195 protein-coding genes, 1 tRNA gene, 1 other RNA gene, 2 pseudogenes and 1 riboswitch (1 of these 200 only partly in view) are annotated in these 214,848 nt (G+C 43.4%); of the genes and pseudogenes, 83 read left to right on the top strand and 116 right to left on the bottom strand.

Annotation, left to right across the window (positions count from 1 at the left end):
* The 10 genes from WAE59_RS13755 to WAE59_RS13710 all read right to left on the bottom strand — a co-directional run.
* The coding region (locus WAE59_RS13755; protein WP_337856545.1) for a PQQ-dependent sugar dehydrogenase at window positions 1-1,017 on the bottom strand (1,017 nt) is incomplete at its 3' end.
* Window positions 1,018-1,035: 18 nt separating this feature from the next.
* A complete protein-coding gene (locus WAE59_RS13750; RefSeq protein WP_337856544.1) occupies window positions 1,036-2,703 on the bottom strand; it encodes an FAD-dependent oxidoreductase in 1,668 nt (555 codons plus the stop codon).
* The gene (locus WAE59_RS13745; RefSeq protein WP_337856543.1) at window positions 2,700-3,458 is read right to left on the bottom strand and encodes an SGNH/GDSL hydrolase family protein; all 759 of its coding nucleotides are present in this window, start codon (window positions 3,456-3,458) and stop codon (window positions 2,700-2,702) included. Before WAE59_RS13745 ends, WAE59_RS13750 begins: the two co-directional genes overlap by 4 nt.
* Before the next feature lie 84 nt (window positions 3,459-3,542).
* On the bottom strand, window positions 3,543-4,232 hold the full coding sequence (locus WAE59_RS13740; RefSeq protein ID WP_337856542.1) for a DUF4998 domain-containing protein: 690 nt from the start codon (window positions 4,230-4,232) through the stop codon (window positions 3,543-3,545).
* Between the two features lie 17 nt (window positions 4,233-4,249).
* On the bottom strand, window positions 4,250-5,458 hold the full coding sequence (locus WAE59_RS13735; RefSeq protein WP_337856541.1) for a DUF5000 domain-containing lipoprotein: 1,209 nt from the start codon (window positions 5,456-5,458) through the stop codon (window positions 4,250-4,252).
* Window positions 5,459-5,478: 20 nt separating this feature from the next.
* Entirely contained in the window at window positions 5,479-7,398 is a 1,920-nt protein-coding gene (locus WAE59_RS13730; protein ID WP_337856540.1) for a RagB/SusD family nutrient uptake outer membrane protein, read from the bottom strand.
* A gap of 5 nt (window positions 7,399-7,403) precedes the next feature.
* On the bottom strand, window positions 7,404-10,811 hold the full coding sequence (locus WAE59_RS13725; protein ID WP_337856539.1) for a TonB-dependent receptor: 3,408 nt from the start codon (window positions 10,809-10,811) through the stop codon (window positions 7,404-7,406).
* Window positions 10,812-10,996: 185 nt separating this feature from the next.
* Window positions 10,997-12,109 (bottom strand): FecR family protein, encoded by a 1,113-nt coding sequence (locus tag WAE59_RS13720; RefSeq protein WP_337856538.1) that lies wholly within the window; start codon window positions 12,107-12,109, stop codon window positions 10,997-10,999.
* A 109-nt stretch (window positions 12,110-12,218) separates the two neighbouring features.
* On the bottom strand, window positions 12,219-12,791 hold the full coding sequence (locus WAE59_RS13715; protein ID WP_337856537.1) for an RNA polymerase sigma factor: 573 nt from the start codon (window positions 12,789-12,791) through the stop codon (window positions 12,219-12,221).
* A gap of 89 nt (window positions 12,792-12,880) precedes the next feature.
* Window positions 12,881-14,056 (bottom strand): MFS transporter, encoded by a 1,176-nt coding sequence (locus WAE59_RS13710; protein WP_337856536.1) that lies wholly within the window; start codon window positions 14,054-14,056, stop codon window positions 12,881-12,883.
* A 236-nt stretch (window positions 14,057-14,292) separates the two neighbouring features.
* Here WAE59_RS13710 and WAE59_RS13705 point away from each other — a divergent pair, with 236 nt between their 5' ends.
* On the top strand, window positions 14,293-14,670 hold the full coding sequence (locus WAE59_RS13705; protein WP_337856535.1) for a YtxH domain-containing protein: 378 nt from the start codon (window positions 14,293-14,295) through the stop codon (window positions 14,668-14,670).
* 9 nt (window positions 14,671-14,679) lie between these two features.
* Here WAE59_RS13705 and WAE59_RS13700 read toward each other — a convergent pair whose 3' ends face one another.
* Window positions 14,680-15,834 (bottom strand): MFS transporter, encoded by a 1,155-nt coding sequence (locus tag WAE59_RS13700; RefSeq protein ID WP_337856534.1) that lies wholly within the window; start codon window positions 15,832-15,834, stop codon window positions 14,680-14,682.
* A gap of 206 nt (window positions 15,835-16,040) precedes the next feature.
* Window positions 16,041-16,128: riboswitch (TPP riboswitch) on the top strand.
* Window positions 16,129-16,199: 71 nt separating this feature from the next.
* Here WAE59_RS13700 and thiS point away from each other — a divergent pair.
* The 10 genes from thiS to WAE59_RS13650 all read left to right on the top strand — a co-directional run bounded on the left by thiS (window position 16,200) and on the right by WAE59_RS13650 (window position 24,565).
* A complete protein-coding gene (gene thiS, locus WAE59_RS13695; RefSeq protein WP_337856533.1) occupies window positions 16,200-16,403 on the top strand; it encodes a sulfur carrier protein ThiS in 204 nt (67 codons plus the stop codon).
* A 19-nt stretch (window positions 16,404-16,422) separates the two neighbouring features.
* The gene (thiC, locus tag WAE59_RS13690; protein WP_337856532.1) at window positions 16,423-18,306 is read left to right on the top strand and encodes a phosphomethylpyrimidine synthase ThiC; all 1,884 of its coding nucleotides are present in this window, start codon (window positions 16,423-16,425) and stop codon (window positions 18,304-18,306) included.
* Between the two features lie 4 nt (window positions 18,307-18,310).
* Window positions 18,311-18,904, top strand: coding sequence for a thiamine phosphate synthase (locus WAE59_RS13685; RefSeq protein ID WP_337856531.1), 594 nt, complete (start codon window positions 18,311-18,313; stop codon window positions 18,902-18,904).
* On the top strand, window positions 18,894-19,643 hold the full coding sequence (locus WAE59_RS13680) for a hydroxymethylpyrimidine/phosphomethylpyrimidine kinase (protein ID WP_337856530.1): 750 nt from the start codon (window positions 18,894-18,896) through the stop codon (window positions 19,641-19,643). Before WAE59_RS13685 ends, WAE59_RS13680 begins: the two co-directional genes overlap by 11 nt.
* A complete protein-coding gene (locus WAE59_RS13675) occupies window positions 19,640-20,278 on the top strand; it encodes a thiamine phosphate synthase (protein ID WP_337856529.1) in 639 nt (212 codons plus the stop codon). Before WAE59_RS13680 ends, WAE59_RS13675 begins: the two co-directional genes overlap by 4 nt.
* Window positions 20,272-21,042 carry a thiazole synthase gene (locus WAE59_RS13670; RefSeq protein ID WP_337856528.1) on the top strand — a complete coding sequence of 257 codons (771 nt, stop codon included), beginning with the start codon at window positions 20,272-20,274 and terminating at the stop codon, window positions 21,040-21,042. The genes WAE59_RS13675 and WAE59_RS13670 overlap by 7 nt, the downstream gene beginning before the upstream one ends.
* Before the next feature lie 9 nt (window positions 21,043-21,051).
* Entirely contained in the window at window positions 21,052-22,164 is a 1,113-nt protein-coding gene (gene thiH / locus WAE59_RS13665; protein WP_443147261.1) for a 2-iminoacetate synthase ThiH, read from the top strand.
* 3 nt (window positions 22,165-22,167) lie between these two features.
* Window positions 22,168-23,181 (top strand): HesA/MoeB/ThiF family protein, encoded by a 1,014-nt coding sequence (locus WAE59_RS13660; protein ID WP_337856526.1) that lies wholly within the window; start codon window positions 22,168-22,170, stop codon window positions 23,179-23,181.
* Window positions 23,182-23,292: 111 nt separating this feature from the next.
* Window positions 23,293-23,625, top strand: coding sequence for a hypothetical protein (locus tag WAE59_RS13655; RefSeq protein ID WP_337856525.1), 333 nt, complete (start codon window positions 23,293-23,295; stop codon window positions 23,623-23,625).
* 94 nt (window positions 23,626-23,719) lie between these two features.
* Window positions 23,720-24,565 carry a CvfB family protein gene (locus tag WAE59_RS13650; RefSeq protein WP_337856524.1) on the top strand — a complete coding sequence of 282 codons (846 nt, stop codon included), beginning with the start codon at window positions 23,720-23,722 and terminating at the stop codon, window positions 24,563-24,565.
* Window positions 24,566-24,573: 8 nt separating this feature from the next.
* Here WAE59_RS13650 and WAE59_RS13645 read toward each other — a convergent pair whose 3' ends face one another.
* Genes WAE59_RS13645 through WAE59_RS13625 form a run of 5 tightly spaced genes read right to left on the bottom strand, consistent with a single transcriptional unit; the run spans window position 24,574 to window position 33,589 of the window.
* Window positions 24,574-27,150: a BamA/TamA family outer membrane protein gene (locus WAE59_RS13645; RefSeq protein WP_337856523.1), complete on the bottom strand. Its 2,577-nt coding sequence runs from the start codon at window positions 27,148-27,150 to the stop codon at window positions 24,574-24,576.
* 10 nt (window positions 27,151-27,160) lie between these two features.
* Window positions 27,161-29,533, bottom strand: a complete 2,373-nt coding sequence (locus WAE59_RS13640; RefSeq protein WP_337856522.1) for a GAF domain-containing protein — start codon at window positions 29,531-29,533, stop codon at window positions 27,161-27,163.
* 5 nt (window positions 29,534-29,538) lie between these two features.
* On the bottom strand, window positions 29,539-30,408 hold the full coding sequence (locus tag WAE59_RS13635; RefSeq protein WP_337856521.1) for an SdiA-regulated domain-containing protein: 870 nt from the start codon (window positions 30,406-30,408) through the stop codon (window positions 29,539-29,541).
* 10 nt (window positions 30,409-30,418) lie between these two features.
* Entirely contained in the window at window positions 30,419-32,386 is a 1,968-nt protein-coding gene (gene ppk1, locus WAE59_RS13630) for a polyphosphate kinase 1 (RefSeq protein ID WP_337856520.1), read from the bottom strand.
* Window positions 32,387-32,389: 3 nt separating this feature from the next.
* Complete coding sequence (locus WAE59_RS13625; RefSeq protein ID WP_337856519.1) at window positions 32,390-33,589, bottom strand: Pycsar system effector family protein; 1,200 nt, start codon at window positions 33,587-33,589, stop codon at window positions 32,390-32,392.
* Window positions 33,590-33,746: 157 nt separating this feature from the next.
* Here WAE59_RS13625 and WAE59_RS13620 point away from each other — a divergent pair, with 157 nt between their 5' ends.
* From WAE59_RS13620 to WAE59_RS13575, 10 genes are all read left to right on the top strand, one after another.
* Window positions 33,747-34,061 (top strand): hypothetical protein, encoded by a 315-nt coding sequence (locus tag WAE59_RS13620; protein WP_337856518.1) that lies wholly within the window; start codon window positions 33,747-33,749, stop codon window positions 34,059-34,061.
* 139 nt (window positions 34,062-34,200) lie between these two features.
* Window positions 34,201-36,603, top strand: a complete 2,403-nt coding sequence (locus WAE59_RS13615) for a heavy metal translocating P-type ATPase (protein WP_337856517.1) — start codon at window positions 34,201-34,203, stop codon at window positions 36,601-36,603.
* Window positions 36,600-36,770 (top strand): cbb3-type cytochrome oxidase assembly protein CcoS, encoded by a 171-nt coding sequence (gene ccoS, locus WAE59_RS13610; protein WP_337856516.1) that lies wholly within the window; start codon window positions 36,600-36,602, stop codon window positions 36,768-36,770. Before WAE59_RS13615 ends, ccoS begins: the two co-directional genes overlap by 4 nt.
* Window positions 36,771-36,804: 34 nt before the next feature.
* On the top strand, window positions 36,805-38,916 hold the full coding sequence (gene ccoN, locus WAE59_RS13605; protein ID WP_337856515.1) for a cytochrome-c oxidase, cbb3-type subunit I: 2,112 nt from the start codon (window positions 36,805-36,807) through the stop codon (window positions 38,914-38,916).
* 18 nt (window positions 38,917-38,934) lie between these two features.
* Window positions 38,935-39,102, top strand: a complete 168-nt coding sequence (locus tag WAE59_RS13600) for a hypothetical protein (protein ID WP_337856514.1) — start codon at window positions 38,935-38,937, stop codon at window positions 39,100-39,102.
* On the top strand, window positions 39,099-39,884 hold the full coding sequence (locus WAE59_RS13595) for a cbb3-type cytochrome c oxidase N-terminal domain-containing protein (protein ID WP_337856513.1): 786 nt from the start codon (window positions 39,099-39,101) through the stop codon (window positions 39,882-39,884). Before WAE59_RS13600 ends, WAE59_RS13595 begins: the two co-directional genes overlap by 4 nt.
* A gap of 1 nt (window position 39,885) precedes the next feature.
* Window positions 39,886-41,283, top strand: a complete 1,398-nt coding sequence (ccoG, locus tag WAE59_RS13590; protein WP_337856512.1) for a cytochrome c oxidase accessory protein CcoG — start codon at window positions 39,886-39,888, stop codon at window positions 41,281-41,283.
* 4 nt (window positions 41,284-41,287) lie between these two features.
* Window positions 41,288-41,713: a FixH family protein gene (locus WAE59_RS13585; RefSeq protein WP_337856511.1), complete on the top strand. Its 426-nt coding sequence runs from the start codon at window positions 41,288-41,290 to the stop codon at window positions 41,711-41,713.
* Window positions 41,710-42,393 carry a sulfite exporter TauE/SafE family protein gene (locus tag WAE59_RS13580; RefSeq protein WP_337856510.1) on the top strand — a complete coding sequence of 228 codons (684 nt, stop codon included), beginning with the start codon at window positions 41,710-41,712 and terminating at the stop codon, window positions 42,391-42,393. The genes WAE59_RS13585 and WAE59_RS13580 overlap by 4 nt, the downstream gene beginning before the upstream one ends.
* Before the next feature lie 24 nt (window positions 42,394-42,417).
* The gene (locus tag WAE59_RS13575) at window positions 42,418-42,798 is read left to right on the top strand and encodes a group III truncated hemoglobin (protein ID WP_337856509.1); all 381 of its coding nucleotides are present in this window, start codon (window positions 42,418-42,420) and stop codon (window positions 42,796-42,798) included.
* On the opposite strand, the gene hemN is transcribed toward WAE59_RS13575, so the two are convergent.
* The 3 genes from hemN to WAE59_RS13560 form a co-directional block, all read right to left on the bottom strand.
* A complete protein-coding gene (gene hemN, locus WAE59_RS13570) occupies window positions 42,782-44,146 on the bottom strand; it encodes an oxygen-independent coproporphyrinogen III oxidase (protein ID WP_337856508.1) in 1,365 nt (454 codons plus the stop codon). The two genes, WAE59_RS13575 and hemN, sit on opposite strands and share 17 nt — an antisense overlap.
* Window positions 44,136-44,609: a lactate dehydrogenase gene (locus tag WAE59_RS13565; RefSeq protein WP_337856507.1), complete on the bottom strand. Its 474-nt coding sequence runs from the start codon at window positions 44,607-44,609 to the stop codon at window positions 44,136-44,138. The genes hemN and WAE59_RS13565 overlap by 11 nt, the downstream gene beginning before the upstream one ends.
* Before the next feature lie 157 nt (window positions 44,610-44,766).
* Window positions 44,767-45,951 (bottom strand): PAS domain-containing sensor histidine kinase, encoded by a 1,185-nt coding sequence (locus tag WAE59_RS13560; RefSeq protein WP_337856506.1) that lies wholly within the window; start codon window positions 45,949-45,951, stop codon window positions 44,767-44,769.
* Between the two features lie 133 nt (window positions 45,952-46,084).
* Here WAE59_RS13560 and WAE59_RS13555 point away from each other — a divergent pair, with 133 nt between their 5' ends.
* Window positions 46,085-47,869 carry a hypothetical protein gene (locus WAE59_RS13555; protein WP_337856505.1) on the top strand — a complete coding sequence of 595 codons (1,785 nt, stop codon included), beginning with the start codon at window positions 46,085-46,087 and terminating at the stop codon, window positions 47,867-47,869.
* Here WAE59_RS13555 and WAE59_RS13550 read toward each other — a convergent pair.
* The 9 genes from WAE59_RS13550 to WAE59_RS13510 form a co-directional block, all read right to left on the bottom strand.
* On the bottom strand, window positions 47,843-48,907 hold the full coding sequence (locus WAE59_RS13550; RefSeq protein ID WP_337856504.1) for a DUF4185 domain-containing protein: 1,065 nt from the start codon (window positions 48,905-48,907) through the stop codon (window positions 47,843-47,845). The genes WAE59_RS13555 and WAE59_RS13550 overlap by 27 nt on opposite strands.
* A 38-nt stretch (window positions 48,908-48,945) precedes the next feature.
* Window positions 48,946-51,870, bottom strand: coding sequence for a DEAD/DEAH box helicase (locus WAE59_RS13545; RefSeq protein WP_337856503.1), 2,925 nt, complete (start codon window positions 51,868-51,870; stop codon window positions 48,946-48,948).
* Between the two features lie 43 nt (window positions 51,871-51,913).
* A complete protein-coding gene (locus WAE59_RS13540; protein WP_337856502.1) occupies window positions 51,914-52,456 on the bottom strand; it encodes an SCO family protein in 543 nt (180 codons plus the stop codon).
* An 89-nt stretch (window positions 52,457-52,545) separates the two neighbouring features.
* The gene (locus tag WAE59_RS13535; RefSeq protein WP_337856501.1) at window positions 52,546-52,980 is read right to left on the bottom strand and encodes a hypothetical protein; all 435 of its coding nucleotides are present in this window, start codon (window positions 52,978-52,980) and stop codon (window positions 52,546-52,548) included.
* A gap of 19 nt (window positions 52,981-52,999) precedes the next feature.
* A complete protein-coding gene (locus WAE59_RS13530) occupies window positions 53,000-54,295 on the bottom strand; it encodes an exo-alpha-sialidase (protein WP_337856500.1) in 1,296 nt (431 codons plus the stop codon).
* Between the two features lie 5 nt (window positions 54,296-54,300).
* Window positions 54,301-56,607, bottom strand: coding sequence for a TonB-dependent receptor domain-containing protein (locus WAE59_RS13525; protein WP_337856499.1), 2,307 nt, complete (start codon window positions 56,605-56,607; stop codon window positions 54,301-54,303).
* A 110-nt stretch (window positions 56,608-56,717) separates the two neighbouring features.
* Complete coding sequence (locus WAE59_RS13520) at window positions 56,718-57,068, bottom strand: hypothetical protein (protein ID WP_337856498.1); 351 nt, start codon at window positions 57,066-57,068, stop codon at window positions 56,718-56,720.
* 70 nt (window positions 57,069-57,138) lie between these two features.
* Window positions 57,139-57,525 carry an acyl-CoA thioesterase gene (locus WAE59_RS13515; protein WP_337856497.1) on the bottom strand — a complete coding sequence of 129 codons (387 nt, stop codon included), beginning with the start codon at window positions 57,523-57,525 and terminating at the stop codon, window positions 57,139-57,141.
* Complete coding sequence (locus WAE59_RS13510; RefSeq protein WP_337856496.1) at window positions 57,525-58,532, bottom strand: beta-ketoacyl-ACP synthase III; 1,008 nt, start codon at window positions 58,530-58,532, stop codon at window positions 57,525-57,527. Before WAE59_RS13510 ends, WAE59_RS13515 begins: the two co-directional genes overlap by 1 nt.
* A 387-nt stretch (window positions 58,533-58,919) precedes the next feature.
* Here WAE59_RS13510 and WAE59_RS13505 point away from each other — a divergent pair, with 387 nt between their 5' ends.
* Together WAE59_RS13505 and WAE59_RS13500 are read left to right on the top strand one after the other, a co-directional pair.
* Window positions 58,920-59,573 carry an SCO family protein gene (locus tag WAE59_RS13505; RefSeq protein WP_337856495.1) on the top strand — a complete coding sequence of 218 codons (654 nt, stop codon included), beginning with the start codon at window positions 58,920-58,922 and terminating at the stop codon, window positions 59,571-59,573.
* Between the two features lie 7 nt (window positions 59,574-59,580).
* Window positions 59,581-60,003, top strand: a complete 423-nt coding sequence (locus tag WAE59_RS13500) for a c-type cytochrome (RefSeq protein WP_337856494.1) — start codon at window positions 59,581-59,583, stop codon at window positions 60,001-60,003.
* A gap of 1 nt (window position 60,004) precedes the next feature.
* Here WAE59_RS13500 and WAE59_RS13495 read toward each other — a convergent pair whose 3' ends face one another.
* Window positions 60,005-60,373 carry a hypothetical protein gene (locus WAE59_RS13495; RefSeq protein WP_337856493.1) on the bottom strand — a complete coding sequence of 123 codons (369 nt, stop codon included), beginning with the start codon at window positions 60,371-60,373 and terminating at the stop codon, window positions 60,005-60,007.
* Between the two features lie 162 nt (window positions 60,374-60,535).
* Here WAE59_RS13495 and WAE59_RS13490 point away from each other — a divergent pair, with 162 nt between their 5' ends.
* On the top strand, window positions 60,536-63,766 hold the full coding sequence (locus WAE59_RS13490; protein WP_337856492.1) for a gliding motility-associated C-terminal domain-containing protein: 3,231 nt from the start codon (window positions 60,536-60,538) through the stop codon (window positions 63,764-63,766).
* Window positions 63,767-63,769: 3 nt separating this feature from the next.
* On the opposite strand, the gene WAE59_RS13485 is transcribed toward WAE59_RS13490, so the two are convergent.
* Window positions 63,770-64,582, bottom strand: coding sequence for an MOSC domain-containing protein (locus tag WAE59_RS13485; RefSeq protein WP_337856491.1), 813 nt, complete (start codon window positions 64,580-64,582; stop codon window positions 63,770-63,772).
* Window positions 64,583-64,810: 228 nt separating this feature from the next.
* On the opposite strand from WAE59_RS13485, the gene WAE59_RS13480 reads away from it, so the two are divergent.
* From WAE59_RS13480 to WAE59_RS13465, 4 genes are all read left to right on the top strand, one after another.
* Window positions 64,811-65,371 carry a YeeE/YedE family protein gene (locus WAE59_RS13480; RefSeq protein WP_337856490.1) on the top strand — a complete coding sequence of 187 codons (561 nt, stop codon included), beginning with the start codon at window positions 64,811-64,813 and terminating at the stop codon, window positions 65,369-65,371.
* A 1-nt stretch (window position 65,372) separates the two neighbouring features.
* Complete coding sequence (locus WAE59_RS13475; protein ID WP_337856489.1) at window positions 65,373-65,786, top strand: YeeE/YedE family protein; 414 nt, start codon at window positions 65,373-65,375, stop codon at window positions 65,784-65,786.
* Window positions 65,787-66,060: 274 nt separating this feature from the next.
* On the top strand, window positions 66,061-67,368 hold the full coding sequence (locus WAE59_RS13470) for an AAA family ATPase (RefSeq protein ID WP_337856488.1): 1,308 nt from the start codon (window positions 66,061-66,063) through the stop codon (window positions 67,366-67,368).
* A 1-nt stretch (window position 67,369) separates the two neighbouring features.
* Window positions 67,370-68,623 carry a tetratricopeptide repeat protein gene (locus tag WAE59_RS13465; RefSeq protein ID WP_337856487.1) on the top strand — a complete coding sequence of 418 codons (1,254 nt, stop codon included), beginning with the start codon at window positions 67,370-67,372 and terminating at the stop codon, window positions 68,621-68,623.
* Window positions 68,624-68,700: 77 nt separating this feature from the next.
* On the opposite strand, the gene WAE59_RS13460 is transcribed toward WAE59_RS13465, so the two are convergent.
* Window positions 68,701-68,774 (bottom strand) — tRNA-Pro (locus WAE59_RS13460).
* An 85-nt stretch (window positions 68,775-68,859) separates the two neighbouring features.
* A complete protein-coding gene (locus tag WAE59_RS13455; RefSeq protein WP_337856486.1) occupies window positions 68,860-69,612 on the bottom strand; it encodes an NUMOD1 domain-containing DNA-binding protein in 753 nt (250 codons plus the stop codon).
* A 132-nt stretch (window positions 69,613-69,744) separates the two neighbouring features.
* On the opposite strand from WAE59_RS13455, the gene rnpB reads away from it, so the two are divergent.
* An RNA gene (gene rnpB, locus WAE59_RS13450) (RNase P RNA component class A) lies at window positions 69,745-70,122 on the top strand.
* A gap of 56 nt (window positions 70,123-70,178) precedes the next feature.
* Window positions 70,179-71,588, top strand: a complete 1,410-nt coding sequence (locus tag WAE59_RS13445) for a sigma-54-dependent transcriptional regulator (protein ID WP_337856485.1) — start codon at window positions 70,179-70,181, stop codon at window positions 71,586-71,588.
* Window positions 71,589-71,598: 10 nt separating this feature from the next.
* On the opposite strand, the gene WAE59_RS13440 is transcribed toward WAE59_RS13445, so the two are convergent.
* Window positions 71,599-73,380, bottom strand: coding sequence for a chloride channel protein (locus tag WAE59_RS13440; RefSeq protein WP_337856484.1), 1,782 nt, complete (start codon window positions 73,378-73,380; stop codon window positions 71,599-71,601).
* An 11-nt stretch (window positions 73,381-73,391) separates the two neighbouring features.
* Window positions 73,392-74,114 (bottom strand): RluA family pseudouridine synthase, encoded by a 723-nt coding sequence (locus WAE59_RS13435; protein WP_337856483.1) that lies wholly within the window; start codon window positions 74,112-74,114, stop codon window positions 73,392-73,394.
* 135 nt (window positions 74,115-74,249) lie between these two features.
* Between WAE59_RS13435 and WAE59_RS13430 the strand changes: the two genes are divergently transcribed.
* Window positions 74,250-74,948 carry a zinc metallopeptidase gene (locus tag WAE59_RS13430; RefSeq protein ID WP_337856482.1) on the top strand — a complete coding sequence of 233 codons (699 nt, stop codon included), beginning with the start codon at window positions 74,250-74,252 and terminating at the stop codon, window positions 74,946-74,948.
* A 40-nt stretch (window positions 74,949-74,988) separates the two neighbouring features.
* Here the strand turns inward: WAE59_RS13430 and WAE59_RS13425 are convergent, their stop codons facing one another.
* The 6 genes from WAE59_RS13425 to WAE59_RS13400 form a co-directional block, all read right to left on the bottom strand.
* On the bottom strand, window positions 74,989-76,116 hold the full coding sequence (locus tag WAE59_RS13425; RefSeq protein ID WP_337856481.1) for a TlpA disulfide reductase family protein: 1,128 nt from the start codon (window positions 76,114-76,116) through the stop codon (window positions 74,989-74,991).
* A 19-nt stretch (window positions 76,117-76,135) separates the two neighbouring features.
* Window positions 76,136-77,272, bottom strand: a complete 1,137-nt coding sequence (locus WAE59_RS13420) for a TlpA disulfide reductase family protein (protein ID WP_337856480.1) — start codon at window positions 77,270-77,272, stop codon at window positions 76,136-76,138.
* A gap of 27 nt (window positions 77,273-77,299) precedes the next feature.
* Window positions 77,300-78,214: a discoidin domain-containing protein gene (locus WAE59_RS13415; protein ID WP_337856479.1), complete on the bottom strand. Its 915-nt coding sequence runs from the start codon at window positions 78,212-78,214 to the stop codon at window positions 77,300-77,302.
* Between the two features lie 64 nt (window positions 78,215-78,278).
* Window positions 78,279-79,661 (bottom strand): RagB/SusD family nutrient uptake outer membrane protein, encoded by a 1,383-nt coding sequence (locus WAE59_RS13410; protein WP_337856478.1) that lies wholly within the window; start codon window positions 79,659-79,661, stop codon window positions 78,279-78,281.
* A 10-nt stretch (window positions 79,662-79,671) separates the two neighbouring features.
* Entirely contained in the window at window positions 79,672-83,208 is a 3,537-nt protein-coding gene (locus WAE59_RS13405; RefSeq protein ID WP_337856477.1) for a SusC/RagA family TonB-linked outer membrane protein, read from the bottom strand.
* A gap of 360 nt (window positions 83,209-83,568) precedes the next feature.
* Entirely contained in the window at window positions 83,569-84,756 is a 1,188-nt protein-coding gene (locus tag WAE59_RS13400; RefSeq protein WP_337856476.1) for a FecR family protein, read from the bottom strand.
* A gap of 115 nt (window positions 84,757-84,871) precedes the next feature.
* Between WAE59_RS13400 and WAE59_RS13395 the strand changes: the two genes are divergently transcribed.
* Together WAE59_RS13395 and WAE59_RS13390 are read left to right on the top strand one after the other, a co-directional pair.
* A complete protein-coding gene (locus WAE59_RS13395) occupies window positions 84,872-85,474 on the top strand; it encodes an RNA polymerase sigma factor (RefSeq protein WP_337856475.1) in 603 nt (200 codons plus the stop codon).
* An 84-nt stretch (window positions 85,475-85,558) separates the two neighbouring features.
* A complete protein-coding gene (locus WAE59_RS13390; RefSeq protein ID WP_337856474.1) occupies window positions 85,559-86,191 on the top strand; it encodes a hypothetical protein in 633 nt (210 codons plus the stop codon).
* A 256-nt stretch (window positions 86,192-86,447) separates the two neighbouring features.
* On the opposite strand, the gene WAE59_RS13385 is transcribed toward WAE59_RS13390, so the two are convergent.
* Entirely contained in the window at window positions 86,448-86,981 is a 534-nt protein-coding gene (locus tag WAE59_RS13385; RefSeq protein ID WP_337856473.1) for an RNA polymerase sigma factor, read from the bottom strand.
* A gap of 354 nt (window positions 86,982-87,335) precedes the next feature.
* On the opposite strand from WAE59_RS13385, the gene WAE59_RS13380 reads away from it, so the two are divergent.
* From WAE59_RS13380 to WAE59_RS13370, 3 genes are read left to right on the top strand one after another with little or no spacing between them, the layout of a single operon-like run.
* Window positions 87,336-87,797 carry a (2Fe-2S)-binding protein gene (locus WAE59_RS13380; protein WP_337856472.1) on the top strand — a complete coding sequence of 154 codons (462 nt, stop codon included), beginning with the start codon at window positions 87,336-87,338 and terminating at the stop codon, window positions 87,795-87,797.
* The gene (locus WAE59_RS13375) at window positions 87,794-88,843 is read left to right on the top strand and encodes a molybdopterin cofactor-binding domain-containing protein (protein WP_337856471.1); all 1,050 of its coding nucleotides are present in this window, start codon (window positions 87,794-87,796) and stop codon (window positions 88,841-88,843) included. Before WAE59_RS13380 ends, WAE59_RS13375 begins: the two co-directional genes overlap by 4 nt.
* A complete protein-coding gene (locus WAE59_RS13370; RefSeq protein WP_337856470.1) occupies window positions 88,815-89,888 on the top strand; it encodes a xanthine dehydrogenase family protein molybdopterin-binding subunit in 1,074 nt (357 codons plus the stop codon). The genes WAE59_RS13375 and WAE59_RS13370 overlap by 29 nt, the downstream gene beginning before the upstream one ends.
* A gap of 14 nt (window positions 89,889-89,902) precedes the next feature.
* On the opposite strand, the gene WAE59_RS13365 is transcribed toward WAE59_RS13370, so the two are convergent.
* The 7 genes from WAE59_RS13365 to WAE59_RS13335 all read right to left on the bottom strand — a co-directional run bounded on the left by WAE59_RS13365 (window position 89,903) and on the right by WAE59_RS13335 (window position 97,241).
* The gene (locus WAE59_RS13365) at window positions 89,903-90,283 is read right to left on the bottom strand and encodes an RNA recognition motif domain-containing protein (RefSeq protein WP_337856469.1); all 381 of its coding nucleotides are present in this window, start codon (window positions 90,281-90,283) and stop codon (window positions 89,903-89,905) included.
* A gap of 182 nt (window positions 90,284-90,465) precedes the next feature.
* Window positions 90,466-91,290: a class I SAM-dependent methyltransferase gene (locus WAE59_RS13360; RefSeq protein WP_337856468.1), complete on the bottom strand. Its 825-nt coding sequence runs from the start codon at window positions 91,288-91,290 to the stop codon at window positions 90,466-90,468.
* Window positions 91,291-91,423: 133 nt separating this feature from the next.
* Window positions 91,424-91,621 carry a hypothetical protein gene (locus WAE59_RS13355; protein ID WP_337856467.1) on the bottom strand — a complete coding sequence of 66 codons (198 nt, stop codon included), beginning with the start codon at window positions 91,619-91,621 and terminating at the stop codon, window positions 91,424-91,426.
* Between the two features lie 106 nt (window positions 91,622-91,727).
* Window positions 91,728-92,825: a PepSY-associated TM helix domain-containing protein gene (locus tag WAE59_RS13350; protein WP_337856466.1), complete on the bottom strand. Its 1,098-nt coding sequence runs from the start codon at window positions 92,823-92,825 to the stop codon at window positions 91,728-91,730.
* Between the two features lie 2 nt (window positions 92,826-92,827).
* On the bottom strand, window positions 92,828-95,518 hold the full coding sequence (locus tag WAE59_RS13345) for a TonB-dependent receptor (protein WP_337856465.1): 2,691 nt from the start codon (window positions 95,516-95,518) through the stop codon (window positions 92,828-92,830).
* Window positions 95,519-95,637: 119 nt separating this feature from the next.
* Window positions 95,638-96,594, bottom strand: a complete 957-nt coding sequence (locus WAE59_RS13340) for a FecR family protein (protein WP_337856464.1) — start codon at window positions 96,592-96,594, stop codon at window positions 95,638-95,640.
* A 92-nt stretch (window positions 96,595-96,686) separates the two neighbouring features.
* Entirely contained in the window at window positions 96,687-97,241 is a 555-nt protein-coding gene (locus WAE59_RS13335; protein WP_337856463.1) for an RNA polymerase sigma-70 factor, read from the bottom strand.
* Between the two features lie 139 nt (window positions 97,242-97,380).
* Here WAE59_RS13335 and WAE59_RS13330 point away from each other — a divergent pair, with 139 nt between their 5' ends.
* Entirely contained in the window at window positions 97,381-97,611 is a 231-nt protein-coding gene (locus tag WAE59_RS13330) for a hypothetical protein (protein ID WP_337856462.1), read from the top strand.
* A 51-nt stretch (window positions 97,612-97,662) separates the two neighbouring features.
* On the opposite strand, the gene WAE59_RS13325 is transcribed toward WAE59_RS13330, so the two are convergent.
* The 3 genes from WAE59_RS13325 to WAE59_RS13315 are packed head-to-tail and all read right to left on the bottom strand — an operon-like array spanning window position 97,663 to window position 103,089.
* Window positions 97,663-101,067, bottom strand: coding sequence for an ATP-binding protein (locus tag WAE59_RS13325; protein ID WP_337856461.1), 3,405 nt, complete (start codon window positions 101,065-101,067; stop codon window positions 97,663-97,665).
* Window positions 101,060-101,632: a DUF4194 domain-containing protein gene (locus WAE59_RS13320; RefSeq protein ID WP_337856460.1), complete on the bottom strand. Its 573-nt coding sequence runs from the start codon at window positions 101,630-101,632 to the stop codon at window positions 101,060-101,062. Before WAE59_RS13320 ends, WAE59_RS13325 begins: the two co-directional genes overlap by 8 nt.
* Entirely contained in the window at window positions 101,629-103,089 is a 1,461-nt protein-coding gene (locus tag WAE59_RS13315; protein WP_337856459.1) for a DUF3375 domain-containing protein, read from the bottom strand. The genes WAE59_RS13320 and WAE59_RS13315 overlap by 4 nt, the downstream gene beginning before the upstream one ends.
* Before the next feature lie 237 nt (window positions 103,090-103,326).
* Between WAE59_RS13315 and WAE59_RS13310 the strand changes: the two genes are divergently transcribed.
* The 4 genes from WAE59_RS13310 (at window position 103,327) to WAE59_RS13295 (ending at window position 108,495) form a co-directional block, all read left to right on the top strand.
* Window positions 103,327-104,442, top strand: a complete 1,116-nt coding sequence (locus WAE59_RS13310) for an acyltransferase family protein (RefSeq protein WP_337856458.1) — start codon at window positions 103,327-103,329, stop codon at window positions 104,440-104,442.
* 199 nt (window positions 104,443-104,641) lie between these two features.
* Window positions 104,642-105,025: a hypothetical protein gene (locus tag WAE59_RS13305; RefSeq protein WP_337856457.1), complete on the top strand. Its 384-nt coding sequence runs from the start codon at window positions 104,642-104,644 to the stop codon at window positions 105,023-105,025.
* A gap of 102 nt (window positions 105,026-105,127) precedes the next feature.
* On the top strand, window positions 105,128-105,478 hold the full coding sequence (locus WAE59_RS13300) for a DUF1801 domain-containing protein (RefSeq protein WP_337856456.1): 351 nt from the start codon (window positions 105,128-105,130) through the stop codon (window positions 105,476-105,478).
* 437 nt (window positions 105,479-105,915) lie between these two features.
* Window positions 105,916-108,495 carry a TonB-dependent receptor gene (locus tag WAE59_RS13295; RefSeq protein ID WP_337856455.1) on the top strand — a complete coding sequence of 860 codons (2,580 nt, stop codon included), beginning with the start codon at window positions 105,916-105,918 and terminating at the stop codon, window positions 108,493-108,495.
* Here WAE59_RS13295 and WAE59_RS25880 read toward each other — a convergent pair.
* The 4 genes from WAE59_RS25880 to WAE59_RS13280 form a co-directional block, all read right to left on the bottom strand.
* A complete protein-coding gene (locus WAE59_RS25880; RefSeq protein ID WP_443147260.1) occupies window positions 108,492-108,677 on the bottom strand; it encodes a LytTR family transcriptional regulator DNA-binding domain-containing protein in 186 nt (61 codons plus the stop codon). The two genes, WAE59_RS13295 and WAE59_RS25880, sit on opposite strands and share 4 nt — an antisense overlap.
* Before the next feature lie 71 nt (window positions 108,678-108,748).
* Complete coding sequence (locus tag WAE59_RS13290; RefSeq protein ID WP_337856454.1) at window positions 108,749-109,207, bottom strand: DUF1810 domain-containing protein; 459 nt, start codon at window positions 109,205-109,207, stop codon at window positions 108,749-108,751.
* A 68-nt stretch (window positions 109,208-109,275) separates the two neighbouring features.
* Window positions 109,276-110,100 carry an ion transporter gene (locus tag WAE59_RS13285; RefSeq protein WP_337856453.1) on the bottom strand — a complete coding sequence of 275 codons (825 nt, stop codon included), beginning with the start codon at window positions 110,098-110,100 and terminating at the stop codon, window positions 109,276-109,278.
* 48 nt (window positions 110,101-110,148) lie between these two features.
* Window positions 110,149-110,679, bottom strand: coding sequence for an SRPBCC family protein (locus tag WAE59_RS13280; RefSeq protein WP_337856452.1), 531 nt, complete (start codon window positions 110,677-110,679; stop codon window positions 110,149-110,151).
* Window positions 110,680-111,150: 471 nt separating this feature from the next.
* On the opposite strand from WAE59_RS13280, the gene WAE59_RS13275 reads away from it, so the two are divergent.
* Window positions 111,151-111,426, top strand: a complete 276-nt coding sequence (locus WAE59_RS13275; RefSeq protein WP_337856451.1) for a hypothetical protein — start codon at window positions 111,151-111,153, stop codon at window positions 111,424-111,426.
* A 2-nt stretch (window positions 111,427-111,428) separates the two neighbouring features.
* Here the strand turns inward: WAE59_RS13275 and WAE59_RS13270 are convergent, their stop codons facing one another.
* Together WAE59_RS13270 and WAE59_RS13265 are read right to left on the bottom strand one after the other, a co-directional pair.
* Window positions 111,429-113,987, bottom strand: a complete 2,559-nt coding sequence (locus WAE59_RS13270) for an ABC transporter permease (protein WP_337856450.1) — start codon at window positions 113,985-113,987, stop codon at window positions 111,429-111,431.
* On the bottom strand, window positions 113,984-114,676 hold the full coding sequence (locus WAE59_RS13265; protein ID WP_337856449.1) for an ABC transporter ATP-binding protein: 693 nt from the start codon (window positions 114,674-114,676) through the stop codon (window positions 113,984-113,986). Before WAE59_RS13265 ends, WAE59_RS13270 begins: the two co-directional genes overlap by 4 nt.
* A gap of 59 nt (window positions 114,677-114,735) precedes the next feature.
* Between WAE59_RS13265 and WAE59_RS13260 the strand changes: the two genes are divergently transcribed.
* The 4 genes from WAE59_RS13260 to WAE59_RS13245 all read left to right on the top strand — a co-directional run bounded on the left by WAE59_RS13260 (window position 114,736) and on the right by WAE59_RS13245 (window position 118,227).
* Window positions 114,736-115,428 carry an arylesterase gene (locus WAE59_RS13260; protein ID WP_337856448.1) on the top strand — a complete coding sequence of 231 codons (693 nt, stop codon included), beginning with the start codon at window positions 114,736-114,738 and terminating at the stop codon, window positions 115,426-115,428.
* A 42-nt stretch (window positions 115,429-115,470) separates the two neighbouring features.
* Window positions 115,471-116,769 carry a sensor histidine kinase gene (locus tag WAE59_RS13255; protein ID WP_337856447.1) on the top strand — a complete coding sequence of 433 codons (1,299 nt, stop codon included), beginning with the start codon at window positions 115,471-115,473 and terminating at the stop codon, window positions 116,767-116,769.
* 103 nt (window positions 116,770-116,872) lie between these two features.
* Entirely contained in the window at window positions 116,873-117,733 is an 861-nt protein-coding gene (locus WAE59_RS13250) for a DUF808 domain-containing protein (RefSeq protein ID WP_337856446.1), read from the top strand.
* A 5-nt stretch (window positions 117,734-117,738) separates the two neighbouring features.
* Entirely contained in the window at window positions 117,739-118,227 is a 489-nt protein-coding gene (locus WAE59_RS13245) for an NUDIX domain-containing protein (RefSeq protein WP_337856445.1), read from the top strand.
* Here WAE59_RS13245 and WAE59_RS13240 read toward each other — a convergent pair.
* The 3 genes and pseudogenes from WAE59_RS13240 to WAE59_RS13230 all read right to left on the bottom strand — a co-directional run bounded on the left by WAE59_RS13240 (window position 118,175) and on the right by WAE59_RS13230 (window position 120,713).
* Window positions 118,175-119,257, bottom strand: a complete 1,083-nt coding sequence (locus tag WAE59_RS13240; RefSeq protein WP_337856444.1) for an AI-2E family transporter — start codon at window positions 119,255-119,257, stop codon at window positions 118,175-118,177. The two genes, WAE59_RS13245 and WAE59_RS13240, sit on opposite strands and share 53 nt — an antisense overlap.
* Window positions 119,258-119,336: 79 nt before the next feature.
* Window positions 119,337-120,158 (bottom strand): annotated as a pseudogene (locus WAE59_RS13235) (glycoside hydrolase family 172 protein).
* Window positions 120,159-120,554: 396 nt separating this feature from the next.
* A complete protein-coding gene (locus WAE59_RS13230) occupies window positions 120,555-120,713 on the bottom strand; it encodes a hypothetical protein (protein ID WP_337856443.1) in 159 nt (52 codons plus the stop codon).
* Window positions 120,714-120,869: 156 nt separating this feature from the next.
* Between WAE59_RS13230 and WAE59_RS13225 the strand changes: the two genes are divergently transcribed.
* Together WAE59_RS13225 and WAE59_RS13220 are read left to right on the top strand one after the other, a co-directional pair.
* Window positions 120,870-122,189: a paraquat-inducible protein A gene (locus WAE59_RS13225; RefSeq protein ID WP_337856442.1), complete on the top strand. Its 1,320-nt coding sequence runs from the start codon at window positions 120,870-120,872 to the stop codon at window positions 122,187-122,189.
* The gene (locus tag WAE59_RS13220) at window positions 122,176-123,483 is read left to right on the top strand and encodes a paraquat-inducible protein A (protein WP_337856441.1); all 1,308 of its coding nucleotides are present in this window, start codon (window positions 122,176-122,178) and stop codon (window positions 123,481-123,483) included. The genes WAE59_RS13225 and WAE59_RS13220 overlap by 14 nt, the downstream gene beginning before the upstream one ends.
* 7 nt (window positions 123,484-123,490) lie before the next feature.
* On the opposite strand, the gene WAE59_RS13215 is transcribed toward WAE59_RS13220, so the two are convergent.
* The gene (locus tag WAE59_RS13215) at window positions 123,491-126,094 is read right to left on the bottom strand and encodes an ATP-binding protein (RefSeq protein ID WP_337856440.1); all 2,604 of its coding nucleotides are present in this window, start codon (window positions 126,092-126,094) and stop codon (window positions 123,491-123,493) included.
* A 117-nt stretch (window positions 126,095-126,211) separates the two neighbouring features.
* Here WAE59_RS13215 and WAE59_RS13210 point away from each other — a divergent pair, with 117 nt between their 5' ends.
* Window positions 126,212-127,087 (top strand): SDR family oxidoreductase, encoded by an 876-nt coding sequence (locus WAE59_RS13210; RefSeq protein ID WP_337856439.1) that lies wholly within the window; start codon window positions 126,212-126,214, stop codon window positions 127,085-127,087.
* Window positions 127,088-127,096: 9 nt separating this feature from the next.
* A pseudogene (locus WAE59_RS13205) lies at window positions 127,097-128,010 on the top strand (helix-turn-helix domain-containing protein).
* A gap of 93 nt (window positions 128,011-128,103) precedes the next feature.
* Here the strand turns inward: WAE59_RS13205 and WAE59_RS13200 are convergent.
* The 4 genes from WAE59_RS13200 to WAE59_RS13185 form a co-directional block, all read right to left on the bottom strand.
* Window positions 128,104-128,721 carry a porin family protein gene (locus WAE59_RS13200; protein ID WP_337856438.1) on the bottom strand — a complete coding sequence of 206 codons (618 nt, stop codon included), beginning with the start codon at window positions 128,719-128,721 and terminating at the stop codon, window positions 128,104-128,106.
* Window positions 128,722-128,816: 95 nt separating this feature from the next.
* Window positions 128,817-129,083: a hypothetical protein gene (locus WAE59_RS13195; protein ID WP_337856437.1), complete on the bottom strand. Its 267-nt coding sequence runs from the start codon at window positions 129,081-129,083 to the stop codon at window positions 128,817-128,819.
* A 96-nt stretch (window positions 129,084-129,179) separates the two neighbouring features.
* Window positions 129,180-129,611, bottom strand: a complete 432-nt coding sequence (locus WAE59_RS13190; RefSeq protein ID WP_337856436.1) for a hypothetical protein — start codon at window positions 129,609-129,611, stop codon at window positions 129,180-129,182.
* Between the two features lie 126 nt (window positions 129,612-129,737).
* Complete coding sequence (locus WAE59_RS13185) at window positions 129,738-130,247, bottom strand: DUF892 family protein (protein ID WP_337856435.1); 510 nt, start codon at window positions 130,245-130,247, stop codon at window positions 129,738-129,740.
* A gap of 132 nt (window positions 130,248-130,379) precedes the next feature.
* Between WAE59_RS13185 and WAE59_RS13180 the strand changes: the two genes are divergently transcribed.
* The 5 genes from WAE59_RS13180 to WAE59_RS13165 all read left to right on the top strand — a co-directional run bounded on the left by WAE59_RS13180 (window position 130,380) and on the right by WAE59_RS13165 (window position 133,181).
* The gene (locus tag WAE59_RS13180; protein ID WP_337856434.1) at window positions 130,380-130,580 is read left to right on the top strand and encodes a hypothetical protein; all 201 of its coding nucleotides are present in this window, start codon (window positions 130,380-130,382) and stop codon (window positions 130,578-130,580) included.
* A gap of 72 nt (window positions 130,581-130,652) precedes the next feature.
* Complete coding sequence (locus tag WAE59_RS25875) at window positions 130,653-130,946, top strand: CvpA family protein (protein WP_443147259.1); 294 nt, start codon at window positions 130,653-130,655, stop codon at window positions 130,944-130,946.
* A complete protein-coding gene (locus WAE59_RS13175; protein ID WP_337856433.1) occupies window positions 130,883-131,407 on the top strand; it encodes a CAP domain-containing protein in 525 nt (174 codons plus the stop codon). Before WAE59_RS25875 ends, WAE59_RS13175 begins: the two co-directional genes overlap by 64 nt.
* Window positions 131,389-131,604 (top strand): CAP domain-containing protein, encoded by a 216-nt coding sequence (locus WAE59_RS13170; RefSeq protein ID WP_337856432.1) that lies wholly within the window; start codon window positions 131,389-131,391, stop codon window positions 131,602-131,604. Before WAE59_RS13175 ends, WAE59_RS13170 begins: the two co-directional genes overlap by 19 nt.
* A 158-nt stretch (window positions 131,605-131,762) precedes the next feature.
* Window positions 131,763-133,181, top strand: a complete 1,419-nt coding sequence (locus WAE59_RS13165) for an SDR family oxidoreductase (RefSeq protein ID WP_337856431.1) — start codon at window positions 131,763-131,765, stop codon at window positions 133,179-133,181.
* A gap of 1 nt (window position 133,182) precedes the next feature.
* On the opposite strand, the gene WAE59_RS13160 is transcribed toward WAE59_RS13165, so the two are convergent.
* From WAE59_RS13160 to WAE59_RS13130, 7 genes are all read right to left on the bottom strand, one after another.
* Entirely contained in the window at window positions 133,183-133,995 is an 813-nt protein-coding gene (locus tag WAE59_RS13160) for a hypothetical protein (protein WP_337856430.1), read from the bottom strand.
* A gap of 120 nt (window positions 133,996-134,115) precedes the next feature.
* Complete coding sequence (locus WAE59_RS13155) at window positions 134,116-134,523, bottom strand: VOC family protein (protein ID WP_337856429.1); 408 nt, start codon at window positions 134,521-134,523, stop codon at window positions 134,116-134,118.
* A 115-nt stretch (window positions 134,524-134,638) separates the two neighbouring features.
* Window positions 134,639-135,454, bottom strand: a complete 816-nt coding sequence (locus WAE59_RS13150; RefSeq protein WP_337856428.1) for a hypothetical protein — start codon at window positions 135,452-135,454, stop codon at window positions 134,639-134,641.
* 161 nt (window positions 135,455-135,615) lie between these two features.
* A complete protein-coding gene (locus tag WAE59_RS13145) occupies window positions 135,616-135,864 on the bottom strand; it encodes a hypothetical protein (protein ID WP_337856427.1) in 249 nt (82 codons plus the stop codon).
* Between the two features lie 145 nt (window positions 135,865-136,009).
* Entirely contained in the window at window positions 136,010-136,201 is a 192-nt protein-coding gene (locus WAE59_RS13140; protein ID WP_131594910.1) for a cold-shock protein, read from the bottom strand.
* A gap of 156 nt (window positions 136,202-136,357) precedes the next feature.
* Window positions 136,358-138,568, bottom strand: coding sequence for a family 78 glycoside hydrolase catalytic domain (locus WAE59_RS13135; RefSeq protein ID WP_337856426.1), 2,211 nt, complete (start codon window positions 138,566-138,568; stop codon window positions 136,358-136,360).
* Window positions 138,569-138,612: 44 nt separating this feature from the next.
* Complete coding sequence (locus WAE59_RS13130; RefSeq protein WP_337856425.1) at window positions 138,613-139,260, bottom strand: hypothetical protein; 648 nt, start codon at window positions 139,258-139,260, stop codon at window positions 138,613-138,615.
* A gap of 177 nt (window positions 139,261-139,437) precedes the next feature.
* Between WAE59_RS13130 and WAE59_RS13125 the strand changes: the two genes are divergently transcribed.
* Complete coding sequence (locus WAE59_RS13125; protein ID WP_337856424.1) at window positions 139,438-139,830, top strand: VOC family protein; 393 nt, start codon at window positions 139,438-139,440, stop codon at window positions 139,828-139,830.
* Here the strand turns inward: WAE59_RS13125 and WAE59_RS13120 are convergent.
* Window positions 139,823-140,713: a gliding motility protein GldB-related protein gene (locus tag WAE59_RS13120; RefSeq protein ID WP_337856423.1), complete on the bottom strand. Its 891-nt coding sequence runs from the start codon at window positions 140,711-140,713 to the stop codon at window positions 139,823-139,825. The two genes, WAE59_RS13125 and WAE59_RS13120, sit on opposite strands and share 8 nt — an antisense overlap.
* A gap of 158 nt (window positions 140,714-140,871) precedes the next feature.
* Here WAE59_RS13120 and WAE59_RS13115 point away from each other — a divergent pair, with 158 nt between their 5' ends.
* Window positions 140,872-141,120 carry a hypothetical protein gene (locus tag WAE59_RS13115; protein ID WP_337856422.1) on the top strand — a complete coding sequence of 83 codons (249 nt, stop codon included), beginning with the start codon at window positions 140,872-140,874 and terminating at the stop codon, window positions 141,118-141,120.
* Window positions 141,121-141,215: 95 nt separating this feature from the next.
* Here the strand turns inward: WAE59_RS13115 and WAE59_RS13110 are convergent, their stop codons facing one another.
* Window positions 141,216-142,544, bottom strand: coding sequence for a putative sensor domain DACNV-containing protein (locus tag WAE59_RS13110; protein ID WP_337856421.1), 1,329 nt, complete (start codon window positions 142,542-142,544; stop codon window positions 141,216-141,218).
* Between the two features lie 122 nt (window positions 142,545-142,666).
* Window positions 142,667-143,416, bottom strand: a complete 750-nt coding sequence (locus tag WAE59_RS13105; RefSeq protein WP_337856420.1) for a GAF domain-containing protein — start codon at window positions 143,414-143,416, stop codon at window positions 142,667-142,669.
* Window positions 143,417-143,576: 160 nt separating this feature from the next.
* On the opposite strand from WAE59_RS13105, the gene WAE59_RS13100 reads away from it, so the two are divergent.
* The 3 genes from WAE59_RS13100 (at window position 143,577) to WAE59_RS13090 (ending at window position 149,764) form a co-directional block, all read left to right on the top strand.
* The gene (locus WAE59_RS13100; protein ID WP_337856419.1) at window positions 143,577-145,088 is read left to right on the top strand and encodes a sensor histidine kinase; all 1,512 of its coding nucleotides are present in this window, start codon (window positions 143,577-143,579) and stop codon (window positions 145,086-145,088) included.
* Window positions 145,089-145,112: 24 nt separating this feature from the next.
* A complete protein-coding gene (locus WAE59_RS13095) occupies window positions 145,113-146,174 on the top strand; it encodes an endonuclease/exonuclease/phosphatase family protein (RefSeq protein ID WP_337856418.1) in 1,062 nt (353 codons plus the stop codon).
* Between the two features lie 110 nt (window positions 146,175-146,284).
* The gene (locus WAE59_RS13090; RefSeq protein WP_337856417.1) at window positions 146,285-149,764 is read left to right on the top strand and encodes an alpha-L-rhamnosidase; all 3,480 of its coding nucleotides are present in this window, start codon (window positions 146,285-146,287) and stop codon (window positions 149,762-149,764) included.
* A 16-nt stretch (window positions 149,765-149,780) separates the two neighbouring features.
* On the opposite strand, the gene WAE59_RS13085 is transcribed toward WAE59_RS13090, so the two are convergent.
* The 6 genes from WAE59_RS13085 to WAE59_RS13060 all read right to left on the bottom strand — a co-directional run bounded on the left by WAE59_RS13085 (window position 149,781) and on the right by WAE59_RS13060 (window position 159,650).
* Window positions 149,781-150,983 (bottom strand): PQQ-dependent sugar dehydrogenase, encoded by a 1,203-nt coding sequence (locus WAE59_RS13085; protein ID WP_337856416.1) that lies wholly within the window; start codon window positions 150,981-150,983, stop codon window positions 149,781-149,783.
* A 54-nt stretch (window positions 150,984-151,037) separates the two neighbouring features.
* Window positions 151,038-151,853 carry a sugar phosphate isomerase/epimerase family protein gene (locus WAE59_RS13080; protein WP_337856415.1) on the bottom strand — a complete coding sequence of 272 codons (816 nt, stop codon included), beginning with the start codon at window positions 151,851-151,853 and terminating at the stop codon, window positions 151,038-151,040.
* An 85-nt stretch (window positions 151,854-151,938) separates the two neighbouring features.
* Window positions 151,939-153,285: a Gfo/Idh/MocA family protein gene (locus tag WAE59_RS13075; protein WP_337856414.1), complete on the bottom strand. Its 1,347-nt coding sequence runs from the start codon at window positions 153,283-153,285 to the stop codon at window positions 151,939-151,941.
* A 20-nt stretch (window positions 153,286-153,305) separates the two neighbouring features.
* Window positions 153,306-154,955, bottom strand: coding sequence for a RagB/SusD family nutrient uptake outer membrane protein (locus WAE59_RS13070; protein WP_337856413.1), 1,650 nt, complete (start codon window positions 154,953-154,955; stop codon window positions 153,306-153,308).
* A gap of 13 nt (window positions 154,956-154,968) precedes the next feature.
* Window positions 154,969-158,325 carry a TonB-dependent receptor gene (locus tag WAE59_RS13065; RefSeq protein WP_337856412.1) on the bottom strand — a complete coding sequence of 1,119 codons (3,357 nt, stop codon included), beginning with the start codon at window positions 158,323-158,325 and terminating at the stop codon, window positions 154,969-154,971.
* A 179-nt stretch (window positions 158,326-158,504) separates the two neighbouring features.
* Complete coding sequence (locus WAE59_RS13060) at window positions 158,505-159,650, bottom strand: FecR family protein (protein ID WP_337856411.1); 1,146 nt, start codon at window positions 159,648-159,650, stop codon at window positions 158,505-158,507.
* 202 nt (window positions 159,651-159,852) lie between these two features.
* Here WAE59_RS13060 and WAE59_RS13055 point away from each other — a divergent pair, with 202 nt between their 5' ends.
* Window positions 159,853-160,443: an RNA polymerase sigma factor gene (locus tag WAE59_RS13055; RefSeq protein ID WP_337856410.1), complete on the top strand. Its 591-nt coding sequence runs from the start codon at window positions 159,853-159,855 to the stop codon at window positions 160,441-160,443.
* Window positions 160,444-160,454: 11 nt separating this feature from the next.
* Here WAE59_RS13055 and WAE59_RS13050 read toward each other — a convergent pair whose 3' ends face one another.
* Window positions 160,455-163,919, bottom strand: coding sequence for a family 43 glycosylhydrolase (locus tag WAE59_RS13050; protein ID WP_337856409.1), 3,465 nt, complete (start codon window positions 163,917-163,919; stop codon window positions 160,455-160,457).
* 151 nt (window positions 163,920-164,070) lie between these two features.
* On the opposite strand from WAE59_RS13050, the gene WAE59_RS13045 reads away from it, so the two are divergent.
* The 3 genes from WAE59_RS13045 to WAE59_RS13035 all read left to right on the top strand — a co-directional run bounded on the left by WAE59_RS13045 (window position 164,071) and on the right by WAE59_RS13035 (window position 167,861).
* Window positions 164,071-165,564 carry a trypsin-like peptidase domain-containing protein gene (locus WAE59_RS13045; protein WP_337856408.1) on the top strand — a complete coding sequence of 498 codons (1,494 nt, stop codon included), beginning with the start codon at window positions 164,071-164,073 and terminating at the stop codon, window positions 165,562-165,564.
* A gap of 115 nt (window positions 165,565-165,679) precedes the next feature.
* Window positions 165,680-167,389, top strand: a complete 1,710-nt coding sequence (locus WAE59_RS13040; protein ID WP_337856407.1) for an FAD/NAD(P)-binding protein — start codon at window positions 165,680-165,682, stop codon at window positions 167,387-167,389.
* Between the two features lie 115 nt (window positions 167,390-167,504).
* Complete coding sequence (locus WAE59_RS13035) at window positions 167,505-167,861, top strand: hypothetical protein (protein WP_337856406.1); 357 nt, start codon at window positions 167,505-167,507, stop codon at window positions 167,859-167,861.
* Between the two features lie 145 nt (window positions 167,862-168,006).
* Here the strand turns inward: WAE59_RS13035 and WAE59_RS13030 are convergent, their stop codons facing one another.
* Together WAE59_RS13030 and WAE59_RS13025 are read right to left on the bottom strand one after the other, a co-directional pair.
* Window positions 168,007-169,617, bottom strand: coding sequence for an alpha/beta fold hydrolase (locus tag WAE59_RS13030; protein ID WP_337856405.1), 1,611 nt, complete (start codon window positions 169,615-169,617; stop codon window positions 168,007-168,009).
* Window positions 169,618-169,841: 224 nt separating this feature from the next.
* On the bottom strand, window positions 169,842-170,537 hold the full coding sequence (locus WAE59_RS13025; protein WP_337856404.1) for a GNAT family N-acetyltransferase: 696 nt from the start codon (window positions 170,535-170,537) through the stop codon (window positions 169,842-169,844).
* Window positions 170,538-170,659: 122 nt separating this feature from the next.
* On the opposite strand from WAE59_RS13025, the gene WAE59_RS13020 reads away from it, so the two are divergent.
* Window positions 170,660-171,370 carry a hypothetical protein gene (locus WAE59_RS13020; RefSeq protein WP_337856403.1) on the top strand — a complete coding sequence of 237 codons (711 nt, stop codon included), beginning with the start codon at window positions 170,660-170,662 and terminating at the stop codon, window positions 171,368-171,370.
* A complete protein-coding gene (locus WAE59_RS13015) occupies window positions 171,367-171,651 on the top strand; it encodes a hypothetical protein (protein WP_337856402.1) in 285 nt (94 codons plus the stop codon). The genes WAE59_RS13020 and WAE59_RS13015 overlap by 4 nt, the downstream gene beginning before the upstream one ends.
* 130 nt (window positions 171,652-171,781) lie before the next feature.
* Here WAE59_RS13015 and WAE59_RS13010 read toward each other — a convergent pair whose 3' ends face one another.
* The 5 genes from WAE59_RS13010 to WAE59_RS12990 form a co-directional block, all read right to left on the bottom strand.
* Window positions 171,782-172,162 (bottom strand): hypothetical protein, encoded by a 381-nt coding sequence (locus WAE59_RS13010; protein WP_337856401.1) that lies wholly within the window; start codon window positions 172,160-172,162, stop codon window positions 171,782-171,784.
* Window positions 172,163-172,280: 118 nt separating this feature from the next.
* Window positions 172,281-172,751 carry a macro domain-containing protein gene (locus WAE59_RS13005; RefSeq protein WP_337856400.1) on the bottom strand — a complete coding sequence of 157 codons (471 nt, stop codon included), beginning with the start codon at window positions 172,749-172,751 and terminating at the stop codon, window positions 172,281-172,283.
* 295 nt (window positions 172,752-173,046) lie between these two features.
* Complete coding sequence (locus WAE59_RS13000) at window positions 173,047-173,250, bottom strand: hypothetical protein (protein WP_337856399.1); 204 nt, start codon at window positions 173,248-173,250, stop codon at window positions 173,047-173,049.
* Window positions 173,251-173,286: 36 nt separating this feature from the next.
* Window positions 173,287-173,706 carry a hypothetical protein gene (locus tag WAE59_RS12995; RefSeq protein WP_337856398.1) on the bottom strand — a complete coding sequence of 140 codons (420 nt, stop codon included), beginning with the start codon at window positions 173,704-173,706 and terminating at the stop codon, window positions 173,287-173,289.
* The gene (locus tag WAE59_RS12990) at window positions 173,703-174,923 is read right to left on the bottom strand and encodes an RNA polymerase sigma factor (protein WP_337856397.1); all 1,221 of its coding nucleotides are present in this window, start codon (window positions 174,921-174,923) and stop codon (window positions 173,703-173,705) included. The genes WAE59_RS12995 and WAE59_RS12990 overlap by 4 nt, the downstream gene beginning before the upstream one ends.
* 491 nt (window positions 174,924-175,414) lie before the next feature.
* Here WAE59_RS12990 and WAE59_RS12985 point away from each other — a divergent pair, with 491 nt between their 5' ends.
* The gene (locus tag WAE59_RS12985) at window positions 175,415-175,651 is read left to right on the top strand and encodes a helix-turn-helix transcriptional regulator (RefSeq protein WP_337856396.1); all 237 of its coding nucleotides are present in this window, start codon (window positions 175,415-175,417) and stop codon (window positions 175,649-175,651) included.
* A 128-nt stretch (window positions 175,652-175,779) separates the two neighbouring features.
* Here WAE59_RS12985 and WAE59_RS12980 read toward each other — a convergent pair whose 3' ends face one another.
* The 4 genes from WAE59_RS12980 to WAE59_RS12965 form a co-directional block, all read right to left on the bottom strand.
* The gene (locus WAE59_RS12980; protein WP_337856395.1) at window positions 175,780-177,060 is read right to left on the bottom strand and encodes a DNA cytosine methyltransferase; all 1,281 of its coding nucleotides are present in this window, start codon (window positions 177,058-177,060) and stop codon (window positions 175,780-175,782) included.
* Complete coding sequence (locus WAE59_RS12975) at window positions 177,011-177,985, bottom strand: O-methyltransferase (RefSeq protein ID WP_337856394.1); 975 nt, start codon at window positions 177,983-177,985, stop codon at window positions 177,011-177,013. Before WAE59_RS12975 ends, WAE59_RS12980 begins: the two co-directional genes overlap by 50 nt.
* Before the next feature lie 32 nt (window positions 177,986-178,017).
* Window positions 178,018-179,364, bottom strand: a complete 1,347-nt coding sequence (locus WAE59_RS12970; protein ID WP_337856393.1) for an ATP-binding protein — start codon at window positions 179,362-179,364, stop codon at window positions 178,018-178,020.
* Window positions 179,365-179,604: 240 nt separating this feature from the next.
* Window positions 179,605-180,444, bottom strand: a complete 840-nt coding sequence (locus WAE59_RS12965; RefSeq protein ID WP_337856392.1) for an HNH endonuclease — start codon at window positions 180,442-180,444, stop codon at window positions 179,605-179,607.
* 96 nt (window positions 180,445-180,540) lie between these two features.
* Here WAE59_RS12965 and WAE59_RS12960 point away from each other — a divergent pair, with 96 nt between their 5' ends.
* The 4 genes from WAE59_RS12960 (at window position 180,541) to WAE59_RS12945 (ending at window position 184,465) form a co-directional block, all read left to right on the top strand.
* Window positions 180,541-181,614, top strand: a complete 1,074-nt coding sequence (locus WAE59_RS12960) for an HNH endonuclease domain-containing protein (protein ID WP_337856391.1) — start codon at window positions 180,541-180,543, stop codon at window positions 181,612-181,614.
* Window positions 181,615-181,997: 383 nt separating this feature from the next.
* Window positions 181,998-182,624: a DUF6266 family protein gene (locus WAE59_RS12955; RefSeq protein WP_337856390.1), complete on the top strand. Its 627-nt coding sequence runs from the start codon at window positions 181,998-182,000 to the stop codon at window positions 182,622-182,624.
* 4 nt (window positions 182,625-182,628) lie between these two features.
* Entirely contained in the window at window positions 182,629-183,273 is a 645-nt protein-coding gene (locus WAE59_RS12950) for a DUF6266 family protein (protein ID WP_337856389.1), read from the top strand.
* Between the two features lie 682 nt (window positions 183,274-183,955).
* A complete protein-coding gene (locus WAE59_RS12945) occupies window positions 183,956-184,465 on the top strand; it encodes a hypothetical protein (RefSeq protein ID WP_337856388.1) in 510 nt (169 codons plus the stop codon).
* A gap of 13 nt (window positions 184,466-184,478) precedes the next feature.
* On the opposite strand, the gene WAE59_RS12940 is transcribed toward WAE59_RS12945, so the two are convergent.
* Window positions 184,479-184,949 carry a hypothetical protein gene (locus WAE59_RS12940; protein ID WP_337856387.1) on the bottom strand — a complete coding sequence of 157 codons (471 nt, stop codon included), beginning with the start codon at window positions 184,947-184,949 and terminating at the stop codon, window positions 184,479-184,481.
* Window positions 184,950-185,087: 138 nt separating this feature from the next.
* Between WAE59_RS12940 and WAE59_RS12935 the strand changes: the two genes are divergently transcribed.
* Window positions 185,088-185,585 carry a hypothetical protein gene (locus tag WAE59_RS12935; RefSeq protein ID WP_337856386.1) on the top strand — a complete coding sequence of 166 codons (498 nt, stop codon included), beginning with the start codon at window positions 185,088-185,090 and terminating at the stop codon, window positions 185,583-185,585.
* 22 nt (window positions 185,586-185,607) lie between these two features.
* Here WAE59_RS12935 and WAE59_RS12930 read toward each other — a convergent pair whose 3' ends face one another.
* The 3 genes from WAE59_RS12930 to WAE59_RS12920 all read right to left on the bottom strand — a co-directional run bounded on the left by WAE59_RS12930 (window position 185,608) and on the right by WAE59_RS12920 (window position 192,119).
* Window positions 185,608-187,176 (bottom strand): TlpA family protein disulfide reductase, encoded by a 1,569-nt coding sequence (locus tag WAE59_RS12930; protein ID WP_337856385.1) that lies wholly within the window; start codon window positions 187,174-187,176, stop codon window positions 185,608-185,610.
* Window positions 187,177-187,525: 349 nt separating this feature from the next.
* Window positions 187,526-189,541: a WD40/YVTN/BNR-like repeat-containing protein gene (locus tag WAE59_RS12925; RefSeq protein ID WP_337856384.1), complete on the bottom strand. Its 2,016-nt coding sequence runs from the start codon at window positions 189,539-189,541 to the stop codon at window positions 187,526-187,528.
* Between the two features lie 172 nt (window positions 189,542-189,713).
* The gene (locus WAE59_RS12920) at window positions 189,714-192,119 is read right to left on the bottom strand and encodes a carboxypeptidase-like regulatory domain-containing protein (protein WP_337856383.1); all 2,406 of its coding nucleotides are present in this window, start codon (window positions 192,117-192,119) and stop codon (window positions 189,714-189,716) included.
* A gap of 269 nt (window positions 192,120-192,388) precedes the next feature.
* Between WAE59_RS12920 and WAE59_RS12915 the strand changes: the two genes are divergently transcribed.
* Together WAE59_RS12915 and WAE59_RS12910 are read left to right on the top strand one after the other, a co-directional pair.
* On the top strand, window positions 192,389-192,685 hold the full coding sequence (locus WAE59_RS12915) for a hypothetical protein (RefSeq protein WP_337856382.1): 297 nt from the start codon (window positions 192,389-192,391) through the stop codon (window positions 192,683-192,685).
* Between the two features lie 241 nt (window positions 192,686-192,926).
* The gene (locus tag WAE59_RS12910; protein WP_337856381.1) at window positions 192,927-193,946 is read left to right on the top strand and encodes a hypothetical protein; all 1,020 of its coding nucleotides are present in this window, start codon (window positions 192,927-192,929) and stop codon (window positions 193,944-193,946) included.
* Between the two features lie 12 nt (window positions 193,947-193,958).
* On the opposite strand, the gene WAE59_RS12905 is transcribed toward WAE59_RS12910, so the two are convergent.
* The 4 genes from WAE59_RS12905 to WAE59_RS12890 form a co-directional block, all read right to left on the bottom strand.
* A complete protein-coding gene (locus tag WAE59_RS12905; RefSeq protein ID WP_337856380.1) occupies window positions 193,959-194,468 on the bottom strand; it encodes an HAD domain-containing protein in 510 nt (169 codons plus the stop codon).
* Between the two features lie 102 nt (window positions 194,469-194,570).
* Window positions 194,571-194,852 carry a hypothetical protein gene (locus WAE59_RS12900; protein WP_337856379.1) on the bottom strand — a complete coding sequence of 94 codons (282 nt, stop codon included), beginning with the start codon at window positions 194,850-194,852 and terminating at the stop codon, window positions 194,571-194,573.
* A 74-nt stretch (window positions 194,853-194,926) separates the two neighbouring features.
* Entirely contained in the window at window positions 194,927-195,346 is a 420-nt protein-coding gene (locus tag WAE59_RS12895; RefSeq protein ID WP_337856378.1) for a hypothetical protein, read from the bottom strand.
* 80 nt (window positions 195,347-195,426) lie between these two features.
* Window positions 195,427-196,758, bottom strand: a complete 1,332-nt coding sequence (locus WAE59_RS12890; protein WP_337856377.1) for a HEAT repeat domain-containing protein — start codon at window positions 196,756-196,758, stop codon at window positions 195,427-195,429.
* Between the two features lie 379 nt (window positions 196,759-197,137).
* Between WAE59_RS12890 and WAE59_RS12885 the strand changes: the two genes are divergently transcribed.
* Entirely contained in the window at window positions 197,138-197,932 is a 795-nt protein-coding gene (locus tag WAE59_RS12885; protein ID WP_337856376.1) for a hypothetical protein, read from the top strand.
* A 149-nt stretch (window positions 197,933-198,081) separates the two neighbouring features.
* Here the strand turns inward: WAE59_RS12885 and WAE59_RS12880 are convergent, their stop codons facing one another.
* Both WAE59_RS12880 and WAE59_RS12875 read right to left on the bottom strand, forming a co-directional pair.
* Window positions 198,082-198,870, bottom strand: a complete 789-nt coding sequence (locus tag WAE59_RS12880) for a M48 family metalloprotease (RefSeq protein ID WP_337856375.1) — start codon at window positions 198,868-198,870, stop codon at window positions 198,082-198,084.
* Between the two features lie 71 nt (window positions 198,871-198,941).
* A complete protein-coding gene (locus tag WAE59_RS12875) occupies window positions 198,942-199,460 on the bottom strand; it encodes a hypothetical protein (RefSeq protein ID WP_337856374.1) in 519 nt (172 codons plus the stop codon).
* A gap of 140 nt (window positions 199,461-199,600) precedes the next feature.
* Here WAE59_RS12875 and WAE59_RS12870 point away from each other — a divergent pair, with 140 nt between their 5' ends.
* From WAE59_RS12870 to WAE59_RS12860, 3 genes are read left to right on the top strand one after another with little or no spacing between them, the layout of a single operon-like run.
* Entirely contained in the window at window positions 199,601-200,185 is a 585-nt protein-coding gene (locus tag WAE59_RS12870) for a Crp/Fnr family transcriptional regulator (RefSeq protein ID WP_337856373.1), read from the top strand.
* A 54-nt stretch (window positions 200,186-200,239) separates the two neighbouring features.
* Window positions 200,240-200,878 (top strand): DinB family protein, encoded by a 639-nt coding sequence (locus WAE59_RS12865; protein ID WP_337856372.1) that lies wholly within the window; start codon window positions 200,240-200,242, stop codon window positions 200,876-200,878.
* Window position 200,879: 1 nt separating this feature from the next.
* On the top strand, window positions 200,880-201,455 hold the full coding sequence (locus WAE59_RS12860; protein ID WP_337856371.1) for a hypothetical protein: 576 nt from the start codon (window positions 200,880-200,882) through the stop codon (window positions 201,453-201,455).
* A 15-nt stretch (window positions 201,456-201,470) separates the two neighbouring features.
* Here the strand turns inward: WAE59_RS12860 and WAE59_RS12855 are convergent, their stop codons facing one another.
* The 4 genes from WAE59_RS12855 to WAE59_RS12840 form a co-directional block, all read right to left on the bottom strand.
* On the bottom strand, window positions 201,471-202,331 hold the full coding sequence (locus WAE59_RS12855) for an SDR family oxidoreductase (protein ID WP_337856370.1): 861 nt from the start codon (window positions 202,329-202,331) through the stop codon (window positions 201,471-201,473).
* A 100-nt stretch (window positions 202,332-202,431) separates the two neighbouring features.
* Window positions 202,432-203,001: a Crp/Fnr family transcriptional regulator gene (locus WAE59_RS12850; protein WP_337856369.1), complete on the bottom strand. Its 570-nt coding sequence runs from the start codon at window positions 202,999-203,001 to the stop codon at window positions 202,432-202,434.
* A 79-nt stretch (window positions 203,002-203,080) separates the two neighbouring features.
* Window positions 203,081-203,743 carry a CPBP family intramembrane glutamic endopeptidase gene (locus WAE59_RS12845; protein WP_337856368.1) on the bottom strand — a complete coding sequence of 221 codons (663 nt, stop codon included), beginning with the start codon at window positions 203,741-203,743 and terminating at the stop codon, window positions 203,081-203,083.
* Between the two features lie 67 nt (window positions 203,744-203,810).
* Window positions 203,811-204,395, bottom strand: coding sequence for a Crp/Fnr family transcriptional regulator (locus WAE59_RS12840; protein ID WP_337856367.1), 585 nt, complete (start codon window positions 204,393-204,395; stop codon window positions 203,811-203,813).
* Window positions 204,396-204,624: 229 nt separating this feature from the next.
* Between WAE59_RS12840 and WAE59_RS12835 the strand changes: the two genes are divergently transcribed.
* Window positions 204,625-205,098, top strand: coding sequence for a hypothetical protein (locus tag WAE59_RS12835; RefSeq protein ID WP_337856366.1), 474 nt, complete (start codon window positions 204,625-204,627; stop codon window positions 205,096-205,098).
* Window positions 205,099-205,156: 58 nt separating this feature from the next.
* Here the strand turns inward: WAE59_RS12835 and WAE59_RS12830 are convergent, their stop codons facing one another.
* From WAE59_RS12830 to WAE59_RS12820, 3 genes are all read right to left on the bottom strand, one after another.
* Window positions 205,157-206,059 (bottom strand): hypothetical protein, encoded by a 903-nt coding sequence (locus WAE59_RS12830; protein WP_337856365.1) that lies wholly within the window; start codon window positions 206,057-206,059, stop codon window positions 205,157-205,159.
* 31 nt (window positions 206,060-206,090) lie between these two features.
* Window positions 206,091-206,762, bottom strand: coding sequence for a hypothetical protein (locus tag WAE59_RS12825; protein WP_337856364.1), 672 nt, complete (start codon window positions 206,760-206,762; stop codon window positions 206,091-206,093).
* 120 nt (window positions 206,763-206,882) lie between these two features.
* Window positions 206,883-207,440: an RNA 2'-phosphotransferase gene (locus WAE59_RS12820; RefSeq protein WP_337856363.1), complete on the bottom strand. Its 558-nt coding sequence runs from the start codon at window positions 207,438-207,440 to the stop codon at window positions 206,883-206,885.
* Between the two features lie 183 nt (window positions 207,441-207,623).
* Here WAE59_RS12820 and WAE59_RS12815 point away from each other — a divergent pair, with 183 nt between their 5' ends.
* Both WAE59_RS12815 and WAE59_RS12810 read left to right on the top strand, forming a co-directional pair.
* Window positions 207,624-208,286, top strand: coding sequence for a hypothetical protein (locus tag WAE59_RS12815; protein WP_337856362.1), 663 nt, complete (start codon window positions 207,624-207,626; stop codon window positions 208,284-208,286).
* A 202-nt stretch (window positions 208,287-208,488) separates the two neighbouring features.
* Entirely contained in the window at window positions 208,489-208,968 is a 480-nt protein-coding gene (locus tag WAE59_RS12810; protein ID WP_337856361.1) for a DUF6794 domain-containing protein, read from the top strand.
* 201 nt (window positions 208,969-209,169) lie between these two features.
* Here the strand turns inward: WAE59_RS12810 and WAE59_RS12805 are convergent, their stop codons facing one another.
* From WAE59_RS12805 to WAE59_RS12790, 4 genes are all read right to left on the bottom strand, one after another.
* Window positions 209,170-209,448: a PD-(D/E)XK nuclease domain-containing protein gene (locus WAE59_RS12805; protein ID WP_337856360.1), complete on the bottom strand. Its 279-nt coding sequence runs from the start codon at window positions 209,446-209,448 to the stop codon at window positions 209,170-209,172.
* Window positions 209,445-210,596, bottom strand: coding sequence for an ATP-binding protein (locus WAE59_RS12800; protein ID WP_337856359.1), 1,152 nt, complete (start codon window positions 210,594-210,596; stop codon window positions 209,445-209,447). The genes WAE59_RS12805 and WAE59_RS12800 overlap by 4 nt, the downstream gene beginning before the upstream one ends.
* A gap of 164 nt (window positions 210,597-210,760) precedes the next feature.
* On the bottom strand, window positions 210,761-211,222 hold the full coding sequence (locus tag WAE59_RS12795) for a hypothetical protein (RefSeq protein WP_337856358.1): 462 nt from the start codon (window positions 211,220-211,222) through the stop codon (window positions 210,761-210,763).
* 101 nt (window positions 211,223-211,323) lie between these two features.
* A complete protein-coding gene (locus WAE59_RS12790; RefSeq protein ID WP_337856357.1) occupies window positions 211,324-211,863 on the bottom strand; it encodes a hypothetical protein in 540 nt (179 codons plus the stop codon).
* Between the two features lie 119 nt (window positions 211,864-211,982).
* On the opposite strand from WAE59_RS12790, the gene WAE59_RS12785 reads away from it, so the two are divergent.
* Window positions 211,983-212,642 carry a hypothetical protein gene (locus tag WAE59_RS12785; RefSeq protein WP_337856356.1) on the top strand — a complete coding sequence of 220 codons (660 nt, stop codon included), beginning with the start codon at window positions 211,983-211,985 and terminating at the stop codon, window positions 212,640-212,642.
* A 3-nt stretch (window positions 212,643-212,645) separates the two neighbouring features.
* Here WAE59_RS12785 and WAE59_RS12780 read toward each other — a convergent pair whose 3' ends face one another.
* Both WAE59_RS12780 and WAE59_RS12775 read right to left on the bottom strand, forming a co-directional pair.
* Complete coding sequence (locus tag WAE59_RS12780; RefSeq protein WP_337856355.1) at window positions 212,646-213,929, bottom strand: sensor histidine kinase; 1,284 nt, start codon at window positions 213,927-213,929, stop codon at window positions 212,646-212,648.
* Window positions 213,913-214,848, bottom strand: the 3' portion of a protein-coding gene (locus WAE59_RS12775; protein WP_337856354.1) for a sigma-54-dependent transcriptional regulator. The gene runs 441 nt beyond the window's last position; the window shows 936 of its 1,377 coding nt (coding positions 442-1,377); its start codon lies off the right edge, out of view; it ends in the stop codon at window positions 213,913-213,915. The genes WAE59_RS12780 and WAE59_RS12775 overlap by 17 nt, the downstream gene beginning before the upstream one ends.

The raw sequence follows: 214,848 nt of genomic DNA, 5'->3' as shown, positions 1-214,848 counted from the left end.
GGCATCGTAAAGTTCGCCTGATTTCTTTGTGGCAAAATCGTAGTAACGGTAGGCCTGGTTATCGCCGATAAAATAAGGCCAGCCATAATTGCCGGCTTTTTTTGCGATGTTAAATTCATCATAGGAACGCGGTCCTCTACTCTCTGAACCGTTTGCACCGTCCGGTCCTACCTCTCCCCAGTAGAGCCAGTTGGTCCTGCTATCTATCGTGAGTCGCCATGGATTTCTGTTGCCCATCGTGTAGATCTCCGGACGGGTATTCGGTGTGCCTTTGGGAAATAGATTTCCTTCAGGAATGGTATAAGTACCGTCCGCTTCGGGATGGATCCTCAGGATCTTGCCCCTTAGGTCATTGGTATTGCCGGATGACTTCTGGGCGTCCCTTGGTGCAGCTCCGGGCCGCTCGTCTATAGGGGTAAAGCCGTCAGAAGACTTAGAATAAGTATTATCTCCAGTGCTGAGCAGCAAGTTTTTATCCTTGTCGAAAACCATCCCACCGCCTACATGGCAGCATTCTTCGCGCTGCACAGGCACATCCAGTACTTTCTTTTCGGTAGCCATATTGAGCTTTCCACTCTTCCAGGTGAAGCGGGAAAGCCTGTTGACTGATGCTGACTTAGGGGAATAGAAGATGTAGATCCAGTGGTTGCTGGCATAATCCGGATCCAGGATCACACCCTGCAGCCCATCCTCGCCTTCTTCCCGTTCCGACTTCTTTTTTACATATTCCCGGCTTACCTGCAGGTCGGCGATGACCTCCATTTTATTGGTTGCGGGATCATAAAGTTTCAGTTTGCCTTTTCTTTCGGCGTATAAAACCTTTCCACCTTCCATGACCTGGAACTGCATCGGCTCTTCCAGCTTTTGGGCCAGTACAACCTTTGTGAACCTGTTGGATTCAGGTTTGGCATCTTGCGCTACTGCGGAAAACTGCAGCAACGACAAAAAACAAAGCCATTTAGACGCGGTAATGAGATTTATTTTAATCACAAATTCCCGGCTATTTGAATTGAGCATATATTTTTTATTCAATGGTTAATTGAGCGTTAAGCGCTGCTTTTGCTTCAGCAAGAGTTGCTGTAATGCTGTATAATTTACTTTTTGTACAGTCGTTTTATGATCTATGGCCAGCGAAGCCGCTGTAGCTGCCGACTCTCCGAGGATCATAAATACCGGTTCCATACGCACAGAGCCATAAGCGATATGGGAAATAGAAAGACATACCGGCACCAATAAATTGCTGCATTCTTTGGCTTTAGGTACGATGGCATCGTAAGAAATTCCGTAAGGTTTTGGTGCTTTAACGCCAATATCTCCCTCATTTTGCACAAAACCTTCCGCAGTCACATAGCGTTGGGTATTGTGCGAATCCAGTGCATAGGATCCCATCCCTACAGAACGAACTACCGCCTTTTTTCCTAAGACTTCGTTTTCAGACATGACATAATCACTGACCATTCTTCTGGCTTCCCTCACGTAAATCTGATGCGGCCAACCACCATTGTCTTTAAATTCATCCTTGGCCAATCCCCACGTACTCATCCTCTTCCTGACATCTTCCGGTACCTTTGGATCGTTGGCCATGTAATACATCAGGCCTTTTTGGTAATCCTCATGTTGTTTGATGATTGCCCGGCGCTCTTCATAAGAAGCTTCGGGATATTTGTAATTCATCCCGATAAAATCGGTACTGAACGGGCCGTGGTTATTGGTATCCGTCTTGCGATTGGGAACCGGATCAAATTTATTGAACACCTCTTTCCAACCTGAGGCAAATACCCTGGCCAACAACTCATAATTGGCTGGATTGTAATTGTCTGGCTTAGGGAAAGTAATCTTATTCTCAGGGTGATTAGAGAGGCACATCCTGAAGCAGTAGGCTTGCAACTTATTGTCGCCGGCACCTTTTAGTCCGGGTTGTTCGGCAGAAATTCCGGCAAGCAGTCCGCTGTTCTTATCGCCTGCAATCCGGTAGGGATCGATGGGCTTGACAAAGTGATGGCCATGCTGGAATACACCGGTCTGAATGCCGTTCCATTGTTCGCCATACTGTGCGTTAGGTTCTCTGCCAACATGGTAGCTTACTTTAGCCGCGGCCATCAGGTCACCCTCGTAAGTGGCATCAATAAAAACCTTGGCTTTAAATACTTTGCCGCTCAATGTCGTAATGCTGGTGATGGCGCCTGATTTCATTTTCAGCCCTTTTTTTCTGTCCAGCCATTCATTGCGGTAAACGGAAATTTTGTGTTCTCTCACAAAATCTTCCATAATTTTTTCTGCAACATGTGGTTCAAAAATCCACATCGTGCGGTCTGTACCATCTATCGCAGGCGTGCCCTGACCTTTATTGCCATATTCGGCTTGCTTTTGCCATTTCCAGGCAGTGTCTGATTGGTAATGCAGGTAAACCCTGTGGTAAAATTCCCGGGCCAGTCCACCAATGACTTCTTTATTGCCGGTATCTGTAAAACCCAGACCACCTGCTGAAAGACCGCCAAGATGCACATCTGGTGATACCACCAGTACTTTTTTACCGAGTTTAGCAGATTGGACCGCAGCAGTGATGGCTGCAGAGGTGCCTCCATAGATGACAATATCCGCTTCATATGTTGACGATACATTTTGAGCATTTGTTTTTCCAAGGAGACAGGTGATTGCAATTAAAAGTAGGATGTAGGGTTTTCTCATAAGTGTGTCTTTCATGTTGCGGATAATAATTTCTTTAGGTATGCGGGATAACTGTCACGATTAATACTTCCATCGCCATTGGTGATGCTGTCGCCGAAGCATACAATACCAGATAAGGGCAGCTGACGCAGGGTAATGTGGTCGTAAACGCTAAGCGCAATGAAACGGTAGCCATTGGCTGTAGGGTGAATGCCATCCCGCTTATTGCTGTTTGCCTCATTTTGGATGAGTGAGTCTTTGCCTGTGCCGATTTTGCCAATGGTATCAAAACGAAGGCCCAGATCCAGAAAATCTGCTTTGTATTTTTTGGATACCCTCCTGATCACTTCATTGACTTGCTTCCTCCTACCAGATACACCTTCCGGTTCATAAAATGCTGAAGGGTGCCTTGTCAGTAAATCTGGTTCATAGGCAGGAAGGATCGTCATCATCAGGAGCTTACTCCCCGATTGTGTGATCATCTTTGCCATGGCATCCAGGTTTTTTTCATAGTCTTTGAGCGGAACGTGTTTCACACTGTTCATATCGTTCGTACCGACCATCAATATAGTTAATTTAGGTTTTAGTGCCAGGCAATCTTTCTCGATACGATTGAGAAGATCTACGGTATTGTTGCCGCCAATACCAGCGTTGACAACAATCGGGTCATCCGTACCTTGTTGCTGAACTGACATTTTTATTTTCGCCATTGCCAGCAGATCGCCGCTACTGAGGATTGCTGCCGTACCCAGCAGGCTCTTCTTCAAAAAACCTCTTCTATATTTATTCATGCATCTATTTTTAAAAATCTGATTTGGAGCTTTATCTCTCTTAAAATGTAGACAAAGCTCCATACAGATTATAGGATAAAAGATTTAGTAAGCCAAAATCTCAGTTTTAGAATAAAATGTATCAATGGCATTTTTAGGCAGATAAGCAGTTTTGATGGACATGCTTCCTCCTACCAGGGCATTGGTCAATATGGTCGTATCTCTCAACTTCTTGGTGAAAATGACTCCTGTTCCACCAGTTCTTAAAGGATAAGCCACTCTTACCCCAGCCATAGTTGAAGCTGTATCTGTTTCTGAATACCATGAAACTGCCTTTTCCGTACCGACAGTGATTTTTGCCTTAAGTACTCTATTGAACAGGGTGCTCAGGTAATTATCGCCCAAAATGGATCCCGTTTTTGAAAGTATTACAGAACGCTTTCCACTGGCATCAAAGGTGACTGCTTCAAAGGTGTATACCCCTTCTCCGATCGTAGCAATATTTACTAGCTTTGCTTTTGCTAAATCTGCCGCAGTTATTTCTGTATCAATGGAATCTCTCCTATTATTCCAATAAAGACGCATTTTGACTACTCTGGGATCAGGACTCATCAGCGCGCTGATCTGTGCCCTGTTATATCCCTGAAAGATAGTGAGTGATTTAGGCTTTCCTGGATAAACCTTTTCTGCCTGGTCTATATACTGATCATAGTTACCAGCATTCTTTTCGCAACCGCTGATACCGACTGCCAAAATCCCTAAACTCAATAGAAATGTGAATATGTTCTGTTTCATCGTTTTCTCTTTTTTCATTACAAAGCTCCGTAAAAAGTTAATTCTGCTAATTGGAGGTAGAGTACATTTCCCCAGGTAGAAATGGTTTTGAATCTCCAGTAACGGAAACTTCCCGCATTTCCTTCCACTTCATATTCCTCCCCTGCTCTGGCTTGTGCAATATCATCTGCTGTAACTATGCCTAGTGGGCTACCTGATGGTTTTACAGATTTGAAGTTACCTACAAGTGTCCAGCTATCGAAACTTGCGGTAGGTGAATTGCTGCCCCAGAGTTCAAATTCCATCGGCTGCCCTGCAGCATAGACATTACGATCCGAAGGTGGAATGTCTGGATAAAGAATAAAGCGACTCAAACGAAAAGCTTGGGTCATATCGAAAGTGAACCATTGTGGCAGGCCAGAAGTTGGTTTTGTCTGGAATATGCTACCATTCTGATTCCGCTGGCCGTCAAATAAGATGACTAGGGGTCTTGCTCTTCCTTGCGCGGTATGGTGCTCCCAGGTATCATTTGATAGCGTCAAAGCAGCAAATTTAGTAGTGATTAGTGCTTCCTTAAGTGGGGTAAGTGTGACGCTAATGGTATCAGTTCTATTGTTCCACCTATCGGTTACGAAAACTGCGTATTCAGCAGCCACTGGTTCCAGGCCCCTTGCGCGGATACGCCCTGCCCTTGCACTGGAATAGGATGTCTGAATTTCCTTCCAATTGGTGCCAGTAGCATCTTTGGCCAACAAATGGAATACCATGCTGCTTTGTGTGTAGTTCTTGAAGTCAATATTTAATCCACCAAATGCCGCATACATAGAATTATTGATTTTGACGCTATCCATCAGTAACTTATGCGAAGGTCTACCCGCCTTAATTTTGGCAATGAGCGGTATAGACTCTACATCTCCAAGCCCTACTGCATTCAACTGAATGTCGTACTCACCCTCATTTGCAAACCCATCTACTTGAATGGTATTCTTGTAGACCGTAGATTTCGCTTCCCTAGTCACTCCTGAATTCAGTGTATACGTGGCTTTTACGTACCTCAGATCACTACCTTCCGGCAGCTCATAGGTGATGATGGCACCACCAGGAATGGATTGATAAGTATAATTTTTGACCGGCCCCGGTGCTTCTCCCGATTTCAGTGCTTTGGGTACAAGGTCTTTTTCGCAGGAACTAACTGCGATAAGGACCGCGATAGACAGTGCTATCTGTATTTTTTGTATGATGTTCATATCCCTATATTTTTATGAGATTACCAACCTGGATTCTGTTTTAATTTTGAGTTGCGGCGCATTTCGCCCAGACTGAGCGGCCATAAATAGTCGCGTGTACTGAAGGTGCGGCTGAAAAGATTCACCTGTCTGTAGAACAGCTGCGATTCGCGTTCCTTTACACTCCATCCTGTGATGTTCGTATTTAGCGCCTGCTGAGCAGTCTTCCACCTGCGCAAATCCCAGAAACGTTTACCTTCGAACATCAGTTCTATCGCCCGCTCCCTCCTGATGATGTCCTGTAAGCCCAGGTAAGTAGTTGGCTTAGCTGGATTACGGGAAAACTGTGCCCATGAGTTGACAACACCATTGAGCCCTGCACGTGCCCTCACTTTATCTATCAATGCGTAGACTTCTGCACTTGGCCCGTAGGCTTCATTCATCGATTCTGCATAAAAAAGGTACAAATCGGCCAACCGCATCATCGGATATGCATATTCGTATACCGAATAAGAGTTGGATGCACCTACTACATTCCGATAACTCACTAATTTCTTGGGCGTATAGCCTGTTGCTGAATAAATGTTTGCATTAATAGGCCCGGCGTTACCAGTGAGTTTGTAGTTTGTATTGAACGCAAGGTCGTCATTGGTTTGTGAACTCATTAGATACCTTCCGCCATCGAACGATAGCGATGCATAAAAACGATCTTCCCTATCGAAATGCAAGCCAATAGTCGTATAGTTTGCGGTAAGTTTGTATTTGTATTCGTTGGTATTGGGTACTACCCTCAACAAAAACCTATTGCCGTATTCGTAATTGAGGTCTTCCTCAATCGGAACTCCGTTTTTACTGTAAAAAAGCAAGGCCATATTTAATGTTGGCGACAGATAGCCCCCCAAGGTGCTATTGTCCACAAATGCAGGATCGTAACTTCTTACGGTAGCTGCTGCCTGAAATCCGCTTGTAGCACGAGAGGTATTGTTGACCCAAATCTGCTCTGGGTTGTTCTGTCGCTCCGCCAGTGCTTCGCGGAAGCTCATCTGGTTCACTGTTGTTGGTTGAGGCGTTACCGTCATGCTCACAGGTGGTTGCCATTTAAATAGTGCACGACCATTGAGTTCGGCCATTTCAACCGCAATCTTGCAAGCTTCAGCCGCTGCTACCCATTTCTCTTTGCTGGGTGTCTGGTTGAAGAAGGACTGCCCGGCAGAATTGACAAAGCCAGCATAATCTGTATTGCCATTAAATAATGGACTGGCAGCGGTAACCAGTATCTCTGCCTTCATAGAATAAGCGATCAACTTACTAATGCGGCCGTTCTCTGTAAGGATGGTGATATCATCGGGGAGATCAGGTATTGCACTGTCGATCAAGCCCGTGATGTAAGCTACACAGTCATCTACCGGTGCGCGTTCCTGTTGTGTTTCTAAAGGATCTACAGTGACTGGCTGGTTGATATCCTGAATCAGGATAGGCCCATATAAACGCATAAGATAATAATGATAATAAGCCTTCAGAAAGGTCACTTCAGCAGCCCAGCGCTTGATCTCAAATTCATCCATATCAGGTACTTTGACAATATTTTCAAGGAATACATTGCAATCCCTAATGCCCCGCCAAAGACTTTTTGCCTGGTTCTGTCCATCCCAATAGTTGTTGAGTGGGCTATTGGAGTTTTGGTTACCTTTGGCAATTTTCCAATTGTTAAAGCCCGTATTCTGATCATAAGTAGTGTTCAACCAGAGTTCGTCGCCTGCAAAAATTGCAGGATTGGCTTCCAGATCGAAGCCACCCGGTAGCCAACTGTAGCAGGTGGCGAGATATCGCTCAGCCATTACCCTCGAGTTGAATGCATTGGACAGTTCGGGCACATTGTCCGGAACAATATCCATGTATTTGTTACAGGATGAAAAACTACCTGCAATTATTAAAAATATAATGATGATGTGTTTTTTCATGGCTGTTATAGGTCTAGTTTTAATCCGAAGTTGAACACGCGCTGCAAGGGATAGGCTAATCCATTACCACCCATTTCAGGATCCCATAAGTCAAAAGAACTGATCTTGAATAGATTGCTTCCACTCACATAAAACCTTAGCGCATCAATCTTGATCTTCTTGGTGAAGCTCTTATTCAGGGTATAGCCGAGTTCAACTTGTTTCAATCTTAAAAATGCTCCGTTGCGTAGCCAATAAGTACTGGTTTGGGTATTGTTACTCAAGGCTGTGGAGCTCAAACGAGGCCAAAGCGCATATACGTTCTGATTTTCTTCTGTCCAGTGACTATCGGCAATAGCCTTCAATACAGCTTTAGGCGTAGTAATATTGCCAAAAGGCGCTATTCCCTGTGTTGCATCACCTGGTTGGGATGAAATTGGTGAAATGAATAAAGAAGTATTAGCTACGCCTGAGAAGAAAAAGGAGAAGTCAAAGTTTTTATAACCAGTGGAAAGTCCAAATCCGTAGTTGATCTCAGGTGTAGTCGGATAACCGATAGGCACCATATCGTCAGCATTGACACGACCGTCGCCGTTTACGTCTACATATTTGATATCTCCACCTCTTACTACAGAACCAAAGGATTGCTCAGGACTGTTGGCCACCTCATCGTCATCGACAAACAGTCGTTCCGCGATGTAACCGCGTTGCTGACTAGAGGCAAGTCCAATCCTGGTCAGGTAAGGATAATTGTAATAGGGCTCTTCGAATTCTATGTATTTACCTTTGGCAATGGTAAAGGTACTGCGGCCCTGGAACCAAAGGTTGTTGTTGACCACTTTATTGAACGCTGCTTCCATATCTACACCGGTGCTTCTGTATTTGCCAAGGTTCACTAGCGGTGAATTGACTAAGCCCAGTGAAGAAGGTAATGAGGCCCTTGACTGTACGATGTCCTTGCGGTCCTGACGATAAACATCGGCAGTGATCGTAAGTGCTCCTTTAAATAAGCCAAGATCGATACCTAAGTTGGTTTGTCTGGAACGTTCCCAGCGAACTGTGGTATTTTCATACCGGTTAGTAGAGATACCATTTACCGTTGTGAGGCTACCTGGCATACCAAATGAAAAGCCAAAATTGGGATTGTTTAGGTTTACATCCGACAGGTAGAAAAAGCGCTCATCGGAGATGGCATCGTTTCCAACCATACCATGGGTAAGCCTCAATCTTAGCGTGTTGATCACATCCTTCACAGGTTCCATAAACTTTTCGTTGTTGATCGTCCAGGCCAGACCTCCTGATGGAAAGAAGCCCCATCTGTATTTGTCGGAGAAACGTTCTGAGCCATTGTAACCGAAGGCGAACTGCGCATGGAAGCGGTTATCATAGGCATAAGTAAAGCTTCCAGAAAAACTGACGTTCCTGAAAGGAAGGGTGTTCAAAAGGCTAAAATCGTCGCCATTTGGCTGAGTAATATTTGTCCTTAAGGTATTGATCACCATACCAGTTACAGCATGTTTCGTATTAATGGTGCGATTATAGGAAAAAGCATTTTCCATGTAGAACAATGCAGATAACCCCCTACCGCCGGATTCAAAACTTAAGGTTTCTGTACCGGTATTGGGATTTAGATTTAGGTAGGTATAAGCTCCCGTAGTCTCATTAAATGTACCGGGCGTATAATAAAATGGATTGTACTGCCTCACAATGCGGTATTCTGACTTCCGGGTCAAGTTTGCCAAACTCCGGAAACTCAAACCTTCGGTAACGAAAGAGGAAAGATCCTGCCTTAACTCAACCTGGGCCTGCATGTTGTTGGAATTCCGCTCCTGATATCCCCTCACAACATTTGCATATGGATTCCTGAAAGTTCCATTGCTGTAATTCCCAAATAAGGGATGCTTAATGTAAGCTTGTTGAGGACCAGGAGTATAGGTCGGCTGAAACATTACGGGATTGGAGGTTAAAGCCTGTGCATAAGCTTCACTTCCTGTAATTGGCGGACCTGAGTAGATCTGGAAATTACCAATAGTCCTCACCATCAGTTGTGTAGATTTGGTTAGGTTGAAATTGATGTTACTCCGCAGGTTGTAAGTTTTAAAATCTACGTTTGTATTAAAGTTATTGATTGGGTTGACTTTCAATAGTCCATTGTCCTGGGTAAGGCTACCGCTCACTGCGTAAGTTGCCAGATTTCCCCCACCGCTGATACTCAAGCTATAATTTTGGGTTGTAGTATGGTTTTTAGTCAGCATATCCAGCCAATCCACTGCAGGATAGGTTAAGGGATCAGTGCCTGCTGCCGTCATCGCAATCTTTTCGTCCGAATAAAAAGGAACGTCCGGCTGACGGGTCATGATCGCTTCATTACTCATTTTCATAAAAGTGACGGGATCGGCAATTTGTAAATCCTGTGTGGCTACAGACAACCGCTGCTCGGCACGGAAACTTAGTTTGGCCGGCCCAGACACGCCTTGCTTTGTAGTGACCACAATAACCCCGTTAGCACCTCTTGAGCCGTATACTGCCGACGAAGTTGCATCCTTCAATATTGAAAAGCTGGCAATATCATCGGGAGGAATCCTAGCTAATTCATCTGTAGTCACCTCCATATTGTCGATGAGGATCAATGGCTTTTTATTGACGCCGAATGACCCTACACCACGAATGAAGAAATCGGCATTATCCAATCCTGGTTCTCCGCTTCTTTGAAAAGAAACGAGTCCACCGACTCTGCCCTGCAAGGCAGCCGTCAGGTTACTGGAGGGGATTTTCAAGTCTTTAGGCGAAATACTGCTCACAGCTCCGATCAGGTCACTTTTCTTCTGGAGATTTCCAAAAGCAGTAACCACTACCTCATCCAGGGCATCGTCGGACTCCAGTAGCGTGATATTGATGATCCGGTTCTTTCCTACTGCCACTTCCTGGGTTTTAAAACTGATCATGGAAAAAACAAGTGTAGAGCCCTCGGGAACACTAAGTATATAGCGCCCGTTCATATCTGTAGCGGTACCGATATTGGATTTGCCCTTCACGCTCACGGATACGCCAGGCAGGATGGCTCCGGTACTGTCTTTTACAATACCAGAAACCTGAACGTCCTGTTGAACTACCGGGACTACCATGGGTACTGTAGCTGCGATACCTTTTTTGATCACGATGATATTTTCATTGAGGGCCCAGCTCAGGTTCTGGCCTTTAAAGAATTTGTCGAGCACAGTGTTGATACCAGCCTGTTTAAAATTTACATCCAGCACTGGTGCATTGTCTATGAGATCGCCATCGCAAACAACCTGGTAAGAAGTTTGCTTGGTGATTTCTTTAAATACGGTTTTAATGGATGCGTTTTTTTGGTAAAATGTAATTTTCTGGGCAAAACCGGCAGCACTGATTTTCAGACAGAGCACGACGATTAGAAAAAAAGTTACTTTCATTATACGCAAGATTTGATAATTAGGCACAAAGACGGCAAAGCGCTGCCTAATAAATTCGTAAAAATTCATACATTTGGTTATTTGGTTTATTCCTCTGATGTAACTGCAATTATTTCATTTGGTAAACTGATGTAAATACCGGGGGTGTTTCCAGCACCTCTGGTATTATTTCATTGAATGTAGCACTATTTCATAACGGTGATCCTCCTTCCTGCTACCTTAAAATGTATATTACCCGTAAGCTCAAGTATTTCCAGTACTTTAGAGATCTCACTAAACCTGGTCACTGAACCCCATACTTTCTTATCGCTGACCTCGTCTTCATAGACGACTTCCACATCGTACCATCTGGCCACTTGCCTCATACAATTCTTAATGGGCTCATTTTCAAAAAAGAACAAATTATTTTTCCAGGCCACTTCGGTCTGCACATCTACGTTTGCTACGCGAAAACTTTCTGCCCCATGTCCGGCGCGGGCCTGTTCTCCCGGTTTTAACAAGACCTGTGTGGCACCCTTGACCAATACGCTTCCTTCCAGTAATGTCGTGCGTATCTGAGGTTCGTCCTGATAGCTATTCACATTAAAATGCGTACCCAATACCTGTACCGTCTGCTTCCCTGACACCACTAAAAATGGCTTTGTAGCATCCTTTGTTACTTCGAAATAAGCTTCCCCTTCCAATTCTACCCTTCTCTCCGATCCTGAAAAGACAATAGGAAATTTAATTTTGGAAGCTGCATTAAGGGTAACTAATGTTCCGTCAGGCAATGTAATGTCATACCTTCCGCCATTCGGTGTCCTAATCGTATTGTAGGCATCTATTGCCTGGCCAGTTGCCGTATTCAGGTAGACTAATTTGCCATCAGCGGTTTTGTTGATCTTAACCCCCTGCTGATTGATGGTGCCCAACTGTGTCGCTGTATCCAGCAGCACAGTGGTTCCATCTGAGAGTGTAAGCGTAGCTTGATTTCTTCCTGGTAAAATTTTGACCGCTGATTGGGTAATGTCCTTAGCCGGGGGGCTGGAATGCTTGTTCCCAATAAAATAAAATGAAATCCCCAAGGCAAGCAAGAACATTGCAGCGGCGGAAATGCGAAAAAACAATCTTGTAGACTTTGGTTGTTTTGGTAGTGCTGATTTAATCATTGCCAGATCATCCAGCAACTCCTCTTCAGAAAGATCGAAGTTGCCTGTCTCCCAGTTCAGGTACCAACTCTCCACTAAAATGCGCTCCTCTTCGGTACAAATGCCCTCTTTGTATCTATTCAGCAAGTCTTTTATATCTGGTTTTAGCATATGCACAAAAAGAGTTTTATCTTTTATTTAGCACATTGACGAACAAGTAGGTCCTATGGAGTAGATAAAAATAAAATATTTTCATCCACTAAACCCATTTAGTGATTTACTAGAAAAAAAAGAGGGAAAGGAGCTTGCTCAACTTAGGGCGCAATACCTTAAGGGCATTGTTGATCTGTTTGCGTACCGTGAGCTCGGAAATCTCCAAAGTTTCTGAAATTTCCTTATGGCTCATGTATTCATTTCTGCTCAGGTTAAATACCTGTTGCATTTTCTCCGGCAGGGCAGAAATTTCTTTTTCGATCAGTTGACTTAATTCTTTTTGACGTACAGCATGATCAGTAACATTAGTCCCGTTGCTCGCGAAACCGTGGAAGGAACTGACATAAGAAGCCTGCATTTTTTGGTGATTGACCAAATCGATGACGCGGTTGCGAACTGCCCGGTACAGGTAAGCTGACAACTCGGTTTTCAGATTGATCTCTTGCCTCTTTACCCAAAGAACAGTAAACAATTCATGAATCAGATCTCTGGCTTCCTCCCTATTTCTTATTCTTTTATAAGCATGAATATATAACAACCCACTATAACGATCGTAAATTTCAGTATAGGCACGATGATCGCCATTGCACAGCAATGCGAACAAATCTGCATCTGAAAATAAATGATATCCCGTCATCATTGGTTATTGGTCGAACGAATATAATTATAAAATTCACAAAACTTATAATTGTTGATTCGCAAACTCCATCAATGACGATGAACAGGTACTTAAACCTTCATGGCATAATTCATTTGTAAGGATCTTTTCGTACGAGCGATCAGCATCCAGGCAAATGCCGCACCAGTAAGTGCCATAGCTGAACCTATCAAAACCGGCGAGGTGTAGTCGTAGCCTGCAGCAAGTGGTAGACCACCTAAAAAGGCACCTAAGGCATTCCCAATATTGAAACTGGCTTGGCTCACAGAGGCGGCCAGCATTTCCGATCCTTTTGCGGTATTGATCATAAGCATCTGGATGGGGGCTGCTAACGCAAAAGCTACAGCACCTGTTATAAAAGTCATGACCAATGAAATGATCTGGTTGCCACTTACGTAGTGCACAATAAACAAGGTGATGGCCATGGTCACCAATAATGCAACTGAGGCTTTGGCTGGAGAAAAGCGATCGGCTAATCTGCCCCCTATAAAGTTGCCTACCAGCATACCCAATCCTGCGAGCACCAACACGTAGGTAATAGAATTCGCAGAGAATCCGGAGACTTCAGTCAGCAATGGCGCGATATAACTGTACCAGGCAAACAATCCACCTGTACCAATCGCAATCATAATGATGATTAGCCAGGCTTCTGGTAATTTAAAGAAGCTCATTTCTTCTTTTAAATTTCTGTTCTTAGTTGCAGGCAATGCAGGCATCCAGAATTTTAAACTCAATAAGGTAATGATACCCACAATCACAATGATAACAAAAGTATATCTCCAGGAAAAATTATGTCCTATATAGGTACCTAAGGGTACGCCAATTACGTTTGCAATAGTTAGTCCGGCAAACATTAACGAGACAGCCTGGGCTTCCTTACCCTTTTCTGCAATCCGGCTGGCCACCACAGAACCAACGCCAAAAAATGCGCCATGAGGCAGACCTGCCAATAACCTTGCGATAAACATCGTGGAATAGTCAGGAGCGAATGCTGATAATGCGTTGAAGCCAGTAAACATCAGCATCAGTACCATAAGAATCTTTTTCGGAGGATAGCTACCTGCGATAGCCACCAGAAGCGGCGCACCGATAACCACACCTAACGCATAGGCAGAGATCAGATGTCCCGCTTCCGGGATACTGATCCTTAAATCTTTAGCGATATCCGGTAGCAGTCCCATCATCACAAATTCAGTAATTCCGATCCCTAATCCCCCGAGGGTCAAACTGAGCAAACTCTTCTTCATAAAAGCATAGTTAGTGTAAAATTTACACATTGCAAAAATAGACAATTTAAGCACGCAGTCGACCAGAAAAAAGGAAAAAATTACAAACGTATGGTATCCTGTGCTAGTTCATCTAATGAAGAAAAATGTGATCTTCGACAGGCAAAAAACTATAGCACAGCTGAAATCATGATAAAAACAATAGGATAAGCACAGATTGGTATGGTATGTGTTATTAGTTCGTATAAAAAGCGATTATGAATTACAAGAAATTATTAACTAAGCAATTACCAGATCTGCAAGGAAGTAGTTCTTCAGGTAGAACTGCCGCAGTAGTTGGATTACTGACAGGTTTGGCCGTAGGGGCTGTACTGGGCATATTATTCGCTCCAGATAGCGGTAAAAACACACGTGAGCGGATTTCTGACAAAGCATTGGATCTGGCAGATGATGCTAAAGACGGACTCTACGCAATAAAAGACAAGATCAACAACGGAAAAGATCACATTTCAGGTCTGAAAGATAAATTGCTGAACCAGGTTAAATCCAGAGTAGACCAGGCTTCACAGGAATTTAAAGAATTTAGAGATGCTGAATTGGAACGGACTAATGGAACGGATCATCTCCACAGTTAAGCGCTCATTTTATACATTTTGCTTTTGAACTTGTATCTGAAGGTTGAAAAACAACCTGGTGATGGGTACCAGCATCAATCCACAAATGCCGAATACAATAAAAGATACCCGCAGATTGAACGCGTGTGCGAGGTAACCGATCAGTGGTGGACCGAATAACATCCCGGTAATGGAATAGGTAGCGATAATGGATATCGCCATCCCAGGAGAGTACTTTTGGGATGCACCAGCAAGTGCATAGGACATTGGTATAACGGATGCAGTACCAAAACCTACCATGGAGAAGCCCACCATTGCCGTCCAGAAATTAGGCATGGTCACTGCCAGACTAATGCCTGATATGATACAAATGGCACTCATAACGTAGGTCTTTGGCATTCCAAAACGACCGATGATCAAATCAGACAGGAAACGCGATGCCGCCATAAAGGTCATGAAAATCAAATAACCGTAAGTAAAGATTTCGACCTTGATCACTTCCTGAAAATAAATCCCACTCCAGTCGAACATTCCTCCTTCACAGATGGCACACAGGAATACCACGATTCCAAGATAGAAAATATATGGATCAGGCTTACTCAAAATGAGCTTGTTACCAGTCTCAGAACGATCGCCTTTTAGAAGAAATTGATAGGAATACAGGGTAACTAACAGCATGATTACTGCTACAATGCTAAAATGCACGTGCAGGGAAACATTTAATGAAAGTAGAAAAGTAGAAAGCAGTATACCAGCGATGCCACCGATGCTCCAGTAGCCGTGAAAGGATCCAATGATTTTCTTCTCGAATTGCTTTTGTAATGTTAAAGTTTGGGTGTTGACTGATATATTGAAAATACGGGTTGTAAAAGCAAATAGTGCGATGGCAATGATCAGACTCAAGGTATTGGGGGCAAATCCAATCAGGGCCAGTGAAAATGCATTCAAACCATATCCAACAGCCAAAGGTACTCTACTGTTGTACCTGGACACCAGCCAGCCTGAAATCGGAAGTCCTATCAGCGATCCAACAGGCATGGCTAAAAGAATAGTCCCCAACTCGGCTTCGTTAAAATCAAAGGTCGTCTTTATGGTCGGAATTCGGGATGCCCAGGTAGCAAAACTGAATCCTGAAATGAAAAAGAAAAGGCTTAGAAAAAACCTGTGTTTGCTTTTGGAGATCATTTAAATTAGTTAGCGATTTGCAAAGGTAACATTCCATTTTGAGGTTAGAAAAACTATTTAGCATGCCATCTCATTTTTTACGAAAACGTTATATCGGCATCAATTGGACCCTGCTCTACTGAACCCACAAAACAATTTTATTATGTGGAATAATTTTCGACCCAAATTGATCTGTTGCATTATTAAAAAATATACTCTAGCTTAGCAAAAAACTTTAGGGGTGCCTTGTGCTGAGATATACCCTTTGAACCTGATGCAGTTAGTACTGCCGAAGGGAAAAGTAGAAGCAAATTACCTTTGCTGTCTTTTCGGTCCTTGATGGGCTATCCCCTACAGTTTTCCTGCAATTTCAAATTTGAAGCGAAATGGAAGTTACTGTAAACCAAAAAAAACATGTCCTTGAAGACGCCTGTTCCGTGAAACAGATGCTCTCTATGCTATTGCCTGCAACTACTACAGGCTTCGCAGTAGCGGTCAATCAAAACATTATTTCTAAATCTGACTGGCACCTGCATGTACTGAGGCAGGGTGATCAGGTATTGCTCATTAAAGCCACTCAAGGCGGATAACCCTAAAAACACCGAAAAGATGAAAGTAGAAAAAACTCCAACCGAACAGGTCATTAGCCGTAGCCCTTTCCCCTCTTCCCGCAAGATCCATGTGAAGGGACAACTTCATGACATCGCAGTAGCTATGCGGGAAATCAGTTTAAGTGATACCAAAATTCACAACGGATTCGGTCTCACAGAAACTAACCCACCCGTTACCGTTTATGACACCAGTGGTCCATATACCGATCCGGAAGCTCATATCGATGTACGGGAAGGATTACCAAGACTAAGAGAAAAATGGATCACCGACCGTAAAGACGTTGAACAACTGGAACACATTTCCTCAGATTATGGTCAACAGCGGCTTGCCGACAACAAACTCGATGCACTTCGTTTTGCATACATCAAAAGACCCTATAAAGCCATCAAGGGTGCCAATGTATCCCAGATGCACTATGCAAAAAAGGGGATGATCACTGCGGAGATGGAATATATCGCTATCCGTGAAAATCAAAGAATTGATCTGCTAAATGAACAGTTAGGGAGTCAACACGGAATAATGGGCCATCAACACAAGGGTCATAGTTTTGGTGCCAATACACCGAAAGGTTACATTACTCCCGAATTTGTTCGCCAGGAAGTGGCAGCAGGCAGAGCTGTCATTCCCTGCAACATCAATCATCCAGAACTCGAACCGATGATCATCGGCCGGAATTTCCTGGTAAAAATCAATGCGAATATTGGAAACTCCGCAGTTACTTCCTCTATAGAAGAAGAAGTGGAAAAAGCAGTATGGGCCTGCCGTTGGGGTGCAGACACCATTATGGACCTTTCCACGGGAAAGAACATTCATGAAACCAGAGAATGGATCATTAGAAATTCTCCGGTGCCGATCGGAACTGTGCCCATCTATCAGGCTTTGGAAAAAGTCAATGGGAAAGCGGAAGACCTCACCTGGGAACTGTTTAGGGACACGCTGATAGAACAGGCCGAACAAGGTGTAGATTATTTCACCATTCATGCCGGCGTCCTGTTACGCTACGTACCGCTCACCGCAAAACGAATTACTGGCATTGTATCCCGTGGTGGATCCATTATGGCCAAATGGTGTCTGGCACATCATAAAGAAAACTTTCTGTACACACATTTTGAAGAGATTTGCGAAATCATGAAGGCTTATGATGTAGCCTTTTCTTTGGGTGACGGATTACGTCCAGGCTGTATTGCAGATGCCAATGATGAAGCCCAGTTCGGAGAACTTGAGACTCTGGGCGAACTGACCAAGATTGCCTGGAAGCATGATGTACAGACGATCATTGAGGGTCCGGGCCACGTGCCGATGCACCTGATCAAAGAGAACATGGAGAAGCAGCTGGAGCATTGCTCAGAAGCGCCTTTTTATACCTTGGGTCCCTTGACAACCGACATTGCGCCGGGCTACGACCACATTACCTCTGCCATTGGTGCTGCGATGATCGGCTGGTTTGGAACAGCTATGCTCTGTTATGTGACACCTAAAGAACATCTTGGACTCCCTAATAAAAAAGATGTTAAAGACGGTGTGATCACCTATAAAATTGCTGCTCATGCAGCAGACCTGGCTAAAGGACATCCTGGTGCTCAATACCGCGACAATGCCTTGAGCAAAGCCAGATTTGAATTCCGCTGGGAAGATCAGTTTAATTTGTCCCTGGACCCAGATACGGCAAAAGAATTCCATGATGAAACCCTGCCTGCCGACGGAGCGAAGATCGCCCATTTCTGTTCGATGTGCGGCCCGAACTTCTGCTCGATGAAGATCACGCAGGATGTACGCGATTATGCAGCCAAAACAGGTATAGACGCCGAAGAGGCGCTTGCGAAGGGTATGGAGCAAAAATCTAAGGAATTCACGGAAAAGGGCAGCGAGATTTATTTATAGAGTGATGGAGCTAATCGCAATTTCTGATGCAGGCTTTGTTCCTAATGAAGCGCTATTGGTAAACCGGCTTTTTGAGGCCGGCTTACCAATACTCCATTTGAGGAAAAAGCAAATGGATAGAAAATCTTGTGCCTCTTTGATAACAGAGATCAGTCCCGATTTCCATGAGCGCATTGCTTTGCACCAGCACCACGAATTGATTAAAGATTTTAATATACGCAGGCTCCATTATACAGAAATTAACAGAAGCCAGGGTCAGGAATCAAGAGAAGCGACGATCAAAAGCACTTCGGTACACGAAGCAGCTGAACTCAAAACACTGAGCGGTTTCGATTATGCCTTCATTAGCCCAGTGTTTGACAGCATATCAAAGCCTGGCTACAAAGGTCTGATTAAGGACGACTATGATCCGGCAGCATGGAGCACAATCATCAGCTGTGCTGAGGTGAAGGCCGTCGCGCTCGGAGGAATAGACCTGCAGCACATTGCTTTGCTCAGAACCCTAGGTTTCCAAGCGATAGCGGTATTGGGAGCCTTGTGGAAGGAACCTTCAAATGCAGTTAAGAAATATAAAGAATTGAGATTCCATGCCGATTGAAAGACCATATGTATTAAGTATTGCGGGCTTTGACCCTAGCGCAGGAGCGGGAGTACTATCCGACCTCAAGTGTTTCGAGCAACACAAAGTCTATGGATTCGGGATCTGCACAGCTTTAACAGTGCAAAGTGATACAGACTTCCTGCAAAACCAATGGTTGCCAAAGGAACAAATCATGGCACAATTAACACCTCTATTGAACAAATTTCCGATAGCTGCCTGCAAAATTGGCCTTATTCAAAACCTCGATACCCTTTTTGCGATCATCACTTATATTCGGAGCTTCAATCCAGATGTAAAAATCATCCTCGATCCGATTTTACGAGCTACTGCAGGGTTTGAGTTTCATAACTGGAGTAACGTACTTTCTCAATTCATCCCTGTTCTGAAACAATTGACTTTAATCACTCCAAATGAAAATGAAATGAGAGAAATGGGGGGAATAGATACGCAGCTTGTTGCCAGACAATGGGCGATGTATTGTGCTGTATTACTCAAGGGCGGGCACAATGTGAAGGAACCTGGAACGGATTATTTGGTTGAACAAGATAACGTCCTGGCTTTTCCTCCAATGTTTAGCGCCATTCATCAGAAACATGGTTCAGGCTGCGTCCTATCTTCCTCAATTGTGGCCCGTCTGGCCTTGGGCCATCCACTGGCGGAGGCTTGTAAATTGGCAAAAACCTATACCGAACATTTTTTAAACAGCAACACCAGCCTTTTAGGATACCACTCATGAACATAGAAAAGCTACATTATATATCTCAACAGCCGGAAAAAGGAACGCATCTTGATGCAATCGATAAAGTATTGCAAGCGGGCGGAAAATGGATTCAGCTCCGCATTAAGGAACAACCTGAATCGGCGATTCTTGAAATTGCCATCGAGGCTGTTGCACTTTGTGCGAGATATCAGGCCACATTAATCATCAATGATTATCCCGAAATTGCAAAAAAAGCGGGAGCACATGGTGTACATCTTGGACTCGATGATATGCCTATACCCGAGGCCAGGGCATTATTAGGTGAAAAAGCAATTATTGGCGGAACTGCCAATACATACGCTCATATCTTACAACGTGCAAATGAGGGAGCTGATTATATAGGCCTTGGCCCCTATCGTTTCACCACAACTAAGAAAAACCTAAGTCCCATCATTGGTTTAACCGGATATCAAACCATTATAAATCAAATGCTCTCCGAAAAGCTCAAGATTCCCTTGATTGCCATCGGCGGAATTGAATTGAAGGACATCCCTCTATTGACATCGCTTGGTTTACATGGTGTCGCAATTTCCGCGGTACTCACCAGGAATGCAGAACAACTCCAGGAAATTCAGGAAACTTTAACCATTAGAACAGATACCATATGTTAAGAATTGCAGACCACACTTTTAAATACCGTTTGTTTACCGGTACTGGAAAATTTAGCGCTCCACAGGTTATGGAACAGGCTTTATTGGCTTCCGGTTCTGAGCTGGTAACCGTCGCACTGAAACGTATTGATCTTCAGGATCAGGATGACAATATCCTAACGCGGTTAAAACATTCGCACATCAACTTGCTACCGAACACCTCTGGGGTAAGAAATGCTAAAGAAGCAATCTTCGCTGCCCAAGTGGCACGGGAAGCACTGGAGACGAACTGGATCAAACTGGAAATACACCCGGATCCCAAATACCTGATGCCCGATCCGATAGAAACGCTAAAGGCCACGGAAGAATTAGCAAAACTCGGTTTCATCATACTTCCCTATGTTCATGCAGACCCCGTGCTGTGTAAAAGACTGGAAGATGCCGGTACCGCTGCAGTCATGCCTCTTGGTTCCCCAATTGGCAGCAATAAGGGTTTGAAAACTATAGATTTCTTGGAGATTATCATCAGTCAAAGTAACGTGCCAGTCATCGTTGATGCCGGTATTGGTGCACCATCTGACGCAGCAAGGGCCATGGAAATCGGTGCAGACGCTGTATTGGTGAATACTGCAATTGCAATAGCCCATGACCCCGTTGCCATGGCCAAAGCATTTAAAATTGCCGTAGAAGCCGGACGACTGGCTTTTGAAGCCGGATTGGGTCGTGTTAGTCAGATCGCATCGCCGAGCAGCCCGCTTACCTCTTTTTTAGACGAGTTATCTTAATATACATTGATGAGCTTCAGCGATATTTTCAAATCTTACGACTGGGAAGAAACCAGCAATAGCATTTATGCGAAAACGGAGCGGGATGTCTTACAAGCCCTTAGCAGTTCAAGAAGGACACTTGAGGATTTTAAGGCGCTAATATCTCCTGCCGCCGCCCCTTATCTGGAACAAATGGCAAAGATCAGCCAGGAGCTTACACTCAAACGCTTCGGAAGAGTTATACAAATGTACGTTCCACTCTACCTGTCGAATGAATGCAACAACATTTGTACGTATTGTGGTTTTAGCTATGACAATAAGGTAAAAAGGAAAACACTTTCTTCCATAGAAGTTATGCAGGAAGTCGCAGCAATTAAAGAAATGGGCTTTGATCATGTGCTATTGGTGACAGGAGAAGCCAACCAATCTGTACATACAGACTACTTCAAAAAGGTATTGGAACTAATTCGTCCGCATTTTTCGCACATATCGATGGAAGTACAGCCCCTTGATCTGGAAGATTACCGGGAGCTTACCCCTTATGGATTAAACACAGTACTTGTTTATCAGGAGACTTATCACCGTGAAGATTACAAAAAACACCATCCTAAAGGCAAAAAATCCAATTTTGACTATCGATTAGAGACCCCAGACCGACTTGGAAAGGCAGGGATACACAAGATGGGCCTAGGTGTACTGATTGGGCTGGAAGACTGGAGAACAGACTCGTTTTTCACCGCACTGCACCTTTCATATCTGGAAAAGCAGTACTGGAAAAGTAAATACAGCATCTCATTTCCAAGATTGAGGCCTTTCAGTGGAGGACTAGAGCCTAAAGTGGCCATGACCGACCGCGAATTGGTGCAACTCATCTGTGCCTATAGAATGTTCGATGAGGAAGTTGAACTTTCCATTTCTACAAGGGAATCTGAATCTTTTAGAGATAACATCATCAAACTCGGTGTCACCGCTATGAGCGCGGCGTCAAAAACAAATCCTGGCGGCTATGTTGTCGAACCTCAATCATTGGAACAATTTGAAATTTCAGATGAACGCAGTTCAAAAAAAATCGCAGAAATGATCAGTAGTCAAGGATATGAACCCATATGGAAAGATTGGGATTTCAATTTATCGACATAAATTATGGAGGCAGCAGAACTTAAAAGATACGAAAGGCAAGTGATTTTACCTGAACTGGGTTTGTCAGGTCAGCTTAAATTAAAAAAGGCTTCAGTGCTGATCGTTGGCGCGGGAGGATTGGGTTGCCCTGTAGCGCTTTACCTTGCAGCGGCAGGTGTAGGTTGTATTGGCATTGTGGAACACGATGTTGTAGAAGAAACTAATCTCCAACGACAAATCCTATTTAACATAACAGATTTAGGGAAAAATAAAGCTGAACAGGCAATCAGAAAACTTCGTCTGCTGAATCCCTACGTTAACTTAAAGGCCTACTCACTCTACCTTAATCAGGACAATGCTACAAAGTTGATCTCGGCGTATGATTTAATTATTGATGCTTCAGATAATTTTCCCACTCGATACCTTGTCAACGACACCTGCCTTTCCCTGGATAAACCTTTAGTATTCGGCTCTCTGTTTAACTTCCAGGGTCAGGTTGCAGTTTTTAACCACCTTGGCAGTCCCGATTATCGTTCGCTTTATCCCGAGCCGCCCTTAGCAGATGAAGTCCCTAATTGTGGAGAAAATGGTGTAATAGGCACTCTTCCCGGCATCATAGGTAGTTATATGGCCAACGAGGCGATCAAAGTAATATGTGGATTTGGAGATACGCTCGCAGGAAAGCTTTTGTTATTCAATGCTCTTGATAGCAGCAGTATAATCCTCTCGATGGATCAGCAGGTTCCCAAAACGGAACTTACCTACCCTGAACTTGATCTACATTCCTGTACTATTTTTAAAAATGATCCAAATTACTTCTTGATTGATCTTCGAGAACCTTATGAATACGAAGAATATAATTTAGGTGGCACCAATATCCCACTTTATGAGTTGCCCGGGCAGTTGTCACATATCCCCAACGATAAAAAATTAATCTTATACTGCAATACGGGGTATCGGAGCAAAATTGGTTTTAACTTACTTAAAGATAACATCAAAGAAGAAGTCTTTATCGTTTCGATCCAACCCAATATTTAGGATGGATATTTTTTTGAAAAAAATCATTTTTTTTTACCACTGAATAGGAATTTATGGATAGAATCGCTTTTGTAGATATACACGCAAAAAACATTCATTAAATACTAAATTATGATTCCAAAAAATTCAAAAGCAAAGACTACAAAAGTAAAAGCAGAAACCAATAAAGAGACACTTAAGAAATATAAGATTGAAGATTGTCTCAATGACATGACGAAAAGGGAATACGACGCTATTATTAAAAAAATTCCAAAATTTATCGGAAAATCGGGTAATACCTTTAACAATTACAAAAATATCCGCATCAATTCAAGAGAAGAGATTCCATATAAAACAGGAATTCTTCTCGAATCTCTTTTCCAATTACCACCGGGAGGATTATATAGATATCCGATCAAGGGAGCTTCCTATAAAGAATTAATTCATAAAAACGATGAAGGTTAAGTCCACATTAAAATTAAAAACCACTTTTGAAGCCCAGATTGCTACCTTTGCAAATTGACAATGCATTTTATACAATACCTTCAACCGATATAGCATGATAGCAATAGGACAATACAATGATTTGAGAGCAGTAACCAAAACAGAAACAGGACTGATCCTGACGGAAGGAGACAAAGAGGTATTGCTCCCTTATTTAGATGTACCTAAGAATACAGAAATCGGCGATAACCTGAATGTATTTGTTTATATGCACAAAGATGGAAGACTAATGGCAACCACCAAGCGTCCACTGGCCTGTGTGGGTGATTTCGCTTACCTCACGGTAGTTGACGACGACGATAAGGGTGCTTTTATGGACTTAGGGCTTGACAAGGATATCTTTGTGCCTTCAAAGGAACAAAAACGCCCTATGTTCAAAGGGGACAAGCACGTTGTTTATGTTTTTCTTGATGAAAGCAACGACCGCATGGTGGCCTCCTCCCGTCTGATCAATTTTGTTGAGGAAGAAGAAATAGATCTTGAAGAAGGTGATGAAGTCAGCTTACTTATCGCGGATCGTTCAGATATGGGCTATAACGCCATCATCGACAATAAATATATTGGCCTCTTGTATGCCAACGAATTGTTCGATGAACTGAACCCCGGAGAACTGAGAAAAGGTTGGATAAAAAAAATCCGTGTAGGCGGAAAAATCGATTTGAGTCTGCAACCAATGGGTTATGGTCATATCCTTGAAAATAAAGATGCTATATTAGAGGAACTTAAATACAGTGGTGGCGTGATTGCATTGGGCGACAAAAGTTCACCGGATGACATCTATCATCGCTTTAAAATCAGCAAAAACGCATTCAAGAAAGTAATTGGCGGTCTTTATAAAGACCGCTTAATTACAATTTCAGATCATGAGATCAAACTATTGAAAGATGAACTGGCTGAATAACCGAAGGATTAAAAAGTAAAGCCAATAGAGAAATATGGCATCGTAACCTCTTTAGAAAGCCCTATTGTAGCCTGGATCAGCAATGCTTCTCCTGGAATAACATATAAGCCTCCACCATATCCCTGATGCCATCTACCGGATAATTCCCCTCTTTCCCAAACACGTCCTATGTCATTAAAACCAATCATGCCTACTGTTCCGGGTACCAGATAGGAAGTAAAATTGAATAGTTTCAAACGCATGTCAAGGTTGTGATAAAACATCGTTGTTCCGGTAAATCTTCTACTGTTAAATCCCCTCAAACTGTTGATTCCGCCAATTTGCATCCTTTGAAAGAATGTAGGCTCTCCGATCACAGTACCAGCTCCAAGGCGGTTGGCAAATACTAAACCTGATTGACCAGGATTGATGTAAAAGCGAAAATCAGTAGTTACTGAACCATACTTATCATTTGTCTTGTCCAGTCTGTGCTGCGCGGTAAAAGAAGTCCGCCAATAAATACCTTTAGTTGGAATTGCAGGATTATCCCGATTGTCATACGTCCAGCCAGCTACAAGTCCTCCATAATATTTATCTTTTAATATTTCCTGTTCGGGGTTGGCTGCATTGTAATCGTTAAAAAAACGTTCTTCATTTCCTTCTTCGGTACTGGTATAGTAAGAAGCAAGTACCCCTGCGTCTATTTTCAGATGGTTGGTCACCTTTCTACTCAATTTCAGATCAACATTCAGGTAATTGTAGCGGTTACGGTAATAGGAAATCCCGTCCTCCCGGTCTATCTCCTGACCAAACTCATCTTCATCCTGATCATCTTCAAATTCAGTATTATTCCCCAATCCAAAGAAGTTACTTAGGTTACCCGGGCCGAGGAAATTTGCATGAAGAGTAAGGTCATTATTACCGATTGCCTTTTTATAATCCCCGATATAATCAAGAATAAAAGATTTTCTACCAGTAGAATAATTCGCCCAGAATTCATGTTTAACTGCGTATGGAGACTTCCTGAATCCCTGCTTCTCCCATATGTAACCGGCAGCAAGTTGAACACCCTGATCGATATTATAACTCCCACTAAATAAAGGGCCAGACCGATCATATAAAAAACTGTTCTTGTCAAAATAATTTACTGAGGTATCGCGAGCGAGTCGAAGTTTCGCCTTGCTACGGGATGGGATGGAATTGGGCTCATCTGAACGATCGTAAATAAAAGGTTTATTTTCCACTTCCTCCGCAACTTGAAATTGATCTTCATCTGCACCACCAATCATTCTGACTTTGATTTTGGAGTTGGCTTTTCCCTTAACAGAAAAGACGTCCTGACCGCCCATGCCAAATAGCCGGACTTCTGAGGTGATCGCCGGATCAAACGTTCGCTTGTATACAGATCTACCCTTTTTTCCTTCTTTATTGATGTTGTGTACCGACACCTTCACTTTTCCATCCTCCAGGAATTCCACTTCAAAATGTTCATTTTTGTCTGAAGCAGGTACGTCAACATAGATGGATAAGAACTGATAATAATGCAGCGCAAGAGAATCCAATCGATCCCTTCTCGATGTAAAATTCCTAACCAGTTCGTTGCCACTAATTTTAAATATCGTATCGGGCATCTGTTTGAAAGCTTTGCTGATTACCTCGTCGGTCAAATGCTGCTGAACAAACTTCGTTGCTTCTCTCCAATCTTGCTCATCCAATTCATTTAAAAAATAGCGATCGAAATAACGCTCATTAAAGCTCCAATGGTCTACATCCCTAATATTTGGACTGTACGGCTGCAAATGTGATTTTAGCCACTGGTGATTGAGTATCCAGGGAAATAGTCCCGATGTTTTATAAAATACCTTATCCCTATCTTTAGGAACCGGGATGTAAGTAGTCTCTCCTTTTTCTTTTTGTGGAAGCCAGCGCCAGTTATCCTCATGCCTGTCCCAATCGCCCAATACAAAATCCAGCAGACGCGCACGCAACGTCAATTTTTGATCTGCACGCTTACCGTTGTCTTCCTGTATCTTCCGCTGTACTTTTAATGTGTTGTCTGTTTCCTCTTCGAAAGGCGAACGCGGTTCCAGCAGATACACAGCATTCGCAAATTTTTCCCGGTACTCAGCAAAGCCCGGATCATCTCCAACATATACCAATTCAGGTCTCGCCGTCACAATGCCCAGTGCATCGGCTAAGGGGGGCACGATCAAGGCACCAAATGGATGATTTGTGGAAACTTGATCCTGCACAATATCTTTAGCAATAGTAGGTCTAAGTTTTTCTGGTAAACCTTGTTCGGGATATTTCTGAACGGTTCGCAATGCCCATTCTTTACCGGTAGGATCTACCAGTCGTAATGAACGCGTCTGCATTCCCCCACCCAATTTCACGATTTTGAAGCCTCCACGTTCCTTCTGTAAGTCGATCACTCTAACTTTAATTGGCGTAGCCCAAACCTGCCGGTAGCTTTCTCCAAGAAAGAAACGATGTAATGCTGTTACCTTGTCATATTCGGGACCCACCGCCACAAGGATCGAATCTTGCTTTTGTGCAAAAACCGGTAAACTTAAAACTAGAAAAACAGCGATTAAAAGATTCTTCATCTGTAGTATATCAATTCATTAACCTTTTTAAACTTACGCCTACTCTCAGCGCCTTTAACCCTTCTACACCTTGCAGCTCTTCGATGTCCAAGTATTCGAGATCATTGTTCAGCAAGCCTGTCTTTTGCAATTTCTTGATATAACCAATATATTCACTTGCTTCTGCAGTATTAAAATACACAATTGCAATCTTACCAGGAAGCGTAAGGCGTTCTTCAGTATCTTTAATATGCGCTTTATCGATCCGTTTCTTTACCATCTGATAGCGGATGTTATAACTTCCTTCTACGTCAAAACGCTGTTCATCTATCCTAAAGCTAACATCGATAGGCTTATCATAAACAAAAATCAACTGCGTCGTCTCCAAGGGCAGAGAAAAATACGGTCCAAGGTTATTCGTCGTCTGCGCAATTTCGGCCATTACTCTCAGTTGTTTCAATCTGAACTCACTGACCAATGCCGTGGTAAAAGATATTTTCGGGGCAATTGACTGTCCCAGATAAATATCAAATTCTACCCCATCTGTCCTGAACTTCTCAAAATAATGAGGATACACATTCTGCAATTCCGCATCAAACTCGTCGAGGTGCCGCGTGACAGCAAGATTGATCATCTGCATGCTCTTCTCATATTTTTCCCGGTTCTCGTAGATTTTGCCATTTATCCCAGTAAGCATAAAATAGTGATCAATGATGGCAACCAATTCAGGATGGCTAATTTTCAACTGCTCCAGAGCTGTTGGAATTTGTCTTTGCAGGTAATCTTCTGTTTTTAAAATCTCCCTGTCGGATAGTTCTTCCAGATTTTTAAAATTCCAGATCGTTTCTTCATGTGGAATTTCATTTTCCTTACAAAGCGTAATGGTGCTCTTGATCGTTTTAATCGTTGATTCTAAAATTTCGAAGTGCAAATAAAGATCCCGCCGAATTGCCGAATTTCTTTGGATACTTGAATTCCTGATGTCAATAGCACCATAAAAAGGGTAAACATTTCTAAAAAAGATAGATTCTACTGGCAAATTTCGGTCGCGCGCACCTGAACGCAGGTAATTATAAGCTGCTTCGTGAAAACGCCATTGTACTGCAGGTTGCAGGGCAGTAAATTTAACCGTAATAATATCTTGTATATCATTATTAAAATCAATGATGATATTTTGAAAAAGCTGGGCAAGTAAGGGGAAAGCCGCCTCAATCTTTGTCAGGGTGTTGCCGTTGAACAATGTTGAATCCCGTGTGTAAAGTTCCAGGCAGCCTACCAGTTTCGCATTGTAGTACAATGGAAATAGTGCATAGGACTTCACTCCAACGTGACCAAGCAAAGTCAGCATGGGATATTTACCACGCTCTTCATCGGAGATATCAGGAAATATGAGGGTACGTGGACTGGAAATATATTCTTCGATCAGGTCTCTGTAATCAGCATCATCCATATCGTGTTCCTTAGCCAGCTGAATCAAAATACTTGTAAAACCCGATTGTTCATCAACCTGCAACTTTCCGTTAAGTTTGATGTAAGGAACCAACCCGAAGTCAACCTGATCAGTTCCCACCAAAGTCTTCAATGAGTTAAAAATCTCTCTGGTATATTGTCCCTTCTGTGATTCGCTATGCTCAATGATGATGTTTTTAATCGTTTCTAAAGCATATTCACCCGTCACGTCAGTCAAGGTCACGATGGATATTCCCTCAACCTTAAACAAACTCGGAGGAATGAGTTTCGAGAGTATTTTGAGTGTATTCCGCTCATCCTGGATATAATCCTTGACATCCTTCAGGTTATATTCCGGAAGCTTGGCATTGGTAGTGACTTCTAAAAAACGTGTATCTACATTTAACCTATAGTATTTCAACAAATGCGTATCCGGATCAATGACAGAATTGACTACAACCTGGTTTCCGGTTAAAGAAAAGTTGTAAAATCTTTCCAATACGAGGTTGTAAAAGGCAGTGAGCAGATTTTTTTCCATATCCTTTTTCGAAGGAAGGTTCAAATCCATTTTTACATTACTGCTGGTAGCATCCATCAGTATATTGTAAAACGCATTGGTGCCATAATGAAAACAGGGCGATATTGGCGTGCTGATCGCCCAATATTGCTGACTTTCGTCATGTATGATCGGTGACAATGAAGTATAGATCAATTCAAACAGCCCCGTATATTTACCTGCATCTTCAGATCGAATCGGCTCCTTCAACTCGGGATATTGACCAAATTGTTCCAGGATATATTTATAGAAATTGATTTTTGCTGTTTTTTCTGTTTTTGCGCGTTGCTCTACGTATTCAATAAATGGGCGCAGAGACAAATGGATTTCAGCACCTATATGGGTATCTTCTCCATTTCCGGAAAGTCTTCGGTTTAAATTTAGCGTTATGGCCTGCATCCTTCCTATTTATATTTAAACTTCAAGATGTTGCCTTCATTTACCTCGTCTCCTTCATTAGAAATGAAAAGATTTAACTGTTGATCGAAAGCGATGCCTTCCGGCTGATTGAAAGTAGAAGAATTCAGTTTATGTACCTCTTTAATTTTCCAGTTTGCATCGGTAATAACCAGTTGTTTATTTGCGGATGCCAGGATATACCATTCGCCAGTTCTGGGATTTTTGGTTAAGGCTGAGGGGCTTAAACTGGATTTGGCTTCGGCATTTACTACTTTGATCTGATTAAGGTCCAATTTAAACGAACCAGAAAGCATGATAGAATCCTGCCCCGCATTGTAATCCAGTACATATCCCGTCACCTGTTTGGTCTTTTTATCTATAGCACAAGACTTGCAAATCACGTACAATTGACTTTTCAATTCATCAGCATACAGCCCTTCATACTCCCCCTTTGGCAATACATGTTTGCTTATCTTAACGTTTTTAGATTCGGTTTTTGTCGTTTCTGACATCGGAAAAGCATAAATATGTCCGTTACTTTTAAGTACAAAAACCTGTTCTGCCATAATCGCCAACTCCTCATAATCTCCCTTCGCACCAAATTTCATGTTCTTTTGTTTTTTAACATCCCATGCCTGTCTGAACAGCTTACCATCTTCATCCTGTATGCTGTAAACGGTATCACTATTATGGTGGTAGAACGCTATGCCGGAGATTTCCAATAAACTGGAGGGCATAGTAAATTTATCTGGCTTACCAAAGTCATAACCTTCAGGACTGGTATATTTATTTTTGGGATTCTGACAGGAATATGCGCCAAAAAAGGACACAACAGCTACCAGCAAATAGAAAATCGTTAGGTAGATATATTTCATAAGCTGCGTTTTACTTTAAATGTTCCTGCAAAAATACATAAATAGATTTTTGCGCGTCATCATGTAGCTGTAAGTTAATGATTTTCATGACAATTCTTTTTAAATCCTCGTCATAAAGGGGAAAACAGACCTCAATCCGGCTGTAGATGTTGCGGTTCATCCAGTCTGCTGAACCCATGAATATTTCTGTATTTCCGCCATTGTCAAAGATAAAGATTCGACCATGTTCCAGGTAGCGGTCTACAATCCTGATCACACTAATTCGTTCACTTAAACCTTCCACACCCGGCACCAGACAACAAATTCCCCGGATGATCAGCTTGATTTCTACACCGGCACATGAAGCTTCATAAAGTTTATTGATCAATATCTGCTCTTCCAGATTATTGAGTTTTATTGTGATCCCAGATCTGATGCCCGCTTTTGCGTGATCTATTTCACGCTGAATAAGTTCCAGAAAACGATCCTGAAGGTTAAATTGGGCAACCAACAGGTACTTGAAATTAATCTGATCTTCGGCAGAGGGTGTCTTCTTACTTTTCTTCAAAAAACCAAACAACTGCTGAAGTTCCTCCAGCATGGGCTGGTGTGCAGTCAACAGAATTTGATCCGTATAGAATTTTGCTGTGGTTTCATTTAGATTTCCTGTGGCCAGTAAGCCCAGGTACGGGCTGATGCCTTCACCTTCCTTACGCCTGATCAGTGCTACTTTAGCATGTACTTTAAGACTAATACTACTGTAAACGATCTTCACTCCGGCTGCTTTCATCTTTTTTGCCCATTTGATGTTGTTAGCTTCATCAAATCTAGCCTTGAGCTCAACCATCACCACAACTCTCTTGCCATTTCTAGCTGCTGTAATTAACGCGCTAACAATTCTGGAACTGTTAGCTACTCGGTATAGGGTTGTGTAAATCTCTAGAACTTCAGGGTCATTTGCTGCCTCATTAAAAAAACGCAATATCGGATCATATTGCTGATAAGGAACGTTGATCAAAATGTCCCGTTTTTGTATTTCGGAAAAAAGTGTACTATCAGCCGCTATTTTGGGTGAAAGTATAGCTGGCCATTTTTCGTAACTAAAGGTAGAACCGGATAATGGGAAACCGCTCAAATCCTTTAAGTTATGATAAGTACCTCCTTCCACTACCGAAGCTTGCTGAAGATCCAAGGCATAGATCATACGATAAAGATTTCTTAAAGGAATCCCTGGTTCGTATAAAAACCTGGTAGCAAAACCAAAATCACGGGTTTCCAATTGACGTTCTAATGCCACCGAGATGTCTTCTTCTTTATCATCAATCTTTAATTCTGCATCTCTGGTAATCTTTAAATTATAGATACCTATAATACTATCATTTGGAAAGAGATAATTGACCTTATACTTAATAATATCCTCTAAAAAAACAACGTACTGTAATTCCTTGTATTGGATAGCATAAAAACGAGGAATGACATCAGATGGAATGTTGATCAGTTCCATGCGTTCAGTTCCTGCCCCGTCTTTAAGGATCACAACCTGATAAAGTTTGTTATTCTCAGCAAAAAAACCAGTCAGGTCATTATCTATACATTCGGAATGAATATAAGCCAATACCTCGGTAAAAAACAATTGGTTTACCTGCTCAGAAATCTCCAGAGGGATAGATTGTTTATAAATCCAATGAATGCCAGATGCTTCCAGCGCTGGTAAAATCTGTCCTGAAATAACCTCTCCAAACTGCTTTTGCTGCCTGTTGATCGCAACTTTAGCTTGTTCATAAATTGCACCCTCTCCCTGCCCCTCATGAAAATCATTAAGCGCCATCAATACAGGAATACGAACCCGATAAAACTCATCAAGATTTGAAGAGTAGATACTCAAAAACTTAATGCGCTCCAATATCGGTACTTGCTGACTGGCCGCCTCTAAAAGCACCCTTTCATTGAAGCTCAGCCAACTCAGATCTCTGTTAAAAAAAACAGCTGTTCTCATCATCAGTTACATGGTCACTACAGCGGCAGCCACAATGAACGATAATACCGCAGCCACGATACCGAACATAAAGACATTGTATGCAATACGCAGCAGACGGTATTTACGTCCCAATACTACACCCTGAGAATACACATCTTTGATCAGACTGCCATAAAGGAAATCTCTGTCGTCCATTAACTGATTCATTCCATGCTCATAGTCGGGAAGACTCATCCTGTAAAAATTACCGAAAAACAGCAAATTCACACGCTTGGCCTTGATATCATCCTGACTAAATATACCTTCTGGAATTGAAGGCCTCGTTGCAAGTATAGAAAACACCATTGTTACCACACAAATGATCAGTAATAATAAGGTCGGGATGATTAGATGAGGGTTGTCCTCCAACTTGCGCAGTAGTAAGCTCAATATCACAGAAAGAATAATAGAATTCGTGGAGATCATAATGTGCGCTTTGTTGTCGGCCATATCACTCAGTCGCTGGTGATTTGTAGAGGTGATCCTGAACATCGTCTCTACTCCGCGCTCTGGCCGGTCGCTTTTCTTCTTTTTTTCAGCCTTAGCCGGTACTGTTGCCGAATTCTCTATGATTTCCAATTTATTTTTTGGTTTGATTTGTTTATTCTCCATTTCAGCGAGATTGTGCGCCTTTTTTTCGCCGAGTAATTCCTGACAATATGCAGTATGATAATGATGAGCTTTAAATAGCGCAATGGTCTTTGCACGCCAGAGGCCTTTATCTATTTTATGCCCCACAAAGGCTTCGGCTTCTTTCCTCATCAGCCTGTTCTTTTCTTTGAAGCTGTCACTTCCTAGGTGAAAAAGATCTGCATCACACATGATCTGCTGTAGAAGACCCACTGGCTGTTGCGGCATTCGAGTAGCCATAATACAGCCTTTAACTTTCTCAATGATTTCTGGAGAGACCCCCTCTTTCTGGAGAAAAGCGGCGGCCAGGCTTACGCCTTTGGCTTCATGCGCATTGCAGTCTTCGAAATAGCCCAGGTCATGAAACCAGGCGGCGGCAACAACTACAAAAAAGTCTTCATCAGCCAGCTGATAATGATTGGCTATCCTGACCGCATTCTCTACCACATGCTCAGTATGGTCCAAATTATGATATGTAAACCTACCGTCTTTGTTGGAATGAAAGAGGTTTGCCACATGGGCACGAAGTTTTTCTAATATTTCGCGGTGCTGCATCTGCTCACATTGTTTTATTGCATAAATATCAGTGTTTTTATTGAATAAGCCTACCGGCCTGTGTCAAAAAATGTTTTAAATGTATTTGATGAAAAATTAAGCTTACATTGTGAAGATCTCAAATCCCGATTCAACTTCCGGGAGCAAAATGAACAACATGACTACAAACGAAATTGCGCAACAAGCTAAGGCTTTTTTATATGAGCTGAATGATGCCAGGTACGAATACAGTTTTTCCACTAATGAAACCTGGAGCTACAGTCAATGCAATCCAAAAGAAAAACTGATTTTGGAAAACAAATATTACCCTGTGTTTTTCAAAAAACTTGAGGCCTCTGATGTTCAAGCCTTTCATCAAGTACTAAACAAAGAAAAGCACGCCCTTTCACAAAGTGACGACGCAGTTACTGAAGAAGTAAATTCGAAGGGCCGGATTTACATCGCAGCATACTGCCTTAGCAAGCTAAAATAGTTTTCAGGAAAATCCCTCCCCACCCTTTCGAGTCCTACAACCATTGATGATAAAAAGTGATGTATATCACTTTTAGTATTGACTCCTGTCATGGTTAGATCTTGCCTTTAAACTCAACTTTGAGCCAATTGATTTGACCATGTTAGTAGAAAAAACCATTGACAACAAAACCTTGTGCTACCATTGTGGGGATACCCTACCACAACTCCCCTATCACCTGGAAGACAAAAGTTTCTGCTGCCTGGGCTGTCAGGGGGTTTACAAAATCTTGTCGGAAAACAACCTATGTAACTATTACGACTATAATGAGGTGCCTGGACAGACACAGAAACAGCCTGTTGGGTATTTCGATTACCTGGATGAGCCAACTATCGTGGCTGACCTGGTTGATTATATAGATGAAAACAATACCGTAGTCACCTTATACATCCCAGCGATCCATTGCAGTTCCTGCATATGGTTACTAGAAAATCTTCATCGCATCAATCCAGCCATACGCAATTCGAGGATAGATTTCCTTAAAAAAACAGTTAACCTCAGTTTCAAAAACAAAGAACTGTCCCTGCGTCATGTCGTTGAAATACTGGCTTCGGTAGGCTACGAGCCCCTGATCAGTCTTCAGGATGTCGTAAAAAAACAACAATCCGACCGTTCTGAAAGGAAGCTTGTAGGTAAAATAGCGGTTGCCGGCTTTTGCTTTGGAAATGTGATGCTGCTTAGCTTTCCCGACTATTTTGGATTATCCAAATTGGAATCCGAGTTCCGCATGTTCTTTGGTTGGTTAAATATCGCATTTTCTATACCAGTGGTGTTCTATAGTGGAAGGGACTATTTTAGTTCCGCTTACAAAAACCTCAAAAACAAGGTGCTCAACCTGGATTTCCCGCTTGCATTAGGAATAGCCGTGATGTTCATACGCACGTTAACTGAGGTGATAGCCGATACAGGGGCAGGTTTCGCAGATACTTTATGCGGGCTTGTATTTTTCCTTTTGGTAGGCAAGTGGATGCAGCAACGTACCTACCACCACCTTTCCTTTGAACGGGATTACCGTTCCTATTTTCCGGTAGCAGTAACGGTGGTACTCGAGGACAAAACAAAAACAGTTCCCCTAGCAGAGCTCGTTCAAGGCCAACGCATTCTAATCCGCAATAATGAGATTATTCCTGCGGATGCGATCTTGCTCAAAGGGGAAGCTGAGGTCGACTTCAGTTTTGTGACTGGCGAATCCCTTCCAGTCAGGAAAACATTGGGTGAAATTGTCTATGCCGGGGGCCGCCAGCTAGCAGGAGCCATTGAACTGGAAGTCATAAAACCAGTTTCCCAAAGCTACCTGACCAGTCTCTGGAATAATGAGGCCTTTTTTACAAAAAAAGGCAAAATCAATACTTTCAGCGATACAGCAAGCAAATATTTTAGCATCCTACTCCTTAGTATAGCCTTTGGTTCCGGTCTCTTTTGGTGGAGTACGCAAAATGACGGCGGCAAAGCAGTGGCCTCATTTACCGCGGTATTGATCATTGCATGCCCTTGCGCACTGGCCTTAAGCTCTCCTTTTACCCTTGCCGCTGTGCTGAGTATATTCGATAAGAATAAATTCTATTTAAAGAGCACAGCGGTGGTAGAAGAACTGGCCCGCATCAACACCTTTGTCTTCGACAAAACAGGCACCATTACCAATCCCGATATAGAAAGCATTCGCTTTATTGGAACCATTAATGATGCTCAATACCAAATGGTACATGACCTTGCCTGTAACTCAGGACATCCCCTAAGCCGGGAATTGGTGAAACTAATTAATCTGAAAAAGATATATCCTACGGATAGTTACGCAGAAAAAACAGGACGAGGAATCAGTGGAAGAGTCAATGGTCATGAAGTGAAATTGGGAAGTTCCGCTTTCATTGGCCTCCCGCTGGTGAACTCTCCTATGAATAGCGTGGTACATGTAATGATCAACGGAACTTATCTTGGTCATTTCTCGTTCAGTCAGCAATGGAGATCAGGCTTTAAAGACCTGATCCTCAAACTCGGTAAAACCTCAGACCTACATCTGTTGTCTGGAGACCACAGTCAGGACAGACAGGCATTGGTACCATTCTTCCCCCGTACACAACAGATGCATTTCCAGCAAAGTCCTCATGACAAACTCAATTATGTCATGAGACTTCAGGCAGCAGGCAGAAAAATCATGATGCTTGGCGATGGACTCAATGATGCCGGTGCGTTAAGACAAAGTAACGTAGGGGTAGCAGTCACCGATAATATTAATAATTTCTCACCTGACTGCGATGCCATTCTTGACGGTGCAGCGTTCCAGAAACTGCCCCTCTTTTTACAACAAGCTAAAGATGCTGTGACAGTTATACACATGAGCTTTATCATTTCATTAACCTATAATGCAGTTGGACTCTATTTCGCTGTTCAGGGCTTGCTTTCTCCACTCATCGCAGCAGTACTGATGCCTTTAAGCACGGTTACAATCATCTTGTTCACCAGTATTGCCACCAGGATATACGCACACAAAAACAAATTATTATGAATATGATCTATCTTCTCATCGGCTGCAGTATCCTACTGGCACTGGTATTTTTAGCTGCCTTTTTCTGGGCCAGCAAAACAGGTCAGCATGACGATACCTATACTCCTTCCGTTCGGATACTTTTCGATGAAGAGCCAGCTGAGGCAGAAAAAACCAACGCAAAATAAAGCACACAACATTACACCACAAATATTTTTTACCATGACTGAAAAATTTTACTACGACAATAAGATCGTCAGGAACTTTGCCATCGCTACCATCGTCTGGGGCATCATCGGCATGACGGTTGGCCTACTGGTCGCGATGCAGCTGATCAAGCCCGCATTAAACATGGGTTCTCAATATACCACTTTCGGCCGGATCAGGCCATTGCATACCAATGCGGTTATCTTTGCATTTGTCGGCAACGCCATTTTCATGGGGGTTTACTATTCACTACAGCGACTGCTCAAGGCAAGGATGTTTAGTGACATACTCAGCAAAATTCATTTCTGGGGTTGGCAGCTCATTATCGTTTCTGCCGTGATTACGCTTCCACTGGGGCTATCTTCTTCCCATGAATATGCCGAATTAGAATGGCCTATAGACATCGCCATTACGTTGATCTGGGTGGTATTTGGTGTAAACATGTTTGGTACGATCATCAAGAGAAGAGAACAGCATATGTATGTAGCCATTTGGTTTTACATCGCTACCTTCGTCACAGTAGCCGTGCTACATGTTGTAAATTCTTTTCAACTTCCGATCTCTGCATTTAAAAGTTATTATTTATATGCCGGGGTACAAGACGCACTGGTACAATGGTGGTATGGGCATAATGCCGTCGCATTTTTTCTCACAACACCGTATCTGGGGATGATGTATTACTTCCTTCCAAAAATGGCAGGACGCCCGGTTTATTCTTACAAACTCAGCATTCTTCACTTTTGGTCACTTATTTTCATTTACATCTGGGCTGGCCCCCACCATCTGCTCTATACGTCACTTCCAGGATGGGCACAATCGCTTGGGGTTGCATTTTCCATCATGCTAATTGCACCAAGCTGGGGTGGAATGATTAATGGACTGCTCACCCTTAGGGGAGCCTGGGACAAAGTCAGGGAAGATGCGACACTTAAATTTATGGTTGTGGGCCTTACCGCCTATGGCATGGCTACTTTTGAAGGCCCTATGCTGGCATTGAAGCAGATCAACGCCATCGCACACTATACTGATTGGATTGTGGCTCACGTCCATGTCGGTGCATTGGGTTGGAACGGCTTTCTTACTTTTGGAATCCTGTATTGGTTAATCCCAAGAATATATCGCACAGAACTATGGTCTAAAAAACTAGCGGCCTTCCATTTTTGGATTGGCACATTGGGCATCATTTTCTATGCAGTTCCTTTATATTTCGCTGGCTTTACCCAAGGCTTGATGTGGAAAGAATTCACGGAAGAAGGAATGCTAAAATATCCAAACTTCCTGGAGACTGTATTGCAGATCATTCCAATGTACATCCTCAGGGCAATTGGCGGTGCGTTATATCTCACTGGTGTAATTGCAATGACCTTCAATTTAATAAAAACAGTTAAAACTGGTAAACTGCTGGCAAATGAGCCCGCCGAAGGTCAGGCCCTCGCCATAGATTATAAAGCACAGGGATCTGATAAAAAACTACACAGGGTACTGGAACGTAAGCCTATGGTATTCCTTGTGCTTTCCCTGGTCGTTATCCTGATCGGTGGAATGATTGAGATGATGCCAACATTCACCATCAAATCTAACATTCCAACCATTGCGAGTGTAAAACCTTATTCTCCACTGGAACTACAGGGCCGCGACCTCTACATCCGCGAAGGGTGTGTGAACTGTCACTCTCAAATGATCCGTCCATTTCGTTCAGAAACAGAGCGATATGGAGAATATAGTAAAGCCGGCGAATTCGTATATGATCATCCATTCCTTTGGGGCTCCAAACGTACCGGTCCTGACCTGGCACGCGAAGGAGGCAAATATGGAAATGTATGGCATTTCAATCACTTATTGGATCCTCAGACCATGTCGCCGGGCAGCATTATGCCTCCATACGAATGGCTCATCAGTCAACAACTGGACACGACAACGACAATAGCGAAGATCAATGCGATGCGGACCCTAGGTGTACCTTACCAGCCGGGTTATGAGCATGAGGCCAATAAAGATCTGGATAAACAGGCAAAGGCAATTGCGACGGATCTGGATAAGAATAATGTAAAGGTAGGAAGTGACAAGGAGATCATTGCCATCATCGCTTATCTCCAGAGATTAGGAACAGACATCAAAGCTAAATAACACATAAATCAACAGAACATGTTTAAGCAATTTTTAGATCAGGTAAGCGGCAATCAGATTTACCTCATCACCTCCCTGGGAATATTTATGCTGTTCTTCATCATGGTGGCTATCCTGCTACTTACAATGAAGAAAGATGAAGTAAAATACATGAGTGAACTACCCTTAAATGACGAAACGAAATGACTGACCTACTAATTTGGGCATTGTTATTCACTGCCATACTCGTCCTGGTTGTTTCAGTACTGGTATTAAAAGTGATCAAAATATTTGTGCAGCACAGCCTTGGATCCAACATTGTTGACCCCAAAGTAATCAACATACATTCCCTGGAGCAACAGGGCGAGGAGAAAGCTAACAAAATTTCGCTCTGGAACCGGATTATGGGCTTAAGACCTATCTCGGAGGAAAAAGATCTGGTTATGGAGCATGAGTTTGACGGTATCACTGAACTTGATAATCCCACTCCAGCCTGGTTTATGGTCCTTTTTTACGGAACCATGATCTTCGCGGCAGTATACATGTTCAGTTATCATGTGATGGACTGGGGCAAATTGCAGGAACAGGAGTATGCCGATGAACTGAGGCAGGCCGAAGAGGATAAGATCGCATTACTGATGAAACCCGGTAATAAAGCCAATAAAATTAACGAAAATAACGTAGAACAATCTACAGATCCTGCTGTCCTGAGTGCAGGCGGAGCATTATTTAAAAATGCTTGTGCTGCATGCCATGGTGAAAATGGGCAAGGGCTGGTTGGGCCAAACCTAACTGATGAATTTTGGCTTCATGGAGGAACAATTAAGGATATATTCAAGACCATCAAATATGGTGTACCTGAAAAAGGTATGATATCATGGGAGAAAACCATGAATGCCAAGCAGATCTCACAGATCGCCAGTTACATATTATCGATACAGGGAACCCATCCCGCTGGTGCAAAAGCACCGCAGGGTACAAAACTTTAGCATGTCACAAAGTCCGGCAGATTTCAGAACGCAGCTCTCTACACTTACTGAGGATGGGAAAAGTCGCAAATGGCTTTACCCCCGAGTCGTCAAAGGAAAATTGCATGCTTACAGAAGCCGGATCAGCTATTTCTTCCTCATCTTGCTGTTCACCGCTCCTTTCATCAAATTGAATGGTGAACAGCTGATTTTGCTCAATGTTTTGGAAAGGAAATTTGTTGCTTTCGGGATCATTTTCTGGCCACAGGATTTCTACTTGTTTGTACTCGCGCTCCTGACCTTCATTGTATTTATTGTACTTTTCACCGTAGTATTTGGCCGTGCATTTTGCGGCTGGGCATGTCCGCAAACCATTTTCATGGAAATGGTTTTCCGAAAAATCGAGATTTGGATAGAAGGCGATCAACTGAAACGTAGGAAACTGGATGAGGCTCCGCTAAGCATCGATAAAGTCTTAAAAAAAACAACGAAACATGCCCTGTATCTGATAATATCTTTTGGTATTGCCAATATATTTCTGGCTTATGTCATTGGGTCAACCGAACTCATCCGGATCATTACAGAGCCTTTAACCCAGCATTTATCCGGTTTCATTTCGATCAGCATTTTCACATTAGTATTTTACCTCGTGTTTTCACGCATGAGGGAACTGGTATGCACCGTGGTTTGTCCTTATGGACGACTGCAGGGTGTTCTCCTCGACAACCAAAGTATCATAGTAGCTTACGACTATGAACGTGGCGAACCGCGTTCAAAAAGGATAACAGGTGCTGAGAACATCAAGGGAGACTGCATTGACTGTAAGCTCTGCGTCGACGTATGTCCAACTGGCATAGACATCCGCAATGGCACGCAAATGGAATGTGTCAATTGTACCGCATGTATAGACGCCTGTGACATGGTAATGGAAAAAATCAACCGTCCAAGCAGATTGATTGGCTTCAAATCAGAAGAAGAGATCAGGGATAAAACAGGCTTTAAGCTAAATAGACGAATATATGCTTATTCTGGAGTATTGACATTACTTATCATTGTATTATCCTACTTACTCATTACACGTAACGACATTAAAACTACCATCCTTCGGGCAGGCGGAACGCTTTACCAATTGAGGGATAAAAACAAAACTGTCAGCAATTTATACAATGCGGAATTAATCAATAAAACAAGTAAATCCATCCGGTTCACTATCATCCCGGACGACCCTGATGCAGAGATCCAATACATCCAACCTCAGGACTCTATTGTTTACGGTGGAACCGCTAAACTTACTTTTTTTGTTGTGATGCCACAAAGGAGAATCAAGACCTACAAAAGTTCAATCAGCTTCCACGTGGTTTCTGAAGGTAAAACACTGGATTATTTCAAAACGACATTCATAGCACCACCTAATCTTTAAAAATATGAACTGGGGAACAAAATTAATTATAGGCATGGCCTTGTTCATGACATTTATAGTGGCTTTGGGCATATTAATGTTCAGGAGCAATACAGATGCGTTGGTTGATAACGACTATTATGAAAAAGGCATCCATTACAATGATGAATACGACAGTAAAGAACGGGTAAAAACTGACCTGGCCAAACCTCTTCTTGAGATCAACGGAGATGAGCTTCATTTAACCTTTACTTCTTCAGCTATTGGTAATTTAAAGTTGATGCGCTTGGACGACAAGAAGCTGGATAGAAATATCAAATTTGAAAGCAATGAGGATCATCAGGTAAGTATCCCAACTGGACTGCTCACTACAGGTCGCTGGAACCTCATTGTTCATTGGACAAGCGGAGGCAGAGATTACATTTATGAACAGGAGATCCATCTGAAATGAGTACAGATAAATTGGCTTTCATGATCGGCCTCTTGGGTAGTTTACATTGTATCGGCATGTGCGGCCCTCTTGCCTTTTCTGTACCAACATTAAAACCAGGTTGGTGGAACTTGATTTTCGACAAACTTATTTATCAACTCGGCCGCATCATCTCGTACTGTCTACTAGGTATTGTAATAGGTCTTGTAGGTCAACAAATTTGGTTAAGCGGGCTGCAACATGGCTTCAGTATTTTTAGTGGCCTCCTGATTATCGCAGCAGCATGCTCCCGCCTCTTCAAGAATTCTAATTTTGGCAAAAGTCCTTCATTTTTACTGAAGCCTTTCAACAGAATGTTGAGTTACGCATTGAAGCATAAAGCCAACCACCTGATTATAGGTATAGTAAATGGATTTCTCCCTTGCGGTTTCGTCTACCTTGCCTTGGTCGGCGCACTAAATACGGGCAGTGTGGAAACTGCGGTTTCTTATATGTTCTGGTTTGGCAGTGGAACCATACCTCTAATGCTCATCGCTACCTTGAGCATGAATTTTACAGGGCGGGGCTTCAGGAGAAGAATAAACAAATTTATACCCTTTATGATGCTTTGTCTGGGCCTCTGGTTTATATTAAGAGGATTGTCATTAGACATCCCTTATCTTAGTCCGGGGAATAGCGGAACAACAACCATATGTAAATAAATAATAAACTGAAAATCCGATCAGATGACAGATATAAAAAATACAACAGATATCCGATACCTTGTAGAAACATTCTACAACAAAGCCCTAAATGACGAGCTGATAGCCCCTCTCTTTCATGCTGCACAATTCTCATTGGATCAGCACATCCCAATAATGATCCGTTTCTGGGAAACGCTTCTTCTGGACGTAGTGACTTACAAAGGTAATCCAATGCTCAAGCACATCGAGATGAATAAGACCATTCCACTGAAGCCGGAGCATTTCGAACGATGGCTGCGTATATGGCGCGAAACGGTTAAAAGCAAATTTGCCGGATTCAATGCCCAACAAGCCATCAACCGGGCAGAGGGTATCGCCCGCTTGATGCAGTATAAAATGGAACAGTTTAACCAGCCACGCTAAACAATTGGTTTTCAGGCTGGCTATGATGTAATCTGGCATCTAATGCCATACAGATATTTCTAAGGAAACGCTTTCCAAGTAAGGTAACAGTCAATTTCTCCTCTGAAAGAATCACCAGACCATCCTGGGCCAGCCAGCGCATACGCTCCAATCCTTCAAAAAAGGAATTATTGCGTTCGCCCGGCATCCGCCATGTAGTTTGTCCCTGACACATGATATTGATGATGTGCTTACGGATCACCAGATCTTCTTCATGAAGAAGGTGACCTTTTACAACTGGCAATTGGCCCTTGCCTACCATATGGAGATACTCCTCTACTACTTTTACATTTTGAGCGAATGCGTTCCAGGTGTCACTAATCGCTGAAACACCCAAACCTATCATCAGCTTGCTGTATTGATGCGTATACCCCATAAAATTCCGGTGCAGGGTACCTTCCTTCTCAGCCTGAGATAAACTGTCCGTTTGGAGGGTAAAATGATCCATCCCTATCTCCGTATAACCTGCTTCTCTGAGTAGTTTCCTTCCCAGCTCGTACAGTTTTTGCTTTTCATCCGGACCAGGAAGATCAGCTTCGCTGAAATGGCGCTGTCCTTTTTTCACCCAGGGCACATGCGCGTAACTATAAAAAGCGATACGGTCTGGTCTCAACTTTAGCACTTCCATAACGGTGTTTCTAAGCCCCTCCATATGCTGCATGGGCAAGCCATAAATGAGGTCATAATTAATAGATGTATAGCCAACCGATCTGGCTAATTCTGTAATAAGCGCAACTTCTTCTACGCTTTGGATACGGTTTATAGCCCGCTGTACCTTTAAGTCAAAATCCTGAATCCCCAAACTCAATCTTTTGAAACCCAGTCCGAAAAGGCTTTTGAGGTGCAACCTGCTCGTATTTGAAGGATGGCCTTCAAAACTAAATTCGGCCTGTTCATGTTTGTCAGCGAGCAAAAATATTCCATCAATTAGTGTTTTTAGGTTCCTGGCACTAAAAAACGTAGGTGTACCGCCGCCAAGATGGATCTCTCTAATCAATGGCCTTTGTGAAAAAAGCCTGCAATACATTTCCCACTCCATAAGTACCGCTTCAATATAGGGTAATTCTACGCCATGATTTTTGGTGATGCGCGTATTGCAACCACAATAAGTACAGAGGCTCTCACAGAAAGGTAGATGGATATAAAGGCTAATGCCATCTTTCCCATTACTTGCTTTAAAGGTTTTTTGAACAGTTTTTTTCCATTTAAATCCATCAAAAGTATCTTGGTCCCAGTAAGGAACGGTTGGATAACTGGTGTATCGTGGTGCAGCTACGCTGTATTTATCGATCAGGTGCTCAGTGTTCATGTTTGACGGCATTAGGTACGGTACTATTTTCTTTCACTTTGTCGCAGGATCTCGAACATACACAGGCCATGCCGAGACATCTTCCCTCCTGCCATTTGTCCAGATTCTTGATCGTCTCTACTGCAAGCGTCATGGGCAATAAGTCTTCCTGCAATCCGTTCAGCATTTCCTGTGGTACACTGGCGATGCGGATTCCATATACGGCCGCTACATCCTGATCAATATGTTCAGCAGTAGCGGAACGGGTAGCAATATAGCGGATGCCGAGCTCGGCCAGTTTATTGATCACTGCAGCAGACACTTCATCTGCCTCAAACACGATCACAGCTTCTTTCCCTGACGCATATACAGCCGTCTCAATACTCAAGGCATTGGAAATAAGCGTAATTTCGTGTTTCTTCTGGTTGGCCTTCGCCAGCGGTTCCTTTTCAAACGATTTGATACTGTAGGCTACTGCTTTCATCTGTTTCTTTTTAGCTTTTCTATTTCTCAGGCATCGATTCATGAAACTCCATGAATACTGCCGAATTGATTCAAAAATAGCGTAGCTGGAACAGTTGTGGAATGAGAGTGGTCAGATAGAAAAGTGATGTTTGTCAGTTTTAAAGATAGCTTTACTTCTAACGTTTAAAAGATAGCCTAAAGGTAGTTTCCTTATTAATTGTACTCTCAAAATACAGTATGCCATCCATCAACGAAGCATACCTGCGTACGATGTTTAGTCCCAATCCGGTGCCCGGGATATTACCGATGTTATTTGCCCTGAAAAAGGGTTGAAAAAGATGCTTCTGATCAGATTCCGGAATACCAATCCCATTATCTTTTACAGTAACAATGCATTCATGATCATTAACTTCTGTATTGAACTCTATAAAAGTATTCTCACCTGAGTATTTGATAGAATTGGAAATAAGGTTAATCATACAGTTCCGGAGCAGGTTCTGATCCAGGTTCACGGTGCTTTCCAGCCCGGTATGCTGGTAGATGATATTCTGATTTTGCTTTGCCATCAGCTGCATCTCCTCCGTTACTTCTTCCGAAAGCTGAACGATATTGAAAGGCTTGCAACTGGGTTCGACCTTCCCTGCTTCCAGACGTTCCAGGGATAGAAAGTCATTGAGGATGGTGGTGAGGTTACCCACTGCATTTTTGATCTTTCCCACATGTTTAGTGATATTCTCATTCTCAAAGGGATGGGCATACTTTTCAATCAAAGAGGCAGACAACTGCACAGAACTCAATGGCGTCCTGAATTCATGAGAAGCCATGGAAACAAAACGGCTCTTTAACTGGTTTAGTTCCTTTTCTTTTTCCAGGGACAGGCTGACTTCCTCTTTCGCCTCGCTAAGCGCTTTTACCGTTTTCTTCAATGACTTTGTTCTTTCCTCTACCAATCCTTCCAGCTCAGCAGCGTACTCTCTAAGCCTTTCCTCCGCTTCTTTCTCTTTAGACAGGTCATGGATAAATCCAGTGTAAATTACGCGGTCCTCATATTGCACCTCACTTACTGCCAAACGAAAGGGGAAGGTTGTACCATCCTTTTTCAGCCCCCTAACTTCCCTGCCCTTACCTATGATGCGTTTTTCCCCGGTCGTTTGATACCTGTGAATGTAACCGTCATGACTGCTTTTATCTGGTTCAGGCATCAGAAGTTTGATGTTTCTTCCTTTAACTTCGTCTATTTCATATCCGAAAAGTTTGAGTGCGGCAGGATTTAGACTCTCTATATTTCCCCGGTTATCAATCGTGATAATTCCATCAATAGCAGTTTCAATAATTGCCTGTAGTAACCGGGTATGCTCCATAAGTAGTTTTCACAAATATACAATTTATCGATTATCCATTTATTACGAGCATCAGCTATTCACCTGATTCGCATCATATTTTCTAAGGAGATTGTTCCGCTTCTTTGCTCACTACATAATTGAACTAATCTACATGAGCCATACCTTTCATATTCCTGTCCTCGGATTGGGATACTCCATAGACACACCTTTAAAAATTGCGCGCTTCGGTATTTCTTCCGTTGTTTCCATTGTGGATGATGAACTCACAGAGCAGATGAGAAAATTCCATACCCAACTCAACGGGGAAGTATATGTACCAATCGAGAAATACACACCAGACAGCAGGGCAAAAAGGATTACAGCTTACCTCAATTTGCTTCAGAAATTGGTCAATAAGCAACTTGCCGGTCTAAAGGACAGCTTTGAAAATAATCCGGATTTCATCACTTATTTCAAACTGTTGCCGGATGACCATCAACTGAAAAATGATTTTCTGGAAATGCAGACCATAAAGGACGAGAAACACCGATCCGAAGCACTTCAAATCCTCAAAAATAAAATACTGCCCGGTAGCATCGATGTCAACATTATGGCTAAGGTCGACAAGGCAAATTACTCCAAATCCGGGGAATATCTTGGCGATCATTATACGGATGCGCTTGCAGCAATCCGGGGATTTGCCAACAGTGAACTCAATTCTTCTGTGGTTTTATCTGCCGGACTGAATCCTAAGCTCTACAGTTATATGGAACAACTGGATTGTTTCTATCCTGATGCATCAGGTGTATGCAATAAACACATCATACTTAAAGTAAGCGATTTCAGATCAGCCATGATCCAGGCAAAAATACTGGCAAAAAAGGGCTTATGGGTATCAGAATTCCGTGTGGAATCTGGTTTGAACTGCGGGGGGCATGCCTTTGCTACAGATGGCTTCCTTTTAGGTCCAATACTGGAAGAATTCAAGTCCCAGCGTAATGCATTACGAGAGGAGCTATCAAATATTTACCATACCGCATTGCATAATAAAGGGCTTTCTCCTTCTTACATCCCTACGCAGAAGATCACAGCGCAGGGCGGTATTGGCACTGCGGCCGAACACGATTTCCTGCTAAATTACTATCAATTGGATGCTGCAGGATGGGGCAGCCCTTTTCTTCTGGTACCAGAAGCAACGAACGTTGATGACAAAACAATGAATGCACTCAGGAGCGCCAAACAAGATGATTTTTACCTGAGCAATTCATCTCCTCTAGGTGTACTTTTCAATAATTTCAAGGGCAGCAGTGCCGAATTACAACGCCTGGAGCGAATAAAAAAAGGTACACCAGGCAGCCCCTGTAAGAAAAAGTACCTCTGTACCAATACAGAGTTTACATCACATCCCATTTGTACTGCATCCAGAGAATACCAGAATCTGAAAATCAAATCCCTGCAGCAAATGAACCTGTCAAAATCAAATTATGAACTGGCTCTGCAAACAGTTACCGACAAAACCTGTCTTTGTGAAGGTTTATGTGCATCTGCCTATATCCGGAACGGAATGATAAAGGCCCGTGAAAATGATGCAGTAAGTATTTGTCCTGGTCCAAATCTGGCTTACTTCTCGGGAGAATACACATTAAGGGAGATGACAGATCATATTTATGGTCGACAAAACCTCCTCAAACACGTGAGTCGGCCCAATTTCTTCATCAACGAACTGAACCTATATCTTGATTATCTGAAAAAGGAAATTGCCATCGAATTGGATGGCATCAATGTTAAGCGCTTCAATTACTATCGCAAGTTCAAAGCACAGCTCCTAGATGGCATAAGCTATTATAAAAAGTTGCTGCCTGAACTCAGTAGATATATGGGGTTCTCCGTATATGAAATGTATAGCCAACTGAAAAAAGCTGAACAGGAATTATTGCTTCAGCCTGGCCTTCATTAAAAACACATTATAGGGTTGCCACATGGACATCAAAAAGAAAATCTCATCCGTATCTTCATAGCCAGGATAGATGAAAGCGCCATAAAGCCCCGGGTAATCGGCAGCGCTGGCGAGACAATGTTCAGAGCTCCAAACACCGTTAAGGCGTCGGGCTGTCCGGAGCACCAACTCATGTTTGTCTTCATTGAGATAGGTAATGAACCAACGTTTATATTTTCTGTAATAGACCATTGAAAGCTCACCTGCAGGTGCTGAAATAATGGGATCAGCCTGGTCTTCTCTATTGATTTGCCAGCCCGCTGCCTTATTCCAATATTCGTAACGTTCCTGATGTAGAATGTCAGCAGATTTGAAACGGGCCAGATACACCGCCCCCCTCCGACCAGATGCAGTCCCAGTCATGTACACATACCCCCCCATTTTAGCATAGGCTACCTGCGCAAAGTTGCTGAATTCGGTAAAATGAACACCCGCGCATCTCGTCCAGTTTTCACCATGATCCACAGATTGATATATTGCAGAATAATTAGTCAGCCAACTCCCTGGTTCAGCCCATTTCCTGACATCCATACAGTGAACGTAATCTACCCCATCAATGTTAACCGCTGCAGTAGGAATGGCAGTATGACTACCTGTACCATTCGTAACATGAGCAGAGGGTATCAATTCTTTGCTGACCATATGGCTGAAGCTTAAACCATCTTCCAAATTGCAATCTTTAGAAATAGCCAGTACATTGGACCGCCAGTTTCCGGCAGCTCCAGGACCACCCGCTCCGGAAGGCTTCCAATCTTTTCCATAAGTATCGCCAAACACCAAAGCTATTTTTCCATCTTCCATCTGCCAGGCAATCCCCAGATCTGTACCACCCACATCGTAACGTTCATCTGTCTGATTCGGATTAGGTAAGGTTTCTCCTGGCAGTGTCCGTCCGGTTACTCTCGCGATGCGCACAATCCCATAGGGGCTAACGTCGATCTTTTCCTGGGGATCAAGGAGCGCCCGCCCGGAAGAACAAGCAGAGCAGATGATTGCCATAAGTCCAAAAAATTTATACTTACCCATCCCGAACAACGTTAAAGTAATGACAGCAGATCTTTTCTACTGAGCGTTTTAAATATTGATTCTTCCGTTTTGATCAGCTCAGAGGCTATATTCTTCTTTGATTCCTGCATAGTCATGATTTTCTCTTCTATGGTATCAGGACAGATCAAACGCACCGCAACTACATTTTTTTGTTGACCAATCCGGTAAGCACGGTCAATCGCCTGATTTTCTACAGCCGGGTTCCACCATGGATCTACCAGATAAACATAGTCAGCCTGGGTCAGGTTCAATCCTATTCCACCGGCTTTCAAACTGATCAAAAACACTTTCAGGTCTGGATTCTGCTGGAAGGAATTTACCACTTCTTCGCGGTTACGGGTTTGCCCGGTTAAATAGGCATGGGCAATTTTTCTGTTCTCCAGTTCTGTTCTGATCAGATCAAGCATACCCACAAACTGAGAAAATATCAGGATTTTATGTTCAGGAGCCTTATGTTCAATCTGTTCTATCAGCACATCCATTTTTGCCGATGCCTCTCCGTAGAATTTATCTTTATTAAGTAGTGCAGGTGAATTACAGATCTGCCTCAATTTTGTAATTCCCTGTAAAACATGCATACTGCTTTTTTGAAGCTCGTCTTCCGAGTTCCCCATTAAAAAATCTCTGATCTCTTCCCTTGCTGCGTCGTAAATTTCACGCTGCTGAGCCCCCATCTCACAATAGATTACCATTTCTGTTTTATCCGGAAGTTCTTTCGCCACCTGTTCCTTAGTTCGTCTCAGCACAAAAGGATTGATCCTTTGCTGAAGTTCTTTGGCACGCTTTGCATCCTTGAACTGATCAATAGGAACAGAATACAGTTCTTTAAAGTGCTGACGGCTTCCTAAAAGACCGGGACAGGCAAAAGACAATTGCCCGTACAGATCAAAAGTGTTGTTCTCGATCGGTGTACCGGTAAGTACAACTTTATTCCTTGATCTCAGCAACCGTACGGCTTTGTAACGCTGAGAATCCGGATTTTTAATTGTCTGTGATTCATCCAGGAAAATATAATTGAAGCGATAATCCTTCAGAAATCGGATATCAGCCAGCAGGGTACCATAAGAAGTGAGTATCACCTCGTAGCGGTCAAAATCCGCTACTACCTTCGCACGGTCAGCCCCATATATAGTCTTTACCTGAATTGAAGGCGCAAATTTTTTCAGTTCCCTCTGCCAATTGAAGATTAATGAAGCTGGTACGACAATCAGGTTGGTATTATGAGCTACCTTTTTACGCTGAGACAAGATAAAAGCAATTATTTGTATGGTCTTTCCCAAACCCATATCGTCGGCAAGACATGCGCCAAAATTAAAGTCGTCCAGAAAATTGAGCCAGTTCAGACCTTCTTTCTGGTAAGGCCGTAGTTCCGCATGAAGGCCATCAGGATTTTCAATATCTGTAATAGATTCGAAAGTGTTAAGTTGGGATCGGTAAATTTTCAATTGATCCCTCGCAGCCTGGCTTAACACCTCATCTTCGTACAATTCATCTATGGCCTGGTAACTGATGTGTGCTGTACGGATTTGCTCTTCTAACACTTCCCCTGCGGCGAAGTAAGCGGTGAATTTAGTGACCCATTCATCCGGCAACATCCCCTGAGTGCCATCATCCAATTGCACAAATTTGCTCTTGTTACGGATAGATTTGTGCAGGTGTTTAAGTGCAACTGTCTGCTTGTTGAATTTTACTTTTATTGCAGTTTCAAACCAGTCGATCCCGCTATTAACTACTATGGAAATTTCCGCTTTATAAGGACTGATGGTATTATTTTTCAGTTCATTGAATCCAAGTATGGCAATTCCCTTGGCACGCCATTGTTCAAAGGCATCCAGAAACCAGCCATCATCGATAAAGCGTTTTCGGTGCAGGTAAAAACAATCGGCATGCATTTGCTCTTCGAATTCTTCCATTTGCTCATAGAAGAAAGGGTGGGCCCGGGCGATATCTGAAATGAACTGAAGTTCCCTTTCATCATCACGCCTAAGTGTAAATCCCTTACCGAGCTTATCTTTAGACCTGATCTGCTTCTTGGAAATCACCGGAATTTCCAGATCTGCATACCTCATAACGGGAGTGATCAGCACAAAATCTTCAGATTCTGAAAGATAAATAATCTTTTCATTTTCCAAATCAAAGCCCTTTTCCTCAATCTGCTTTTTAGAGGCTGGTTTCAAATAAGTGTAGTTGATTTTGATCTTGTCCTCAAGCCTGGAAAGGATATGCTCCTGGAATTCCTCGTATTCTGTACGATGTACGACGATCATGTCGTTATGGTGTTTGAAAAAATCTATGATGCTGAGCAGATATGGATTATCCAGCAAGTATAAGTTTTGCTTTACTTGTATGAAATAGAAATACTTAAGCTTGATTTCAGCAAGCGAAAAAGTGCTATCTTCCAGATGAAGCTTTCCAGACAGCTCAAAGAGCTCTCCTCTCTGGCTTACGGTCAGTGTCAAATCCATTTTGAGCACCTGAATCTTTATTGGAGTTAGTGACGAGGCTGAAATATTGCTGGAAATTTGATCGTCGTGGGTATAAACCTCCAGCTGCAGCGGATTTTTTACTATCGCCTTCAGCCCCTCCAGATCTGAGCTGGTTTTCCCAACAATATAATTGTTCCGGAACTTTGAAACGCCACTATAGAACTTTAGTTCTTCCTGCTTGTCGGTTTTCCAAATCAGATCCATAGGGTCAAGCAGTTGGATTGGGTTTTTAAGTTTTCCGGTCTGTGTCAACTCTGCATCGGCGAGTTCCAGCATCAAATGGCGATAAAAACGGTGCTGGGTAAAGATCAGCACCGTTTTCTTATTTTTAGGGTTGGAAGGTAGCAAGCTACTTTTATCTGCTTTCAGTATCGGTTTTAACCGGCTGAAATCGACATGCTCGAGCTTGTAGTCTTCTTTTTCGTTCATCTCCTCTTTAAATACTTGGCCATAAAGATAAGAGAAGGCAATGTCATTCTTTCAACAAAATATCCATGTCTGTCATCAGCTTCTTGACTTCATCATCCAATGTCCCATCGTAGGCACCCCGGATTCGCCTTTGCTGATCCACCAGCACCAGATAACCTTGGTGCACAAAGCCTCCAGGAGCATTTTTATCTTCCTGTGCGGCAACGAGGTAATTCCGTTCTGCCAATGCGTAGATCTCATCCCGCGTTCCCCATAGGTATTCCCACTGAGTACCCTCCACGCCCAATTTTTTCGCATAGGCCTTCATTCGGGAAGGTACATCGTATTTAACATCTATGGTATGGGAAGCAAACTTCACCATTGGATTATTTTTATATTTCTGGTACACCTTAAACAAGTTCCGGTGCATGGTAGGACAGATGGTCGGGCATGAAGTGAAGAAAAAATCAGCTACATAAATTTTTCCTTCAAAATCCTTTTCTGTAACTGCCACACTATCCTGGTTTAGCAGTTTAAAGGAAGGGATTCTCCTAAAGAGCGTATCTTTTATTTTACGTCCTTTTACTACTTTTTCTACTTCTTCCATTTGTAAAAATGGAAGGCGTGTATGTTCTTGCTTACAACCAAATACGGACAGGATAACTAGAAAAGCGCACACGCTGAGGTTCCACTTTATCATCGCTTAAATTGATTGAGGTAAGCACTGGAGCGTTTAATCTCGGCTTTGTAGGTGCTGTCGATTGCTGCAATTCTCAACTTTTCTTTCTTGAAATATGCTACTGCCTCTTCATTAGATTTGCCACTTACATCCGGCTCAAACTGGTGCATCCAATCATTCATATCTTCTTCTGCCCTATTCAGGTTTTCCTTTAGCATTACCATCTGTTTCCTCTCTTTGATGGTATCGAGTTCAGGGAAGCGTGTTTTTAGTTCGCCCAATCCATTCATCAAGGTATCCAGTTTCATCTGATTATTCACGATAATTCCATGGTCACCCATCACCTCATCATGAAAACTCATTACCTCGTCCCTCACTTTTTTATAATCTACGCTGGCCTGGCATGCTACTAATACAATCGCCACTAACCAAATTCCTATTAATTTTTTCATTGATATTTTATTTAAAAATTTATTGTTTCAATTTTACCGGTAAACAGTAAATATTGGATCCTCCATGTGTTTCCCTAACCCAGGCTACCAGCAATTGCCCACTTGCCTCCTGGAGTACTGCATGGTTGTCGGCAAAATCTCCGGCACTCAGCGCACTCAGTTGCTGCTCGCCCTTAGCATCCCTCAAAGCCAATACGATCTTAGCCGAACTGGCGGGACCATGGCTCATTTTCATGCTCCCTTTGGAATGTTCCATTTTCATTTCATGTTGCGAATTTGGTGTTTCTGAAGTTGTTGTTTCTTCAAAAACCATTGCCAATCGTCCGTTTTTAAGAGAGACCATCTGCGGGTGCCTCCCTTCAGCGCTGATCAGACTGCGGTTTGAGAACTTTCCTGAGCCAGCTTTTGTAGCGCAATAATATAATCCAGCTCCACCGCCTGCAGTAAACCATAAGGCATGAAGCGTATTTCCCACTGCCGTAAGAGAAGGACCGGAATGTGGACAACCTTCAATCTCCCAATTGTCTTTACTAATCGGCATTGCCGGGCTAAAGGTTCTACCCTGGTCGGTAGAGACTTTGTACACCATATCTCTAACCTGCTTCTCAGAAAGTGCAGAGGGAAACATAATGTCACGATAAGCCAGATGGATATTTCCAGCAGTATCTGTCAATATATCGGTACGGCAACATTCACAGGTTCCTTTCTCCAGACAGGTATCCTGACCGAATCCAGTACTTTTTTCCGTCCGGGCAAAGAACAGCGCCGAGCCCTTGATGTGCTTCCCAAAACGACCGTCGAGCCAGATCGCAGCCAGTTCGCCATCTTTCAATACTGCCACATCAAAAAAACTACGTCCATAAGCATGCGTCGTGTCTGAATGCAAATAGGTCGCAGCCGACCAGTTTTTCCCTTTGTCCGTAGACACGCTATAATAAATAGCGCCAGCATAGGGATTCGGTTGATTGGGAAAGCGTTTTGAAAATACCGCAACTACGGTGCCGTCCGACTTAAACGCAACCTTTCCCATACTCTCCGATGCGATACTGCAACCGGCAGAAGTCGCAACAGTCACCGACGGCCCGAAGGCCGATTTATGCGCATCATACACCGCATATTTTAGTCGGTATAGGGAATCCTCGGTGTTCTGCTCTGTCCAGCATAAAACTGGATTACCCTGATTGTCAGCACTAAAATACGGACCTACAGCTTTCGTCCCGGCTTTATTGATCAGCTGGGGAATTTCTTCCTGCCCATTTTGGCAAGCCCCGAATAAAAACAGTGCAATGCCCATTACATAAATAATCTTTTTCATCTTCGTTAGAATAAGTATTTCAAGTTTACTCCAGCATAGCTGTTTCTTTTTGGTGAAGGGCTATAATACGCAGGTTGCGCCCCGCCGAATCCAGCAGCATTTAAAGAAACAATAGAACTGTATTTTTCATTTGTGATATTGTCCAAACCTGCGTAGACATTGATTTCGAAGCAACTTATGAATTGCCTCTTATATCCAATCTTTGCATTGAATACCTGGTAAGCCTCATTGAAAGCGGAATTTGCATCATTCAAGGGTAGGCGATCACTGTAGAAGTAATTCCCGTATAGATAAATGCCATTTCTTGTTTCTATATCGACTCCTGCATTGATCATCCAGGGTGCAATCCCCGTTAGTCGATTGCCATTGTAATTGGCAGTCACCTCCCCTTGTGCGTTTAGTGTCTGGTAATCTTTGAATTTGAAATCTGAATAGGTAGCCGATGCGAAAGGACGCAGATTTATGATCCAGCTGCGATCTTCTTCTTTTATGAACTGATAAGAAAGGGCGAGTTCTACCCCGTCGTGACTCGTTTTACCAGCATTGTTGTAGATCGTAATTCCCTGCTGAACTGACTGCGCAATCAGTTCACCTTCCATATCAAGTTTAAACAGGGAAAAATCATAGGCAAATCTCGATTTAAGCAGATTTCCTTTTGCATTCAATTCGTAATTCCATCCTTTTTCTGCCTGCAATACCGGGTTGATCGAACCATCTACATTTTTAACTTCAGAACTAGAGGGCGGCGAAAAACCTGAGCTCACACTCGCATGCAGACTAAGTGCTTCAGCAAAGTTATGGCTGATTGCGATTCGCGGGCTCGCCTGCGGGTCAAACTCTTTAATTCCAGTCTGTACCGGCTTCAGATAATCTTTTACATTATAGCGCAAGCTGTTATAGCTTAAACCCAGGGTTAGCGTTGTTTTTTGGCTCAATGTAGTTTCTGATTGATAAAATACCGAATACAAGGTATTGCGATAATCCGTATTAGCATTCAGCGCCCCTTCCTTTCCTTGGTTGTTTACATATTGAGCTCCCTTGGTCAGCCCCTCATTGAATTCGGCTCCTACAGTAAAACGGGTAGGAAGCAGATCAAATCCAGGATCATAACTAAACCTGGTACGGCCCCCATAGCTTTGGTAAAAATTGCGGATATAGGCATAGGGAAGCGGATGGTTCAAATCATAAAAATAGGTAAAAACACTAGTGGTATTAGAAAATTGTTCATTGAAACGATATTGCTGACCTATCCCGATCCTTGTCCAGGTCTGATACCTTCCTGCGGCTTTGTCCAGATTACTGGCATTGGCCTGTCTTGGATTGGCATTTACCTGATCCTGCGTCAGAGATCCCGGAATCTGCGAATATTGGGTCGTTTTGTTGAGCAACAACGTAACAATACGCTTATCACTCGGAAAGAACTGAAAATTGCCAGTCAGAAACCTGCGCATATCTTTGCTGTGTTCACGGTAGCCATCATATTCCTGCCACCCGTAAGAAACATAACTGTTCATTTGATCCCCCCCACTCCGATAGGTAGTAGCAAGACGATGAAGACCATAAGAGCCAAATAGAGCAGATGCTTCAAGACTCTGCTCCTGATAGGGCGAACGCTGCATCTGAAAGTTGATCACACCTCCGGTTCCTGCGCCATAAATACTGGACGCCGGACCTTTTATGACTTCAGCTCTCCCTATACTGTTTACATCCAATGCCTCGATACGGGTCGTTCCGTCTGCTTCAGTCACCGGAATCTCGTTTACATAAATTTTAATATTTCGGATTCCGAAAGCTGCACGCACACCGTTGCCCCGAATAGAAATGCGTGCCTCAGAAAGTGTACTTTGATCCATGCGTACACCCGGAATTGCGTTCAAGGCCGACTGAAAGGAAACAGCGCTTCCACGATTGAGGTCCCGTGCAGTAATCAAACCAACAGAACCAGCAGTTTCTTTACTGGTCTTATTCTCATTGTAGCCGGCTATCCTGACTTCATTCAGGCGTACGGCATCGGCTTCCATCTGTACATTAAGCACTATCTCAGCAGCCTGCACTCTAATTATTTGTTTTTTATATCCGGCCAAAGCAGCCATGAGTTGTTCCTTTACTTCATCTCCTGGCACTTGAAAAAAACCTTTAATGTCCGACCGGGTTATTTCGTGTTCATTAAGGTCAGAGATGACCACACCAGCCAGCGGCTGTCGGGTTTGAGAGTCATATATATGCCCTTTTACAGGCTGCCTCTGGGCCATGCCCTGCAATGTGCAGCACAATAGCACCAGAGATAGAATTAAATATCTATATCGGTTCATTAAATTAAGTCAGAATATATTAAAGAATAGCTATATAAAGTTTTGCCTTCCCGTATATCAGCAATGCTAGATATACTTTTTAGTACATCATACTTCGTCACAGAGAAGGATCAGCTTTCCTGTGGCGGATGAAATATAGAATTCTTGATACTTTGCGGCATTCCTGTAGAAAAAGGAATGTGAAGCTTGATTTCCGCAAAAGCAAATTGCTTAAATACCAGGGGCTTTACAATCAGTGCATCCTGTATTTGTGTTTTTTGTGAGGAACGTTCCTGTTTTTGCTCCTTGTCCTGGGCTTGCTTTAGCTTTTTCATCAGGTAGCATTTCCCGTTACAATGCAACTCCGGCTTATTTTTGTTTTCACAAAGTTCCTTCGCGATGTATTTCTGGTTGGCCTCAAAACCCAAAAAAACCAAAAGACTGGAACAATTTGCGACAAGCAAACTGAACAAGATCAACATGGAAATGGGTTTAATCAACATCGGCCCCAAAGATATAAAAAAGCAGATTGAAAAACCTGCATTGCAGGTTTTATTTAATGATAGGAACTGGTTTTTTATGTTCATCGATGGCAACGAAAGAAAACTCTCCGGTTACCGCCTTCTCCCGTTCTTCAGAATACATTTGTTCCACATATATTTCTACGCGCACCTTCATACTGGTGTTACCAATATGACTGATTGACCCTACCAGTTCTACGATCGTACCAGCAGGGATCGGCTTATTGAAATCGATCCGGTCACTGCTGACCGTCACCATACGCTGACGACTGAATCTTGTTGCTGTGATAAAAGCCACTTCATCCATCATGTGCATGGCTGTCCCTCCAAATAAAGTATCGTAGTGGTTGGTGGTATTTGGAAATACTGCTTTAAAAATCCGTGTTTCAGCAGCCTTGATTTTGTCCTCTATTGTCATTACTTTCTATTTCTCAACTGACCCCATTTCAAATAGGTTGCACCCCAGGAAAAACCTGCACCAAAAGCAGTCAGGATCATCTTATCACCATATTTAAAATCATCTTTAAAATCCCATAGGCACAACGGGATCGTTGCTGCTGTTGTATTTCCGTATCTATCGATGTTAACCTTAACCTGATCCTCGGAAAGCCCCAGATACTCCCCTACCGATTGAATGATCCTCAGATTTGCCTGATGAGGAATCAGATAGTTGATTTGCGAACTGACCAGGTCATTGGACTTCAGTACTTCATTACAGGTATCGGTCATTCCCTGAATAGCTGCTTTGAATACCACACGGCCATCCTGACGTACATAATGCAGCTTTTCATCTAATGTAGCCTGGGAAGCTGGAAACTTAGAACCACCAGCTGTTACGATGAGATTTTCCTTACCCGTACCATCTGTACGAAAGAAACTATCCATCAAGCCTACCGACTCCTCTGTTTGTTCAAGAAGTACGGCACCTGCACCGTCACCGAAAAGAATACAGGTATTGCGGTCAGTGTAGTTTACAATAGCACTGTTCTTATCTGCCCCAATAACCACTACCTTCTTACAGCGTCCGCTTTCTATCATACTGGCGCCCAGGGTAAGCGCATATAGAAAGCCACTACAAGCAGCATTGGTATCAATGCCCCATGCGTTTTTCAAACCCGCTTTTTCACAGACCATACTACCAGTGCTCACCATTACATAATCGGGTGTAGAAGTGGATACAATCACACAGTCAATTTCATCAGGATTTACGTTTCCATCTTCCATCAGCCGTTTCAAAGCAAATGTGGCCATATCAGAAGTTGCAACATTAGGGTCATTTACAATTCTCCTCTCTTTAATCCCCGTTCTTGAAACGATCCACTCATTATTGGTATCCACCATTTTTTCAAGGTCATGGTTACTCAAAACCGTATCTGGAACATAACCTCCAACCGCGGTAATCACCGCATTTTTCCTTATTCTCATTTATGTGTATGTAATTCTGTAAAGCGGGTAGCTGTATTTCCCTGCCCGGCTTTTTTTTACAAAGTTACAGCTTCTTCCACAGATTCCCGCAGTACTTTTGCAGCAGCCGCCATTTCTATCAAAGCTTTTTTGTTTTCTACCAAATGCCAGGTCATTAAACTTGAATCCTTATTTACCAAAAATAGCATGTCTGGAATTAACATCCGTATTCAAAACACTACACAACAATCTAATTATCAAACAACTAACAAAAACAACAACCTTCGGTTAAATTTGAACCACGGTATTTTGAACAGTTGACATCAACAATTCAACTTTTTATTACCATCACATTACACTTTATTTTTTTAGTCCTTTATCTTTGCAGGCAATTAAATCGCAATATCTATGAAATCCAGGTCTCTTCTTTCTTTTTCGCTATTTCTATGTACTACGCTTGTAATTACCGCTTGCCAAAATGAACAAAAACTACCGATATTAGGACACAGAGAAGCAAAAGAGTTGAAAAACGCAGATGGCAGTACGACGATAGATACGGTGTATCAAACCATACCCAACTTCCGTTTTTTAAATCAGGACAGCACCTACATCACCAATGATACATTCAAAAACAAGATCTATATAGCAGATTTCTTTTTCACTTCCTGCTCTACTATTTGTCCGACTATGCACCGAAATATGAAAGAAATCTTCGAGCAATACAAAGAAAATCCAAATGTCATGTACCTTTCACATACCATAGACTTCAAGTATGACACACCATCGAGATTGAAGAAATATGCGCAGAAGCTTGGAGTAGATGGACCAAAATGGCAATTTGCTTACGGAAGTAAAGACAGTGTTTACAAGATAGCTGAAAAGGATTACCTTGTTGCAGTAATAGAAGATAGCACAGCGAAGGATGGTTACATCCACCAGGGATGGTTGGTATTAATTGACCAGCACAGACGCATCCGTGGTGCCTACGACGGTACAGACAATGCCCAGGTTGCCCAGCTCAAGAAAGACTTGGGTACATTACTCGCAGAAGAGAAAAAATAAAGAGCAAATGCGTAAATCCCTTAGCTTAATATTTTTTGCTGCTACACTCAGCATGGCAGTTTATTCCTGTCAGAATGCTGCCCAGCTGCAGCAAGACATTTACTACACCAACGGAAGGGACATCTATATCAAGAACTGCCAAAATTGCCATGGGGCAAAAGGTGAAGGGCTTGGAGAACTGGCCCCAGCCCTTACCGATAGTATCTTCCTGAAAACCAACAAACAAAATATTGCATGTTACATTAAGAACGGACTGAATGAAGAGATCAGTATTAATGGAAAGAAGTATCAGGAGAAAATGCCTGGATTTCCCTCATTAGCCAATATCGATATCGCCCAGTTAATTGTTTACATCAGCAATTCTTTTGGGAACAAACAAGGCCATTATACACCCGAAAATGTTGCAAGCGATTTAAAAAACTGCGAATAGTTTACAAGGCTAATACCAGAACGGTCATACCCACATGGATGATGATGCTGGCGAAAAAGCAGCTCAAAGTAGTCCTAATACCTGATCCGCCCATATTCGCTACAAAATTAGCGAAGAAGGAAACCATAGTTACACCAAGTACTGCTATTGGGGCATTGAAATAACCGATGAGCAAAATAGGTAAGGGCAGAAAAACAGTAGCATGGATCATCAATGAGATAAAAAACCATAACGTTCGGTTATTACGCTGACCATCGACGAAAGCAAGATATTTTGTCCAAATACCTTTATCAGTTTTTACAGTTTGAGTTGCTGCAGTTTCAATGTGGTTATTCCAGTTGGCAGCGACAGTTGTTTTTAAAGTAGCCATGATTGATAAAATTTATACAACAAAGGTCTCAGGTATACACCTCCCTTCAAATAATCCCAATCAGATAAAAATGTGATCCCCATCACTTTCTTAAAAACAGCATTACCTTACACTGTAAAAAAATATTAAATTAGCTATCCATTTACTTAGGGCGATTTTGGATTGAAACTAAGACTGCTATTCTTATTCCTATTGCTGAGCTGGGGACATTTATCCCTGGCCGAGGATATTATTGTCACAAGCAAAGCCGATGCAGGCATTGGTACTTTACGAGAAGCTATCGTAAGATCCGGAGCTAATGGCAATGCGGAAATTGACCACATTTATTTTAATATTCCGGGAGCTTTAGCTTCAGACCATGTCATTAAACTTTTGTCCGACTTACCGGAAATTACTACTGACCTGGTCATTGATGGCTCCAGTCAGCCCGGTCAGGAAGCTGCTGTGAATCATGCGAAGGTAACACTTGATGGCGTAGATCGTCCCTCTTCCTCCAATGGTTTTATCTTAATGAGTGTAAACGGGCTCAACAGGTTTGAAATGTACGGTATGGTGATCCGGAATTTTTCCTACACCTTTCCCAACTATACCAACTCCATCACACCCATTGAATTTTCAGGGATCAATAAGGAGGTCATCATCGGAGCAGCGGACAAAGGCAATGTATTCTACAACGTAAATAGCATTGCTGTCAATTACCGGGATGCCGCAGCACATCAAATCCAAAACCTGACTTTCAAAAACAACTACCTGGGCATTAAGGAAAATGGTCTTGATATCGGCACCGAGGTACTTACAGGTCTCAGCTTAAAGCGAGTTCACAGTGCCCTGATCGGAGGTGATCTTTCTGAAGAGGGCAACATCATCTTCGGATCTATGGCAATTGATTTCTCTGCTCAAAATGAACTGCTCACGGAAAATGTAGTGCTGAAGATCAGGAACAACATCTTCACCGCAAACCGGAATGAAGAACATCCCATTGTAACAGTTGCCTTAAACTCAATCGTCCATTCCCTTGTTACTGACGTCAACCTGGACCACACCGGTTCCGTTAGTATCCAGGTTTTAGACAACGTGTTTGGCTCTGGTTTAAGTTTCGGGGGACTCGACAATGCCAATATCGATGTAAAACGCAATTTCTTTGGCCGCTCCCGTGATGGGAGTAAAAACCTGCCCATAGCAGCCCATGCGCTCAGGTTTTTGGACGTTAAGGGAAGAGTCCTGGTAGGCGGCACTACTGTATCTGATGGAAATGTGATCACCAATACCAGTGTCATTTCATCCTTTCCCCACGAGCAGTTTGTCATTGGTGCTAAAAATACTACAAATTTAGAATTGAGCCACAACGTTTTGTATTGCAACACCGGTTTACCTTTTCTTTTCATCGGTACAGGTCCATCCAGAAAACCGCTGGAGGTCTTTCTAAAAGAAAAAACACCAACGTATGTTGCGGGTACCACCCAGGCCGCCGCGAGAGTAGAACTTTACTATACGGGTCCTGAATGCAGTAATTGCCAGCCAAAACGGTATTTTGCGACGGTCACCGCAGATGCCAACGGGAAATGGCGCTACGATGGTGCAATTGAAACTGGTTTATCTGTCCTGGCTTCTGCAACTTTGAATCAGATGACTTCGGAGTTTTCCGATCCCAGGATTTACATGTTTTCCGATGCCACCCACTCATTTTCCATAGTCCCGCAGTTCTGCGACAACCTATTAGGCAAAATAATAGGTCCTATCGTTGTTAATGCCGAAAGGGTTGAATGGGTGAATGAAGCGGGCACAGTAGTGGGCACCACATCAGATATTGAAACCCTGATCGCTGGAAAATATAAACTAAAAGCCTATCAATTTGGTTGTAGTGTGGAATCGGGCTGGATTACCATCCAGGACCGGATGCCACAACTGACTACCAGTTCCGTTCCCCAGCTAATTCAGCCCACCTGTAACAAGGGGGGCTCCATTCTAAATATATTTCCCATCAACCACGCAAGTCTGGAATGGATCGATTCCAATGATGAAGTTAAGGGCAACGACAGGGAACTGACCAATGTGCCCGCTGGCAGCTACCGCTTACGCATCAGCAGTTCAGCAGGATGTACTAGAGAATTTGGCCCTTACTTGCTCCAGGCCTACCCCAATAGCATTCATATAGATCATGCTTCCGCGTCCATAAAAAACGCAAGCTGCAATGAAAGCAACGGTGGAATTTCAGGAATAGTGGTTACAGGTGCCACGACCTACAAATGGATCAACGCGGGCAACACCATTGTTTCTAACACCCTGGAACTAGACTACATGCCCCCTGGCAATTATCGCCTCATGGTCGGAAATTCTTTCTGTATTATGACCACTGAAGAATTTACCATTTCGCTTTCTCAAAGCAGCAGAAACTACAGCTCCACCAAAGTGATCCGAAATGCACAATGCGGACTAAGCAATGGCAGAATTGAAGTCATTTTTGCGGCAGATCAGCCTGTAGCCTACCATTGGAAAAACAGTTCCGGACAAATAGTGGGCAATGCCAGGATTCTAGAGAATATCCCACCCGGGAAATACGATCTTTATATCACCAACGATTTGGGCTGCGAACAATTTCTTCAGCAATATGCTATATTGAACACGGAGGCTGCAAGTATAGACCACAGTTCGGCTTCAATACAGCACGACGAATGTGGCATCGGAAAAGGAAAAATTACTGCACCAACCCTGAGCGGCGGACAGCAGCCATATTTTTACGAATGGAGAGACAAAGACGATCGCATACTGGGTTCGTCCCAAGTTCTCGACCAACTTAAAGCGGGAAATTACCAGCTGACGATTGGAGATGCATTGAGTTGCAGCAGACAAATCATAACGTACTCAGTTCTGGATCAAGGCCGAAGCTTGTCGCCTCCTGTTGTCAACGATATCAAGCTATGTACTGCCGGACAAGTCCTCATCCAGGTCTTACAGCCCGTGCAGGGCAGCTATATGATTTACAATCAGGCTGGTAATCTCATAGAGAAAAGCAGTACGGGTATATTCAATGTAAACGTCAGCCAGAGTCAGAACTTCACAGCTGTTTTTGAATACGGTGGATGTCGCAGTTTGCCATCATCCTTCAAAGTAACTATAGAAAATGATGGTATTGGCAAAATAGCAAATGTCTTTTCCCCAAATGGTGATGGGCAGAATGATGAATGGCTGATCCCAGGAATCACCAATTATCCCGGAGTAACCGTTAACATATACAACCGCTACGGAACCAAAGTATTTGAATCTGCCGGATATAAAACTCCATTCAACGGCAAATCAAACGGCGCAGATCTCCCATCGGGCACTTATTATTACATCGTTGATTTCAGGAGAGCCTGCGGCATACTCAAAGGTAGTCTGACCATTATGCGTTGATCCTTATTTCCAAGTTTTGACTTTCAGTTCATCGCCAACCCGGATCATACCTTCGCCTTCATGAAGGAGATTTTGCCCAAAAAGAATTTTTTTATTGATACTGCGGTAACCGGCTAGTGTACGCAAGGGCTCAGCTCCCTTGACACCGGTCTGCTGATCCACAGTTATCAGTACACATCTGGCGCATGGCTTTACCGCACTAAAGGAAATCCCTGACAATTCGAAAGTCCTGAACCGATCTTCAACATGTGGTTCACCGCCGGTGAATACAAAATTCGGCCGAAAACGATCCATAAGTACCGGTTCCTCCAATTTTACATTGAGGCCATCCAGGGAAGACTGTCCTATGATCAGACAAGGATAACCATCAGCAAAACTGACAATTTCATGCTGCACTGCATACCTTGGGTCTACCTTCCTCTTTTCTTCCTTAGGCATCCCAACCAATTTCACCTTCATCTTCATAAAATCAGAAAACCATTGACTCACGTTCTCATCAACTTCAAAGCCAGTGGAAACATCGTCCCAAATCACAACAGGCTGGCTCAGCCCGGTATTTCCATTGATCGGAAACACTATCCGCTCTTCAGGGAATAATCGATTCGAGACGACGAGTGTTGTATCTACAATGTCTACCTGTAAAAGCGCCAGCGTCGGATGTTTTCTTTGGGTAATAAAAGTTCCTGCTTCGTCGATAAGCATCCATCTTCTATCGTATTGCAGTCCTTTATCTTCTATTCGCGCTTCCTCAAGTCTAATCCCCCCCAGCGACTTGATGGGATAAACATATATATCAGATAAATGGAACTTGTTCATCACGCAACTAAGTTAGCAAAAAACAAGTTTAGCTAATCATTTGTTCCGGGCCAGGTTGTAAAAAACTGACCTTTGTAAACAAGACACTGTAGCCAAACCGTTCATCCTCCTGATATTACAATATGCTAAAATTCAGACGCAAATAGTTTCAAGTCATTTTAAATTAGTTGGAGAGCCTTATTGCTTATTTAGTAATTTGCAGTTTTATCACAGATCAAAACCAAGCGTATGTTAGATTTACTGCGAAATCCCTGGCCATGGTACCTGTCTGGACCGGCTATTGCTGTCATTATGGTGCTACTGCTCTTATTCGGAAAATCTTTCGGTTTTTCTTCCAATTTACGAACCCTTTGCACTATTGCCGGAGCCGGGAAATATTCAGCGTTCTTCAACTTCGACTGGAAATCACAAAAATGGAACCTTTTTTTTCTTTTAGGGGCAATCTTAGGCGGTATAATCGCCGGTACATTGTTGAGAAGCGAAGAACCTATGGCATTATCCCCACAAACCATCGCTGATCTTTCAAAGATAGACATTCATTTTGACGGAGCACTTAATCCTCATCAACTCTTCAGTATGGAATCATTAGGCGATGTAAAAAATATAATGATCCTTTTAATTGGGGGACTTCTGGTTGGTTTCGGCGCACGTTATGCGGGTGGCTGTACATCTGGCCATGCGATCAGTGGATTATCCAACTTACAATTGCCTTCATTGATTGCCGTGATCGGATTTTTCATAGGTGGATTAATTATGACTCATTTTCTGCTACCAATAATTTTGAAATAGGATGAAAGGATTAAAATTCATATTGACAGGGATCTTTTTTGGAATCGTAATGGCAAAATCCGAAGCCATATCCTGGTATCGTATCCAGGAAATGTTCAGATTCCAATCATTTCATATGTATGGAATTATTGGAATAGCAGTATTTTTTGGTCTCATTGCAGTTTACCTGATCAAAAAAAATAACATAAATGATGTTGAAGGTCAGCAGATCAGATTTCAGGACAAGAAGAAAGGCTGGCCCAGATACCTTATTGGCGGTACTGTCTTTGGACTAGGATGGGCGCTTACCGGAGCTTGTCCAGGACCTATGTTTGTAAACATTGGATATGGATATATTTCTATGGGGCTTGTTGTGCTTGGCGCATTAGCAGGAACATTCCTTTACGGAATCATTAAAGATCATCTCCCCCATTGATGCCTTTAACATTCATAACCTGCTGAAAAAAAAGCCCAGTCAAATTACTAATGATACCAGGCTCAGATAAGATTGAAAGGGGATTGACAAGTGTTTTGTAAGGATAAAGTATATACTGACCCTTACAAAGTATAGCTTAATCACTTATGAGCCCCTTTTTAGCGAAGTAGTAGAATGGTAAACATCGGTCCGATTAAAACCTCGTTTTATACTTTGAATATCTGAAATCTAATGATAGATTTGACTGAAGAGAGACGACAGTAATATTCAAACTATGAGCGACAACACCATCGATAGCTTACGGGAAGCGCTAAAACAATCGCCCGACAATACACCACTAAGGCTTCTCCTTGCTGAAACTTTATTGACATCAAACAGGCTCGACGAGGCAGAATCAGAATATTCAGCACTACTTAGATTGACCCATGACATCAAGCCAAAAATTGGACTTGCAAAAGTGTTTTTCAAAAAAGGCAGTTATTCGGCATGCAACGTGATTTTAGAGGAAGTGATTGACAAAGGAAGCGATGATATTGAAGTGTATACGCTCTACGCAAAAGGATTGCTCAAAGAAAACTCACATGCAAAAGCCATTGAGGCCTATCAGAAAGCCCTGACGATTAAACCGGGATATTTTGACGAAGAACTTGATGACCAGCTCCGGCTCAGGGGCACATTAGATGCAGAGGAAACCGAAGAAGAAACAGACAATCGTTTTCTACAAAAGCCAACTATCAATTTTAGTGATGTAGGTGGTATGGATGAAGTGAAAAAAGAAATAGAGCTAAAAATCATAAAACCGCTTCTTCATCCTGAACTTTATAAAGCTTATGGCAAAAAGATCGGTGGTGGAATTTTGCTATATGGCCCTCCGGGTTGCGGTAAAACATTCATTGCTAAAGCAACAGCGGGTCAGGTAAATGCAAAATTCATCAGCGTTAGCCTCAATGATATTTTGGACATGTGGATAGGTAATAGTGAGAAAAATCTTCATGAAATATTTGAGTTGGCTCGTCAAAATACTCCATGTGTCTTGTTCATTGATGAAATTGATGCGTTGGGCGCAAGTCGGAGCGACATGAAACAATCGAGTGGCAGACACCTGATCAATCAGTTCCTTCAGGAATTGGATGGGATCGACAGCACAAATGAGGGGGTTTTGATCATCGGAGCAACAAATACCCCCTGGAGTTTAGACCCTGCATTCAGACGCCCCGGCCGGTTCGATAGAATTGTATTTGTACCACCTCCCGATGCAAAAACCAGAACATCTATTTTAAAATTGAAAATGAACAATAAGCCGACAGGAACGATGGATCTGGAAGCCATTGGCAAGAAAGCAGAAAATTACTCAGGAGCCGACCTCGATGCGATCATAGATATTGCTATTGAACAAAAACTAGAAGACTCATTCAGCGACGGCATCCCTAAACCCCTGGAAACAAACGATTTGATAAACGCCTTAAAGAAACATAAGCCGAGCACTCAGGAATGGTTTTCTACAGCGAAGAATTTCGCGATGTTCGCAAATGACTCAGGGCTTTACGATGACATTTTAACGTACCTGAAAATCAAAAAGTAACATGACAGAAGACCACAGGCTATTAAAAGTTGAGATTTTAATCCAACAGAAAAAATTTTCGGAGGCAGAACAAGTCCTTGCAGACCTGCTTTCAGAGGATCCCAACGATATATATTTCCTGTCCTTACTTGCGGAAATAAAACTGCAACAAGACAAATTTGATGATGCCAATGTCATAATTGATACGGCTATCGGTCTATCGCCAGATGCACCACATTTATTTTATATCAAATCCCGGATTGCCATCCAGCAGAATGATTTGAAAAGTGCAGAAAAACACATTAACGAGGCGATTTTGCTGGATCCCTTTGGTGCTGAGTTTTTTGCTTTGCTGGCGAATATCCACCTGGGACGTAAACAATTTAGTGAAGCACTGGAAATCGCAAACCAGGCACTGGAAATTGATCCTGAAAACTTACTGGCCCTAAATACCAGAAGCACAGCATTGAACAAGCTAGACAGAACTGAAGAATCTTTTGAAACGATTGAAGGAGCATTGCGGGAGGATCCAAACAATGCTTACACACATGCCAATTATGGCTGGGGTTTGTTAGAAAAAGGAAACCATAAAAAAGCACTGGAACATTTTAAAGAGGCATTACAAAACGACCCCACATTCAACTATGCTCAAGTTGGTATGCTTGAAGCACTGAAGGCAAGTAATCCTGTGTACCGGATTTTCCTGAAATATTCCTTTTGGATGAGCAACCTGACTGCGAAATATCAGTGGGCAGTAATCATTGGTTTTTATTTCTTTTCCAGCGCATTAAGGACAATTGCCAATAATAACGAAACCCTTCAGCCCTACCTAACCCCTTTAATTATTGGCCTTGCGCTAGTTGCTTTTTCAACCTGGGTCATCACGCCAGTCAGTAATTTATTCCTACGGTTTAACCGATACGGTCAGCTACTGCTCGACAAAAAGGAAAAAATGAGTTCAAATTTTGTTGCTGCAAGTCTGAGTATATTTATACTGGGACTGATATTGTATTTTACCTCATCGGCGGAAAAATATTTGATTCTTGCCGCCTTCGGTTTTGCGATGATGCCCATCTGCAGCGTGATGTTTTCCCCTTCGAAAAATAAAAACTCATTAACAATATATGCTGCCGCTATGGCAATAATCGGCATTTCTGCACTTGTTCAGGTATTTTTAACCGATGTAGCATTCAATGTGATGACTACTATTTTTATATTTGGTTTTATAGTTTTTCAGTGGGTGGCCAATTTCCTGATTATTAAAGAAGACTATTAAAAAAATCAAATAACACTAAAAAAGCCCTTAAAACCAATGATTTAAGGGCTTTTAGTGTTGATTAACACTTAAAAGTGTCGGGATGGCGGGATTCGAACCCACGACCTCCAGCACCCCATGCTGGCGCGATACCGGGCTACGCTACATCCCGAAAACAAATCGGTTATTACCGTAAATGTGGCGCAAATTTAGAATATTTGTAGAAATTTCAAAAAACATTCTCAAATATCTAAAAACTACAAAACACGCTTCACCTTCTCGTTTTCCTTCTGCTCCAGAGTCATTTGTTCGAGGTTTTTCTGGCGTGTTTTTTTCAGGTGAGTACTGAGCTTTGATCCCGGAAAATGGGGATTTTTACGGAGTTCGGTGATATTGATGCGTAATGCCTGTCCCCTTCTCCACAGGTATCCACCTGCGGTAATGGTATTTTCATCATTGATGGCCCTTGAAATGTTATCATTACCAATCCCGGTAATCCTGGAAGCCTCTAAACCACTCTTAAATGACCTCATCCAGCGTCCATTAAGATCGTACTGGGAAATGCCAAACTTAATGTCAATGATACGTGAGGCTACGGCAATTTTTTTCTTCGTAGATCTTCTCCAAATAAAACCACCATAGGTCCATGCCCGTCCGTTGATTACTTTTCGGATGCCCTGATAATGTACACCCACTGCCCTTCCTGCAGCTTTTGTATCGATATGAGTTGCTACCAGGTTTCCTTCCATATCATACTGTCCAATTTTCTGCTGTTGCTTGGAAAGCGGTGAACCACCAGCGTAAGGACGCTTTTTCAGCAAAGCCTGTACATCGATCTCCGGCTCCATCCCATACCGCCATATGTAACCGCAGGCGGTAGCACCTGTTTCGGGATCCAATGCACGGGTGATGTTTGTTCTCACAGTTTCCATTGCCTTTGCAGCTTCGGCCACGCTCGAATAGCTTTGAAGGAATTGGCCTTTTAGCGAATACCTGCTAATCTTTAACATACTTGAATTAACATTATAATAAATAAATCTATTGAATTATCGCGGTAATATTAGTTATTTATCAAAACATATAAAAATCCATTTTGGTTCAATAGAACTAAAAATAGGTTTTTTACCTATCTTCGCAACAAAAATGCAAGCTGTTCTATCGCTGCGATTCATTCGGAGAGGAAAGTCCGGGCAACACAGGGCATCTCGCTTCCTAACGGGAAGAGGCTTGGGGCTGAACACCCGAGCTATGGAAAGTGCCGCAGAAAATACACCGCCGATGGCCGAAAGGTACAGGTAAGGTTGAAAACGTGAGGTAAGAGCTCACGACTTTTGCCAGTGATGGCGAGGTTGGTAAACCCCGGGAGTTGAAAGACCAAATAGGCTAACGCATGTAGGGCTGCCCGTCCGATGTTAGTGGGTAGGTCGTTAGAGACAAATGGCAACATTTGTCCTGGATTAATGGTAGAAACCCGGTATTTTTACCGGGAACAGAACCCGGCTTACAGGCTTGCATTTTTTTATTTTGATAAAAACAATATATTAGCGCGGATAATAAATATACTGAGCAATACCCTATGGCAAAATTGTTAATAATTGATGACGAGAGAGCAATAAGAAGCACATTACGTGAAATCTTAGAATACGAAAATTACGAGGTTGATGATATTGACAATGGTGTTGATGGCCTGGACCTGATCAAAAAGAAAAAATATGATCTGGTACTTTGCGACATTAAAATGAATAAAATGGACGGTATGGAAGTGCTCGAACAAGCACTCGCTTACAGTCCTGATCTTCCTTTTATCATGATCTCCGGTCATGGAACTGTTGAAACCGCAATTGAAGCCAGTAAAAAAGGCGCTTTCGATTTTATTTCTAAACCGCCTGATCTAAACAGGCTCCTGATCACCGTTAGAAATGCCCTCGACAGAGGCACATTGGTAACGGAGACTAAGGTTCTTAAAAGAAAGGTCAGCAAAACCAGGGATATCCTTGGTAGTTCAGACAATATCAACAAAATCAAAGAAACCATTGAGCGCGTTGCTCCTACCGAAGCCCGTGTGCTGATCACTGGCGCAAATGGTAGCGGTAAAGAATTGGTTGCAAGATGGTTGCATGAAAAATCTAACCGGGCCGACAGCCCGCTTATTGAGGTAAACTGCGCAGCAATTCCTTCCGAATTAATTGAAAGTGAACTCTTTGGACACGAAAAAGGATCTTTCACCTCTGCCGTTAAACAACGGATAGGTAAATTTGAACTGGCGAATGGTGGTACACTTTTCCTGGATGAGATTGGCGACATGAGTCTATCTGCGCAAGCCAAGGTACTTCGCGCACTACAAGAACACAAAATCACGCGTGTTGGCGGAGAAAAGGAATTGGAAGTAAATGTGCGCGTACTTGCCGCAACGAACAAGGATTTATTAAAAGAAATTGAAGATGGCAATTTTCGGATGGACTTATACCACAGGCTGAACGTGATCAACATCCATGTTCCGCATCTGAGGGAAAGGATTGAAGATATTCCTGAGATCGCACAGAGCTTCCTGGAGGACATATGCAAAGACTATGGCATGCCGGTCAAGAAAATCAGTGACACTGCAATGGTTGCATTGCAGAACCTTCCCTGGTCAGGTAATGTCCGCGAGTTGCACAATATGATCGAACGTCTGATCATCCTGAGCGATAAAACAATTACAGAGCATGACGTGGTGGCTTTTGCCAACCCAGGTGGTGGTACCAATATCGGTGCAGCACAGGCCGGAGGAAATGGTAACCATTCAAGTAACAGCACAGGTTCCATTAACTATGATAATTTCAGCAATTTCCAGGATTACAAAGATCACGCGGAAAGGGAATACATCAAGTTTAAACTGGAGAAAAACAATTGGAACGTGAGTAAAACGGCTGATGACATCGACATTCAGCGCAGTCACCTGTACAGCAAAATAGAAAAATTTGGATTGAAAAGAACTGCTGAATAGCAGTTCTTTTTCATTTCATATAATCGGCCTGCCTACTGAGCAGCGCACGGTATTTATTAAATATTGCAGTCTTCGAAATAAAGCCGAGGTATTTAGACTCCTGATCCAACACCGGCAACAACCAAAGGTTTTCCTTTTCCATTTTCTGCAGCACAACTTTCAGGTCGTCTCCAATAAAGACAATATCGGGTGCTGACCTAACCATGTCATGCAGTGAAAATGCTCCACCCTGATTGACTTTCCTTAATATATCTTCTACATAAAGCAAACCTTTAAAATGCTGTTCTTCGTCCAGAACAGGAAAAATATTACGTTTTGACTGGAGGATTTCATTCATCCTAGCTGAGATCAGGTCGTCCTCATTCAAAACCAGATAATCCTTTTCCACCAGGTATTTGAGTTTCATCATGTTCAGTACCGTAGTATCTTTATCTTCGTGAGACAGTAAATCGCCCTTTTCAGCCAGCGGTTTGGTATAGATGGAATGCTGATATTTGCTCCGGTTAATTAAGTACGCAATCGCGGATGTGATCATCAGCGGAACCATCAGTATGTACCCCCCTGTAATCTCAGCGATTAGAAAAATACCGGTCAATGGTGCATGCATGATTGCACTTAAGGATGCGGCCATACCTGCAACAATGAAATTTGGGATACTTAAATTTGCAATACCTAGAGTATTGACCGTGAAAGCTACCACAAAGCCAAGTAATCCACCAATGATCAGACTCGGTGCAAATGTTCCACCATTGCCCCCGGCACCAAGTGTCACCAATGTTGCAGCAGATTTAGCAAAAGCGGTGACTAAAGTAAAAGTGATGACAATCCAGGGAACATTGCTATAAGAGGAAAATAAACTGTTCTGTACTACTGAACCGTAATTGCCGGCGAGAAGATTTTTGATGGTAATATAGCCTTCGCCATACAAAGTGGGAAAAAGGAACACCATCATGCCCAGGATCAAACCACCCAATACCACCTTTTTGTAGGGCGACTGGATTCCATAAAAAAAAGACTTGATGTTGCTATTCGCTTTGGTAAAAAAAATAGAGAATAGCCCTATAATTAAGGCCAATACAATATAATAGAAAAGAGCATCCAGTTTCCAGCCTTCCGTAACCAAAAAGAACAGTTGTTCGTTGTAAAATAACCGCGCTACCACTGCCCCCGTAGCCGAAGCCAGTAATAAAGGAATAAATGCGGGAATCGTAAATTCGGGAAGCAGGATTTCAATGGCAAAAACAATACCTGCAATCGGGCTATTGAAGGCTGCTGCGATACCTGCCGCAGCCCCGCAGGCCAGCAACATCGTAGTTTCACGATAGGATAGTCCCAGAAATCGTCCTAAGGCAGAACCAATTCCACCCCCACTGGTAACGATCGGTGCTTCGAGACCAGTAGAACCCCCAAAACCAACGGTCAAGGCAGCGGTAATCATCTGCGAGTAGATGTTGTGGAAGGCGATCTTACTCGAATTCTTAGAGATGCTATACAGCACAGGTGTAAGACCAGTCTCAAACTTAGATTTACGGATGAAATGCCGGACATACATTACAGAAAGCAGGATTCCGATAAAAGGGAAAAAGAAAAACAGATAGTATTTGTATTCCCAATGAAATCCATCCTGCAAGAAAGCTTCGATGTGGTGGGTCACCGCTTTAAGCAGAGAAGCTGCTAAGCCCGCCAGTACCCCCACAATCAGGGCAGCTATAACCAGAAAGTTACGGTTGGAGATCTTGGTTCTCCGGTATTGGTTTATGGTGTCCAGATAATTGACCATCCGTACATACATCGCAATTGGGTTTAGGCATCAAATTTATCCAACAGTTTGATGAGCGTTGCAAAATCTTTAGGGTATGGTGCATCAATGAAGATCTCCTGATCATCAAGTCCTTTGAAAGTGACAAAACGGGCATGCAGGGCAAAACGTTTCATGATCGGCTGCTCTTCTTCGTCTTTAGACAAGCGATAACCTTTCTTGATGCTTGACAAAAACACCGGCTTTCCTTTATACATATGATCGCCCACAATTGCAGCACGCTGCGTAGCAAGGTGGATCCGGATCTGGTGCATTCTTCCTGTGATGGGTTTACATTCAACCAGAGTATAATGTCTGTAATTTTTTAGCGTATTAAAATAGGTTTCTGCCCGCTTCCCTTCTTTTCTATCGATGGTCACGTTCTTGTTTCCATCGTTAAGGATCGGCAGATCGATGAACAAGTCATTGAAAGTAAATTGTCCGTCTACCACCGCATGATAAACCTTATTAACTTTGCGACGCTCGAATTGCATCGAAGCGTGGCGATAAGCTTCTGGAGTTTTAGCGATGATAATCGCTCCTGAGGTTTCTTTATCCAAACGGTGACAAACCTGTGCATCATCTGAATACTGTTTGGCCAGGCGGAGGATATTGACTTCGCCGGAACCTCCGCGCTCATCTAGCGAGGCTACAAATGGTGGTTTATTGACGACGATATAGTCATCGTTCTCGAAAAGGATGAGGTCTTTAAAATTTGGATACTTCACTCGGTAATTTTATGTAAAGCACAAAAGTACGGATTCAGTGGGACAATATGGTCCTGCAGACTGAAATATTGACAGTTCCAAAGCATTGGCATAAGAGTTGGACATTTCGAAATATTCATCAAAACGGATCATATTATGGGATTAGCAGGATATTACCTCATTGCAGGAATTATGTTTGTAGTCGGCCTCATCGTAAGTGGCCGGCTGAAAAGTAAGTTTCAAGCGTATAGCCAGGTCGGACTTCGAAATGGAATGAGCGGACAAGAAATTGCTGAACAGATGTTACGCGACAACGGAATATATAATGTTCGGGTGATATCTACTCCTGGTCAACTTACAGACCACTACAATCCCGAAGACCGAACGGTAAACCTAAGCGAAGATGTTTTTTATGGCAGAAGCGTGGCCGCAGCAGCGGTAGCTGCACATGAGTGCGGACATGCAGTTCAACATGCCACAGCTTATAGCATGCTTAAGTTCCGGTCAGCTATTGTGCCGCTGGTAAACATCAGTTCACAGCTTTCTCAATGGGTGATCCTGGCAGGTCTGGGCTTCATGATAGGACGCTCCAACCCTACCGTTTTACTGATTGGGATCGTGTTGTTCGCTATCACTACCCTATTTACGATCATCACCCTTCCCGTAGAGTATGATGCCAGCTCAAGAGCGTTAAAATGGCTGGAAAGGCAACGAATCACTATTGGAAGCGAGCATGATCAGGCAGCGGACGCACTAAAATGGGCAGCCCGAACTTATGTAGTCGCGGCTATCAGCTCCATAGCAACACTATTTTATTACATCTTGCTATTTATGAACAGCAGGGACAGGGAATAAAAAAACCGGGAGCAGAACTCCCGGTTTTTCATGGCCATCATTACTTGATGAACTCAGCTATTTTCTTATCGACATCTTCGCCACGGAGGTTCTTAGCTACAATTACTCCTTCAGGATCGACCAGAAAGTTCTGAGGGATCGCAGAGATACCATATTTAACTGCAACTTCACTTTTGAAACCTTTAAGATCACTTACCTGGATCCAGGGCATCCCGTCATGCTTCACTGCATTTAACCAGGCGGCTTTTGTTTCATCCAAAGAAATCCCCACAATTTCGAAGTTTTTATCTTTGAACTGGTTGTAGGCCTTTAGCAAATGCGGATTCTCTGCACGGCAAGGGACACACCAACTGGCCCAAAAATCGACCAGCACATATTTACCCTTCAGGGAAGAAAGCTGAAAAGTATTGCCTTTGTCGTCCGTCTGTGTAAAATCAACTTTTTTTCCTATTGCTATCTGTTTCGCTTTATCATATTTGGCTGTCACATTTTTACCTGTGAAGCTGGCCAACACCCTCGGACTTAATTTAGAATAATAAGGCTCAAATGCTACCGGATCTATGACCGCCATCTTATTGTCCCTGATGAGATCCAGGGAAACATACGAATCAGGATGGCTGAAAATAAAAGAATCTGTTGCTGCCTCTATCTTAGCGTAGAGCGGCTTGGCCTCTGCCTGCATTTTTTTGATCAGTACGGTATCCTTTACTTTCGCATAGTATACTTTCGCGAATCGCTGACTGATGTCCTTGAACTCCGCGAGCATCACAGCAGTTTTTGAATTGTAGAGGGCAAAATCTGCCTGAGCCTGGGTACCGCTGATGGAGGCATTTTTCATACTGTCCTTCATCAGCACTTTGTACTTGCCTTTTTCCAGATAAAACTCCTGATAGTCTTCTGTTCCTCTTCTGCTACTATCCTTTTTCAAAGGAGCCAAAGTTAAATAGGCTTTATTGCCAAATGCAGTAGTACCTTTTAAACTGAACTTACCGCTTTTAACTGTAGAACTATCCTTGGCGTCTTTTCCCTCGCTGTTTTTGTAACTCAAAAAAACGATTTTATCTTTGGCAGCAGCCGGAAGTTTTCCAGCGATCTCAAATTTATCCTGAGCCATACTGCTCCCTGCAGATAGCATTAGGGCTAGCGCGATTGTGTTTCTAATATTCATGATGATTTTAATAGGTTGATTATTTAATCAGTTCCTTCAGTTTCTCGGTCAGTGCTTCTCCCCTCAGGTTCTTAGCGATGATCATTCCCTGCGGATCAATCAGAAGGTTCTGCGGAACGGAATTGATGCCATACATAACAGCGACTTCGTTCTTCCAGCCCTTCAGATCGCTAACATGGATCCATGGCAATCCGTCTTTTCTAACGGCTTCCGCCCAGACTGCTTTACCACCTGGATAATCAAGCGACACACCCACGATCTCAAAGTTTTTGCCTTTCAATTCATTGTATGCCTTTACTACATTAGGGTTTTCAGCTCTGCAGGGGCCGCACCAACTGGCCCAAAAATCTACTAGTACATATTTGCCTCTTAAGGAAGATAAAGTAAATGGCTTGTCGTTGAGGTCATTTTGAGTGAAGTCAGTAGCCTTAGCACCAGCTTGACGCCTCTTACCGATCTCAATTTTCTCGGCTGTGCGCTGGCCAAGCGGAGAAGATTTTAATGCAGCAGAAAAGCGATGGAACAGGGGTTCTACTTTTGCAGGCTCAAAATGATTATCCAACACATACATGTTGTATGCATACAGTCCGGCAAATGAGTTCAGATGACTCTCTGCAAATTTCAAGCTGATCTCTTTGTTCAATGCCACGAGTTTCTGAATACTGTCGGCCGCCTTTTTACGCTCTTCCAATGGTTTTACATAGCTGCCATCTGCGTTTTTCTTACCGAATTCGTCTTGCAGTTTCATGATGCTAGCGGTGACAGGCTTGATCTGTGCCTCTCTTTCGGCATTTTCACGGTCTGCTACTGAGCCGTTGATTTTTGCTTTGCTGATGAGGTCTGTTCCAACGATGGAGATCTTGGAGTTTTCGATAAAAAAACTTTGGGAGTCGCGCTGATTACCCGAATCAGCTGCACCATTACGTCTAACCGTGATGAGTGCAGATTGGGGTTCATCTACAGTACCTTTAAACTGAAACTGGCCATTTTTTATTTCCACAGAATCTACTTCTTTCCAGCCCTCATTTTTATATAAAACAAGGTATGCTTTAGCCGGGCCTTTCACCTCGGGCAATTTACCCGAAATGATATAGCTTTTTTGAGCTGCTGCCATTAGCGGCAGCAGCAGGAAAACTGAAAATATTGTTTTTTTCATATCTTTCATTTATAGATTACAACGCAATTAATTCAACAACAAAATCCCGCCCACAAGACCTATGTTGTAAATGACTGTAGCAGATTGCACATATGGATTTGCGGTCAAAATGGTAAAGCGTAGATATCTGGCCGTAGTTAATGAAGGCATTTTTATCGTCTGCATTCTAGCATTATTATTGACATTAACTGCATACGTCCCCTTATCCACCCAGTTTACATTATCTAAACTCGTTTCCACTTTAGCTGAAGTGGTCATGCCTCCAATAGCAGCGGTTACATTAGTTGGAAAGAAATAGTCCAATCCCGAAAAAGTAACATTTCTTTGAAAATCAATACTTACCCATTGTGGCAATTGCAGGGTATTAGAACTCGCCCAAAAAGTTGTAGCTGTATTTGCATCCACTGCTCTGGCAGCTGCATTAACTCCAAGTGTAGAAGATGCGGTGGCGGTAAGGGTATAAGTAGAATGGTCTACATACCTTGGAGCACCGGTGTTAAATACATAATATACAACCTTGCGAAGTGCTGGATCCTGCGGCTTTCCGTCTACAGCCGTAATAACGAGTGGAAGCACATAGGTGCTGTAAGGTCTAAGTGAGGTTTGCACACTAAGGTTTAGCACAGCCGCTTCCGAAAGGCTGCTTCCGGCTGCAATGGCGACGGTTGGTTTATAATAAAGATAGGTCGGCGTTGGAAGTAACAGCGCTGCATTGCCATACTTCAATCTATAATTCGCTATTTTAGCGGTATCCGCTGCAAAAGTTACAAAATGTACATCCGAAGAGGTACCAACTAACATTGCTTTCATTTCCAGGCTAAGCACCGTTGGCTCCTTGATATCTAATGCTTGTGCCACTACCTCTGTTGAGGCCGGCAGATCAAAAGTCACACTTCCTTCTGGCAGAGTCTCGCGGCTGGCCTTGTCTTTTTTGCAAGCCATTAATAAGAGCATTAATGAACAAAGGACTATTATATTTAATTTAAGTGTCTTCATCTGTTTAAATCTAATATGGATTTTGTGGCATATCCGGGTTAAAACTCATTACCTGAACAGGTATTTGCAGTGTATATTTATTGCTTTTTGGCTCTAGTGTGGCCACAACACTACCCTGTGCATCATATCTGTATACTGTACCCATTCTTCCCTCTTTGTCTAAGCGGCGCATATCGAACCAACGCAGGCCAGCAAAGCCCAATTCGTGATCTCTTTCTGATAAAACTTCCTGTAAGACGTTTTCTTGTATCGTTGAGGAATATTTCACATAGGTTGCTGTTGGAAATCTATTTCTACGTACATCATCCAAATATTGCAATGCTGTACTTAAATTATTAGCACGTGCGGCGCTTTCCGCAGCAATTAGCTTCATTTCCTGCACAGAAGTTCCTGTGTTCGTGTAATAATAATTCGTAACAGGTGTGACGAGTGGAGGGGAATATTGAGTTGCGCCCCTTGTGGTAAACCTAAACCCATCTGTATTGGTGTAAAGTTTTCTAACCCTCAGATCATTGGCGGCAAAGCTATTCATGTAGTCGAGCGTAACTGGAACTGCAAATACCAGATTCATACGTCCATAAATTACATCGGATTGAAGGCCCAGCATATTGGATGTTGGGTTGGCACCATTCAAATCAAGGATTACTGCGTTGGTATTTGCCAGAGCCAGTTCTGCATATTTTTGCGCCTCAGGGTAATTCAAGGCATAAAAATATAACCTTGATAATAAGCTATATGCTGAAGCTGTTGATCCGCGATATCTGTTTGTGCTGTTATCAGCGGGAAGGTCCGGAATAGCAGCATTCACATCATCAATAATGTGCTGGTATATTTCAGCAACAGTGGCACGCGGAGGAGTTTTTTGACTTACATCATCTGAAGTCACAAAAGGTACCGCTAAGTCGGTCGAGGCTGTAGCAGCATCGTATACTTTCCCGTATTCATTCAGCAGGTAAAAGTATTCCAAAGCGCGGGCCAGCAGCGCTTCTGCTTTAAGAGACCTTTTCTTAGTATCTGTCCCGCCTGTCGCATTATCAATGCCTACAAGAACTGTATTATACGAACTGATCTTTGCATAATGTTCAGACCAGATCAGGGGTGCCGTAGTGACATCGAAGGAATACTGTGGCGCCCAGGTGTACAATAGCTGCGCGGAACTGGTAGGTGGCGTAGTAATGCTCACAACATCCACATTATCACCTAGAAAATTCACAATGGCTTGCTGTCCACCAACTCCTAAAACAAGCGTTTGGTCATTCATCCATTGATCGTAGTCATTTACTGTTGTAAGCAGTCTTTTCCCTTTTGGGGTAATATCGAGGTACTTATCGCAACCTGTAATTAACAGGGCACCTAACATCAACAAAAGTGATAGGTTTTTAATTTTTTTCATCTTTATGTTATTAAAAATTAGTAAAAATACCAATAGTGTAAGTAGGTGTCACGTATGATTTTACATAACTTCCGGTGGCCATGCTAAAATTATGTCTGTTAAGGCCAAGGGAATACAAGTTTGAAGCTTGAGCTTTAATTTCAAAATTCTTAAACCCTGCACTTTTTATGAAATTTACTTTATCTAAATTATAAGAAAGTGTCAGATCACCTAAGGTGATGTAATCTCCATGCACGACAGACTGCTCTGACCAATTGTAAACATTGTTTGAATTGGCACTCGATAAAAATGCAGCGAGACTTTGTACATCCGTATTCATTTCGTCTCCCGGTGCTTTCCAATAATTACCTGATCCTTCTAATGCCCTTGATGCCGAAGGACTAGGTCTTGGCACCCTTACTTTAAATCCTCCGTAATAATTGATCATTGCGAATACATAGAAACTACCCACATCAACCCTGTTACTTAAACCGCCATTGATAGTTGGAATAGATGAACCTAAATAATGGGTAAGCCCTGAAGTTTCACTTGCCAATGCTGCTGCCGTCGCATTACCCGCTGAATTAATATTCGTTGCCAGTAAATTTCCTTGAGGATCTCTTACTAGTGGATATCCTGCATTATCAAGACCCGCATAATCATAGCCAAACATGGCACCTACCGGAAAATCTTTGACATAACCTAAATTCAACAAAGCTGTCGGAGTGTAATCGCCTTTCCGGTAAACTTCCAACACCTTACTGGTATTACGGGACACTACAATTCCTGTGTTCCAGTTGAAATTATTTGTAGATATCCAATCGGCATGTAAACTAAACTCTAAACCCTTGTTGCGAATGTTAGCCTGATTGATTAGCGTGGGGCTTATTCCAAGTGTAGGATCTATCAGTACATTACCTAATAAATCAGTACTATTTTTTTGGTAGTAGTCAACTGTTCCAGTGACATTTTTAAAAATGTCAAAATCTAAGCCCACGTTAAAGTTTCGTGTTTGTTCCCAACGCAGGCTGCTGTTTGCATAGGACTGCAAACCAAGCGGTTGATTATTTGCTGGAATATAAGGATTTACAGTAGATTTGGCAATTACCTGTGGAAGGGATAATTTGGCCACATTACCATTAAATCCATAAGCTGCTCGCAGTTTAAGCAGGTTTATCCAGGCGATATCTTCCATAAAATCTTCCCTATGGATGTTCCAGGCTGCACCCAGGGACCAAAGTGGTTTATACTTATATTTTGGATTGGTACCAAAAAGGTTCGACTGATCTATACGGATACTTCCGGTAATCGAATATTTGTTTTGATAAGAATACACAATGTTTGAATAGCCCGATAAAAAACGATCCTCTGCAGATTGCTGGTTAAAGAAATTATTTATCAAACCAGTGTACGAAGGCGAAGTGATCTGGGTACCCCGAACCGTTGTAGACCCTAAATTTATTAAGCCAAAATCTACCCCCTGCAGCGCCAGAGTTTCATCATTATATCCAAAAGCAGAAGTCAAATTACTTTGGCTTTTCAAAGACCTCATTTCAGCACCCAATATGGCATTGAAGGAATGATCACCAATAACTTTATTGTAGTTTAACTGCGCCCGCGCTGTATAACTCGATGTACTTCCGTTTTGCTGCCGTAAAAAAGAGCCGAATGGGATGCTATACTTCATCGTACCATCTGCATTTTTGATCGTATAAGCGTTTATAGCTTGTTTTACTTCCGAAGATTCCTGGTTGGCAAGGTGATCGCTATTAGATCGTGAGGTCTCATAAATTCCACCAAATGATAAATCAAAACCAGCGCCTAATCCATATCTAAAATTGGCTGTAATGCGGTTATTGATCGTGCGTGTTTTATCAGTGATCTCATTGAAATCTATCAAGGGGTAATACATATTATCCTGAAAACCCTGCGACATAATAAAGTTGTTAAAAGGCACAGCAATGCTAGATCCTATCATTGGGGCAGGATTACCATTCACATCCTGGTAACGCTCAAAAGGAGCCGCTGAATTTACTCCCGGCACGGGTGCGCTATTGGAACGCTGCTCCTGGTAATCTGTGGTTAATTCAAGCGAGAGCTTTTTGGACAGCTTTAATGTAGTGCGCCCAGAAAGGGAAAACCTGTTATCATCATTCTTGAGTTGCGACTGTAGGTTCCCTGTATAATTGGCCGTAATGTAATATAAGGCATTATCGTTTCCACCGGAAACATTAAAATTGTGTGTCCGGGTTACCGCATTGCGAAGGAATAAATCACTGTAATCTTCAAGATTATCATAGCTTGACATTTCAGCCAGGGTATTCGCAGCCTGATCAGCAGTAATCATATTGCCTGCAGCCTGAGCTAAAACGTAGTAAACAGGCGATCTGTTGATACGGCCCTGAGCCCCTGAAAACAATAAACCATAAGATTGATTATTTACATTGGCAGCCTGGGTAGCAGCCCAATAACCTACATTGATAGCAGAAGCATCTTTTGCCCAGCGGTAATGGCTGTAATTTTCTTTTGGTGTTACGCCCAGCGTAGTTCTAAACGTAAATTGGGCTAGACCTGCCTTAGCCTGTTTTCTTTCAATTACAATTACCCCATTGGAGGCCCTTACACCATATACAGTAGCGGCGGCGGCATCTTTGAGGATCGTCACCGACTTTATTTCGTTCGGGTCTATCATATCCAGTGTAAGATCTGTTGGATATCCATCTACTACGATCAAAGGAGTTTGATTTGCCGACATGGTAGATATTCCCCGAATATTAAACAGTGATCTTGATGTGGTCGTTGTACTACCAGGAAGTGTGCTGGTAAACTGGACGTTGTTATTGATCATCAATCCCGGTAGCCTGTTTACCAAACCATCCAGAAAATTGGTACTAATTCTGGCCTCATATTCTTTAGTGCCAATCTGCGAAACCGCTCCAGTGCTCTGTTCAGGCTTGATTCGCTGATAGCCCGTATTCACTACCACCTCTACCTCATTCAATTTACCTACATCCATCTGCATACGGATGACACCTAAATCCTTGGCTGCACTAAGTTCCTTCGTCACAAACCCCGTATACGTGATCACCAATACTGCATTTTCCTCCACATTTTGCAGGAAGAAAGATCCATCTGAACCGGTTCTAACACCTTGCTTCTGTCCCTTTACGACAACAGTAGCTCCCGGAAGTGGACTTCCCAAACTATCCACCACACGACCCCGCACATCAATATTGACAAAAGCTGCACGCAACTGATCCATAATAGAAGGTTGAACGCGCTCAACTACAATAAATCTATCCGTAATAGAGTACCTAAAGTTCTGATTACTAAAAAGCACCTTAAGCGCTTCCTCAAGTTCAACATTCTTTAAATTAATGGTCACTTTTTTTGCATTCTCCACATCTTTGGAGTTGAACACAAAATCATAACCAGTCAGCGCACGTATTTTATCTATCACATTTCCCAGTGTAGCACCTTTTTCATTTAAAGTTACTTTTTGGGCATAACTCCCGGCTGCATTTGCCTGGATCAAGAAAGTGGTCATTAGTACTATGATTAACTTCATAATTACTAGAATTTTTGAAGGCAGCCAGCTAAATGGCTTACCACGGTTTAAAGCACAGTTTTCCATACTTCGTCGTTTGTTTGTATTCAGACACAGGGGGTCGACGACAGACCGTTATTATTGCTTTGTTGAGCAATAATACCTATGTTTGAATTGGTTTGAGTTGATAATTGATTGTTAGCAAATAATTGTTCTTCCTGATCTTGATCAGGAATGGTTGCTCAAACTATAGCCGGAAAGTGTTCGCAGCACTCTTCGGCTTTTTTATTTAAAAGCCCCTTTTCTCCCTTGATCTTAGTAGCGTAAAATTTCTTTCATAATTGGTGGTTTAGGTGTTGAATATATGGTTGATTTGGGTGATTATTTCATTACTGTAACTGTTTTTCCTGATATGGCAAACTTTACACTACCTGTCGTCTGCATGCGTTCCAGCACCGCCGATAAGTTTCTGGACCTGGACACTACCCCGCTAAATGGCTCGTCCCTCGGTGCGTCAGCAGCGTAAACTACTTTCACATCGTACCATCGCGACAATTCCAGCATCACACTTTCCAGGGATTTGTCCTTAAATTGCGTATTGCCATTCTTCCAGGCAATAGCCTCCTCCAAATTGGCATTTTCGATCTGAATATGACCGCTGTTTATCGCTTGTTCACCAGGTCTTAAAATAAATGAAGCTTGAGGAGCAATAGAAGTCGTGCTTAGTCGAACTGAACCCTCCAATAGGGTTGTTTTCACGGCCGACTCATCCTGATAAGCCTTTACGTTAAAATGCGTACCCAAAACCCTCAGTTCCTGTCCGGCAGATTCTACAATAAAAGGATGTTCAGGATCTTTTGCGATCTCAAAATATGCTTCACCGGTCAATTTGACTTTACGAAGTCCTTTCTCATTCAGCGAAGCTGAGTAGGTAAGTCTGGAAGCCGCATTTAACCATACCCTGGACCCATCAGGCAATTTCAATTGATAAATTTCACCCCTACCGGTCGACAGTGTATTGATGCTGTTCTCCTTTGAATTCCCTGAAATTTCATAGACCAATTGTCCATCAGCAGTTTTAGAGATGCTCACTCCGGATTCGCTTGCGAGTTTACCGTTTACCGCGCTGTCCAGGTGTATTTGTTTTCCATTAGCCAGCGTTAACGTGGCCCCCACCCTTCCGGGTGCTGCATCGCCTGCATACCGGATCTCTGTAACCTTCGTATCGGATATTTTGTCTCTAAAAAACCAAAGACCAGAAAAGACCATCAAGAAAACTGCCGCAGCGATTCCGATACGAGGCCATAACTTTAGGGTTTCTTTAAGTGCTACACTTCGGTTTTGTTGAATATGTTGTTGCAGTTGTCCCTGAATGTGATTCAGCCTTTGATCTACATCCTTATACTGTAATTCTGATATAATTTCCTGTTTCAGTTCCAGCAGGATCGCATCTTTCAAAGCTGCCTCATTCTCCTGCAGCCTGAAATGGCCCAGCAATTCTACGATCTCTGCATTGCTACATTGATCATTTAAATATTTTATAAATAAGCGTTGTTGTGATGTCCCCATTTCCTATAATTCAGTACTAATACACGCGAGAATGAAAAACCAATGAATACAAAATGCATTTTTCTTCATTTTTTTTAAAATTGATTAGATTTGAACTTAAACATACCAGAATCCTTTGATCATTTTAGCAGATACGCTTCAGAAAAACTTGATTATTCGCCTCAAAAACGGCGATGAACTGGCTTTCAATGAACTCTATAGCGCATACAGCAAACCCATGTACCTGAAGATTCTACGGATGGTAAAATATAAGGATACTGCAGATGAACTGGTACAGGAACTGTTCATTAAACTCTGGGATAACCGTACAAAGATTGACGTGGAAAAATCTTTTCAATCTTTTATGTATACCATCGCCCAAAACCTGGTCTATAATTATTTCAGGAAGGTTGCCTCCGACAATAGCTTAATTGAGTCCCTACTACTTCGCGGTACCGATCCCGACTTGAGTGCTGAAGAGCTTTTACTCAATAAGGAATCTTATGCTCTGCTGCAACAAGCTATTGATCAGCTCTCTCCTCAACGTAAAATGGCCTTCAACCTCTGCAAAATGGAAGGAAAGAGTTATGAGGAAGCCAGTCAGTTGATGGGGGTATCTGTACCAACAATCAACAGTCACATCACCCAATCTCTGCAATCGATCCGGGCGTACATCCTCAAACACCAGGACAAGGCATTACTGATCATTGGCCTATATTTCAGCATACCGGACAAATAAGATAAAACACAAAAAACCGCATCAGGGATATCCGCAATTTCATTTAATTGAAGAACTGTATTATCTTGCAGTAAACAAAACAGCATGAAACTACACTTTTTCCCCTACTTCATTTTCCTCCTAAGTATAAGTACAGCCGGTTTTTCTCAACAATTAGGCGGAAGGACAGATAAACTCTACACCATGAGCGGCGCAGGCTTTTCTTTTCCTGTCGGTGAAAACAGCGATTTCATGCGCCCGAAGTTTTCCACGACCCTGGGGGTAAACCTGGGACTGGGACAAGGCAACTTATTTCTGTACCCAAAAGCAAGTCTTCATGTGTTTGGATATGATAAAATCGAGCCAGAGCCGGGTTATTCAGCCTCATTGAAAACGGGACGTTCCACTACTTACCTGCTCAACCTGGCTTTGGGTTACAGAAAGATGGTCAATAAATTTGCTTTCTACGGCTTTATAGGAGCTGGTGGTGGCTTTATACTCACACCCAGGGTAAGCGTCAATGCAGCGAATAACGCTGTCGATTTGAGCAATAAAACGAATACTATGGGCATCATAGAACCAGGAATAGGCATCGAATACAATATAGGCGGCGCTAATCTCTTTATAGAAAGCAGCTTCATGAAGGGATTGGGGAAAATCCAAAATTCGCATTTTGCAGCTGTACCGCTTTCTATCGGAATCAAACCCAACCTAAGTAAGGTCTTTAACAGTAAATAATTTAGAGATACGGTTGAATATGACTTGTGTTAAGGATGTGTTCAGGTCCGGCTCATCCCTACGTGATATCACAGTCGTACCTGCGTCATCCTTTAATCGTCGGCAGGTGTCTGAAGGATGACGCAAGGATGAGGTTGATATGGAGCAACTACGTTTCAGACCTTAACGCATCCCGAACACATAGTTATTCTTTCTTTGACGTAAAAAAAGAGGATACCTATCAGTATCCTCTTTTCTGATAAATCTTAAACTATGCCTATGCTGACAATGCAACACCCTTAAATTGACCGCTGTACATTTTCAGTTGAGATTTCAAAACCTGCCTGGCCATGTGAATCCTTGTTTTTACTGTACCTATTGGAATCTGAAGTTCATCTGCAATTTCATGGTATTTATAACCTTCGAAATACTTCAAGAAGGGTACCGAATATTCTGGCTGAAGTTTTTCTAAAGCCTTATTAATGTCTTCCATCATAAATTTATTTTCACCCAGGTTGCTGGTTGCACTGTGGCTCAGTTGAAAAGAGGATAAATCTTCCGTAGTATCGATAAAGGATTTCCGTTTTGCGCCTCTGCGGTAATCATTGATAAAAGTATTACGCATAATAGTATACAACCAACCTCTTAAATTCGTACCTTCTTTATATAGGTTGTGATAACGTATGGCCTTGATGATGGTATCCTGCACCAAGTCATTGGCATCTTCCACATCATTTGTAAATTTCATCGCAAAGCTTTCCAAACAGGAGCGATGGTTGCAGATTTCGTTGTTCAAAGTAATGTTTTCCATAGGTAGATGTTTTTAATTCTTTTTTTTCAGTAGGTATCATCGTCAATACAATCAGCGTACCAAATCATGGAGTAATTTTCGCTCAAAAAATTAATGATTTATTAATTTCATAGCAGAATATGGATTTCACTACAAAAAAGCCATCTAAATAGCTAGAAAAAAATGAAAAGAAAATTATTACAATTAAATTGGCACAATTGATGCTTAAACGCCTGCCCTATTCTTTACCATGATAATTTTACAGAAAAGCATTTCAATTTATTCCAAAACAAAAAAAAACAGCCTTAACTATATTTATATTTGAGTTAGCGGAGGACCTCTAAAATAACCGCGAAACAACCAAACACCGACATCATGATTTCCTTAACCATCAATCAGCAAGCATACCAGGTAGATGCAGATCCGGACATGCCACTACTTTGGGTATTACGAGACCTCATCGGTCTTACCGGAACTAAATACGGATGCGGCGTAGCACAATGTGGAGCTTGTACCGTTCATATCAATGGCAATCCCGTCCGATCGTGTTTATATCCGGTTTCCGCCGTTGGCAATGCCAAGATCACCACGATAGAAGGACTTAGCAAAAATGGGGAACATCCTGTTCAGCAAGCATGGGAAGAACTGGATGTGGCCCAGTGTGGCTATTGCCAGTCCGGTCAGATTATGGCGGCGGCTGCACTGCTCAAACGCAATCCAAAACCTACTGATGCCGACATAGATGCGGCCATGAGTAATATTTGCCGTTGCGGTACACAGGTACGCATCCGTAGGGCAATCCATTCGGCTGCTCAGAAGGGAGGAATCAAAAAATGAGTATAGAAAACACATTATCCAGACGTCAGTTTCTCAGCATAGCCGCACTTGCCGGCGGAGGCATGATGATGGGGTTTTCCATGCTGGCAAAAGCCACAACGGAGGATACAGAGGCTGAAGCGTTCAGTCCAAATGCCTACATCACCATCAGTCCTGACGGTACGATCCTGTTAATGGCACCAAATCCGGAAATTGGCCAGGGGGTTAAAACATCGCTTCCAATGATCATTGCAGAGGAATTGGGTGTAGACTGGAAGCAAATTAAAGTAGAAATTGCCGGCTTGGATGCTAAATATGGGAACCAGATGACCGGAGGCAGCGGGGCCGTACGCAGCCGATACGAAGCCTTAAGAAAAGTAGGCGCTACCGCCAAGACCATGCTGATTGCAGCCGCAGCACAAACCTGGTCTGTTCCTGTATCAGAATGCCATGCAGAAAACAGCAATGTCATCCATCAAGCTACTGGCCGACGGCTGAGCTACGGAGCATTGTCATCCAAAGCCGCTACCCTTCCGATCCCGGAAGAAGTCAAATTAAAAGATCCAAAAGATTTCAAAATCATCGGTACGCGGGTAAAAGACATTGATGTCAAAAAAATCATTACCGGGAAACCACTTTTTGGGATAGATACCCGTAAGGCTGGAATGCTGTTCGCAGTAGTGGCCCGTCCACCAGCCTTCGGTAAAAAATTAAAGTCCTTTAGTGACCTGGATGCCCGAAAAATAACTGGTGTAAAACAGGTATTGCAGATCAAGAATTCTGTTGCTGTACTCGCTACTTCTACCTGGATTGCCAAAAAGGGACGCGATGCCCTTCAATTGGAATGGGAAGATGCAGGTAAATTGGAGAGTACAAATGAGCACGATGTGGCTTTTAAGGAACTGCTGACTAGAAATGCTGCAAATAACGCGAGAAATGACGGAGATGTAGATGCTGCGATGATGGGCAAGGGGATCATAGACATCAGCTATGAAGCGCCGACTGTATCTCATGCACAGATGGAACCGCTGAATTTCTTTGCCGACGTCAGAAGATGGCAAAGCTGAGCTTTACGGCCCCACACAAGTGCCAGGTTCCCTGCGCAGCCAGGTGGCCCGTGAACTCAATATCGCCCCGGAAAACATCAGCATCGGATTACCTCGTCAGGGCGGTGGATTTGGCAGAAAGCTTCAGCCCGACAATGGTGTGGAAGCGGCCCTCATTTCTGCGGCGGCAAAATGTCCGGTACAGGTGCAATGGACCCGTGAAGACGACATGCAAAATGATTTTTATCGCCCGAGTGCTGCTTTTCGATACAGGGCAGCTTTTGAAAACGGCGAGTTGCTGGCCTGGCACCAATCGTCGGTCTGGCTGGGCAGGGGCAGTGCTGCAGATACCTATCCTGCTGGTGCAGTATCCAATTTTCGTTCAGAAAGTCAATCCTTGAACACTAACATTGCCACTGGACCCTGGCGTGCGCCCACACACAATGTACTCGGCTTCGCTGCAGAGAGCTTCATGGATGAAGTATGTCATGAATTAAAGAAAGACCCTATAGCGTTTCGGCTCAGTTTACTGGACAAAGCCAAACAGCAGCCCATAGGTCGGATCAGTTACAATCCCGATAAATTTAAAAGTGTGATCGATCTCGTTGCAAACATGAGTAATTGGGGAAAAACACCTCCAGGCATTTTTAGGGGATTTGCGACCTGGTTCTCCTTCAATACCTATGTGGCACAAGTAGTAGACCTCAAAATGGTTGGCGGCAAGGCCAGGGTGCAAAAAGTATATTGTGCCGTCAATTGTGGCAAAGTGGTGAATCTCAGCGGAGCGGAAAATCAAGTGGAAGGTGCAATTGTAGATGGCATTGGACATGCTTTGTTCACGAAGGTGACTTTCGACAAAGGTGCAGTCGTAGAACAGAACTTTGACACTTACCGATTTTTGAGGATGCGGAATGCGCCACTGGACATTTCCGTCAAATTTGTCCCCTCCGAAGATGCCCCAACAGGCCTTGGTGAACCGGCGTTACCACCAATCGCTGCTGCCCTGGCAAATGCCTTATTCGCAGCAACCGGAAAACGCCATAGAAAAATGCCCTTTGAAGGCTAATAATCGGGCGGGAGTTATTCTCCTGCCCGAAAAGTATTAGAAACGAGTTTACGTGGGCGCTTGCCCTTCACCTCTCCTATCATACTGGATCCGGTACGGTCGATCTGGTCTGGAAAGCGGTTGGATTTGAAGGTCCGAGGCTTCCGCTCACGGTCTTCATCGGCCAGCTTTACACTTATTTTCCTGCCCCTTAGCACCAATCCATTCAGAGCCGAAATGGCGCGATCGGCACCTGCCTGATCAACCATTTCTACAAAACCAAAGCCTTTGTGTTTATGGGTTATTTTATCAGTTAGTAAAGAGATGCTATGTATCATTCCGTGGATGCTGAAGATTTCAATCAGTTCAGCTTCCTGAATATCCAGTGGGTAGCCCACTACAAATAGTTTAATCATGATGTTTTTTCGTGCTGCAAATTTACGCTTAATCCTTCAATTAAAGAAACGCCATATCATATAGGCTTAAACATCCTTGCGCTCAAAATACATTCAAACCTGTATTGAGCATCAGGGAATACCCCTTTACGGAAAGGCAATCACCATGGAAGACCAACACACGAATATCTGCAGCACGGGCTTTAGAAGTCGTAGTCGACTTCCGCAGCCAACATCAAGTGAGGACTCAGGCAAAGCAACTCGGGATCGGTATCAGTCAAGTTGATCAGGTCGAGCAGGCATTGTTGCTTTTCTGGCACTACCCAGCTTTGAAAAAACCGGGCATCCAACCAGGCAATCCCTTCTACGGCGCACATGCGTATTTTTCTGAGTCCTACCGCTTCAAATTCAGCAAGGAACTCCGCAGGTTTATGAAAATAGGCTTGTGCGAGCATACCTGGAAAGGCAGTTGGAGCTTCGTGTTCACCGCTCTGCAGTTCTTGCTTGCACATTGTATAAATATCGGGATGGTGGATCATGCCATTTTGCAAGGCCGCTAGTGTAGTGGCCGCGTAGGTGATTGCAAAGCCAATGATAATTCCCCCGGGTCTCAAAATTCTCCTCGCTTCTTTCAGGGCTGCGATGCGGTCTCCCTGCTGTTGCAAATGATACAAAGGGCCGTGCAGGATGACCAGATCTGCGGTCTGGTCTGCTATAGGTAATCTCCTCGCCTCGCCCAGCATACACTGAAAAGATCTTTTGCTTTTTTTTGAGCGTTTGCCCGCAAGTTGTACATGCTTTGGAACGGGATCCACCAAAATAACCTGGTGTCCAAGGCCCGCTAACCAGGCGGCATAATGCCCTGTACCACCGCCAATATCAGCTATGCAAGCTGCTCTTTCCGGAAGATGATCTGCGATCAACTGTTTATTTCTTAAAAATTCAAGTGGCCCAAGGCCAGTCTGCAAACGCGTATCTTCAGCGCTTGAGGTATAAAAATCCTGAATAATCGGATCTATAAGGTTCATAAAAAATGGGAAAATATACACAATACGATTTATTTACCAGTTCAGAGGAGAACTGGTCAGACCGTCTTGCTGTTCAGCAGCTCGGTCGTGGGTGTATATTTTTAAACGATTCTAATGAAACAAAGGTAATCATTTAGCGCTTTAACTCTAATCCTAATTTAAGCGGTGTGTTGACCGCCTTTAGTAAAGCCATCATTTGGATTTTATGCAACTTAAAAATGACGGGCTCTGCCCCCTCAGCCTGATATTCAAATTCAACAAAATTTGTATCATCAATATAGTGGCAGGCTAAGCCATTGCCGTCTTCTAGTTTAAATTTAATATGTCCCATAATCTAATGCCCCAATGCCGTTAAAATAGTAAAAATCGATGATTCGTCGAAATGATCAAGGATTTTATTCTTCAAAAGCCAATGAATACTTCGCGAGTACAACAGATCACTTTCTTTTTCGCTTCAGCCAAATCACTAAACCTGTAAAAGGCAGACTTGCAGCAATCAATCCCGCAAGAAAAGCGAGCAACTTTCCAAATAAACCCAGCACGCTTCCGGTATGAAGATCATAGTTCAGGGCAATGAGCTTCGCTCCTGCGCCCAATTCAGTAAATCCAATACCTTTTTGAAGCAATTTACCATTGTACCTATCGAAACGGTACTGCAGGCGATCGTAGAACTGAATGCTACTTTGATAAGCAGAAACATTGACGGTTCCGCTTTTAGCTGCAGGGAAATTGTACAGAAAATAAGCACTTGCAGGAGCAGAGGCTTGTGCCTGCTTCAGGATGAGGTCTGCAGGTAATTTGCCCAGGGACTGGGTAGTGTCTGAGAGTACTTTAGATTTTTTATCTGTTGTAAGTTCAAAGGACCATGCCAGACCAGTCAGGGCGATAATCAGCAGCAGTAGCAAAGCATAAAAACCCAGCACATTATGCAAGTCGTAGTTCAGGCGTTTAAATTTAGCATTCCATTTGATCCGGAAGTTATTTTTCAACTGCTTGCGCTTCCATTTCTTTGGCCACCACAACACCAGTCCTGAAAGCAGCAATACGACAAAGCAGACTACCGACCAGCGCACAATAACATGTCCTACTGCATCTCCGAGCAACAAATTCATGTGCAGGGCAAGTACTAAAGTAAAAAACTCATATTTCGCGTTTTCCAAATGAATCACCTCCCCTGTATAGGGATTCAGGTAAACTTTGTAGAAGTACTGGTAATAATTCCAGTAACCGAAAGCTTCCTTATCAACTTTCAGCGCCCGGAACATATAAGCCCCTGAAGGATCTTGAGGCAGTTGTGCTCTGGAGATTTTGTGTTCCTTACCTATAGCCTTTTCTGCAATGGGCAGCAGGATGTCTAAGGACAGCTTCTGTTTGCCTGTAGGTGCATCTACATATAAACGGTCTTGATAGACGAATGATTTGATCTCATCAGAAAATGCATAAATAGCACCCGTAAGTCCCAATATAAACACCACTAGCCCGGACGCCAGTCCGAGCCAGAGGTGTATTTGACCGATAATTCTTTTAGCAGTCAAAGTTAAAATTTAAGTGTTAGACCAGCAGCGATTGTTCTTGGCATCTGAGCGGTCAATACGCCTTGACCTGCAAAATAAAGTTCGTCGGTCAGGTTGTCTACCTTGATGCCTAAACGGTATTTCGGGCGGTCATAGAATAAAGTAGTGGTAGCCATCACATAAGAAGGCAGCGTAAAGACACCGGTAACTGCGGAATTCCCCGTCAGGTGTTTACCGATGTAATTGATGCCTACACCCAATCCTAGTCCTTTCAGCTCCGTATCTGTAAAAGCATAACTGACCCAGGAATTGATCAAAACCGCAGGTCCGGCTGATGCTGGTCTTCTACCATTTAGCGCGACTGCCGCATCCGTGAGCTTACTGTCATTGTAACTGTAACCAGCTATGATATTCAATCCAGCCAAAGGGTTGGCTATTAGCTCCAACTCGATCCCTTTACTTTTTTGTGTACCCTTTTGGACGGTGATGTTATAGTTGACATTGTCGATATTCACAGTTTCGGTATAAGTCATATTGCTTACACTAATATCGTAATAACTGGCAGTAAAACTTAATTTACCTTGTAAAAGGTCCATTTTAGCACCACCTTCAAATTGGTTGGCTTGCTGAGCCTTGAATGTTCCGGATAAATCATTTAACGGCTGTGCCACCGGAGCCACATTTGCAAATCCGTTCATGTAGTTTCCAAATAAAGAAACCTTGTCTTTAACTACCTGGTAAACCAAACCAAATTTAGGGGAAAATGCAGTCTGCAGATACTGGCTCTTATCAATCAGTTTGTTTGTGATCTGGTTACGGGTTCCTTTGTTGTGAAAACGGTCTACACGTAAACTCAACATCGCCAATAAACGATCGGTTACATTCAACACATCTGAGGCATAAGCACTATAGATATTGCTTTTGGTGTTGTTCTTCGTAGGCGCAGCAGTACTCGCAGCCAATCTCGCCTCAACTGCCGCTCGGTTGATCTTTACATAATTCGCATCCGGGTTCAGACCACTGGTATTGTCAAAGACAATATAGGGGGAATTGTCGTTGTTGATCGTTTGGTTTAGATAGTCGAATCCCACTACCATGCGGTTCCTCAATCCAAGCACCTTAAAGTCGCCGGTAAAGTTCTGTTGCAGATCAGCAGAACTATTCACTGAATTTTGCAAAGAAACATTCCTTTCCAGCATCTCATCAGATGTAGCACCTCGTATAAACTGATACTGGTAAAAGCCGTTCGACTTACGCGTGTTATTGGAATAAATGGTCTGTGAAGTCCATTGATCAGAAATCTTGTAAGTGATCTGAGCTTTGATGTTCACTGTCGGATTCTTCATGACCAGATCATTGCTGGTGAAAGAACGGTTCCAGTCGAAATTTAAAGCTTCAGGTGTGGTAGCAATGTAGGGACGAACGCGGTTCAGGAATACCGAAGCTGGACTAGTACCTTCCAGCTCATAGAAACTTGCGCTCATGCTGAGGTTGAGCCGCTCAGATGCACGGTATTCTAAAGCAGGCGCGATAAAGGTCGACTTCTTGAAGCCTGCATCCTGATAGCTATTCTGGTTCTGGTAAGCTGCGTTCATGCGAAACAACAACTTTTTATCAGCATTCACCGGACCATACACATCAGCGCTAACCCTGTTCAAACCGTAGCTTCCAGTCGTGTAGTTCACTTCGCCACCCAATGTATCTACAGGTTTTTTAGTCACAATATTAATCAGTCCACCAAAGGAAACCACTGCTCCTCCGTACAAAGTACCCGAAGGTCCCTTTACCAATTCTACGCGTTCGATATTTGCAGGCTCTACCTCACCATTGGTTTGTGCCGGAACACCATCTACCAAAGCTGCTTCAGTACGGAAACCACGCATGCTATAAGAAGAAGCACCGTCACTATTGATACCCCTGCTGCCCTGGATTTTGTAAACACCAGGACTGTTCTTGAGCGACATGCTAAATTCAGTAACCATTTGCTCATTGAGCAGGGTTCTGGGAATGGTAGTGTATACTTGTGGATTTTCCAGGTTACCTAAGGGCATTTTTGCCGAAGTTGTGGTTTTCTTAACCGAAAACTTATTGGTATTTCCGCCATTTACCACCACTTCTTCCAATTGCTGGTTGCTTTCCTTCAATACAAAACTCAGATTTACAGTCTCGCCTGCCCTTAGCTCAACCTGCTCGCGCTGGTTCTCCAGCCCTACGAAACTTGCTTCTACGGTATACTTGCCTGCTTCCAGATCCCTGATGCTGAAATTACCCCGTGCATCTACCTGAGCTATTTTCCCACCTTTGATGGCCACAGTCACAAACTCCGCCGGTTTTCCATCACTGGTCTTTACCGATCCCTTAATTGTTCCCTTACCACCGGAGCTTTGTATCGTGATCTGTTTGCCTTTGATACTGAGTCCCTTCAGGGATTTTCCAAAGAGTTCAGCAAGCGCTGTTTTTAGCGGTACGCCATTAAAATCGGGGCTTACTTTTTTCCGGACGTCCAGTTGGGTACTGGAATAACTGAAACTCACATCCATCTGCTTTTCAATCGCACTGAGCACTTCCGAAATCGAAACCTCCCTCATGCTGAGTTTAATTGGTTTCTCCAAAATGTTCTCCTGTGCAAATACGGCCAACTGACTAAATAACAGACCGAGGATGAGCAATATTTTAAATGTGTTTTTTTTCTTTTGGGTACAAGCTTTGTACATACTTTTGTTAGATTGTTTAATTAATGATGAATTGATTGACAATAATACCCGGTGTAAAGGTTTGGCGACTGATCACCGGGTTTTTTATGGATATATGGGTAAAGAACAGGAGATTCATATTAAGGGGAAATGTGGTAAACGCCATCCTTCAGACGGTAATTGAACTTGATGGCGAAAGCAAGACTTTCCAATACCGTTTTCAGATCAGGCTGCTGGAACTGACCACTGTAGCGCTCAGCTTTCAAAGCAGCATTCTTGATTTCAATATCTACACCATACCAGCGCTCAAGCGTCTGCACAATATCGCCAAGCCTGGAATCATCGAAAACCAATTCATTGTCTTTCCAGGCAAGGTGCTTCGCGGTATTTACAGCAGTCCATTGCATTTTTCCAGTACCGGTAAATACCCCCCGCTGACCGGCAATAAGCTCAAGACTGTCTTTTGACTGATTAGAGGAAAACCGTACACGGCCTTCTTCTACCACTACCGAGCTCTGCGTTTCAGTTTCATAGGCGCGCAGGTTGAACCTGGTGCCCAATACGGTTAGCCTGGTATCTTTTGTTTTGATGGAAAATGGTCTTGAAGCATCTTTAGCGACTTTAAAAAAAGCTTCGCCTTTAAAAGTGACCATCCTGGAATTTGAGGCAAAGGACGTCGGGAATCTCAGCACGCTTTCTGAATTGAGTTGTACCAGCGTCCCATCAGGGAGCGTCACACTCAACTTCTGTCCCTCCAATGCCCTGATTTCTCTGTAAACCTGCTGCGCTGAGGGATCTGGAGCAACCTGCCTGTTAGCTATATAAACCACTGCTACACTAAAGACCAACAACACAGCAGCTGCAAGCGACCAGATTTTAGGAATACGAAAGACCTTTTGTTGAACCGGAACTTCATCTAAACCAAAGCGCTCGGATATTTTCTTCCAACCTTTATCTTCTACTGTCTTCAGATTCAGCTCATCAGGAAAGCTTTGCTCAGCTTCTTCATTGTCCAACCAATGCTCCACCATGGCAGATTCCTCCGCTGTACATTGTCCAAGGTGATATCGCTGAATGAGTGCTTTAGTAATTTTCATATATGCAGGCCCCTATTGTGCCCATATACTAAAGCCGGATAAGCGTCCATTTTTCCTAGGTCGGAATTGAAAAAAAATGAACTATTTTTTAATTACCTGAATGACTGCAGGTTTTGACGAAGCATACTCATCGCTTTATACAGATGGTACTCTACGGTCTTCTCGGAGATGACAAGCTGTGCCGCAATGCGCTTGTTGTTGAAACCCTGTTCCTGACTCAGACGGTATACCTCCCTGCAGCGACACGGCAAAGCCTCCACCAACAACTCCAACGTCCCCTTAAGCTCATTGAAGAATATCTGCTCCTCTGTACAATTGCGGCCGTCGCAATTTCCACGCAATGCACAGTCCACATGTTCCTTGTGGCTGATGCTGCTGCGTAAATAATCAAAAGCCTCCAGCTTCGCCGCCCGGTTTAGGTATTGTTCTATGCTCGTCCTGATCACCAGCTTGTCCCTGCGCTCCCAAATGGAAGCGAAAAGATCCTGACTGATCTCCTCTGCGATCTCCTGATCCAAGGTGTAGTGATAGATGATCCCGAATACATTCTTCCAGCAGGTTCTGTAAATCTGTGCAAAGCGCTGCTCATCCATTGGGTAGATGGGGGCTAGGGCCGACTGAGCCTGATTGAATGGAGATCCGGACACTTGAGTAATTTTTTGTCCAAAGCTAAGTAATTAACTGGAATCGGTCTAAATAATAACAAGGAAATTTTGTTTTTAGGTGTTAAACAAAAGATTTCAACAATCCTGAACAGCTCGACAATTGATTTTATCTTTGCCATTGATGAAATTACCCTTACGCATCCATTTTGAAGGACAGGATTACAGTTATACCATATTGAACAATACCCTTGACCGCAGTACCATGGAATTCAGGATCAGCATGGCCGACCAGCAATACACCCTGGTCCGCAATGAAAAAAATGAATGGAGCTGTGTGGATTTGACGATCGGAGACAATCCAGATCTGTTGATTGCCATCGCAAGAAACATCGGCCTCCGTTATAAACTTTAATTCAAAGTTCCGGAAAGCCCATAAAAAAAGGGGGCTTTCGCCCCCATGATCTTATACTAATTCTGCAAATTGACTGCGTTCCTGCCTGAACTGCTCTATCGGCATGTCATACAGCCAGGAGTTGCGTTCATTCTTACGCTCGGCAAAATGCACGAAGGAAATGTCATTCTCCACGATGTGGATGTTATCGCTCGGGGTTACCACCAACAGTTGCAGGTGCAATTGTTTACACAACGTGATCAGGTACCTCGCCTTATCCTCATCCTGTGCTTTAAATGCCTCATCAATCGCAATAAAGCGGAAAGAATTGGTCTGTAAGCCTTCTTTGGTCAAGCCAAACTGATAGGCAATTGCAGATCCCAAAATGGTATAGGTCAATTGCGCCTTCTCTCCACCGGAAAGCTGCCCCATATTTTCGTAGGTCTTGAATTTCTGACCTGTTTCTTTATAGAACTCTTCTGCTTTATAGCTGAACCAGCCACGAACATCCATTACCTTTTTACGCCAATCCTCTTTCTCCAGACGCTTGATCAAGGGTTCGATGTGCTGCTCAAAATGCAGACGCTTACCATCTTCCACACTTTCAATTTCTTTCACATTAGGAATTGCCATTTTCAGCAGGTTACGGAACTCCCGCACGTCTTCGCTGATCTTATTCGGGATCACCAATTGGATGTAAGTGCTTGGAGAATGCTTAAAGTTGATTTCACTCAAAGCCTCATTCAGCACACGGATGTTTTCTTTAATCGCATCTGCCCAGTTTTCGAAGAACATCCTGAAATCACCCACCTTATTGGTAATGGTTTCCTGCAGATACTCATCAAATTTCTTCTCATGCCTTGGCAGGTTGTCCTGTTGCAGTCGCTGCAGAAACTTCTGGTACTCTCCTATGAACTCCAGATTTGCCGAATCTGGCAATGCATTCACATCAGAACGCCAGTCTTTAAACTTAGCACTGATCTCTTCTGCAGGTTGTTTGAAAGCATTTATTTTCAGTATGGCCGCATGTTCTTTGCTACTGCGCTCACGCTCCAGCCTGGTCGTTTCGGTCCGGTTATTTTCCCGGAAAGAATCGTTGGCGCTCTTGAATCCAGCATAGTCGATGTGCTGAAGATCGGGATGGGCCGCTTCAAAAATGCTGACATCCACCTGCCTGCCGGCAAAAATACCAAGCGTATTCCGATAGCCGTCCAGCTCCTTCTGCAGATTTTCCAACTGATCTTCCTGCTTGTATTTCTGTCTGTTTTTAGCTTCCAGTTCAATGCCATTGGTACTCAGACTCAGTTTCACCGCTTTCAACTGATCTTTCAGCGCCCGGTTCTTATCATTCGTCTGATCCAACCTTTGTTTCAGTTCCTGCTTTTGCTGAATGTCAGCCACGAAAACCGACCAATTGATGTCATCGAAGCTGGCAAATGAAGAAAGAAATGTACCCAGACGCTCTTTGGTCATCTCAATTTGCTTCAGGTTATTGGCCAGGGTCTTCAGGTATTGTTTGTTTTCTTCCTGAGTGACAATGATGGCCTCCAGTTCTTTTTTCAACAAACTGATTTTCTCTTTATTGTCCCAGCCCAATACAAAGTTTTCCCTTCGGGATACATGCGCCCGGTCGTCCTTTTCGTGTTTTCCTTTTACAGCCTTGATCAGTCCTTCTTTGGTAAGGGCCTTTTCTGTAAACTGGTTAAACTCGCTGAGGCTGGCTGCACAGGTATAGTCAAACTGACCTGCAATCAATTCTTCCAGCCATTCGGCATAGTCGCTGTCTGTCTTAAACTCGAGTTTGTTCACCAATAAGTTGTCTTCATAAGACCTCCTGCGCAGGCTACCCATAGAGGTATGGCCCTGATAGCGCTGGTAGGTGATGCGGCCGCGCAGATTGGTACGGTTTACATAAGCATTCACCTGTTTGTAATATTTCTCCGGCACCACCATGCGCAATGCAAAGGCGTGCAGTACCTTTTCAATTGCTGGCTCCCATTCGTTCTCTTCTTCCATCACACGGATCAGCTCACCAATGAAAGGCATCTCTTCTGCCGTGGCACCGATATGTTCCAGGATTTCCTCACGGATATCGGCCTCACGGCCGGATATGTTGTTTTTATTTTTTTGGATGGACTGAACCGTGCCCACTAACGCTGCACTTTGCTCGCTCAATTTATCCTCTTCATTGCGGGCCTTGCGGATCAGTTCGTCTTCAGCACTGCGTTTGAAATCGCAATCGCCTTTTTTTAGCGCCGCCTGCTTTCGGGAAGCATCAAAAGTTTTCTGATCCGGATTTGTAGGCAAGCCTAAACCAGTAGCCAGTGCATTATAACTATCGAAACGGTGTTTGGTCTGATCACGGCTGCGCTCCAGCTTCAGGATGTCCTGACTCAGCTTTTCGATCTGCTGTTCCACCTCATCACTCGCCAGGGAAATGGACAGGTCACGTTCCTGCAATTTCAGTTCCTCTTCTTTTTCTTTCAGTTTCAGGATTTCCCCGTCGAGCGTGGCCATCCTGAGCTTTAGGTCTTCCAGTTCCAGTGCAGTCAGTTCCGTGCCTTTGGCCGTGAACCAGTAAACCGCAATTTCTTTATCTTCTTCCAGATTCCTGATCCTTCTCGCGATGTCTTCCAGGTTCCTGGCCAGTTCATCGATCGGGATCAGCTGCGCGATCTGCTCCTTTGCCTTCTCAATGTTCATTTTCGCATCCATAAGGGTCATGAAGTTATCCTTCAACTGCATAAACTCATATTCTGCATCCAGAAGTTCCAGCATGTTTACGCGGATAAAATCATCCAGGTCATCCAATACCTTCACCCCCACTACCTGGTTGAACAAGCTGGAAGCCTTTACAGAACGCATGCCCAGCAATTGCGCCATACGCTCCCCGTATTTCACGGGGCCTTCCTGAAACTCGATACGTTTTTTCTGAATACCAGTGTTATACAGTTTTTCCAGGCGCTTTCTCCAGTTGCCTTTTCCGTCAAATGGCGTAAAATCTTTCTCAATTTCCAGAGGTACTCTGCCGATCCCGAAATTACGCTTCAGCTCGCCGTTGGCAAACCAGCGCACCTGGAATAAGGTGACTACCTGGCCATCTGTATTCTCAAAGCAGGCCAGCAACACCGAGTAAGTGGTATGGTCCCGGAGTTTTTGGGTCGTTGTGCCCGACTCTCCTTCTTTCTGGATGTTTCCATAGTGACCATACACGTAACTCTCTTCTGTACGGTCACCTTTTTTCTCTGCTCCCGAGCTCTGGTTGTAAAAACGATCGTTCTTTACCGGCACCAATAGTGTCAGTAAAGCATCTATAAAGGTACTCTTACCCGAAGCATTGGCCCCGGTAAGCAGTGAATTATTTCCCCTCGGTGATATACGAAAGATCTCCCCATCGAAAGTCCCCCAATTGTATACCTCCATGTATTGCAGGCGGAAACCTGCTTTATCTGAACTGGTGCTAAACAAACTATACATATTCCTCCAGTTTTAATTTAAAGTCTTTTAATATATCGAGGGTCACTTTGTCCTTGATCACGCGCTGGATCTGGTACAGGGGATCGGCTTCAGCCTTCATCATTTTCAGGTACCCTAGCTCCAGTAGCCTCTTAATGCAGACATCCAGTTCCTGCAAGAGCTTCACCCTGTTGTATTTTTCCGGCAGAAAGAGTTCTACTTCTTCCCTGATGCCGCTGTGGCGGATGAACTTTTCACTGGCCTGTACCGCAGTAGGGTTGTGATCAAATTCCTCCAGCAACTGCCTGAGGACTACGAGTACTATAGAAGCCTCGAAACCGATTGGCCTCCTGCTCACCAAGCCAAGGGTATTGCCCTCGCTGTCTTCAAATTGGGTGACAAAAGCCAGTCCCTCTTCTTTTCTTAAGATCAGTTCCAGGCCCATTACATTGATGTAGTCCTGTATTTCTTGCTGGTAGTGCAGCAGGTCTTCCCATATAGAATAGCTGCTGTATACCGTACCATTTTTTAAAAGCTTCACCACCGCCCTTGACCAGGGTTTCAGGTTGTCTTGCAAATTGCTCATTTCGTTAATATTACTTCAGGGATATGGATGGTCTTCCTAGAGTCGCGGTCAAAGACCACACGCTGTTGGGATTCCCTATTAATGGTATGTTTAAAATCCTTACTCACAGAGAGGTAGCCAAAGAGTTCCGGCAAACCTTCATTCAGTCCACCATTCAGCTCGATGATCTCTGCCAGGCTTGCCTGTGCCTTATCGCCCAGTATTTTCTTGATGTTGTGCTTGATTAACTCTCTGTCTACCCGTTTCTGGCCAAACAGTTTGCCGAGGTTGCTGGCATTCAGGAAATCGCTCTCTGCCCTTCTAGGCCTGTTTCTGTACTGGATTTCTTCAGTAGGTTCGAAGGTCAGCTTGCGCTCAAAGGGCAGGTTGATCTCAGGTTCCGACTCCAGCATGAAGCCGATGTCGGGCCGCTGTTTCTTTTTCCCAACTTCTATCAATTTGGTTTTGATCTCCTGGATGAGGTTGCGGGTCGCGTGTACCTTGGAACTTTCCGTTTCCCGAATGATACGGCTCAGCTTCTCCGCCATTTTATCGTTGGCCTTATACACTTTCTGCCCGGCAGCATGGAGGAATTTCTTCATGTCCTTCAGAAAGATATCAGACGTACTGATTTCTTTACCATCGAGCCTTTCAAAAAGCGATTTACTCAATTTTGTCCAGTCTTCCTGCAGTGAGGGATTGAGCAGGAATGACCAGAAAGCATAGAAACTCTTGCCTTGCTGACTCTCTTTGAGTTCGTCCAGGGCATCAAAAGTAAACTCCAGGATATGGTCTTTGGTCAGGCTTCCTTCCGCATGTTTGAGGTAGATCTGCTTGGTGATCTCACGGAAATTATCTTCTACTTCCTTGAAATCCGAAAGCAGTTCTTTGGCCGATTGGTTCAATTGATTGAACCTAGGGATGATTTCGTAGTCTTCATAAACCTTCACGCCTTCGCCAGCTTTAAGGCTTTTGATCTGTGCTTCTATTTCCTTTTTCTTGGCTTCCAGCATCTGGATCCGCTTCTCCTGATCATCGTCAGTAAATTCTACAAGATCACCCAGCTGACTGAATATGTCTTTAAATCTGGATTCTGCACCTACAAATTCCTTCTTCTCCAGGCTTAGCAACCAATCAATGGTCTTGCTGCTGTGTGAAGAAATTTCATAAAACACCTCACCCTGATCGTCCTGATAATTCGTTAGTAAGCCGGTATCGGTCCATTTGCGGATATACTTGCGGGCTTTCATCTCGTAAGTATCAAATACTTCCAGGTCCATCTCCTCATCCTGATCTACTTCTTTACGGTCCAGGTAGTCAGATAAGCTATTGTGTATCTGATCGGAAGACACTACGGCCTGTCCTTCCATGAACGTTTGGATAATAAACTCCAGTATCAGCTCCCGGTTTTTGAGCTTCAATAAGCCCACACTAGGTGAGCTCTCCATGATCTGAAGTATCTTTTCACTTTGCAGCATACGCAGGTTTAGTATTTATAAGTAGGGGCGCAAAACTAAAAAAAAACATGATATTTTTGAAGACTATATTCCATTAATGAAGATAGCGGAGGAAGGACGGGGAAATGGGCTAAATCTTAATACTTAGCCTAGCTCCAAATCATGCTAACCATTCTTACCTTGGACATAAAATTTAAAATCTTGATGACCTAATGTTAGCAATTTTTCACAAATTGCAATTTCTACAACACACACCAAATGATTACTGAACTGAATAATGGCTTGGTCAGCAAGCCACACTATCCTATATTGGACGGTCTTCGCGGTGTTGCCGCAATTATCGTTGTGACCTTTCATCTGGCAGAACCCTTTTCAACCAGTAATCTAGATAAATTCGTCAATCATGGTTACCTGGCTGTCGACTTTTTCTTTTTACTGTCCGGCTTCGTGATCGGTTATGCCAACGACGATCGCTGGCATAAAATGACAGCAGGCAATTTCTTCAAACGCAGGATCATACGCCTTCAGCCAATGGTGGTTTTGGGAATGACACTCGGTGCCCTGGGATTCTATTTTACAGATTCTACGCTCTGGCCACTCATTCATACCGTACCATTATGGAAAATGCTATTGGTACTACTCGTCGGTTATACGATCCTGCCTGTCCCCTTGTCGCTAGATATACGTGGATGGGAAGAGATGCATCCATTGAATAGTGTCGGGTGGTCACTGTTCTTTGAATACATTGCCAATATTCTTTATGCCGTTTGGATCAGGAAATTTTCCAAAATGGCATTGAGCATCTTAGTGGCCATTTCTGCCGTAGCCCTCACACATCTGGCCATTACAAATGGTGATGTCAGTGGTGGCTGGACGTTGAATGTAGAACAGGTGCGCATTGGACTCACACGCGTCATGTTTCCTTTCTTTGCCGGTCTTTTGATTTCCCGTGTCGCCAAACCGACGCATATTAAAAATGCCTTTTTATGGTGCAGCCTTCTAGTAGGCATCGTTCTTTATATGCCGCGCATTGGTGGCGCTGAGCAGATTTGGATGAATGGGATCTATGACTCTTTTTGCATCATCATTGTATTCCCGCTTATCGTATACCTCGGGGCTAGTGGACTGGTGCAAAGCCAAAAAGAGAACAAAATCTGTAAATTCTTGGGCGACATATCCTATCCGCTTTATTTGGTACATTACCCGATTGTTTATTTTTATGTAGCCTGGATCAGCAACAACAAAGGTCTTACCATTGCAGAAGCATGGCCATATGCCTTAGCTATTTTAATAGGCAGCATTATTTTGGCCTATGCCGCGCTAAAATGGTATGATGAGCCGGTGCGGAAATGGCTGCGGAAAAAGCTGGCCTAGGATGAGTAGCGAACATCAGTCCGAGTCTCCAATGTTAGCCCAGGTCAGGAAGACTTGGGTTCATTACTGATCTTCCCGTTTAACATTGATACCGTCACATTATTCTAATATATTAGCAGGGTTATAAATTCCGCGAAATCTGGCCATGCGTATTCTTTATTCTCTAGCTATAGTTCTGTCTCTGTTATCATTTGGCTGCATGCAGGAAAAACTACCTCGGGATGTGCCTCCCCCACGAATCCGGTACACCGCTGTATTGGCTGGCGATACTGCCATTTTATGGCTGGAGAAATCTGTAGCTACTTTCAAAGGCAATCTGGAAATTCACTATCGACAGGGCTATAAGGATTCGGGTGAAGTAAAAGGTGGAATAAGGGGTGATACGCTATTTGGCGACTATCTTTTCCGTACTTACGGATTGCCAAAATGGAACCGAAATCCTTTGATGCTGCTCAGAAAAGGAGATCAGTTGGTCATGGGTGGTGGCGAATTTAAGTGGACCATGGGCATCCCTCATTTCAACCGCAGGTTCCCCATCGACTTCGATGAAGACAAAAGATTTGTATTCAGGAAAGCCAGGTAATTTATAAGATTTTATATATTAGCGCTTTAGCTAAATATATAAGAAGTGTATAAGAACAAAACCATGGAAACTGACAACAGCGTTAGTACATTTATGTAATCGGTGGAGGACCTGAACAAAAAGGCAGATTGCTATACCATCATTGAAATGATGGAGCGAAAAACCGGATTCAAAGCAAAAATGTGGGGTACCGCTATCGTAGGATTTGGCAGTTACCATTACAAATATGCCAGCGGTCATGAAGGAGACGCCCCACTGATCGGCTTGTCTCCCCGGAGTGCAGCCATCGTGCTTTATTTGGCTTCCAGTTTCCCTGAAAAGGAGGCATTGCTCAAACAATTGGGAAAGCATAAAACCGGCGTGGGCTGCATTTACATTAAAAAACTGGAACATGTAGACACCGGGATTTTAGAGCGATTGATGGAATGTTCCCTTGCGCAATTGAAAAGCTGAGCCAATCGAAGCAATGACTATAAAATAAGTAGTTATTAATTAATATTAGTCAAAAAATCACCTGAGAAATCGTAATAAATGTATCTAAAGCAATAAAAACACGTTCTTTTAATAATTACTACTATTTCCGTAGATTTAATTGCAAATATAAAATAATGCGCTATATTTGCCTTATTAAATTATAACAGTCTTGATGATCAAAACAAAATGAGAACAGAGTTACATTTTATGAAAAGCAACCTAAAGCAGTCTATTGTTCAAAGTGCATGTGCCGAACGCTGCTGTTGCTGTTGTTGACATCCGTCTTGATGGCGATGTAAATTCGCCCTATTCAAATTCTTAATGTATCAACTGGCTTCCTGAAGCCAAAAGCCATCGACGCATGCGTTGCAGGACGAGGTATGCGCAAACCAAACGACCATTTAAATTAAAAAATCATGAACAAAAGATTACTCACTCTTCTCTCACTCCTGCTGACGGCAAGCTTTGCTTTTGCCCAAAGCACCGTAACCGGTGTTGTAAAACGCAGTAACGGAACACCTGTACCACGCGCAACCGTTAAGATAAGGGGCACCAATGTTTCTGTAAGTGCGGATGACAATGGTGTATTTAGCATCACAGCAAAGGAAGAACCTCCTTTTTACCTTCAGATCAGCTCTGTAGGTTACAAAGCGCAGGATTTTCAGGTATTGAAACTTCAGGATACTCCGCTGGAACTTGTGCTGGTAGAAAGTGCATTGCTAGACGAGATCGTAGTGACTTCGAGAAGACGCTCGGAGGCACTACAGGACGTACCTATCCCTATTACGGTAATTGGCGGACAGGCTGCTGAAAATGCTGGCGCATTTAACGTAAACCGACTAAAAGAACTGGTTCCTTCTCTACAGTTGTATGCTTCTAACGCAAGGAACACTACACTGAACATCCGCGGATTGGGCTCCACTTTTGGTTTGACCAACGATGGTATAGATCCGGGAGTGGGCTTTTATGTAGATGGTGTATATCACGCTCGTCCGGCAGCTACTTCAACTGACTTTTTAGACATCGAAAGAATAGAGGTTTTAAGAGGCCCGCAAGGAACGCTTTTTGGAAAAAATACCACTGCAGGTGCATTTAATATTACGACCACCAAACCTTCTCAAACCCCTGGTGCCAAGCTGGAAGTGGGCGTCGGAAATTATAACTTCATCCAGGTAAAAACCTCGGTTACCGGTGGATTGGCTAAAAATCTGGCCGCAAAAATCTCCATCTCCGGTACTCAACGTGATGGTACCATCTGGAATACACTGGAGCAACGTAAATACAGCGGACAAAATAACCTGGGCTTTAAAGGCCAACTGTACTACACTCCTTCAGAAAATACGCAGGTCCTCCTGAGTGGTGATGTGAGCATACAACATCCGGCAGGATACCCTCTTGTGATCGCAGGTATTACAACTACAGAGCGAACTCCTTTTCGCCAATATGCGCAGATCATTACCGATCTGGGTTATCAGCAACCTAAAGTAGATCCTTTTTCAAGAGAAATCTCAACAAACAGCCCATGGAGACATAACCAATCTATCGGCGGTATCTCCTTAAACGTAGATCACAAGATCGGAAAAGGTACACTGACCTCTACTACTGCATGGAGATTCTGGAACTGGGATCCTACCAATGACAGGGATTTTTCGGAATTCTCTGCTTTAACTAAATCTCAAGGTAACACAAGACATGATCAATACTCTCAAGAAGTTAGGTATGCAGGCAATCTGGCAGATAAGTTGAGTGGTGTGGTTGGTGTTTTCGCCCTTTATCAGAACCTTCAGGGACTGGCTCAGACCGAAGAGGTGGGCAAGGACCAGTGGAGATTTGTACAAACCAACACTTCTGCAGCGCAGACGCGTTATAACACTCCTGGATTACTGGACGGTTTCGGAATCACCACCAACTCGACCATCAAATCTTTAAGTGCAGCTGTATTTGCTCAGGCCGACTGGGAGTTTGTGGAGCACTTGCACGTTTTACCTGGCCTGAGGTTCACTTATGACAAAAAGGATGTGGACTATGACCGAGTAACCTATGGCGGACTTCAAACTACCGACGCAGCTTTACTAGCACTTAAAGCAGCAGTTTACAGCAATCAGCAGTTCAATACCAGTACCGATAACAACAATCTTTCAGGAAACGTAACCCTATCCTACCGTCCATCAACTAAGTTAAACGTATTTGGAACTTACTCTACCGCTTATAAACCGGTAGGTGTAAACGTCGGTGGTTTACCAACAACCTCAAACGGAGAGGCTGATCTTTCTGTAGCTGTGGTAAAACCAGAATATGTGCAGCACTATGAATTGGGTGCCAAAACAAAACCTGTGGCTGGTTTATTGGTCAATGTAACTGCTTTCAATACCGACATCAAGGATTACCAGACCAATGTTCAATCGCCACAATTGGGTGTAAACAGAGGTTACCTGGCAAATGCGGAAAAAGTGAATGTGAAAGGTTTAGAGATTGATGGAAGCTATCAATTAGAGCGTTTCTTAAGCATTAATGCTGCAGTTGCTTATCTGGATGGCAAGTATAAGAAATTCACCAATGCGCCACTGCCTTTGGAGGAAACCGGACATACTGAACTTGTAGAGGGTGTAGCTACTCAGGTTGCTTTTAAAGATGCTTCAGGTGGCAGATTACCTGGTATTTCTAAATGGAATGTTTCTGGTGGTGCTGAACTGAGCACACCTGGTAACCTGGCTTCGCAGGAAGGTAGATTCTTTATCGCTGGTGATGCAAGTTACCGTTCAGATTATTCTTCAAACCCAACTCCTTCCAAAGTATTGGTAGTGGATGCTTACTCGCTGTTCAACGCCAGACTGGGTTTCAAATCAGACAAATTCTCCATCTTTGCATGGGGTAGAAACTTAGGTAATACCAATTACTTCGAACAGTTACAGGCAGCCGCAGGCAACTCAGGACTATATGCTGGAGTACTTGGTGACCCAAGAACTTACGGAGCGACTTTGCGTTTCTCTTTCTAAATAAGATTTAAAGGGTCGCCGGGCAAATGGCCTTGCGACCCTTTAAAAATTGACCGGTAATTTTCTCCCAGAGGAATCTCCTCACCAGCTACCCTTAGACTGGTTTTACCAATCACCTCAACATAAGATTTATTGACCAGATAAGAGCGGTGCACCCGGCTGAAAGTGCTGGCGGATGACAATTGCGACTAAGCCCGCTCTTTATTCGACTAAACTGGTATTGGTTAAATGATTCTCTACTTTAATGCTTTGATTACCAGAGCCCCAGGAGCTGTAGGGTCTTCTGATCCAGCTCTCCATCGAAAAACGCATCAATAACTTGTCTAAAAACAAGATCGGCAGCAGGCACCAATGAGAAAAGGGTCATGCTGGACTTCAATTTGAGTTCATCGGGCGATCCGAACACTGCCTGTGCATCGCGTTTCTTCTGCGCCATCAATGCCTTGCTGATGCCTATTAACCGCTCTCCCAGTACCGGATGACTGAGGTATGCCTGGGCTTCTTGCAAATCTTTAATGGCATAGTATTTTGAGGTATCGGTAAAACCCAATCCCAGCACCTGTGGAAATATATACCACATCCAATGGCTCCGTTTTCTGCCAGCTGTGATTTCCCTGAGCGCATCTTCGTAAGTATTTTGCTGCGCATTCAGGAACCTGGAAAGGCTATTGGTTTCATTCATATCGTAGACGTGAAGAATTTCGGGAATCATAGGTTGTACTTTAAAATCAACAACAATTGGCAGAACAGCTTAGTTTGGAGATTCTTATAATTCATTTATTACCTGCCAAGGGAAGCTCCGCAATATTTGCAGAATTGGGCATCAAAATCATGACCTTCCCTACTGCAGCTCGGGCAAGATTCCGGGAGTTCTTTTTTATGGCGGGCAAGCATAGCCAGATCATGGGTAAGGATTCCTGTAGGAACAGCAATGATAGAATAGCCGATCAACATGACCACTGCCGCAACGAATTTACCCATAGGCGTAACTGGTGAGATATCGCCATAACCCACTGTAGTGATGGTCACGATGGCCCAATAAATACTCTCGGGAATGTTAGAAAACCCATTTTCTCTCTTCTCGACGAGATACATAATAGAGCCCAGGATTACTGTGAGCATCAAAACGGTGAGCAAAAAGATACTGATTTTCCGGATACTGCCTTTTAAAGCCGTCGTTAGGAAATTAATCTCTGTTAGAAAATGTCCCAGTTTAAAAATACGGAACACCCGCAGCAGCCGGAGCGCCCGAAAAACCAACAAGGACTGTGCGCCCACAAAGAAAAACCCAAGGTAGGAAGGAATGAGTGCAATCATATCTATGACTCCCAACAGGCTAAAAACATATTTTAATGGCTTTTGAATACAAATGAGCCTAAGCACATATTCTACTGTAAAGAGTCCGGTAAATACCCATTCCAGTGCATGAAATAGTCTCCCATATTTTACATGCAGGCCTTGAACACTGTCCAGCATGACAACTGCGATACTCGTAAAAATCGCAATTAACAATCCCACATCAAAGGCCTTTCCAGCCGGAGTATTGGATTCGTAAATCACCTCGTGCAAACGGAACTGCCAGTTTTTAGATGCTGATATAGCCATGTGTCTTATAACATCAAAACCGGCCAGATGTTCTATCCATCATCTCTCTTAGTTGTTGATCATAGGATCCAGGTGCTTGTCTTTGTTGCGCAGATCGAGCCCCCCTTCATATACCGATTTGAGGTTGGTAAGGTAAAAATGCCAACCGTTAGAACATCCCAAACGGATGAATTGCCTCGACTGATCGTCGGTAGGAATGTGGTGTTGACGAAGTTCCACCACCGTGTAACCCAGGCTTTCTGTCAGCTTTACATCTACCAGGCATTCACCTTCGAAAGTAAATTGAAGTTGGTCTTTTCCGTTTGCAGATTTTACAGTCCCCTTCATCGGATCGGGGTGTAAATACCAAAGCCATTCGTAGGCAGTACCGGGAGAAGCATTGATGTATTTGCTGACTGGCTCCTGATGCGTATTGAAAAAAGTGGCCTTTTCTAGGAACCATTTTTCCAGTTCATTGGATTTAGTCCAGGCATTATAAATATCCGCAAGCTTAGCTTTGATCGCTATTTTCTTTGTAAATGAAGTCCAGTCGAAATTTTCCATAAATCCTCTGACGCTAACCACGTCATTTTTTAACACAACATACAATTTTTTTATGATTTATCTGTAGCCTCAACACCTGAGATTAAGGAGTCCATCTTGACCTCTACATTAAATATTTCCTATAAATTAACTATTGGTTTATTATAGTTTAAAGAAATTAAACATAAATAAGTTAGAGTAATTGAGCAAATTCATACTAAACTAACACATCATTCATTCATCAATATGTAATTCATTATTAATGTATTTATGAATCAATAATTAAACATTAGAAAGAGGTAAACAACAAAGCACTACTCAAGCAGCCTTTAAATCAATCGTATGAAATTTTTTTACATGAAAGATAAATCAAGAAGCACTGAAAAAAATTGAACTTCAGATTTTTTTTTCATTTCCTAGTTGGCGCAACCTGGATTTTTTTCGATAAAAGCCTGCCCTATTGTATTGCCTTTTTTACATTGGAATCCCCCCGATTTTCTTTAATTTAAACATCAAATCAACAAGCTTATGGAAAACCTAAAAGAAGAAAAAAAGATTTCGATCTTTCTAAATCGGATTAGAAAAGAATGGCCTGGCAAGATTGAACGTTTTGAATTCAAGACCGCAACGGTCATTTACGTTTATCTAAAAGATGGCATATCCAGTCTCGATTTTTCAGAGAAGCTTTCCATGAAACTGGAGCAGTTGGTCGACTTCAGTATACCCTTAATTCTGTACCACGTTGAGAGCGGCGGATTCAGTTTAAGATCACAGCCGGTCAACTGGTATTCGCGCTTGAGATAAGGTCATTTCTTCAGTCTGCTGCTCAGTACTCCGGTCAATACAACGATCGACGAAATGATGGCAAAGAATGCGGCTACTGCCAGCAAGGAAGGTTCGAAACTGGCTTGAAATACGTATACCGATAGCGCCCAGCTTCCTGCCAATGCGATGATCATACCTGCTGCAGTGGCTACCATACCCAGGAACAAATATTCCACCAGCGTGATGACCAGCAATTGCTTACTGCTAGCGCCCAGTGTGCGCAGCAATGACTGTTCGCGATTGCGCTGTGCCCTGCTGACCATGACCGAAGAAACCAATACAATCCAACCCGTTATCATGCTTAATCCGGCCATAAACCGTATTACAAAGCTGATCTTACCCAGGAGGTCATCCAAAACCTGTAATACCAATTTTAAATCGATCACAGAGACGTTCGGAAAACTGCGTACCACGTCTGCCTGGTAATTTGCTGAAACCTCACTATTGGGCACCCTGGTCATCAGTACCTGAAACTGCGGTGCTTCTTCCAGAACTCCTGTTGGGAAGACTACCCTGAAATTGGTCTGCATCCTTGCCCAGTTCACTTCACGAAGGCTACCCACTACTGTACTGATCATCACTCCCTGCACATTGAAAACGATGGTATCTCCTACATCTACATGGATTCGTTTTGCATAGTTCTCCTCAAGAGAAACGGGTACATTACCTTCCGGCGCGACACCTGTCCAGCTTCCTTTGACCACTTTCTCTGCCTCTGTGAGGTGATCCTGATAGGTCACCCGCAGCTCTCCGTTAAAAGCCCTGCTACTGGGTTCGTTCATGCCCTCACGCTTTTGATTGCCTTCCTCTTCTCCCCTACCGCCAGGAGCAGGTGATTTGGCATTCCTCAGACTGTCTGCTTTTGCCAGATCAGCTGCACGCAGGCCATTAATTTCTTCAATCCTGAGGGTGAACACAGGTACCTGGCTCATGACCGGCAACTGATGCTTTCTGGTCATTTTTGCCACTTCATCTTTCTGCTCCTGCTGGATATCGAACAATACCATATTCGGTTGGTTCGGACCGGAGGATATCGTCACCCGGTTGACCAATACCTGTTGTACAAAGAACAGCAGGCCTATAAAAGCGGCCGATAATCCGATGGATACCATCAACACCATAGTCTGGTTCTGTGGGCGGTACAAATTGGCAAATCCCTGCCGCCAAAGGTAACTGATGCGCTCTGGTAATAGTTTTCGCAGCAACCACATCAGCAACTTGGAAAGTGCATATAGAGACAGAAAGGCTGCAAAAATGCTTCCGGTGAACACCCCTGCTTCTCTCCAGCCGCCCATCTGCAAATAAGTAAAGCCAAGCACAAAAGCGAGTACCAGCAAATACACCAGCCAGAGCAGCGGATCGACACTGCGTCCCTGTGGTTCGTAAGACATCCTAATGGCATTCAAGGGAGAGACATGCCTCACCATCAGCAGCGATGGCAATGCAAAGAGCACAGAAACGATCAGGCCCAATGCCAGTCCCTGACCAATGGCCAGCCAGCTGATCCGCATGGTGATCTCTACAGGAAGCAGGTCCTGGAGCACATAGGGTAACGCAAACTGAAGTGCCGTGCCGAGCAAACAACCCAATATCGCTCCGATGATACCAATGAAGGAAATCTGGATGAGAAAAATCCAGAATGCCTGTGTGGACTTCAGTCCCATACAACGTAAAGTAGCAATGCTTTCGAGCTTCTCCCGGATGTATACGTGCACAGCACTACCCACCCCTATACAACCTAAAAGTAAGGCAACAAAACCTGACAGTGCCATAAAACGGTTGACATCCCGGAATGAACGTCCGGTACTTTCCTTTTTAGAGGCTACCGTTTCGGCATCCAATCCGTATTTATCCAGGTCTTTTTCCAGTGATTTGACCACTGCATCTACCTGACTGGGATCGGCAAATTTGATGTAATAAGTATATTTAATCCTGCTGCCAATTTTTAGCAGGCCGGTCGCTTCCAAATACTGTAAGGGAATGTACACTACGGGAGCTACTGTACTGGAAATCCCGGTTTGTCCAGGCACTTTATCCAGCGCTCCTTTAATGACAAAATTCAAAGCTCCTACTTTGATGGAATCACCTACCTGCGCATTATACTGCAGCATCAATGTCTTATCGACCAATGCACTGCGGGAAGAATCCCTGAATTCCTTTGATGCAGTGGCCGGAGTAGTTTCAATGGCCCCGTAGTAAGGATAGTCGCCCTGCAATGCCCTTACCTGAACCAATCTGCTGCTCTCGTCCTTTACAAAATAAATCATAGATGCAAAACTCCGTTCAAAAGAACGGGCTGCGCCCAAAGTATCCATCAAAGCTTTAGTTCCTTTTCCCGGAGGCGAATTGCCATCGAGTACCAGGTCTGCACCTGTAAGTTCCATTGCCTGGGTATCAATATCACGGCTCAGGCTATCGCGAAATGCAGAAACAGCTACCAGTGCTGCTATACCCAGTACCACAGCGGAGATAAAAAGAAAGAGCCTCCCCCTATTGCGCCTGCTATCACGCCAGGCCATGGTAAACAGCCAGCTTATCATTGTATCAGCCCACCTTTCATGCTGATGATCCTGGAGGTTTTAGCGGCCAGTTCGGGATCGTGGGTCACAATGATCAGCGTGGTTCCTGCTTCCCGGTTCAGTGCAAACAGCATTTCTTCTATTTTCTCTCCCGTTTCTTCATCCAGGTTCCCTGTAGGTTCGTCGGCAAAAAGGATAGCAGGTTGATTGGAGAAAGCCCTTGCCAGCGCAACACGTTGCTGCTCGCCTCCTGAAAGCTGCACGGGGTAATGTGCGGCACGTTCTGCGAGTCCTACTTTTTCGAGCAGTTCCAGCGCAGTCTTCCTGGCTCCCTTTTGTCCGCGCAGTTCCAACGGTACCATTACATTTTCCAGGGCAGTGAGGGTAGGCATCAACTGGAAGTTCTGAAAAATAAAGCCCACATAGTTGTTCCTAACCGCGGCACGCTGGTCTTCACTGAGGCCACCGAGCGCTATGCCATTGAGCAATACGGTACCGGTACTGGCTTTATCCAGCCCTGCACAGATCCCAAGCAAAGTGGTTTTGCCACTTCCGGAAGGACCAATAATGGCGACCGTATTTCCCCTGGCAACGGAAAAATCTATTCCCTTCAACACCTGCAGTTCATTGCCCGCACTTTTGTAAATTTTATTAACTTGCCGCAGTTCGAGGATGGCTGCCGCGGCATTATTTTCTGCTGCTGTATTCAAAGTATTGAATTAAATTAAACCTTAGCCCAAACTGAGCTGTTAAAGATATAAAACTTGAGATGTTAAGAATCAAAACCCTTGCCATTGTTACGTTAGCCTGTATATTAAGTGCCTGTAGCAATGCAGAAAAAAAAGAAGAGGTCAATAAAAACACCAGCGGAAGGCCAGCCCGGGCCGCTGCTAAAGCAATACCAGACACGATACAAAACGTGCTCTTTTTTGGCACCAGCCTCACTGCCGGTTACGGACTGGAAGACCAGGCACAGGCCTACCCTGCACTGATCCAAAAGAAAATAGAGGCTTTAAATCTGCCTTACCGGGTCATCAATGCCGGACTCAGCGGGGAAACTTCAGCCGCGGGCAAAACACGTATAGACTGGCTGCTGAAACAGCCGGTGGGTGTATTTGTACTTGAGCTTGGTGCCAATGATGGATTGAGGGGCCTTTCTGTAAAACAAACTTCGATGAACTTACAAGCGGTGATAGACCGCGTAAAAAAGAAAAACCCTGAAGTGAAACTGCTGATGCTCGGCATGCAGATGCCCCCTAATATGGGAGCAAAATACACCACTGAGTTCAAAGAATTGTTCAGTAACCTGGCCAGCAAAAACCAAATGGCCTATGTGCCATTCTTATTAGAGGGTGTGGGGGGTGTACCGAAACTCAACCAACAGGATGGGATCCACCCTACTGCGGAAGGTCAGAAAATCCTGGCTGAAAATGTTTGGAAGGAACTGGAAGGACTACTTTAAGACAGAAAATATGTAACTTTATCGTCTTTAAACCGAACACCATTGCGAATTCCAGCTTACCTGCTGCATACAAAATTATTAATTACCGGCTCAGCGGGAGACTTTCCACTGACAGTCCGCATCTTCCACTCCGTGCTTGCCATTTCCATGGCAGCACTGATCTATAATATCCCTCTTAATCTCTTTGTAGGCTTGCCCTATATTGCGCTTGCGAGTGCCATAACTTCTCTTTTGGTGGCCGGTCTGTTTTACATTTCCCGGTACCGGGGCAAAACAGACCTGGCAAGAACAATCGTATGCTTGACGGGTACCTGCCTGTTTGTGGCCAATTATTTTCTAAACTCGGGTATAGATGGCCCGACAGGATATTTTTTTCTTTTGCTGATGGTCACCATGGTTGCCATCGTACCGGTGAAACAATACTGGTATTGGATCAGTAGCAATGTACTGATCATCATCGGACTGCACCTGTTCCAGTTTTACTACCCAGCCCAGGTTCCATATACCTACCTCAAAACCGCTGATCGCTATATTGATATCAGCTCTGCTTACCTCACGGTAGTAGTGGTGATCCTGACCTGCTTTTACATCATCCGAAAAAGCTACGATGTGGAACGGCTCCGGGCCGAAGAGACGGCAGAAAAGCTTTCTGAACGAGATGCAGAAAAAAACAAACTCTTTTCTATTGTATCACATGACCTGCGCAGTCCACTTGCCAATATCCAGGGCTATCTGGAACTCCTGGCAGCGTATGACATGTCGGCGCTAGAACGGCAACAGATACAGGAGCAGCTGCTCAGTTCGACAAGGGGTACGCTAGAGATGCTCAACAATGTGCTGAATTGGTCCAAAAATCAGATGAACGGAGCACAATTTAGAAAGGAGCAATTGGAACTATATGCTGTCCTCAAGTTGCAGCTGGAACTTGCCATCAATATTGCAGCACGAAAGGACATTGTACTCATTGTTCAGATCGATCCCGGGGTTTCAGTTTGGGGCAATGCGGACATGATCCAACTGATTATTCGCAATTTGCTCAATAACGCGATCAAATTTACATCCACTGGTGGTAAAATCATCCTCAAAGCCAGTTCCATCGAAGGCAACTGCCTGCTAAGCCTGGAAGATACCGGCAATGGATATCCCAGTCAGCTCAGCGAAGACATTTTTCAGCTCAGCGGCAGCAGCACCACAGGTACTGCCAATGAAAAAGGCGTAGGTCTGGGATTAGTGCTTTGCCGGGAAAACACCCATGCATTAGGTGGAAGGATTTGGTTCGACTGTGACAAATACAGCGGAACTACTTTTTTTGTCGAACTGCCTGCTCAGGGCAAATATTGACACTAAATTTAAGGGGGATCAACATTATTGTCATTTTGCCTCACATAAAATTCGCAATTATCATTGGAAAATCAATATTTTGCGGGCTTATAAAGAGATACATATGGCTTCGGGTTTTTTCGCAATATTAGATGATATAGCTGCTTTAATGGATGATGTTGCGGTAACCGCAAAAATAGCAACCAGAAAAACTGCAGGGATACTGGGAGATGATCTGGCGGTCAACGCAGAAAAAGCTACTGGTTTTCTTTCTTCGCGGGAGCTTCCTGTGCTTTGGGCAATCACGAAAGGTTCCTTGATCAATAAAATAATCATCGTCCCGATTGCGCTCTTATTGAATGCATTCTTCCCTGTTGCCATCAAGGTCATCCTGGTCTTAGGCGGCTTTTACCTTGCCTACGAAGGAGTGGAAAAAATAATCGAATACTTCTTCCACCGCCCGAAGGAGGGTCACCAAGTAGTTGCGGAAATCAAACAAGATGACAAAGCAGCAGAGAAAGCAAAGATTAAATCTGCAGTGACTACCGATTTCATCCTATCTGTCGAGATCGTCATCATTGCGCTGGGAACTGTATTGACAGAAACTTTAACCCTACAAATCCTGACCGTGTCCGTCGTGGCTTTGCTAGCTACGATAGGTGTTTACGGCATCGTTGCCATCATTGTAAGAATGGACGATACCGGTTATAAACTGATCAAACATGCCAACGAAAAAGGTTTCGTCGCTAAACTGGGACTTTTATTGGTCAAATCACTACCGGTAATCATACGGATACTGGCTGTTGTAGGCACCATAGCTTTGATCCTGGTCTCAGGAGGAATCTTTGTTCACAACATCGACTATCTACACCATTTATTTCCAGGCCTGCCTTCGATTGTCAAAGAGCTACTCATCGGGCTGGTTGCAGGATTATTGGTAGTCGGCTTAATCACTGTCTTCAAAAAACTTTTTTCTAAAAAATAGTCCCTGTGAAAAAGAGCTTTGGGATATTGATGTACAGATTTGGAGACAAAGAACTCGAATTTCTACTCGTACATCCAGGGGGTCCGTTTTTTAAGCATAAGGACGTAGGTGTCTGGTCCATTCCCAAAGGCGAAGGGAATGATGGTGAAGATCCTTTGCAAACTGCGGTGCGGGAGTTTGAAGAAGAAACAGGTCTCCGCCCGATTGGGGATTTTGTAGCGTTGAACCCGGTATTACAAAAAGGAGGTAAACAGGTTTTTTGCTGGGCGGTTCAGGGAGATTTTGCTGTTGAGCAATTGCTGAGCAATACCTTCCCCATGGAATGGCCACCAAAATCGGGCAAGACGATAGCAGTAGAGGAAGTAGATAAAGCAGGATGGTTTACACTGGACGAGGCAAGGATCCGCATAAACGAAAGACAGGTCCCATTACTCGAACAGCTTAGGGATATAATATCCGCTCCACCCTCGCCTCCATCTCCGGATCCTCGCTAAATCTGCTGAGGTAAAACTCTTCATAATATGCTTTGATGATGGCCGCCATAGGGGTGGCCAAAAGTGCTCCCATTAATCCAAACGCAGCTGCCATGGCCAATAAGAGGAACAAGAGCGAAACCGGGTGGATATTCATGGTCGAAGACCTCAGCTTTGGCATCAAAAAATCAGAGATCAGTTCATTCATCAGCAGGAAAAAGGTCAGGCACCAAAAAGCGGTAGCCGGACTTACAGAGAGGGCCACGAGTGTCGGCGGTATCGCCATGATGTAAAACCCGATCTTGGGAATGAGTTCCGAAAAGAAGGCCAATGCGGCCCAGACCAGTGCACCGGGAACGCTAAGTAAGCTGAGCACGATAAACACCAGCACCGCCTGTACGATACCTCCTATCAAATTTGATTTCATCCAGCCGCCCAGCATCACAGAAGTATGCTGTAAGGCTTTTTCCGCCTTGTGTCTTTTTTCAGGCTCAAAAACTGAAAGATACAGTTCTATCATAGGGCGCGGGTTACCGACGAAAAATACGATCATCGACACAAAAACAATAAACAGGAAAATTCCCCCGATCACACTAAAAGAAAAGCTGCCCAATCCCATTACGGTCTTCCCCAGGGAAGGCATGACTTCCGTAATGGACAGTCCATCTCCCTGTAACTCCTTATTGAGCTCCGGATACTTTTTGAGTAAACTGGTCAGGTGATCGGAGATGCTGTTCAAATAACCTGGCAGATTCCCTACCAACGTGTCTATCTGCAGGCTGATGTGAGGAATGACCAAAATACCCAGTACAGTACTTACGATAAAAACCGAACCCAATACAATCAAGGCTGCCAGCCATCTTTTCATTCCCCGTTTTTCCAGTTTGCCAACAGGTTGGTTGATGATCAGACTGAGGACCACCGCGAAGAGAAACAAGATGACTACGCTGATGATTTTATAAAGAAACCAGAGGAGAATAACAAGTCCGAAGGTATACAGTACGATAGAAGTAATGAGGCGGTAAATTCCAGATTGATGATGTTGCGGCATAAGACAGTATTTCAGCAGGCTTGAGCTAAATCAACAATCCGGCGGAAAGAATGTTTGAAAAGTAAGCGCGCAAAAATCCTTAATTCACTTCCAGTTCGTCCCTCGTCGGGAATTTAGGAAAGCGGGCATGTGCCCCTTGCTGGTACCAATAGGCCACTGTGATGATGTCAGACTTTTGGGCGAGGTACCTTCCTCCATCCCGCCAGCCCAAATCCTGAATGGTAATTTTTAAATCTTTATCGAAACGCACTGGATCCATAATGTGCCAGCGGTACATTCCAAACCTGGCCTGTGAACGGTATGTACCGTCGGGCCTGATTACCTGGTGCAAACCTGCATAGGGAGTACTGTATTCGATGTACCTGCCTCCGCGGTCGAAGTTATAGGATCCGCAGAAATAGTCTTCAGTACCTGTACCTGCAATGGTGGGGTATTCCTGGTCTCCATCCAGATAGAACTTAATCTCCCCTTCTCCCCACCAGCCGTTGTTATTGACGCCCAGTCCCATATAAAGTCCCACAAACTACCCTTTGCCCTTTACACCGTCCAAAATGGTATGTACCGAAGTCGTATTCGGATTGGATCTCCTGTATTGTGCATGAAAATAAGCCTCATCCTCCCCTACTGGAGTCAGCGTATAGTTTACCTGATAGTATAACCGCATTTCATCTCTGGGATTAATATTTTCCAAAGTGATCCTACATTTCTTCCGGAAGGGCATTTTCCAATAACAATTAAAAGCGCTTCCCGGGTTCACACTCACCGGGAGTGAGTTCAGTGCTGCATATTCTCCCCAGCCCTGCCCAAAAAAAGCACCAATGGGTGATTCTATAGATGGCTCCTTTTCATCGTCCCAATAAAACCTTATGATTGAAAACTGCCAGTTTCCGGTCGGTGTCATCCAGATCTGTTGTATTGCCCCTGGCCCTTCCATTTCTGCGATAGTAATGGTTTCTCCACTTTTGACAATGATGAATGGGTTTACCTTCCAGCCCAAGCCCAGTTCACGTGCAGCGTCGGCAGCATTGGCCACGTTCCTTTGCCCGCGGTTTTTAACCGGGTCCGCCATTGCGGCTTTTCCCTTTTCCCCGCTGAAGTTTTCGGGACTAATAGACCGTGTTTTGGCATCAGATACCCTGGATAAATTCCCCAGGTTCATATCCAAACCATTAAACCGCTGTGCAGTCGCCTGGAACATCATGAAAAAGAATACGGGTGTCAGGCTGATCCGTAAAAAACCTATTGTGCTCATGCTACTAAGTTAAAAAACATAAGCTGTATTTAGGCGCTTATATAATTAGTTGGTCTTTGTATTCTTTGATTTGGGAGTTTTGCCTTTTTTCGGCACGCAATTCGGCACTTCCCTACCTTCTTTTGTTTTCATCCCTACCTGCTCGTAGTTTTTCCAGCAGGGATCTTTTTCTTTCTTTTTTGCCATGACATTGTACGATTTCATTGATCACAAATTGAAAGCAGATTTGTTTGCAGAAAAGAAAATCAAGAGGACCATTCGTATTTATAAGAAATAACATTGTCACTGTAAAACCACTTCGTCACATGATTGTTATTGACTCAAACTCAACTACCAAATCTAAATTGACCTTGTCCAAAGATGCCTAAAACGACCACGCCGAAAAAGAAATCCATTGTTCCAAAACTGCTGCTGATATTCGGTCTGGCCATACTGTTGTGCGCAGAAGGATTTTTTGGTTATCGGCTGCATCAACTTTCAGATCAGCAAAAAGAAGTTAAGGAAGACTATGCCAATGCAAACAACATCACCTTTGGACTATTTTCAGTGGAACAATGGCGGGATAAAGTATCCGGTATTGTCAATAACCAGATTCGTAACTTTACCCTCACGCCAAAACAAAAAAAGGAATTACAAACCGAAGTCGAAGAGATTATACAGGCCCTTATCGATAAGGCAGAAGCCTTGCTGAATAAACCGAAAAAAACGATAGGTGGAAAAATAAAGAAATTTGCCATCAAAACATTTGTCGACACGGATAAGATCCGGGAAAAAGTTCCAGGCTTTGCCCGTACCATCATTGCTAAAGTAGATACCAGGGGCAATAAAATTCAGATGAGTAAAATGGCCATGTCGAAGTTCGATTCCCTGGAGCGTGCAGAATATGTAGACAGTACCATAACAGCCACTAAGGCTGCAACGGATCAGGTATACAAAAAATACCAGGTTTCGTCGGCCGAAGCGCTCAACAAAGAACTCGTCAGCGCGCTCGCGCGAATTAAAACTGAGACTTACAATTATTGCTACGCCATGCTGGGTTGCATTGTAGTTGTGCTGTCTCTGTGGTGGATCTTCAGAAAAAGGACTGAGCTTCATGCTACGCTGTTTATGATGTCACTCATGTTTGCTTTCATCCTATTGTTCATCGGCCTCACTGCTTCAATGATCGAAGTTGATGCCCGGATCAACGCATTCGACTTTGTGGTGCTGGGCGAACATGTAGTCTTCGAAAATCAGGTCCTGTTTTTTCAAAGCAAAAGCATACTGGATGTGGTCAGAGTGTTGCTGGCACAACCTGCTACAGATTCTATACTTGTCGGGGTACTGATCCTTGTCTTCAGCATTTTATTTCCCATTATGAAATTAAGTGCAACGGGCATCCACCTGCTGAGCAAAAAGAGCATTGCCGAAAATAAAGTGATCAAGTATTTTGCCTTCCAGTCCGGAAAGTGGAGCATGGCAGACGTCATTGTTATAGCCATACTGATGGTATATATCGGGTTGAACGGTTTGCTGGACAGTCAGCTGAAAAGCCTGAATATCAAAAGTGAGGAACTCACGGTAATGACCACCAATAATACGGCGCTGCAGGCCGGTTTTATCATATTCATCAGTTTCGTATTGTACGGACTGATTTTGTCGACCATTTTAAAATTTATCTCTCCACATGATTGCGATTAGAAAAAACCTGCCCCAGATCCTGCTGGTCACTGGCTTAAGCCTGCTCCTTTGTGCAGAAGCTTATTTCGGTTACCGGGTATCCAGTCTTTCCAGCAGGCAGGAGCGGATCAAGGAAGACTATAGTGTGGCCAACAACATCACCTTCGGCATCTTTTCTGTAGATGAATGGCGGGAGAAAATCGCGACAATTGTGGACGGAAAAGTCAATGATTTCAATATGACTGCCGAGCAAAAGAGGGAACTTCAACGAAAAGTGGAAAAACAGCTGAATACCCTCATAGGCAAGGCGGTTGCGGATATCAACAAACCTCAGAAGAGCATTGGGGGCAAACTAAAAAAACTGGCTTTTAATGCTTTTGTCGATCCCGAAGACCTTCACGAACAGGTACCTTCGTTTGCCAGTACCATTGTCAACAGAATCAATAGACCCGCAAGTAAAGAAAGACTAAAACGTATCGTAAGCAGTAAAATAGATCAACTGGAGAAACAGACTTTCGACAACAGCGAACCTGCCAGTGCGAAAGTAACACGCCATATTTACACCAAATACGGTGTTTCGAACGTCACCGATTTTGAAAAAACCATCACCTCACAACTGGTAGATATTCGCTCATTGACCTACAATTATGCCTATGCTATGGTTGGCTGTGTACTCATCGCGCTTTGTCTATGGTTCGTGATGAGAAAGCAGGTCCGGCTCCATACCCCGCTTTACATTTTATCGCTGCTGTTTGCCTTCATTCTCTTACTGGTGGGTACTACTGCGACCATAATAGAAGTCGATGCGCGGATCCAGTCACTCAATTTCGTTTTATTGGGCGAAAAGCTTGCCTTCTCCAATCAGGTCTTATTTTTTCAAAGTAAAAGCATATTTGGAATTATCCGTGCGCTGATTGAACAACCTAAGCTGGATGCCATATTGGCCGGAACGCTCATCCTCTTGTTCGTAGTCATCCTGCCCATTTTGCGAATGATTGGAAAAGGCATTCACATTTGGGGAAGAGACCAATATGCGGAAAATAAGCTCATCAGGTTTTTGGCCTTTGACCTGGGTAAATGGGATATGGCTGATGTCATGGTCGTGGGGATTGCGATGACCTATATCGGCCTGAATGGCATTTTAAAAAGTCAGTTATCAAACTTAAATATTAATGAAAAACTCTTGTCAACAGTGACCCAAAACAATACAAGCCTGCAACCAGGCTATTTCATTTTCGTCGGCTATGTTGTTTATTCTGCGGTGCTGTCACTGATTTTAAAGCGCATCATGCCCGTAAAAACCAAACGCACCTGATATTTAGCTAAACACTTCTTAACCAATCTCTTGCCGCTTCTACATCAGTAAAAAACTGCACTACTGTACCTCCAATCTTCACATCCACCGCTTTTTCCGCAGATAACCTGCTGAAGGCGCTTGGAGAATACACCCAGGCAAAATAACGCAAGCCTGCACGCTCCATCATTGGGAACCATTCCTGGCCTGCCCAATCAGATGCTTCCGACCAGGTACCCAGTACATTGGTATTGTCATTCATGACCTTATGCGTAGCATTTGCCTCAAGCATAGCGAGCATACGCATACCTCCTGCTTTTACCGCTTCTACAGTCTGGAATCCGGTCCAGTCTACTTCAAGCCAGTCTCCTGATTTACTTTGAATGATCGTGATGTGTGGGTCTTTGTAATACAGATCATCGTTGACTATAGGCGCTGCTGGCTGAGGAGTAGTCAGCGGCAGCCTGAAGTAAAAAGTAGAGCCTTTGCCCGGATCACTTTCAATCCAAAAGGTGCCCATATGCCTTTTTAGTATTTCTGAAGAGATGAATAAACCCAGTCCGAGGCCCTCAAAACGCATCTCACTATTGTCAATCCGGTAATATCGATCAAAAAGACGTTGAATGTGCTGCTCCTGAATGCCAATGCCGAAATCCTTTACAGAAACGATCAGACCATCTCCGGCAACGTGACTTTTCACCAGCACTTGCTTGCCATTTGGAGAGTACTTGATGGCATTACTTACAAAGTTATTTATTACCTGCTCTAACCTCATGCGGTCGCCCACAATACTTAGCTGTCCGGGTTGCTCAAGACTAATCTGATGAGTGCTGGTAGTCAATTGAACACTGTCTATACTATCCTTCAGCATTTCTGAAAAATCAAAAGGCTTCAAGTCATAGCTCAGCTTTCCAGCATTGATCTTCGTCACATCCAGCAGGTCATTGATCAGCTTTTCCAATCGATGTATGTTTTCACTTGATTTGTCGATATATGAAGCCAACCGTTCAGGATTGGCGTCACGTTTCATTAATTGGTTGAAGGCTTTGATCCCCGTAAGCGGAGTTTTTAGTTCGTGACTGGCAATGGATAAAAATTCGTCCTTGCGCTGCTCATTTTGCTTCTGCGCTTCAATATTGGTGTTAGTGCCCAACCAGAGTGTGATTTTGCCCTCTTCAATGAGTGGAACTGCTCTGGTCAGGTGCCAGACATAGACTCCATTGGCAAATTTTAGCCGGAACTCTGTCAGGTATTCATTGCCGCTTTCCAGGGCTTCTCGCCAGGCCAGCAAGCAAGCGGGCAAATCATCCGGGTGGATGAATGCCTGCCAGCCTTTACCTGCAATCTCCTCTGCCGGATAGCCGAAGTCATTCGCAACAATCTGGTTCACATAATTTAACTGACCATCAGGCATGGCTGTCCACACTTGCTGTGGGATGGCATTGAGCATAAACTGAAACCGGCGCTCGCTCTCAGCAACACGGCTTAGGGTCGCATTTAATTGTGCCTGGGTCTGGCTCAGCTCCTCATTGGTCATGGCCAGTTCTTCATTAGATGCTGCTAACTCTTCATTGGATGCAGCCAGCTCTTCGTTGGCAGCCGTAACTTCCTCAGTAAGGGCTTGCTGCTCTTCAAAAAGCTCTGCATTGATGATCAGCTCTTTTTGATAAGCGACCCTCAATTCCGACGCAAATGCATTGTTTAGGATCGTTCCGGTATTCGCTGCTATTGCCAGCAGAAACTGCCGGTAATCTTCATCAATACGCTTCCGGGCTGAAGCCCCAAGCACGATATAACCTTTCACATTAGCTTCCGCAGTATTGATGGGCACCACCAGCGCTTCAACTATCCTTTCCGGCCAATAGCAACTCACAGGCTCGGTCACCTGGCTTTCCAAATCTTTCAGGTGGATGATCTTGAGCATATCATGATCTCCAAGAAGTTGATCCAAATCGGCAAGCTGCCGCTCATTCAAACAGCTGCTCAGCTTCAACTGGTACTCATTGCTGTTGGCATCATAAATGTAGACAGCAAAAAAAGCGACATCCATGGAAGCGTTTTCCAATAGCACCTGAAGTTTTTCATACGCAGCACTGAGCGTGTCAGATGTATTCGCCTGTGCCAGAAAGGCAGCGCGGATTCCGTTCCTACGTTCATTGATGACACGGTAGGAAGTCTCCACTACAGCATTGAAAACGCCACCAACGCTTCCATCAACCGCGACAATTGGTGAAAGGGTATAATCAAAATAACACTCTTCTGTATATCCATAGCGGTGCATGTATAGTGGAGCATCCGGTCTGCGGTAAGACTGGCCTTCACGCAATACACTCTCAAACTCTTCCTGAAGCCCATCCCATATTTCTGGCCATACCTCGGCGCCCGGCCTTCCAAGTGCCCAGGGATGCTTTTGTCCGGGAATACTGCTCCAGGCATCATTGTACAAGAGGCTAAAATCTGCTCCCCAATAAATGGCAATGGGAAAACCAGAGCTCAAAGCGATGGCTACTGCCGAGCGCAGATTTTCCGGCCAGGCCTCCGGGGCATTTAAGCTAGTGGCAGACCAGTCCTTCTCGCGGATCAGTTCTCCCAGCTGACCGCCGCCTTGCAAAAATGGTAGATGTTCGTGCATTTGAACTGCATAGCTAGGATTGTGCCAAAGCAAAATTTCGCCTACAAGTTCCTGACATTCGGCTACATTTGTTCCTTAAAGGAGCCCGAACTTTACATCAACAAAATTGATAGAAAAATGAAAGTATTTGTAACAGGAGCATCTGGCTTTATAGGATCTGCCGTAGTGCGGGACCTGATCGCCGCAGGCCATCAGGTCATTGGTTTGGCACGCACAGAAACATCTGCAAAAGTCATAACAGACGCTGGCGCAGCAGTTTTAATGGGAGGCCTTGAAGATCTGGACATCTTAAAGAAGGCCGCCGCAGAGGCAGACGGCGTTATTCACATAGCCTTTATCCACGACTTTAGTCAATACGCAAAAGCAGGTGGCGTAGATCGGGAGGCCATCAATGCTATGGGTGAGGCACTCATCGGAACAAGCAAACCTATTGTAGTATCGGCCGGAATTCTGGGTCTACCAACAATCGGGGGTTACACTACAGAAGAAAGTAGGGCCGACAATTCTCTGCGGCCTTCTGAAACCACAGCGATGGCACTGGCAGCAAAGGGTGTACATGCCTCCGTAATTCGCCTCGCTCCTTCTGTCCACGACAAAGGCGATAAAGGCTTCATCCCCTTCATTATACAACAGGCAAAAAAACACGGCGTATCGGCTTATCCGGCAGATGGTAGTAACCGCTGGCCTGCCGTACATCGGCTCGACGCGGCCAGGGCATTTAGACTGGCAGTGGAAAAAGCTGCAAAAGGCTTCACCTACAACGTCATCAGTGATCAGGGCATACCAATAAAGACAATAGCGACCTTAATTGGCGAGACATTAAACCTGCCTATCGCGTCTTTATCTGAAGAAGAAACTGCGAAACATTTTGAATGGATGAGCCGCTTTATCGCATTCGATAGTCCTGCAACCAATTTCCAAACTCAGGAGCAATTGGGCTGGAAGCCGACAAACATCGACCTACTAACCGATATGCAGCAAAATTATTTCTAAATTCATAATATGGAACCGCGGCAGACCCACAGAATTAAAACCATTAGCGAATTTCACCGGCTGAGAGGCTTACCAAAACCTGAGCACCCGCTCATTAGTATCGTTGACTATTCAAAAATTGTGCGTTCCGCTGATATCGGGGAGCTCAGCTGGCTGTTTGATTTTTACCAAATTTCCATGAAACGGGGCATCAATGGCAGGTTTAAATATGGTCAGCAAGAATATGATTTTGATGAAGGCACCATGTTTTTCATCTCACCTAACCAGGTGTTCATCGCGCACGAAGTGGGGCCCGCACAAAAGCAATCAGGAATGGATGTTGCTCATCCATCCTGATTTCCTTTGGAATACCTCATTGGCAAAAACCATCAAGCAATACGAATATTTTGATTACACCGTAAATGAAGCACTATTCCTCTCAGAAAAAGAGGAGGAAACGCTCAATAGCATCATTCAAAACATCCAGCAGGAGTACCACTCCAATATTGACAAGTTTAGCAAGCAGATCATCATTTCACAAATTGAAACTTTGCTCAATTATTCAGAAAGGTTTTACCACCGCCAGTTTATTACCCGGGAAAAATCAAATCATCAGATTCTCGACCAGCTGGAGCACTTGCTTTCCGATTATTTCAACAACGATGATCTGGTCGGCAAGGGACTACCGACCGTAAATTACGTTGCCGCGCAACTCAACGTCTCCCAGAAGTATTTAAGTGGCCTGCTGAAAGTCCTGACAGGACAAAGCACTCAACAACACATCCACGAAAAATTGATCGCAAAAGCGAAAGAGCAATTGTCCATTACTGAACTGTCAGTCAGCGAGATTGCTTATGGGTTTTGAACACTCGCAATCCTTCAGTAAACTGTTTAAGAGTAAAACGAACCAATCGCCACTGGAATTCAGGCAATCGTTCAATTAGGTAATGTTCAGTGATGTCTCGAAGGAATTACTGGAAAGACTATAAAAAAATGCCCACCGGTTAAAGTGGGCATTTCCTTGAAACTTTCAAGTTCTAAAGCGCAAAAACCAGTCCGGCATTAATGCTGCTCCGGGAGTTCCTGATTTCTGAACCAGTATTGTCTTTAAATACATCAATAAAACCAGCCTGACCTTCTGTTTCGATAAGAATCTTCAGTCGGCTAGCCACTGGGATCTTAACGCCTATTCCCAAGCCAAGTCCTACATCAGCTGTTTTCATATAATCTTTCAGATCCATACCAAAGGTTGTTTCTTTGGCATCCAGCAGAATACCGGCATAGGGCCCGAAATTCAAGAACCAATTCCTTTTTTTACCAAAATGCCAGTTGGCCATTACCGGGATCGTCAGGTAATTGAGCTGGTAGTCGGTAGCATAACTTTGGCCGTTGTCCAGATTGGTTAGAAATCCATTATTCCAGCCTTTTTGATCATAAGCCAATTTGGTTTTAATACTCCACCTGTCCGAGAAGAAATAGTCACCAAAGGCGGTTACATTAAATCCACTTCGATAATCACTGTTGGTATTCGAGCCAGCGGTTACAGTGGCAGCGTTGTAACCAACAGTAATACCAAATTCAAGGCTTCCTTTTTCCTGAGATTGCACAGTGGCGCTAGCGCCAAGTAGCATCAATGCCACTAATAATTTTTTCATGTCGTTATTATTAATTTAGATGGCACTAATATATCAACTCTTTTCTAAAATGCAGATATGAAAAAGCCCCTTTCGGGGCTTTAATTTGATGTGTATTATTGTTCATCTTCTTCGAAATCTTCATCGATTTCGTCGAGTTCATCCTCCAGATCCTCCGGATCAGGAGTATCTATCTCCTCATCCAGCTCTGTCCCTGCCCCATCGGCAAACTCTACTTCATCTTCGGTGTAATCTGAATCCTCTTCAATATCCTCCGAATCCTCCTCTCCGCTCGGTTTTTCTTCCTCAGGAGCGCGACCTACCTGGAACTGCTCTGGATTGATGATTTCCTCATTCTCTGGTTCTTCTTCTGGAATTCTCATAGTCGTATATTTTAAGTCATTTGTTTCCTCCTGAACACCTCAATCCGAAACTGGTTTTGGCTTTTTGACAAATAAAACCAGAAAATGACATCCGGGTCATTCGGCTATTGGCCCTGCCTGAGACTTAGCAATCAGTGCCATCGCAGGGCGCCGCAGCGCCTCGTTTCCTTTCTTTAAACGATCTAATAAGCGCATTTTTTTATGAAGGTATCTTTTTGCATTCTTTTGGTCATATTGCAATACCCATCCGATGTTATAAATCAGGTCGGCGTACTTCACCGTCTGGGCATCGGCACTGATCCCGACCAGGCGAGCGCTCTCCTTTTTCTTGCGTTTTTTTTTACTCAGATCAGGGAAAGCGGTGGCGGTGAATACATCGGTAAGCTCAAGCACACAACCAGTGATGTGGGCTGCTTCCTCCTCGCCGTAGCCAAAAGAAAGCAGGGATTCCCGAAGTTCTTCAGGCCTCGTGTCTGTATCTTCCAGCAAGTCATGACAAAGACCGATCTCGTAGCCAAGGCGGGCCATCGGTTTTGCTAAATTAGCAACAGCCAATAAGTGGTTTAAATACGGCTCGTTGCTGCGCCTTATTCGTTGACCTGCGTGTTTTTCTGCAACCCAATCCTTTAAACATTCAGCCGCCGTCATCGCAGCTCAGGATTGAGGTTGTAAGACCTGTGGATACAGGATGTTCTTTTCGATCTGGCTTAGATAGGCTGACGAATTTCTGCATTCCGCACAGCTCTGTTCCAATAGCATTGCAACTGCCTCCATCCCAATTGCTGTAGCCATAGCCTCCAGACTGCTGATTTTAGCCAGGCGATGATAGCTAATTAACTTAGCTGCAGTTAAGATCCGTACATCTCGATCCAAATCACCTTCTTTTTTGCCGGTACAAATCTCCTTTCCCATCATCAAAAAAGATTCATCTATCGGGGTATTGGCTTTCGACGGACGCAGCTTCATCAATTTTAAGATCTGTTGTAGTCGCGCTAGCTGTTGAGCCAATTCGTTACGCTCAGGAGAAAGTGTCGCACGAAGTTCGGCAGTAAGAGCGAGGGATGAGAATTGCGTAAACAGCTTCGTATAGCCCTGTTCGCTGGCATAATTCTGTAATAGTAATGATCCAAAAGTTTCTTTGAGCTCTTTGGGAGAAGTTTTCATAACAGTTCAACACCTGAAAAAGATAGAATGTTCTTCCTGACCGATGATAAAAAAATAAGTAGCCCCAAGCTAACAAATCCACCAAAACCATTCTACGGGGATCATTGTTAACTAAAGTAAATCATGTATATTATGGAAACTCAGGAACAAAAAGGTAAAACCTCCAATAAAGATCAGGACGATGATAATTCAGCGCCAAATACCAATAACAAAGGTACAGACCCCAATGAAGCGGTAGAACGCGAAAACCAGGGTTCCAAAGAAAAGGAAAAAAAGAGCGGGACTTCCAAAGGTGAGGCCGATTTTGAAAACCCTGATGATGATCCGGCATAAGACAGATCAATTATCTTTATTATATTTAAGCAGCCCTGACTCTAGCGTTAAGGCTGTTTTTTTTTTGAAAATATGAACTGGATTGATGTTATACTTATACTGATCTTATTTTTTTCCGTTGTAAGAAGTGTACAGCGCGGATTCCTGATCACTGCTGCAGATTTATTGTGCTGGGCCGGTAGCCTGCTGGCGGGCTTCTTTTTATACGGTCCGGTCAGTAAATTCTTAGGTAATTATATTTCAATGGGCCCCTGGCTGGTTCCGCTTACCTTCATGGTATTACTCATCGCAGCCGCATACTATTGGAAGAGGCCACAAGAAGGCTCCTATTTAGGATCACGGAAGAAACACACGCGAGTATCCTAAATAAACTGTTGGGAATCTTTCCTGGAATATTACATGGTTTCTTATGGCTCAGTCTCTTGTCCATCCTGCTCTTACTCATCCCCATAGGAACAGGTACTGCAGAAGAAGTCCGAAAAAGCACACTCAATGACTGGGTGATCGCCAAGGTAAATTGGATGCAGGATCAGCTTTCGCCTGTGTTTGGAGAACTGGTCAGCACTGTCATTCAGCAACCAGCGGCCGCCCTGGGCCATAAAGAATACGTCAAGCTCAATTTCCAGGTAAACCATGCCAAGATCCGGGGAGACCTGGAAGCAGAGATGCTAAGCTTAGTAAACGCCGAGCGTCAAAAACATGGGCTCAGGCCTTTAAAGGCTGATCCAGAAACTACACAAACTGCCAGAAAGCATTCTGCAGATATGCTTTCAAAGGGTTATTTTTCACACAATAGTCCAGATGGAAGATGCTGTCCGATCGACTGAGGTCCGATTATGTCTCCTTTCGTGCAGCTGGCGAAAACCTTGCCCTGGCGCAGACTTTGCAAACAGCGCATCAGGGTCTGATGAATTCCCCACCACACCGGGCCAATATCCTGCAACCCGCTTTTGGCCGGCTTGGCATTGGCATCATGGATGCTGGTATTTATGGTTTGATGATTACCCAGAACTTCAGAAACTAACCTCAGCGAAAGGGTCATTTTTTTCTCTGAAGAACTCTGATGGAAAGACCCCGTATTATAACAAAATATTTTCATTACACTTCATTGATTCAAAACGTTTTATAAGTTATACTGTTGAAAGAGTAAATCATAATCAGATAAATTCGAACCTGAGTCACATGAAAATACTATTGACCGGAGCTACCGGATACATCGCTCAACGTCTTTTGCCAGTCCTGCTGGATCAGGGACATGAAGTAACCTGTGTGGTCAGAGACCAGTCCAGGTTTATTAAACGCAAATTTGGCGATCATGCCTCGATCAACGTTGTTGAAGCCGATCTGCTGGACAGCAACAGCCTGAAGCATCTGCCGCAGGATATTGATGCAGCTTACTACCTGGTGCACTCGATGAGTGCAGGAGGAGATTTTAGTGACAATGAAGAACGCTCTGCCCAAAACTTCAGCCGGGCTATAGATCAGACCGATGCCAGGCAGCTCATTTTTTTAAGCGGAATAGTGAACAGTAAAGCGCTTTCCAGTCACCTGGCCTCCCGGAAAAAAGTAGAAGACACGCTGGCCAAAGGAAAAACTCCCCTGACTACTTTACGTGCCGGCATCATCGTTGGTTCCGGCAGTGCGTCATTTGAGATCATTCGGGACCTGGTAGAAAAGCTACCGGTCATGGTTGCCCCGAAATGGTTGCATACCAAATGTCAGCCTATTGCGATCCGCAATGTTATAGAGTTCTTATCGGGTGTGTTACTGCAAGATTTCAGCTATGGCAGGCATTACGACATTTATGGACCTGATATCCTCAGCTACAAACAGATGCTCATGGGCTATGCCAAAGTCCGGGGATTGAAAAGGTCAATTCTTACCGTGCCTGTGATGACACCCCGACTTTCCTCCTATTGGTTATATTTCGTGACCTCCACTTCCTACTCCCTGGCAAGAAACCTGGTAGACAGCATGCGTGTAGATGTGGTTGCGCAACCCAATGATCTGGCAAAACGACTGCATATAAAACTCATTCCCTATGAACAAGCCATAGTCCTTGCTTTCGATAAGATTGAACAGAACATGGTGCTCTCGAGCTGGTACGACGCCATGGGCGGTACTTATTCCAGGGCAATGGTTGAGCGGCAACTCAAAGTACCAGCAGATGGGGTCTTTACCGATAAAAAAAGGCTCAAAACAAATGACCCGGAAATGGCTACGGAAAGAATTTTTGCTATTGGCGGAAGATCTGGCTGGTATTATGCCAACTGGCTCTGGAGCTTTCGGGGCTTTATAGACAAGTTATTCGGAGGTGTCGGGCTACAGCGGGGAAGGAAAAATCTGAAAGACCTGAATACAGGAGAATCCCTGGACTTCTGGAGGGTTATTTATGCCAGCCGAGACCAGAAACGACTGCTGCTCTATGCCGAGATGAAACTACCCGGAGAAGCCTGGCTCGAATTTAAAATTGAAGGCAATGAGGTGAGCCAGACAGCCACCTTTCGTCCACTCGGAATAGCGGGCCGTTTGTATTGGTACGCCGTGCTGCCCTTCCACTATTTCATTTTCAATGGCATGATCAAGAAGATAGCGGGTTGAACTATTTAGCGGTCGTGGTTACCGTTTTATACTCAAAAGTAGACCTGGATTCGGTTCCCACAGTCTGGGAAGAGTGTTTTGACTTTCTGATGAGCGTCACCGGATAACCATCCTCATCATATTTATACTCGTAGCTGACATCTAAAGAACTGGTAGCCGGACCCTCATGTAGTGTAAACGTAGTTTTTTCGGTCACAAAGTTATGCAGGGAAGAAGCCTTAGAACGGAGGCTCGCCATTACATCAATAACCTGCCTACCCAGATCGTAGTGTAGGTTCTTTTTATCATCACTTGTGTAATCTATGGTGATGATGTTTGTACCGTCATCCGCTATTGTTTTAGACACCTCCTCGCCCTTGTATTGGTATTCCGTTTTCCCACTAACGATTCCATCGCTGACGCGATCAATCCGCAACAGCTTATATCCCTGATAGCTGTATTTTAAGTCAAATTGGTTTACCAGAGCCCCTCTTTTATCTGCTACGGAAGCCTTTTTTATCCTTCCGGACTCATAAGTAAAATCGATTGTTATCTTCGCAAATTCTGTCTGCTGTATCACCTGAAATACCTCATCTTGTTTGTAAGTGTAATTGGTTTCGGAAGCCGGATTCTTTTCTTTAATCAGCCTGCCTGCTTCATCATAAGTAAAATTGGTAAAAACTGTAGTGTTGCCAGCTTGGGCTATGGAAGTTTCAATAATCCTGCTCAGAATCTTCTTTTGTTTTTGCCCGGGCTCCTCTTCAGTCCCGGACTTTTTGCAGGATAAGCTTAATAAAGCTACAAAAAAGATTGACAAGGCTAATTTGAGATGCATCTTTTGAAATTTGGTTATATAAATATAAAAAAATTTCACCAAATTCAAAATAGAATTACTTTAAGTCTCAGGCTAATTGTGCTTAGGCTTAAGTCTTCACACTTAAACCTAAGCTCCCAATTACTTCATAGAATGAAAGCCGATGTGATTGCCTTCCGAGTCCTGGCAAATACCACAGAAACCATGTTCACCTATTGACATCTTTCCAGCAATAACCTTACCTCCGGCCGCTTCTACACGGGATAGTTCCACAGCACAATCGTCAGAATAGAAATAAACTAAAGTTCCGCCAGGACCAGGCGCAGCCATATTGGATTTTACAAGCGTGCCGCTACTACCCGGGCCCAACATATCTGATGGAAAAGCAATCATCTCGAAATAGTCCGGGGAATCTGCATCCACCTGCATGTTCTCAGGCATTGGTAATGGTGTCAACTGAACCTGTAATACTGTTTCATAAAATTTCTTGGCGCGGGCGAGGTCGTTTACGCTGATCTCAGTCCAGACGAATGGGTTTTTAGCAGTCATGATGTAAATGAATTAGGTGAATCATTAACTCAAAACTAAGCATTGCAGCACTCAACAAGCTTGCCATAGGACAAGAAATCCAGGTATTTCAATCAGTCGCAATAACTCGGAGATTCTACCCGACATTTACTCCGGAAAGCAAAGCCCTATTGATCCTGTCATACAAATGATAAGACAGGTCGTCATAATCATCCTGTACTTCCTTCTTTTCAAAACCCAGATCATTCCACGAACCCATACCTCCAAAAACATGGGCAGACATGGCTGCATAAATCAGCTTCAAGGCCGACTTTGGATAAGCCGATTCTGATATTGTACCAGCATACCAATTGTTTTGTTCAGAGCCGTCCAGGATACTCAACGAGCGATCAAACACACCTGTCCAGCTCTCGAGATCATGGCTACCAGCGAAGTCACGGATATCAAGTAAAATTTTCCGCAAATCTTCAGTGGCCTGCAAATGGTCCGGACTGAATGCGATGGTATCAGAACCACTAATCGTCCTGCCATAACTAACCGCCCAGATCAACTGATCCGGATCATCCGGCCTGCTCACTTCCCAGCGTTCTGCCCAAAAATCTGAGTAGCCTTCATACACAGCCTCAATTAGCCAGGTACCGCCACCACCTATAAAGCCAGCCAACTTATGATCGGGCGTACCCTGTTCATTTCCTTCAGAGGGATGGTAGTAAGCCATTAACCGGAGACATCCATCAAGTTTCAGACGCTCAAACCAGGCCAAAGGCTCAGCTGCCCAAAGCTGCTCCAAATGTTTGCCACCTTCTACGGTTTGCAGGTCTATAAAATTAACTTGATTGCAGAATTTGAAAGCTACATTTTCGGGATAGTAATTCTTAGGCAGTTCGAGATTTTTAAGGTACTGATTTCCATAGGTAATCAGCGATAGCAATTGCGATAGGGTTCCGGTCATGAACTTATTATTTTCAGATCTTCAATGGTAATTGTACCCAAACACAACACTGAAAGCTGGACATAAGTTTGAAATACTTCCCCGCCTCAGTATTTATTAGAGGCCGGCACATCATAATGCTGGAAATGCGTCACATTCGGCTTCTTTGTGCGCAGCACCTCCTAAAGCGAGCCACTGATATTTTTCACGCCATCGGCGTCAGGGAGTTCCGGGTTATCAGGAAAGGCTTCAAAAATATGCTTGTCTACGATCAGTTCCCGCCTGGTCTTTGTCGCCTGGAGATCGAGATCACTGGCCGTCAGAATAAATAGATCAGGCGAAAGCACCAGGAACATACTCGGCGCAGTCTCCGGCGCAGTAAGGTATCTGAAGAAGGTGCTTCGTGAGTATCCATGCGTAATTTTAATCAAAAAGATCTGAAAAATGCAGGTTTGAAGCAAAACTGTTTGAAATTGAATGGCAAGGCCTTGCAGGCTTCGGACCCTAGGGAAAAAATTTAACATAAAAAAACACCTGCCAGAAGCAGGTGTTTCATCAATTATGAAGGAAATCTAATTAGCTGATTTTAACATTAATTGCGTTCAGGCCTTTTTTGCCCTGCTCGATGTCGTAGCTTACTGAATCATTCTCACGAATGTTGTCCATTAAACCAGATGAATGAACGAAGATTTCGCTATCACCATTAGCTGGTACGATAAATCCAAAACCTTTTGTCTCATTGAAAAATTTTACTGTTCCTAATTGCATTATATATTATTTAATTGTACCCAAAGATAAACAAATAATTGAGATATAAAATTTTATTTTAAAATAATTTAAAAAATAAAATAATATTTTACGGCGGAATAAGAACTCAAAACATTTTTCTTGCGCTGTAGTTGATATAATTTTATTTTGCCCATGTCAATAGCCTTTGTTGCTGAAAAACGCATGAACCCCGGAACCTACATTCTGAATTACAAAAAAAGCGCCTTCTGTTTTACCCTTTGCAGGTTTACCATCCATCAACACCTTATCGCTTTTTGCATCTGCTAAAGGAACATATACTTCCGCGCGGGTATTTGCAGGTACTGTAAGCTCCATAGAAAATGATTTCCCAGGCATTTGCTCAAAACTCATGGCAACAGTACCCTTAATCGTAGGAACTGTAATCTTTGCCGAGCTAAGCCCGGCAACCTGCGGTCGCACTTTAAACGATGACCAGGCAGGAAGTAAGGGTTCTATTCCCATTAACTTCCTCGAGATGACATTTCCAGGTGCAGCGCCCCAGGCATGATTCCAATCCTGGTTGGGCTTGAATGAATCGTCCCATGCCTCCATCGTAATGGTGCTTCCTTCACGAATCATGTTGTACCAGCTGCGTTTTGTGGTTGAGGTCAACAGCGACAATGCATATGCTCCTGCTCCTCCATTGTAAAGCCCGTCCAGCAAAAACTGACTTCCATAAACACTGCAGGCCATTCCACGACTGCGTACAAATTCTACTACAGCAGGAATATCCTTCTCGGCTACCAGTCCAAATGCGAGTGCAAAAAAGTTGCTGTGTAAGGCGCTGTGGTCAGTACCTACTCCATCACGGTAGTTCCCGGTGCTGGCATTCCAGAATTTTTCCTGATAGGCCTTTTTTAATGCAGCAGCCCTTTCCCGGAATGATTTTGCCTCCTTTTGCTCGCCGACTGCCTCTGCCAGATGCCCCATAAGGACCAAGCCATTGTAAAAATAGGCATTGGTCACAGCATTATACTTTGTGAATACAAAGCCGTCTGTTTCGCCCATCGCTTCCTTTCCAAGGCCAAGTATGCCCGACTGCGGCCAGTCTACAATGTCCTTCAATTCATTACCTGCATAATGCACGCTTTTCCTGATTGAATCCGTTTGTTTAGTCGTAGTGATTAGACCAGTTTCATCCTGCAGCGACATCAGGGTTTTGGCTTTTAGATCGGTATAGAACTTCCGCACCGAGCGGATATCTCCTGTATACAGGTAATCGTTATAGGCCATGATGACCGACTGCATGATCCACTCCGTCGGCCATTGCGCGTTCTTGATCAGGTATTCCTGCGAGCGTCTTGCCATGGTAAATTCCCTGTCCACCGCATAGTGGCTCAACTGGTTGATCACCGCATCAGCCTCATAGGGGATCCGTTCCCGATCTCCATCCACATAAACACCAGTAAATGAAGTGGCTAGCATGGAGTACTTACAGAGTTCCCATACCTGATTCAACACGCTATCGGAACTTAAAAAGGTTGCCGCATTCGTATCAAATGGGTAATGTACCATATGACGAAGGACTTGCTTCGGTTCCAATTTCGCATCATAACCTTCTATTTCCACGTACCGGAAAGGAAATACCTCACCCACAGAAACAGGCATCTTGATTGCACTGGGCCCAGTGTTGCGCTTGTCCTGCCGAAGCTCAATTGAATAATTATGAGTCCCGGCGCTCAATCGTATGACGTATCTGGCATAACGGATGGTACCACCCGGACGACGGTTTACTCTGCCCATTTTATCCAATTTTTCGCCCAAATGCACAACCACCGAATCGCCATCTTTCTTCGCCTTCAGCTCCAGGCTCAGTTGAGCAAAGGCATCTTTACCGAAGTCGGCAAAAATATGCTGATCGCTATGGATTAATTTCAGGGGATGTTGAGGCGTCTTCTGCAAAGGATATGCAGCTGTATGGTAAGCTGATAACTGCTCAGCCATCTTGAACGGTTGTGTCTCAGAATAGCCGCTCAGCCCTCTGTTTGTCCATGTCCGCAGCTTCCAGGAATAGCTTTGCCCGGCTTTCAAAGTCGGCCCCGCATAAACCACTGCTGAAGATTGTTCCTGATTCACTTTCCCAGAATTCCAAATAATTTCCGCAGCACTTTCGCCTTTAATATTCTTCTGGCTAACAATGATCTGATAAGCAGTTTGAACCACGTTCTTGCCTGATGGCAGTATCCAACTAAAGGCAGGGCGCTCACTGTAAATTTCGGAACCTTGTCCAGCCACCAGATCGCACAACAAGCCATGAGGCGCCGCTGTCTTGGTCTGTGCAATGGCAGATGATGCCATCAAAACCAAAAACTGGATGACAAATAAGTCACTGATTTTTTTCTTCATTTATGCTAAATATAGTTCCTATGTCCCAAACTAAAATCAGCACCTTATTTTTCAAAGCCAGCCGCCATTCGCATTAATAATTTAACGAGCTTCTCGTTCTTTTCATTGTCTTCAGTTCCGCTTTCAAGCTTAAAAGTCTTGGTCTCTTTTCCAAAGATGTCTGTAGAGGATTTTATTGTAGCCATAACCTGACCATCGCCATTGGCAATCTCGATATTTTCATTACCAAAAATGTCGGTCGATTTTTTAACTGATCCTAAAGTTTGATTATTGGGTCTGATGATTGTTTTTTTTACATTACCAAAAATATCAGTTGAAGACTTTATCGACATGGTATTCAATCCCCTATCATCAGTAACATCGACTTTTTTGTTTCCAAAAATGTCAGTGGATTTTTTTATCGTTGTTTTATTCTTTGATTCATCGTCGTAAATTTCTGTAATTTCATTACCAAATATATCTTTCGATTTGGTCTGTGATCTGATAACCCTTCCATCAGAACCAACAATTTTCTTCTTCTTATTTCCAAAAATATCGGTGGAATTTTCAATTTTAAAAGTTTCCCTACCCAATTTATCCTTATGTGTTTCTATGGTGTCTCCAAAAATATTGACCTCTTTCGAAATGGTGTAAGATTGGGCATTCACAGTAACCGTACAGGTCATGATGAACATTGCTAATAATAGTTTCATTTTCATTTGCGTGTGTGTCTTCCTAAGATACGAATACCCGCTTATAGCACCAAGCCGCTTCGTAACGATGTCGATAGAAATGTCGAATTAAAAAATCATACAACTTAACGATCACACAGACATACTGTTGTCAGTACCCACATCTATCTTCGGCAAATAATTAAGATCATTAACAACATGAATTTAGTATCCATTCGCATTATTACAGCCAACATCGATGGCCTGACAAAATTTTATGAGCAAGTAACCGGACTGTCTGCAGTACAGCACACCCCGGATTTTGCTGAGCTGAAGACCAACACTGCGACCCTGGCGATCGGCAGTACAAGAACTTTACAGTTCTTTGGAGGGGAGGAAGTTGCCAAAGCTGCCGAAAACCGCAGCGCCATTATTGAATTTATGGTAGATGATGTAGAAGGTGTTTACGAGCGATTAGCAGATTTTCTCCAGTCCTATATCGTCCAAAAACCTACTACAATGCCATGGGGAAATAAATCACTCCTATTCCGTGATCCTGATGGAAATTTAGTGAACTTCTTCAGTCCTCGCGCAGCCATTAAACCTATTTAAATTTTAAGGGGTACCCACTATCGCTCAGGAATTGATAAAAATCCTTTATATGAAGAATATCTGATATCGCCTTCTTTTTATCAGTCGCTTTATTATAGTAAGCCTCGGTGATTTTATAGCCAATCCAATAGCCTAAATCTGGTGGGTATCCATTTTTAGGCTTGTAATTATACATCCAATCGTGGCTGTCTTCCTTATCGTCCATGATCAGCTTAAATTCATTCCACAATTTTGATTCATTGGCATTCCCGTAATCATGTGTTTCCCGGTTTGGACCTCCTCCCGAAATCAGTTCAGCAATAAAATCGGCGCTCCCCTCATTGATACAGGCAGCTAGCAGACTAAGATTTTTCTTAGGGATACTGTCCTGCTGATAATGAATGAGTTCGTGGGCCACCATATAGGGAACATCCTTTGACTGAACCATCTCTGCTCCTATAATTAATCCTTTAGGATTGGAGTGACCACCAGAATTGAACCTTCCGATTACAAAATATACGTTCGGATATACTGCTTTAGGATAAAGATATTTTAGCGCCAGGAACGCAGCCCTGCATTGCTTTTCGTTTTCAAGCATTGCCAAGCTATTTTTTCTTATTTTCACATAATCGTCCCACCTTTCAAGAACAGTCTTCAACAATGAAGCTGCGCTTTCAATTCTGCCTGGGGTAAAAGCCTGCACACCAGGAGAACCTGGCTGGATATATAACGCTTCAAATGGGTTTATTTGAGTACTGGCTTTAACTTGATCAAAGGCATTCCAAAAGTTGGTGATGTCTTTAGTGACGAAAGTTGCCTTCAAAGGATCATTAACATACTGAGCGAAACACGAACTAACGAGGAAAATTGACAAAAGGGGAATCAAGAGAATCTTTTTCATCATATCTCAAATATAGTGTTAATTTCACTTCCATTGAATCAAATTATATCGGGTTTTATAACATGAGGACTGCAGCAGGCTCCAAATATTCTTTATAAACAAAGGAGAAAAGATAAATCTATATGTGTATTTTAGCTATACACACATTTAAATCTAAATATATGAAGTATCAGGTAGACATCAAATCAGTTTTGATCGGCTTTTTAGGCGCCGTATTGATCATTACAGCGTTCAGTTTCAAAAATGAAGAGCATAGTGAGAACGGGAGGTTTATGACCTCAACATCGACAGAAGGCGTAGTTATTTTAGACACTAAAACCGGTGAATACATCTTAAACACAGACTATTCCAACCGAGGCTGGAAAAAGGGTAGCTTTTCAGGAACCCAACGTATTGCCAGAGGCAATTAAAAGCAACTGAAGAATAGATTTCGGCTGGACTGAATCATGTTCAGCCGAAATCTAAAACTTATAGCTCTGTCATTTACCCGCTTTTATTGTTCTACTCAATAAGGTAATTTATTCTGATGTTTCTTATCCTTTACATATTGCTGAATTTTAATATTTTCCCACATGATCAACTTATCGTCGATCTTGGAAAACACCCTGATTTCTCCATCCTGGGAAATAACCAGCCCCAGTGATTTAGCATGGTTCCAACAGTAGGCAATCATAGACCTATGCCTGGTTCCGTAATGTTTGGGATCTGCAGGACTTAGCGATTTTGCCGTTGCAGTGGCAGTACCCGATCTGTAGATCTTTTTCGGCATACGTTTGGACCGGAGTACTGCGCCAAAACCATTGGAAACCATATTTTCATCAAAAAGTACCACGCCGTCAACACAGGTTTGAGAGGCAATAAAGCTAATGGCGCCACTGATTTCGTCTGCTGTGCCTTTTTTCAAATGAAGCGTTGCAGATCCCGAGAGGTACAAATCTTTACTAAGCGTTTGCTTCCTCGATTTGAGATCAGCGGAAATCCTTTTTTCCAATATATAAAGGTCAACCGATGCCTTCGCATGAGCGATCATAGCCAGGGTCAGGCGTTTGTAGTGAATTTTGTATTTAATATCCAGGTCGGCACCGTCCTGATGGATTAAAATGGCGCCACCATGCTGATAACTCTGAATCTTCAACAACAAACGGGAAAAGGTCTGGATCCAAAGGTTGTCCAGGAAGTCCTGCCAGTCACGAAATGCTTCTTCAGGATAAGTTTGTTCAAGGTATTCCCGAAAGGCCGACTTCAGGAAATCAGCATTGCTTTTGAGTATTTTAGAAATGGGACCTATGGTCAACACATCCAGATAACGCTGCACCAATGTGTCCTGTTTCAATGTGGCCAGCAACTCGTAGTTAAACAATACGTTCAAGGTGCCGATGTCGTTTACAGACACCTGGAAAAGCCCCGGCTGCTCGGAGTCCGTCTCAGATTCGTAATTCAGGAAATTCTGGTAGTGCATAGCCTGATCAATCATGCCCCAGATGTAGAGTTCCTCTCCCTGATAATAAACGGCCAGTGTGGTACTGCAGGGGTCTGCCGCCTTGGAGAGCTTGGCCAGTGCTTTGGTGGTCATAGGAATGGGCTGTTCGAAACTGACACAACTCCAGCGCTCAGCCACCGGCTTCTTAGGAGGATGCGGATCTGGATTAGCAGGGTCAATCAACGTAACCGTAACCTTTACAAGGTCACTTTCTTCCTTGCACATACTCACATAAAAAAGGCAGTCCAGCAGTTTTTCCAGCACCATAAGCTCTGGTACCGGAAACTTGCTTTTAGTGAGTTTCAGCTTGTTTTGTAGCAGGACGGCCAGGTCCTGTGGTTTTGCATTTTTCAAAATTGTCCCCGATTTATCGGAAAACATCAGAATTTGCAAATCGTTTTAAACTAACTGGTTAAAATTTAAAATTCTTTTGAAAAAGAGATGGCTATGCGGTTTGGAAAGACCTGAACCCGTATTTAATCCTTCAGGGATTCCCTAAGCAAGTGGTTGATCAGCTCATTCAGCTCCTTGCCCGAACTCACATTCATTTCTGCCAGGCGCAAGGTACGCTCGTCGACCTTGTCCCTTAAGCGGATTACCAGGGCTTGCGAATTCAGAATGATGCTTGTCAGCGGATTTTTAAGGTCATGAACAGTGCGCCTCGCAAATTCCTGCAGTGCTGCATTGTTTCTTTCCAGTATGAGGTTTTGATGTTCCAGCAGAGTAGTCTTCCTTCTTAGTTCCATCAGCATCAGCGCCTGCTTGCTCAAAGTCTTCAAGGCACTCAGCTGTCGGTCGCTCAGCTGGCGCTGCTCATGACCGATCACGCAAAGGGTACCCAAGGCGCATCCTGCTTCATTAACCAGCGAAACTCCTGCATAAAATACAATATTGGTATCCCCCGTCACCAGTGGATTCTCAGAGAAACGCGGATCTTCCCTCGCATCAGGCACCACAAGGATTCCATCCTGTTCTAAAATGGCATGACTGCAAAAAGCAATGCTACGGGGGGTCTGTTCCAATTCGGTACCGTGGTGCGACTTAAACCACTGATGCTGTTCACCAAGGAGGGTAACTAATGCTATAGGTGTCCCGCAAATTTCCGCAGCCAAGGCGGTCAGTTCATCGAAGTCAGCTTCCGGCACTGTATCCATTAGCCTGTAGCTTGCCAATGCGGACAATCGCTCAGACTCGTTTTCAGGTAAAGATATGCCAGGTTTTCTCATGATCTTTTTAGGGCAGCAAAGGTATAACAAACCTAAATCTACGATGTAATGAAGATAATTATTATCCTTGATTTTGACTTTTTAAAAACAAATCCGGCTTATAAAAGCTTAATTTATAATAATTAATACTCACAGATAATTAAAAATAGAACTTGAACTGATGCAGAATTTAGTAGAATGTGATTTGCCTGGCCCATCCGGAAACGAACAAGTACTGAATCTGCTCCCTATCCCAATCGCAATACTGGAAGGCGATCAACATCTCATTACATTCGCAAATGATGCCATGTTTGAATTTTGGCGCAGGGATAGGTCGGATAAAACAATAGGCAAACCATTGATCACCGCATTTCCAGAAGTAAACCCCAAATTTCTAGGGCAACTCGGGCAAGTGATGCAAACCGGAATAACTTATCGGGATGAAGAGGTCCTGCTAACCATGAATGACCAGCAAGGTAATTCATATTCTATCCATATCGATTACACCTACAGGCCGATTTTAAATGACAATTCCGAAGTGACAGGGGTTCTGGTCACGGCCCAGGACATCAGCCACAAGGTTTCTGCAAAAAAGGAACTTGAAAAAGCTGCTATTCAGCTGGAGGAAGCCAATTGCGCATTAAAATCCAGCAATCAGGAGTGCATAATGGCGATTGAAACCGCAAAGCTCGGCACCTGGAAATTTAACCCCGCAAAAAATGAATTCAGTGCTACCGACCGGGGAGCGGAAATCTGCGGATTTACAAGTAACGAAATCTCATTTCCAGAATTCATCACACTGGTGCATCAAGACTACCGCCTGGAGGTAAACCACGCCTTTCAAAATTCCATAAAGAATGGATCAAACCTGGAGATGGAATTTCCTGTCAGCCCTGTTTCGGGCAGCTCCGACCGCTGGGTGAGGCTGAATGGCAGGGCAAATTATTCAGCTGTGCATCAGGCCAACAGCCTGAGTGGAACAATCCTGGACATCACTGATCAAAAATTGGAGACCATCCGTAAAAACCAATTCATTGGCATGGTGAGTCATGAACTTAAAACTCCACTCACCTCACTGACTGGAATGATCCAGTTGATCAGCAGAAAAGTCGGAACAGAAGCTGATGAGCAACTCCAGAACATTTTACAAAAATCACAACACCAAATTGGCAAAATGACCCAGATGATCAACAGCTTTGTGAATATATCCCGACTGGAATCCGGCAAATTTGAACTCCAGCCTAGTGAATTTGACATGGAAGAATTGATCGCGGAGTACCTGGACGATGCCCAGCTGACCGCTCCCCAGCACCAGTTCATTCAGCGGGATTGCGAGACCGTCAGGGTCACTGCAGACAGAATGAAAATTGGTGCAGTTCTGGCCAACATGATCAGCAACGCGATCAAGTATTCAGCGCATGGGAGTTCAATTACCATTTCCTGTACCAGGCAGGAAGGATACCTGGAAGTTGCGGTGAAAGACCAGGGCTGCGGAATCTCAGAGAGTGATAAAACACGTGTTTTTGAACGCTTCAGCCATATCGATAACCCGCATGTCATGAACGCCTCTGGCTTCGGTATCGGTCTTTACCTCTGCGCAGAGATCATCAGGCACCACAATGGAGAAATTTGGGTGGAAAACAATCCTGAAGGAGGTTGTACTTTCTACTTCAAACTGCCAACCACATTTTAAAGAAAAAAGCAGCTATCTTCGGCAATGGAATTCAACATACACCCTCTCCTATTGTATCCAGGTGCTTTAGTACTGCTGGCAAGTCTCATGCCCCTGGTCAGGCACGACTTCTGGATTTTCAGGGTATTCGAATATCCCAGGCTTCAGAAGCTTACCATCAATGTCCTTTTGGTAATCGCGCTGCTGATCTTCCAATTTCCAGTGACTACTTCCGAAAGTATTTTTGCAGGACTGATCGTACTTAACCTGGGTTACCTGATCTGGCAGGTCTACCCCTTTACTCCCCTGGCCAAAAAACAAATCATTACCAGCCGCCAGCAAGCCGGCGAAAGAAATCTCAGCATGCTGATCGCCAATGTATACCAGGAAAACCGTCGGGCAGCAGACTATATCAGTTTGATACGGAAGTACAGCCCCGATCTTGTGCTGATGGTAGAGACCAATCAATGGTGGATGCAGCAAATGGAAGAAATCACAGAAAGTTATCCGCACCAGGTAAAGGTTCCTTTGGAAAATACCTACGGCATGATGCTCTATTCCCGTTTACCGCTCAAAGAAAATGAAATTCATTACCTGGTTGCCGCAGGTATACCTTCCATAGAGACATTGGTCCAAATTCCTTCGGGAGATTGGCTAAGGGTCTATTGCCTGCATCCCGAGCCGCCAGTACCGCAGGAAAATCCCAGATCTACGGAAAGGGACAAGGAGATCTTAATCGTGGCCAAAAAAGCAAAAGCAAGTACCATTCCGGTCGTTGTAGCAGGAGATTTGAATGACGTGGCATGGAGCTACACCACCGATCTGTTTCTAAAGATCAGTGGATTGCTGGATCCAAGACGTGGACGGGGCTTTTTTAATAGTTTCAATGCCAAATACCTCTTCCTGCGCTTCCCCCTCGATCACATTTTTTGTTCTTCTGAGTTTACGCTAAGTACGATAAAAAGACTACCGAGCTGTGGCTCTGACCACTTCCCCATGTTTGTCAACCTACAGCTAGATCCCGCTTCCTCGCACCAGAATCAGGAGCTGGAAGCTGATGAAGCAGATCAGGAACTGGCCGATGAAAAAATTAATGCCGCGTCATAGGATGGATCCTGTAATGAAAATACCGTTATATTGACGTTTATTTTTAAATTCGTTCGATCCATTACCTAACCGATGTAAATATGTGTCCAGCTCCAGTACGATTACTATCATTGATTTTATTATCCTTCTTTTTCCCGGGCTTACTTCAGCTTGAAGCACAAGAAGTTAAAATCGGCAATCTGCAAACGGAATATTGCACAACACCACTTGGAATAGATGTCCTGCAGCCAAGGTTCAGCTGGCAAATGCATACTACGGCCAGGGGATACTACCAGAGTGCCTACCAGATTCTTGTTCGGGACGAGGAAGGCTTGTCCGTATGGAACTCAGGGAAGATCAACCAAAAAACTGCACTCAATATCCTCTACAGCGGGAAAAGGTTAAAGCCCAGGACGCGATATCAGTGGCAGCTTTCCGTCTGGGATCAGCAGCATAAGAAACATTTGGCAAGCTCCTGGTTTGAGACTGGTCTGATGGACCCAAATCCAAATGCCGCTGGTTGGGGCGGTGCAAAATGGATTGGCGCCGACGACAAACACCTGGCATTATACTCCCATTACCTTCCCGTGTTCAAACTCAGCTTCTCTTTGCAACTGGATGAAAACTCGGGCAGCACCAAAGCAGGATTCATATATGGCGCCAATGATTTAAGGTTGATGGACAGCAATAAAAACTTGTTCAAACTTGCCAATCCAAAAGATAGCGCTTACATCATGATTGAACTGGACCTCTCCGGAAAGCAGCCAAATGCACAGGCTACCCTGAATGTTTACAGGCGGGGGTATGCACCTGAAGATCGAAAAGAAAAGCCTTTAAAAACTTTCCTGATTCCATCGAGCATCATTAATCCCTCCACAAAATACCATAACCACCGCATCCACTTAAGCTCTAATCTGGGAGACACCCACATCTACATGGATGGCTTAGAAAAAGAAAACTTGTTGGGCCGTCTGAACCTGAATCCACTCGGTCAGGGGGGAGATTTCATTGCTTTCCCTGTGCTGGGCGATGTCGGATATAAAGTTCCTTACGGTCAAAAGGCAAGTTTCTCAGATCTGGAAATCCGCAATTACAGGAGTCCGTCGAACGTTTTAGTGAGCACTTGGAATAAGTATTCCGGTACCACATCTGCTATTTCAGCAGAAAATAAAGGCTACATGGTCATCAGCAACCCCAGCCAAAATGCGATGCCGATGCTACGCACCACATTTACCGCAAAACCGGCAATCAGGAAAGCCAGGCTATATGTCACTTCCAGGGGGATTTATGAAGTCAGGATCAATGGAAAGCGGATAGGCGAAGACTATTTAAACCCCGGTTTGACGCAATACAACAAAACTCATTTATACCAAAGCTACGATGTCACTAAAGACTTATCAGCCGGGGAGAATGCAATTGCTGCAATTCTGGCCGAAGGTTGGTGGAGTGGCGGCGCTACCTACATGGGCGAATTCTGGAACTTCTTTGGTGACCGGCAGTCGCTGCTTGCGAAACTGGTCATACAATATGAAAATGGTCAGGAAGAAAGCATCGTCACCGATCCCCTGACCTGGAAGTACAGTACCGAAGGGCCTTTACGTTACGGAAGTCTTTTTCAGGGTGAGGTCTATGACGCAAGAAGGGAAGCTGAGGTAAAGGGTTGGGATCAGGCCGGATATGATGCTACGCACTGGCTAAAAACCGTTGAAGTTCCATTGGTTGGCAATATCAGTCTGGATGAAAGCAACAAAGGTGCTAACATGCCGATGACAGGTGATTTCAGTAAGCTGTCACTTATTGGTCAATATGGAGCTCCGGTGAGAAAAATCAAAGCGATCAATGCGAAATCCATGGAGGAGGTACGCCCTGGTGTATATGTCTACGACATGGGGCAAAATATGGCTGGAGTGCCTAAAGTGATGCTTTCAGGATTAAAACCAGGTAAACGGGTGATCCTGCGTTTCGCTGAAGTCAAGTACCCTGACCTGCCGGAATACAAGGACAATAAAGGCATGATCATGCTGGAAAACATCAGGGCAGCAATGGCGCAGGAGATTTACATCGCCAAAGGAGGAACAGAAACCATCAATCCCCGTTTTACCTATCATGGCTATCGATTTGTAGAAATCACCGGCCTTACCAGTCCGCCAGCATTGTCCGCAGTTAGCGGCGAAGTCCTGAGTTCTGTCACTGAACTGGATTCTAAGTACGAGAGCTCCTCTGAGGCCGTCAATAAATTGTGGGAAAACATCACTTGGTCAACCTTCGCAAATTTCATGTCCATCCCCACAGATTGCCCGCAAAGAAATGAGCGCCTGGGTTGGAGTGGCGACATTTCCGTATTTGCCAAGACTGCCACTTACCTCAGTAATGTCCCGCAATTTTTAAGAAGACACATGCAGGCCATGCGCGATACACAGCGGGAAGATGGACGGTTTTCGGACGTCGCTCCTTTGGGCGGTGGATTTGGCGGTGTACTTTGGGGAAGCGCAGGGATTACTGTTGCCTGGGAAAGCTATCAGCAGTATGGGGACCGGGATCTGCTGGTTGAACACTATGCAGCTATGAAAAAATATGTAGACTATCTTTCCTCAGAAATTGATCCCAAAACAGGTGTCCTGGACGACAAAAACAGAGCCGAGTGGTCAAGTCTTGGCGACTGGCTGAGTCCGGAATACAACAAAACCGAAAAGGCACTTTTATGGGATGCTTATTACATTTATAACCTGGAGCTCATGGCCAAAATAGCAGGCATCCTGGCCAAACCCGGGGACGCCGCCTCCTTCCAGCATCTGGCTGCAAAGAGAAAGGTAATCTTTAACGATACCTACATAGACCCCCTGACAAAACAAACCGCATTTAGGGGCAAAATAATAGATACGCAGAGTTCCTACGTGATCCCACTCCAGTTTACCCTATTGAATGAAGCCAACGCAGCCGCTGCAAGCCTGCATCTGGTCAAGGCGGTTCAACGTGAGCATGTAGCCGATGATGGCAGCATATGCCCGCCTTATTCACTGATGACCGGGTTCATCGGTACCGCAGGCATAAACCCGGTACTGTCTGCCTATGGACAAAGCGAAGTCGCTTACCGTTTGTTACAACAACGCTCCTACCCTTCCTGGCTTTATTCAGTAAGCCAGGGTGCCACCACTATATGGGAGCGTTTGAACTCCTATACACAGTCAAGTGGATTTGGCGGCAACAATCGGATGAATTCATTCAACCATTATTCTTTTGGCGCTGTCGGCTCCTGGTTGTATGAGTACTCATTAGGGATACAAAGGGATGAAGCAAGCCCCGGATTTCAGCACTTTATCCTTCGCCCGGAGCCAGACCCAACTGGCGGAATGACCTATGCCAAAGGATTTTACAATTCTATGTACGGAAAAATCGAGTCAAGCTGGGAAATTCGCAATAAAAGTATCCGTTATGAATTTGTAGTGCCGGCCAATAGCAGCGCGACACTATATTTAATTCCCGGCAAATCTGGCAATCCGGAGTTTGAAAAAACCAATCATCCAAAGGGAGTTGTCTATTCCGGAATGCAAAACGGAAAGCATTGCTTTAAACTTTCTTCAGGAACACATACTTTTAACTTCCCAATTTAATGGGAAGTTAAAAAGCTTATTTCTTGCTGATTTTATACAGCTTGCCGTTATCGGTACCTGCGTAAATGTTACCGTCTTTACCAATAGCCATGCAGCGCCAGCGCTCCATCCTGCCTTCCAGCAAGCGCTCCTCACCTACCACCTTATTATTCTTAATCACCAAACGAGCGATGTGCACACTGCTCAGGCCTCCTATTAAAATGTTGTTTTTCCACTCCGCGATGTTGCCGGTGTAAAAAATCATACAACCTGGCGAAAGAACCGGATCCCAATAGTAAACGGGCTGTATCATGCCTTCTTTCTGCTGGATTCCTTCGTACACTTTTTCGCCACTGTACTCAATGCCATAAGTGATCACCGGCCAACCGTAGTTACCTCCTGCCTTGATCAGGTTCAGTTCATCGCCTCCACGCGGACCGAACTCAGCTTCCCACAGATCTCCTGTTGCAGGATTTATGGCCATCCCATCAGGATTGCGGAAACCCAGTGCATAGATTTCAGGCTTGGCATTTGGCGTTCCAATGAATGGGTTGCTAGCCACCGGCTTCCCATCTTTGGTGATGTGGATGATCTTGCCTGTTGTAGCGCTCAGATCCTGCGCTTTTTGACGAATGTTGTTCGCGCTACGGTCGCCCGAACTCACGAAGATATTGCCCGCTTTATCAAACAACAACCGCGAACCGTACTGACCGCCGCCTTTATGACGGGGCACAGCTTCAAATATCACGCTTACATCCTCCAATTTCGTTTCATCCGCAGAGAGCTTGCCTTTCGCAACCGCCAATGCAGCACCGTCATCACCTGGCTGGGCGTAGGTCCAGTACACCATGCGGTTTTGTGTAAAGTTGGGATCAATGTTCACATCCAGCATACCACCCTGTCCCTGGTAATGTACCTTAGGGAAACCTGTGATCGTTTTCACAATCTTCCCTGCAGTGGTCAATATTTGCATAGTGCCGGTCTTACCGCTGATGAGTAGCCTACCATCTGGCAATACGCAGATGCCCCATGGGCTTTTCAGCTCGGAATTGATCACCTCGTCCTTGTACGCCGCTTTGCTCTTCACGCTGGCAATACGGGTTTGGCCCGCAAAAGCCGGCTTGTAGTCGGTATTCGCTTTGTTCTTTTCTACAGGGGCACCGGTTTGAGCCATGCCCGAAATGCAAACTGAGCTTAGTGCGACGCCCAGTACTAATGGTTTATACAATTTTGATAGCATAAAGGTGTTTTGTCTTATTTGTGTGTAGGTTTCAATATTTTAAGGTGTATTGGGTTATTCTTTTTTCAAACTATTGAGGTATTTGATACTCTCAGGTACTTGCGTCAGGGACGAACTGCTTTCATCTTCAATATAGTAATGTTTTACGCCGGCTTTGCGCGCTGCCTTTATTACAGCCGGAATATCGATCTGGCCACTGCCCAAAATCACATCGTTCTCCTTGTCCGTACCGCCCGAAAGGCTGCCGCGTTCCACGCCTTTCTTTAAATCTTTCATGTGCAGGGCTTTATAGCGGTTATCGTATTTGGCCAGTAATTGCGCCGGATCCTGTCCCGGCAAAAAAGCCCAGAGGATATCCAGTTCCATGCTCACATATTTCGGCTCGGTATTTTTCAGGATGTAGTCGTACAGCGTGCCATCCTGATAGGGCTCAAATTCGAAACCATGGTTGTGGTAGATGAACGTGAGGCCATAGTTATCTTTCAGCAACTTACCATACTTGTTAAAATCAGCAACTGTCTGCCTAGCATTGTCTAAAGTAAAAGCACCTTTGTGTGGAATACTGGCTATCCTGACAAAGCTTGCGCCCAATATCCTGGCGGTTTTCCCCACCTCATCTGTCTTACCTACAAAGTCTTCATAACTTACCCCATAGGATGAACATTTGAGTCCCCTCGCATCGCACATCTTGCGCAAGTCCTCAGGTGTTTGTTTAAACAGGTTCGAAAATTCTATGTCAGTTATGCCCATAGCCTTTATCATATCCAACGTGCCGGGCACATCTTTGGCAAACTGGTTCCGATAGGTATACGATACGATACCCGGAGCCTCTGGAAACAGCTTTTTTTGGGCTATAACCTGACTGCTCATCAGACTGCCCGTTAAACACAGGCTTAGTAAAGCTCTTTTTAAATAATGGATCATATTGCGAATTATTGTAAATATAGAATTTTAATTAAACTTTAGGTTCCCAGCCTGGCTCATAGCTACGTTTCCATAACTTTTGTGCCTGTGGATCATTGAGTATATGGCCATTCTTCGGATCCAGACGAAGTTCCCGCCCTACACGCCAGGCAATATTACTGAGCTGCATACCGATGATGCTTTTGTGGCCGATCTCCACGTCGCAGTTCGGCTTGCGGTTGTTGCGTATCGCATCCAGGAAATCAGCCACATGCAAGCCATCCATACTCAGGCTCACAGTGGCCGTATTACGGCCTTCCACTGGTTCTTCCTTGGTTTTCGGCGTTACATCCTTCAGCAATTTTCCTTTCAGGTCAAATACCTTATAAGCATCAGTCCCCGTGCTCAGGCTTCCGTTCTCACCATAAAAAATAATCCCACGCTCCTCACCTTCTATTTTTCGGCCGTTCGCATTGCTGCTTTCCCACATGATCATTTTCCTGTCGGGATATTCCAGCGTCACCACCTGTGTATCCGGTGTTTCCCAATCGTCCTTATACGCAAAACGTCCGCCTGATGAGCTTACTTTTACCGGATAATCCACACCCAGTCCCCAGCGTGCGATATCTACCTCATGTGTGCCATTGTTCAGTGCCTCGCCTGTTCCCCAGTGCCAAAACCAGTGCCAGTTGTAATGGATCAGTCCATCCTTATAAGCCAGGCGCGGCGCAGGGCCTTGCCAGAGGTCGTAATTTAGCTCAGCCGGCACAGTACCGGGTTTCAGGAAAGTGGGCTTACGGTCATTGGTATACCAGGTCTTGGCATAATAGACCCGGCCGATAATTCCCTCATGCAATTGCTGTATACCCTCAGTCAGTATCGGGGCCGAACGCCGCTGTGCGCCCATTTGCACCACCTTGTTGTATTTACGGGCCGCCGCAATGGCCAGTTCGCCTTCATGGGGGTTATGGCTCAAAGGCTTCTCTACATAGACGTGTTTCCCCGCCTGGCAGCCCATAACTGTAAGGGGTGCATGCCAATGGTCGGGCGTAGCAATATAGATGGCATCCACATTTTTATCCTGCATCACCTTGCGGCAATCGCCTTCGGTTTTGGGGACGTTTACTTGCTTATTGTCTGCAACAGATTTCAGTGCTTTGCCGAAGACGCGGGTGTCCACATCGCAAAGTGTAACGATCTCGGCGTCCTTTTGCTTAGCGAAGGTACCAGCCATGCTGGTACCTCGGCCATTCAAACCGATAATGGCCATATGAACACGTTCGTTGGCCCCAATAATATTGCGGTAGCTTTTTGCGCTCATACCAAACAAACTGTTGCTGGCCATGACTCCAGCCGATGCTATCGCCACTTTTTTAATAAAATCTCTTCTCTTTTCCATAAAATATATGTTTAATTCAATTAAAATCCGTCGTTTTGGGGATACTTAGGACCCGTAATAATTCGATCGATCTGACTTTGCGGTATAGGCCTTAAGGTATGCTTTTCCTGGATATTTACAGCCGCATCAGGGTTGTAAAGTTTCACGCGCTCCACAAGTTTGTTTGTTCTTACAAGATCCAGCCAGCGCGTCTGTTCTCCGCACAACTCACGGGCCCGCTCATCCAGCACATAGTCTAGCGTCATTTGTGCCGGTGTCACGGTCATCGCAGCCAGGTCGCCGTTGGGATAAGCAGCGCGCGCACGAACCACATTGACATATTTTGCCGCATTGATATTGTCATTCAGGTTCACTGCAGCTTCTGCAGCCAGCAGATAGGTTTCCGCAAGGCGATACACCATAATAGGTCTGACTGAAGCATCATTGATGCCAGCGCGCTTGGTATCCTGATATTTTGTCATTGTCGGAAACAACTGTAAGGTATATTTTCGCGGCGGAACTAATGAATAGCGGGTACTATTGATCTTGGCGTCCGTCACATCTACCCCTGGCATGAAAATAGCCGTATCGCCCAGAGCGTATTTAGGTACACCATTGACTTTTGGAATCTTTTCGGCTGAGTTAGACAGCCAGACCGTCTGGAAAGTTTTGTAATAACGGGTGTCATTGATTTTGTCGGCAAAACAAACATTTCCAAGCCAGTTGGTGAGTTGCACACGACCAAAGGGCCTTCCGTAAGCCATAGAGCGAACAAGACCAGGAAAATTTTCATACCCCATCACGTAATGGAAATTCAATTCATTGCTGATGGCATTATAAGTCAGGTTCGGGGTATGCTGAACGCTCCACAGAATTTCTTTACTGGCTTCATTGCCTTCTGCGAAGACAGCGCCAAAATCCGGCAGCAGCCCGAGGTTTAAAGTCGCTATCTTATCGATTAGTCCTTTTGCAGTATCATAAGCATTTTTAAAATCATCTGCTTGTTTCGCAGATGAATAAGCCCTGGTCAGGTAGACCTTAGCCAGCAGGTGCGATGCCGCAGCCGCGGTTGCCTTGCCCGGCAATACGCCGTTCAGGGTCGGGCTCGGAGGAAGGGCAGCAATCGCGTCTTTCAAATCCTGTACGATGAAATCGTAAACTTCCGCAATCGGCGATCTGCCTGCACTGGTACTGGGTTCGCTGATAAAATTTTTGTTCAGGGTTACAGGTCCGAAAAACCTGACGAGCAGGAAGTAGTAATTGGCACGGAGAAACTTGGCTTCTGCAACTTTCTGTTTAACGGTATTGGCATCAAGGCCGCTGACCGTCGCTCCGTTGTCTATGATGCCATTGCAGGTATTGATGAAGGTATAGCATGGATTCCAAACTCCCGATAAAAATCCACTGCTGGCGTCGTAGCTGCTCGAATAAATGTTAAAGCTGCTGTTGCCACCGCTTCCGGACTTGAATTCATCTGTTCCGGGTACCGTCATGGTCATGAAATTTTCTGATCCCCATAAATTACGGTTGCCCGCATAGGCCGCATCAAGTCCGGATTGAAAGCCCTGAGCGGTACTAAAGTATTGTGGTGTAAGCGAAGATTTTGGATCTTCTATCAATTGTTTATTGCAGCCTGGATTGGCGAAAGCGACTAAAGCAATAGCCAAAATGCGATATAGATATGAGCTCATGTGTCTTAATCAATTAAAATGTAACATTCAAACCAAACAATAGTGATTTAACCGGTGGGGTATCCACTCCAAGTGTACCTGCAGATTCAGGATCAGCCCCACTAAACCGGTTGTGCAAAGGAGAAAATAAGATGAACGCATCATTCAACGAAGTGTTCAGCCTCAAAGATTTTATTCCCATCTTCGATACCAGTCTCCCCGGGATGGTGTAGCCCAGACTGATGGTCCGGATCTTCAGATAGCTTGCATTATAATAGCCCAGCAAATCACCATAGGTTGGTGTGTTAGAACCAAAGATGGGTTTCGGATAGGTATTTTCACCATTGAACGGTGTCCAATAGTTAATGTTCAAATTGTTTATCTTCCCCGTCAGTGAATTCACATTGCTGCCGGGTTGCAGCCAGTAAGCGATCTGTGTGCCACCTACACGGTAAGATGCGACCACTGCCAGGTCTACGCCCCGGTAACTGAACCTATTTGTAAACCCGCCCAAAAACTTCGGCTGCCGGCTACCTACAACGATGCGGTCATTGGAATTGATCACGTTATCGCCGTTGACATCAGCCACTTTGATCGTACCTATAACCGACCCTATACCTGATAGGCTGAGGTTATACTTTTTCGCCAGGGCAGAATCTGCAGGGGTGTTTTGCCAGATACCCTGCCTGGAATAATTGTAAAGGGCATCAATTGGTTCACCTACAAAACGGTTATTGCCCACGTCCTGCGTTACGCCATTTTGCAGCGCTACAATCTTGTTACGGTTAAATGCAATATTGAAACTGCTCGTCCAGCTAAAATCACCCTCCGATTTTGATTTAATGTTTACTGTACTTACAGAAACCTCTAAACCCTTATTTTCCGTTTTACCGATATTGGCCAGGAACTGTGAGGTATAGCCGGTAGTGATCGGCAGATTTTGAGGAAGTATCAAATCATTGGTTTTTTGCTGATAAACATCCACCGTACCAGTGATCCTGTCTTTGAACAAACCGAAATCCAGCCCCATGTTCAACGATGCAGTATACTCCCATCCTAGTTTTGGATTAGGAACATTATTGGGGTAAGTACCGGTTACATAGGATGTTCCGTAATTGTAATTGATGATCCCCAGGCCACCTAGCGTCTGGTAAGGGCTAACCGCAGCATTACCCACTGTACCATAGCCCACACGAAGTTTTAAGCTGGATACAGCATTAACTGATTTCATGAAATTCTCCTCAGAGATGTTCCATCCCGCTGCTGCCGAAGGAAACAAATGGTATTTATTTCCCGGAGCCAGCGTAGATGAACCATCAGAGCGCATCGTTAGGGTGAGCAGGTATTTGCTTTTAAAGTTATAGTTTATACGGCCCATGAAAGAAACAATAGCGAACTTTGAGTAGTCTCCTGTACCTTTAAAATTGGCGCCCAGTTCGGGATTGTAATACTGTACATTATCGGCCAGAATATTGTTGTAGGTCAGGGTGGTACTGTACTTATTATCCTGCTGATAACTGAAAAGTCCGGTACCTGTAACATGGTGGTTTTTGGCAAATGTATTCTCATATACAACAAGGTTTTCCAGCGTAAAATTGCGGTAATCATAGTTGCTGTTCCTGCCGGTTGAAGGACCGCTTAAATTTTGGAAAGTGTTGCTGCTATAGAAATGCCCGTAAGTTTCAGGAGTCAGTTCCACACCACCGTTGAACCTATATTTGAGATGAGGCGTAAACTGTGCTTCGGCATAGGCGGTAGTGAACGTATTGTAGCGCGTCCGGTTCTGAACTACTGCACCCGGAATCAGGTTGGCAATCGGATTGTAAATCAAAGAGCCGCCACCAGGGAATGGAATCAGGTTGCCTGCCGCATCATAGGGAACGGTCAGGGGGCTCGATTGCAAAGCCTGCGATACCGGATTGATTCCTTCCCCGTTGATCCTGCTCACCGAGTTGATAGAGCTGATCCCTACTTTAAAGATTTTTCCCAATTGCTGATCCAGGCTTACTTTGAAACTGAAACGATGGAAAGAAAGTCCGGGGAATACACCGGTTTCACCAAAATATCCTGCCGAAATCGCATACTTGGTCTGCTCCGTACCACCAGATAAGCCCAATTGGTGATTGGTGCGCATCCCATTCTTAAAAATCAGGTTCTGCCAATTGGTATTGGTTCCATTCTGCAAGCCCTCAAGCTCAGCTGGCAAAAAAGTAGTTCCGTCAGTGTAAAACCCCGGATCATCTATGCCGGTATAGGGATTAGGTGCATTAATCACATTTGGATTGTTTGCATTGTAGCTTCCCCATTTTTTGTAGATCTGATACTCCTCAGGCTCCATCACATCATAATGACCGAGGGACTTCATCACCCCTGCATAGCTGCTATAGGTCAGGACAGCCGCACCTGTTTTACCACGTTTGGTCGAAATCAATATCACACCGTTTGCTCCTCTGGATCCATAGATCGCGGTGGCCGATGCATCCTTCAATACCTGTACAGAGACCACATCATCCTGGTTCAGATCGTTGATGTAAGTACCGTTAAAAGGGATCCCATCTACCACATAAAGCACATCATTACTGGCCCCACCTTGTAATGAACGCTGACCGCGAATAGATATAGCGGGTTTAGCCCCCGGGTGGCTATTGCCGCCACTTTTTTGAATGTCGAGACCTGGAGCCTGGGCTTGCAGCGCACTTAGCAGGTTGCTCACGGGTACACTTTTTAGTGCTTCTTCATTTATGGAAGCAATGGAGCCCGTCACATCTGCCTTTTTCTGCGAACCGTAACCCACTACCACTACATCATTCATGGTAGAGATCTGCTCCTTTAGGGTCACATCTATCTGCGTTCGGTTATTTACAGGTACTTCCTGCGTTTCGTACCCTACGGCCGAGAAGATAAGCGTTCGGCCACCATCCGGCAATTTTAAGGTATACTTACCGTTGGCATCACTGTAGGCACCGAGTGTAGTGCCTTTTACCCTGACCGTAATTTGGGGAAGGGGCGCTCCCTGAGCATCCCTGACCACACCTGTCACCACCATATCGGCAGTCTCCCGACCAACCACTGGATCTTTGCTTTTGATGACCACGGTCTTCTCATAAAGGGTATAAGTTAGGGGCTGATTGGCGAAACATTTGTCCAAAAAATCTGACAGTTCTACCTTGTTCACTGAAATGCTGATCAATTCGCTTTTGCTGATCATCGTCGAATTGTACAGAAAATCATAGCCGGTTTGTTTCTGAAGTATTTCAAAAATTTGAAATAATGAGGTATTTTTCACAGATAGACTTACCTGCTGGGCATAGCTTGAGGCATTGACCTGCAGTATAGTAGCCAGTAAAATTGAAATCGTAAGCTTCACTCTCAAACCGATTTTTGATGACATACAGGATTCAGACCTGCATGAAAATGCGTGTAAAAATTTATACATTTGGTTTTGGGTTAATTTATAGTTGATCGTTTCAAGGATTGTATAAGTTGCTCAAAGCCTATTTGGCTGAAACCGGCGGCGCTCCAACGCTTCCGGTTTTTTTTATTTTGGCAACCGTTTCATAATGTGCAGAACTATGGCATAACGGTGACCCTCCTTCCATCGATTTTAAAATGAACAGTTCCGGTTAATTCCAGTGTGGTCAGCAACTGGGAAATGTCCTTAAATCTGGCTACTGTACCACCGAAATTCTTATATTTCAGATTGCCTTTATAGCTGATGTCCACATCATACCAGCGCGCTACCTTGCGCATAATGGTTTCAATGTTCTCGTCATCAAATTTGAAAAAACCATTTTTCCAGGCGATTACATTTTCTGTATTTACGGTGCGTACGCTAAAGTCTGATGCACCATTCGCGAGCAGGCCCTGCTGGTTCGGGATCAGCACCTTACTGTTGCCGTTTTTAGTCAGCTTCACCGAGCCCTCTAGCAAAGTAGTTTCTATCGTTTGCTCATCATCATAAGCCATGACATTGAAATGAGTTCCCAACACCTCCACTTTCATGCCCTTGAGCACTACGTTAAAAGGCTTTTCTTTATTCTTTGCAACCTGAAAATAAGCCTCTCCGGTCAGTTCTACGCTACGTTCCTTACCTGTGAAGGTAGTCGGATACTTTAAGGATGAACCCGCATTGAGCCATACCTTGGTGCCATCGCCCAGCGTCAGTTCATATTGACCGCCACGCGGCGTTTCTATCGTATTGTAAATCAAGGCATTTTTATCCGGCGTATCCGTATTGGTCCCATAGATCAATTTGCCATCAGCAGTTTTGCTCACTATGGAGGCTCCCTCGCGGGATATCATCCCCGTTTGGGTACCATCAAGGTCTAATTTTTTACCATTGGCTAGCGTCAGAATGGCCCGGTTGCGGCCAGGTGAAATGGAGGATTTGACCTGAGCGGTATGATCCTGATTGCGCTGCTGATTTGTTGTATACTTCCAGAGCGATATACCAACGGCAAGGAATAGCAATACAGATGCCGCGGCGAGCCAATAGCGGAAATTACTGCCGCGCCTTCTGCCTTCGGCCGATATCTGTGACCTTAGCTTTTCAAGGATCTGCTGTTTTACTGCGTCGGAACTGCCCATGCCTGCCGACCAGGGTTTGACAGTCAGCTGGAAATCATCCTGGTAATTTTCCAGCTGTGCCAACTCTTCAGGACTGCAATTTCCCGACTCGAATTTCTCGAAAAGCGCTATATACTGCTCTTTGGTCATATTTGGTTTGGTTATACGTCAATCCAGCATTGCAGTGTCCCGCATGATCAGGCTCGACTAATACTATAGAGACATTTTTCTATCCCGAACTCACATGACTATTTATTTTTTTTGAGATTATTTAATAGTTGCCTGTTTTTCAGGATTTAAAAAGAGTATAAATTTTAACGGATTTTTTTTGTTAATTAGCCTGACCATTTATATGCTTGATAGAAATACCTCCGATGATGAACTATGGGAAGCCATAAAGGATGGAAATGTCCGTTCTTTCGAGCTGCTTTTCGATCGCTATTGGCAGGCAGTATATACTACGGCCTTTTCTTTTCTAAACGATGCAGAATCGGCAGCTGAAATTGCCAACGATACTTTCCTAAATATCTGGAGAAAGAAGGAAACACTAACCATTGGCGCTTTCAAAAATTACCTGACCACCAGTGCCCGTTACCATACCTATAAAGTACTAAAGGCCAAGAAAAAGCTGCGCCTGTCTTATGTGGAAAATTACGATCAAGTCCCTGCTTCCCTGATAGCCGTGCAAAATGAAGCTGAAGAAAAGATCAGGTGCCTGAACATACAGGAAGATATAGAGCGTGCTCTAATTGAGCTGCCCAAGCGTTGCCGGGAAATTTTTCTTTTAAGCAGGATCGGAAACCTCAGCAACGGCGAAATCGCAGAAAAGCTGTCTATATCCAAACGAACAGTAGAAAACCAAATTAGTATTGCCCAAAAATACCTGGAGCACAACATGAAAAACATTGCACTCACATTGCTGCTTATTGGTATTTTGAAGTAGCTATTCAGCCATCAATGGCTGAATTGTAGGTTGCTTAGGCTGATTTGTTCGGCTTGTCCACTTGGAAACTTAATAAAGATATCATGCTGACCGCTTATTTTTTTCAGCGGGGCACTTAGTTTTTGCCATTTCCCGCCGCTAGACCGGAAAGGGATTCTGGCGATCAACTTACCGCTTTGCAAATCATCCATCCAGATCTCTAGCACACCTGAAGATTTTGCGGAAGCCAGGAGCTGAACTCCTGCCGGCGATTGCTGACCGAGTTCTACGCCCGACAACATCAACCAGCCGCCTTTTGAACTGGTATTGGTGACTATTTTCCCCTGCTCAGCATTTAATGTTTTGAGGCCGAACTGGTTGCTGTAGCCGGCTAAGGGCAAAGCTGAACGACCATCCTTGGAGATAAAAAAGTCGAAGTCTGCAGGCTTTCCTTCAGCAAAAAGTCCTACGCTGGTACCTACCCAGGAATTGAAATTTGCTTGCCCCTTGTCCAGTTCAGCGCAACTGATTGGGTCACCAACTGATTTCCATAACTTCCCATCTTTGCTAAAAAAGCCCTGAAGCATATGTTCAGCTCGTACTAACTTCAGCCAAAGCAAATCACCAAATGGATTCTCTGCCATCCTCAGGGTATTGCCCAATTGCAAAACAACCTTCTTTCCCTTATCAAAACCTGAATACAGTTTTACAGTCAACTCTTGATTACCATTGGTCAGATAGATACCCGCTGCCTGGGCTTTACTGCCCGAATTGAAATCTAACCTGCTTACTGCTGTGTAATAATGATCCGTTTCTTTCTGTACCACGTGCGTGAGGCCAGTGTCCGGTGACAACCTCATCCATCCCTTACGCTGGCCAAGCGCATATTGTCCTGCAGATTTTTTGTTTAGAAAATGCCAGCATAAGCCCAGCAGATCATCGTCAAAATAATCGGTTTTAACACTTCGCCAGGAAATGCCGGATTGAGGCAAGTTGGGTTTCAATACCGGAGCAGTGGTCGGCGCCATCCCCCAGGGCCTGTCCCCTTCCCAGATTACCGGGTATAGGGAAGTTTGGCGGCCCATCCCCGACCAATCGTCCTTATCGTATTTTTCATAGCTCTGTCCAATCGTCCACCAGCTGCCATCAGACAACATGACCGGCGCCGCAATGTGATTGGGGCGCCTAAAACCAACTTTGGGGTCAGTAATGGGTTTGAAAAAATGGCCTAATCTTTCCCATTTGGTCGAATCGCTGGTTAAGGCGGTCGTGCGAAGCACGTACTGTCCGCCCGAAACATCCCCGGCCGGGAAATAATAGTAATAGCCATTTCGCTTACACATGACCGGCCCCTCAGCCCAACTGTACTGAAGCTTTCCGTTGATCCAGTCGAGGTTAATCACCTCGCCTGTCAACTGCCCATCTTTACCAAGCTCTTGCAGCCTGTTGACCTTCTGTCCGTTTTTGATGACCATATATGGTTTCCCATCGTCATCCACGAAGATGGAATTGTCGTAGCCCAGACTGCCGGTTTGCGGGTTGCTTTTCACCTTAACCGGTTTTGACCATGGTCCCTTTGGCGAATCGGCTTTACAAAACCACTGCCCGCCGGCAGAAAAATAGATCCAGTACGATCCGTAGAAATAAGTTATCGCACCCTGCCAGATGCCGGCTGAAGGCTTGTCGCTTACCCATTCTGCATTATCTTTAGTCAGCACCCTTGCAATAAGCTCCCAATGCACCAGATCTTTGGAATGGTAAATCGGCATATAGGGATTGAAATGAAAAGTAGAACCACAATGGTAAAAATCATCCCCCACTTTTAAAAGCGTAGGATCAGGATGATCACCCGGTAGCACCGGATTCAAGTAGGTTTGAACGGAGTTGTAAGATAAGGCAGAATCAACCGAAGAACCCTCATTTTGCTGAGGAAGACGGAAGAAATCAAAATCGGCATAGCCGCCCGGGGATTGTGTTGCATAGTTGAATAAAGCAAAGCGGTAACCCATAAAGTGCGGTATGGTGTATTCCATGTGTAGGGCTGAACCAATTGACTTCCAGATCTTTCCATCCAGACTGTAATTGAATTTCCCCTCATCTTTTCTGTCTTTAAAATCGGCATCCACACGCAGGTAGACTGTATTTTGTGAGAGCGGTATCATGGCCTGTTCATCCGCAGCACCTGTAATTGTTGTGCAAATGAATTTCGCACCATTTACCTTTTTTACCCCTACCCAGCCATATTTCTTTTGCAATAAAGCCAAACCCGCGACATCCCCGTCTTTCATGCCTTTCACATCTATCATCGTGCTTGCGGAAGACTGCGGTCCAAAAGTCCGCTGGCTCAAGGTATTGCGGGCATCCAGTAAGTTCGAAGCCAGCTGACCGGTAGTCAGCCGCAAAAATCCGGGACGCTGGCTGACAGACCAACGCTCATTATCGGGGTTATGGTTCCACTGCCACTCCAGGGGGAGTTTGGCCGCACCTGGCTTCCTTACAAATTCATCTGCCGCCACAATGCCTGGGATTGGCCCTTTGGCTGCGGGCAGGTCCAATTCATCAGGAACCCTGTTCTCTTTGCCTATCACTGGCCAACCATCTTTCCAGGTTAGCGGAACCAGATAAGGGATGCGGCCCACCGCACCAAAGTCGCGGAACAGATAAGCATACCAGGAACCCTCGGGTGTTTGAATGATTCCACCCTGAGCCACACCTTTGTCCTGCAAGGCGATCCGCCCTTCGTATGGTCCTTTCAGCTGTTCCGAACGGTGAACAAGTACCGTTCGCATCCCTCCTTTCGGCCAGGAGATGTTGAACAGGTAGTATTTTCCATTTACCTTAAACAGCTGTGAACCTTCGGCTGGCAAGCCACCGGCAGATCCGGATACCAGGCTCGCATTTTCAATCAGCACCTGAGGCTGCGCATTGGCCTGCAGGCCTGAAAGATCTGAATTCAGTTCTACGATCATGATCCGGCCCCCACCATAAACCATATAGGCCTTGCCATCATCGTCAAAGAACAGCGAGTGGTCATGCAATGCCGGGCTGAAAGAATTGGACTTCCAGGGCCCTTTTTCAATGTCCCTGGTGCTAAAGATATAAGTCTTGCCTGTGGTCGAGGAGAAGGTAGATACGTAGAATACTCCCTTATGGTAACGCAGACTGCTGGCCCAGGAGCCACTTCCATACGCATTTTTTCCGCCCTTTAGGTCCAGTTCGTCCCGATCACCAAGGCTATCGTAAGCATAACCAACCAGCTCCCAGTTGACCATGTCTTTCGACTTCATGATGGGCAGACCAGGACTCAAATGCATGGTGGTGCTGCTCATGTAATACGTTTCCCCTACCCTGATCATGGAGATGTCCGGCACGTCCGCAAAAATAACCGGGTTACGCGCGGTTTGCGCCTGAGCTAAAGGAGGAAGCAATACTGCTGTAAACAAGAAGAGCCTCGTCAAAAGCCAGAGGCTATTTGCCGACTTGCGACCAGATTTCATATGGATTGAATTATTTTCCCCCTAATGTAACAAACTATCATTAGACGTCAAACAAACGTTTATTATTTTATGGCAATGAATTTAAAAGCTCAAAGCCTGAAGCTTCCTACAGGCGCTTAAACAAAATACGATCACCTTACGTTATGTGTTTATGAATAAAATTGGCTTTTTGATGCTAACCGTGGTCGTAGCCGCCCTGGTCAGCTTTGGCACTTTCAAAATAATGCTGAATGGCTTGTCCCCGACTGAAAAAAACGAATCCAAAAACTTTTTTGACCTGGGAGCCGGCAATAAGTCGACGCAGGCAAATGCCGAAAGACCGGAATTTGTGACTGCTGCGGAACTGGTCATCCAGTCCATTGTACACATCAAAGTGCAGGTCGATAGAAGCCCTGCCGAATCAGCCATTTACCCTCCTTTTTATGGTGAATACAGACGGCCGGCACCAGTACTGGGCTCAGGATCCGGCGTCATTTACAGTAGCGACGGCTATATCATCACCAATAACCATGTGATAGATGGCGCCATTGCAATCCAGGTTATCCTTACTGACAAAAGAATTTTTGAAGCAAAACTCGTTGGCGCAGATCCAAATACAGATTTGGCCGTTCTTAAGATTGATGTAAAGGGACTTAAGCCAATCCAAACCGGCAATTCAGATGCAGTGCGCGTGGGCGACTGGGTACTGGCTGCAGGCTATCCTTTTTCACTAAACACCACTGTTACAGCGGGAATTGTCAGTGCAACAGGTAGAAATATCGGCATCATTGGTCAGCAGGATGGTCAGGAAGTGAATAATTCCGGTGTCATGGGTTCAGCGGTGGAAGCCTTTATTCAGACCGATGCAGCCATCAATCCCGGAAACAGTGGCGGAGCCCTGGTCAATACCAACGGCCAGCTCATTGGTATCAATGCGGCCATTGCCTCGCAGAGTGGCAGCTACGAAGGCTACGGATTTGCCATACCGGTAAATCTGACTACTAAGATAGTAAAGGACCTCATTAAGTATGGGGAAGTCAAACGCGGCTTACTCGGGGTTAATTTTCCATCACCCGCCACTGAAGACCAATTCCTGATGGCCCAGGGAATCAAACCAGGCAGCATTCAGGGCGCATATATTGCCGACGTCCAACCGAATAGCGCTGCTGGAAAAGCAGGGCTCCAGGCCGGAGACATCATACAAGCCATAGATGAGTCCAAAGTAAACTCATCTGTGGCGCTGTCAGAGCGCATCGCCAGGCATCATCCCGGAGATAAAATCAAACTACAATACAAGCGCCGGTCGCAGACGCTGAGCACTGAAGTGGTATTACAAGCACAAAGTCCCGCTCCTAAAGCAAGTCAGCGTGGAGCAGAAGAAATTGCAAGAAATCTGGGCGCCACCTTCGCACCGCTGTCTGAGGAGTTCAAACAGCGATATGGCATGAGTTACGGTCTGGCAATCACGGCCGTCAGCAGAGGCGGTCTATTTGCACAGATTGGACTACAAAGGGGCGGTATCCTACTGACCATTAATGGCAACCGGATTTCCAGCGTGGGCGACATCAGCGACACCTTTCAATCTGCTACCAATGGTATCTTAAGATTTGAATGCCTGAGTGCCGATGGTTCGAGATTGGTTTTCAACCTCTCGTTTGGGGCCTGATCATACCATGAGGGCTCAGTTGAGTTCCTCTTATGATGAAATCCACGCGGCCCGCAAACATTTGCAGCAGGGGATTGTTCCAACATCGGTCTTTTAAGAAAACAACTATATTAACGTGGACAACTACAAACGAATTGCCCTATTGGGTGGAGGGCCAAGTGCACTCTTTATGTTCAAAAGATTGGTGGAATCCGGATTAACGGGATTAGAAATTCAGATCTTTGAACGAAAAAAGAAACTGGGCGAAGGCATGCCTTACAGCGCTGAAGGCGCCAATGATGAGCACATCACCAATGTATCCAGCAATGAAATTCCGGAACTGGTCAGCTCCCTGGCAGACTGGGTTCAAACTGTCCCTAAAGATACCCTGGACAAATTCCACATCGACCCCAACCGGTTCAATGAATACAAAGTATTGCCCCGCTTGTTGTTCGGTCAGTACCTGTCCGACCAGTTCAGCCTGCTGCAACAGCAGGCAAAGCAAAAAGGCATTGCTTTCCAGGTGCATTACAATAGCAACGTTACGGATGTCATCGACCAGCCCGGCACGCAAAGCGTAACCGTAGAGGTCAATGGCCAGGATAAATATGAATTTGATCACGTGATCATCTGCACCGGGCACAACTGGCCTCACCGCCATGAAGGGAAAGTTCCTGGTTATTTTGATGCGCCCTACCCGCCAGCTAAGCTCGCCTTACAGCTGGATCATCCGGTAGCGATTAAGGGCTCTTCCCTTACCGCGGTAGACGCCATCAGGACATTGTCCCGCCACAATGGCTATTTTGAAAAAGATGCCAATGGTCAGCTCCAGTATCGCTTGAAAGACGAAAGTCAAAATTTCAAACTGGTCCTCCATACCCGCAATGGCATGTTGCCTGCCGTACGTTTTCACCTAGAAGACTCACACCTGGGCAATGATGCCCTGCTGACCGAATCCGAAATCAAACAGCATATCGAAGACAACGGAGGCTTTCTTTCTTTAGATTATGTATTTGAGCAGGATTTTAAGTTGCCCATCAAAGCGAAGGAACCTGCGTTTTATGAAAAGATCAAGGACATGAACCTGGAAGCGTTCGTAGAAGCCATGATGGAGCTTCGGGAAGAGCTGGATCCTTTCCTATTGCTCAAAGCAGAATATGCGGAAGCAGAAAAGTCCATCGAGCGACGTAAATCGGTCTACTGGAAAGAGATGCTGGGCGTACTGAGTTTTGCATTGAACTACCCGGCCAAATATCTATCCGCTGAAGACATGCAGCGCCTGCAAAATTCCCTGAGCCCCCTGATCTCCATAGTCATTGCCTATATCCCTCAAAGTTCCAGTGAAGAAATGCTGGCCTTACACCAGGCTGGCGTACTCAGCCTGATCACTGTGGGAGATCAAAGCCGTGTGGAGGCCAATCCCGGGGGCGGCGCAATTTATCATTATCAGGACGAGCAGCAGCAGGACCTTGCAGTTCATTACCAGACGTATATTGACTGTGTTGGCCAGCCTCACCTCGATTACGAAGACTTCCCCTTCAAATCTTTAGTAGCAAAACAAACCGTAAGCCCGGCAAAGCTCAGGTTCCGCGCTGCAGCAGCGGCAGAAAGCGCCTTAGCACAGGGAAAACCGGTCAGTGTTAGTACGGAGGGCAGCTATTATTTAAAAGTATCGGGTATTGCCATCAATGATCATTTCCAGGTGATCGATCAGTATGGCGCATTCAATGACCGCATATACATGATGGCCGTGCCCTATATTGGTGGTTTTAACCCAGACTATTCCGGGCTAGACTTCTCTGAAGCCGCTTCCGGTGCCATCATCAAACGACTGATGGCCGACTGAAAATTTAGGCTTAGCAGCCGGAAATGTTTGACCCAAAAATTTTAAAAAACACTTAAAAAACACAAAGAATGGCATGATTGCTGTATACAGTGAACTACCAGCAAATCAATTTACTATGGAACGCTTTACCAGTTTTCAATGCCACTCTTATTTAGATAACAATTCAGTATGTATCCTTGAAGTCAGTATTCCTGATGACAGAAATGGGTATCCAACCAGGGATTTCCACTGGTTTCTTTTTCAAAAGACTTCGCTCACCTTCCAGGAAATGCAGTTAAAGTCAGCAGACGCATCCAGCTCGGTTCAGGAACGTTTCTTTGATTTGGGGTACCTGAAATACAAAGGTGATGAAGGTGTGTTCATCGTTCAGCAGCAGCCAGTAATCCATCCGCTCAGACTTATAGAATCCAAACAGGTCCCGGATACTTATTTAACCGTAGTCAGAGATCACCTTTTGAAAGTAACAGCATAGTTACCAGTGCCTTATATATCAATCGAGATAACATAGTGATTCTTCTTTCTACTTTATTGAGTTTCTCTTCAAATACTTTGGTGTTCATCTGATCGTCGAAGCGGACACGGTAAGCGGTATCTGCGGATATGCTAATCCCCTTCTATCACCTGGTCTTTCCTCCCTCAAGAAATTCGAGCACAATTTTATTGAAAACATTCGGATTTTTCAGTGGCACATAATGGTCTCCGCCCTTTATGATCTCCAATTGGGCATTCTCTAAACTGGAATGAATCAACAAGGTATGCTCCCTTTTAATTACGTCTGATTCCCCTGCCATAACCAATACGGGACTCGAAATAGACTTTAAGTCTTTAGCATCTATATGCGGTTCTTTGAGTACAAGCTCGGTCAGGCGCAACTGGTTTTGGGATGTGGGATCCTGGTGCTTCATCAAACTATCCCGGCGATTCTCGAATAACCGGGCAATGTCCTGTTCTATAGCCCCAGGTCCGGGAAACAGATTGGCTCCCATAAGCACCATTTTATCAACCCTTTCAGGATGATTTAAAGCAAAAACCATTGCGGTATTCCCGCCATCGCTCCAACCCAGCAAACTTGCCTTCCTGATGGACAGCGCATCCATTACCGCAGAAAGGTCTTCAGCAAACTGTTTGTAGGTGTATGGGGCAACACTCAGGTTGATACTGTTGCCCTGTCCGCGCGTGTCCAGCGCAATTACCTTGAACCGTCTCGACAAGGACCCGATCTGTTCCCTGAAAGAATTGATGGATTCGTTATTCCCGTGCAGCAAAAACAGCGGTTTGCCCTTACCGTAGGTTTCATAGTATATGGTCCCCTGCGCAACTTTGATCCGCTTTCCATTGTTGCTGCCATACATCAGGCTAGATAAAGTAGCATTTTCGGCTACGATCTCCGCCTCGTTATCCGCTATTGCCAGGTTCTTGCCATCCTTTATGGAAGATGCTTCTATGGCAATCAGCAAATAAGAAGCAGAAACCTTTTGCCATTCTGCCTCTCCTTTCATCCGAAACAAGCTGGACCTCAAGGGCCCTGGAAAGGAAGGTATAAAAAATGCCTGCTTTGTGCTGTCCCCTTCCAAAGGTTCCAAATCCAGAACAGCCAAAGAAACAGCTATTTCCTTGCGCCCTTTTATATGAATTTGATAGGGGCGCAAGTCTAAGCTTTCGCCACGTGGCATGCCAATCTCGGTTGTCCCCATTACATCAAACACGATATCCTTTGCGAGTATGGACTGATCCGGAAGCCCCTGCTTTACACTATAAATGTTCATCCGGAGCTTGATCTTTTTGAATGCCCTCTTGTTAATCTCGAAACTCATCTTTCTCAAAAAAACATTTTGGTCAATCTTGAGAATAGTAGCCTGTTCGCGTCCCTTCTCATCGCTATGTTTTGGTATACTTTTGTACATTGATGGAAAGAAAATCAGACTGGCGCTAGACCGGCCATATTTTCTGATCCGGCCAGGTCGTGCTTTGATGTTCACCGTTTCAAGCAGCTGTGGCGACTCGGAAAGTTTAACTGTTTTCTCCATTTTCAGAAAATCGTCCCAGGCCATCTTTACGGTATGGTAACCAATAGCCGAAAAGATAATAGAATCCCTATCCGTAATATCTGTTTTATTGTAAGAGAGCGAATACCTTCCCAGAGAATCGGAAACTGTGCCGAAAGGCTTGTTCTTGATTCCGATACTTACATATGGCAAAGCTGACGTTGTACGAGCGCTGATAGTCACACCCTTTAAAATTACGGATTGGGCATTAGCACTCATACCTTGACTGATGAGTAGTGTGATAAAAAGCATTAAAAGCCTATGCACTTGCAGAAATGAGATGATGGGTTGAAGCATGATGGACAAGGATAATGGCCAAATATAAAATTCAGGTAAATAGAAGACCAGAAATTAACTTTATTTAACATCGAAGGCCAATCAGGCTCATACATCAACAAACCTTATCATTATAGCACAGGCTTTTTGCTTAAAACATAGAAATTCATGTCGCGGCGAATCGCAAAGCCCATGCTCTTGTACAATTCTACGGCCCTGGTATTATCGGATCTTACATGCAGGTAAGCTGTATCTCCCGTGGCGAGAATGTCCCGCAGCACTGCATTTACCACCTTGCGCGCATAGCCCTTGCCGCTGTGGTCTGGGTGGCTACAAACCGCGCTGATCTCTACAAAGCCTGGCGACTTCAGGCGCTGCCCTGCCATAGCTACCAGCACACCCTCCTGGAATATCCCGAGATAACCGCCGAAAGCAATTGTACGCTCGGTAAAGGGACCAGGCTGGGCGAGTTGGGTCAAAGCCAGCATCCCGGGGATATTATTTTCATCCAGCCGAACCACATTGCTATCCGGATCCAGATCCGGGAGCTCAGCCTCAAAGACCATTTGATACCCCGAAACTTTCAGGACATGCTCAAAAGGGAGCGTATCCAATTCTTGCTTCGGAGAAAAAAGCACCACAGTACGTCCTTCTTCTACCAGCTCGTATAAGGTCTGGAAATTTTCAGGTGTATCAGAGGCAAGCCCTGCGAAGGGAGCTACATCGGCATCGAAAATCATTACCTGATCGCTGCCAGTGCCAAGCGCAGCATTATCAGACACCAGTGCAGACCAGATCGGGTTGGTTAAAATTTGCTCGTCATTCATTGACGCAAATATAACAGCCTCGATTCATTATGAAACATTTCTTGCAGATACGTGTGACGTTTCCGGCGTCTATCTCGTTTCCAGTATAAAATTTCATTACATTTGGGCATACTCACCATCCCATGCTGCCACAACTGCCCTTGTACCTGCCCATTGCTTTCATCCTCAGCACAGCATTGGCCTTGGGAATCGTCATACTACTGATCAATACCAGCTCAAAACCAGTCGACAGAAAAACGGCCGGACAAATCATAGCCATCATCACAGCCTGGTTGGTGCTGCAGGCTGCCCTCAGCCTCCTCAGTGTTTATAGTGATGCGCCGGAAACTATACCACCAAGAATCATCCTTCTGGGCGTTATGCCGGCCCTCATCTCCATCTTATTCCTGTTTAATACACGAAAAGGCAAGCTATTTATCGACCGAATGTCTATGCAAATGCTTACTTACGTACACCTGATCCGGATTCCTGTAGAGCTTGTCCTGTACGCTTTGTTCTTAAACGGCGCCGTTCCCGAACTGATGACTTTTGAAGGCCGAAACCTGGACATACTGGCTGGCATCACCGCACCTATCGTTGGCTTTTTCGGAATTGCACAAAGCAAAATGGGAAAAACCTCCCTGCTGCTATGGAACTTTGTCTGTCTCGCACTATTGCTCAACATTGTGGTAACCGCCATATTATCCGCACCATCACCATTTCAGCAATTCGCGTTCGAGCAGCCCAATATCGCCATCCTTTATTTCCCATTCAGCTGGCTACCGGCTTTTATTGTCCCGCTGGTATTATTTTCGCACCTTGCGGCTATCAGAAAACTAGTCACGCATCCATGAAAACACATGCATTTGTTTTACTTTCAGTAGTGTTATTGAGCAGTTGTTCTCATTACGTCGTGAATGATGACGGATATATCCGACCACCAGCAGGCTACAAATTCAGCTACCGGAAAAAAGCTACCAAGCTCAGCTCTACTGAAATCATAGATACTACTGCCTACATCAGGTTTTATGCCGATAGCAGATTCAAACTCCAGGGGGATCAAAAAAGGCTTGAAGCTCGAAGATTTACGGCTAACCGAGCCCTGTTCGATAAGGCTGGCACAAACCTTCCTTAAACTTAGGTGTTCCCTAGCTCTCCATTTGGTGACCTATTGGTGTATACACGAACCAGAGACCTAACTAAGACCTACCTAAGAGGGAGGCAAGACCAAGTTGTCTGCACCAGTACCCGAAGGTCAATCAGGCTCATACATCAACGTACTCGATCGTAATCAGCTCATCAAAGCTGCGCACGGTCCGACATTTGGTGTTTGCTTCATATTCATTTTTTGTTTCGATGACGACGGTATGGTTATCCTTCCAATAAGCGTTGATCGGCAGGCTCGCTCCCCTTGCAGCATATATGGCGCCAGCTCCTCCGGCCAGTGAGATACTCACTGAGGTAAGCGCCCTATCTCCTATAACAGTTGTCTGAGTGATAATTCGACTAATACCATTGGGTGCCAATGCTTCAGCCAATACATTATTATGAGGTTGGAATTCTGCAAACTCTGCTTCAGTAAGCCTCCTGCTTGTACCCTCTGTCTCGACGATTACGCTACTTTCAGTATTCGGCGGAGGTGGCAACACCTCAACTTCAACTGCCACATGCCCCACTTCGGCTGAAACAGATTCATCTGATAACGCTGTAGGTTACTGTTCTATCACAAGAGAGCATTAGGTTTCTGTATTTTGATCCCCTAACTTAAAAATCATAAACAGTCACATCTATACCCTTCCCTATTAACGTGGTTTCTATCAAAGGTTCTATTTTGTCCCAAGTCCCGCCAGCTAATCCACATCCGATTCTCGGCATATGAACGGTTGCAATATTATCTACTGCGAATTGCGCCACTTTCTCTAGCCCAGACAATACCGATTCATACCTAATTGGTGCATTACCATTTTCGTCCCTATATATCTTATGCTGCCCAATTAGATTGGCAACCCACAGCCCCTCCTCTACCTGCACAAATTGAACTTGACCCAAACTAAAGTTGTCTTTTGACTTGTACCAGGCTTTATATTGCAGTTCCGGGGCTTTCCAACGCTTTGAAAGTGCCATTACAAATCCCTTACCCCAGGCTCCAATGTCATTGCAAATGTGTACGATTATGCGATTGCCTTCAACTGCAGGATTAGTTGCATCACCGTTGATGTAAGTTATTTCTGCCATGTGATAAAACTACTGATTTCTATCTAACCACTCTAAGATAGGGCTGGTATAAACCCATATCCTGTCAGCCATCCCCCTACTTACAATGCTATTGAATGGTTGGGTAAGTCTGAAGACTTAACCCAATGAAGCAATGAAAGATGCTGCAAAGACTTTAAACCGGCTGAAGCAGGACAAGACAAGTTAACTTATAATTAACGCCCATAACGCGGCTATTCTGCGGATATTCTGCGGACATTGTGCGGACTAAGCCGATCAGCAACCGGAAAACAACCAATAATACAGCGACAAATTATTAACGAATTATAAAACACTGGCGCTTAACCTTCAAGACAGCCAGCAAATCCTGTACCTTGGCATAGTACAACACCAGTACCACCCGCTCCTGCTCAGATAGCCGCTCTGGTTCCATGGACTGGGCATAGTGCAGGAACTGGCTCAGCAGGAAATGCGCTTCATGCACAGCTCCTGCTTCGGTGTTATGATGCTGCGCTTTCACGGGCCAATAATTTCTGGTAAGGTCTGATCAGGCGGTTTAGGTTAAACTCCCCGTCCAGTACTCCTCCCCGCTCCCGTAGGCATAAGCTTTAAAATGGGCAATGCCACCCTTGGTGACCAGCAATTGCTGTGCTTCCAGCTTGTTCCCCTGCCGCTGCAGCCCATCCAGGTCCGCAGCCTCCAGCGTGATGAAAGCCTGATCCTGATGTGCCGGCATCAGGTCATGCTCCATGATCTGCTGATCAGGGATGAGGAAATAACCCAAAGGCGCATCCCAATAGCTCAGGCAATGAAAGTCCTGCCCTGCGTAAAACTCCTCGATGGTATATAAGCGGTAACTGACCAGTTCCAGCCATTCGGGGCTGAGCTGTATGATCGCATAATTGATCGGGTCATAATCGGCACGGGTGTTGGCCTTTATGAGCAGGTAAGGTGTAGGTTGTTTAGCTCTTTTCATATTTTTTTCTCCTTTTGATACGCTTCCCAGCGGTTCAAGGCAAACAGGTACCTGCCCACCTTCATACTGGATATGCCCAGTTGAGCACCGATCTGCGTATGCGTCATTGTTTTTAGATCGTGTAGTTGTTTAATTTTCAAGGCCATCTCATAAATCCTGGGTTTCAGCGGTTTGGGCGGAGGCAATGCAGAGGTATCTGCTTTTCGCTGTCTTAAGCTGCCGTTTTTGGGCAGGTCTTTCGTGTAGTAAAATGCAGTCGAAAGTTTGATCCCCAGGCTACTTGCTATTTCTGACATGCCCATCGTTTTTAAGCGGTAAAGCCGGATCACCTCCAACCGTACACTTGCTTTTTTAGTTTCTATGGCCCTGACAACAGGATTTTCAGACCTACCAACGTGCTTCTTTGTGCTTAAAAGTGGATTTTTGGTGCTAATAACAGACTGTGCAGTCCTGACAATAGGATTTTTGGGTCTGCCAACCCGTCCTTTCAATTTTGAAAGTTCATTCGGTATCTCCATTGCAAGCCGGATCTCTGCCACACTCTTGTAGCTACTTAACTGATTGCTGCGCTTTCTTTTGGTAGTTCTTCTCGGAACAGCCCAGACCCCGTCTTCATAGAAAAATTTACCCAGGTTTTTAATTGCCGCCCTGAGCCATGTCTTCAATGTTCCCAAGGGTATCCCCAACTGCTTCGCTGCTTCTAACTGCGTATATCCCTGGAAGTATACCAATTCCAAGATCTCGCGTTGCTTTTCCTCCAGCTGCGCTACGAATTCCCTCAGCCCGATGGTATCAATATTCAATCCGTTTGATTTGAATTGCTCCATGTATTCCGGATAATCATCAAAACTCAGGTTTTTCTGAAAAAGCTTATAAGCCCTGGATCTGCAGGTATCTATAGCAGCATTGCGGGCTATGTTCAATAACCAGGTATACACCCTGCCCTTTTGGGGGTCATAGTTTCTGACCTCCGGCCATACCTTTAACCAGACCAGCTGCAGGGTATCTTCGGCCATGGGCCTGTCCCTGATTAGCTTGACGATCACACTCAACAATGCCCTGCTGTACATCTGGTACAGGATTTCCAGGCATTCCGGTGCTCCTGATTTCATGAGCGCTACGAGCTTTTCTTCCGAATGAAGTGTTTGCAGGGCAGGTGCATTGAAGTGGTATGGCCTGCCCTGGGTTGTGGTTACGTTTTCATTTTCTTTGTGCATAGCGATGCCATTAGGAGGTCAGTTCGTTTTTTAACGTTTATGAAAAGGAAATGGGCTCAGTGATTAAGCTGAACAATGCAGGATAGGTTAAATTGGATTCTTGGGCTTTTTGGCAAAGAGCGAGGCTTGGCGACTGAGGCCGAATGGGACATGAAGGAATCGACGAATGTATTTTTTCATAACTCGCATATTTGTACGAGTCTCGCAGATTTGCTCACAATAAATGTGGGAACTGCATACCGTATCGCTGATAAAGTTTCTGACGCCTTACGTGATTGGAATTACAGCAGCCCCCACATCTATTTCGATGCACAAATATAGCACATCTACACATAGACATGGGTATTATCTGCTGTCCTACGTCACGGCGTCAGAAATTGCGATCGCAAGACTCTTTTTAATACCTATTTCTAAAACAAATATAGATAAAAAACGGCAAACAAAACAAATATGTTTGGTTTATCTTTTCTAAAATTATCGTGCTTAGTTCTATGGCAGATGATTTAAAAAATTTCAAGCTAAAACTGGGTAAGCGAATTAAGCAGATCCGCGAATCGAAAAATCTAACCCAGCCTGAACTAGGTGCCCTAATTAACAAGGATTATCAGTCCATAGGTAGAATTGAGAATGGAAGAGTAAATCCATCAGCATATTTAATTTTCCAGATCGCTAAAGCATTGGATGTCTCTATGGGCGAAGTCTTTGATATCTCGTTATTAGATGAATAGAATCATTCTGCTACAGTTCCATCAAACCACTGCTAAATCTTGATTTTCTTAAGAAGTCAGGAAATATAATCATGGGAGTTCTAATACTGGAAGCAGTTATTGCAGTTTAATACTATGTATAAGGCAACCTAGGGCGACTTAAGTGTTAGGAGTTCTTGCAAATCATCTGTAGTTTCTAGATTCTTAATGAGAAAATCCCGTATATGTTCCGCAATAGATTTCGCTAGAAGCGGAGGCACAGCATTACCAATTTGATTATATTGTGAGAGGTGGTCCTGATCTTCTTTACCTAGCCGCTTTAATAACTTACTTGAGATCATAGTCCGTTGACCTTCAAAAATATAATTATCAGGAAATGATTGTATTCTGGCAGCCTCTCTCGAAGTAATATTCCGAGGAATAGTAGGGTGAATAAAATTTGAGTAAAACGAAGCTGGTATAGTATGAGATATTTGGTCTTCTTTTAGATGTCTATAGTTGGACTGATATTTAACTTCGGAAAGCAAACCATTGCCATTGCGTTTTCTAACTTTTAGTTCCTCAGATAAGTCTTCTATATTTAATCCAGACTGTATGCTCTCAAACCTACTAATAAGTCGTTTAGTGTGTTTCATTGCCTCATGATTATAAACATTAACGCAATTTTGTCTTGCCCATTTCTGATAGCTGTTATTTGCTGGTGACGTATATTCGGTTACTGCGGCACCTTGTCCGGCTCTAATTGAAGGTAAATCGGCTATAGCTTCCCCAACAGTAACCGCATCTGGTAAAGTTTGATCATCCTTCAAAATTCCAGGTATTTTATGTGTAGCTTTCGGTGGACCAATAACTTGATTTAGCAAATTACCTACAATGAAAACCCGATTTCGAAGTTGAGGAACTCCAAAATTCGCGGCGTTTAAGTTCCAAAGCTCAATCTGGTAACCCTTTTCAGCGAATGCATTTTTTATAATATCAATTACATTTTCCCCATTGGAGTTTTTGCGATATAGGATACCGGTTACATTTTCCATTACAAATACTTTTGGCTGAAAAATATCGACCCAACGCACAAAATATAGAAATAAAGAATTTCTTGGATCTTTTGAATCCTTACTAGGCCCTGCTAAACTAAAACCTTGACAAGGTGGTCCACCAATTATTACATCCGGTTTGCCATCAACTAACTTCAAAATCTCCTCATTATCGATATAAGTGGTAATATCGGCATGTAAAATCTTATGTCGGTTATTTTTCTTCAAAGTATCCGTCGCCCAGAGATCTTTCTCTACAGAAAGAATCGGGGTAAATCCCCCTTCTTGAAAGCCGAGACCAAAACCACCCGCTCCCGCAAACAAATCCACAAAACTCAAAGCCATTTTAAAAAATTGATTCCGCGAAACTACTAAAGTATCGATAGATCTTCGCATATTTTTTTATGTCATCAATCGGTATACCTGATTGGGCCAAATTACTCGTTGGTTGCAGTTGTTCTCCAACCTGATCGTATTCCGCGTGCAGGTGATAATCTAAGTATTTAATCTCTTTGTAAGTTAGATTTGGAATATCAATATTAAAAGCATTCTCATCTCGTTTTATAAAGGATAAGGAGTCGAAATTGGCCGTTTGAACCAAATTAGATTCACCTCTTTTTACTACTAACCCTCCCATAGTTAGCATTTGTGCTCCATCTTTATAAAGAAAATTAAACAAAGGGACGAACTCGATAATATCGTCTTCGATACTATCAATATTTCGCAACGCCAACTGCTCGTTAATCTCGTCGATCAAGATTTTGTAATATAATTTGGGTAAGGTTTTATGAGTAAGTTGAGCATTTGTGAGCCCTGCTGGAATTTTGGCACGCCCAATCCTCTTTTCCAGCTCTTGAATTCTATGATTGGTGGTTTTCTCGACATCCAGTCCACCATTTACCTGGTTGATAGCAGCGTCTGCTTGAGCGTTGCATGTCAATATAAATAAACTTCCACTCGTTGCATTGGAGATAAAAGTGTTAATATCTGTCAACATCGATGACAATAACCTATCATCGTAATCCAACCATAATATGGATCTTTCTTGCCAGTTCAAATTAGGCAGTACATCTTCTGATAATCCATATTCCATTTTTATGCATGAGTATGGCCTGTTGAAATCAAACCGATTACTATTATCTTGATCCTTCTCAATACTTACCATTTTTTCTATTCCAAGCATCTTATGGATCAGTGAGAAGTCACTAAAATATGTTGAACCAAGCCCTATATATCTATAATTTTCTATTGCGTCGAAAACTGATAATCTCCTCATAGCTTCACATAACATCTTTCTTTCTGCACTTTTAGCGGTGCGCAAAGAGTAATTTATAAGTTCATAACTACCTGGCATTATTCAACCTCCATAGAATAATAATAATCAAATGTAGCTTCACCCACTTCTTTAAGAGTGTTAACACCTAATGTCTTTCGCACTTTCTCTACCTGCTCCTTAGGTCGATAGTAGACAATCTTGTTCTCATTTTTTTCCTGCCTTTTTATTGATGGATATATCGGAAAGATAAAAGTTTCAGTATTATTAACAACCTTTTGAACCTCAGAAAGTGGCAAAGGACTTGAGGATTCGACAAGATTATTTAATTTTCTATCTTCTAGAGGGTTATCATTCTCATTTTCTTCTTTCAATTTGTTCAGAAATGAAATAACCGGTCTCATCATCTGAATCATCTGGTGTTTTACACTTCTGTAGCTCGGAGAATCTAAATCCATTCCATTTTTTGCCGTATTCCATGGTAAAAGACTTGGATTTTGTGAATCAAAAAATACGTACCCCCTAAATCTTCTAAACTGTCCATGATATTTTGCGACACCATCAACATTTCTTCCACCTGTCCAACCCGTAATTTCTGTTTGTTCAGGACCTAAAACTAGTCTATCATTACAAAAAATATACCAACCACCGTCTTCCAAAACTGGATCAGAAACACCGGCGTAAATCCGTACATTCATTCCTCCTGTATATTCTTTATGCCAAATAGCCGAACGGATTTGTTCGTTATTTATCAGGTTTAAATGGCGGGCTTTTAATTTTGAACCATTTATCCTAATTGTTAATCCGTGATCAATGTTATAAAGATTTTCAAGTTCTATTTCCGTAATAAGTCGTTTAATAAAATTATCGGTAGCAAACTGATCTCTTACATCTTGATGAAGATTTTCAACAATTATAGAAGTCCCTCTATCTCTTTCCGGAATCTCTTGTAAATTCTCAGCGTGTTCGCTGAAAGAAAAATTCCAATTTGAAAGATCTTCCGAATGTTGCCCAGCCCATTGAGGAACATTAACTTCCATCAAGAATCGTGAATTAAATTCAACAGAGCTGACTTTAAAATCATTGCCCAACTTAAAAAGTGCTCTTTTCATGCCTATTCCAAATTGGCCAATCGACCCATGGGTTGGGGGGGCGTCATCTGGCCTCCCGAATCTAAAAGCATATTCCCTAGCTGTTTCCACACTAAAACCGCCACAATTATCGATTATTGAGAAACGTTCAGGTGTTGCTTCGATGTTTATCTCTAAGCCGGCATATTTTTTGTTTTCTCGAAGCTTTCGCGCACCGTCAACAGAATTGTCAACTAAATCGCCAATAGCATCCCGTAAAGTTAAATCCCTTATTAACATTGTAATAAAGAAATTTTTTGTTGGAGAGGCTTTAATAATGTTCTTGTCTTGTGACATTGAATAATTTTAAAATGTTAATTTATTTCTTTTTGCCAATGTAATTATTTATTTGTTCCACTTGTAAAAAAAGTAAGAGTTTTTTATTACATGCTGATTAAAAACCAATAAACTCCTAAATCAGACATAAAGCTTGTAGTGCTATTTTGTCCATTGCAATAGTTTCAGGTTGTTAGCAGTGCTTAAACACGAAAATAAATAAATCGAATATTATAACCAGAGGAATTAACCAGTAGTAAATTATTTCAATAAAATATTTTCTCGATGAAATCTTAGAAATGCACGACTCGAACTATAAACTTTTGTTAGCTTTTCGGCACCACTTATGTTTAATTTTTCGCATAGACTCATAACTGCGCTAGATAGAAGGATTTTTCCATCATCATCGAACGATATAAACCCTTTATCAAATAACGTATCGAAAATTGGTGACAACAATAAACCGTTGTATGGATCTAGCTTTTCAGAATCATTCGAGTCTTTCCATGGTTTGATGTGGGAAGCCTTTAGCAGTTCCGGTATATCAATATGACTTACAGCGCATCCATCCCAAAGTTTAAAAAGTGCCGTTCGAAATTTCCCTTGACCTACCCTACTTAAAGCTAATGATCTTGACTGAGTTTTGTTCTTGTTCTCTGGAAATATTGGTTCAAAAATTAACTCTTCTGTTGCCTTTATTTCACCAAGCACTTTAAATAGAAATTGATGAGGAAGATTCACATGATCTAAAACTTCGATAAACTCTACTCTTCCTTTAAAAATGAATGGTTGATGATGTTTAGCCCTATAAAATAAATAGACTTCATCTCCATTTGATTTAGCATTAATTATCCTTAAGTTGTTACCGCCCTTGCTTTCACTGTCCCAATACAAAAAATCATCTATGATATAATCAGAATATTGCGGTAAAGATGCTTGCTTCTTTTTAGTAACGAAGAGCATAACAACATTTGATTTAACCGGCGTGACTACTCCACGGCTCAAAGCCTGATGCCCTTTGTAACCCCACATTATTGCTAATTCTGGTCTATCATATTGCTTTCCAACCACTAGTTTCTGAAAATCGATGAGAGCTGACATAATCAATATTTTAAATAAGCATTAAATATATTGAACTTTGTTCCAAAATATTAGATTTAAGCTCAAATTTATACATCACAATCCAACATTTCGAAAATGACCCCGCTCCCCTCCAATCCTTCCCTACCAATAAACCTCCTTGCCTCCTGCTTCAATAGCACTTCAGCTACCTACAAGTTTTATTGGTTTATCTCCCTGATTGAGGCAGTGGAACATGGTCACTATCAAATCAACAAACAAGACTTATTTGCCGGAATGATTGCCAATGCCTGGTACACCGTCAATTATTTCAACGTGAGCTTTGGCAAGCAGGATCAGTTGCAACGTGCCATTGAACAATTGATCGTCTTGGAAAACCTAAACATTGATACCAAGAAACCAGCAATTGTAGAAAAGCTTAAATCGAGTAGCAACACAGCGACTCATCGGCTGCTCAGGTATTTTGATGGAGAAGTCCCCTATCGCTTTCTGAGTCCTTGGTTTCCAAATGCCAAAGGCGACCGGAAGCAGATTTACCAGCTTTCCCAATCGTTCTTAAACGATACCTTGTATGCGGTCAACGAACTGGAAGTATCCATCAATCCCAAATGGATACCTTACTTCAGTCAAAACAGCGGCATCTTAAAATCCTTCTGCTACTGGCATCTGAGCCTATACCTGCAAAAGCACAATCCAAATGTGCCTGATATCCCAAACAAATTGATCAAGCCACCACTGAGGAACAGCCTTACTAAACAGCGCAAAGATTTCTGGGATATAGTGATTCAGCACAATGGCCCTGTCAATTGCATCTACACCAATAGAAAACTGGCTATCGGCGACTATGCTGTAGAACATTTTGTCCCTTATGCTTTTGTATCTCATGATCTGCTCTGGAACCTGATCCCTGCAGATAAAAGCTTCAACAGCAGCAAGTGTGACAAGTTACCTTCTATGTCCCGCCATTTCGATCCTTATTGCGACTTACAGTTGCTTGGCCTCAAGACGGTAATCAACAATGCCCACAATAAGAACACCAAAAAGCTATTGCAAGATTACCTGACCTTGATCCCGGATCTAACTGATTTTGCTAGCTTAGAACCCCAGGCACTTAAAGCTAAATTTAGGGACAACGTAAGCCCACTGATCACCATCGCTGCCAACAATGGCTTTGAGTTTTTGATCTCCTAGAGTACCTCCCCAAAAACCTCCCACAAACCCTATAAAAATTCCAGAAAAATTTCCATGTAACTTCCATCGCCCTGCGTCTAAATTTCGATTTTTATCGAAGCGGCATCGAAGGGAGATCGAATATCCACCGCAAGGGCAACGCGCTGCTTCCAGCATTTCTGCAAACTTTCTCTAGGCTTTCTCCTACCTAACAGAGCAAAAAAAGATATCAATTGTTGTCAATTGTTATCAAAAGCGCTCAATTGCGCTCAAATGTGCTATGGTACATCAATATTTATTTTAGGTATTTTATCTTTATAGTATAGGTTTTCTATCAGTCCTATGAATCGGCCAGATAGCAATCCTGCAATTAACCAAATACTAACCTCTTAAACCCAACTGCAATGGGAATTCTAAAAAACGGAATCTTCGGTGGATTCCAACAAAAAACCGGTCCGCTCACTGGTCGCCGTGTAAAGGGCAGAAACGTAATCACCGGATTGCATCGCCCCAGCACCATACCCCTAACTGATGCCCAGAACTACCACAACGAAAAATTCAATCATGTGTTTGAATTTCAGCAACCGCTAAAAGCGCTCATCGCCAATGGCTTCAAATACGTCTTCAAAAAAGGCAATGCCTTCACACAAGCGCTATCTTACAATTTTCAGCATGCGCTGGTAGATGAGGGCACTGAATACAGGCTAAACTATCGCGCGTTTTTATACAGCAAGGGCAGTTTAGAAGCGCCTTTCAACCCGCTGGCCTCCTTCACATCGGGCGCTGTCTTGTACAAATGGGCTCTCACCAGCCATTGCGATTATGATGATCTGGCCACTTTTATGGTCTACAATGAGGATCAAAACTTGTTTGCCAGCAGTGTAGATGCGGTGAAGCGCAGCGCCTGTGGCTATGCTTTGCAATTGCCGGAGCCCTTTGCCCATGGCAAAATCCATTGCTACATGAGCCTCCGCTCGGCAAAGCACAGAAAGGTAAGTAACAGTATATATGTTGGACTAATTACATTATAACACCATGGCAACAGTAAAAAATGGCATCTTCGGCCAATACAGCGGCAAGGTCGGCAATCTCGTATTCTACCAAATGAATGACAAAACCTATGTGCGCTCGAAGGGCGAGATCACCGCAGCGCCCAGCATTGCACAAAAGTCTCGCCGACGGGAAATGGCCGTAGCGACAAACTTTGTAAGCTCGGTCTTGATATTCCTTAGACTGGGCTGGTCTGCAGAAGCTAAATTGAAAAAGAAATCGGCCTATAATATGGCGATGTCTTACCACAAGCTCTATGCGGTCAAAGTTGTAGATTCCGTAGTAGAGCTGGACTACAGTAAGGCGATGCTTTCCAAGGGTACTTTGCTCCCGGCGCAGTTGCCCACGGTGATTCTGGATCCTGAGGGTTTGCTCTTCAGCTGGTTTATAGATCAGCTTCAACCGCATCAGTCGGACTGGGATCAGGTGATGCTCATGGCCTATTATCCGGAATCGGGCGATGCCGTGTTTACACTCGGAGGCGTAGCCCGGACTGCGGGTAGTATGGTTTTAGAGATCCCAGCAGAAATGCGGGTAGGCCCAGTAGAGACCTATATTGCTTTTGTGAATACAGACAGGACGGCATGTTCGGATAGCGTGTATACGGGGAGAGTGGACTTTACACCGTAATCTTTCATTTTAATGTATTCAAGCTGAAAGTGAAATAGAGCATTAGCGTACCCGCTGGGAAATTTTTGATTTCATCGATTTTCTAGCGCTGACGTTTAAAGTAATCCCGATTGCAATAGCAATGCCTGGGATCAGGATAGCGTTCCTTAATTCCAATTCCTGATAACATCCATAGTCATAAATCAACTGGAATAGGCTTGAATCACCAACGAGATTAACCATACTGCTATTCAACGCTATTGAATTTATGATCACGGCGAACAGCATTGGAACCAATAGCAAAATTAACAGGGACAAAAACAATCTTTGGCGTATCGCGAGCTGCCGAAAGACCTGAAAGATCCAATATCCGAACAACATAAAGTATATTGGGACAATAAAGAGAGAGTTGCTAAAATGATGACCTGGAGTTCCGGAACATTCATCTGTAACTTGATCGATGTATGGTATCAGCCATAAGACGTAAATGCACCAGCATATGGTAAATAATAGACTATTTAATGCTGGATTGATTCGTATTTCCACAGGTTGTTAAAACAGGTGAGGTAAAATAGTCTTTTGTAATTTCATGCCAATCGTTTTAAAATAATAAACATTAATTGTAATTGACTCATCAATTCGTAAACATAAATTATTGCGCTTTTGTTGTGAATTGAAGTGCTAATCAAACCAACCATCTGAAATGAGAAGATCAATGAAATTTTTGAAACCTGCTAGATTGGCTTCGATTAGAATAGCTAAAGTTTTCATTGGTATAATTACGTTTGCAGCCTGTAAAACCAGTGAACCTGCTTTTACGGTCAAGGGAGATAAGATGTTACTAAAAGATACAAAGATAAATGTTGCGATGCTTAAACACGACAGTTCAACCATCGCAACTGCCTACTATAAAGGCAAAATGTATGATGTTAATAATCAAAGCTCGCTTCGTTATGTTATTTATGTTTCATATAAAGACAGTCTTTTTTATAAGATTGAATTTGACAACCTGCATCATGAAATGAAAGCTGAGGCGCTGAATGAATTAATCGTCGGAAAGAAGGGTAATGCAGTAGTGGTTTGGTATAAGCCGCTCAAAGAAAGCACTATTCCAGTCGGCCATATTTTATTGCCATGGAACATTTTTGTCGACGAAATAGCCGACAATGCAATTGCAAAAGATAAATTTACTGTTTTTTATGGCAGCAAATGATTCTATAGTTTCTTTATATACCCCTATGCTTAAGCTTCTGACTTGCCTGCACATGGAGTATCAAACGTGTTGCAAAATCTTTAAATGATGATTGTGCATTCGGCATCTGGGTTTCTAAAAAACTTTCTGATTCACCCTCCCTATTTATTTTAATCAGCTTGCCGTTCTGATCATAGTAAAAGATGAAATTTTCAGGATAGTGATCAGTTTCCTCCTGATCCTCAAACATGATTACTGAAAAGTTCACCTTTATGACTGATTGATTTCCGCTAATCTGTTTCACATCGTATGTCAATGCGCATCCGGAGCCACAACTGATTACGAAAGAGCTGTCCTTCATTTTGCCTATAACCTGTGACTTTTTTGGAGAATTTTTAGATTGACTTTGCTTATAAACAACATCCTGTTCTGTTTTATTGCTTTCCTGATTGCATCCCAGAGAGATGGCCATTATAGCGACTGCTATAGTGTTTTGTAATTTCATGCCAATCGTTTTAAAATAATAAACGTTAATTGTAATCGACTCTTTGCTTCGTAAACATAAATCACTGCGCTTTTGTTGTCAATCAAAACACCATTATGGAATGCAGTCCTGAATGCATCCTGTTATAAACTATCAAATATGAAGCTGGCATATCCCCTTATATTCTTTATCGCCTTATCTTTTGGTTGTCAAAACAAGGCAGAGAAGAAAGTTAATTTAACTCCTTTCTTGAATACACATTTTAAGAATACACTGGTCAACAAGAAATTTACAACGGAAAAATTGATTGGGCTTACGCACGATGAGTCAGATTACGTGCTGTCAAATTATCGGCTTATTGATACATCGATGGCAGCTGAATGGGCCGGAAATACAATTAAATTTATTGATTCCACACATTTCGTCAGTGCCTATCAGGCTTGGTGTGGAAATGACTGCTTTAGGAGTGTTTTTGGAAGATACCAATTTATTGATAGCCTAAAAGTGCGTTTCATTACTGATAGTATCACCCGGTCTGGTGACTGCGAGGCACCGACTGTTTATGGCGGAAAACCTCCGCTGGATCTATACCTTGTAGAAAGACCTGATGGCATCTTACAACTTAATCATCGGGATGATCAAAGTCATAAACAATAGTTGCTCTTCAAGGGCAGGCTGTTTACAACAGCTCATTTATCATATTTTTTACCTTGTCACTTCCGGGAAAGGCAGAAAATTTACTGATGAGCAGGCCCTTCTTGTTATATAACAGATATGAGGGGATGTATTCAAACTCAAAATGTTCCATAATATACTTCCACTGACCATCGGTCAAGTAGTAATGTTCACTGCCTATCGTCTTTATTTTCTCTTCCCATAGCTTTCGGGGTGAGGATGTATTCGTCAGATAGACAAACACGACCTCCTTATCCTTTAGTTCACCTTTTGCGCGCCTAAATTCCTGCATGGCATTTAAGCATGGTGTACACCATGTAGCCCATAAATCAATCAAAACAACCTTGTCTTTATGTTTGGAGATGATTGTTTCCATAACCTTATCATCCGGTACCGAGGATACATCATGAATAAAAGCAGGTGTCTTGTATTGATCCAGGTCCACAACCTGCTCATTTTTCCGCAATAGTATTTTGGCAATATCTCCGTCATTCCAATATCTTTTGATATTGTCAATTTGCTTTTGACTCAGCGGTCTCAGCTCCTCATTGAGCTGTATGCCATAGGCATTAGCAGCCAAAATATCATAATATTGGCCATCACTAAATCCGACCAAATCTGATAAAATAGCTTTAGCCTTGTTCAGCCAGCTGGGAATATCGCTATCTCCTATCGCAGGTAGTCCCAATATGCTATCCTGGAGAATTGATTTTTGAAATTCTAGAAAGGTAAAAGCATGCAAATATTGGGGATCATTGAGCTTAAAATCTTTTAAAAAACGAAAATAGCTTCGGTCAATCTTGTTGATAACAGGGATCGTGTTTTGATCACCGCCCGTTAAGCGATAATTCCCTCTCATGTTTCCTTCGTAATCAAATGCAGAGACTTTATATAGAAACAGCTTAAAATCATTTGACAATAGCTCTTTCAATTCTTTTGATATCAATGTGTCTTTTCTTACCACCGACAATCTCTCGAACAGAACCTTTTTACTATGGTCAAAAAAATAATCGACAGGTTTATCATATAGTCGCTCCAGGAAGCTGTCCGATTGATATTCAATCATTTCACCTACCAGACCGAAGCACCGGAGCATATCATGCTGATTCATATCTGGTTTTACGTTGATATGCGCAACTTCAAAGTTTGAATCGTAACTGAGATTGATGTTCGTAGCATCACCACTTTTTAGCTTGATGAGCAATGCTTTTCCCGAGCCCAAAGTTGTGGATAAGCGAATCAGACTAATGGCTGTCTCCACGTCAGCGTCAATAGAGAATTTTCCAGATTCATCTACTAGCGCTGTATATTTTGCAAACTCACCAGAAATTGGATGTGGAACAGTGATATTCACGTAAATGCTGTCACCACCTGTCTTATTTTGAACTGTTATTGTCCCCGTTAATTTGGCAATACCCGATTTGATAACCGGTGTGTCTATTGCCATACCAATAGATGAATTACATATCATTGAAAACAGAAGGCTTAACAGGCAATAGAGGCGTAAGTTTAGTATTTTAGTCATAAGGTGTTGTTTAGATCCATCAAAAATTGCCAGATCTGCTGGAGTCATAATTTTTGAGATAGAATCAGATGCAAGTTTCGCGTCATTTAAATTGATCTAAACTAAGCAAAATTTGGGCGAAATTCATTAGCAAGAGTGTAATTGCCATAATAGAAGTTGCTCGCACAATGAAGGTAACGTCCCTCCAGGACGGCTTGTCCGAATAGCATGTACACGGGATGTGTGAATTTGGATAACTTGTAGCGGTAAAAGTTTTAGATATTTATATTACTTTAGCAGCAGGGTACCCATTTAAAGCTCAATTGTATTCGCTCTTGCTGATAATTGGAACATTAGGAAATGCGGGGCTGATATAGGAAATAGATTTTGATGCATATTCAGCTGAGCTATAGATCCCCTACTCCTCAATCTTCTTCCTATAGAGATAGTCCGCTATTCTGAATATTGCATATTTTTTATCGCCAACCTCTTTTCCAAAGAATCCGCCATTGGTAAGTCGATAAAGGGTCTGTCCAAAGGATAGAGAGTTGGATTTTAGTTTTAGACCGTCATACTCTACGCTCCATGGCAATAATAAATAGTTTGGATGATGGTAAGAATTCTCTACAACAAGCTTTTTACCATCCTTAAAAACGAAAATTACCCGCTGTGTATAAGTTGTCGTACTCCAGTAAGTATCGGGTTGAGCAAAAACCTCAGTCAGTACTTCCGGAGATATCGAAAAGAGTGAATCTGCGACTTGCTTATAATAATTGAAATCTGAGTTTTTACCAGGGAGAGCGTAGTTGTTGTCAAAATCCAACTCTGCCGCGGAGGCATCATTCCTGATTTTCTTTGCCAACTTACCTATCGATGCTTTGAATTGTGCGACATCCTGCTTGCTCAACTTCAAGTCGGATATGGTGATCTGATCTTTTTTGTCTGTATGTATAAAATTCACCAGGGAATCCACGACATTGGCGGGGATACCACTTGGTAATTTTGGCAGAATTGGCCCCTTAGTTGGGCTTTTATCAGACTGAAAAGAGTTGCCACTTCGGGTAAAAGACTTGATCGCATTGCTTTGGTGAAAACAACCTCTGCTGCCGAATTCAATATGTAAGGATACAACTGGATTAGCCTTTAGGTTGATCAGATCTGAAGGCAATTTAGCGGCAGTCAAACTCATGCCTACCAAATTCAACTCAAAAAAACGATTGTAGGTTTCATCTGATATGAGTAGCTTATTGTTTAGCATGACAGCGTTTGTAACTACAAAATTTAATTCCATATACCTGAACCATTTATGTTTGTCGGCATCGTATTTCAAAACATCCTTCCCCTGGAAACCGTAATCATCATTACCGACCCTTAACTTCAATTCGGGTGTAGGTATGGCTTCTTTATTCGTCAGTAATGCTGAGCACTCAAACTCTTCCGGACTGATCTGGTAAAGTTGGTTTAGGGTTAGCGCATATAGTCGCTCACCCTTTACGGCAATGCTAAACGCATGGTCTTCCATCTTCTTTTCTGATTTCCAAAGCATAGAAAATTCAGGATCGTACAATCGGACACTTCGGTCTTTTTGTAGGGTATATAGATTTCCGGCCTCGGTAACTTCAAAATCTACAACATCATTGAGCCGCTGCCATTCTATTTGAGCAGATTTAGTAATAAATACGCCTCCTTCTTGCCTTATAATGTAATGGTTGCCCAAAAACCTTACTTTCCTGATGTCCGGATGATTAGCCTCAGACAGCCGAACATACTTATCTTGATCAAGTGGCGTCGGGATTTTATTCCAGGTTTTGCAGTTATCAGATGTTAAGTAAAGGGAATTCCAGGTGGAGCCGAAGAGCCCTGTTTTACCGTCCTGCTTAAAATGTACAGCAACGAGCCGTAAGTTCCCTGTCTTCTCAATCTTATCGAAGGTTCGCCAGGTTTTACCACAATCATCTGTATAATAAATGTATTGTGAACTGCCTGTCATCCATGCCTTACCAGATTTACTAAAGTAGGCGCCATCTGTCCAACTACTCTCTCCAAATCTAACCTTATTCCAGGTTTTGCCCTGGTCTTCTGTTCTAAAGACAAAATCTTCTTTCCCGTCATTTTGTAAAAATCCCGACAGTATCATTGTAGCATCGGAAAAAGAACTAATCCGTTCAAAATGATTGGAACTGAGCTCGTCATCCGTTGCGCTGATGTTGTTTTCACGCCACAGCTGGTCGGTCTTAGATCTGTAATAAACTTTGCCTGCCGCTGTTGCAACCCAGACATCACCTCCTGATGAAATATTCATTTCGCCAACAGTACCGGAGATCGCGAGTTTGGCCAGGTATGGGTTCTGGGAGGACACGGGTTTCACTGCAAATAGTATAATGGCTGCGTGGATAGAAGGGCTGTGATGTATATGATGAAGCGCATATTGCAATGATGCCGTTTTATTCAGAATTCCACAATTGCTTTTGCTTTGTTTTAGAGATCAAGTACTGTGTGAGATGCTTAATTAACGACAAATCCCTAAAAAAATTGATTACATTAGGCTCATACCTACAACAGTTTAGTTGCGGTTCAATCTTGGTGCTTGAAAACTAGCAAGATAACTACTTGGATACCGAAAATCTCAATGTATATCTACCAAGTTCTCCGTTACCATTGATTCCTTCGATAATTACTTTGTACTTACCCGGCCCATCAGCATTGAAAAATGAAAAATTAGCTTCGCCATTAGCATAGGTTTTTACATTTGGGTTCCAATAAATCATAGTACGCAGGTCTGAAATGTGCTTATCATTATGCAAATCATATTTAGGACTGTAAAACGTTTTGACCCTGCTGAAGCCTTTTGGGTGAACATTGATTAAGTTAAGAGGTTGGTTTATTTTGCCCTTCTTTTTACTGTAGATTACGATTGAAGGCCCTCCGAGCATTCCTATCAATGCCTGATTCATTTGTACAATATCAATTTTCGCGATATCACTAGCATCCAGTATTGTATTATCAAATACTCCCGCTGCGCTTATAGGATCAAGGCTTCTTCCTTCAAGGATGATTTTCATAGGTTCCACAGCATTGGTGATCGGATTATATGCATAAGGAAACTCTTGTATTTCTGGCCCATAAGGATCTGGTTGATAGGGCTTGAATGTTACATTTGGCAGAGAGCTCTTGAGCATTGTCCCTAAATTACCAAATGTCTTTTGCTTTTCCATGTCTATCGTTTTGTCAGCATGTCCTTCTGGGATTGTAATATTTCCCTGATAGGCATTTTTTTGCTCCTGTCTTTTGGCGCTTATATTTACTTCCCTCAATCTTTGCGAGCGGTCCAGTTGTCCTGTTTTCTCGTAAATACTGTCTAACATCCTGTTATTTTCGATGTAAGCTTGCATGCTTCCAATCATATTGCTACTGAGATCTGCTGCATTCTTATTCTTCCCTATATGCATTTTTGAAATGCTATCCAAGATGATTTCTACTTTAGCAGAATTTTTAGGCCCTTTGGCTTGTATAGCAAATTTGATACTGTCTGTCAATAGGAGGTCATCAAATCTAAATCGGCCGGCTGTATCCGTTGTTGTCCCCTTAATGATGTTGGCTTTCAACGATATGAGCGTAACTGCTGCGTTGGGAAGAAATTTATTTCCCAGCGTTTTTACAGTTCCAGAAATGGCCGTTTCCAATCCTTCTGCTTCAAAAGCGGGCTTCTGTTCTTTCTCTTTTGATTCAAAGCGCCTGAATCCTTGTGTAAGCATCAAGTTATCTAGGGCCTCATCACTGTTTGAAGTATCTGTACTGAAGTAATAATTGGGTTTTTCGACATAACCTCTAAGTTCGGATTTGAGCAGCAGATTTGAAAATATCGTATGTTCCGTGGTTTCTGCTATCGATACTTTGCTCTCATCCACTACGCTAACTGAGAAAGTACCAGCAGTTGCCTTGCCGTTACCATCTCGGGCACTCAGGTTTATGGTTACCTGCTCACGACTATTGTAAGATTTCTTTTCAGTGGTCAGGTTTAATTGCATTTGATCCGCCGACTTTATGAAAATTAGGCGCTCGTTCATAGGATTGCCTTTTAGGTCCAGCAATGTAAATTGTGCAATGCCTGTAGGAAATACATTTTTTTCGATCCATACAGAATTGACATTTTTGCTAAGTTTGATCGCGGAAGAAAAAACCATTTCAGACCCAGTCCTGGCAACGAGAACCACTTGCTGATCTGGCGTTTTAGTATTGATCCTTACGAGTATACTATCCTTATTGGGTTGGTAAACGCCAAGTACATAGCCAGTGTCAGTAGCCGATGGTAGAGGAACCGTTTTTTCCTCGCCATTAGGAAAAAGGAACTTCGCGGTATAGGTCTGGCTGGTTTCTGGTGTCCAAGGAAAGCTCCCCATGCCTGCATGTAGGCTTTGAAAGTTAAAAAGACTTTTGCCAGATTGATCGAGCACAACACCCTTTACGTTGATACCGAGCCCATTCATACTTGTAACTTTAAATGCCAGTCGAGATGTAATTCCCCCCACCAATAGACCACCCTCAGGGAAGAACTGAATGTCACTTTGCAGCAGACTATCCTCCCCATTCGTTGCCACTGTATTGGTGTTAAACCTTCCAATCCCGCTCACTCTAAAACTCTGGTCGAAAAAGTACTCTTCCCCGGCATTTCTCATCCATTGGGTATAAGCCCTGATTCTATAATTACCAGAATCGACGCCCTCGTCCAGTGTAAAATCTCCCATGCTGGTACCACCTATTACGGGTATTTTTAGAGACCTGATTAAAGAATCTTTTTCATTTATTAATTCAACATATAATGCCCCGCTAATGTTAGACAGATAATTGGTGCTGCCTTTCACTACGTAGGCTTTAAACCAAATCGTATCTCCCAATACATAGTAAGGCTTATCCAGGTGAAGATGTACTTTTTCGTAACTGCTTTGAGCATGTACTGTAATGCAAAGAGACAAAATAAATGCTATGGCAAGTAAAAAACGATTGAGCGTCATAGGAGATGAATATATGGTTTATGAAAACTAATTTAACTAAACAATATTAGTTTTAAAATTTCTGGCTATATTCAATCAATACATTTGACAGCTCTGTTTGCGATACCATATGGAGATATCCGATCATTTAAACAATTGTATAGAATTACATTCCCAAAAGTCTATCTTGTATTGTTATGTATATTATTTTTTTGATTGCAATATCTTCTTACGGCCTAAGCATAAAGGGTGTTAGGCCAGATCATTTTTTCCGTTTTTAATATAACCACATGAAAGAAAAAATACTCTGGATAATTGCGGCATTGATATTTTGCGTAGGCTACCCATTGCTTAATATTTTCCCTCCCGCTGATTATCAGAACCAGAATTTGACCTGGGTCATCAATCTCTTTGTCGCACTCGTATTTACTGGCCCGGCTATGTTTTTACTTACAGCAATCGTAGCTTTAGTTCCCTCCGGCACGAAAAGCTATACAGAACGTTTCTTTAGGGCTTTGCCATTTTTTGTTATTTTTCTGGGTATCCTGCTGATATTTGGAATATTAGGAAATGCGGGGTTGATATAGGAAATAGATTCTGATGCTTCTGGTTTTATTAGAACCTCAAATACTTATCTAAATAGATTTCGCCAAAACCTTTTTTTATTTGGCATCTCTTTGTTTTGATCTTCTTCAATTGGCAAGATCAAATATCTAAGCATCAGACTGTCTTCTTCGATTCGATAGAAATCAATTCCTACGGAAAGCACATTCCTTAAAGACAAGCAGGCACATTTGCATTACCATACAGAAAGAAATATCTTTACCTATGTTTAACGCTACTCCTACGATTAAAATAGCCACACTTACAGTCCTCGTTTTATTTTTGGTGCTTCCCTGCAAAAGCCAACAATACATTGTTTTTGAAAGAAAACAGACGCTGACCTGGAAACCTGTAGTGAACCAGATCCTATTGGCCCAGAATGAAGTATTGACAAAGCATGGGGACACTTCGCTTTCTATTTTCAACCTGTACTTTACTAGTGACACAGTTGACATCGGGCGCCTAAACAGTGACACATTGAGGAAAGAAGGAAATCGTTTGACTTCCTTAAGTTCCGATGTATTGTTCACCATGGTACCGATGATAACTCCTGGAGATCAACTTAAGTTAAAGAAGATTTCTAAAAATGAAGTTGCTGCGCTGAATGTCTTGAGTCATGAACAGGTTTTGAAGAATATCATTCCCAAATTGGCTACAGTTAGTGAAGCTGCACTTTATGAGATGCCGAGCTTGAAATCGAAAGACTTCCGTTTGATCATCAAAATGCGTGATGCCTACTTTCTCGTGGAGCAGCAAGTACTCTCAGTCGCGCAAGTAGTATCACACGTAGATTGGTATTTCCCAAATCAATTTAAGGACGCGGTGATCCCATACTCTTTGACCTACCAGAAAGCCTACAGGTTCAAGGATATAGAGAACTTCAGAAAAGACTTTAGGGATATTAAGCTAATCAGGCAACAGATTCAAAACCGCATCTATTTCAGCGGGGTAGATACGGCCAATGTATTTCATCTGCCAATCTATAACTATTGGGAAAGCCTCAATGATGACGCAATGAGCATCATGTTTTCGTCACAAAAGTTAGAACAATTCCAGCCAGGTCTGGGGAGTTTCGGCTTTATAGCCAAAATTGGCATAGTATCCTGCACGCTGGACTATTACCTGAAGAAAGAAATATTGTTTGACCAACCACAAAATTTCAAAGTAATCTCGGTAAATGGCCTGGATCCGAAAAATGTTACAAAACTGATCATTAGTAAACAAGTCTTTCGCTGGGTACATTAACTATTTAGTCATTTACCGCCTATGTTTATAATATTTGGATTCTATATTCACGTTAACTTTTGGTTTACGGTTTACAATTTGTTTTAAATCTTCAACGTCATTAAGCCCTGTATATGAATTTGTAAGGCACAATCTTTTTTTTAGAGAAGATGGTAGTTCATTCAATGACTTATCATCATCCAGGATCACCAGATCTTCAAAATCAAAATGGTTATGGTTTATCCAAGATTCTATTTCGACACGTCTTGATACTTTATGAGTATGCTCTCCTAAATTCTCGACAATACTAATCTTTCTACTGGAAATGCCTCTCTTTTTAAAAATAACTTTCCATTCAGCAATAGAATATTTATAGCGGTGTGATGTAGATAATATTAATTCATCCTTCGTTGTGCAAAAAATTGAATTAAAAATTTCGACAGCTTTCTTATTGAATTTATAAAATCCATCATCTTCTAACTCTACAGGTTTATGTGGATTAGCATGCACCATTACGCCATCAATGTCTAAGAAAAATTTCATATAAAAGTTGTCAACAGTAAAGTAAAACTACAGAATTTCGCTGCTTAGGCGAATTTCCCTTCATCAAGTAATCCATCAATTTAGGTCTTCAAAATGGCACCTTTATGAACCTATTTTTTGTTTACCAACGGGAATGAAAATACGGAGTATGCCTAAATATTTATTTGTGTATTTATATTCTCGGACTTGACCATTTCCCAAACCCTCTGAAACGGCCAGGTTTTCGGTAAAGGTGGAGAAAATTAAGAAATTCAAGGGGCGTTCGATGTTTTTAGATTTAGGATCATAACCTTTATGCATCGCAAAGTGAAATAAGTCAGGATTGAAAATTACCAAAGCAAAAGCGAGGTTGATCAGTAGCGTATATAAGAGCTGTTTTTTCATATTTAATAATACAAAATTTCATACATATTCCCTTACAAAGTGGTTGTCATGTGGACTACTTGAAATGTGAATTATTAGGATTTATTTTCTTTCAACATGGATATATTAACAACGACGGATAAGCTGTTTAGGGCTACAAAAAGCAATATTGTTGTTAAGGATGTACCATCTGTAAAACTGGTTGAAAAAAGTGGCGTTAAGAATATCGTAAACAAAAATAGTGATGCGACTACCCTTAACTTTCTCCTGAAGGAAAAGAAAAAGCCGCTGAAAAGACAAGTTATATATGCTAAAACTATGATGTACATATAGATCGCGTTATAGACTCTGGGACCATCTATAAAGGGAATATCATTGAAATTATACATCGCTAAGGACAACAGCATATGAATGTACATTGTCCAAGGCAACTTTCCATCGGCTATCCATATAAAACCAAAAGAAAAGGCTGCCAGTGCATTAATTAAAATGATATGTTCTTTTAAAGCTTTCATATTTATTGACACATGCCTCGTTGAGAGTTAAGTTTTAACAATATTTTATTTATTTCTATGGATCTTAAAATATCGTACGCTTACAATTTTCTTTCTGTAGCCTTAGACAAATATGCCTCACAACCTTGCTTTAGATGTTCGTTAAAATTTGGATCAGCTATCCACGATTTCACTTTAGCTACATAATCGAAGTTGTCATATTCTAAAAGGAGACTAACTACCCCTAGATTTGCGCTATCTATCTGATCCATAATTAAAGGGAGCGCTTTACTGATCTGTTCGCTTTTTCTTCCCGCTAACCGGGCATAGATGGGATTTTTGTTAGCTAGCTTTCCGCCAGGAAGAGATATGCATTTAAGTAAAAAAGCAGTTGTTTGCTCGTCCTTTCTGGTTCTGAAATAGCTGAAAAGCTGGGAAATATATTCATTATCAGAAAATAAAATCGTTTCGCATATATCCTGGTAAACAGCATCATTTTTCAAGATCGGATCACGGTCGTCTAATATTGGAATGTAATCTTCGGGAAAAGGTTTATCCCTCAAAAGGGAAAGCCATTTCTTTTGGGACTTCGTTCTGGAAGATTGAGACAAGGCCCTGTAAAGCTGAGGAATTGGTGGATCCTGCCGCAATAAGGTATCAAGGGCTTTTGCATCTCGTTCAGATGGACTATTGGCCAATGCCAAAAAGGAGACCCAAGTCAGGTCGCTGTCGCTAAAAAGATTTGGACGAACTAAGTCCAGCATGTCCGGACTACCCATCTCTGAAAGAACGCTAATTGCCCAACCCTGCTGACTGTCATGATCCAATATTAATTGCTTCAATACTTTCTCCTTTGCAGGAGTTATTTTTCCTTTTGCCATCGCTTGTAGCGCGATCTGCCTGGTCACATCATTACGACTGCCTATACTGTCCGAAGCAAATTTCTCCAAAATCTCTGGCTCCTGATTCAAAAATGCTCTGACCAGATATCCTACTGTTTCGTAGGTTTTCAAAGAATCTATGCTACGCAGCAAGGGTATGAGATCCTTTGATTTCATAGAAAGTAATGCAAAGCTGGCCTGTATGTCTGCGTATTTTCTCCTTTCAAGAAGCTGTACGATCTGTGAAATCCGACTAGTATCATTTGAATAAGTTACCATTGCACAAGCAAGATTGGTTTTATGCCATGCGGTATCATTAAAAAGAAAGTTGATTTGCTGCTTGTAAAGCGCGGTTTTTGAAAAGTCATCTAAAGGATACTTTTTTCCCTCCTTTTGGATGCTATCCTTTTTCGTTGGCGTGTACAGACCGTACAAAAACTTGTACATCTTCTTCAAACTATCTACATCTGGCTCCTGGAAATTGCCTTCCGCCACAACTCTGAAATGGTGCTCAAAATCAGCCAGGGTCTGCGCATAACTTCCGGAACTCATAAAAAGGAACAGTAGGAATGTGTAGCAGATTTTATAATTTACTATAAAAAGCAGATTTATAGAGCGTAATTTAATTAGAGCGTTTTTTCGGTTCATAAGTAATTGATTCGATTAGCTAAAGCTAGGATTTTTTCCAGTTAATCCAAACTTCGCACAGCATCCCTCCTGTTATGTATTTTCCCAAAGACTGGCCTGGCTGATATGGGACTGATAAGGGCTTTAGCTATAGCTCATAAGGGTCAGTATATGCTTTAGCCTTACAAATCCCTGCTGAATTGCTTTTCAATCACGAATCAGCCTAATAGGCGTAGAACAATTTACCTCCTGAAATCGTTAATAGGGCATTAAACTCACATCAACGAATTAGATTTAAGCGCTAATGATTGCTAAAGAACGCCTCCGAAAACTGGAATATCCCATATTATTTGCCTATCTCGGCTTATGGCTCCTGGTATACCTACTCTCCAGACTGTGCCTGGAAATGTATACTGATCACACTCCAGGCTGGGTATGGATCTGGCTCATGGTCATCTTCATCCCTTTGAGTGCGTATGGAGCCCTCCGCATGGCCTATTCCGAAGGTGGTAAATGGTACCATTCTTTTGGCTATTGGGTGATGTTCATGCTGGGCAGTTTATTTAGCGGCCATTACATCCTCCTAAACAGCGACATCCTCATCAGTTCGCTGATCAAGCCCGCAGTCATCGCAGAGGCTAAAGTGATCAGCGTCAATAAAGTAATGAGCCGCAAGCTGGGATTTGACCATACGGCAGTGCTCCTGCAATTCAACGGGAAAAGGATTGCTCTCGACGCCCGGCCTTACACCTACTTTTACCTGCAGAATAAAACAAACATTAAAATCACGACGGGTACCTCTTATCTGGGAAATACTTACGTGACCTCAACAGATATGTCACTGCAGGCAAAAAGCGGAGCCCGATGGCTGCACCTGAAAGACTGGGCTTATCGCCAGCGCTGGCTGTGGGTGCTATTTGGCTGCATGGTGCTGGGTGTGGTCATCAAATGGAAGTATTTTCCAGACAAGCCCGGCGAAAAACGCCGTCCATTGAGCTTCTGGAAAGCCATGGGCTTGATTATGGGAATTCTAATGGCAATCGGCTTAGTGCTGTACCTGGCACTTCTCATTTATGTGAAATTCTTTGCCTCCAGGTAACATTAAGGATTACTGGATGTCTGCATCCCTTATCCTTAGGAAAACTTACACTTCAGGATCAAAATATTTTTGGCAGGGTCGGGATTAACGAAAAAAGGGAACACCAATTGGTGTTCCCTTTCGCTAAAGATGCTATTCAATGTATATTTCTATTTGCTCAAGCCATCCTTTTTTGCCCTTTCGAGCACTTTTGATGCACGCTCACCACTGTCGGGATGTGAACTTAACATTTTTTCGGATTTGCTCCTTTTAGCTCCTGATGCGCCATCCATGTCTGCAAATTTTTGAAAGGCTGAAGCTAAAGCTGTCACTTTGTAATTGTGCTTTTTCATAAAGTTATAGGCAAATTCATCGGCCTCACTCTCTTGCTTGCGGCTATATTTACTTTCCAGCAATGCACCTGCGAAAGCGCCCAGCTGACTTTGAGATAATGCGTTTACCGCACCTGATTGCGAGGATGCCGCATCAGTCAAAGCTTCTCTTTTGTACGCACTTCTGACTGCATCACGGGAATCCTTATTGGCCACGTGGCCGATTTCGTGACCGATGATTCCCAGCAGTTCATCATCTGTCATGAGGTCCATCAGCGAGGAAAATACACGAACACTTCCATCGGCACAGGCAAAAGCATTGATGTCGGACACCTTGTACACTTTAAAATTGAGATTTAATCCCCCTTCTGTCTGGTGTTTAGCAAACAGCTTTTTGAGCCTGACGGTGTAAGGATCAGTTGGCCCCGCTACGGTATTGTGGGTATCCATGTAGGCCACTGCTTCAGCAGCTAATTTGGCGGCTTCGGCATCAGAAAATGTCGCGGCCTTTACGCCTTTTCCGATGGCGCCGATACCTTTAGAATTCATTTTAATTTGAGCTGAGGCGCAGGGAGCGATTGAAATTACCAAGCCTGTCAGGGCGAGGTAAATGATAGATTTTTTCATAGTAGATGTTTATTATTTCATCTTCTAACAACGCCTGGTTGTAAATGTTTCTAATATCTTCAGGACGCCAATCAGACCTTCACGATCAGTATATTTTTGTACACCTGTTTCTGATATTCGAAGTAATCAAATCCTGCCCCTTCGACCTTAAAGTCCCCGGCCTGAAGGTAGTCCACTCCGCAAGGGCCATCTGCTTTATGGGCCGTAACTTTGAATTTTAACAATACAGACTGCTCGCTGCCCAATTTGACCTGGTAGACTGCCTCAGCGCTTTCAGGTTCAAAAATAATGATTTCAACGGCACCTCTAATCGGGGAATTCGGCTGGTCAGGAGCGACGCGCCAATTGGTAATGCTCTTTTGATCTGAACTGCGGATGACTTGTATGTCCTTTGCAGCTAGCCCGCCTTCTTTGATGATCGGTTGGCCAGTGACTTTGTCCTGAAATACCAGGATCACCCGATCCGGCTGGCGCTGAGACAACAGTTCATTACAGCGCAGACCGTCATCCCGCCGTTTATTGCAGCTTTGAAAGCTGATGATAGTTGCTAATAAAATGAGAAAGGCAAGAGGTTTAGTTAGAATGTTCATATTTATATTAGGTTTTTCTTTATTAGAAGACGGCGCCGACTTGAAAAACGCTACACATGGCTGGAGATTTTTGAAGATGCAGCATCAGTCAAAATCTATTTTTATCTTTCCATTTATTATCGAATGCTTTTTTCACCACTATGGATGCTCAACTTCAGCAATTAAGAAAATTCATAAGTCTTGCTCAGCCTATTCCTGAAGCCGACTGGCTACAGTTTGCCGAACTATGGAAGCCGCTCAGCGCGAAACGAAAAGAAATCCTGACCCATTCGGGCGAAAAGGAACGGTACCTGTACTTTGTGCTGGAAGGACAGCAGCGCGTGTACTACCAGGATGCAGCGGGAAGAGAGGCGACCCTGGTGTTTACTTATGCGCCTTCCTTTGGTGGTGTGCTGGATGCGATGCTGGAGCAACGCGCGTCAAACTATCATTATGAAACGCTCAGCCAGTCCAGTTTCCTTCGTGCTTCCTATTCTGACATCCTGCGATTGAAACAATCCAGTGCCTCGGTTGATGCATTCATTTACAAGTCGTTAAGCGCAACGATCAGCGGTCTGCTCATGAGAATGGTTGAACTGCAATGTTTCAGCTCGGAAGAAAAATTTCGCGCTTTACTGTCACGTAGTCCGCACATCCTGCAGCAGGTGCCCCACAAATACCTGGCAAATTATTTGGGCATAGACCCGACAAATTTCAGCAAATTCATCAATAAGCTCAGCATTTGAAAATGATGGTAAATACCAAGTTTGTAGCGCCATTGAATGTGCAAATTGCGTAGTATGAATCACAGTAAGATATTGACCAACGCAGCATTTGTAGCGGAACTGCATGATAGGGTTGAGCTGCACTTGCAGCAGGCCATTTTAATTTACCAAAACAGCTCAGAAGAGCAGCTGAATAAGCCCGCTGAAAAGGGCGGCTGGAGCATTGCACAATGCCTGGAACACCTCAACAGTTATGGCAGTTTTTACCTGCCGCTGTTCGCCAGGGCACTGAAAGACAATCGGGGCAGACCTGTAGGGCAGGTGAAACGGGGCTGGCTGGGAGATTACCTGATCAAAATGATGGATCCAGACCGGAAAGCTGTCCAATACAAAGCGTTGAAAAAACACCTTCCAGCGCCAAAGTTGGATGCCTATAAGACCGTGGCAAAGTTCATCGAGCAGCAGGAACAGTTGATTCAACTCCTTGCTGCAGCAGGATCGGCAGATCTAAACGGCATCCGGATACCGACATCCATCAGCCCCATCATCAGATTAAGACTTGGGGAGGCATTCGCTTTCCTGATCATACACAACGAACGGCATATCCGCCAGGCCAATCGCAATCTTGGTCAGCCAGAAAAACAATTTATTGCATCATCAGGTGTAGCGAATCTACCCGGAAACACGTCTGAGCTTACTACAATCGCTGAATGATATGAATACAAAAATCTTGATTTGCTTTCTTCCTCTAGTGCTCCTCGCCTGTAAAAAACATCAACCTGAAATCTTGCCGGAGCCAAATTCCCCTGAACAGGCCAAGTCACTTGCCTCTACGCGAAGCATCAACAGCAATGGCCATAGTATTTTAGTTAGCTATAATTACAATAGCTTGGGCAAACTTTACCAGGAAATCAGCAAAGATGAAAGCACCGGAATGGAGATGTTTCAGGAGTATCGCCATAAAGACGGGATCCTGTATCTATCGGACATTTCAGATGAGCAAAGAAAACTAAGCAAAATCAATTATACTTATGAGCAAAATAAGCTGGTAAAAATGCGGTATTTTGAATATGACCAAAAGCTTAATCCATACTTCGGGCAGTATGACAAATTGCAATCTCCCATAGCTTACAGTCGTTCAAATATCATCAAGTCAGTGCAGACCGACCACCTCAGCAACAGTACGGTAACTGCAAATTACAGCTACGAATACAATCGATTAGGTCAACCGACCTCCATGTTTTTAGTAGGCGATCGACGTAAACTGTTGACCACCTACTATTATGAATAGCAATCGCTTGTTTTGCTATAGCAACTCGCCCATGCCAAACACGGTGAGACCCTTTGCAAATTGCTCAGCTACTGCCTGATTGGCTGCCTCGATGTACTGGCCCGTGATAGGGTCCACAACTGTCCTTAACGGTCTTTTGCCTTTGTCCGTACCGATGAGTTTAACCACAGCATCAGCTACATCCTGCGGATCCGGATTGTGCGATTGTATCTGACCGCCAAGTGCTTCCATCATTTTGCCAGGGAAATCTGCAATCGCTGCGTAGCCCTCAAATACCGACTGGTCTGAAGCATACTGCGTTTTTTGAGCCATTTCGGTTGGGAAAGCACCTGGCTCCAAAATGGCCACATCTATACCCAAACGTTTCACTTCGTAATGGAGTCCTTCGCTGATCCCTTCCAGTCCGAACTTGGAACCCGCGTAGATGGAGGCAAATGGAAATGACACCCTTCCAAATCCGCTGGTCACATTGATGATGAGGCCCTCTCCTTGCTTGCGCATAGCAGGCAACACCGCTTTGATGAACCTCCATGGCGCGAATACATTCACATCAAAAATCGCCTGAACGTCTGCAGTACTGAAGCTCTCTGCCACGCCGTTCATAGAAAATCCGGCATTGTTGACCAATACATCAACTCTGCCTTCTTTTGCTAAAATGGTATCTACGGCTGCTTTCACACTTTGGTCCTCAGTCAGCGTCACGTCCAGAACGGTCACGTTATCCAGGGTCGACAGTGCTTCGGCCTTTTCCTGATTCTTACCTTTGGTGTCTCTCATGGTAGCATATACCTGATGGCCCAGGGCTGCTACACTGTGTGCGGTAAGCCAGCCAAATCCACTATTTGTTCCTGTTATTAAAACTACTTTTTTGCTCATGTCTTGTTGTTGTTTAAATGAATGAAACAAAAATCGATACCAGGATGAGCAAAGCATTTACCATTTGGTAAAAAGCGCAGGCAGCAGTGGAAACAGACAATTAGCGGACATTTCTTCGGATCCTGCTCAACGACTGTTGGGTGATGCCCAGATAAGAAGCGATATGTGATAGCGGTACACGGTTGACGAGGCCAGGAAAATGTTGATTGAATAAAGCGTAACGGTTCGTGGCATCTTCTGAAACCAGCGGGCTTCTGCGTTCAATTGCCTTTAGCAGACAATTCTTTAAGATCAAATTCTCCACCTCTTTCCAGCCCACAATGGTGTTGCCAATCTCATCCCAGTCCTTTTTGGAAAAAACCATCAGTTCACAGTCTGTCTCAGCCTGAATGTATTCAGAGGAAATGATCTGTGCCTCGAACCTTTGCTGGTCAGAAACAAAGTTATTCTCCTCTACAAATGAGTGCGTGACCGCCTCTCCCTTATTGTTGTAATAGCAGAAACGCACTACGCCTTCTGTAAGGAAACCCACGTATCTTGGAATCTTGCCCGCTTCAGAGAAATACTCGTCTTTTTTTAGTTTCAATATGCCCGACTTATTTAAGATAAAATCGGTCTGCTGCTGATTCAGGTTGCCAAACTGCAAGATGTAATTGATAAACGCTTCCATTAGGCAAATTTCGGGTTTATCGGGCATAGTTTTTTTACCATATGGTAAAAACAGAATGGTGAAACTTTTTACGACCGAATTAGCGCTTATACCTGATAATGAATGCAATCCAGATGACAAGCAATACGAGGATCAGTATCAATTCTGTCTTATGGATACCATGTATGAAAAAATTATTCAATGAATGAACTCCTGCGACCGCCAGCAGGGAACGGGTTTTATCATATACCTTCCCTATCCCCCATGTACCAAAAAATATAATACCAAAGAAAATCAAGTTGCCTGAACTGAGCCCGAAGTTCAGGTGCCAGGCAAACCAGAGGACTGCGATGATCAATATGGAATAAAACCTGGGTAAAGTTTTCAATTGCTCCTGCAAAAACACACGCCAACCAATCTCCTCCAGCAGGCCGTATACTAAAACGGTAAACATGAGCAGTATCGGAAAGCTTCCGTCGATGAAATAATATACTGTAGAGATCAAAATAGCAGGCAATAACCAATATACGGCAAAGGGCGTCACCGTATTTTCATACATCCCTTTGAGGGATAGGTTCAGTGGAATTTTAAATATGCGCACTGCTGCCAATGCGCCAATGGCCGGGCCTATACCCCGCAAAAGAATTTGCAGGTAAGCGTTTTCGATGTGCGACAGCAAACCGGTTTTGACCGCCAAAAACCTAAAGGCGACTGCAACAACATAAAACACAAAAACCGCAGCAATATTTACTTTTCCTTTCATACCTGATGATAATTTTTGCACAAAACTATCGGATTGGAAGAAGAATAAGATTGACTTTGGGTAAGTTCTACTTTTCTGTCACCCTTTTTCTGATGCGGCTCAGGCTTTCTGCCGTTAAGCCCAGGTAGGATGCAATTATTTTAAGGGGTGTACGCTGAAAAATTTCAGGTCTTGCTGTGATGAGGTTGAGGTAACGTTCCTCTGGACTTTTCGTCAAAAGACTGATCTGCTCCTGCTGTTTGCGCGCAAAAAGTATTTCGGAAATGGCTTTACCAATCCTCAGCCCGGTCTCACTTCTTGAATACAGGTTGTTCAGATCCTGATAACTGACAGACCACAGTGTGCAGTCTTCGAGGGCTTCTGATTTGATGACAGTCGGCTGCTGACTGAGGAAAGAGAGGTAATCGGAAAGGAAGTTGTGCTCATACAGCAGATTAATACAAATGTCCCGCTTCCCATTCCAGACAAATATTCCGACGGAACCACTTACGATGATATTGAGGTATTTTTCTACAGTGTGGTAGTTTTTGATGATTGCTGTCTTTTTGAACTCACGTACTTGTATCATCTCAGAAAAGCCTGTCCAAACACGCAAATCTGCCTCGTAATACGGATCAAAAACTTTCTTTACAGCTTCAGGGGAAGGATTCATGCAACAAACATATTCAATTTGTTGATCAAAGTAGTAGGAAAGGATGATTTCCTAATGGCAAAAAGCGTCCATATTTAGTTAAGATACGGTATGGCCTGAATGTATTATTGATGTAATTTAGACAGACAATGCAATCGGCGACACCGTCTACAAAGTTAAAAACGACACTCATTATTATATTATAAAAAGCAATGGTCAGCCGCTCAAATATTTTTAAATTTTTAATCGCATGAAATCATACTTATTAACTGCAGTCGCAATCCTGGGATTGTTTGCCACTTGCTATGGCCAAGAACCGAAAAAAAGCAACAAAGACAGTAATATAAGTGCTACAGGCATTCAAAGATTAATGGATTTACAGATTGAGGCTATGAAGGAAACGAGCAGAAACTTATCCAGTTTGGAAGCGTCAGAAAAAACGTTAGACTCTACATTCAATGCAGTCCTCAAAGAATACGCTAAAGACAGCTTGTTCGTCAGCCGCCTAACAGAGGCTCAGGGCTTATGGAAAAAGCTTCGAATCGCAGATCTTAAAGCAAGATTTCCAGTCGAGGAACCTTTGTACTATGGTCAGGTATATTTGGACTGCGTCTATGGGATGCTCAAATCCGAGAATATAAATAGAACTAAATTTCTTAACCAGTGGCTAGTTGGAATCAAAGAAGGAGACGTATGTGCAGGTTCGCTGAAATTGATTAGATAATCGAAATATTGAGCGCTCTCTGGGGTTTGAAGCTTTGGTAAACTACCATCTTCACCAGCTATTCCACATCGAAATTCAAAACATTAGATTGCACAGCTATCCTATTTTTCGTCTCTAACACTCCTTTTGGACCTAGGATTTCTTCCTTAAAGGCCTCTTTGTAAGGATAAATTTTATAATCGAAGCGGCTTGCTGGAATGCTGAATTTGCCTTTGCGTTTGGCAATCATCTTCATTTCAAATATTTGTTGCTTAATAAAAATTTCTTGATTCAAGGCCGCCATCTGCTTACCAATTTCATTTACATTCCAGGTAAATTTTGCCACATTAAAATTGGCATCGATATACGATTTGAAGCCAACTATGCCCACTTTATAATCCACATTTCCTTCATCAATCACTTCGAAGAGGGCCTCCGGTGCTCCATTTTTAACAAGGTCAGCAGGGGTAAATTTTGCAGTGCTCGAGAATTTAGCATATTCGTATAAGGAGATTTTTATGGTATCCTGCAATTGATAGCGATCCTTATCGGCCTTTAGAAATAGCTTTACCGCATTACTGTCTACATGTTGTTGTTTTACGACTTCAATAGCACATGGGGCACTCTCGTAGTCTTTGCCTGCTATTTTTGCTGCTATAACTGGAAGATCTGACTTCCCCAGATCACCAGCGGTAAAGACCAGCTCATAATAATGATTCGTTCCGTCAGATTCGATATTGTTTTCGATTTCCGCAGCATCCAAATCGATACCCGTCTTATTGTTCTTTTGGATGACCCGGACACTACCCTGATCCGGTTTACCTTTAAAGAAGATTTTCACAACACTAGATTTGTTCAATTCGACTTGTGGCTGCGCGACGATCCAGACTTTTTCGTCTTCCTTTTTATCGGCTGTTTTCCTGCAGGAAATGAGAATAAAGATTAATATCAGCGACGAAAGTAAAATGACGTACTTATTCATTTGGCTTGGTGAATGGGTTCGATTATGCGATTTAACTATGCGGAAGGGTTTTTAGTAAAACGGCGTTTCCGTTATCAGCAGACAAGACAATAAACTGATCGTTATTTTCCCGGACGCTTGCCTGCATCTCTGGGTTAAGCGAGGAAAATGCGAATTCTTTTTTATACACCTGCTCGCCAGAAGTAAAGTCGGTAGGAAGCAACTCCGGCGCTGCACTCATTCCTTCCAAACGGGGCTGGAACATTTTATTGATTTTCTTTTGCAACTGTTGGTCTGGCTCGTTATCGATTTTGAAAATCTTGTCGGCTATGCCTTCCAAAAAAACCGAATCGTGGCGCAGTTTGCCAGTGGTGTAGATGCAGTAGTGTATTTGTGTTTGGTCATTGCCATATATTTTCTTGGCCAGGCACACTTTGATATTGCTTAAGTTGCCAAGTACCTGTTTCTTGGCTTTAGCTTGCATCATTACTGCTGCTACAATACAAAGCGCAATAATTGCGATACAAATCTGCAGGTAGCTGGTGAAACTTGAGTCTGTTTTTGATAGATCGTAACAATAGTAGCCAACAAATGCTGCAAAAAACGCGATGACGACAGGTAAGGCAATGAGTTTATTTTGCCCCAGGCTGACCTGGCCAGCATACGCCTTTTTTAGATTTTCGTCGCTTTCCAGTCGTTTCAGTAATTCTGTGTGATATAGCATAATTTAAGATGATTTCTTTGTGGTGTTCAACTATTGTACCACATCCATTTCAATAATGCTATGTTTTCATTCGATAGTTCGAGACTGTCGCAAGCATTGACAGTTTGAAGCTAGGTTAACCTACAGGATTTCGGGAAGGTATTTCAGGTACTGTACCGGCACATGATCCGTAAGCCATACATTATTCGCCGATAAATAAAATACATGACCCGCAGCATGCATTTCAGCTGCCAGAACAGTAAGGATAAAGGGCTTACCATGCCTCGCACCCACTTGCATTGCCGTCGCGTGATCCTGACTCAAATGGACATGTTGCCTTTGCCTTTTTTCCAGTCCAGTGCTCAGTATCGAATTGAGAAATCTTTCGGTAGTGCCATGAAAGAGTATCTCAGGTGGCGTTTGAGGCTCATAGCCCAACTCCACCGCTACAGAATGCCCCTGGCTAGCTCTGATCCGTCCTTTGCCTTCATCAAATGCAAAGCGTTTTTTGCTATTCGTTTCTACAACGCGCTCCAGCAATGCCATATCTAAAGGGGTACCATGCGCGTTGACCTGACTGATGAGCGTAGCCACATCGACCCAGCCCTCGTTGTCCAACTCGATGCCGATCAGTTCTGGTTGATGCCTCAACACCAGACTTAGAAATTTGCTGACGGTATTTGTATTTTTTTGATTCATAAAGCGCCTGGAAAAAGAAGGAAAACGTTCACAAGCATAAATGTAGAAAAATAAACTACTTACTTATTATTACTTTAAATTGGGTAGATTCATTCGGCAGCCATTTTTACAGTCGCCAAAATAAAAGTACAAAAGCTATTATATACCAATAACATTTTTGTTAACTTAGTAAAAAAAACGCTCATGAAAACAATTACCGCGCTCTATCGCCTGTTAGTAAACCCTCTTAACCTTCAATCTATTCCCCTTGTGAGAAGCTTTTTAAGCTGCGTCATTATTATATTTTTGAGCACCAGTATAAATGCTCAACAAGCTACCCCCCAAGAGAAGACAACTACATTGTTCGATTATGGAATACCACTGAAGACAACTGAAGATAATTTCAAGAATTTGTTCCGCAATTTCCCACTTTTGATATCAAATGCTGACAAGAGTCTAAAACTACTATCCTACAAATACTTAACAGCGATTAAAGATGAAAAAGAAGTAAAATTTTATCTTACAAAAAACAAAGAGGTTTATCTGAGCGGCGGGGGGATAATTTCTAGATTCGGTGAAAATGATGTTAAAAATAACACAATCAGAATGACGTTTCTATCTGAAAATCAATCCAAACAGAATGATACAGTTTTCGTAAAAGAGATGAATGACAACATAGCTGAAATGATTAAAAACATTAATATTGGTTATGAGGTGTATGTTGTCAAGTTTTTAGCTGATGTTAAAACCTACGATTTCTACGTATTTGTGAACCCCAAAACGAAAGGTGTAATTAAAAAAGGGAGTTTATTTGGATTCGATATCCCACTCTACTACGCAGATTTTTACAGCGAAAGAAAAGGTTAAGATCACGATCTCATACATGTGATTATCGGGATTTCAGTAAAAGAAAACCTTTATTATTTGCAGTAATTGATGAGGTAATGGCGTACCCTAAAGTTCTTTTTATGCTAATATAAAGAAAAATGCTATGGGGTAAATACTCCACTTAAATTCTCAGAGATTTGGAAAGCCGAATCAAACGAGCATTTACTATCTTTGACAAACGATGAACTGGACGCTAGCAAGTTATTGCCTTGCACTCTCATTATTCCTTTCGAGCATGTTATCAGCTCAGGACAAGTCTTCTCTAAAAGAGATAAATCTGTCTGATACAATAAATGGAATCTACATTCCAAAAGATATAAAAGATTGCTTTTCCCAACTGGACGTCATATATCCAGATAGCTTGAAAAATAAGGCAAGGCTGATGGCTGACTATGAATTTGCTTCGGGAGCACATTTTGGTTTGGGCATGTGGATAAGAAACAACTGGGGCCTTTGGCAGGGATCCCGGCTTAAAACATACTTCGCTAGATTTGGATACACTGTGCCGGACGCTACGTCATCATTTATTCTGTTCGCCTACCATCGTTACCTCAATGGAAAAGATTTAAAGGGGCCGAAAATGAGAAAGAAGCGTAAATTAAATAAGCGTCGGCTTATCAAATTCATAAGAGAGATTGGCGCACTTGGTGAATATGGGTAATTATTATCAGCGACGAAAGTAGATTAGTTAAACTTTTCATTTGTAACAGCTTCAATGAGCGAAAAATGCTAAATAAACGCCATGATAATAGGCGATGCAATGTATTCTAAAATTGTACCACGGCTGTGCTGAATGCTGAGATTGAGAAAATACTATTGAGGAAAAACCAACAGGTGATAGCTAAATAAGGTATAATCAGCATTAGGATTCGAGAAATTTCTCTTCCTTATAATTCAGTCCAGCTTTGGAAAACACCAATGCCAAAAGACGAATGTCTTTGCCTTGATTTACGTAGGGCAAGGCATAATTTTTCTCCTTGATCTGCATCATAGCCCGCTCAAAAGCAATAGCTACGTCAGCTTCTGCTGAGGCGTACTTGATCTCTAAAACATACACATGTTGTTCAAAGAGCAAAACCGCATCTGTACGACCGCCACGGTGCGAACTTTCGCCACGATGCTCTATGTTAGATAAAGTCATGGCCAACTGGAACAAGGCCTGGTAATGAGTAATACCAATTCGGATATGGCCCGTCTTACCTCCTCGTTCGGAATCTGGAGCTCATAGAATTGTTCTTTCTTGTTGAAACCTTTTATAGTCAGGTAACCAGACTGAAACAACAGCGCAATAGTACCCAGATTCTCCAAGGCCTGACCATCGGTAAAGGTTTCAAAAACTTCGATTTTATCTTGCATCACAGTTTCCAGATTATCACCGGTTTTCAGCAATTTCAAGAGAAAAGTTGGTGTACCGGTGCTGTACCAATGCGGATTGAATCGCAATTTATCCAGGAGAAGCAACACGGAATAAGGATTATACACGAAAGTTTTGGCATCCCAACTGTATCCGTTGTACCAGTGTTTGATCTCAACGAGTGTATCTTCCTTACTGGCCTCGTTATGTTTCGCAAGCGCATCAATATGGCTAGCAAAATCATGCTCTAATTCCGTTTGAGTGTAACCACAAATACCTGCATACTGCTCCTTGAAGCTAATGTCATTCAGATTATTAAATCCTGAAAATATGGAGGTTTGACTTACTTTGGTAATCCCGGTAACCATTAAAAACTTGAGATGGGCGGAAGAAGCTTTCAATACACCATAGAAGCCTTGCAACACTTTTCGTATCTCATTGGCATTATCCAGATCATGCATCTGATCTAATACAGGCTTGTCGTACTCATCAATTAAGACGACAACCTGTCGCCCTGTTTTTAAGTATAACAAGGCTATGAGCTGACTTAGCATTGCAGCTGGGGCATCTTCGTAAAGACCTAAGTCTACCTGGTGAAACGCGGCTTCTGTTTTCAAACTTAGTGAAAGACCCAATTTCAAAACCTCAGATGATGAGGCATCTTTACTCATATCAAGCATGATGACCGGATGAGGCTCCCAGTCAATTTTATCTTCGATATATAAACCTTTGAATAAATCTCTTTTACCCTCAAAAGCTGCTTTGAGCGTACTCAACAACAAACTCTTGCCAAAACGACGCGGCCGACTTAAGAAAAAAGTACTCCCACCAGACTCCATCAATTCATAGATGCATTTTGTTTTATCCACATAAATACAATCCTTATGGATCAAATTAGGAAAATCCTGTTGTCCGATGGCCAGCTTTTTCATCATGACGCTAAGGTAATAAAAACCGATCAATACATCGTTGCGGAAAAGTACTCCTCTGGTTTGCTATAGCTTACATTCAACGATCTCAAAAGATTGCACTAAAGAATCGGATGCCAGTGTAAAAACAAGTATTTTCCCACTAGCTATCTGCTTCGCCTATTTAAATGCTATTTTACAACTTCAAACTCGACATCATAACCATTGTTTATGGAGGCGGCCTGAACGCCGTTGTACTTTACGTTCATATATTCCAGGATATCACCGCAGTCAAGCCGTTTGATGTTGAAATTAAGCTCAAAAACATCCGTGGTTGTCTTAAAGTCAACAAACACCTTCCGTTCATTGTAGCGCCCTGGCGCCGGTGATTTATCGTTAAGAAAATAAATGGAAAGTACATAGTAATCTCCAGATTGTTCTGACATTCGAGGTTGCAAAGAAAAGCTGACTTTCTGATTATTTTCATCGTACACAGAGATATCGCTCGGCAGATATACCCCTCCTTTATCTTTGATTAAAAAACCGTTGCTGGCAGTACGATACACAATGCGAATCGAGGAATTGGATATAAACATCATATCTTTCTGATCGCTGCATTTGTCGCCACAGGAATAGCACAGGATTATAATCATACATAGTATGGAGAATGGTCTTATCCTGGTCATTACCAAATTAACCGTTTTAGCATGAACTAATTGTTAAGTACCAACTTTCATTTACTTGCAATAGTTGACTAGTCAATAAGTCTACCGATTTTTTCCATTGCTTCCCGGAATTTGGGTGTCTTATACAATTCATCACGAAGTGGAATATGCATGAAGGTAAAACTACCGATTCCAGTTGTAGACTTTTGATAATTTAGGTCGAGTGACACTGATTTACTGCGCCAGTTGTATAAATTCTTTGTAGGCTCTGAACTAGTATGATACGGCCCATATTCTTTCAAAAAATAGGCGAGCAATTTCGGCCCAGATGCTGAAGGAAAATGGCCATTCATAGAATAAATTCTGTTTCTGAAGGATATCACTGCAAAGTGCTCGATCTTAGCCATATTTATTGGTAAAGGCTTCGACACGTAATTGTAAAAGTAAGTACCATCTTTAAAATCCTCCGAAAATTCTATTTTTTTCTCATGCTTAAGTACATTATCTCCTGGCTTGATACCATAAAATGAAGCACTGGATTCCAGATAATCAGTGCTTCCTTTAGGAACTGATATTTGCTGAACCTGAACACTAAAAATAAAAAAAGACAGAATTAATAATTTGAGCATAACCAGATGTTTATACGGACCAAAATAGGTAATTTTAAAGCAAAAAGCTACTGCATTCGGTTAAGATATGATTTAGCTTACGATTAATAATGACGTAAATTTACTAGTAGAAGATCATTATGAAAATAATTCTATCAATTCTGATCACGTCATTTCTTTTTACGCTTCAATCAGAAGCCCAGATGACTACTGTAAGAAAAACGACATTACTGATTAAAAAATTTAATGGTAAGCATCAGGTACTCCCGAAAGATTCGGCTAAATCTAATATCACCGTATTGCCAAACGGTGTGACTAAATTTACAATGGGTTATGCAGGCGATTCCTACATACTCCTGGTTTTGCCTTATGGGAAGCAGGATTCATTTGATGCGTTGCTGAGCAATTTGCATATGAATTACCAACCTTACCTCTATAATGATATTTTCATAACTGATATACACCCACCAGGAAATAACGAGCTCAAAGAATTGAAAATTGACCCGGTGGCCTTTTCTGAACTTCCCAAGATATCATTTGAAGAACTCAATCGGTCAAACACTGCCTACATAGGATTTAATCGCATTAAGGCTGCCTGTAAAGCCTGGTTGATTGATGCAGATTGGGATATGCGGGTAATCGACCACAAGCCGAAATATTTGAACGGGGTGTCACCGGAAGTATTAAAATTTGATCGTTACTTTGTACATACGCTCTCAAAGATTCATGGCATTAGCACATTGGATCAGCTTGAAGAAAGTGCATTCTCAAAGGTTTTCAAAGAGGGTGTACTGAAATAGATTTCATGAAAAAAAGATCATAAAGCTGGTCTTTAAATCTCCCCCACTCTGCTCGGCCTCCTCGCTCTTCAAGGAAAAATCAAATCCATGGTACTGCAGGATTTCCTTCACCAAGGTGAGCCCTATCCCCTGTCCATCTTTCTTAGTGCTGAAGAAGGGGCTGAACAACTGTTCATTCGATGAATTGGAAAGGCCTTTTCCATTGTCAGTAATGCTCAGACTCCTGGCCTCGGCATCGAGGATAAAACTTACCCTTCCTCCAGATCCAATGGCCTCAATGGCATTTTTAGTTACATTTAACAGCACCTGTTCCATTTGCTGGGCATCGGCATTGATCAGAAAAGGTTCCGCCCCAAGCTGAGAGCGAAAAACAACCTCATGCTGCGCAGCCATGGGTTGCAGGAAATTGGCTACATTTTCTACAATCCTGCGAAGGTCCAGCAGGTGCTTTTTGGCCGGCGTCAACTTTACCAGATCTGCAAAATTCCGCATAAAGACGTTGAGGTTCTGATTCCTTTCCACGGCTACACTGAGCGCATTCTTCACGGGCTCAACTGCAGGCCTTGACCACAGTCCTTCATTACTGAGGGCCAGGTTGATGATGGAATTGACGGGACCTATCGTGTTGTTGACCTCATGTGCCATCATCCGGATCACCTTGCTATAGGTGTTTTTTTCGGCCTGACTGATCTCCGCTGTCAGCTCTTCAATCATGACAAACAAACGGGGGAAGCCCCGGTCCATAAAATGGGATTTCTGGATCTTATAGCTCCTGCTGTTACCCATCCGCCAAACGCGTGACTCCCCGGCTTTCAAACTGCTGATGAAAGCCATGAACTGCGCCTCATTGCCCGCCATCAGGGAGCTGGCTTTGGGGTTCATCTGCTTCAGCTCCTCATTGAAATCCAGGATTACAATTCCCGTCGGTGAGGTAGCAATCAGTTTTTCCAGGAAAAAATGCTGTGCTTCCTGCCTGGTCCGTTCTTCGCGCAGTGCATCCATCATCCGGTTATAAACCCTGATGAGCTCATCCACTTCATTTTTGCCAGTGGTGAGCAAGCGCACATTAAAATCTTTGTCCTGAATGGCATTGATGCCTGCTTTGATCTGCTCAATAGGTTCAATCAATTGCCGGTAAAGCCAAATGGACAACAGCACAGAAAACAAAATGACGACCTCCGAAAGGATGAAGAGCAGCGCTTTGTCCTTCAAGGTCAGGTAGCTCAGCAACAGGAAAACCAAATGCAGCGCGCTTACAAAAAGTATGTACTTAGTCTTCAGCTTCATTGTAAGGGATCTGATATTTTTCCAGTCTGCGGTACAAGGCGTTCCGGGTAATGCCAAGGGCTGCTGCCGCTTTACTGATCTTTTGATTATGGAAGCTCATGGCCCGTTTGACCATTTCGATCTCCATTTCTTCCAAAGTCATAGCGCCCACTCCCGGCAGGGATTGTTTATTGTCTTTCCGCAGTTGCGACTGCTCCAATTGGAATTTAAAATCATCAATGCCCAATTCCGCTTTCTTACTGACCAGGATGGCCCTTTCGACGAGGTTCTTCAACTGCCGGATGTTGCCGGGGAAGTCCTGTTGCTGCAGCCATTTCATGGCCGCAGGACTCACCGACAGGCCGGGACGTGCATAGATTTCCCTTAGATTACCCATGAAAAAATCGACCAGCAAGGGGATATCTTTCTTACGTTCACGCAATGGAGGCAGGTATAAAGTGATCAGGTTAATGCGGTACAGGAGGTCTTCCCGAAAGGTTCCCGCAGCTACCATCTCATTAAGATTTTTATTGGTAGCGCAGACCACACGCACATCTACAGTTTTACTTTTGCTGCTGCCCAGGACTTCATACGTGCGGTCCTGTAGCACCCTAAGCAACTTTACCTGGCTCCCTGCTTCCAGTTCGCCGATCTCGTCCAGGAAGATGGTTCCCTTTTGGCCCATCTCGAACCGACCGGTACGGTCGAATCGCGCATCCGTAAATGCACCTTTTACATGGCCAAACATTTCACTTTCAAACAGGGAAGAGGAAATCCCACCGAGGTTGACCTTCACAAACGGTTTGTTGTGACGCCTGCTGTTTTCATGGATGGCTTCTGCAATGAGCTCTTTCCCCGTGCCGCTCTCTCCAAGGATCAGCACCGGTGCATCTGTACCTGCAACACTGCCTATGGTTTCCAGGATATCGAGCATGGCGGG

The organism is Pedobacter sp. GR22-6, from assembly GCF_037402555.1.
In the GTDB taxonomy this organism is placed as follows: domain Bacteria; phylum Bacteroidota; class Bacteroidia; order Sphingobacteriales; family Sphingobacteriaceae; genus Pedobacter.
This window is presented reverse-complemented; position numbering and strand designations above follow the sequence as displayed.

Excerpts from the sequence above, each read along its gene's own strand:
- WAE59_RS13750 (WP_337856544.1), bottom strand. The coding sequence starts at position 2,703 with ATGAAAGACACACTTATGAGAAAACCCTACATCCTACTTTTAATTGCA.
- WAE59_RS13745 (WP_337856543.1), bottom strand. The coding sequence starts at position 3,458 with ATGAATAAATATAGAAGAGGTTTTTTGAAGAAGAGCCTGCTGGGTACG.
- WAE59_RS13740 (WP_337856542.1), bottom strand. The coding sequence starts at position 4,232 with ATGAAACAGAACATATTCACATTTCTATTGAGTTTAGGGATTTTGGCA.
- WAE59_RS13735 (WP_337856541.1), bottom strand. The coding sequence starts at position 5,458 with ATGAACATCATACAAAAAATACAGATAGCACTGTCTATCGCGGTCCTT.
- WAE59_RS13730 (WP_337856540.1), bottom strand. The coding sequence starts at position 7,398 with ATGAAAAAACACATCATCATTATATTTTTAATAATTGCAGGTAGTTTT.
- WAE59_RS13725 (WP_337856539.1), bottom strand. The coding sequence starts at position 10,811 with ATGAAAGTAACTTTTTTTCTAATCGTCGTGCTCTGTCTGAAAATCAGT.
- WAE59_RS13720 (WP_337856538.1), bottom strand. The coding sequence starts at position 12,109 with ATGCTAAAACCAGATATAAAAGACTTGCTGAATAGATACAAAGAGGGC.
- WAE59_RS13715 (WP_337856537.1), bottom strand. The coding sequence starts at position 12,791 with ATGATGACGGGATATCATTTATTTTCAGATGCAGATTTGTTCGCATTG.
- WAE59_RS13710 (WP_337856536.1), bottom strand. The coding sequence starts at position 14,056 with ATGAAGAAGAGTTTGCTCAGTTTGACCCTCGGGGGATTAGGGATCGGA.
- WAE59_RS13705 (WP_337856535.1), top strand. The coding sequence starts at position 14,293 with ATGAATTACAAGAAATTATTAACTAAGCAATTACCAGATCTGCAAGGA.
- WAE59_RS13700 (WP_337856534.1), bottom strand. The coding sequence starts at position 15,834 with ATGATCTCCAAAAGCAAACACAGGTTTTTTCTAAGCCTTTTCTTTTTC.
- thiS (WP_337856533.1), top strand. The coding sequence starts at position 16,200 with ATGGAAGTTACTGTAAACCAAAAAAAACATGTCCTTGAAGACGCCTGT.
- thiC (WP_337856532.1), top strand. The coding sequence starts at position 16,423 with ATGAAAGTAGAAAAAACTCCAACCGAACAGGTCATTAGCCGTAGCCCT.
- WAE59_RS13685 (WP_337856531.1), top strand. The coding sequence starts at position 18,311 with ATGGAGCTAATCGCAATTTCTGATGCAGGCTTTGTTCCTAATGAAGCG.
- WAE59_RS13680 (WP_337856530.1), top strand. The coding sequence starts at position 18,894 with ATGCCGATTGAAAGACCATATGTATTAAGTATTGCGGGCTTTGACCCT.
- WAE59_RS13675 (WP_337856529.1), top strand. The coding sequence starts at position 19,640 with ATGAACATAGAAAAGCTACATTATATATCTCAACAGCCGGAAAAAGGA.
- WAE59_RS13670 (WP_337856528.1), top strand. The coding sequence starts at position 20,272 with ATGTTAAGAATTGCAGACCACACTTTTAAATACCGTTTGTTTACCGGT.
- thiH (WP_443147261.1), top strand. The coding sequence starts at position 21,052 with ATGAGCTTCAGCGATATTTTCAAATCTTACGACTGGGAAGAAACCAGC.
- WAE59_RS13660 (WP_337856526.1), top strand. The coding sequence starts at position 22,168 with ATGGAGGCAGCAGAACTTAAAAGATACGAAAGGCAAGTGATTTTACCT.
- WAE59_RS13655 (WP_337856525.1), top strand. The coding sequence starts at position 23,293 with ATGATTCCAAAAAATTCAAAAGCAAAGACTACAAAAGTAAAAGCAGAA.
- WAE59_RS13650 (WP_337856524.1), top strand. The coding sequence starts at position 23,720 with ATGATAGCAATAGGACAATACAATGATTTGAGAGCAGTAACCAAAACA.
- WAE59_RS13645 (WP_337856523.1), bottom strand. The coding sequence starts at position 27,150 with ATGAAGAATCTTTTAATCGCTGTTTTTCTAGTTTTAAGTTTACCGGTT.
- WAE59_RS13640 (WP_337856522.1), bottom strand. The coding sequence starts at position 29,533 with ATGCAGGCCATAACGCTAAATTTAAACCGAAGACTTTCCGGAAATGGA.
- WAE59_RS13635 (WP_337856521.1), bottom strand. The coding sequence starts at position 30,408 with ATGAAATATATCTACCTAACGATTTTCTATTTGCTGGTAGCTGTTGTG.
- ppk1 (WP_337856520.1), bottom strand. The coding sequence starts at position 32,386 with ATGATGAGAACAGCTGTTTTTTTTAACAGAGATCTGAGTTGGCTGAGC.
- WAE59_RS13625 (WP_337856519.1), bottom strand. The coding sequence starts at position 33,589 with ATGCAGCACCGCGAAATATTAGAAAAACTTCGTGCCCATGTGGCAAAC.
- WAE59_RS13620 (WP_337856518.1), top strand. The coding sequence starts at position 33,747 with ATGACTACAAACGAAATTGCGCAACAAGCTAAGGCTTTTTTATATGAG.
- WAE59_RS13615 (WP_337856517.1), top strand. The coding sequence starts at position 34,201 with ATGTTAGTAGAAAAAACCATTGACAACAAAACCTTGTGCTACCATTGT.
- ccoS (WP_337856516.1), top strand. The coding sequence starts at position 36,600 with ATGAATATGATCTATCTTCTCATCGGCTGCAGTATCCTACTGGCACTG.
- ccoN (WP_337856515.1), top strand. The coding sequence starts at position 36,805 with ATGACTGAAAAATTTTACTACGACAATAAGATCGTCAGGAACTTTGCC.
- WAE59_RS13600 (WP_337856514.1), top strand. The coding sequence starts at position 38,935 with ATGTTTAAGCAATTTTTAGATCAGGTAAGCGGCAATCAGATTTACCTC.
- WAE59_RS13595 (WP_337856513.1), top strand. The coding sequence starts at position 39,099 with ATGACTGACCTACTAATTTGGGCATTGTTATTCACTGCCATACTCGTC.
- ccoG (WP_337856512.1), top strand. The coding sequence starts at position 39,886 with ATGTCACAAAGTCCGGCAGATTTCAGAACGCAGCTCTCTACACTTACT.
- WAE59_RS13585 (WP_337856511.1), top strand. The coding sequence starts at position 41,288 with ATGAACTGGGGAACAAAATTAATTATAGGCATGGCCTTGTTCATGACA.
- WAE59_RS13580 (WP_337856510.1), top strand. The coding sequence starts at position 41,710 with ATGAGTACAGATAAATTGGCTTTCATGATCGGCCTCTTGGGTAGTTTA.
- WAE59_RS13575 (WP_337856509.1), top strand. The coding sequence starts at position 42,418 with ATGACAGATATAAAAAATACAACAGATATCCGATACCTTGTAGAAACA.
- hemN (WP_337856508.1), bottom strand. The coding sequence starts at position 44,146 with ATGAACACTGAGCACCTGATCGATAAATACAGCGTAGCTGCACCACGA.
- WAE59_RS13565 (WP_337856507.1), bottom strand. The coding sequence starts at position 44,609 with ATGAAAGCAGTAGCCTACAGTATCAAATCGTTTGAAAAGGAACCGCTG.
- WAE59_RS13560 (WP_337856506.1), bottom strand. The coding sequence starts at position 45,951 with ATGGAGCATACCCGGTTACTACAGGCAATTATTGAAACTGCTATTGAT.
- WAE59_RS13555 (WP_337856505.1), top strand. The coding sequence starts at position 46,085 with ATGAGCCATACCTTTCATATTCCTGTCCTCGGATTGGGATACTCCATA.
- WAE59_RS13550 (WP_337856504.1), bottom strand. The coding sequence starts at position 48,907 with ATGGCAATCATCTGCTCTGCTTGTTCTTCCGGGCGGGCGCTCCTTGAT.
- WAE59_RS13545 (WP_337856503.1), bottom strand. The coding sequence starts at position 51,870 with ATGAACGAAAAAGAAGACTACAAGCTCGAGCATGTCGATTTCAGCCGG.
- WAE59_RS13540 (WP_337856502.1), bottom strand. The coding sequence starts at position 52,456 with ATGGAAGAAGTAGAAAAAGTAGTAAAAGGACGTAAAATAAAAGATACG.
- WAE59_RS13535 (WP_337856501.1), bottom strand. The coding sequence starts at position 52,980 with ATGAAAAAATTAATAGGAATTTGGTTAGTGGCGATTGTATTAGTAGCA.
- WAE59_RS13530 (WP_337856500.1), bottom strand. The coding sequence starts at position 54,295 with ATGAAAAAGATTATTTATGTAATGGGCATTGCACTGTTTTTATTCGGG.
- WAE59_RS13525 (WP_337856499.1), bottom strand. The coding sequence starts at position 56,607 with ATGAACCGATATAGATATTTAATTCTATCTCTGGTGCTATTGTGCTGC.
- WAE59_RS13520 (WP_337856498.1), bottom strand. The coding sequence starts at position 57,068 with ATGTTGATCTTGTTCAGTTTGCTTGTCGCAAATTGTTCCAGTCTTTTG.
- WAE59_RS13515 (WP_337856497.1), bottom strand. The coding sequence starts at position 57,525 with ATGACAATAGAGGACAAAATCAAGGCTGCTGAAACACGGATTTTTAAA.
- WAE59_RS13510 (WP_337856496.1), bottom strand. The coding sequence starts at position 58,532 with ATGAGAATAAGGAAAAATGCGGTGATTACCGCGGTTGGAGGTTATGTT.
- WAE59_RS13505 (WP_337856495.1), top strand. The coding sequence starts at position 58,920 with ATGAAATCCAGGTCTCTTCTTTCTTTTTCGCTATTTCTATGTACTACG.
- WAE59_RS13500 (WP_337856494.1), top strand. The coding sequence starts at position 59,581 with ATGCGTAAATCCCTTAGCTTAATATTTTTTGCTGCTACACTCAGCATG.
- WAE59_RS13495 (WP_337856493.1), bottom strand. The coding sequence starts at position 60,373 with ATGGCTACTTTAAAAACAACTGTCGCTGCCAACTGGAATAACCACATT.
- WAE59_RS13485 (WP_337856491.1), bottom strand. The coding sequence starts at position 64,582 with ATGAACAAGTTCCATTTATCTGATATATATGTTTATCCCATCAAGTCG.
- WAE59_RS13480 (WP_337856490.1), top strand. The coding sequence starts at position 64,811 with ATGTTAGATTTACTGCGAAATCCCTGGCCATGGTACCTGTCTGGACCG.
- WAE59_RS13475 (WP_337856489.1), top strand. The coding sequence starts at position 65,373 with ATGAAAGGATTAAAATTCATATTGACAGGGATCTTTTTTGGAATCGTA.
- WAE59_RS13470 (WP_337856488.1), top strand. The coding sequence starts at position 66,061 with ATGAGCGACAACACCATCGATAGCTTACGGGAAGCGCTAAAACAATCG.
- WAE59_RS13465 (WP_337856487.1), top strand. The coding sequence starts at position 67,370 with ATGACAGAAGACCACAGGCTATTAAAAGTTGAGATTTTAATCCAACAG.
- WAE59_RS13455 (WP_337856486.1), bottom strand. The coding sequence starts at position 69,612 with ATGTTAAAGATTAGCAGGTATTCGCTAAAAGGCCAATTCCTTCAAAGC.
- WAE59_RS13445 (WP_337856485.1), top strand. The coding sequence starts at position 70,179 with ATGGCAAAATTGTTAATAATTGATGACGAGAGAGCAATAAGAAGCACA.
- WAE59_RS13440 (WP_337856484.1), bottom strand. The coding sequence starts at position 73,380 with ATGTATGTACGGATGGTCAATTATCTGGACACCATAAACCAATACCGG.
- WAE59_RS13430 (WP_337856482.1), top strand. The coding sequence starts at position 74,250 with ATGGGATTAGCAGGATATTACCTCATTGCAGGAATTATGTTTGTAGTC.
- WAE59_RS13425 (WP_337856481.1), bottom strand. The coding sequence starts at position 76,116 with ATGAATATTAGAAACACAATCGCGCTAGCCCTAATGCTATCTGCAGGG.
- WAE59_RS13420 (WP_337856480.1), bottom strand. The coding sequence starts at position 77,272 with ATGAAAAAAACAATATTTTCAGTTTTCCTGCTGCTGCCGCTAATGGCA.
- WAE59_RS13415 (WP_337856479.1), bottom strand. The coding sequence starts at position 78,214 with ATGGCTTGCAAAAAAGACAAGGCCAGCCGCGAGACTCTGCCAGAAGGA.
- WAE59_RS13410 (WP_337856478.1), bottom strand. The coding sequence starts at position 79,661 with ATGAAAAAAATTAAAAACCTATCACTTTTGTTGATGTTAGGTGCCCTG.
- WAE59_RS13405 (WP_337856477.1), bottom strand. The coding sequence starts at position 83,208 with ATGAAGTTAATCATAGTACTAATGACCACTTTCTTGATCCAGGCAAAT.
- WAE59_RS13400 (WP_337856476.1), bottom strand. The coding sequence starts at position 84,756 with ATGGGGACATCACAACAACGCTTATTTATAAAATATTTAAATGATCAA.
- WAE59_RS13390 (WP_337856474.1), top strand. The coding sequence starts at position 85,559 with ATGAAACTACACTTTTTCCCCTACTTCATTTTCCTCCTAAGTATAAGT.
- WAE59_RS13385 (WP_337856473.1), bottom strand. The coding sequence starts at position 86,981 with ATGGAAAACATTACTTTGAACAACGAAATCTGCAACCATCGCTCCTGT.
- WAE59_RS13380 (WP_337856472.1), top strand. The coding sequence starts at position 87,336 with ATGATTTCCTTAACCATCAATCAGCAAGCATACCAGGTAGATGCAGAT.
- WAE59_RS13375 (WP_337856471.1), top strand. The coding sequence starts at position 87,794 with ATGAGTATAGAAAACACATTATCCAGACGTCAGTTTCTCAGCATAGCC.
- WAE59_RS13365 (WP_337856469.1), bottom strand. The coding sequence starts at position 90,283 with ATGATTAAACTATTTGTAGTGGGCTACCCACTGGATATTCAGGAAGCT.
- WAE59_RS13360 (WP_337856468.1), bottom strand. The coding sequence starts at position 91,290 with ATGAACCTTATAGATCCGATTATTCAGGATTTTTATACCTCAAGCGCT.
- WAE59_RS13355 (WP_337856467.1), bottom strand. The coding sequence starts at position 91,621 with ATGGGACATATTAAATTTAAACTAGAAGACGGCAATGGCTTAGCCTGC.
- WAE59_RS13345 (WP_337856465.1), bottom strand. The coding sequence starts at position 95,518 with ATGTACAAAGCTTGTACCCAAAAGAAAAAAAACACATTTAAAATATTG.
- WAE59_RS13340 (WP_337856464.1), bottom strand. The coding sequence starts at position 96,594 with ATGAAAATTACTAAAGCACTCATTCAGCGATATCACCTTGGACAATGT.
- WAE59_RS13330 (WP_337856462.1), top strand. The coding sequence starts at position 97,381 with ATGAAATTACCCTTACGCATCCATTTTGAAGGACAGGATTACAGTTAT.
- WAE59_RS13325 (WP_337856461.1), bottom strand. The coding sequence starts at position 101,067 with ATGTATAGTTTGTTTAGCACCAGTTCAGATAAAGCAGGTTTCCGCCTG.
- WAE59_RS13320 (WP_337856460.1), bottom strand. The coding sequence starts at position 101,632 with ATGAGCAATTTGCAAGACAACCTGAAACCCTGGTCAAGGGCGGTGGTG.
- WAE59_RS13315 (WP_337856459.1), bottom strand. The coding sequence starts at position 103,089 with ATGCTGCAAAGTGAAAAGATACTTCAGATCATGGAGAGCTCACCTAGT.
- WAE59_RS13310 (WP_337856458.1), top strand. The coding sequence starts at position 103,327 with ATGATTACTGAACTGAATAATGGCTTGGTCAGCAAGCCACACTATCCT.
- WAE59_RS13305 (WP_337856457.1), top strand. The coding sequence starts at position 104,642 with ATGCAGGAAAAACTACCTCGGGATGTGCCTCCCCCACGAATCCGGTAC.
- WAE59_RS13295 (WP_337856455.1), top strand. The coding sequence starts at position 105,916 with ATGAACAAAAGATTACTCACTCTTCTCTCACTCCTGCTGACGGCAAGC.
- WAE59_RS13290 (WP_337856454.1), bottom strand. The coding sequence starts at position 109,207 with ATGATTCCCGAAATTCTTCACGTCTACGATATGAATGAAACCAATAGC.
- WAE59_RS13285 (WP_337856453.1), bottom strand. The coding sequence starts at position 110,100 with ATGGCTATATCAGCATCTAAAAACTGGCAGTTCCGTTTGCACGAGGTG.
- WAE59_RS13275 (WP_337856451.1), top strand. The coding sequence starts at position 111,151 with ATGGAAAACCTAAAAGAAGAAAAAAAGATTTCGATCTTTCTAAATCGG.
- WAE59_RS13270 (WP_337856450.1), bottom strand. The coding sequence starts at position 113,987 with ATGATAAGCTGGCTGTTTACCATGGCCTGGCGTGATAGCAGGCGCAAT.
- WAE59_RS13260 (WP_337856448.1), top strand. The coding sequence starts at position 114,736 with ATGTTAAGAATCAAAACCCTTGCCATTGTTACGTTAGCCTGTATATTA.
- WAE59_RS13250 (WP_337856446.1), top strand. The coding sequence starts at position 116,873 with ATGGCTTCGGGTTTTTTCGCAATATTAGATGATATAGCTGCTTTAATG.
- WAE59_RS13240 (WP_337856444.1), bottom strand. The coding sequence starts at position 119,257 with ATGCCGCAACATCATCAATCTGGAATTTACCGCCTCATTACTTCTATC.
- WAE59_RS13230 (WP_337856443.1), bottom strand. The coding sequence starts at position 120,713 with ATGAAATCGTACAATGTCATGGCAAAAAAGAAAGAAAAAGATCCCTGC.
- WAE59_RS13225 (WP_337856442.1), top strand. The coding sequence starts at position 120,870 with ATGCCTAAAACGACCACGCCGAAAAAGAAATCCATTGTTCCAAAACTG.
- WAE59_RS13220 (WP_337856441.1), top strand. The coding sequence starts at position 122,176 with ATGATTGCGATTAGAAAAAACCTGCCCCAGATCCTGCTGGTCACTGGC.
- WAE59_RS13215 (WP_337856440.1), bottom strand. The coding sequence starts at position 126,094 with ATGCACGAACATCTACCATTTTTGCAAGGCGGCGGTCAGCTGGGAGAA.
- WAE59_RS13210 (WP_337856439.1), top strand. The coding sequence starts at position 126,212 with ATGAAAGTATTTGTAACAGGAGCATCTGGCTTTATAGGATCTGCCGTA.
- WAE59_RS13200 (WP_337856438.1), bottom strand. The coding sequence starts at position 128,721 with ATGAAAAAATTATTAGTGGCATTGATGCTACTTGGCGCTAGCGCCACT.
- WAE59_RS13195 (WP_337856437.1), bottom strand. The coding sequence starts at position 129,083 with ATGAGAATTCCAGAAGAAGAACCAGAGAATGAGGAAATCATCAATCCA.
- WAE59_RS13190 (WP_337856436.1), bottom strand. The coding sequence starts at position 129,611 with ATGGCCCGCCTTGGCTACGAGATCGGTCTTTGTCATGACTTGCTGGAA.
- WAE59_RS13185 (WP_337856435.1), bottom strand. The coding sequence starts at position 130,247 with ATGAAAACTTCTCCCAAAGAGCTCAAAGAAACTTTTGGATCATTACTA.
- WAE59_RS13180 (WP_337856434.1), top strand. The coding sequence starts at position 130,380 with ATGGAAACTCAGGAACAAAAAGGTAAAACCTCCAATAAAGATCAGGAC.
- WAE59_RS25875 (WP_443147259.1), top strand. The coding sequence starts at position 130,653 with ATGAACTGGATTGATGTTATACTTATACTGATCTTATTTTTTTCCGTT.
- WAE59_RS13170 (WP_337856432.1), top strand. The coding sequence starts at position 131,389 with ATGCTGTCCGATCGACTGAGGTCCGATTATGTCTCCTTTCGTGCAGCT.
- WAE59_RS13165 (WP_337856431.1), top strand. The coding sequence starts at position 131,763 with ATGAAAATACTATTGACCGGAGCTACCGGATACATCGCTCAACGTCTT.
- WAE59_RS13160 (WP_337856430.1), bottom strand. The coding sequence starts at position 133,995 with ATGCATCTCAAATTAGCCTTGTCAATCTTTTTTGTAGCTTTATTAAGC.
- WAE59_RS13155 (WP_337856429.1), bottom strand. The coding sequence starts at position 134,523 with ATGACTGCTAAAAACCCATTCGTCTGGACTGAGATCAGCGTAAACGAC.
- WAE59_RS13150 (WP_337856428.1), bottom strand. The coding sequence starts at position 135,454 with ATGACCGGAACCCTATCGCAATTGCTATCGCTGATTACCTATGGAAAT.
- WAE59_RS13140 (WP_131594910.1), bottom strand. The coding sequence starts at position 136,201 with ATGCAATTAGGAACAGTAAAATTTTTCAATGAGACAAAAGGTTTTGGA.
- WAE59_RS13135 (WP_337856426.1), bottom strand. The coding sequence starts at position 138,568 with ATGAAGAAAAAAATCAGTGACTTATTTGTCATCCAGTTTTTGGTTTTG.
- WAE59_RS13130 (WP_337856425.1), bottom strand. The coding sequence starts at position 139,260 with ATGAAACTATTATTAGCAATGTTCATCATGACCTGTACGGTTACTGTG.
- WAE59_RS13125 (WP_337856424.1), top strand. The coding sequence starts at position 139,438 with ATGAATTTAGTATCCATTCGCATTATTACAGCCAACATCGATGGCCTG.
- WAE59_RS13120 (WP_337856423.1), bottom strand. The coding sequence starts at position 140,713 with ATGATGAAAAAGATTCTCTTGATTCCCCTTTTGTCAATTTTCCTCGTT.
- WAE59_RS13115 (WP_337856422.1), top strand. The coding sequence starts at position 140,872 with ATGAAGTATCAGGTAGACATCAAATCAGTTTTGATCGGCTTTTTAGGC.
- WAE59_RS13105 (WP_337856420.1), bottom strand. The coding sequence starts at position 143,416 with ATGAGAAAACCTGGCATATCTTTACCTGAAAACGAGTCTGAGCGATTG.
- WAE59_RS13100 (WP_337856419.1), top strand. The coding sequence starts at position 143,577 with ATGCAGAATTTAGTAGAATGTGATTTGCCTGGCCCATCCGGAAACGAA.
- WAE59_RS13095 (WP_337856418.1), top strand. The coding sequence starts at position 145,113 with ATGGAATTCAACATACACCCTCTCCTATTGTATCCAGGTGCTTTAGTA.
- WAE59_RS13085 (WP_337856416.1), bottom strand. The coding sequence starts at position 150,983 with ATGCTATCAAAATTGTATAAACCATTAGTACTGGGCGTCGCACTAAGC.
- WAE59_RS13080 (WP_337856415.1), bottom strand. The coding sequence starts at position 151,853 with ATGAGCAGTCAGGTTATAGCCCAAAAAAAGCTGTTTCCAGAGGCTCCG.
- WAE59_RS13075 (WP_337856414.1), bottom strand. The coding sequence starts at position 153,285 with ATGGAAAAGAGAAGAGATTTTATTAAAAAAGTGGCGATAGCATCGGCT.
- WAE59_RS13070 (WP_337856413.1), bottom strand. The coding sequence starts at position 154,955 with ATGAGCTCATATCTATATCGCATTTTGGCTATTGCTTTAGTCGCTTTC.
- WAE59_RS13065 (WP_337856412.1), bottom strand. The coding sequence starts at position 158,325 with ATGTCATCAAAAATCGGTTTGAGAGTGAAGCTTACGATTTCAATTTTA.
- WAE59_RS13060 (WP_337856411.1), bottom strand. The coding sequence starts at position 159,650 with ATGACCAAAGAGCAGTATATAGCGCTTTTCGAGAAATTCGAGTCGGGA.
- WAE59_RS13055 (WP_337856410.1), top strand. The coding sequence starts at position 159,853 with ATGCTTGATAGAAATACCTCCGATGATGAACTATGGGAAGCCATAAAG.
- WAE59_RS13050 (WP_337856409.1), bottom strand. The coding sequence starts at position 163,919 with ATGAAATCTGGTCGCAAGTCGGCAAATAGCCTCTGGCTTTTGACGAGG.
- WAE59_RS13045 (WP_337856408.1), top strand. The coding sequence starts at position 164,071 with ATGAATAAAATTGGCTTTTTGATGCTAACCGTGGTCGTAGCCGCCCTG.
- WAE59_RS13035 (WP_337856406.1), top strand. The coding sequence starts at position 167,505 with ATGGAACGCTTTACCAGTTTTCAATGCCACTCTTATTTAGATAACAAT.
- WAE59_RS13025 (WP_337856404.1), bottom strand. The coding sequence starts at position 170,537 with ATGAATGACGAGCAAATTTTAACCAACCCGATCTGGTCTGCACTGGTG.
- WAE59_RS13020 (WP_337856403.1), top strand. The coding sequence starts at position 170,660 with ATGCTGCCACAACTGCCCTTGTACCTGCCCATTGCTTTCATCCTCAGC.
- WAE59_RS13015 (WP_337856402.1), top strand. The coding sequence starts at position 171,367 with ATGAAAACACATGCATTTGTTTTACTTTCAGTAGTGTTATTGAGCAGT.
- WAE59_RS13005 (WP_337856400.1), bottom strand. The coding sequence starts at position 172,751 with ATGGCAGAAATAACTTACATCAACGGTGATGCAACTAATCCTGCAGTT.
- WAE59_RS12995 (WP_337856398.1), bottom strand. The coding sequence starts at position 173,706 with ATGAAAAGAGCTAAACAACCTACACCTTACCTGCTCATAAAGGCCAAC.
- WAE59_RS12990 (WP_337856397.1), bottom strand. The coding sequence starts at position 174,923 with ATGCACAAAGAAAATGAAAACGTAACCACAACCCAGGGCAGGCCATAC.
- WAE59_RS12985 (WP_337856396.1), top strand. The coding sequence starts at position 175,415 with ATGGCAGATGATTTAAAAAATTTCAAGCTAAAACTGGGTAAGCGAATT.
- WAE59_RS12980 (WP_337856395.1), bottom strand. The coding sequence starts at position 177,060 with ATGCGAAGATCTATCGATACTTTAGTAGTTTCGCGGAATCAATTTTTT.
- WAE59_RS12970 (WP_337856393.1), bottom strand. The coding sequence starts at position 179,364 with ATGTCACAAGACAAGAACATTATTAAAGCCTCTCCAACAAAAAATTTC.
- WAE59_RS12965 (WP_337856392.1), bottom strand. The coding sequence starts at position 180,444 with ATGTCAGCTCTCATCGATTTTCAGAAACTAGTGGTTGGAAAGCAATAT.
- WAE59_RS12960 (WP_337856391.1), top strand. The coding sequence starts at position 180,541 with ATGACCCCGCTCCCCTCCAATCCTTCCCTACCAATAAACCTCCTTGCC.
- WAE59_RS12955 (WP_337856390.1), top strand. The coding sequence starts at position 181,998 with ATGGGAATTCTAAAAAACGGAATCTTCGGTGGATTCCAACAAAAAACC.
- WAE59_RS12950 (WP_337856389.1), top strand. The coding sequence starts at position 182,629 with ATGGCAACAGTAAAAAATGGCATCTTCGGCCAATACAGCGGCAAGGTC.
- WAE59_RS12945 (WP_337856388.1), top strand. The coding sequence starts at position 183,956 with ATGAGAAGATCAATGAAATTTTTGAAACCTGCTAGATTGGCTTCGATT.
- WAE59_RS12940 (WP_337856387.1), bottom strand. The coding sequence starts at position 184,949 with ATGAAATTACAAAACACTATAGCAGTCGCTATAATGGCCATCTCTCTG.
- WAE59_RS12935 (WP_337856386.1), top strand. The coding sequence starts at position 185,088 with ATGAAGCTGGCATATCCCCTTATATTCTTTATCGCCTTATCTTTTGGT.
- WAE59_RS12930 (WP_337856385.1), bottom strand. The coding sequence starts at position 187,176 with ATGACTCCAGCAGATCTGGCAATTTTTGATGGATCTAAACAACACCTT.
- WAE59_RS12920 (WP_337856383.1), bottom strand. The coding sequence starts at position 192,119 with ATGACGCTCAATCGTTTTTTACTTGCCATAGCATTTATTTTGTCTCTT.
- WAE59_RS12915 (WP_337856382.1), top strand. The coding sequence starts at position 192,389 with ATGAAAGAAAAAATACTCTGGATAATTGCGGCATTGATATTTTGCGTA.
- WAE59_RS12910 (WP_337856381.1), top strand. The coding sequence starts at position 192,927 with ATGTTTAACGCTACTCCTACGATTAAAATAGCCACACTTACAGTCCTC.
- WAE59_RS12905 (WP_337856380.1), bottom strand. The coding sequence starts at position 194,468 with ATGAAATTTTTCTTAGACATTGATGGCGTAATGGTGCATGCTAATCCA.
- WAE59_RS12900 (WP_337856379.1), bottom strand. The coding sequence starts at position 194,852 with ATGAAAAAACAGCTCTTATATACGCTACTGATCAACCTCGCTTTTGCT.
- WAE59_RS12895 (WP_337856378.1), bottom strand. The coding sequence starts at position 195,346 with ATGAAAGCTTTAAAAGAACATATCATTTTAATTAATGCACTGGCAGCC.
- WAE59_RS12890 (WP_337856377.1), bottom strand. The coding sequence starts at position 196,758 with ATGAGTTCCGGAAGTTATGCGCAGACCCTGGCTGATTTTGAGCACCAT.
- WAE59_RS12885 (WP_337856376.1), top strand. The coding sequence starts at position 197,138 with ATGATTGCTAAAGAACGCCTCCGAAAACTGGAATATCCCATATTATTT.
- WAE59_RS12880 (WP_337856375.1), bottom strand. The coding sequence starts at position 198,870 with ATGAAAAAATCTATCATTTACCTCGCCCTGACAGGCTTGGTAATTTCA.
- WAE59_RS12875 (WP_337856374.1), bottom strand. The coding sequence starts at position 199,460 with ATGAACATTCTAACTAAACCTCTTGCCTTTCTCATTTTATTAGCAACT.
- WAE59_RS12870 (WP_337856373.1), top strand. The coding sequence starts at position 199,601 with ATGGATGCTCAACTTCAGCAATTAAGAAAATTCATAAGTCTTGCTCAG.
- WAE59_RS12865 (WP_337856372.1), top strand. The coding sequence starts at position 200,240 with ATGAATCACAGTAAGATATTGACCAACGCAGCATTTGTAGCGGAACTG.
- WAE59_RS12860 (WP_337856371.1), top strand. The coding sequence starts at position 200,880 with ATGAATACAAAAATCTTGATTTGCTTTCTTCCTCTAGTGCTCCTCGCC.
- WAE59_RS12855 (WP_337856370.1), bottom strand. The coding sequence starts at position 202,331 with ATGAGCAAAAAAGTAGTTTTAATAACAGGAACAAATAGTGGATTTGGC.
- WAE59_RS12850 (WP_337856369.1), bottom strand. The coding sequence starts at position 203,001 with ATGGAAGCGTTTATCAATTACATCTTGCAGTTTGGCAACCTGAATCAG.
- WAE59_RS12845 (WP_337856368.1), bottom strand. The coding sequence starts at position 203,743 with ATGAAAGGAAAAGTAAATATTGCTGCGGTTTTTGTGTTTTATGTTGTT.
- WAE59_RS12840 (WP_337856367.1), bottom strand. The coding sequence starts at position 204,395 with ATGAATCCTTCCCCTGAAGCTGTAAAGAAAGTTTTTGATCCGTATTAC.
- WAE59_RS12835 (WP_337856366.1), top strand. The coding sequence starts at position 204,625 with ATGAAATCATACTTATTAACTGCAGTCGCAATCCTGGGATTGTTTGCC.
- WAE59_RS12830 (WP_337856365.1), bottom strand. The coding sequence starts at position 206,059 with ATGAATAAGTACGTCATTTTACTTTCGTCGCTGATATTAATCTTTATT.
- WAE59_RS12825 (WP_337856364.1), bottom strand. The coding sequence starts at position 206,762 with ATGCTATATCACACAGAATTACTGAAACGACTGGAAAGCGACGAAAAT.
- WAE59_RS12820 (WP_337856363.1), bottom strand. The coding sequence starts at position 207,440 with ATGAATCAAAAAAATACAAATACCGTCAGCAAATTTCTAAGTCTGGTG.
- WAE59_RS12815 (WP_337856362.1), top strand. The coding sequence starts at position 207,624 with ATGAAAACAATTACCGCGCTCTATCGCCTGTTAGTAAACCCTCTTAAC.
- WAE59_RS12810 (WP_337856361.1), top strand. The coding sequence starts at position 208,489 with ATGAACTGGACGCTAGCAAGTTATTGCCTTGCACTCTCATTATTCCTT.
- WAE59_RS12805 (WP_337856360.1), bottom strand. The coding sequence starts at position 209,448 with ATGACTTTATCTAACATAGAGCATCGTGGCGAAAGTTCGCACCGTGGC.
- WAE59_RS12800 (WP_337856359.1), bottom strand. The coding sequence starts at position 210,596 with ATGATGAAAAAGCTGGCCATCGGACAACAGGATTTTCCTAATTTGATC.
- WAE59_RS12795 (WP_337856358.1), bottom strand. The coding sequence starts at position 211,222 with ATGATTATAATCCTGTGCTATTCCTGTGGCGACAAATGCAGCGATCAG.
- WAE59_RS12790 (WP_337856357.1), bottom strand. The coding sequence starts at position 211,863 with ATGCTCAAATTATTAATTCTGTCTTTTTTTATTTTTAGTGTTCAGGTT.
- WAE59_RS12785 (WP_337856356.1), top strand. The coding sequence starts at position 211,983 with ATGAAAATAATTCTATCAATTCTGATCACGTCATTTCTTTTTACGCTT.
- WAE59_RS12780 (WP_337856355.1), bottom strand. The coding sequence starts at position 213,929 with ATGAAGCTGAAGACTAAGTACATACTTTTTGTAAGCGCGCTGCATTTG.